At 52.2% G+C, this 187,231-nt stretch carries 191 protein-coding genes, 9 tRNA genes and 2 pseudogenes; 89 read left to right on the forward strand and 113 right to left on the reverse strand.

What is annotated here, in order from left to right; translation table 11 throughout:
• Nucleotides 1–1,151: pseudogene (locus CAG64_RS11035) on the reverse strand (transketolase family protein); the annotation flags it as partial.
• Nucleotides 1,152–1,475: 324 nt separating this feature from the next.
• Here CAG64_RS11035 and metK point away from each other — a divergent pair.
• From metK to ruvX, 8 genes are all read left to right on the forward strand, one after another.
• Complete coding sequence (metK, locus tag CAG64_RS11040) at nt 1,476–2,630, forward strand: methionine adenosyltransferase (protein WP_021704387.1); 1,155 nt, start codon at nt 1,476–1,478, stop codon at nt 2,628–2,630.
• Nucleotides 2,631–2,859: 229 nt separating this feature from the next.
• Nucleotides 2,860–3,660 (forward strand): DUF2189 domain-containing protein, encoded by an 801-nt coding sequence (locus tag CAG64_RS11045; RefSeq protein WP_161488519.1) that lies wholly within the window; start codon nt 2,860–2,862, stop codon nt 3,658–3,660.
• Nucleotides 3,661–3,739: 79 nt separating this feature from the next.
• Nucleotides 3,740–4,237: a SprT family zinc-dependent metalloprotease gene (locus tag CAG64_RS11050; RefSeq protein WP_161488520.1), complete on the forward strand. Its 498-nt coding sequence runs from the start codon at nt 3,740–3,742 to the stop codon at nt 4,235–4,237.
• 137 nt (nt 4,238–4,374) lie between these two features.
• Nucleotides 4,375–5,079 (forward strand): endonuclease, encoded by a 705-nt coding sequence (locus CAG64_RS11055; RefSeq protein WP_272924782.1) that lies wholly within the window; start codon nt 4,375–4,377, stop codon nt 5,077–5,079.
• A gap of 118 nt (nt 5,080–5,197) precedes the next feature.
• A complete protein-coding gene (gene rsmE, locus CAG64_RS11060) occupies nt 5,198–5,929 on the forward strand; it encodes a 16S rRNA (uracil(1498)-N(3))-methyltransferase (RefSeq protein WP_161488521.1) in 732 nt (243 codons plus the stop codon).
• Between the two features lie 13 nt (nt 5,930–5,942).
• A complete protein-coding gene (gene gshB / locus CAG64_RS11065) occupies nt 5,943–6,893 on the forward strand; it encodes a glutathione synthase (protein ID WP_161488522.1) in 951 nt (316 codons plus the stop codon).
• Nucleotides 6,894–6,951: 58 nt separating this feature from the next.
• Complete coding sequence (locus CAG64_RS11070) at nt 6,952–7,515, forward strand: YqgE/AlgH family protein (protein ID WP_021704393.1); 564 nt, start codon at nt 6,952–6,954, stop codon at nt 7,513–7,515.
• A gap of 41 nt (nt 7,516–7,556) precedes the next feature.
• A complete protein-coding gene (ruvX, locus tag CAG64_RS11075) occupies nt 7,557–7,979 on the forward strand; it encodes a Holliday junction resolvase RuvX (protein ID WP_021704394.1) in 423 nt (140 codons plus the stop codon).
• Between the two features lie 50 nt (nt 7,980–8,029).
• Here ruvX and CAG64_RS11080 read toward each other — a convergent pair whose 3' ends face one another.
• Complete coding sequence (locus CAG64_RS11080; protein WP_021704395.1) at nt 8,030–9,064, reverse strand: type IV pilus twitching motility protein PilT; 1,035 nt, start codon at nt 9,062–9,064, stop codon at nt 8,030–8,032.
• Between the two features lie 24 nt (nt 9,065–9,088).
• Here CAG64_RS11080 and CAG64_RS11085 point away from each other — a divergent pair, with 24 nt between their 5' ends.
• From CAG64_RS11085 to hemW, 7 genes are all read left to right on the forward strand, one after another.
• The gene (locus tag CAG64_RS11085; protein ID WP_021704396.1) at nt 9,089–9,799 is read left to right on the forward strand and encodes a YggS family pyridoxal phosphate-dependent enzyme; all 711 of its coding nucleotides are present in this window, start codon (nt 9,089–9,091) and stop codon (nt 9,797–9,799) included.
• 48 nt (nt 9,800–9,847) lie between these two features.
• The gene (gene proC, locus CAG64_RS11090) at nt 9,848–10,666 is read left to right on the forward strand and encodes a pyrroline-5-carboxylate reductase (protein WP_161488523.1); all 819 of its coding nucleotides are present in this window, start codon (nt 9,848–9,850) and stop codon (nt 10,664–10,666) included.
• Nucleotides 10,667–10,708: 42 nt separating this feature from the next.
• Nucleotides 10,709–11,266 carry a YggT family protein gene (locus CAG64_RS11095; RefSeq protein WP_021704398.1) on the forward strand — a complete coding sequence of 186 codons (558 nt, stop codon included), beginning with the start codon at nt 10,709–10,711 and terminating at the stop codon, nt 11,264–11,266.
• Complete coding sequence (yggU, locus tag CAG64_RS11100; RefSeq protein ID WP_021704399.1) at nt 11,266–11,562, forward strand: DUF167 family protein YggU; 297 nt, start codon at nt 11,266–11,268, stop codon at nt 11,560–11,562. The genes CAG64_RS11095 and yggU overlap by 1 nt, the downstream gene beginning before the upstream one ends.
• A 172-nt stretch (nt 11,563–11,734) precedes the next feature.
• On the forward strand, nt 11,735–12,169 hold the full coding sequence (locus CAG64_RS11105; protein ID WP_161488524.1) for a DUF4426 domain-containing protein: 435 nt from the start codon (nt 11,735–11,737) through the stop codon (nt 12,167–12,169).
• A gap of 76 nt (nt 12,170–12,245) precedes the next feature.
• Nucleotides 12,246–12,842, forward strand: a complete 597-nt coding sequence (locus tag CAG64_RS11110) for an XTP/dITP diphosphatase (RefSeq protein ID WP_021704401.1) — start codon at nt 12,246–12,248, stop codon at nt 12,840–12,842.
• A 7-nt stretch (nt 12,843–12,849) separates the two neighbouring features.
• On the forward strand, nt 12,850–14,022 hold the full coding sequence (hemW, locus tag CAG64_RS11115; protein ID WP_161488525.1) for a radical SAM family heme chaperone HemW: 1,173 nt from the start codon (nt 12,850–12,852) through the stop codon (nt 14,020–14,022).
• Nucleotides 14,023–14,074: 52 nt separating this feature from the next.
• Here the strand turns inward: hemW and CAG64_RS11120 are convergent, their stop codons facing one another.
• The 3 genes from CAG64_RS11120 to trmB form a co-directional block, all read right to left on the reverse strand.
• Complete coding sequence (locus tag CAG64_RS11120) at nt 14,075–14,692, reverse strand: DNA-3-methyladenine glycosylase family protein (RefSeq protein ID WP_161488526.1); 618 nt, start codon at nt 14,690–14,692, stop codon at nt 14,075–14,077.
• A 22-nt stretch (nt 14,693–14,714) separates the two neighbouring features.
• A complete protein-coding gene (gene glsB, locus CAG64_RS11125; RefSeq protein ID WP_021704404.1) occupies nt 14,715–15,635 on the reverse strand; it encodes a glutaminase B in 921 nt (306 codons plus the stop codon).
• 123 nt (nt 15,636–15,758) lie between these two features.
• On the reverse strand, nt 15,759–16,478 hold the full coding sequence (trmB, locus tag CAG64_RS11130; protein ID WP_021704405.1) for a tRNA (guanosine(46)-N7)-methyltransferase TrmB: 720 nt from the start codon (nt 16,476–16,478) through the stop codon (nt 15,759–15,761).
• Between the two features lie 182 nt (nt 16,479–16,660).
• On the opposite strand from trmB, the gene mutY reads away from it, so the two are divergent.
• From mutY to CAG64_RS11190, 12 genes are all read left to right on the forward strand, one after another.
• Entirely contained in the window at nt 16,661–17,710 is a 1,050-nt protein-coding gene (gene mutY, locus CAG64_RS11135; protein ID WP_161454887.1) for an A/G-specific adenine glycosylase, read from the forward strand.
• A 15-nt stretch (nt 17,711–17,725) separates the two neighbouring features.
• On the forward strand, nt 17,726–17,998 hold the full coding sequence (locus tag CAG64_RS11140; protein ID WP_161488527.1) for an oxidative damage protection protein: 273 nt from the start codon (nt 17,726–17,728) through the stop codon (nt 17,996–17,998).
• A gap of 60 nt (nt 17,999–18,058) precedes the next feature.
• Nucleotides 18,059–19,195, forward strand: coding sequence for a membrane-bound lytic murein transglycosylase MltC (gene mltC, locus CAG64_RS11145; protein ID WP_161488528.1), 1,137 nt, complete (start codon nt 18,059–18,061; stop codon nt 19,193–19,195).
• Nucleotides 19,196–19,298: 103 nt separating this feature from the next.
• A tRNA-Phe gene (locus CAG64_RS11150) sits at nt 19,299–19,374 on the forward strand.
• 54 nt (nt 19,375–19,428) lie between these two features.
• Nucleotides 19,429–19,504: transfer RNA gene (locus CAG64_RS11155), tRNA-Thr, on the forward strand.
• Between the two features lie 7 nt (nt 19,505–19,511).
• Nucleotides 19,512–19,587 (forward strand) — tRNA-Phe (locus CAG64_RS11160).
• Between the two features lie 40 nt (nt 19,588–19,627).
• Nucleotides 19,628–19,703 (forward strand) — tRNA-Asn (locus tag CAG64_RS11165).
• 427 nt (nt 19,704–20,130) lie between these two features.
• Nucleotides 20,131–20,206 (forward strand) — tRNA-Phe (locus CAG64_RS11170).
• A 51-nt stretch (nt 20,207–20,257) separates the two neighbouring features.
• Nucleotides 20,258–20,333 (forward strand) — tRNA-Thr (locus tag CAG64_RS11175).
• 25 nt (nt 20,334–20,358) lie between these two features.
• Nucleotides 20,359–20,434: transfer RNA gene (locus CAG64_RS11180), tRNA-Asn, on the forward strand.
• A gap of 37 nt (nt 20,435–20,471) precedes the next feature.
• Nucleotides 20,472–20,547, forward strand: a tRNA-Thr gene (locus CAG64_RS11185).
• A 5-nt stretch (nt 20,548–20,552) separates the two neighbouring features.
• A tRNA-Asn gene (locus tag CAG64_RS11190) sits at nt 20,553–20,628 on the forward strand.
• A gap of 269 nt (nt 20,629–20,897) precedes the next feature.
• On the opposite strand, the gene CAG64_RS11195 is transcribed toward CAG64_RS11190, so the two are convergent.
• The 8 genes from CAG64_RS11195 to mlaF all read right to left on the reverse strand — a co-directional run bounded on the left by CAG64_RS11195 (nt 20,898) and on the right by mlaF (nt 26,310).
• Complete coding sequence (locus CAG64_RS11195) at nt 20,898–21,638, reverse strand: 1-acylglycerol-3-phosphate O-acyltransferase (RefSeq protein WP_161448209.1); 741 nt, start codon at nt 21,636–21,638, stop codon at nt 20,898–20,900.
• A gap of 99 nt (nt 21,639–21,737) precedes the next feature.
• Nucleotides 21,738–23,003 carry a UDP-N-acetylglucosamine 1-carboxyvinyltransferase gene (gene murA / locus CAG64_RS11200; RefSeq protein ID WP_161448211.1) on the reverse strand — a complete coding sequence of 422 codons (1,266 nt, stop codon included), beginning with the start codon at nt 23,001–23,003 and terminating at the stop codon, nt 21,738–21,740.
• Between the two features lie 9 nt (nt 23,004–23,012).
• A complete protein-coding gene (gene ibaG, locus CAG64_RS11205) occupies nt 23,013–23,267 on the reverse strand; it encodes a BolA family iron metabolism protein IbaG (protein ID WP_021704411.1) in 255 nt (84 codons plus the stop codon).
• 3 nt (nt 23,268–23,270) lie between these two features.
• Nucleotides 23,271–23,588 carry an STAS domain-containing protein gene (locus CAG64_RS11210; protein WP_021704412.1) on the reverse strand — a complete coding sequence of 106 codons (318 nt, stop codon included), beginning with the start codon at nt 23,586–23,588 and terminating at the stop codon, nt 23,271–23,273.
• Nucleotides 23,585–24,226, reverse strand: coding sequence for a phospholipid-binding protein MlaC (gene mlaC, locus CAG64_RS11215; RefSeq protein WP_161448213.1), 642 nt, complete (start codon nt 24,224–24,226; stop codon nt 23,585–23,587). The genes CAG64_RS11210 and mlaC overlap by 4 nt, the downstream gene beginning before the upstream one ends.
• A gap of 1 nt (nt 24,227) precedes the next feature.
• Complete coding sequence (gene mlaD, locus CAG64_RS11220; protein WP_021704414.1) at nt 24,228–24,722, reverse strand: outer membrane lipid asymmetry maintenance protein MlaD; 495 nt, start codon at nt 24,720–24,722, stop codon at nt 24,228–24,230.
• Between the two features lie 2 nt (nt 24,723–24,724).
• Complete coding sequence (gene mlaE / locus CAG64_RS11225; RefSeq protein WP_161448215.1) at nt 24,725–25,516, reverse strand: lipid asymmetry maintenance ABC transporter permease subunit MlaE; 792 nt, start codon at nt 25,514–25,516, stop codon at nt 24,725–24,727.
• Nucleotides 25,516–26,310 carry a phospholipid ABC transporter ATP-binding protein MlaF gene (mlaF, locus tag CAG64_RS11230; RefSeq protein WP_021704416.1) on the reverse strand — a complete coding sequence of 265 codons (795 nt, stop codon included), beginning with the start codon at nt 26,308–26,310 and terminating at the stop codon, nt 25,516–25,518. The genes mlaE and mlaF overlap by 1 nt, the downstream gene beginning before the upstream one ends.
• A 236-nt stretch (nt 26,311–26,546) precedes the next feature.
• Here mlaF and CAG64_RS11235 point away from each other — a divergent pair, with 236 nt between their 5' ends.
• The 12 genes from CAG64_RS11235 to mgtE all read left to right on the forward strand — a co-directional run bounded on the left by CAG64_RS11235 (nt 26,547) and on the right by mgtE (nt 35,735).
• Nucleotides 26,547–27,518 carry a calcium/sodium antiporter gene (locus tag CAG64_RS11235; RefSeq protein ID WP_021704417.1) on the forward strand — a complete coding sequence of 324 codons (972 nt, stop codon included), beginning with the start codon at nt 26,547–26,549 and terminating at the stop codon, nt 27,516–27,518.
• Nucleotides 27,519–27,540: 22 nt separating this feature from the next.
• On the forward strand, nt 27,541–28,503 hold the full coding sequence (locus CAG64_RS11240; RefSeq protein ID WP_161448217.1) for a KpsF/GutQ family sugar-phosphate isomerase: 963 nt from the start codon (nt 27,541–27,543) through the stop codon (nt 28,501–28,503).
• A complete protein-coding gene (gene kdsC, locus CAG64_RS11245; protein WP_161448219.1) occupies nt 28,503–29,060 on the forward strand; it encodes a 3-deoxy-manno-octulosonate-8-phosphatase KdsC in 558 nt (185 codons plus the stop codon). Before CAG64_RS11240 ends, kdsC begins: the two co-directional genes overlap by 1 nt.
• The gene (gene lptC / locus CAG64_RS11250) at nt 29,057–29,620 is read left to right on the forward strand and encodes an LPS export ABC transporter periplasmic protein LptC (RefSeq protein ID WP_021704420.1); all 564 of its coding nucleotides are present in this window, start codon (nt 29,057–29,059) and stop codon (nt 29,618–29,620) included. The genes kdsC and lptC overlap by 4 nt, the downstream gene beginning before the upstream one ends.
• Entirely contained in the window at nt 29,601–30,101 is a 501-nt protein-coding gene (lptA, locus tag CAG64_RS11255; protein ID WP_161448221.1) for a lipopolysaccharide transport periplasmic protein LptA, read from the forward strand. The genes lptC and lptA overlap by 20 nt, the downstream gene beginning before the upstream one ends.
• 2 nt (nt 30,102–30,103) lie before the next feature.
• The gene (gene lptB / locus CAG64_RS11260) at nt 30,104–30,829 is read left to right on the forward strand and encodes an LPS export ABC transporter ATP-binding protein (protein ID WP_161448223.1); all 726 of its coding nucleotides are present in this window, start codon (nt 30,104–30,106) and stop codon (nt 30,827–30,829) included.
• 49 nt (nt 30,830–30,878) lie between these two features.
• Entirely contained in the window at nt 30,879–32,342 is a 1,464-nt protein-coding gene (locus CAG64_RS11265; protein ID WP_161448225.1) for an RNA polymerase factor sigma-54, read from the forward strand.
• A gap of 24 nt (nt 32,343–32,366) precedes the next feature.
• Nucleotides 32,367–32,654 carry a ribosome hibernation promoting factor gene (gene hpf / locus CAG64_RS11270; RefSeq protein ID WP_021704424.1) on the forward strand — a complete coding sequence of 96 codons (288 nt, stop codon included), beginning with the start codon at nt 32,367–32,369 and terminating at the stop codon, nt 32,652–32,654.
• A gap of 2 nt (nt 32,655–32,656) precedes the next feature.
• Nucleotides 32,657–33,103 (forward strand): PTS IIA-like nitrogen regulatory protein PtsN, encoded by a 447-nt coding sequence (gene ptsN / locus CAG64_RS11275; RefSeq protein ID WP_161448227.1) that lies wholly within the window; start codon nt 32,657–32,659, stop codon nt 33,101–33,103.
• 12 nt (nt 33,104–33,115) lie between these two features.
• Nucleotides 33,116–33,973, forward strand: a complete 858-nt coding sequence (gene rapZ, locus CAG64_RS11280) for an RNase adapter RapZ (RefSeq protein WP_161448229.1) — start codon at nt 33,116–33,118, stop codon at nt 33,971–33,973.
• Between the two features lie 8 nt (nt 33,974–33,981).
• A complete protein-coding gene (locus CAG64_RS11285; protein WP_021704427.1) occupies nt 33,982–34,260 on the forward strand; it encodes an HPr family phosphocarrier protein in 279 nt (92 codons plus the stop codon).
• 116 nt (nt 34,261–34,376) lie between these two features.
• On the forward strand, nt 34,377–35,735 hold the full coding sequence (gene mgtE, locus CAG64_RS11290; protein WP_021704428.1) for a magnesium transporter: 1,359 nt from the start codon (nt 34,377–34,379) through the stop codon (nt 35,733–35,735).
• Between the two features lie 50 nt (nt 35,736–35,785).
• Here the strand turns inward: mgtE and pmbA are convergent, their stop codons facing one another.
• Nucleotides 35,786–37,129 carry a metalloprotease PmbA gene (gene pmbA, locus CAG64_RS11295; RefSeq protein WP_161448708.1) on the reverse strand — a complete coding sequence of 448 codons (1,344 nt, stop codon included), beginning with the start codon at nt 37,127–37,129 and terminating at the stop codon, nt 35,786–35,788.
• A 110-nt stretch (nt 37,130–37,239) separates the two neighbouring features.
• Between pmbA and yjgA the strand changes: the two genes are divergently transcribed.
• Complete coding sequence (yjgA, locus tag CAG64_RS11300; RefSeq protein ID WP_021704430.1) at nt 37,240–37,767, forward strand: ribosome biogenesis factor YjgA; 528 nt, start codon at nt 37,240–37,242, stop codon at nt 37,765–37,767.
• Between the two features lie 36 nt (nt 37,768–37,803).
• On the opposite strand, the gene thiQ is transcribed toward yjgA, so the two are convergent.
• The 5 genes from thiQ to mpl all read right to left on the reverse strand — a co-directional run bounded on the left by thiQ (nt 37,804) and on the right by mpl (nt 43,364).
• A complete protein-coding gene (thiQ, locus tag CAG64_RS11305) occupies nt 37,804–38,508 on the reverse strand; it encodes a thiamine ABC transporter ATP-binding protein (protein WP_021704431.1) in 705 nt (234 codons plus the stop codon).
• 7 nt (nt 38,509–38,515) lie between these two features.
• Nucleotides 38,516–40,096, reverse strand: a complete 1,581-nt coding sequence (thiP, locus tag CAG64_RS11310; protein ID WP_161448710.1) for a thiamine/thiamine pyrophosphate ABC transporter permease ThiP — start codon at nt 40,094–40,096, stop codon at nt 38,516–38,518.
• A 9-nt stretch (nt 40,097–40,105) separates the two neighbouring features.
• Nucleotides 40,106–41,098, reverse strand: coding sequence for a thiamine ABC transporter substrate binding subunit (thiB, locus tag CAG64_RS11315; protein WP_443084059.1), 993 nt, complete (start codon nt 41,096–41,098; stop codon nt 40,106–40,108).
• 269 nt (nt 41,099–41,367) lie between these two features.
• Nucleotides 41,368–42,000 carry a flavin prenyltransferase UbiX gene (locus CAG64_RS11320; protein WP_161448714.1) on the reverse strand — a complete coding sequence of 211 codons (633 nt, stop codon included), beginning with the start codon at nt 41,998–42,000 and terminating at the stop codon, nt 41,368–41,370.
• A complete protein-coding gene (gene mpl, locus CAG64_RS11325) occupies nt 41,997–43,364 on the reverse strand; it encodes a UDP-N-acetylmuramate:L-alanyl-gamma-D-glutamyl-meso-diaminopimelate ligase (RefSeq protein WP_161448716.1) in 1,368 nt (455 codons plus the stop codon). The genes CAG64_RS11320 and mpl overlap by 4 nt, the downstream gene beginning before the upstream one ends.
• 259 nt (nt 43,365–43,623) lie before the next feature.
• On the opposite strand from mpl, the gene fbp reads away from it, so the two are divergent.
• Both fbp and ppa read left to right on the forward strand, forming a co-directional pair.
• Nucleotides 43,624–44,640, forward strand: coding sequence for a class 1 fructose-bisphosphatase (gene fbp / locus CAG64_RS11330; RefSeq protein WP_021704436.1), 1,017 nt, complete (start codon nt 43,624–43,626; stop codon nt 44,638–44,640).
• Between the two features lie 149 nt (nt 44,641–44,789).
• Entirely contained in the window at nt 44,790–45,317 is a 528-nt protein-coding gene (ppa, locus tag CAG64_RS11335; RefSeq protein ID WP_021704437.1) for an inorganic diphosphatase, read from the forward strand.
• 46 nt (nt 45,318–45,363) lie between these two features.
• On the opposite strand, the gene CAG64_RS11340 is transcribed toward ppa, so the two are convergent.
• Genes CAG64_RS11340 through tamA form a run of 3 tightly spaced genes read right to left on the reverse strand, consistent with a single transcriptional unit; the run spans nt 45,364 to nt 51,203 of the window.
• Nucleotides 45,364–45,711 (reverse strand): gamma-glutamylcyclotransferase family protein, encoded by a 348-nt coding sequence (locus CAG64_RS11340; RefSeq protein ID WP_021704438.1) that lies wholly within the window; start codon nt 45,709–45,711, stop codon nt 45,364–45,366.
• Nucleotides 45,712–45,720: 9 nt separating this feature from the next.
• Nucleotides 45,721–49,488 carry an autotransporter assembly complex protein TamB gene (gene tamB / locus CAG64_RS11345; RefSeq protein ID WP_161448718.1) on the reverse strand — a complete coding sequence of 1,256 codons (3,768 nt, stop codon included), beginning with the start codon at nt 49,486–49,488 and terminating at the stop codon, nt 45,721–45,723.
• Nucleotides 49,485–51,203 (reverse strand): autotransporter assembly complex protein TamA, encoded by a 1,719-nt coding sequence (gene tamA / locus CAG64_RS11350; RefSeq protein WP_040902308.1) that lies wholly within the window; start codon nt 51,201–51,203, stop codon nt 49,485–49,487. The genes tamB and tamA overlap by 4 nt, the downstream gene beginning before the upstream one ends.
• Nucleotides 51,204–51,337: 134 nt before the next feature.
• Between tamA and msrA the strand changes: the two genes are divergently transcribed.
• From msrA to CAG64_RS11390, 8 genes are all read left to right on the forward strand, one after another.
• Nucleotides 51,338–51,979, forward strand: a complete 642-nt coding sequence (msrA, locus tag CAG64_RS11355; RefSeq protein ID WP_021704441.1) for a peptide-methionine (S)-S-oxide reductase MsrA — start codon at nt 51,338–51,340, stop codon at nt 51,977–51,979.
• An 84-nt stretch (nt 51,980–52,063) separates the two neighbouring features.
• A complete protein-coding gene (locus CAG64_RS11360; RefSeq protein ID WP_161448719.1) occupies nt 52,064–52,615 on the forward strand; it encodes a YtfJ family protein in 552 nt (183 codons plus the stop codon).
• A 105-nt stretch (nt 52,616–52,720) separates the two neighbouring features.
• Nucleotides 52,721–53,011, forward strand: a complete 291-nt coding sequence (locus CAG64_RS11365; protein WP_337247449.1) for a DUF2607 family protein — start codon at nt 52,721–52,723, stop codon at nt 53,009–53,011.
• 48 nt (nt 53,012–53,059) lie between these two features.
• Nucleotides 53,060–53,677 (forward strand): zinc uptake protein ZrgA, encoded by a 618-nt coding sequence (zrgA, locus tag CAG64_RS11370; protein WP_161448721.1) that lies wholly within the window; start codon nt 53,060–53,062, stop codon nt 53,675–53,677.
• Between the two features lie 53 nt (nt 53,678–53,730).
• Entirely contained in the window at nt 53,731–54,444 is a 714-nt protein-coding gene (locus CAG64_RS11375) for an ABC transporter ATP-binding protein (RefSeq protein ID WP_161448722.1), read from the forward strand.
• Nucleotides 54,444–55,703 carry an ABC transporter permease gene (locus CAG64_RS11380; RefSeq protein WP_161448724.1) on the forward strand — a complete coding sequence of 420 codons (1,260 nt, stop codon included), beginning with the start codon at nt 54,444–54,446 and terminating at the stop codon, nt 55,701–55,703. The genes CAG64_RS11375 and CAG64_RS11380 overlap by 1 nt, the downstream gene beginning before the upstream one ends.
• A 38-nt stretch (nt 55,704–55,741) precedes the next feature.
• Nucleotides 55,742–56,209, forward strand: coding sequence for a DUF3299 domain-containing protein (locus CAG64_RS11385; protein ID WP_443084060.1), 468 nt, complete (start codon nt 55,742–55,744; stop codon nt 56,207–56,209).
• A gap of 287 nt (nt 56,210–56,496) precedes the next feature.
• Nucleotides 56,497–57,390: a TIGR03899 family protein gene (locus CAG64_RS11390; protein ID WP_161457271.1), complete on the forward strand. Its 894-nt coding sequence runs from the start codon at nt 56,497–56,499 to the stop codon at nt 57,388–57,390.
• Here the strand turns inward: CAG64_RS11390 and cysC are convergent, their stop codons facing one another.
• The 5 genes and pseudogenes from cysC to cobA form a co-directional block, all read right to left on the reverse strand.
• Complete coding sequence (cysC, locus tag CAG64_RS11395; RefSeq protein WP_202600968.1) at nt 57,391–58,005, reverse strand: adenylyl-sulfate kinase; 615 nt, start codon at nt 58,003–58,005, stop codon at nt 57,391–57,393.
• A gap of 27 nt (nt 58,006–58,032) precedes the next feature.
• Nucleotides 58,033–59,757 (reverse strand): SLC13 family permease, encoded by a 1,725-nt coding sequence (locus CAG64_RS11400; protein ID WP_021704449.1) that lies wholly within the window; start codon nt 59,755–59,757, stop codon nt 58,033–58,035.
• Between the two features lie 41 nt (nt 59,758–59,798).
• Entirely contained in the window at nt 59,799–61,226 is a 1,428-nt protein-coding gene (gene cysN, locus CAG64_RS11405; protein WP_161457273.1) for a sulfate adenylyltransferase subunit CysN, read from the reverse strand.
• A 19-nt stretch (nt 61,227–61,245) separates the two neighbouring features.
• A pseudogene (gene cysD / locus CAG64_RS11410) lies at nt 61,246–62,169 on the reverse strand (sulfate adenylyltransferase subunit CysD); the annotation flags it as partial.
• 23 nt (nt 62,170–62,192) lie between these two features.
• Entirely contained in the window at nt 62,193–63,056 is an 864-nt protein-coding gene (cobA, locus tag CAG64_RS11415; protein WP_161457274.1) for a uroporphyrinogen-III C-methyltransferase, read from the reverse strand.
• Nucleotides 63,057–63,330: 274 nt separating this feature from the next.
• On the opposite strand from cobA, the gene cpdB reads away from it, so the two are divergent.
• From cpdB to CAG64_RS11435, 4 genes are all read left to right on the forward strand, one after another.
• Nucleotides 63,331–65,292, forward strand: coding sequence for a 2',3'-cyclic-nucleotide 2'-phosphodiesterase (cpdB, locus tag CAG64_RS11420; RefSeq protein WP_161488623.1), 1,962 nt, complete (start codon nt 63,331–63,333; stop codon nt 65,290–65,292).
• 69 nt (nt 65,293–65,361) lie between these two features.
• Complete coding sequence (locus tag CAG64_RS11425; RefSeq protein ID WP_161451378.1) at nt 65,362–65,925, forward strand: Crp/Fnr family transcriptional regulator; 564 nt, start codon at nt 65,362–65,364, stop codon at nt 65,923–65,925.
• Between the two features lie 68 nt (nt 65,926–65,993).
• Nucleotides 65,994–66,446: a GNAT family N-acetyltransferase gene (locus tag CAG64_RS11430; RefSeq protein WP_161488624.1), complete on the forward strand. Its 453-nt coding sequence runs from the start codon at nt 65,994–65,996 to the stop codon at nt 66,444–66,446.
• A 1-nt stretch (nt 66,447) separates the two neighbouring features.
• Complete coding sequence (locus tag CAG64_RS11435; RefSeq protein WP_337247451.1) at nt 66,448–67,368, forward strand: DMT family transporter; 921 nt, start codon at nt 66,448–66,450, stop codon at nt 67,366–67,368.
• Here the strand turns inward: CAG64_RS11435 and CAG64_RS11440 are convergent.
• Nucleotides 67,309–67,938: a LysM-like peptidoglycan-binding domain-containing protein gene (locus CAG64_RS11440; protein WP_161488625.1), complete on the reverse strand. Its 630-nt coding sequence runs from the start codon at nt 67,936–67,938 to the stop codon at nt 67,309–67,311. The genes CAG64_RS11435 and CAG64_RS11440 overlap by 60 nt on opposite strands.
• Nucleotides 67,939–68,174: 236 nt before the next feature.
• On the opposite strand from CAG64_RS11440, the gene CAG64_RS11445 reads away from it, so the two are divergent.
• On the forward strand, nt 68,175–68,795 hold the full coding sequence (locus CAG64_RS11445; protein ID WP_021704458.1) for an FKBP-type peptidyl-prolyl cis-trans isomerase: 621 nt from the start codon (nt 68,175–68,177) through the stop codon (nt 68,793–68,795).
• A gap of 68 nt (nt 68,796–68,863) precedes the next feature.
• Entirely contained in the window at nt 68,864–69,307 is a 444-nt protein-coding gene (locus CAG64_RS11450) for a DUF2780 domain-containing protein (protein ID WP_161488626.1), read from the forward strand.
• Nucleotides 69,308–69,375: 68 nt separating this feature from the next.
• Here CAG64_RS11450 and rplQ read toward each other — a convergent pair whose 3' ends face one another.
• The 37 genes from rplQ to kefG all read right to left on the reverse strand — a co-directional run bounded on the left by rplQ (nt 69,376) and on the right by kefG (nt 93,439).
• Nucleotides 69,376–69,759: a 50S ribosomal protein L17 gene (gene rplQ / locus CAG64_RS11455; protein ID WP_021704460.1), complete on the reverse strand. Its 384-nt coding sequence runs from the start codon at nt 69,757–69,759 to the stop codon at nt 69,376–69,378.
• A 26-nt stretch (nt 69,760–69,785) separates the two neighbouring features.
• Nucleotides 69,786–70,778: a DNA-directed RNA polymerase subunit alpha gene (locus CAG64_RS11460; RefSeq protein WP_021704461.1), complete on the reverse strand. Its 993-nt coding sequence runs from the start codon at nt 70,776–70,778 to the stop codon at nt 69,786–69,788.
• Between the two features lie 24 nt (nt 70,779–70,802).
• Complete coding sequence (rpsD, locus tag CAG64_RS11465) at nt 70,803–71,423, reverse strand: 30S ribosomal protein S4 (protein ID WP_021704462.1); 621 nt, start codon at nt 71,421–71,423, stop codon at nt 70,803–70,805.
• A gap of 27 nt (nt 71,424–71,450) precedes the next feature.
• Nucleotides 71,451–71,840 (reverse strand): 30S ribosomal protein S11, encoded by a 390-nt coding sequence (gene rpsK, locus CAG64_RS11470; protein ID WP_001118870.1) that lies wholly within the window; start codon nt 71,838–71,840, stop codon nt 71,451–71,453.
• An 18-nt stretch (nt 71,841–71,858) separates the two neighbouring features.
• Nucleotides 71,859–72,215 (reverse strand): 30S ribosomal protein S13, encoded by a 357-nt coding sequence (rpsM, locus tag CAG64_RS11475; RefSeq protein WP_005383154.1) that lies wholly within the window; start codon nt 72,213–72,215, stop codon nt 71,859–71,861.
• Nucleotides 72,216–72,365: 150 nt separating this feature from the next.
• Nucleotides 72,366–72,479, reverse strand: coding sequence for a 50S ribosomal protein L36 (gene rpmJ, locus CAG64_RS11480; protein WP_000868186.1), 114 nt, complete (start codon nt 72,477–72,479; stop codon nt 72,366–72,368).
• A 27-nt stretch (nt 72,480–72,506) separates the two neighbouring features.
• Nucleotides 72,507–73,841 carry a preprotein translocase subunit SecY gene (gene secY / locus CAG64_RS11485; RefSeq protein ID WP_021704463.1) on the reverse strand — a complete coding sequence of 445 codons (1,335 nt, stop codon included), beginning with the start codon at nt 73,839–73,841 and terminating at the stop codon, nt 72,507–72,509.
• Between the two features lie 20 nt (nt 73,842–73,861).
• Nucleotides 73,862–74,296, reverse strand: coding sequence for a 50S ribosomal protein L15 (gene rplO, locus CAG64_RS11490; RefSeq protein WP_021704464.1), 435 nt, complete (start codon nt 74,294–74,296; stop codon nt 73,862–73,864).
• A 5-nt stretch (nt 74,297–74,301) separates the two neighbouring features.
• Nucleotides 74,302–74,478, reverse strand: coding sequence for a 50S ribosomal protein L30 (gene rpmD / locus CAG64_RS11495; protein WP_000201159.1), 177 nt, complete (start codon nt 74,476–74,478; stop codon nt 74,302–74,304).
• A 5-nt stretch (nt 74,479–74,483) separates the two neighbouring features.
• Nucleotides 74,484–74,987: a 30S ribosomal protein S5 gene (gene rpsE, locus CAG64_RS11500; RefSeq protein ID WP_005435090.1), complete on the reverse strand. Its 504-nt coding sequence runs from the start codon at nt 74,985–74,987 to the stop codon at nt 74,484–74,486.
• 14 nt (nt 74,988–75,001) lie between these two features.
• A complete protein-coding gene (gene rplR, locus CAG64_RS11505; RefSeq protein WP_021704465.1) occupies nt 75,002–75,355 on the reverse strand; it encodes a 50S ribosomal protein L18 in 354 nt (117 codons plus the stop codon).
• Nucleotides 75,356–75,364: 9 nt separating this feature from the next.
• Nucleotides 75,365–75,898 carry a 50S ribosomal protein L6 gene (gene rplF, locus CAG64_RS11510; protein ID WP_161451386.1) on the reverse strand — a complete coding sequence of 178 codons (534 nt, stop codon included), beginning with the start codon at nt 75,896–75,898 and terminating at the stop codon, nt 75,365–75,367.
• Between the two features lie 12 nt (nt 75,899–75,910).
• Nucleotides 75,911–76,303: a 30S ribosomal protein S8 gene (rpsH, locus tag CAG64_RS11515; RefSeq protein WP_021704467.1), complete on the reverse strand. Its 393-nt coding sequence runs from the start codon at nt 76,301–76,303 to the stop codon at nt 75,911–75,913.
• A gap of 29 nt (nt 76,304–76,332) precedes the next feature.
• Nucleotides 76,333–76,638: a 30S ribosomal protein S14 gene (rpsN, locus tag CAG64_RS11520; protein ID WP_005455658.1), complete on the reverse strand. Its 306-nt coding sequence runs from the start codon at nt 76,636–76,638 to the stop codon at nt 76,333–76,335.
• Nucleotides 76,639–76,655: 17 nt separating this feature from the next.
• The gene (rplE, locus tag CAG64_RS11525; protein WP_021704468.1) at nt 76,656–77,195 is read right to left on the reverse strand and encodes a 50S ribosomal protein L5; all 540 of its coding nucleotides are present in this window, start codon (nt 77,193–77,195) and stop codon (nt 76,656–76,658) included.
• Nucleotides 77,196–77,219: 24 nt separating this feature from the next.
• A complete protein-coding gene (gene rplX, locus CAG64_RS11530) occupies nt 77,220–77,537 on the reverse strand; it encodes a 50S ribosomal protein L24 (protein ID WP_021704469.1) in 318 nt (105 codons plus the stop codon).
• A 13-nt stretch (nt 77,538–77,550) separates the two neighbouring features.
• Nucleotides 77,551–77,922: a 50S ribosomal protein L14 gene (gene rplN / locus CAG64_RS11535; protein ID WP_021704470.1), complete on the reverse strand. Its 372-nt coding sequence runs from the start codon at nt 77,920–77,922 to the stop codon at nt 77,551–77,553.
• A gap of 160 nt (nt 77,923–78,082) precedes the next feature.
• Nucleotides 78,083–78,337: a 30S ribosomal protein S17 gene (gene rpsQ, locus CAG64_RS11540; RefSeq protein ID WP_021704471.1), complete on the reverse strand. Its 255-nt coding sequence runs from the start codon at nt 78,335–78,337 to the stop codon at nt 78,083–78,085.
• Nucleotides 78,337–78,528, reverse strand: a complete 192-nt coding sequence (gene rpmC / locus CAG64_RS11545; protein WP_004736737.1) for a 50S ribosomal protein L29 — start codon at nt 78,526–78,528, stop codon at nt 78,337–78,339. The genes rpsQ and rpmC overlap by 1 nt, the downstream gene beginning before the upstream one ends.
• Entirely contained in the window at nt 78,528–78,938 is a 411-nt protein-coding gene (gene rplP / locus CAG64_RS11550; protein WP_021704472.1) for a 50S ribosomal protein L16, read from the reverse strand. Before rplP ends, rpmC begins: the two co-directional genes overlap by 1 nt.
• Before the next feature lie 11 nt (nt 78,939–78,949).
• Nucleotides 78,950–79,648 (reverse strand): 30S ribosomal protein S3, encoded by a 699-nt coding sequence (gene rpsC / locus CAG64_RS11555; protein WP_021704473.1) that lies wholly within the window; start codon nt 79,646–79,648, stop codon nt 78,950–78,952.
• Nucleotides 79,649–79,667: 19 nt separating this feature from the next.
• On the reverse strand, nt 79,668–80,000 hold the full coding sequence (rplV, locus tag CAG64_RS11560) for a 50S ribosomal protein L22 (RefSeq protein ID WP_021704474.1): 333 nt from the start codon (nt 79,998–80,000) through the stop codon (nt 79,668–79,670).
• A 10-nt stretch (nt 80,001–80,010) separates the two neighbouring features.
• Nucleotides 80,011–80,289: a 30S ribosomal protein S19 gene (gene rpsS, locus CAG64_RS11565; protein ID WP_005435078.1), complete on the reverse strand. Its 279-nt coding sequence runs from the start codon at nt 80,287–80,289 to the stop codon at nt 80,011–80,013.
• Nucleotides 80,290–80,309: 20 nt separating this feature from the next.
• Nucleotides 80,310–81,134: a 50S ribosomal protein L2 gene (rplB, locus tag CAG64_RS11570; protein ID WP_021704475.1), complete on the reverse strand. Its 825-nt coding sequence runs from the start codon at nt 81,132–81,134 to the stop codon at nt 80,310–80,312.
• A 16-nt stretch (nt 81,135–81,150) separates the two neighbouring features.
• Nucleotides 81,151–81,453, reverse strand: coding sequence for a 50S ribosomal protein L23 (rplW, locus tag CAG64_RS11575; RefSeq protein ID WP_021704476.1), 303 nt, complete (start codon nt 81,451–81,453; stop codon nt 81,151–81,153).
• Nucleotides 81,450–82,052, reverse strand: coding sequence for a 50S ribosomal protein L4 (gene rplD / locus CAG64_RS11580; protein ID WP_021704477.1), 603 nt, complete (start codon nt 82,050–82,052; stop codon nt 81,450–81,452). The genes rplW and rplD overlap by 4 nt, the downstream gene beginning before the upstream one ends.
• Nucleotides 82,053–82,068: 16 nt before the next feature.
• On the reverse strand, nt 82,069–82,698 hold the full coding sequence (gene rplC / locus CAG64_RS11585) for a 50S ribosomal protein L3 (protein WP_021704478.1): 630 nt from the start codon (nt 82,696–82,698) through the stop codon (nt 82,069–82,071).
• 14 nt (nt 82,699–82,712) lie between these two features.
• Complete coding sequence (gene rpsJ, locus CAG64_RS11590) at nt 82,713–83,024, reverse strand: 30S ribosomal protein S10 (protein WP_001181007.1); 312 nt, start codon at nt 83,022–83,024, stop codon at nt 82,713–82,715.
• A 416-nt stretch (nt 83,025–83,440) separates the two neighbouring features.
• On the reverse strand, nt 83,441–84,181 hold the full coding sequence (gene rlmB / locus CAG64_RS11595) for a 23S rRNA (guanosine(2251)-2'-O)-methyltransferase RlmB (protein ID WP_021704479.1): 741 nt from the start codon (nt 84,179–84,181) through the stop codon (nt 83,441–83,443).
• 15 nt (nt 84,182–84,196) lie between these two features.
• Nucleotides 84,197–86,653: a ribonuclease R gene (gene rnr, locus CAG64_RS11600; protein WP_161488627.1), complete on the reverse strand. Its 2,457-nt coding sequence runs from the start codon at nt 86,651–86,653 to the stop codon at nt 84,197–84,199.
• A 139-nt stretch (nt 86,654–86,792) separates the two neighbouring features.
• Complete coding sequence (gene motX / locus CAG64_RS11605; protein ID WP_021704481.1) at nt 86,793–87,434, reverse strand: flagellar protein MotX; 642 nt, start codon at nt 87,432–87,434, stop codon at nt 86,793–86,795.
• A gap of 232 nt (nt 87,435–87,666) precedes the next feature.
• Nucleotides 87,667–88,983 (reverse strand): adenylosuccinate synthase, encoded by a 1,317-nt coding sequence (locus CAG64_RS11610; RefSeq protein WP_161451390.1) that lies wholly within the window; start codon nt 88,981–88,983, stop codon nt 87,667–87,669.
• A 137-nt stretch (nt 88,984–89,120) separates the two neighbouring features.
• Nucleotides 89,121–90,062, reverse strand: coding sequence for an isoaspartyl peptidase/L-asparaginase family protein (locus tag CAG64_RS11615; RefSeq protein ID WP_161451392.1), 942 nt, complete (start codon nt 90,060–90,062; stop codon nt 89,121–89,123).
• A gap of 152 nt (nt 90,063–90,214) precedes the next feature.
• Complete coding sequence (slyD, locus tag CAG64_RS11620; RefSeq protein WP_161451394.1) at nt 90,215–90,775, reverse strand: peptidylprolyl isomerase; 561 nt, start codon at nt 90,773–90,775, stop codon at nt 90,215–90,217.
• An 86-nt stretch (nt 90,776–90,861) separates the two neighbouring features.
• Nucleotides 90,862–91,062, reverse strand: a complete 201-nt coding sequence (locus CAG64_RS11625) for a YheV family putative zinc ribbon protein (RefSeq protein ID WP_161451396.1) — start codon at nt 91,060–91,062, stop codon at nt 90,862–90,864.
• Nucleotides 91,063–91,068: 6 nt separating this feature from the next.
• Nucleotides 91,069–92,871: a glutathione-regulated potassium-efflux system protein KefB gene (gene kefB / locus CAG64_RS11630; protein WP_161451398.1), complete on the reverse strand. Its 1,803-nt coding sequence runs from the start codon at nt 92,869–92,871 to the stop codon at nt 91,069–91,071.
• Nucleotides 92,855–93,439: a glutathione-regulated potassium-efflux system ancillary protein KefG gene (gene kefG, locus CAG64_RS11635; RefSeq protein ID WP_443084068.1), complete on the reverse strand. Its 585-nt coding sequence runs from the start codon at nt 93,437–93,439 to the stop codon at nt 92,855–92,857. The genes kefB and kefG overlap by 17 nt, the downstream gene beginning before the upstream one ends.
• 170 nt (nt 93,440–93,609) lie before the next feature.
• Between kefG and CAG64_RS11640 the strand changes: the two genes are divergently transcribed.
• The 6 genes from CAG64_RS11640 (at nt 93,610) to crp (ending at nt 99,051) form a co-directional block, all read left to right on the forward strand.
• Nucleotides 93,610–95,532 carry an ABC transporter ATP-binding protein gene (locus CAG64_RS11640; protein ID WP_021704488.1) on the forward strand — a complete coding sequence of 641 codons (1,923 nt, stop codon included), beginning with the start codon at nt 93,610–93,612 and terminating at the stop codon, nt 95,530–95,532.
• Nucleotides 95,529–96,011, forward strand: a complete 483-nt coding sequence (locus CAG64_RS11645; RefSeq protein ID WP_021704489.1) for a TIGR02444 family protein — start codon at nt 95,529–95,531, stop codon at nt 96,009–96,011. The genes CAG64_RS11640 and CAG64_RS11645 overlap by 4 nt, the downstream gene beginning before the upstream one ends.
• Nucleotides 96,012–96,018: 7 nt before the next feature.
• Complete coding sequence (locus tag CAG64_RS11650) at nt 96,019–96,996, forward strand: hydrolase (protein WP_161451400.1); 978 nt, start codon at nt 96,019–96,021, stop codon at nt 96,994–96,996.
• A gap of 31 nt (nt 96,997–97,027) precedes the next feature.
• On the forward strand, nt 97,028–97,240 hold the full coding sequence (locus CAG64_RS11655; RefSeq protein ID WP_021704491.1) for a YheU family protein: 213 nt from the start codon (nt 97,028–97,030) through the stop codon (nt 97,238–97,240).
• 68 nt (nt 97,241–97,308) lie between these two features.
• The gene (locus CAG64_RS11660) at nt 97,309–98,178 is read left to right on the forward strand and encodes a phosphoribulokinase (protein ID WP_021704492.1); all 870 of its coding nucleotides are present in this window, start codon (nt 97,309–97,311) and stop codon (nt 98,176–98,178) included.
• 240 nt (nt 98,179–98,418) lie between these two features.
• Nucleotides 98,419–99,051: a cAMP-activated global transcriptional regulator CRP gene (gene crp, locus CAG64_RS11665; protein WP_005381432.1), complete on the forward strand. Its 633-nt coding sequence runs from the start codon at nt 98,419–98,421 to the stop codon at nt 99,049–99,051.
• 73 nt (nt 99,052–99,124) lie between these two features.
• On the opposite strand, the gene CAG64_RS11670 is transcribed toward crp, so the two are convergent.
• The 5 genes from CAG64_RS11670 to CAG64_RS11690 form a co-directional block, all read right to left on the reverse strand.
• A complete protein-coding gene (locus tag CAG64_RS11670) occupies nt 99,125–99,922 on the reverse strand; it encodes a DUF1338 domain-containing protein (RefSeq protein ID WP_161451402.1) in 798 nt (265 codons plus the stop codon).
• 163 nt (nt 99,923–100,085) lie between these two features.
• Nucleotides 100,086–101,543, reverse strand: a complete 1,458-nt coding sequence (gene astD / locus CAG64_RS11675) for a succinylglutamate-semialdehyde dehydrogenase (RefSeq protein WP_161488628.1) — start codon at nt 101,541–101,543, stop codon at nt 100,086–100,088.
• A gap of 18 nt (nt 101,544–101,561) precedes the next feature.
• Nucleotides 101,562–102,581: an arginine N-succinyltransferase gene (gene astA / locus CAG64_RS11680; RefSeq protein WP_021704495.1), complete on the reverse strand. Its 1,020-nt coding sequence runs from the start codon at nt 102,579–102,581 to the stop codon at nt 101,562–101,564.
• Nucleotides 102,582–102,678: 97 nt separating this feature from the next.
• Nucleotides 102,679–103,890: an aspartate aminotransferase family protein gene (locus tag CAG64_RS11685; RefSeq protein ID WP_021704496.1), complete on the reverse strand. Its 1,212-nt coding sequence runs from the start codon at nt 103,888–103,890 to the stop codon at nt 102,679–102,681.
• Between the two features lie 380 nt (nt 103,891–104,270).
• Nucleotides 104,271–104,849 carry an aminodeoxychorismate/anthranilate synthase component II gene (locus tag CAG64_RS11690; RefSeq protein WP_161488634.1) on the reverse strand — a complete coding sequence of 193 codons (579 nt, stop codon included), beginning with the start codon at nt 104,847–104,849 and terminating at the stop codon, nt 104,271–104,273.
• Nucleotides 104,850–105,094: 245 nt separating this feature from the next.
• On the opposite strand from CAG64_RS11690, the gene CAG64_RS11695 reads away from it, so the two are divergent.
• Nucleotides 105,095–105,451 (forward strand): hypothetical protein, encoded by a 357-nt coding sequence (locus tag CAG64_RS11695; protein WP_161488629.1) that lies wholly within the window; start codon nt 105,095–105,097, stop codon nt 105,449–105,451.
• A gap of 60 nt (nt 105,452–105,511) precedes the next feature.
• Here CAG64_RS11695 and CAG64_RS11700 read toward each other — a convergent pair whose 3' ends face one another.
• From CAG64_RS11700 to CAG64_RS11710, 3 genes are read right to left on the reverse strand one after another with little or no spacing between them, the layout of a single operon-like run.
• On the reverse strand, nt 105,512–107,260 hold the full coding sequence (locus CAG64_RS11700) for an L-tyrosine/L-tryptophan isonitrile synthase family protein (protein WP_161488630.1): 1,749 nt from the start codon (nt 107,258–107,260) through the stop codon (nt 105,512–105,514).
• A gap of 53 nt (nt 107,261–107,313) precedes the next feature.
• Nucleotides 107,314–108,759: an FAD-binding protein gene (locus CAG64_RS11705; protein WP_161488631.1), complete on the reverse strand. Its 1,446-nt coding sequence runs from the start codon at nt 108,757–108,759 to the stop codon at nt 107,314–107,316.
• Nucleotides 108,756–109,592 carry a TauD/TfdA dioxygenase family protein gene (locus CAG64_RS11710; RefSeq protein WP_161488632.1) on the reverse strand — a complete coding sequence of 279 codons (837 nt, stop codon included), beginning with the start codon at nt 109,590–109,592 and terminating at the stop codon, nt 108,756–108,758. Before CAG64_RS11710 ends, CAG64_RS11705 begins: the two co-directional genes overlap by 4 nt.
• Nucleotides 109,593–109,921: 329 nt before the next feature.
• On the opposite strand from CAG64_RS11710, the gene CAG64_RS11715 reads away from it, so the two are divergent.
• Nucleotides 109,922–110,812 carry a LysR family transcriptional regulator gene (locus CAG64_RS11715; RefSeq protein WP_161447642.1) on the forward strand — a complete coding sequence of 297 codons (891 nt, stop codon included), beginning with the start codon at nt 109,922–109,924 and terminating at the stop codon, nt 110,810–110,812.
• Nucleotides 110,813–110,860: 48 nt separating this feature from the next.
• Here CAG64_RS11715 and CAG64_RS11720 read toward each other — a convergent pair whose 3' ends face one another.
• The 13 genes from CAG64_RS11720 to pilM all read right to left on the reverse strand — a co-directional run bounded on the left by CAG64_RS11720 (nt 110,861) and on the right by pilM (nt 124,969).
• Nucleotides 110,861–113,464, reverse strand: coding sequence for an ExeM/NucH family extracellular endonuclease (locus CAG64_RS11720; RefSeq protein ID WP_161447644.1), 2,604 nt, complete (start codon nt 113,462–113,464; stop codon nt 110,861–110,863).
• A 328-nt stretch (nt 113,465–113,792) separates the two neighbouring features.
• Nucleotides 113,793–114,809, reverse strand: coding sequence for a tryptophan--tRNA ligase (gene trpS, locus CAG64_RS11725; protein WP_161447792.1), 1,017 nt, complete (start codon nt 114,807–114,809; stop codon nt 113,793–113,795).
• A 103-nt stretch (nt 114,810–114,912) separates the two neighbouring features.
• A complete protein-coding gene (locus tag CAG64_RS11730) occupies nt 114,913–115,617 on the reverse strand; it encodes a phosphoglycolate phosphatase (protein ID WP_202600872.1) in 705 nt (234 codons plus the stop codon).
• Nucleotides 115,618–115,656: 39 nt separating this feature from the next.
• A complete protein-coding gene (rpe, locus tag CAG64_RS11735) occupies nt 115,657–116,328 on the reverse strand; it encodes a ribulose-phosphate 3-epimerase (protein ID WP_021704506.1) in 672 nt (223 codons plus the stop codon).
• An 86-nt stretch (nt 116,329–116,414) separates the two neighbouring features.
• Complete coding sequence (locus CAG64_RS11740; RefSeq protein WP_021704507.1) at nt 116,415–117,248, reverse strand: Dam family site-specific DNA-(adenine-N6)-methyltransferase; 834 nt, start codon at nt 117,246–117,248, stop codon at nt 116,415–116,417.
• Nucleotides 117,249–117,317: 69 nt separating this feature from the next.
• Entirely contained in the window at nt 117,318–118,814 is a 1,497-nt protein-coding gene (locus CAG64_RS11745) for an SPOR domain-containing protein (RefSeq protein WP_161447790.1), read from the reverse strand.
• A 64-nt stretch (nt 118,815–118,878) separates the two neighbouring features.
• Nucleotides 118,879–119,970 carry a 3-dehydroquinate synthase gene (gene aroB / locus CAG64_RS11750; protein WP_161447789.1) on the reverse strand — a complete coding sequence of 364 codons (1,092 nt, stop codon included), beginning with the start codon at nt 119,968–119,970 and terminating at the stop codon, nt 118,879–118,881.
• Between the two features lie 30 nt (nt 119,971–120,000).
• The gene (gene aroK / locus CAG64_RS11755) at nt 120,001–120,519 is read right to left on the reverse strand and encodes a shikimate kinase AroK (RefSeq protein WP_021704510.1); all 519 of its coding nucleotides are present in this window, start codon (nt 120,517–120,519) and stop codon (nt 120,001–120,003) included.
• A gap of 141 nt (nt 120,520–120,660) precedes the next feature.
• The gene (locus CAG64_RS11760) at nt 120,661–122,385 is read right to left on the reverse strand and encodes a type IV pilus secretin PilQ (RefSeq protein ID WP_161447787.1); all 1,725 of its coding nucleotides are present in this window, start codon (nt 122,383–122,385) and stop codon (nt 120,661–120,663) included.
• A gap of 19 nt (nt 122,386–122,404) precedes the next feature.
• The gene (locus CAG64_RS11765; RefSeq protein ID WP_161447785.1) at nt 122,405–122,914 is read right to left on the reverse strand and encodes a pilus assembly protein PilP; all 510 of its coding nucleotides are present in this window, start codon (nt 122,912–122,914) and stop codon (nt 122,405–122,407) included.
• The gene (locus tag CAG64_RS11770) at nt 122,907–123,497 is read right to left on the reverse strand and encodes a type 4a pilus biogenesis protein PilO (RefSeq protein ID WP_161447783.1); all 591 of its coding nucleotides are present in this window, start codon (nt 123,495–123,497) and stop codon (nt 122,907–122,909) included. The genes CAG64_RS11765 and CAG64_RS11770 overlap by 8 nt, the downstream gene beginning before the upstream one ends.
• On the reverse strand, nt 123,490–124,062 hold the full coding sequence (locus tag CAG64_RS11775; protein ID WP_161447780.1) for a PilN domain-containing protein: 573 nt from the start codon (nt 124,060–124,062) through the stop codon (nt 123,490–123,492). The genes CAG64_RS11770 and CAG64_RS11775 overlap by 8 nt, the downstream gene beginning before the upstream one ends.
• The gene (pilM, locus tag CAG64_RS11780; protein ID WP_161447779.1) at nt 124,052–124,969 is read right to left on the reverse strand and encodes a type IV pilus biogenesis protein PilM; all 918 of its coding nucleotides are present in this window, start codon (nt 124,967–124,969) and stop codon (nt 124,052–124,054) included. Before pilM ends, CAG64_RS11775 begins: the two co-directional genes overlap by 11 nt.
• 142 nt (nt 124,970–125,111) lie before the next feature.
• On the opposite strand from pilM, the gene CAG64_RS11785 reads away from it, so the two are divergent.
• Nucleotides 125,112–127,649 carry a PBP1A family penicillin-binding protein gene (locus CAG64_RS11785; RefSeq protein ID WP_161447777.1) on the forward strand — a complete coding sequence of 846 codons (2,538 nt, stop codon included), beginning with the start codon at nt 125,112–125,114 and terminating at the stop codon, nt 127,647–127,649.
• A 67-nt stretch (nt 127,650–127,716) separates the two neighbouring features.
• Here CAG64_RS11785 and oxyR read toward each other — a convergent pair whose 3' ends face one another.
• The gene (gene oxyR, locus CAG64_RS11790; RefSeq protein WP_161447775.1) at nt 127,717–128,625 is read right to left on the reverse strand and encodes a DNA-binding transcriptional regulator OxyR; all 909 of its coding nucleotides are present in this window, start codon (nt 128,623–128,625) and stop codon (nt 127,717–127,719) included.
• Nucleotides 128,626–128,785: 160 nt separating this feature from the next.
• Between oxyR and CAG64_RS11795 the strand changes: the two genes are divergently transcribed.
• Nucleotides 128,786–129,514 carry a glutathione peroxidase gene (locus tag CAG64_RS11795; RefSeq protein ID WP_021704518.1) on the forward strand — a complete coding sequence of 243 codons (729 nt, stop codon included), beginning with the start codon at nt 128,786–128,788 and terminating at the stop codon, nt 129,512–129,514.
• Nucleotides 129,515–129,685: 171 nt separating this feature from the next.
• Nucleotides 129,686–129,934, forward strand: a complete 249-nt coding sequence (locus CAG64_RS11800; protein ID WP_021704519.1) for a DUF3624 domain-containing protein — start codon at nt 129,686–129,688, stop codon at nt 129,932–129,934.
• 215 nt (nt 129,935–130,149) lie between these two features.
• Here the strand turns inward: CAG64_RS11800 and argH are convergent, their stop codons facing one another.
• The 4 genes from argH to argC form a co-directional block, all read right to left on the reverse strand.
• Entirely contained in the window at nt 130,150–132,024 is a 1,875-nt protein-coding gene (gene argH, locus CAG64_RS11805; RefSeq protein ID WP_021704520.1) for an argininosuccinate lyase, read from the reverse strand.
• Nucleotides 132,025–132,294: 270 nt separating this feature from the next.
• Nucleotides 132,295–133,515, reverse strand: coding sequence for an argininosuccinate synthase (locus tag CAG64_RS11810; RefSeq protein WP_021704521.1), 1,221 nt, complete (start codon nt 133,513–133,515; stop codon nt 132,295–132,297).
• A gap of 97 nt (nt 133,516–133,612) precedes the next feature.
• Nucleotides 133,613–134,404, reverse strand: coding sequence for an acetylglutamate kinase (gene argB / locus CAG64_RS11815; RefSeq protein WP_021704522.1), 792 nt, complete (start codon nt 134,402–134,404; stop codon nt 133,613–133,615).
• Between the two features lie 19 nt (nt 134,405–134,423).
• On the reverse strand, nt 134,424–135,425 hold the full coding sequence (argC, locus tag CAG64_RS11820; RefSeq protein WP_161448625.1) for an N-acetyl-gamma-glutamyl-phosphate reductase: 1,002 nt from the start codon (nt 135,423–135,425) through the stop codon (nt 134,424–134,426).
• 154 nt (nt 135,426–135,579) lie between these two features.
• On the opposite strand from argC, the gene argE reads away from it, so the two are divergent.
• The 3 genes from argE to CAG64_RS11835 all read left to right on the forward strand — a co-directional run bounded on the left by argE (nt 135,580) and on the right by CAG64_RS11835 (nt 140,561).
• Nucleotides 135,580–136,716: an acetylornithine deacetylase gene (gene argE / locus CAG64_RS11825; RefSeq protein WP_021704524.1), complete on the forward strand. Its 1,137-nt coding sequence runs from the start codon at nt 135,580–135,582 to the stop codon at nt 136,714–136,716.
• Between the two features lie 232 nt (nt 136,717–136,948).
• A complete protein-coding gene (gene ppc / locus CAG64_RS11830) occupies nt 136,949–139,582 on the forward strand; it encodes a phosphoenolpyruvate carboxylase (protein ID WP_161457270.1) in 2,634 nt (877 codons plus the stop codon).
• 439 nt (nt 139,583–140,021) lie between these two features.
• Nucleotides 140,022–140,561, forward strand: a complete 540-nt coding sequence (locus CAG64_RS11835) for a PadR family transcriptional regulator (protein WP_161453623.1) — start codon at nt 140,022–140,024, stop codon at nt 140,559–140,561.
• A 110-nt stretch (nt 140,562–140,671) separates the two neighbouring features.
• On the opposite strand, the gene cysE is transcribed toward CAG64_RS11835, so the two are convergent.
• The 7 genes from cysE to CAG64_RS11870 form a co-directional block, all read right to left on the reverse strand.
• Nucleotides 140,672–141,493, reverse strand: a complete 822-nt coding sequence (gene cysE, locus CAG64_RS11840; protein ID WP_021704527.1) for a serine O-acetyltransferase — start codon at nt 141,491–141,493, stop codon at nt 140,672–140,674.
• A 72-nt stretch (nt 141,494–141,565) separates the two neighbouring features.
• Nucleotides 141,566–142,603: an NAD(P)H-dependent glycerol-3-phosphate dehydrogenase gene (gene gpsA, locus CAG64_RS11845; protein ID WP_161457269.1), complete on the reverse strand. Its 1,038-nt coding sequence runs from the start codon at nt 142,601–142,603 to the stop codon at nt 141,566–141,568.
• A gap of 135 nt (nt 142,604–142,738) precedes the next feature.
• On the reverse strand, nt 142,739–143,206 hold the full coding sequence (gene secB, locus CAG64_RS11850) for a protein-export chaperone SecB (protein ID WP_021704529.1): 468 nt from the start codon (nt 143,204–143,206) through the stop codon (nt 142,739–142,741).
• A 179-nt stretch (nt 143,207–143,385) separates the two neighbouring features.
• Entirely contained in the window at nt 143,386–143,820 is a 435-nt protein-coding gene (locus CAG64_RS11855; RefSeq protein ID WP_021704530.1) for a rhodanese-like domain-containing protein, read from the reverse strand.
• Nucleotides 143,821–144,529: 709 nt separating this feature from the next.
• Entirely contained in the window at nt 144,530–146,689 is a 2,160-nt protein-coding gene (locus CAG64_RS11860; protein WP_161489315.1) for a polysaccharide biosynthesis tyrosine autokinase, read from the reverse strand.
• Nucleotides 146,690–146,738: 49 nt separating this feature from the next.
• Nucleotides 146,739–147,179, reverse strand: a complete 441-nt coding sequence (locus CAG64_RS11865) for an arsenate reductase/protein-tyrosine-phosphatase family protein (RefSeq protein WP_161448525.1) — start codon at nt 147,177–147,179, stop codon at nt 146,739–146,741.
• A gap of 50 nt (nt 147,180–147,229) precedes the next feature.
• Nucleotides 147,230–148,363 (reverse strand): polysaccharide export protein, encoded by a 1,134-nt coding sequence (locus CAG64_RS11870; protein ID WP_337247450.1) that lies wholly within the window; start codon nt 148,361–148,363, stop codon nt 147,230–147,232.
• 869 nt (nt 148,364–149,232) lie between these two features.
• Between CAG64_RS11870 and CAG64_RS11875 the strand changes: the two genes are divergently transcribed.
• The 3 genes from CAG64_RS11875 to CAG64_RS11885 all read left to right on the forward strand — a co-directional run bounded on the left by CAG64_RS11875 (nt 149,233) and on the right by CAG64_RS11885 (nt 152,879).
• Nucleotides 149,233–149,769, forward strand: a complete 537-nt coding sequence (locus tag CAG64_RS11875; RefSeq protein WP_161488730.1) for an outer membrane beta-barrel protein — start codon at nt 149,233–149,235, stop codon at nt 149,767–149,769.
• A gap of 17 nt (nt 149,770–149,786) precedes the next feature.
• On the forward strand, nt 149,787–150,677 hold the full coding sequence (locus tag CAG64_RS11880) for a serine/threonine protein kinase (RefSeq protein WP_161453424.1): 891 nt from the start codon (nt 149,787–149,789) through the stop codon (nt 150,675–150,677).
• Nucleotides 150,678–150,836: 159 nt separating this feature from the next.
• On the forward strand, nt 150,837–152,879 hold the full coding sequence (locus CAG64_RS11885; protein ID WP_237668251.1) for a YjbH domain-containing protein: 2,043 nt from the start codon (nt 150,837–150,839) through the stop codon (nt 152,877–152,879).
• A 44-nt stretch (nt 152,880–152,923) separates the two neighbouring features.
• On the opposite strand, the gene epmA is transcribed toward CAG64_RS11885, so the two are convergent.
• A complete protein-coding gene (gene epmA, locus CAG64_RS11890) occupies nt 152,924–153,895 on the reverse strand; it encodes an elongation factor P--(R)-beta-lysine ligase (RefSeq protein WP_161488731.1) in 972 nt (323 codons plus the stop codon).
• A 392-nt stretch (nt 153,896–154,287) separates the two neighbouring features.
• On the opposite strand from epmA, the gene frdA reads away from it, so the two are divergent.
• From frdA to frdD, 4 genes are read left to right on the forward strand one after another with little or no spacing between them, the layout of a single operon-like run.
• On the forward strand, nt 154,288–156,108 hold the full coding sequence (gene frdA / locus CAG64_RS11895) for a fumarate reductase (quinol) flavoprotein subunit (RefSeq protein ID WP_161488732.1): 1,821 nt from the start codon (nt 154,288–154,290) through the stop codon (nt 156,106–156,108).
• On the forward strand, nt 156,108–156,866 hold the full coding sequence (locus tag CAG64_RS11900; protein WP_021704533.1) for a succinate dehydrogenase/fumarate reductase iron-sulfur subunit: 759 nt from the start codon (nt 156,108–156,110) through the stop codon (nt 156,864–156,866). The genes frdA and CAG64_RS11900 overlap by 1 nt, the downstream gene beginning before the upstream one ends.
• Before the next feature lie 2 nt (nt 156,867–156,868).
• Entirely contained in the window at nt 156,869–157,252 is a 384-nt protein-coding gene (gene frdC, locus CAG64_RS11905; RefSeq protein ID WP_161488733.1) for a fumarate reductase subunit FrdC, read from the forward strand.
• A 12-nt stretch (nt 157,253–157,264) separates the two neighbouring features.
• Nucleotides 157,265–157,642 carry a fumarate reductase subunit FrdD gene (frdD, locus tag CAG64_RS11910; protein WP_021704535.1) on the forward strand — a complete coding sequence of 126 codons (378 nt, stop codon included), beginning with the start codon at nt 157,265–157,267 and terminating at the stop codon, nt 157,640–157,642.
• Nucleotides 157,643–157,703: 61 nt separating this feature from the next.
• Here the strand turns inward: frdD and hslU are convergent, their stop codons facing one another.
• The 5 genes from hslU to priA all read right to left on the reverse strand — a co-directional run bounded on the left by hslU (nt 157,704) and on the right by priA (nt 163,989).
• Nucleotides 157,704–159,035, reverse strand: a complete 1,332-nt coding sequence (gene hslU / locus CAG64_RS11915) for an HslU--HslV peptidase ATPase subunit (protein ID WP_021704536.1) — start codon at nt 159,033–159,035, stop codon at nt 157,704–157,706.
• Nucleotides 159,036–159,074: 39 nt separating this feature from the next.
• Nucleotides 159,075–159,620 carry an ATP-dependent protease subunit HslV gene (gene hslV, locus CAG64_RS11920; RefSeq protein WP_021704537.1) on the reverse strand — a complete coding sequence of 182 codons (546 nt, stop codon included), beginning with the start codon at nt 159,618–159,620 and terminating at the stop codon, nt 159,075–159,077.
• Nucleotides 159,621–159,755: 135 nt separating this feature from the next.
• Nucleotides 159,756–160,316, reverse strand: coding sequence for an SPOR domain-containing protein (locus tag CAG64_RS11925; protein ID WP_161488734.1), 561 nt, complete (start codon nt 160,314–160,316; stop codon nt 159,756–159,758).
• A gap of 121 nt (nt 160,317–160,437) precedes the next feature.
• A complete protein-coding gene (gene cytR, locus CAG64_RS11930; protein WP_021704539.1) occupies nt 160,438–161,445 on the reverse strand; it encodes a DNA-binding transcriptional regulator CytR in 1,008 nt (335 codons plus the stop codon).
• 342 nt (nt 161,446–161,787) lie between these two features.
• Nucleotides 161,788–163,989 carry a primosomal protein N' gene (gene priA / locus CAG64_RS11935; protein WP_161453419.1) on the reverse strand — a complete coding sequence of 734 codons (2,202 nt, stop codon included), beginning with the start codon at nt 163,987–163,989 and terminating at the stop codon, nt 161,788–161,790.
• A gap of 290 nt (nt 163,990–164,279) precedes the next feature.
• On the opposite strand from priA, the gene rpmE reads away from it, so the two are divergent.
• Both rpmE and CAG64_RS11945 read left to right on the forward strand, forming a co-directional pair.
• Nucleotides 164,280–164,498: a 50S ribosomal protein L31 gene (gene rpmE, locus CAG64_RS11940; protein WP_021704541.1), complete on the forward strand. Its 219-nt coding sequence runs from the start codon at nt 164,280–164,282 to the stop codon at nt 164,496–164,498.
• 380 nt (nt 164,499–164,878) lie between these two features.
• Entirely contained in the window at nt 164,879–166,156 is a 1,278-nt protein-coding gene (locus CAG64_RS11945; protein ID WP_161488735.1) for a malic enzyme-like NAD(P)-binding protein, read from the forward strand.
• Nucleotides 166,157–166,231: 75 nt separating this feature from the next.
• Here CAG64_RS11945 and metJ read toward each other — a convergent pair whose 3' ends face one another.
• Complete coding sequence (gene metJ / locus CAG64_RS11950) at nt 166,232–166,552, reverse strand: met regulon transcriptional regulator MetJ (RefSeq protein WP_021704543.1); 321 nt, start codon at nt 166,550–166,552, stop codon at nt 166,232–166,234.
• A 225-nt stretch (nt 166,553–166,777) separates the two neighbouring features.
• Between metJ and CAG64_RS11955 the strand changes: the two genes are divergently transcribed.
• The 3 genes from CAG64_RS11955 (at nt 166,778) to metF (ending at nt 171,574) form a co-directional block, all read left to right on the forward strand.
• Nucleotides 166,778–167,944 (forward strand): O-succinylhomoserine (thiol)-lyase, encoded by a 1,167-nt coding sequence (locus CAG64_RS11955; RefSeq protein WP_021704544.1) that lies wholly within the window; start codon nt 166,778–166,780, stop codon nt 167,942–167,944.
• Nucleotides 167,945–170,356 (forward strand): bifunctional aspartate kinase/homoserine dehydrogenase II, encoded by a 2,412-nt coding sequence (locus tag CAG64_RS11960; protein WP_161488736.1) that lies wholly within the window; start codon nt 167,945–167,947, stop codon nt 170,354–170,356. It abuts the gene before it with no gap.
• A gap of 330 nt (nt 170,357–170,686) precedes the next feature.
• Nucleotides 170,687–171,574, forward strand: coding sequence for a methylenetetrahydrofolate reductase (metF, locus tag CAG64_RS11965; protein ID WP_021704546.1), 888 nt, complete (start codon nt 170,687–170,689; stop codon nt 171,572–171,574).
• Between the two features lie 71 nt (nt 171,575–171,645).
• Here the strand turns inward: metF and zapB are convergent, their stop codons facing one another.
• The gene (zapB, locus tag CAG64_RS11970) at nt 171,646–171,888 is read right to left on the reverse strand and encodes a cell division protein ZapB (protein WP_021704547.1); all 243 of its coding nucleotides are present in this window, start codon (nt 171,886–171,888) and stop codon (nt 171,646–171,648) included.
• Nucleotides 171,889–172,203: 315 nt separating this feature from the next.
• Between zapB and glpX the strand changes: the two genes are divergently transcribed.
• A complete protein-coding gene (gene glpX, locus CAG64_RS11975; protein ID WP_021704548.1) occupies nt 172,204–173,211 on the forward strand; it encodes a class II fructose-bisphosphatase in 1,008 nt (335 codons plus the stop codon).
• A 37-nt stretch (nt 173,212–173,248) separates the two neighbouring features.
• Here glpX and modF read toward each other — a convergent pair whose 3' ends face one another.
• The 4 genes from modF to CAG64_RS11995 all read right to left on the reverse strand — a co-directional run bounded on the left by modF (nt 173,249) and on the right by CAG64_RS11995 (nt 178,162).
• Nucleotides 173,249–174,691, reverse strand: a complete 1,443-nt coding sequence (gene modF, locus CAG64_RS11980; protein ID WP_161488737.1) for a molybdate ABC transporter ATP-binding protein ModF — start codon at nt 174,689–174,691, stop codon at nt 173,249–173,251.
• 128 nt (nt 174,692–174,819) lie between these two features.
• A complete protein-coding gene (gene groL, locus CAG64_RS11985; RefSeq protein ID WP_021704550.1) occupies nt 174,820–176,466 on the reverse strand; it encodes a chaperonin GroEL in 1,647 nt (548 codons plus the stop codon).
• Nucleotides 176,467–176,520: 54 nt separating this feature from the next.
• Complete coding sequence (locus tag CAG64_RS11990; RefSeq protein WP_021704551.1) at nt 176,521–176,811, reverse strand: co-chaperone GroES; 291 nt, start codon at nt 176,809–176,811, stop codon at nt 176,521–176,523.
• A gap of 196 nt (nt 176,812–177,007) precedes the next feature.
• Complete coding sequence (locus CAG64_RS11995; RefSeq protein WP_161453414.1) at nt 177,008–178,162, reverse strand: Wzz/FepE/Etk N-terminal domain-containing protein; 1,155 nt, start codon at nt 178,160–178,162, stop codon at nt 177,008–177,010.
• Between the two features lie 197 nt (nt 178,163–178,359).
• Here CAG64_RS11995 and CAG64_RS12000 point away from each other — a divergent pair, with 197 nt between their 5' ends.
• Both CAG64_RS12000 and CAG64_RS12005 read left to right on the forward strand, forming a co-directional pair.
• Nucleotides 178,360–178,971 (forward strand): helix-turn-helix transcriptional regulator, encoded by a 612-nt coding sequence (locus CAG64_RS12000; RefSeq protein WP_021704552.1) that lies wholly within the window; start codon nt 178,360–178,362, stop codon nt 178,969–178,971.
• Between the two features lie 114 nt (nt 178,972–179,085).
• Nucleotides 179,086–179,427 (forward strand): DUF3135 domain-containing protein, encoded by a 342-nt coding sequence (locus tag CAG64_RS12005; RefSeq protein WP_021704553.1) that lies wholly within the window; start codon nt 179,086–179,088, stop codon nt 179,425–179,427.
• A gap of 18 nt (nt 179,428–179,445) precedes the next feature.
• Here CAG64_RS12005 and birA read toward each other — a convergent pair whose 3' ends face one another.
• On the reverse strand, nt 179,446–180,414 hold the full coding sequence (gene birA, locus CAG64_RS12010) for a bifunctional biotin--[acetyl-CoA-carboxylase] ligase/biotin operon repressor BirA (protein ID WP_161488738.1): 969 nt from the start codon (nt 180,412–180,414) through the stop codon (nt 179,446–179,448).
• On the reverse strand, nt 180,411–181,454 hold the full coding sequence (murB, locus tag CAG64_RS12015) for a UDP-N-acetylmuramate dehydrogenase (RefSeq protein ID WP_161488739.1): 1,044 nt from the start codon (nt 181,452–181,454) through the stop codon (nt 180,411–180,413). Before murB ends, birA begins: the two co-directional genes overlap by 4 nt.
• Before the next feature lie 74 nt (nt 181,455–181,528).
• Between murB and CAG64_RS12020 the strand changes: the two genes are divergently transcribed.
• Nucleotides 181,529–181,981, forward strand: coding sequence for a GNAT family N-acetyltransferase (locus tag CAG64_RS12020; protein ID WP_021704556.1), 453 nt, complete (start codon nt 181,529–181,531; stop codon nt 181,979–181,981).
• Nucleotides 181,982–182,124: 143 nt separating this feature from the next.
• Nucleotides 182,125–183,465 (forward strand): CDP-diacylglycerol--serine O-phosphatidyltransferase, encoded by a 1,341-nt coding sequence (gene pssA / locus CAG64_RS12025; RefSeq protein WP_161488740.1) that lies wholly within the window; start codon nt 182,125–182,127, stop codon nt 183,463–183,465.
• 67 nt (nt 183,466–183,532) lie between these two features.
• Here the strand turns inward: pssA and CAG64_RS12030 are convergent, their stop codons facing one another.
• The gene (locus tag CAG64_RS12030) at nt 183,533–184,888 is read right to left on the reverse strand and encodes an MBL fold metallo-hydrolase RNA specificity domain-containing protein (protein WP_161488741.1); all 1,356 of its coding nucleotides are present in this window, start codon (nt 184,886–184,888) and stop codon (nt 183,533–183,535) included.
• A gap of 165 nt (nt 184,889–185,053) precedes the next feature.
• Between CAG64_RS12030 and rfbB the strand changes: the two genes are divergently transcribed.
• Both rfbB and wecA read left to right on the forward strand, forming a co-directional pair.
• Nucleotides 185,054–186,052, forward strand: a complete 999-nt coding sequence (rfbB, locus tag CAG64_RS12035; protein WP_161488742.1) for a dTDP-glucose 4,6-dehydratase — start codon at nt 185,054–185,056, stop codon at nt 186,050–186,052.
• Nucleotides 186,053–186,172: 120 nt separating this feature from the next.
• On the forward strand, nt 186,173–187,231 hold the full coding sequence (gene wecA / locus CAG64_RS12040; protein ID WP_161488743.1) for a UDP-N-acetylglucosamine--undecaprenyl-phosphate N-acetylglucosaminephosphotransferase: 1,059 nt from the start codon (nt 186,173–186,175) through the stop codon (nt 187,229–187,231).

Here is a 187,231-nt window from a genome sequence, read left to right on the forward strand (position 1 = left end):
GATGGGGCCAGGTCAGCTGAGCCGCCCATGAACTCAGGCAGTAGAGCGCCGAAGGCTTCCAGTGCGTTTTGTGACGCTTTACGGGAAGCGATATTGGCAGGGTTAGCCTGAAGATCAGCAATAATTTGCGCTGCTTTTTCTTCCCATTCCGCTGGCAGGTCACCGTTCACACGGCGTTTATATTCTGCGGCTTCGGCTGGGTAAGCGGCGGCGTAAGCGGCGAACTTGTCATCCCATGCTGCTTCTTTCGCTTTGCCCGCTTCTTTCGCGTCCCACTCTGCGTACACATCCGATGGGATTTCGAATGGGCCGTGATTCCAGCCTAAGAACTCACGTGCGGCTTTGATTTCGTCTGCGCCCAAAGGAGCACCGTGACAATCGTGCGAGCCGGCTTTGTTTGGTGAGCCGAAACCGATGATGGTCTTAGTACAGATCAGAGTCGGACGAGGATCCGCTTTTGCAGCGATGATCGCTGCGTTGATCGCGTCTGAATCGTGACCGTCTACTGCCGGGATAACGTGCCAGCCGTAGGCTTCAAAACGTTTTGGTGTATCGTCTGAGAACCAGCCTTCCACGTGACCGTCGATCGAGATGCCGTTGTCATCCCAGAAGGCGATCAGTTTGCCCAGACCCAGAGTGCCGGCCAGTGAGCATGCTTCGTGCGAGATGCCTTCCATCAGACAGCCATCGCCCATGAACACATAAGTGAAGTGGTCAACGATGTCGTAGCCAGGTTTGTTAAACTGCGCCGCCAGTGCTTTTTCCGCAATCGCCATGCCCACCGCATTAGTAATGCCCTGGCCCAGAGGACCGGTTGTGGTCTCAATGCCAGGTGCATAGCCGTACTCAGGGTGGCCCGGCGTTTTAGAGTGCAACTGACGGAAGTTTTTCAGGTCGTCAATCGACAGCTCGTAACCGCTCAGGTGCAGCAGAGAGTAAATCAGCATAGAGCCGTGGCCATTCGACAGCACGAAGCGGTCGCGGTCGGCCCAATTCGGGTTGTGTGGGTTGTGATTTAAGTGACTGCGCCAAAGCACTTCAGCGATATCCGCCATACCCATAGGTGCGCCCGGGTGGCCTGAGTTCGCTTTTTGGACACCATCCATGCTCAGAGCACGGATAGCATTGGCTAGGTGTTTACGAGAAGACATGTCTGCTCCTGAGTACGATAAGCAAGAAAAAAGGGAAAGTAGCGCTGCAAGCAGCCGGAGTATTGTCGCAAAGCCCCATCAGTGCTGCAAACGTTTTACTGGATAATTTTGCCTGCAATAACGCTCATTTACAGCAAAGTTGTGCAAAATCACTCATTTCAGAGCAAACGTTTGGCTAAGAGTAAAACAAAAAAAGAACTTGTAATTCGTCGGGCGAAAACTAGAATAGACGTCTAGATGTAGATACACCTACAAAATATACCGAATTTAACTGGTGGTGAGCGCTTGTCGCTGGCCACCTTCATTTATCTAAGTGGAGCTCTCATGGCTAAGCACCTGTTCACTTCTGAATCGGTTTCAGAAGGTCATCCTGATAAAATTGCAGACCAAATATCTGATGCAGTTCTTGATGCGATTCTGGAGCAAGACCCGAAAGCGCGTGTTGCTTGTGAAACTTACGTCAAAACCGGCATGGTCATGGTTGGCGGCGAAGTTACGACTTCAGCTTGGGTTGACATTGAAGAACTGACTCGTCAAACCGTACGCGAAATCGGCTACGTTCACTCAGACATGGGCTTTGATGCAGACTCTTGTGCCGTGTTGAACACGATTGGTAAACAGTCACCAGACATCAACCAGGGTGTCGACAAAGCCGATCCTAAAGAGCAGGGCGCTGGCGACCAGGGCATCATGTTTGGTTACGCGTGTAACGAAACCGACGTGCTGATGCCAGCTCCGATCACTTACTCTCATTTACTGGTTCAAAAACAGGCGGAAGTTCGTAAAAATGGCACGCTGCCATGGTTGCGTCCGGACGCGAAATCTCAGGTCACCTTCCAGTACGATCAAGGCAAAATTGTAGGTATCGACGCGGTTGTACTGTCAACTCAGCACTGTGATTCGATCTCTACGCCAGATCTGCGCGAAGCGGTAATGGAAGAAATCATCAAGCCGGTACTGCCGTCTGAGTGGTTGAACCAGGAGACCAAATTCTTCATCAACCCAACCGGTCGTTTCGTTATCGGTGGTCCAATGGGTGACTGTGGCCTGACAGGTCGTAAGATCATCGTTGACACCTACGGCGGCGCAGCACGTCACGGTGGTGGAGCCTTCTCTGGTAAAGATCCATCTAAAGTGGACCGCAGTGCTGCTTACGCGGCTCGTTATGTAGCCAAGAATATCGTGGCCGCTGGCCTGGCGGATCGTTGTGAAATCCAACTGTCTTACGCTATCGGTGTGGCAGATCCAACCTCAATCATGATTGAAACGTTCGGTACAGAGAAAGTCTCTCACGACATCATCATCCAGGCGGTACGTGAGTTCTTCGATCTTCGTCCATACGGCTTGCAAGAGATGCTGAACCTGCTGCGTCCTATCTATAAGAAGACCGCAGCTTACGGCCACTTCGGCCGCGAAGAGTTCCCTTGGGAAGCAACGGACAAAGCAGCTCTGATCCGCGAATTCGCTGGCATCAAGTAATACAAAGACTTAGCAATTAAAGCCCCGGCCCATGTGCCGGGGCTTTTTCTTTTCTTGCACAATTTTGCCCTCAGAAGTTGTATTTTTCTGCTTCCCTGCCAATAGTTAAAATAATGTTAAATGCCCTCAACCTTGATTGCGGCGCATCCAACATCCAAGACGGTGCAGACCGCACCGAATCGTCGTACGGCAACGACGACACTTAACCAGAATTGAGCAAGGAGGAGCTATGCCTCGTACGGTTAACCCTTCGGACTTTAAAGATAAGCGTAAAGACGTCAGTGACCATGAGTACGCACGCACCATTCCGTGCAACCAAGTCAACCTGGCGGCGCCGTTCCATTGGCTGGCACTTGGCTTACACGATTTTGTCCGTATGCCGCTGATCAGCGCGTTTTACGGGCTGTGCTTTATGGCAGCGGCCATCGGCATCGTGTTACTGATCCAATGGCAAGGCACTCACCTGGTGGTTCTGCCGGCGCTGGTGGTGTATATGCTGATCGGCCCGTTTCTGGCGCTTGGGCTGTATGACGCCAGTTGGGAACGCGAAAAAGGCCATCGGGCCAGTCTGTTGCATTCCATGAAAGCCATCGGTCGCAACTCCACCTCGCAATGGGCGTTTGCGGTGCTACTGGCCGTGTGCATGATTTTTTGGATGCGCATCGCGGCTCTGTTGCATGCCCTTTACCCGTCCGTACAAGGTGCCCCGCTGACTGAATTCATGCCCTTCCTGGTGATCGGTTCTCTGGTCGGCTTGGTAATGGCCACGGTCGTATTCAGTATTTCCGCGTTTTCTATCCCACTGATGATGGAGCGCCGGGTTGACATGATGACCGCCGTCTTCTCCAGCTTCAATGCGGTCCGTTCCAATATTCCGGCCATGATAGTCTGGGCAGCCATTATTTGTGGCGGCATCCTGATTGGCTTCGCCACCTTTGGCATAGGTATGCTGTTTACCATGCCAATTCTGGGTTACGCCACCTGGCATGGTTACCACGCCACAATTAAGAAAAAACATCATCCTGAATAAGAAAACCGCCCCGTCCACCGCAATGGTGTTAAAATTCGCCCCGGCCAGTTGGCCGGGGCGTTAATTTATTGGGGGCAACGTGGACACAGAATGGGATTACCGGGCACAGAAAGTGATAGCACACTGTTTGCATCTGGCAGAGCAAACCTTTCAACGTCGCTTCCCCCACCCCGAGGTCAGCTATAAACTGCGGGGGAAAGCGGCCGGAAAAGCCTATCTGAAGCTGAACCAAATCCGCCTTAACCCGATCCTGTTTGCCGAAAACCGTCAGGCGTTTCTGGATGAAGTGATCCCGCACGAAGTGGCTCATCTGATAACTCACCAAATCTACGGCCGGGTTCGCCCGCATGGCAAAGAATGGCAGGCGGTAATGGAGCAGGTATTGGGCGTCAGTGCCCGTACCACTCACAGCTTTGCCACCACATCAGTGCAAGGGCAAACCTTTGAATACCGTTGTGCCTGCAGTCACTACCCGCTCACCATCCGCCGTCATAACAAGGTGCTGCGTCATCAGGCCAGCTACCGCTGTCAGCGCTGCCAGGAAACGCTGCGCTTTACCGGAACCCAACTCAGTTAACTCACGCCGTCCATTCGACATGTCTTAATTCCGCGACACTGTGCCCATCACTAAAGTCTGATGTACGCTTTTGTAACCTCATCCAGAAAAATGCGTGGTAGACTGAAAAAAGTCATACTTTTCTAAGACTTTTTATCATGACATTACGATCTTTACTTTGCGGCATGGTATGTGCCCTGACTTGCTTCGCCGTCAATGCGGCTCCACCCTCTTCCTTCTCCAGCGCCAAAAGAGCCGCGGTGAAAATCTATCGGGACAATCCCACCAGTTTTTATTGCGGATGTGCCATTAACTGGCAGGGCAAAAAAGGGGTCCCGGATCTCAACTCTTGTGGTTATCAGGTACGTAAACAAGAAAAACGCGCCTCACGTATCGAATGGGAACATGTGGTCCCAGCGTGGCAGTTCGGTCATCAGTTGCAATGCTGGCAAAGCGGTGGTCGTAAAAACTGTTCACGCCACGACCAACAGTTCCGTTTGATGGAAGCGGATCTGCACAATCTGACCCCTGCCATCGGCGAAGTCAATGGGGACCGCTCTAACTACAACTTCAGCCAGTGGAACGGGATTGATGGTGAAACCTACGGCCGCTGTGAGATGCAGGTCAACTTCAAACAGCGTAAAGTGATGCCGCCGGATCGCGCCAAAGGCTCGATCGCACGCACCTACCTGTACATGAGCAAAGAGTACGGTTTCAAGCTCTCCAAACAGCAGAAAAACCTGATGACCGCATGGAACAAACAGTTCCCGGCCGATCGTTGGGAGTGTGAACGAGACAAACGCATCGCCACCGTGCAGGGGAACCACAACCCGTTTGTCCTCGAAGCGTGTAAGTCCCTGTGATATCAGGGCAAGTGGCGTCGTAAGCTTTCGGGCGCGAAACGCCGCTTGCCCCTTGTTTTTTCGCTGCAAAGCATCCATGTTAGTGTCTAACTAACTTTTGCCGGAAAACTACACTATCATGCGTATCCCTCGTATTTATCATCCTGACCCAATTGACCAACTGGGCGCCGTGGCGCTGAGTGACGATGCCGCCGGCCACATCGGCCGGGTTCTGCGTATGAAAGAGGGTCAGGAAGTGTTGCTGTTTGACGGCAGCGGCGCTGAATTTCCGGCGCACATCAGCGAAGTCACCAAAAAGCAGGTTGTGGTGGAAGTCAGTGCGCGTGTCGAGCAAAACTGCGAGTCCCCACTCGATCTGCACCTTGGCCAGGTTATCTCACGCGGGGATAAAATGGAGTTCACGATTCAGAAATCGGTCGAGCTCGGTGTGAATACCATCACCCCGCTGATTTCAGAACGCTGTGGCGTCAAACTGGACCAGAAACGGTTTGAGAAGAAGCTGGCGCAGTGGCAGAAAATCGCCATCAGTGCGTGTGAACAATGTGGACGCAACGTGGTGCCCACCATTCGCCCGGTGATGGCATTAGAAGACTGGTGTCAGGAAGACGACGGCAGCCTGAAACTCAATTTGCATCCGCGCGCAGACTATTCGATCAACACCTTGCCGGGTCCGGTAGACAAAGTTCGCCTGCTGATCGGCCCTGAGGGCGGATTGTCCGGCGATGAAATCGACATGACTCGCACCTATCATTTTGCAGAGACCCTGCTCGGCCCACGCGTACTGCGTACCGAAACGGCGGCTCTGACCGCAATTACAGCCCTTCAAGTTCGTTTCGGCGACCTTGGCTAACCGGAGAAGATCAATGATTAAACTGGGTATCGTGATGGACCCGATTTCGTCCATCAACATCAAAAAAGACTCAAGCTTTGCCATGCTGCTGGAAGCTCAGCGCCGTGGATACGAAATCCACTACATGGAAATGAACGATCTGCATCTGGACCAGGGCGTCGCGGTCGCGGACAGTAAAATTGTCGAACTGAAACAAGATCCGAACGACTGGTATCACTTCACTTCCGAGCAGACGATCGAACTGTCTGAGCTGGATGCGGTACTGATGCGCAAAGACCCGCCTTTCGATACCGAATACATCTACGCCACTTACATCCTGGAACGGGCGGAAGAACAAGGGACGCTGATCGTCAATAAACCACAAAGCCTGCGCGACTGTAACGAAAAACTGTTCACGGCCTGGTTCCCCGAGCTGACGCCAACCACCATAGTGACACGCAAAGCAGACAAGATTAAAGCGTTTCGTGACACCCACGGAGACGTGATTCTCAAGCCACTGGATGGTATGGGTGGTGCGTCTATTTTCCGCGTCAAAGAGAACGATCCCAACGTCTCTGTGATCATTGAGACTCTCACCAACCACGGTCAGAACTACGCCATGGCACAAACATTTGTACCTGACATCAGTAACGGAGACAAACGCATTCTGGTGGTCGATGGCGAAGCCATGCCGTACTGCCTGGCACGCATTCCGGCCAAGGGGGAAACCCGCGGTAACCTGGCTGCCGGCGGAACTGGCGAAGCCCGTCCGCTGAGCGAAACAGATAAACAGATCGCCGCGGCCGTAGCGCCTACACTTAAAGAAAAAGGTCTGATCTTTGTTGGCCTGGACGTTATTGGCGATAAGCTGACTGAGATAAACGTTACCAGCCCGACTTGCATCCGTGAGATCGAGGCAGCGTTTGATATCTCAATCACAGGGAAACTGATGGACGCGATAGAGCGTCGTATCAATAAAGCGTAAACTGAGACAAGGGGCAGCGAACGGTTGCCCATTTATCTCACTCTGGGTTGGAGCTGTTATGAACCTTACCAATCATTTTCTGGTTGCCATGCCGGGCATGAAAGATCCCTACTTCAAACACAGTGTGGTCTACATCTGTGAGCACAATGAAGACGGAGCAATGGGATTGATCATCAATGCCCCGATTGACGTTACGGTCGGCGGCATGCTCAAGCAGGTCGACGTTCAGCCCGTGCATCCGCAGCTCAATACCGACAGTTTGAAAAAGCCCGTGCTAAATGGCGGTCCGGTGTCGGAAGATCGTGGCTTTATTCTGCACAAACCGAAAGATCATTACGAATCCAGCGTTCAGATGACCGACAATATTTCGGTGACCACCTCTCGTGACATTCTGACCGTACTTGGTACCGAAGCTGAGCCGGAGGACTACCTGGTGGCGCTGGGTTACGCTGGCTGGGAAGCCGGTCAACTGGAAAGTGAGCTGGCCGAAAACTCGTGGCTGACCATCGAAGCGGATCCGGATGTGATTTTCAATACTCCCATCAGCCAGCGCTGGAGCAAAGCCGTCGAGAAACTCGGCATTGACGCCGCCCAACTTTCGAATCAAGCCGGACACGCCTGAACGTCCGGCCAAACACTTGTAATTACGGAATCCCCTTATCCATGTCACGAACTATCATGGCCTTCGACTTTGGCACCAAGAGCATCGGCAGTGCTATCGGTCAGGAAATTACCGGTACGGCCTCACCGTTAAAAGCCTTTAAGGCCAACGACGGTATTCCAAACTGGGACGAGATTGAAAAGCAGATCAAAGAGTGGCAACCCAACCTGCTGGTCGTCGGGCTGCCGACCGATCTGCGTGGTCAGGCTCTCGAGACCATCACGCCACGGGCACGTAAGTTTGCCAACCGCCTGCATGGCCGTTTCGGTTTGCCGGTCGAGCTGCACGATGAGCGACTTTCCACTACCGCAGCGCGCGCGGAGCTGTTTGAAATGGGCGGCTATAAAGCCCTGAGCAAAGGCAATGTAGACTGCCAGTCTGCCGTTGTCATTCTTGAAAGCTGGTTCGAAGCCCAGTGGGGCTAACACTGGTTGCGTCAGGCAACTGACGCAACCTGCCCCGGTTAGCGTTAACCTTAGCGCCATGGGCCGGCGTCAATGGTTCTGACCAATTCATCTTCATCAACGATCCCCTCAGCCAGGAGCTGACGCCCGTGTTGTGCCATGGTTTGCATCCCCTGCGCGGCTCCGGTCTGAATCACCGAATACATTTGCGCGACTTTATCTTCCCGGATCAGATTACGAATCGCCGGCGTTGCCAGCATAATTTCATGGCAGGCCACTCTGCCGCCCACGCGGCGCTTGATCAGAGTCTGGGCAATCACGGCACGCAGCGACTCAGACAGCATCGATCGCACCATATTTTTCTCGTTGCCGGGAAACACATCGATGATCCGGTTGATGGTTTTTGCCGCCGAACTGGTATGCAGGGTGGCCAATACCAGATGACCGGTTTCCGCCGCGGTTAATGCCAGGCTGATGGTCTCACGATCACGCAGTTCCCCCACCAGAATGACATCCGGATCCTCGCGCAGCGCACTGCGCAAGGCGCGGTGAAAACTGCGGGTATCACGCTGTACTTCACGCTGATTAATTAAGCACTGCTGGCTGGTGTGGACAAACTCAATCGGATCTTCAATGGTCAAGATATGTTTGTGATGATGGTGGTTAATGTAGTCAACCATCGCCGCCAGCGTGGTCGACTTACCGGAACCGGTCGGCCCGGTCACCAGCACCAGGCCTTGTTCATAATTGGCGATCTGGGTAAAGATGGCGGGCGCCTGCAGCGCATTTAACGTCGGCATCTGGCTTGCGATGGTACGAAAAACGGCCGCGCAACCGCGCGACTGATGAAACACATTGACCCGGAAACGGCCGCTGCCCGCTCGTTGTATCGAAAAGTCGGCGTCGAGCTGCTGCTCGAATTCGCTGCGCTGCTCTTCGTCCATGACCGCATTTACCATTTGTTGCACTTCTGGCTCGCTCAGTGCCGGCCGATCCAGGCGGCGAATCTCTCCATCGATACGTAGCACCGGAGGAACACCTGCAGAAAGATGTAGATCTGACGCATTATGTTTTACACTAAACTCCAGTAACTCATCGATATCCATTGAAATTCCTTAAGTCATTCAGCTATGAGTAGTATTCAACAAAATATTGAGCACATCACTGCGCAGATCGCCTCCGCACAACAAAAATGCGGACGAGCTCCAAACTCGGTGCAACTGCTGGCAGTAAGCAAGACTAAACCGGTTGAAGCCATCCTTGAAGCGGCCCAATTCGGACAGCGCGCCTTCGGTGAAAACTATGTCCAGGAGGGGGTCGATAAGGTGGCATTTTTCCGCCAACACCACCCACAACTCGATCTGGAATGGCATTTCATCGGCCCTATTCAGTCGAATAAAACCCGATTTGTTGCCGAACATTTCGACTGGGTCCACACCATTGACCGAGCCAAAACGGCGCAGCGACTCAATGATCAGCGGCCTGCAGAAATGGCGCCGCTGCAGGTTCTGATCCAGGTTAATACCAGCGGTGAAGCCTCCAAGTCCGGCGCCTCAACTGAGGAAATATTTGAACTGGCAGAGTTGATTTCGTCGCTGCCCAACCTCACGTTAAGAGGATTGATGTCAATTCCGGCCAACACGCCAGACTACGCTTCACAGTTAACGGCTTTTCGCCAGTTGGCGCAGTTGAAAGATGAACTCTCCGCTGAGTATCCGCAGTTGGATACCCTGTCGATGGGCATGAGCGGCGATATGGACGCCGCGATTGAAGCTGGTACAACCATGGTTCGTATCGGCACCGCGATCTTTGGCGCACGCGACTACGGCCGTCAGGCATAACCTGTCGCCACGATTAAGAACACCACACATTTAGGAAGTCACGTCATTATGGAACACAAGAAAATCACCTTTATCGGCGCTGGTAACATGGCGCGCTCTATCATCGCTGGCCTGATTGACAGCGGATACCCGGCGGATTTCATCACGGCCACCGCCCCAAGTCAGAGCACTCGTGATTCTCTTGCTCACCAGTACCGAATTAACACCAATGCCGACAACCTTGACGCGGCCACACAGGCCGAAGTCATCGTACTGGCGGTTAAACCTCAGTTGATGGAACGGGTTGGCGCTGGCCTGCATGACGTCGATTTTTCCAACAAACTGGTGATCTCGATCGCCGCAGGTATCAACGCGGCCCGCCTGAATGAAATGCTCGGTGCAACACTGAATCTGGTGCGCGTAATGCCCAATACCCCGTCGCTGGTCGGCAAAGGCATGAGCGGCCTGTACGCCCCGCAGCATGTCAGCGCAGAAGATCGCGCATTTGCCGCAGCGCTGATGTCAGCCGTGGGTGAAGTTTGCTGGGTCCAACAGGAATCGGGCATCAACAACGTCATCGCCGCGGCCGGTAGTGCTCCCGCGTATTTCTTCCTGTTCATGGAAGCGATGCAAAATGAAGCCATGGCGCAAGGTTTTGATAAGGCAACCGCCCGCCAGCTGGTTCAGCAGGCCGCGCTTGGCGCCGCCGAGATGGTGGTGGCCAACCCGGAAACCGAACTGTCTACTCTGCGTGAGCAGGTGACGTCTAAGGGCGGCACCACCGCCGAAGCACTGCGCACGTTTAACGAACATCAACTATCTGATATCGTAGCGAAAGCCATGCAGGCAGCGGTCACCCGCGCAGAAGAAATGGAACAATTATTTTAATCACTGATGGCGCCCGGCGCCGCTCCGTAGTAAGGGCTACTTATGAATTCAATGAGTTTTCTGGTCTCGACGCTGTTTGATCTCTACATCATGGTCGTGATCCTGCGAATCTGGCTTCAGGCCGCCAGAGCCGATTTTTACAACCCGTTCTCACAGTTTGTGGTCAAAGTGACCCAGCCTGTGGTGGGCCCTTTACGCCGCGTGATTCCTTCGCTAGGCGGTATCGACATGGCGACCGTGCTGTTTGCCTATCTGTTGTGCGTACTCAAATTCGTGGCCTTGATCATGCTCGCTTCTGGCGGCTCAGTGTCATTCAGCACCGACTTTCTGTTCCTGGGCCTGCTATCACTGGTGAAAGCAGCCGGTGGTTTGCTGTTCTGGGTTCTGCTGATCCGCGCCATTTTGAGCTGGGTCAGCCAGGGCCGCAGCCCTATCGAATATGTGTTCCATCAACTGACTGAGCCAATGCTGGCGCCAATCCGCCGCATTATTCCGGCGATGGGTGGCTTCGATCTGAGTGTATTAGTGCTGTTTATCGGCCTGCAGTTTGCGAACTTTCTGATCGGTGACATCATTGGCCCCATCTGGTTTCAGTTGTAATGTCGACGGCCGCCTGGACAGAAGGTCAGGATGTGATTCTCCGGCTTTACATTCAACCTAAAGCCAGCCGAGATCAGATCGTCGGCTTACACGGCGAGGAGCTGAAAATTGCCATCACAGCGCCGCCGGTTGATGGCAAAGCCAATGCGCACTTGAGTAAATTTTTAGCCAAGCAGTTCAAGGTGGCCAAAGGACTGGTCATGATAGAAAAGGGAGAACTGGGGCGGCATAAGCAAGTGCGCATCCAGTCGCCACAACAAATTCCGTCACAAATAACCCTTCTACTCGACGATTGAGTGTGGCCAGTTCTTGGTCTCTGTTTGCAAACTAACCCGGCGCCATATCGCCGGGTTATCTTATTGCGCTTATCCTCAGTTCATGGAAGAGGAATTCGCCGCGAAATGGAGTTAAAATTAGTGGTAGAATCAGCCCGGGATGTCGGTACATCTTTCACGAGAGGTAAGGGAAATGAGTCATCAATGGACAATCGCACTGATCGCAGCTTTGGCCGTCACTCCGGCCTCGGCGGGTCAGTTCAAAACACTCAAAGACGTTGAAGTACACTACTCGGCTTTTAATTCCACTTTCTTGACGTCGGAAATTGCGAGCAGTTACAAACTCAAGCGCAATGGCTACTCCGCCGTTCTGAATATCAGTGTGCTGGACACATCACAAGTCGGCAAGCCGGCGGTCACGGCCAAAGTGAACGGCACCAGTAAAAACTTGATCGGGAATTCCCGCACGCTGGATTTTCGTGAAGTGCAAGAAGGCGACGCCATCTACTACCTGGCGGAGTTTCCGATCAGCAATGAAGAAAACCTGACGTTTAACATCGACGTCAACGCCGGGATGAAAGGCGCAGGTAACCTGATCTTTTCCCAGAAATTTTATGTCGAAGAGTAAGCCTGCCGCTTGACGACATGTTTGATAGCCACACGCCAGCTCGCCAGAACTGGCGTGGTTTTTTATAGAGAACACCATGAAAAAGATTGTTTTAGCGACCGGTAACCAGGGCAAGGTCCGGGAAATGGCCGATCTGCTGGCCGAGTTTGGTTTTGACGTGGTCGCCCAAAGCGAATACGACGTCCCTGACGTGGCCGAAACCGGTACCACCTTCATCGAGAACGCGATCATCAAAGCGCGTCATGCTGCCAAGCTGACCGGCCTGCCCGCTATCGCCGATGACTCAGGTTTGGAAGTCGATTACCTCAACGGCGCGCCCGGTATCTACTCTGCCCGTTACGCGGGTGAACAGGCGACAGACCAACAAAATCTGCAAAAACTGCTGAGCGCGATGGAAGGGGTTCCAGCGGAGCAACGCAGCGCCCGCTTCCACTGTGTGCTGGTGTTGATGCGACACGAAAATGACCCGACGCCTCTGGTCTGTCACGGACAGTGGGAAGGGCGCATTCTGGATCAGGCACAGGGGGACAACGGCTTTGGTTACGATCCGGTCTTTTTTGTTCCGGGGGAAAACTGCGCATCCGCCGAACTGGCGCCGGCGCGCAAGAAACAGTTGTCTCACCGTGCTAAGGCACTACAAAAGCTGTTCGCGGCTCTGACTCCGCAAGCGTAAGATCGTCATGTTAAAGCCACCCGCTCTGAGCCTGTATGTCCACATCCCCTGGTGTGTGCAGAAATGTCCGTATTGCGATTTCAACTCGCACGCGCTCAAAGACAATATTCCGGAAGACGCATACATCGACGCCTTGCTGGAAGATCTGGACACCGACATTGCCAAATACCGACTGAACGATGCGCCACGTCCTCTGCACTCGATCTTTATCGGTGGCGGTACGCCAAGCCTGATTTCAGCCGATGGCATTGGCCGTCTGTTGCAGGGCATTGAAGCTCGTATCCCGTTCAAAACCGGCATTGAGATCACCATGGAGGCCAACCCGGGCACCGTGGAGGCACAGCGCTTTGTTGGCTATCGTAAAGCCGGTGTGACACGTATTTCCATCGGCGTGCAGAGCTTTGAAGCTGACAAGCTTGAACGTCTCGGGCGCATTCACGGTCAGCAAGAAGCCGTTGACGCCGCCAAACTGGCACATCAGATTGGTTTAAACAGCTTCAATTTGGATCTGATGCACGGTTTGCCGGATCAAAGCATCGATCAGGCGCTGGCAGATCTGGACAAGGCGATTGAGCTCAATCCGCCTCACCTGTCCTGGTATCAGTTGACTATCGAACCAAACACCATGTTCTACTACAAGCCACCAACGCTCCCCGACGATGATGACCTGTGGGATATCTTTGAACGCGGCCACCACAAACTGACGCAGGCAGGCTACGTCCAGTACGAAATTTCCGGCTACAGCAAACCAGGCTCTCAGTGCCAGCATAATCTCAACTATTGGCGTTTTGGGGATTATCTCGGCATTGGCTGCGGATCGCACGGGAAGCTGAGTTTTGCTGACGGGCGTATTCTGCGTACCACTAAAGTCAAGCATCCGCGTGGCTACCTGGCGGCCTACCAGAATATGGTTAAACCGTATCTGCACACCGAGCAGTGGGTGGCAGACCGGGATCGGCCCTTTGAGTTCTTTATGAACCGCTTTCGGCTGATGGAAGCCTGCCCTAAACAGGATTTTATTGACACTACCGGGCTGGCACTGGCGCAAATCGCCCCCACTATCGATTGGGCACTGGACAAAGGCTACCTGACTGAAAACGCCACACACTGGCAAATCAGTGAGAAAGGCAAGTTGTTTCTCAACGATCTACTTGAAGCCTTTATGGCTGAAGAAGAATAAAAGCACCGCTTCGGCGGTGTTTTTTGATAAGTAAGGTTGTTGGCGCGGACGGTCAGGCCTCTTTGAGCAACTCCGCATCCAGCATGGCCCAGATATGCAGGGCCAGATAAGAACGATAAGGGGCCGCCGCCTTTACTATCGTCTCGGGCGCAACGTCCTCTTTCTCGGCCAGTTGCGCCAGACCACGCACCAGCGACGCATCGCCCTCCGACCAGATGTCCGGCATAGCGAAAAAGAAAATCAGCGCCATCTCTGCAGTCCAGCGTCCGATCCCCCACAACTGAACCAACTGACTGACGATATAGTCGGCGTCCTGGCTGTGATGAATATCCGCAGCAACCACACCAGTTTGCAACGCCTGATTCACACCGAGAAGGGTTTTGACTTTGGCGTTGGACAAGCCGCAACTGCGCAGCCGCTGATGATGCTCTTCGACCAGTAGCAGCTCCAGCGGGCCGTGTATCTCACACAGCTGATCTACCCGCGCCCAGATTGTGCGGGCTGCCGTGGTCGACAATTGCTGACCTGCAACCGCGCGCGACAAATAACGCAGCAGATGCGCTGGCGGCTGGCGCTCAATCGTCTGCGCGCCATTGTGCGTCACCACGTGGCTAAGATAACGAAGCCCGCTTAACTGAGTAAGTAACCGTTGGTGAATAAGATCTGACATAACGCTTCCCTGCTCATGTCGCTCAGAATATCGAGCGCCCGATCCGCTCCGACAACAGTTCCAGCGCTTTGGTCCCCGCCAGCGAGTTACCGGAAGGATCCAGCTCTGGCGACCAGACCGCGATGGTCATATCCCCCGGTACCACGGCGATGATCCCGCCGCCGACACCGGATTTACCCGGCATGCCGACCCGGTAAGCAAACTCACCTGCGCCGTCATACAGACCACAGGTCGCCAACAAAGCATTGAGTTGCTTGGATTGGGTTGGCGTGATGATCTGGCGCCCGCTCTGCACCGAACTGCCTTTATTGGCAAGGTAGCTGAAGGTTTTCGCCAGATCAACGCAGCTCATCTTCAGTGCGCACGCATGGAAATAGTTGTTCAGAACCGGGATCACTTCATTGTCAAAGTTGCCAAATGCGCGCATCAGGTAGGCAATCGCCGCATTACGGTCACTGTGCATCATTTCTGATGCGGCCACCACTTTGTCGTAGATAATATGACTGTCACCGGAAAGCTGGCGGACAAATTCCAGCAGACGCTGTCTGGGTGCAGACAGGCGTGAGTGCAGCATATCGGCCACTACGATCGCCCCGGCATTGATAAAAGGGTTACGGGGAATCCCCTGCTCCATCTCAAGCTGGATCATGGAGTTAAAGGCCTGACCAGACGGCTCTTTACCTACCCGCGACCAGATTTCATCGGCGCGATACAAGCCCAGCGCCAGCGTCAGACTCAGCACTTTGGAGATCGACTGAATCGAAAACGCTTCTTGTGCATCGCCGGCTTTAAAGATTTCACCTTCGTTGGTGTACACAGCAATACCCAGCTTGTAGCTCGGCACCTTAGCCAGCGCTGGAATATAGTCGGCGACTTTTCCTTGTCCGATTAATGGGCGAACTTCATCCAGGATGTTCGCCAGTATTTCTGTGGTTGGTTTCATGTTGGTTCGGTTTACTTGCTATTGTAATTATTGTTGTGTCTGTAGGGACAAAAAAGCCAACATTAAAGCAATGTTGGCTTTTATAAAACTTTATTTTTCAAATGGTGATAACACCGGAAAAAATCAGCGGATGCGCTTGAACTTAATGTCCCAAACGCCGTGACCCAAACGGTGGCCACGCGCTTCAAACTTGGTCAACGGACGCTCCTCTGGACGAGGCACGTAATCGCCTCCCTGAGCGGTGTTTTCATAACCCGGCGCCTGATTCATCACCTCAATCATGTGCTCAGCGTAGTTTTCCCAGTCGGTGGCCATGTGGAAAATGCCTTCACCGATGATCAGCTTTTGACGTACCATTTCGGCAAACTCAAGCTGAACAATACGACGCTTGTGGTGGCGCTTCTTGTGCCACGGATCGGGGAAAAACAGTTGCAGCGTGTGCAGACTGTTGTCAGGAATCATATTCGCGAACACTTCCACGGCATCGTGACACATCACACGCAGGTTGGTCACGCCCGCTTCGCGCGCCGAAGACAAACATGCGCCTACGCCCGGGCTGTGGACTTCAATGCCGATAAAGTTCTTTTCCGGAGCATTTTTGGCCATTTCAACCAGTGATGCGCCCATACCAAAACCGATCTCCAGTACCACTGGGTTGTCGTTACCAAACACGCGATTCCAATCCAGCAGTGTATCCTGATAATCGATACCCATGCTTGGCCAGCACTCTTTCATTGCCGCTTCCTGACCTTTGGTCAGACGTCCTTCACGACGAACAAAGCTGCGTACTTTGCGGATCAGTTTACCGTCTTCGGTGTATTCGTTAGTGGTCACTTCACTCATTGATATTGCCTGCTTAAAATTTGCTCTCACCTCAAAGGGCTTGTGATTATCCAAAGAATCGTGCTCGGTGCAAGTGTTATCACCGAATTCGATTATCCTTACAGTTTGTCTGTTTTACATTCACCACTTTCTGTGGTGCAATTTTACCCACGATTATACCTATATTTTACACAGAGCAAGCCGTGACACCTTTTGCCGATGCCATATTAGAATGGTATGACGCTTATGGGCGAAAAGATCTCCCATGGCAGAAAAATAAAACCGCCTACAGCGTCTGGTTGTCGGAAATCATGCTTCAGCAGACTCAGGTCGCGACCGTGATTCCTTACTACCAGAGATTCTTACAACGGTTTCCAACCGTGACCGATCTGGCCAATGCCGAACAAGACGAAGTCCTGCACCTGTGGACCGGACTGGGTTATTACGCTCGCGCCCGCAACCTGCATAAAGCCGCGCAAATTGTCGCTCAAGAATACAACGGGGAATTTCCGCTAGACCTTGAGCAGATGAACGCTCTGCCGGGGATTGGCCGCTCGACCGCAGCGGCGGTGTTGTCGTCGGTGTATAACCAGCCGCATGCGATTCTGGACGGCAACGTCAAGCGCACTCTGTCGCGCGCGTTTGCCATTGACGGCTGGCCGGGACAGAAAAAAGTAGAGAATCAGTTGTGGGACATCGCTGAAACGCACACGCCCGATACCAACGTCGACAAGTACAATCAGGCGATGATGGACATGGGGGCCATGGTGTGTACACGCAGCAAGCCTAAATGTTCGCTGTGTCCGGTCGCCTCAATGTGTCAGGCCAATAAGCAAGGTAACCCGCTTGATTACCCTGGGAAGAAACCAAAGAAAGACAAACCGGTGAAAGAAACCTGGTTCGTGATGCTACATCACGATAACCAGGTTTGGCTTGAACAACGCCCTCAAAGTGGCATTTGGGGAGGCCTGTTCTGCTTTCCGGAACATCCGGATGCCAGCATTGAGCACCAGCTTGATCTGCGCAGCATACGCCAGACACAGGTGCGTGAAACGCGGCCTTTAATTGCGTTTCGCCACACTTTTAGCCATTACCATCTCGACATCACCCCGATTCTGGTGGATTTATCTCAGCAACCGGATGTGATAATGGAAGGAACCAAAGGTCTTTGGTATAACTTATCCCAACCTGAAGAGATCGGCCTGGCCGCTCCGGTAAAGCAGCTACTGGAGGGCTTGCCGTTTGAACTTTAACATCAAGGAGTCATTATGAGCCGCACTGTATTCTGTGCTCGACTAAACAAAGAAGCGGAAGGCCTGGACTTTCAGCTCTACCCGGGCGAACTGGGTAAACGCATCTTCGACACCATCTCGAAAGAAGCCTGGGCACAGTGGCAACACAAGCAAACCATGCTGATCAACGAGAAAAAGCTCAACATGATGGATTCTGAGCATCGCAAACTGATCGAAACCGAGATGGTCAACTTCCTGTTTGAAGGCAAAGACGTTCACATCGAAGGTTACACGCCACCGAGCGAATAATAATTACAATCTCAATGACATCACGGCTCCGCTCTGATGTCATTTTTATATTCAGAAGCTATGAAAAAACTGATCTATTGTCTGACCGCACTGACACTGGTGGGATGCAGTCGCGAATTCGTGGAACGCATCTATGATGTCAATTATGAACCGACCAACCGCTTTGCCAAAAATCTGGCTCAGTTGCCCGGGCAGTTTGAAAAGGACACCGATGCGCTCGATGCCCTGATCAGCAGTTTTTCCGGCAACATCAAAAAGCGCTGGGGCAGCAAAGAGCTGAAGTACGCCGGTAAAAGTAATTACGTTAAATACATCGACAACTATCTGAGCCGCTCTGAAGTCAACTTTTCCAAAGGTACAATCGTCGTCGAAACCGTCTCGCCGACCGATCCCAAAGGCCACCTGAGAAACGCCATCATCACCACATTGCTGACACCCGATGATCCGGCCAGTGTCGATCTATTCTCGTCGAAAGACATTAAACTGGAGGGCCAGCCATTCCTGTACAAGCAGGTGTTAGATCAAGATGGCAAGGCTATCCAGTGGTCATGGCGCGCCAACCGTTATGCCGACTACCTGATCGCCCACCACCTTAAAGTCAAAGATGTCGATTTCAAAAAGGCTTACTACGTTGAAATTCCCATGGTCGAAAACCAGGTTGAAATCCGCAGCTATCAATACGCGGATATCGTGCGCCGTGCTTCAAATCGTTATGGCATCCCGGAAGATCTCATCTACGCCATCATCAAAACCGAAAGCAGCTTCAACCCCTACGCGGTAAGCTGGGCCAACGCGTACGGATTGATGCAAGTGGTGCCCAAAACCGCGGGGCGTGACGTGTTTAAGCTGGTCAAAAAACGCAGCGGCGAGCCATCACCGGAATACCTGTTTAATCCGGAAAACAACATCGATACCGGCACCGCCTATTTCTATCTGCTGAAAAATCGCTATCTGAAAGACGTGCGCCACCCCACCTCACTGGAATACAGCATGATTTCGGCCTATAACGGCGGCACCGGCGGCGTCCTGAACACCTTTAACCGTTCCGATCGCAGCCGAGCCATGCGCGACCTAAATTCGCTTCAGCCGAATCAGGTTTACTGGGCGCTGACCAAGAAACACCCCAACAGCGAATCGCGTCGGTATCTGGAAAAAGTAACCAAATACAAACAGGACTTTAACGCGGGTAAAGGATAAACCTCGAATCTGCCTAAATTCGCAGCAGTTAACCATTTTTTTGCATTTTTTTCGAAAAACAAGTTGACGCAGAGACGGAAAATCCGTTTAATAGCGCTCCGTTGCCCGGATAGCTCAGTCGGTAGAGCAGAGGATTGAAAATCCTCGTGTCGGTGGTTCGATTCCGCCTCCGGGCACCACAATTTGTTGATTGTTGGTGCTTAGCACGAACAGTGTAAAAAGAATATTCGTGTGCCGACTTAGCTCAGTAGGTAGAGCAACTGACTTGTAATCAGTAGGTCACCAGTTCGATTCCGGTAGTCGGCACCATTCTTTTGCCTCGATAGCTCAGTCGGTAGAGCAGAGGATTGAAAATCCTCGTGTCGGTGGTTCGATTCCGCCTCGAGGCACCATTATTTGGTGCTTTACTCTGAAAAGAGTGACACAAATAATTCCCCCTTAGTTCAGTTGGTAGAACGGCGGACTGTTAATCCGTATGTCGCAGGTTCGAGTCCCGCAGGGGGAGCCATATTTAAGAAGCCAAGTCGCAAGACTTGGCTTTTTTCGTTTTTCGACTTAATGCTGTTGTAGCATCACTCGACGCTCACACCATTCCAGTTCTACCGGACACTGAGCACCCCGCTCGCTTCATCCCCCACTCTTTGGTAAAACAATCAGCCAATGCCAGCCGAAGCCCAGTTGTATGTAATAAGTAAGTTGCCACTTACCTACTAAATTGCAGCTTAAATCCGAAAAAGCAGCGTAAAAATCACGATTTTTTATGACGAACGCTGAACTAAGCTCTCATGGGAACGTACTTTGCTACAGGGATTCTATAAAGATTTATTCTCAAATGAGCAAAAACAGCCCATTAAGTATAGAAAAGCAACAAACGATATTTTTTTTGCAATTTGGTGTTGACGTTAAAAGCGAAAAACCGTTTAATACACCTCGTCGCCCGGATAGCTCAGTCGGTAGAGCAGAGGATTGAAAATCCTCGTGTCGGTGGTTCGATTCCGCCTCCGGGCACCACAATTTGTAATTGTTGGTGTCTAACACGAACAATAAAACAGAATATAGTGTGCCGACTTAGCTCAGTAGGTAGAGCAACTGACTTGTAATCAGTAGGTCACCAGTTCGATTCCGGTAGTCGGCACCATTTATATTCTGCTTAAAAAGATAATTCCCCCTTAGTTCAGTTGGTAGAACGGCGGACTGTTAATCCGTATGTCGCAGGTTCGAGTCCCGCAGGGGGAGCCACTTTCGGTTAATAAGCTTTGGCTTGTTAATGAAAAAGGCCGACTTAGCTCAGTAGGTAGAGCAACTGACTTGTAATCAGTAGGTCACCAGTTCGATTCCGGTAGTCGGCACCATCTTTTCCCCCTTAGTTCAGTTGGTAGAACGGCGGACTGTTAATCCGTATGTCGCAGGTTCGAGTCCCGCAGGGGGAGCCACTTTCAAAAAGCCAAGTCGAAAGACTTGGCTTTTTTCATTCTGAACTACCGGGTTGAATCGCAGCAGTGCGTCGCAATAGCCCGATCCTGACCCCGCTTATACCCTCAGTCACATCAACAATGCGCCCAAAAGCCATCTGTCAGCCTCTTGAGCGCGTCTTAAGTCTTACGTATGCCCTAGCCCCTTAACAACGACTGTAGTTCGTCTGAGTATGGCTTAGGCACAAAAAAGCCGGCGATGTACGCCGGCTCGGTCTGTCATAACAGGCTCAGGCTTTAATGCCCTGAGTTTCGTTACGCATCGCGACTTCGTTGTCCAGTTCTTCCAGCTTGGTCGCCATTTGCTCGCGGCACAGATTAGCCAGCTCACGAACATTTTCTTTGCTGCAACCTTCAGTACTGATCGGCGGCAGCATCTCCACGATGATGTGGCCGTTGTTCCAGCGATTGATCTTCAGGTGCTCGGTTGAACTGCACACGATCGGAATGATCGGCACACCGGCACCGATTGCCGCGTGAAATGCGCCAGTTTTGAACGGCAGCAAGCCACGTCCCCGTGAGCGGGTACCTTCCGGGAACATCCAAACAGACACATCACTGTTCTTCATGCTGTTCACCACCTGCTCAATGGTGCCCATGGCTTTTGAACGGTTAGCGCGATCAATCAAGATATTCCCTGTCAGCCAGTACAATTGACCAAACAGTGGGAACCACGCCAGACTCTTTTTACCCACTGTCACCACTTTCGGCGTCACCGCGGCAGACACGGTAAACATGTCCCAGTTGTTCTGGTGGTTAGCGATGTAAATATGCTGACCACGCTCATAAGCGTCGTCAGGAACACGCAGCTCCAGTTTAATGCCGAACACTTTCGACATTGCCGCAAAGTAACGGCCAAAAGTAAATACGTGTTTTGGATTACGCGGGCTCAGCAGGCAGTAACCACAGCCAAAAATAAACATCGCCACAGCCCACACTGCGGTGATCAGTACACGTATAAGTGCAATCATTCATTTCTCTCCAGGCGGAACACAACGCACGCGCTCGACCACCTTACCACTTAAAAAAAAGCCGAAACCTCAGTTTCGGCTTACAGTCGTTCGCTAATATTAACCGTTCTCGTGAAAACGCTCAATATTTGCACCTAGTGCAGAGAGCTTATCTTCGATTTTTTCATAACCGCGGTCAATATGATAAATACGATCGACGACGGTTTCACCTTTGGCGATACAACCCGCAATCACCAGACTGGCCGACGCCCTTAGGTCAGTCGCCATCACCTGAGCGCCGCTCAGGCGATCAACATCACCGCAAATCACTGTGTTGCCTTCAATCTCGGCTTTTGCGCCCATGCGCATCAGTTCCGGAACGTGCATAAAGCGATTTTCGAAGATGGTCTCGGTGATCACACCACCGCCTTTGGCCATCATGTTCAACAGAGTAAACTGCGCCTGCATATCGGTCGGAAAGCCCGGGTGTGGCGCGGTACGCACTGTCACTGCTTTCAGTTCACGCTCGGTCATGTCGAGACTGATCCAGTCATCGCCGGTTTCAATCTTGGCGCCCGCCTCTTCCAGTTTGGCCAGTACCGCTTCCAGCAGTTGGGCCTTGGAGTTGCGACAGACAATTTTGCCGCCCGAAACCGCAGCGGCCACCAGGAAGGTGCCGGTTTCAATACGATCCGCCACCACAGCATGCTCACAGCCCCCCAAACGCTCAACACCTTCAATAGTGATGGTGTCGGTGCCGGCACCGGAGATTTTCGCTCCAAGCTTGTTCAGAAACTCGGCCGTATCAACGATCTCAGGCTCTCGCGCGGCGTTATCCAGTACCGTGGTGCCTTCCGCCAGTGTTGCCGCACACATGATGGTAATGGTGGCACCCACACTGACTTTATCCATCACGATATGCGCACCCTGCAAGCGACCGTCGACGTGTGCTTTAACGTAACCGTCTTCCAGCGTAATCGTTGCGCCCAGTTGCTCCAGACCATGAATGTGCAAGTCCACCGGACGGGCACCGATCGCGCAGCCACCAGGCAGAGAGACTTGTCCCTGACCAAAGCGAGCCACCAGCGGACCTAAAGCCCAGATCGAAGCTCGCATGGTTTTCACCAGATCGTACGGCGCACAGTATTCGTCAATCGGACCCGCGTCGACATGCACTGAGCCGTTGCGCTCCACTTTAGCCCCAAGGCGCTTGAGCAGCTCCATGGTGGTGTCGATATCACGCAAATGAGGAACGTTACTGACCGTAACCGGCTCTTCAGCCAGAATAGAGGCGAACAGAATTGGCAGCGCAGCATTTTTTGCGCCTGAAATGGTCACTTCGCCTTGCAGCGGCTTGTCAGAACCAATAACTCGAAACTTTTCCATCAATAAACCTTACAGCGACATCAGCTTCTTATCACGAGCCCACTCATCCGGAGTATATGCTTTGATAGATACAGCGTGGATGTCATTTCTTTGAATGTATTCCATTAGCGGAGCGTAGATCATTTGTTGCTTCTTAACGCGACTCATTCCTTCGAAACAAGCATCAACCGCAACCACTTCATAGTGGCTGCCTTCACCTTTCACATGCACTTCTTCCAGTTTCAGTGCTTCTTCCAGTAACTGTTGTACTTTTGCGCTATCCACAATTTACCCCTGAGTATTCTTTATATGGTCTGCCAGCATAACATCGACATTGCTCAGCTTTAATAATGTGGCAAGCTGTGCTGGCACGAAACTGAGCATTATATGACAGTTTCGTTTTTTTGCATGTTCTATTAAATGTATCAGCATCACCATTCCGGCAGAATCGATACGTTTAATGCTCTGCAGGCTAACGTCAACCTGCTCTGCCGAGGGTTGCCAGCGTTGGGCGAATTGCCATAGGGCAGGAACGGATTCCCGATCCAACGCGCCGTTTAGCTCAACCTGCTGAGCTTGAGTTTGGGTCCATTGTGGATGGCTCATTGTTGCTTGCTCTCAAAACGAATCGGTTGTGCCGCCAGTTTTTCCAGCTCTTTGGCGACCGCCACAATGCCTTCCTGACGAATCTTACCGCCCCACTCCGATTGTTTGCTCGACAACAGGCTGACCCCTTCGGCCACCATATCAAACGCTTCCCATTCACCAGACTTGTTGTCTTTGCGCAATTTGAATTCCAGTTTGATGTTCGGACGTGGGGTATCCACGATGTCCACTTTCACACTGGTAATACGACGGGAGTCGTCCAGATTCGGTTCCGGGCCAAATTCAATGGTCTGATCCGAATATTGTGTCAGAACTTGCGCATATGAGGTCACCAGGTAAGCACGAAACGCAGTAATGAACTCACCAACATCGTCACGCTTGGCGCCTTTGAGGTTTGGCCCCAGTAACTTCAGTGCCGCGTATTTCTCATTCACATACGGCATCAGCTCTTGATCAACGATCACTTTCAGGTAATCCGGATCCTGATGGATTTTGTCCTGCTCTTTTTTGAGACGCTCAAACGCCTGCTCAGAGACCTGACGCATCATTTTGTACGGATCGGTTTTATCGACGCTAGCGGCCGCACTACCGAATGAGATAACGGTTGCCACAAAGGCCAGTACGATCTTCTTAAACATATTATTCCCCACTGTTCGCTGCGTTGTCTGAATTGCCGACGCTGTAAAGGAACTGACCAATCAGATCTTCCAGAACCAACGCCGACTTGGTGTCTTCAATCAGGTCACCGTCTGCCAGCATCTGTTCATCTTCAAACACAAAGCCCGGAACCAGTCCGATGTACTGTTCACCGATCAGGCCGGAAGTCAGGATCTGAACACTGGAGGTGTCCGGGAACTGATCGTACTGGCTGTTGATCGCCATGCTGACGATAGGTAACAAAGTGTCTTTATCCAGACTGATCTGGGTTACACGACCAATCACGACGCCACCCACTTTGACCGGAGAACGAACTTTGAGTGAGCCAATGTTGTCGAACTCAGCTTTCAGTGTATAAGTATCGTTGGAACCCAGTCCTTTCACGTCAGCGACTTGAAAAATCATCACCAGAATTGCGCAAATTCCCGCAAGTACAAAACTGCCAACCCATAATTCTGTTTTACGTGTTTGTTGCATGATTAATTCCCAAACATCAATGCGGTTAGTACAAAGTCTAGCCCTAATACGGCCAGCGAAGAGTGCACCACGGTGCGAGTTGTGGCGCGGCTGATGCCTTCTGACGTTGGTATCGCGTCATAGCCGTTGAACAGGGCGATCCAGGTGACAGTAAACGCAAACACCATACACTTGATCAGACTGTTACCTATGTCCTGGCCGAGATCGACCGCCGATTGCATCGCGGACCAGAAACTGCCGTGGTCGATACCTTTCCAGTCAACCCCAACCAACTGGCCACCCCAGATGCCCACCGCCATAAAAATCATCGCCAGCAAAGGCATAGAAATCAGGCCGGCCAACAAACGAGGTGCGATCACGCGCTTGAGCGGATCCACGGCCATCATTTCCAGACTGGTCAATTGTTCTGTGGCTTTCATCAAGCCGATTTCCGCGGTGAGTGCCGAACCAGCACGGCCGGCAAACAGCAATGCCGTCACCACCGGGCCAAGTTCACGCAATAAAGACAGCGCCACCATCTGACCGAGACTGCCTTCGGCACCGTAGTCGACCAGAATCACGTAGCCTTGCAGGCTCAAGACCATGCCGATAAACAGACCAGAAACAATGATGATCGCCAGCGACTGGACGCCCACGCTGTAGAGTTGTTGCAATAATAAAGGGAGATTCTTCACCGGTTGGGGACGGCTGGCCACCGCGCCGAACAGCATCAGGCTGGCACGACCAATCGACGTGCTCACGGCAATGCCGCGTCGTCCTAGCGATGCGACAAAATCGGTAAAATTCGACGCCATTAAAATAAGTCCTTCTCGATAGGCTGCGCGGGGAAACGGAACGGAACAGGCCCGTCGGCTTCACCGAACAAAAACTGCTGAACCCGCGGATCCGGATCGTCTCTTAGCTCCTGCGGCGTACCGCTGGCGATGATCTTGCCATCGGCCAGAAGATAGACCAGATCAGCGATACTCATCACTTCCGGTACATCATGCGACACCACCACCGAGGTGAGGCCGAGCGCCTGGTTGAGATTGCGGATCAGTTCGACCAACACCCCCATAGTGATTGGATCCTGACCGACAAAAGGTTCATCGTACATGATCAGTTCCGGATCGAGCGCGATCGAACGCGCCAGAGCCGCTCGTCGTGCCATCCCGCCGGACAATTCGCTCGGCATCAACTGCGCCGCACCGCGTAGGCCAACCGCTTCCAGTTTGAGCAGCACCAGCGTTTTGATCAGCGATTCATCCAGTGCTGTGTGTTCACGCAATGGAAACGCGACGTTGTCAAAAACGTTCAGATCAGTAAACAGTGCGCCGGACTGGAACAGCATGCTCATTTTTTTGCGTGCCCGGTAGAGCTTCTTACGGCTCAGTGTCGGGATGTTATCACCATCAAACCAAATTTCACCGCTGTCGGGCGGCAACTGGCCACCAATCAGGCGCAGCAAGGTGGTCTTACCGATCCCGGACGGCCCCATGATGGCGGTGATTTTCCCTTTCGGTACGCTCAGATTCACGTCGTCGAAGATCGTTCGTTCCGCCCTCGAAAAGTGCAAATGTTTTATTGTAACCAGAGCTTCAGAAGACATAGGTTTGAATTATCCGTTATCTGCGGTACGCATCAGCGAGAATGGGCAATCATAAGCACAATAAGCTTGAATTTAAAGCACTGTTCGATTAAATCTCCACTCATCAGCGCAACTTATCTCATTATGTTGACAGATCGTGTCACAATTAATTTCATCATTGGCTTCCCTTTTACATATCAAAGCGTCAAAATTGACGGTTAAATCATTCAGTTGTTAACTCAATTTTAGGAAGTGTCATGTTTGAAGCGGTCGCGTTTCTGGTCATTGGTCTCGTTTTTCTCGTCTGGAGTGCAGACAAACTGGTGTTCGGTGCGGCAGCACTGGCACGCAACGTCGGTATTTCCCCTCTGGTAATCGGTATGACCATTCTGGCCATGGGCTCTTCCGCTCCGGAAATGATGGTCTCCGCGACTGCGGCTCTGGACGGCAAAACCGATACTGCCGTCGGCAACGTGCTGGGCTCCAACATCGCTAACATTGCGCTGATCCTCGGCATCACCGCGATGATCAAACCGCTTTCGATCAGCAGCGAAGTACTGCGTCGTGAACTTCCGTTGATGATTGGGGTCACCGTATTAGCGGGGATTTTATTGTGGGACAACAAACTCGGCTTTTATGAAGGTGTGTTGCTGTTTGTCCTGTTTGCAATGTTCATTCTGGCGATGCTGCGCATCAGCCGCCGTGAAAAAGACAAAGACAGCGGCGACGCACTGTTGCAGGAACAAGAATCTGAAGTTCCGGAAGGCGTCAGCAACCTGAAAGCCGGGATCTGGGTCGTGATAGGCCTGATCGTGCTGCCACTGGCCGCCGATATGCTGGTCGACAATGCCGTCGTCATTGCCAAATATTTCGGCATGAGCGATCTGGTGATCGGCCTGACTATCATTGCTGTCGGCACCAGCCTGCCGGAACTGGCCGCTTCACTGGCCGGCGTCCTGAAAGGCGAAGACGACATGGCCGTGGGCAACATCATCGGCTCCAACGTATTTAATATTCTGGCGGTCATGGGCATTCCGGGGATTTTGAACCCATCCATGCTGAGTGAGCTGGCCATGGGACGCGATTTCTGGGTCATGCTGGCAGTTTCACTGCTGCTGGTGGTGATGTGTCTGGGTAAATCCCGCAGTATTAACCGTATAGAAGGCGCCATTCTGTTCGTCTGTTTCGGGGCCTATCAGGTTTACCTGTTGATGAACGTGGCCGCTTAACCGTAAGACTTCGGGGAAGAATATGTTTGATTACCGCGCTGCGGCGCTCAATGTGCTTGAGACAGAAATCGCTGCTCTCAAACAACTGGATCAGTATATCGACACGGAATTCTGTCAGGCCTGTGACATGATCCTCGCCAACCCGGGTAAAGTGGTGGTGATGGGCATGGGTAAATCCGGTCACATCGGCAATAAGATCGCGGCCACGTTAGCCAGCACCGGCACCTCGGCGTTCTTCGTTCACCCAGGGGAAGCGGCGCATGGCGATCTGGGAATGATCGAGCGCGGCGATATCGTGCTGGCGATTTCCAACTCGGGTGAATCCCATGAGATACTGTCGCTGTTCCCGGTCCTCAAACGTCTGGGCATCCGCATCATCAGTATGACGGGCAAGCCTGAGTCCAATATGGCGAGACTGGCGGATCTGCACCTGCAGATCACCGTCCCCAGTGAAGCCTGTCCGCTCGGCCTGGCACCCACCTCAAGCACTACCGCCACGTTAGTCATGGGTGATGCACTGGCGGTCGCGCTGCTGCAGGCGCGCGGCTTTACTGCGGAAGACTTTGCCCTCTCCCATCCGGGCGGCGCGCTGGGGCGTAAACTGCTGCTCAAGCTGTCTGACATCATGCACTCCGGCGACGCACTACCGATGGTGACGCCAGATACCGTGATCCGTGATGCCCTGATGGAAATCAGCCAGAAAGGTCTTGGCATGACCACCGTGGTTAATAACGACGGTCAACTGGTCGGTTTGTTTACAGATGGAGACCTGCGACGCGTGCTCGACAAACGCATTGACGTTCATAGCGCGTTGATCGGTGACGTGATGACCCGCAACCCAACCACGGCCGAGCCGGAGATGTTGGCCGTTGAAGGGTTGAATCTAATGCAAGACAAAAGCATAAATGGATTAGTATTATGTAAAGAAGGCCAACCCGTCGGTGCACTGAATATGCATGACCTTCTCAAAGCAGGAGTAATGTAATGACACAACTGGTTGAAACGCTTTACGGTCCGGTCGAGCAAACTATCGTCACCATAGCACGAGACATCAAACTGCTGATCTGTGATGTGGATGGTGTGTTTTCGGACGGCCTGATTTACATGGGCAATCAGGGTGAGGAGCTCAAAACATTCCACACCCGTGACGGCTACGGCGTCAAATCCCTGATGAATGCTGGGATTGAGATCGCCATCATCACAGGCCGTCAGTCGCAAATTGTTGAAAACCGTATGCGAGCGCTGGGTATCTCCCTGATCTATCAGGGCCAGGATGACAAAGTAAAAGCGTATCAAGACATTTGTGCGCGCCTGGCGATTGAACCGCACCAAACAGGCTATATCGGCGATGACCTGATTGACTGGCCGGTGATGGAACAAGTTGCGCTGAAAGTGTGTGTCGCAGACGGCCACCCACTGCTGGCCAAACGCGCCAACTACGTCACTCGCATTAAGGGTGGCCATGGCGCGGTGCGCGAAGTGTGCGATCTGATTCTACAAGCTCGTGATGAGCTGGATGTACATAAAGGCTTAAGTATATGAGTTTATCTCGTATCATTTATGTTTTGCTGTTTATCGTGGCCGGGGTAAGTATTTACTACCTGCTCGACAAAGAGAACACATTTGATATTCAGGTAGAACCGAATGTGGAACTGCCAATGTTCAGTGGCGAGTCGGTCACCAGTACCTCTTACGATGAAAGTGGTACGCGCAGCTACGTGATCACATCCACACACCTGGATCACTACGCGCAAAGCGGTGATACTCTGTTTGAGAAGCCAGTGTTGAAAGTCTTCAACCAAGGCACCATACAGGAATGGGAAGTGACCGCAGATTCTGCGGTACTGGACAAAGACCATGTGCTGACCCTGCACGACAATGTGCTGGCAAAAAACCTGCTGCCGGACTCAGGTTTTGATACTCTGTCGACAGCGAAAATGAGTATTCAGCTAGACAATCGGGATTTTTGGGCTGACAACCAGGTTGTGTTAATCGGCCCTCAGTTTGAAACGGTAGGACAGGCGATGAAAGGCAATTTTGCTGACAATACCGCGGTTCTCTACAACCATGTTCAAGGTAGATATGAAACTCTCACACCTTAGTCTTATAGCGTGTCTGCTGGCGTCTGCGAACGCCATAGCCTTGTCGACCGACCGGGATCAACCGATCTATATCGACTCTGACAGCCAGCAGTTGGACATGCAAAGCAACAAAGTCACGTTTATCGGCGACGTTAAGCTGAAGCAAGGCAGTATCAATATCAATGCAGATAAAGTCATTGTGTACCGCAATCCGAATGACGGCGCGATCAAAGAGATCGAAGGCTACGGCAATCTGGCGACCTTCTCTCAGCTGACTGACGACGGGAAAACCCTGTACGGTGAAGCCAAAGAGTTGTACTACAAGATGGCCGACGACCAGCTGACGATGATCAATCAGGCGCTGCTGCGTCAGGACGACAGTGAAATTCGCGGTAAGAAAATCCGCTACAAGATTTCCTCGCAGAAACTGATTGCCGACGGCAACCAGAGCGGAGAGCGGGTTTCGACCATTCTTCAACCACAGGCAGCGCAGCAGAAATAACTATGGCAACACTCAAAGCAGAGCACCTGGCCAAGAGCTACAAAAACCGTAAAGTGGTCTCAGACGTCAGTTTGCAGGTCGAGTCCGGTCAGATTGTTGGCCTGCTCGGCCCGAATGGTGCGGGCAAAACCACGTCGTTCTATATGATCGTAGGCTTAGTGGCGCGTGATGAAGGCACCATCACCATCGATGACACCGACATCAGTATCCTGCCGATGCACAGCCGTTCACGCATGGGGATCGGTTACCTGCCACAGGAAGCGTCAATCTTCCGTAAGCTCTCGGTGGAAGACAACATCATGGCCGTCCTGCAGACCCGCGAAGAAATGACTCGCGAACAGCGTCAGGACAAACTGGAAGATTTGTTGGAAGAATTCCACATTCAGCACATTCGCCACAGTGCGGGTATGGCACTATCAGGGGGTGAACGCCGCCGGGTCGAAATTGCCCGGGCGCTGGCCGCGAACCCGAAGTTTATCCTGCTGGATGAGCCGTTTGCCGGTGTTGACCCGATCTCAGTCATCGACATCAAAAAAATCATCGAACACCTGCGTGATCGAGGCCTGGGTGTCCTGATCACTGACCACAACGTTCGTGAAACTCTGGACGTGTGTGAAAAGGCCTACATCGTCAGTCAGGGCCAGCTGATTGCCGAAGGTACACCGGCAGATGTACTGGCCAATGAGCAAGTTAAACAAGTTTATCTCGGCGAACAATTCCGACTATGATTAACTAAGAGCGGCAGATTTATAACTATAACAGGCAAGAAAAGACCGAATGAAACCCTCACTACAGCTTAAGTTAGGACAGCAGTTAGCGATGACACCGCAGCTGCAGCAAGCGATCCGTTTGCTGCAGCTGTCCACGCTCGACCTGCAACAGGAAATCCAGGAAGCGCTGGACTCCAACCCTTTGCTGGACGTCGAAGAGGGCGGTGAAGAAGTGGTTTCTGAGGAACACAAAGCCGCTAATGGTGACGATCAGGAGCCGACGGTTGATGTCGCAGAACCAGAGCCCAAAGACAGCTCCGAACTGATCGAAAAATCTGAAATCAGCTCTGAGCTGGAAATCGACACCACCTGGGACGATGTCTACAGTGCAAACACTGGCAGTACCGGTCTGGCGGTTGATGACGATACCCCGGTGTATCAAGGTGAAACCACCGAATCACTGCACGATTACCTGACCTGGCAGCTCGACCTGACGCCGTTTTCCGAAACCGATCGCATGATTGCGATGGCCATCATTGATGCAATTGACGATTACGGTTACCTGACCCTGTCCGTGGACGAGCTCCACGAAAGCTTCGACAGTGAAGAGATTGAAGCGGACGAAGTGGAAGCGGTACGTAAGCGCATCCAGCAATTCGACCCGCTTGGTGTGGCGTCACTTAACCTGCAAGACTGCCTGCTCTTACAATTAACGACCTTCCCGGAAGATACCCCGTGGCTCAAAGATGCCAAGTTAGTACTCACTGACCACATCGACCAGCTTGGCAATCGTGACTACAAGCTGATCATTAAAGAAGCCAAACTCAAAGAAGCGGAACTGAAAGAAGCGCTGAAACTGATTCAGCAGTTGGATCCGCGCCCGGGTAGCCGGGTGACACCGGATCATGCGGAATACGTCATTCCGGATGTATCTGTGTATAAAGAGCACGGCAAGTGGGTGGTCACTATCAACCCGGACAGCGTGCCGCGCCTTAAAGTCAATCAGCAGTACGCAGAGCTTGGCAAAGGCAACAACGCAGACAGTCAGTACATCCGCGCCAATTTGCAAGAGGCAAAATGGCTAATCAAGAGTCTTGAAAGTAGAAACGAGACGTTGCTCAAAGTTGCAAAGTGCATTGTTGAACATCAGCGTGATTTCTTCGAGTATGGGGAAGAAGCCATGAAACCAATGGTGTTGAACGATGTGGCTCTGGCGGTGGATATGCATGAATCAACCATTTCGCGTGTCACCACGCAGAAGTTTATGCATACGCCAAGAGGCATCTTCGAATTGAAATACTTCTTCTCCAGTCACGTTAGTACCGACAATGGTGGAGAGTGTTCATCGACTGCAATTCGCGCACTGATCAAAAAACTGGTGGCCGCAGAGAACTCGGCCAAACCACTCAGTGACAGCAAGATTGCAGCCTTACTAGCTGACCAAGGGATTCAGGTAGCTAGACGTACTATCGCTAAGTACCGTGAATCTTTGGGTATTGCCCCTTCAAGTCAGCGTAAACGCCTGCTTTAGGGCTAAAACAGAGAAGGAAAGTCTATGCAAATCAATATTCAAGGCCACCACGTTGATCTCACCGATTCAATGCAAGACTACGTTCATGAAAAGTTTCAAAAGCTTGAGCGATTTTTCGACCACATCAATAGCGCAAGTGTGGTTTTAAAAGTTGAAAAACTCAATCAGATCGCTGAAGCTACGCTTCACGTAAATCAAGGCGAAATCCATGCCCAGGCAGAAGATGAAAGCATGTACGCTTCCATTGATGCGCTGGTGGACAAACTGGTTCGCCAACTCAACAAGCACAAAGAAAAGCTGAATAGCCATTAATCATGCAACTAAGTGAAGTACTCTCTCTGGACTGCACCAAAAGTGCAGTCCATTGCACAAGCAAAAAGCGCGCTCTGGAAATGATCAGCGAAATCGTCGCTGAACACACCGGACTGAATTCCACCGAGCTGTTTGAATGCATGCTGTCGCGCGAAAAGATGGGCAGTACCGGCATAGGAAATGGGATCGCCATTCCTCATGCTCGTATGAGCGAAAGTGACAAAGCGGTCGCCGTATTGCTGCAGTGCGACGAGCCAATCGAATTTGACGCGATCGACAATCGACCAGTCGACCTGCTGTTCGCTCTTCTGGTCCCGGATGCACAATGCAAAGAGCATCTGCAAACCCTGTCGAAAATGGCGGAACGCCTCAACGACAAACAAATCCTCAAACAATTGCGTAGCGCTCAAAGCGATCAGGAGCTCTACGACATCATGATCAACCGATAAGGCAAAGCAAACATGCGTCTGATTGTGGTCAGTGGCCAGTCCGGAGCCGGAAAAAGCGTCGCACTGCGTGTACTGGAGGATCTGGGTTATTACTGTGTAGATAACCTGCCTGTTGACCTGTTAGAAGCCTTTATCCTGTCGGTGAAAGACAGCTCACAGAATGTCGCTGTCAGTGTCGACATTCGTAACCTGCCTAAAGAGCCGGACCTGATCGCCGATGTGTTCGACAAGATCCGACACGATGTCGATATGACGGTGCTATTTCTAGACGCCAACAAAGAGACCTTACTCAAACGCTACAGCGAAACCCGCCGTATTCACCCGCTTTCCCGCAGTGACGATAAACGCTCACTCGATCAGGCGATCGAGCTGGAGCGTAATATTCTCTATCCACTCAAAGAGCATGCCGATCTGGTGCTAGACAGCAGCAATCTGTCGCTGCATGAACTGAGTGAAACCGTGCGCATGCGGGTAGAAGGCCGCGAGCGTCAGGCTCTGGTGATGGTGTTTGAGTCCTTCGGCTTCAAATACGGTTTGCCAACCGATGCCGATTACGTGTTTGATGTGCGCTTTCTGCCCAACCCGCATTGGGAGCCAAACCTGCGTCCACTGACCGGGCTCGATGCACCGATCAAGTCCTTCCTCGAAAGCCACCCGGAAGTGATGGAGCTGAAACAGCAGATCCAGAAATTCATCGAATACTGGTTACCGCTGCTGGAGAAAAACAATCGCAGTTACCTGACCGTGGCAATTGGCTGCACAGGTGGCAAACACCGCTCGGTTTACCTCACCCAGCAAATTGGCGAGTACTTTTCCGAACTGGGTCATCAGGTGCAAATCCGCCATACCTCGCTCGAAAAAAACCAATAGGAACCGCCATGCCGCAGCACAGCAAAACCGTCCTGATCCAAAACCGTCTTGGCCTCCATGCCCGTGCCGCGATCAAACTGGTCGAGCTGGCCCAGTCTTTTGATGCGGTACTGACGATTGAAAATCAGGAAGGCAAGCAAGCGACCGCGGATGGCGTCATGGGCCTGTTGATGCTCGAATCTGCCCAGGGGCAGAATGTCACCATTCTGGCTGATGGTGCGGAAGCCGAACAAGCGCTGAGCGCCGTGTGCGACCTGATTGAGCATAAATTCGACGAAGGCGAGTAAAGAATCACCCTACGCTTACAAATAAGACCTGTTGTGTAATGAGATTTTATTAAATAACGAATAGAATTAAGTTACTATTCAACGCATTGTCGCAATCACTAGCCAGGGGGAAATGAATGGCAGAGCAAATAGAATTCGATCAAGCTCACCAGGCCCTCCAAGAAATCGCCGAAGCGCTCGAAAACGGCCGTTTTGTCCATGTCCGCCGCCAATTGCAGGATATGGAACCCGAAGACATTGCGTACCTCCTTGAAGCTGCCCCACGAAAAAGCCGTGACGTTCTCTGGCAACTGACTGACCCGGAAGATTACGGGGAAATCCTTGACGAACTCAGTGAAGACGTTAAAGACGCCTTAGTCTCCAAAATGGCCCCAGAGTTGCTTGCCGAAGCGACCGAAGGCATGGACACCGATGACGTTGCTTACGTACTGCGAAGCCTGCCGGACGACGTCTCACGTGAAGTCCTTGGCCAGATGGATGCAGCGGACCGATTACGGGTTGAAACCGCCCTGTCCTACCCGGAAGATACCGCCGGCGGACTGATGAACACCGACGTGATCACCATTCGTGGTGATGTGGACGTCGACGTGGTGTTGCGTTACCTGCGTATGCGAGGCGAGCTGCCAGAAACCACAGATGCCATCTATGTGATTGATGAAAACAGTAAGCTGATCGGCGAACTGCCGCTGACTACGCTGCTGACTACTCAACCGGACATTAAGGTCAACGAGGTGATGGAAGACGCCGACGATGCGATTCTCGTCGACACCAAAGACTCCGATGTCGCCAGCCTGTTTGAACGTCGGAACTGGGTCTCTGCGCCGGTCATTGATGAAAACCAGTACCTGGTTGGTCGTATCACCATCGATGACGTGGTCGACGTGATCCGTGAGGACGCGGAGCACTCCATGATGAGCATGGCGGGTATGGACGACGACGAAGACACCTTTGCGCCAGTGTTTAAATCGGCGCGCAAACGCAGTATCTGGCTGGGCGCAAACGTGCTGGCCGCTCTGGCTGCCGCGTCGGTATCTAACCTGTTTGAAGCCACGTTGGCACAGATGGCGGCGATAGCCGTTCTGATGACCATCGTACCTTCGATGGGCGGCGTAGCCGGTAACCAGACCGTGGCGCTGGTGATTCGCGGTATCGCTCTGGGTCACATCGGTGACAGTAACAAACGCGAACTACTGATGAAAGAAGCGGCGATCGGCTTTCTCAACGGCATCACCTGGGCGCTGATCATCGGCGGAATCGTCGTGGCGTGGAAAGGCAACTGGATGCTGGGCGGCATTATCTCTGCGGCGATGATGACCAACTTATTTGTCGCCGGGGTCGCCGGGGTGACCATCCCGATCATCTTAAAGAAGATGAACATCGATCCGGCATTGGCCGGCGGGATGGCCTTAACCACCGTCACCGATGTGGTAGGCCTGTCTGCCTTCCTCGGCATGGCCACGCTGCTCCTCAACTAAAAACAAAAAAGGTTGGCAATGCCAACCTTTTTTATTGCGCATGTCCCGGATTATTCCCCGGCGACTTTCATCGATTCCAGTAAGATTGAACCGGTCTGAATTTGCGAGCGTTCCTCGACATCATCGCCCACCGCCACAATCTGCTGGAACATCTGTTTGAGGTTACCGGCTATGGTGATTTCCGACACCGGATACTGGATTTCGCCATTCTCGACCCAGAAGCCCGCCGCGCCACGTGAGTAATCGCCGGTCACAATATTAACCCCCTGTCCCATCACTTCCGTCACCAGCAAGCCTGTACCCAGCGCTTTGAGCATCTGCTCAAAGCTCTGACCAGTCGACTTCACATACCAGTTGTGAATGCCACCTGCATGCCCGGTCGGGGTCATGTTCATCTTGCGCGCCGCATAACTGGTCAGCAGATACGTCGCCAGCACACCATCGGTAATGATGTCACGATCCTGAGTCACTACCCCTTCGCTGTCAAACGGGCTGGACGCCAGACCACGCAACACATGCGGACGCTCCTGAATATTAAACCACTCAGGCAATACCGTCTGGCCAAGCTGCTCAAGCAAGAACGACGATTTACGGTACAGATTGCCACCGCTGATCGCCATCACCAGATGCCCCATCAGGCCCGTTGCCACGTCAGCGGCAAACATCACCGGAAATTTCCCGGTCGCCAGACGCCGGGCATCCAGTCGGCGCACAGTCTCTTCCGCGGCTTTCTGGCCGACAACCTGGGGGGACCACAGATCGTCACGATGGCGGGCCACTGTATAGCTGTAATCGCGCTCCATCTCACCATTGACGCCCTGACCAATCACACAACAACTGGTGCTGTGGCGGCTGGATGCGTAGCTGGCCAACAGGCCATGACTGTTGCCATACACTTTGACACCGTAATGGCTGTCATAGCTAGCACCGTCACTTTGTTTGATCTTGTCGCTGTACGCCAGTGCTTGCTGCTCGGCCGCAATCGCGATCTGCGCCGCGTGATCCGGGTCCGGAGTATCTGGGTGAAACAGATCCAAGTCCGGGATCTCGCTGACCATCAACTCTTTCGGTGCCGGGCCGGCAAAGGGATCTTCAGAGGTGAACTGAGCAATGTCGAGCGCCGCCAGCACGGTTTGCTGAATGGCTTTTTCGCTCAGATCGGAGGTGGACGCACTGCCTTTGCGCTGACCGCGGTACACAGTGATACCGAGTGCTCCGTCGCTGTTAAACTCAACATTTTCCACTTCACACATCCGGGTCGACACACTCAACCCTGTGGTTTTAGTGATCGCGACTTCCGCCGCATCGGCTTGCTTCGCAGCCATCTCCAATGCGCGGGCGACGGCGGCTTCCAGCTCAACACGTTGTTGAGCAACTTGCTGTTTTACGTCCATATCTCATCAAATCTGATTGGTGTTACCGTTAGGATAACAAGAATTTCGCTTTCTCCCCACGATGTTTGTTAAAATAACAGCATTGACCACCTAAATTTAAGGCAAGCACAATGGCCCGTAAGAATCAGAAAGCGCCATGGGAACCAGAAGAAGAGATCATCTGGGTCAGTAAATCAGAACTCAAGCGTGATATGGAAGAGCTGCAGAAGCTGGGTGAAGAGCTGGTAAACCTCAAACCGGCAGTACTCGAAAAAATGCCGCTGAGTGACGACCTGTTTGATGCGATCAAAGATGCACAACGTTTCAAAAACGAAGCACGCCGCCGTCAGTTGCAGTTTATCGGAAAGCTGATGCGTACCGAAGATCCGGAACCGATTCAAGCGGCACTGGATAAAATCCGTAACAAACATTCACAGGCGACTGCGGTGCTGCATAAACTGGAAACGCTGCGCGATCGCGTTGTAGAAGAAGGCGATCATGCCATCGAAGAGGTCATGGAACTGTATCCGTCAGCCGATCGTCAGCGTCTGCGTCAGCTCGCCCGTCAGGCCGCCAAAGAAAAGCAGGCCCAGAAGCCGGCCAAAGCGTACCGGGAGATTTTCCAGATCCTCAAAGCACTTAACGACGAAGACGCCTAGTCATCCCAATAAAAAAGCTGGCCTGAGCCAGCTTTTTTATTGTCCGGCGCGGACAAACTCGCGCAGCCCGGCGTGCGTGTGCTGTTCACTGAGCGCGCTGATCGCCGCACTCACCTCAACCCGTCCGTTTGCCATAAAAGCGAAGTCACTGGCGATGGTACGTGCGTCACTCAAGTGGTGGGTCACCATCAATACCGTGATATGCCGCTCTGCGGTCAGGCGCTTCACCAGCGCCAGCATCTCTTCGCGCAGAACTGGGTCCAACGCCGAGAATGGCTCGTCGAGTAGCCAGATGGGGTGAGGCTGAACAAAACAGCGCGCCAACGCCACCCGTTGTCGCTGACCGCCAGAGAGCTGCTCCGGCAACCGGTCGAGATACGCGCCCACCCCCACCTGCATCGCCGCCTGCTCCACCTGCTCCCGTTGCGCGGCGCTCAGTTTCAGTCCGGGATGCAATCCCAGTCCAATGTTCTCACGCACCGTAAGGTGAGCAAACAGATTGTGTTCCTGAAACAGCATGGCAAAAGGCCGTTCAGACGGCGCTTTCCCCACCACCGACACACCGTCTGCCAGAATATCGCCCCGTAATGGGGCAATGAATCCGGCCAGCAGCGCCAATAAGGTGGATTTCCCAGCCCCACTGGGGCCCATCAACGCCACGATCGATCCGGCCTCAACCGTCAGGTCAAAGGTAAAAAGTTCCTGGTGGTACTCATACTCCACCTGATTCAGATTTAACACACACACCTCACTGACGGGCTTTAAACAGAGCTTCAATCACAGTAAAACAACCAACGCTGAGCAACAGCAGCGTCAACGAGACCACCGCTGCCGCTTCCATTTGGTAGCTGCCGAGCAACTGGAATAAATACAGCGGCAGCGTGCGGAACTCCTGGCTGCCAAACAACGCAATCGCGCTTAAGTCACCCATTGACAACATAAAGCTGATCGCAAAAGCGTGCGCGATCGGACGACGCAAAGCGCGCCACTCAACGATGCGCAGTCGCTGCCAACCACGCATTCCTAAGCTGGCACACAATAACTGGTACTGCTGCGCCAGATGCAACATAGGCTGTGACAGCGTTTTAATCACATACGGCAGGGCCATCAGGCCGTTCACCGAAACCACCACCAGCATCGCCATGCTGAACACATCGGTCAGCGCCCGGAGCAACAAAAACAGCCCAGTGCTGATCACCAGCCCCGGCGTCACCAGAATGATGGTGCCAACCAGTTCCAGCTGATCGGCACGGCGATGGCGGGAATGGAGTCGCCAGGCCCGACTGGTCAGCAGGATCAATACTCCCGCGCTGAGTGCGAACACACTGGCGAGCAACGCCACACGCAGGGACGCCCACAAGGCAGACCAGAACTTATGATCCGCCAGCACCAACCCCGCCTGCGCGTTAAACCCGCTCAGCACCACCATAACCAGTGGCGGCAACACCAGCACCAGAACAGCCATGATCCAAAAGCTATCCCAGGCTTTTGACCACCGGCTGTCCTTAAACTGAAAGCGCTGCGGACTGAGGCTACCAGGCGTGACAGGCAGTGGCTTAGTCAAGCGTTGAATCGCCAACGCCAGCGCCCCGCAAAGCAGCATCTGCCACAGTGCCAACAAGGCTCCGGCCTGCAAATCAAAGTCGAATTTGATGGCCTGATAAATGGCGAGTTCAATGGTGGTCGATTTTGGTCCACCTCCCAGCGCCATCACCGTGGCGAAGCTGGTAAAGCACAGCATGAACACCAATCCGCACACGTGCGGCAGTTGTTGCCTCAGCCGCGGCCACTCAACCCATTTGAATTTGTGCCAGGATCCCATCCCCAGATGCGCACACAGTTTGTGCTGCTCTTCCGGAATTCCATCCAGCGCCTGCAACAATAACCGGCTGGCGTAAGGCAGATTAAAAAACACATGAGCCAGCAAAATGCCGTTCAGACCATAAATGGAAAACGGCAACTGAGCATCAAGTACACTCAACCCCTTTGCCAACAGACCACTGTTACCATAAATCGCCAGCAGGCCAAACACGCCCACCAATACGGGCAACACCAGCGTGGTGGCAAACAGCTTCAACAACAACGCTTTGGCGAAAAACTGGCGACGCGACAACGCATGCGCCACCGGAATCGCCAGACCGACACTCAACAATGTCGACAACAAGGCCTGATAAAAACTAAAACGGGTGACATAGCGATAGTAAGGGTCACCCCATACCGCAGTGATATCCAGAGAAGGCGCCGCGGCCAGCAGCGCAGCAAATGCGGAAATAACAAAGGCCGCGATGATCACCGCGACCCCGAGACCGATTTTAGGAACTGAATTCAAACGCCGCCCTTAAAATGTCAGTGCGCTTTGCCACTCACGAATCCATGTTTTGCGCATCTTCGCCACTTCCTCTGGCGAAAAACTCAGTGACTCGGTCGGCACCACCAATGAATCAAACGCTTTTGGCAACGCCACATCCGTCACCGGATACATCCAATTTCCGGTCGGGATCACCGTCTGAAAATCCTTGCTGAGGATAAATTGCATAAACGCATCCGCCAGTTCAGGCTGCGGGCTGTTTTTGACTTTCGCCGCCACTTCCACCTGAGTGTAATGCCCTTCACTAAAGGCCGCCGCGACGTATTTGTCATTCTGTTCAGCAATTTGGTGATACGCTGGCGATGTGGTGTACGACAGTACTAAATCTGATTCCCCTTCGAGGAACATGGAATACGCCTCCGACCAGCCTTTGGTCACGGTCACGGTTTTGCCGGCCAGCTGCTGCCAGGCCTTGCTGGTGTTATCCCCGTACACCGACTTCATCCACAGTAACAACCCCTGGCCGGGCGTCGAGGTACGCGGATCCTGATAAATCACTTTCAAATCATCACGCTGCTCGACCAGCTCTTTGAGGCTTTTGGGCGGGTTGGATAACGTCTGCTTGTTGTAAACAAACGCAAAGTAGCCGTAGTCGTACGGCACAAATGTGTCGTCGTGCCAGCCACCTGGTAGCAGGACCGCCGACGTATCCACCTGATGTGTGGTCAGTAGTCCAGTCTGACGCGCTTCGGCCATCAGATTGTTGTCCAGGCCCAGTACCACATCCGCCTTACTGTTTTTTCCCTCCAGACGCAGACGGTTGAGAATCGACACGCCGTCATCCAGAGCAACAAAATTGACGTCACAACCACACTGCGCTTCAAACGCTTTCTCGATTTTCGGCCCCGGGCCCCAGTCAGCCGCGAACGAATCATAGGTGTATACGGTAAGCGTTTTATCGGCCGCCCAAGCCGGGCTGGCGGTCAAAGTGCCAACGATGGTCGACAATGTGGTTAGCGCCACGGCGCTGAAAGAGGTGTTCACTGCTCGCTCTCCTTGTTCGAGCGGCACAGGGTTGAGGAAGGAGAATAAGATAAAAATACGGTGCTCCTGACTCAATTCCTACGCCAGCATTATCTGGATCAGGTAATCATAAGGCCGGCCTCGCTTGGCTGACCTTATCGTGCGGGTCCCGAAAACGTTCGATCTCAGCTGGCATTCACACTGTGAATACTTCGCTCCCCGTTGAGTGACTGGAATTGTAAAGGCTATTGGAACGAAACGCTACTGACTCAGTTCTCATTCCGCTGATCGTACCCCCAGCGCGGCACTAGTCCCTGTTCAACGCCGAGGTGATCGAGAATGCGGGCGACCATAAAGTCGACCAGATCCTCAATTGTCTCCGGCTGATGATAGAAACCAGGCGCGGCCGGCATGATCGTCACGCCCATCTGCGACAGTTTGTGCATATTTTCCAGATGCAGCGTCGAAAAAGGCGTCTCACGTACCACCAACAGCAATTGGCCTCGCTCTTTCATCACCACATCAGCCGCCCGTTCAATCAGATTGTCCGACATACCATGAGCGATCGCAGCGACACTGCCCGCCGAGCACGGGCAAACCACCATCTGTTTCGGTGCGGCTGAGCCGGACGCCACCGGAGAGAACCAATCTTCCTTACCGCACACACTCAGCTTGTCCGGATCGCAATTGAGGTGTGCCACCAATGCCTGCTTCGCAGCCTCCGGCCCGCTGGGCAGTTTCAGGCCGTGTTCAGTGGCCAGCACCACACGCGCGGCCGACGAGATCAGCAGATAGACCTGATAGTCCGCGGCCAACAGGCACTCCAGCAAACGTAGACCGTATGGCGCACCGGAAGCGCCGGTCCACGCCAGCGTAATTGCTTTAGGATGACCTTGATTCATGCTTGCTCACTCTTTGCTGTCAGGGCTGAGAGCAACTTGGTATGGATCCCCTCAAATCCGCCGTTGCTCATCACCAGGATCTGATCCCCTGGTCGGGCCTGAGCGACGATCTGTGCGACAAAGGCATCAATGTTCTCTCCCACATACGTCGGTTGCTGACACTCGTCCGCCACCTCTTGTACCGACCAGGCAATGTTGTCCGGCTGAAACAGGAACACGCTGTCTGCCTGATGCAATGAGGCCGCAAGCGTTGCTTTGTGCACCCCTTTTTTCATCGTCGCAGAACGCGGCTCAAGAACCGCCAGAATGCGCTGCCCGCCCACCTTGTTACGCAGACCACCGAGCGTCAGCTCAATGGCGGTCGGATGGTGGGCAAAATCGTCGTACACCGTGATGCCGCCAACTTCGCCTTTTAACTCCAGACGACGCTTAGTGTTAATGAACCGACCCAAAGCTTCACACGCCAGCGGCGGAGTCACCCCGACGTGACGCGCAGCGGCGATCGCCATCAGCGCGTTATCAACGTTGTGATCGCCAACCAGTGACCAGCGCACCGTGCCAGCCAGCTCACCCTGAAAATAGACATCGAATTCGGATCCATCCGCCACCCGCTTGTGCGCGCGCCAGTCGCTCTGCGCACCGCTGAACTCGCTTTCGCTCCAGCAGCCACGCGCCAGCACGTCCGCCAGCGCCTGATCGCCCGCTGGTGCCAGGATCCGGCCGTTGCCCGGAACCGTCCGCACTAAGTGATGGAATTGTCGCTTGATCGCCTCTAGATCATCGAAAATATCCGCATGATCGAACTCAAGATTGTTCATGACCAAAGTGCGTGGGTGGTAATGCACGAACTTTGAACGCTTATCGAAAAAAGCGCTGTCGTATTCGTCCGCTTCGACGACAAAAAACATGCTGTTGCCCAGCCGCGCGGAAACACCGAAGTTACCGAGCACGCCGCCGACCAGAAATCCGGGCTCATAACCGCAGGCTTCGAGGATCCACGCCAGCATACTGGACGTGGTGGTTTTGCCATGTGTACCCGACACCGCCAGTACCCAGCGATCGTGCAACAGAAACTCCTGCAGCCATTGTGGCCCGGAGGTGTAACGTAAATTGGTGTTAAGTACATGTTCCACGCACGGATTGCCGCGACTCATGGCATTGCCAATCACCACCAGATCAGGTTTAGGCTCCAGCTGTGACGGATCAAAACCTTCAATAATTTCAATCCCCTGAGATTCCAGCAGCGTGCTCATCGGCGGATAAACGTTCGCATCCGAGCCGGTGACTTTGTGCCCCAGTTGTCGGGCCAGGATTGCAGCCCCGCCCATAAACGTGCCGCAGATCCCTAAGATATGAATGTGCATAAACCTAACCTGTCCATCGGGTTGTCAAAGAACCCCCATTATACTCAAGTGGCCTGAATATGCTCGCCTCTGCGCACGAGTTTGCAAAAACATGAAAGTCGACAAATGAATTGAGATCTCAGTCAGTTACTTCATTACCATTAATAAGATCTAGCACATAAAATTAGCCTTGCATGCAGTCCCTTGAACACAGTGCCCACCAAGAGGCAGGAAACTGCATCGTTTTCCCCCGATTCCCTGAGAAAGTTAAGGATACAACATGTCTGAAATGCGCACCCTTGGCGAATTCATCGTTGAGAAACAACATGATTTCCCCCACGCTAGCGGTGAACTTTCCTCTCTTTTGTCCTCTATTCGTATTGCTGCGAAGATCGTAAACAGAGAGATCAATAAAGCCGGTCTGGTTGATATCGTTGGTGCCGTTGGCACGGACAATATCCAGGGCGAAGAGCAGCAGAAACTGGACGTTTTTGCCAACGAGAAATTCAAAGCCGCTCTGGAAGCCCGCGACCAAGTGTGTGGCGTTGCCAGTGAAGAAGAAGACGAAGCGGTCGCGTTCAGCAAAGAGCTGAACAAAAACGCCAAGTACGTGGTTCTGATGGATCCACTCGACGGCTCCTCAAACATCGACGTCAACGTATCTGTCGGTACCATTTTCTCTATCTACCGCCGAGTATCCCCTGTCGGCACGCCGCCAACCGAAGAAGATTTTCTTCAGCCTGGCCACAAACAGGTTGCCGCTGGCTACGTGATTTACGGCTCGTCTACCATGCTGGTGTACACCACCGGAAATGGCGTCAATGGGTTTACTTACGATCCGTCGCTGGGCACTTTCCTGTTGTCCCATGAAAACATGATGATTCCGCAGGACGGGAAGATCTACTCGATCAACGAAGGCAACTACATTCGTTTCCCGATGGGCGTGAAGAAGTACATTAAATACTGCCAGGAGAACGTCCCGGAAGATGGTCGTCCCTACACGTCACGCTACATTGGCTCACTGGTGGCAGATTTCCACCGCAACCTGCTCAAAGGCGGCATCTACCTCTACCCAAGCACCCAAAGTCACCCGAACGGCAAACTGCGTCTGCTGTATGAGTGCAATCCGATGGCGTACCTGATTGAACAGGCGGGCGGCACAGCCTCCGACGGTAAGATGCGCATTCTCGACATCAAACCGACCGAGTTGCACCAACGTGTACCGTTCTTTGTCGGTTCAAAAAACATGGTCTCTAAGGTCGAAGAGTTCCTCGCCACCTACCCGGAAGAACATTAATTCCGCGAATCGACAACGCCAGCGTCTGCTGGCGTTTTCATTTGGGCGTTAATTCGCGTCTGATTATTTACGCGCTGGCGGTTTCTCGCTAAAGTTAGCCTGTCTAAAATACAGGGCCTGTCAGCCCGATACTTGAAAAGGAAACTACAATGAGCCTCAACAACGTTCCTGCAGGTAAATCTCTGCCAGATGATCTGTACGTGGTAATCGAAATCCCTGCAAACGCTGATCCGATCAAATACGAAGTCGATAAAGACTCCGGTGCGGTATTCGTAGACCGTTTCATGTCTGCGCCTATGTTCTACCCATGTAACTACGGTTACGTGAACCACACTCTGTCGCTGGACGGCGATCCGGTAGACGTACTGGTTCCGACTCCGCACCCACTGATGCCAGGCTCAGTTATCCGTTGTCGTCCGGTTGGCGTACTGAAAATGACGGATGAGTCAGGTGAAGACGCGAAAGTCGTCGCAGTGCCGCACAGCAAGCTGTCAAAAGAGTATGACCACATTCAAGACGTGAATGACCTGCCAGAGCTGCTGAAAGCACAAATTACTCACTTCTTTGAGCGTTACAAAGAGCTGGAATCCGGGAAATGGGTCAAAGTTGACGGTTGGGAAGACGTAGAATCGGCACGCAAAGAGATCCTAGAATCTTACGAGCGCGCGCAGAAATAATTGCCCGATACGCATAAAAAAGAGCCAGCTGTTGCTGGCTCTTTTTTTATACCCGCTGACACCAGTCACCGGAGTCCACCAGCTCATCGAGCTGGCCGCTGCCCTGGTAGAGATAAATCCACGCTTCGCCAAAAGGCGTGGTGAGAGTTTCACGCCGGTACTCCACTGGCACATCTTCGAGAATATCAAGCCGTTGCAAAGTAGCGTCGTCGATCAGATACACTTCTCCCTGAATCGACTGATGTCCGTTGATCAGCGCCGGATAGCTGCCGAGATCATACAAGGCAAATTCCGGCAAGGTTTCGTGACTGCCTAGCAGCTGGCTGTCGGCCAGAAAATCATGATGACGCTGCCCCTGACGCAGGGTGCCATAGACAAAAACCAGATGCTGCATAACCACTCCTTAATCAAACTCAAACTGGTACAACAAATCCACCGCGCTGTCGATGCCGCTGACCGCTTCGAGGTAGAGATCTTTCATCAAGCGATAACGGACGGTAAATTCCCCCACCGAATCAAAGATACCGACACCGTACTTCACCTGTAAACCAGGCAGAATATAGCCGCTGACAGTGACCTGTGAATCGTCACCGGAGCCTTGGGTATCCAATTGCAGATCCTGCACCCCAAACGCCTCACCAATCTCACCCACGACTTTACCACTTTTCGCCAGACTCAGTCCGATCAACGCCGTGTACATGGCGTTTCCGTCCGATTCCGCGCCAATGTCCTGACCGCGTAGCAGGTAAGACAGAGCGTTGGCTTGCGGCATCGCCGGATCAGAGAAAATCGTGATGGTTGGCTGATCGGCCGGGCCAGTCACTTTCACCCCGGCGGTCACGTCGTCCTGCGTATTGTCCGGGTCACGCACCGCCGTGATCGCCACATACGGCTGGTCCACCGGACCATTCATCAGAATTTTACCTTCCTGAATGATCAGTTCCTGCCCAAACGAGCGATACTTACCGTCTCGAATGTTCACCTCACCCACAATATAGGTGCCTTTTTCCTGTTGTGTCACCTTAAGGTCACCCACCAGGTTCCCTTGCAGACCAAATGCCGACAGACGGAAATCATCGCCGATATTAATGGTCACGTTGGTTTCCAGCTTAAACGGCACGCCTTCATCGCCGTTGAGCGGCTGCAGCTCTTTATTGAGCAGCACCTGATCTTTCGACACACTGACCGCACTCGGCGGCAGGTCTTTGACTTCGATACGTCCCCAAGGCAGGCCGATATTCCCGCTCACTTTGACCAACTCCGGTGTCACCGATATGGTCATATCCGGCACCACTTTGACTTTCACCATCGGCGGCAAATCCACTTTCAGTTCATCGGCGAACACACGCAGATTGACGTCCCAGGCGCTGAGATCGCGCCAGTTGGCATCACCGGTCGCTTTCAGTTCCCCATCCGGAGTATTGATCGAAGCGTTAAGCGTGGCGGTATCACCGTTGAATTGCGTGACCACCTGACCAGACTGCACTTCCACAGGCGAAATATCGCCCGCCACCATGATGTCTCTGACCAGCATTTCACCATAGACTTTAGGTTCCAGCATTGGCCCACTGAAGGTCAGATCGGTTTCAATATTCGACTGAACTTGGCTGTACTCACCCACAACAGGGGCCAGGAAGTCGAGATTGAAGGTACTCAGCTTGAGATTCCCGTTCATCTCCCGCTGCTCACTGCTCAGTTTTGGAATGCTGATCTGGCCCGACACATCACCGTTGTCGGTCACATCGAAACGCCACTGGGCATCGAGTTGATCGTTGGCGACATTGGCGGTCAGCAGCACACTGTCCCAGCCAAACACCAGTGGCGCATCGAGCTTTTGCGCCACCTGGCCTTTGGGCATTTCGACCGTCACTTTGGCTTGTGGCGGCTTATTCGGCGCCCATTTCGCCCACACATTCGCGTTGACTTCCCCTTGCAGCTGCGTGTCATCTGGAATGAAGGCTGTCAACTGACTAAAGCGGAACTGTTTCAGGCTCAGCTGCGCCTCACCTTGTTCCCCTACCTGAATGTCTTTGTCGAGACACAATGACGCATCGCCTTGCAGCCAACAATGGGCACTGACCGCTGCCAATTGCTTGTCGAGGTTGTATCCCAGTCCGGTCGGTTTCGCCAGATTCCAGGTCCCCTGCTGGGATGTGATCTCAGCTCGCTCCAGTTGGCCACGCCAATCCATCACTGGCTTCTCCTTAAGACTGCCATTCAGCGCCAGACTGACGGAGGCCAGATTAGAAGCCAGATCCAACGTCAGGTTGTGACTGGCCTGACCGCCGGTAACCGCCAGCGCCAGACTGTCAAGGCGGTTGTCCTGATACGTGGCATCTTGCGCAGTCAGCGTGACGTTGGCTTTGACCTGAGGCAACGGCGTTACGTCACCTTGCAAACGCAGGGTTTTCAGTGTGGCCTCGTCTTTCCACTTCACGTCGTTGACGTTGAGCAACAGGTTAACGTCCGGCTCGGCCAGCTTACCGCGCAGTGCAACATTACCCTGCACACGGCCCGCCAGATCCGGCACCGATTTCGCCAGTTGTGGGAAATCAATCGCCAGATTCATCTGCCACTGCTTGTTCAACTCGCCTTCCGCCGTCACCCGGTTCGGGCCATGCGATAGCACTATGCCCGGTGTCGACAGGCGGATATCGCCATTGGCGGCTTTATCCGATGCGGTCAGACTGCCCTCAAAATTGAGCGGGTAGTCACGCAGTACACCGTCAATATCAAACATCGGCAAATCGACCTGCCAACCTCCTTGGTCGCTCAGCGAGCCACTGGTTTTCAGTTCACCACTGATGTTACCTTCCGCCTCTGGCCACTGCAGGCCCGGCTGAATGTTGGCCAGCTTGATCGCCGCGCGCCAGTTGATCGGCGCGTCCCAGTTAGCGAAAGCATTACCACTGATATCGCCACCGAGGGTATTGATGTTCAGCGACGTCAGTTCAATCTGTTTGATGTCTCCTTTCCCCTCCAGGCTAACCTCGGTATCCGGGACGTCTTTCCCCTGCGCGCTGGCCGCCAGTGCAACCTGATACCCTTCTAACGAGCCGGATGCACTCAGCTTTTTAAGATCAACAAAGTAATCCCCCTTGCCCGTCAGCGGCCACTGCGCTTTGGTCTGATCAATCAGGACATCAAACGGCAACGTTGGCTCCAGTGGTTGCAGTTTGGCTTCAACCTGGCTCTCGACCACACCCCCGAGCTCGGCGTGCACGGTCAGATTTTTTACGCTGCCGCCCACCGATAAGGCCAATTCCTGACCATTGGCCGGCTCCTCTCTGACCAGAGCTGTAGCGTCCAGTGTCAACGGGTAGCCTTGACGTAATTCAACCTGAGTCTTGAGATCGGCTTTGATCTGCGGCATATCCAGCGCCAGTTTATCCACCCGCACCTGATACCCTTTAGCAAACGCTTTGAGGCCAAGGTGATTGACCACCAACGGCGTTTCCTGCTGGAGCGTAAAACGGCGCACATCAATACCAGCCACATCGACCGTCAGCGGGATCCAGACTTCAGGTAACACGATAGGTGCCGGCTCCGTTGCCGCAGTTGGCGATGGCGCCGGCTCAGCATCCGGTTCGGCCGGTGGCGCTAAAGCCACCACGATGTCTTCCAGCGTGGTCGGACTGAGTTTCAGCACGTCGCCTTTAAATGATGCCGCCGTAGTGAATCGTTGCCAGCGAACCTTGTTGCCGAGAATATCCAGTTTGATATCACTGAGTGACAAATTGCCAAGCAGGATCGGGATCGGAGAAGAAATGGACGTGACCGGCTCAGAGTCGGGAGCAGGCGGGGCATTCGGATCTTCCGCTGGCAACTGCGGCATGGAAAAATCCAGTCCGTCGATGGCCAGCTTGGTGATGCACACTGAAGGCTCAAGGAAACAGTTGGGATGCAGTCCGAGACTGATGCTGCGCGCCTGCATATCAATGAAAAGGCTCTCATCCTGATAGCGGACACCACTGAGGGTAAATCCGGGCAGCAAGGCACCTTCGGCGTCTTCGACCTGTAGCTGTGGCAGCGCTTTCTGCGCCCCCCATACCATCATATTCAGGCCGGGCTGGGTATAAAGCAGGGTAGCCAGTAAAACCACCAAGGTAAAACACAGCAGCAGGAATGCCAGCGTAATCCACTTGGTCCAGCGAATCGCGTGATGAATCATAGCTCTGGCCCCAGCGAGAAGTGAATACGGAACTCATCACCCGGATTGGCATCCAGCCCCCAGGCAAAATCGAGTCGGATCGGCCCCACCGGAGACCCCCAGCGAATACCGACTCCGGTGCCGCGGTGCCAGTCCGGTGTGTCGTTAAAGGCATCACCGATGTCGTAAAACAGCGCCCCCCACCATTTGCCGGTCAGGCGATACTGATACTCAAGTGAACTGGTGGCAATGTATTTGGCACCGGTCAACGAGCCGCTGCTGTCACGCGGCGAAATCGATTCATAGCCGTAACCCCGGATGCTGTTGTCACCACCGGCGAAGAAACGCAGAGAAGGCGACAACTTGTCCAGTTCGTCGGTAATGTTGGCACCGCCGTCGAGGCGGAAAATGGCACGATGGTTTCGGCCCATGCTGTGGATCCAACCTGCGCCGCCCATTACACGCAGCACATCGGTTTCCGACAACATGTCGTTGCTGCCGACTTCCAGCGTCAGGTTGACCCGTTGTCCGGTGTAAGGCATCGGACCACCGCGGGTACGGGTGCGTGAATAGGAAATGCCCGGCAGCACAAATTGCGCCGCGTCATCCTGGAGCCCCTGTTCGTAGTTCTCAATCAAATAACGTACGTAAGCGGTGCGATGCCAGCCGCTCTCTAACAACCAGTGCCGTTCCACCGCCAGATTGGACTCGATACTTTTAGTGTCACGCTTATCAACATGCTTCATCCCATAAGCAATCCGGTAGTAGTCGTTGAGTACATCATCGAGCGGTATCTGATAGCTGGCGGTAATGGTCTGTTCCGGCTGCGAAAGCGAAAAGCTGCTGTCAAAACTGTGTCCCTTAGCGTTCACCCAAGGCTTTTTCCATTTCAGCGTACCGCGCACGCCAACGTCGGTGGAATAGCCGATACCGGTTTCAATCTTATTGCGCGCCTGCGGTGCCAGAGACACTTTGACCGGCAATTCCCGGGACTTGCCCAGATAGCTCAGATCAGGCTCCACAAACACCGATGAAAACCAGTCGGTATTGGACAAATTCTGATTGTATTCCCCCACCTGACTGACCAGATACGGGTCACCTTGTGTATACGGTTGGATCGAACGGACTCGATCATCGTCGATCTGGCTGCCCGATACAGAGGTTTCACCAAAATGGTAACGAATGCCACTGTCATAATGGAGACGGATCATGGCTTCATTCAGTTCCGGTACCACTTCGAGACGGCTGAGCGTGAACTCACCATCAAAATAGCCCCGCTGCAACGCAAGGTTGGTCATACCGGATTTGAGACTGTCGTATTGATTATGCTTGAGCCGCTTACCTTCTTTGATGCCACTTTGTCGGATCAGACGACGAAACGCGCGATCTTTTTCTGCTTCACCGCTGACGAGAATGTCCACTTCCTTGATCTTGACCGACGGCCCCTTTGCCACGTTGACGACCAGTTTGGTGTCACTGCCATCCTCGATCACCTCAAACTTAAACGTCGGATGGTAATAGCCGAGCGCATTGAGAGCCTGGGTGATGCTTTCTTCTAGACGCGACTGAAATCTCAGGCTGACGGAATACTCGGAAGCGGGAATGGATGACAGATAAGCCTCCACATTATCTTCCAGTTCTCCTTTCAGTCCGGTGACCGATAACTCGACATCATTAGCCTGCGCCAGACAAGGCATGAGCAGGGCTAATAAAACTGGCAATGGTTTTCTTATCATGTTTAATTAGGAGACGTTGAAAATCGAGAATGATTATTAACTGAAATAATACCGTTAATCAGGTACTAAGTCTGTATGGAATCCGTCAATAACACCGCCTGTTAGGAATAATCTCATTATTAAGGAAGTCACTTATGCTCAACAAACACACCCTGATTTCTGCGCAAGACGCTCTGCCAGGGCGGCCACAAGCGATACAAATCGACGATATCCATTATGTTAATCAGTCTAGTTTGACAGCAGAACCCGAATCAGGCCATCAGAAAATTCTGATTGGCATGGGCTGTTTTTGGGGCGCAGAACGCCTGTTCTGGCAATTGGATGGCGTGATCGCTACCGCGGTGGGTTATGCCGGGGGTTACACGCCAAACCCGAGCTACGAAGAAGTCTGCACCGGACAAACCGGCCACACAGAAGTCGTGCGCGTGGTGTTTGACCCACAGGTCATCAGTCTCAATACGCTGTTGCGTCACTTCTGGGAAAATCACGATCCCACCCAAGGGATGCGTCAGGGGAACGATCTCGGCACTCAGTACCGCTCCGCTCTCTACACCTACAATGCCGCACAACAGGCCAGCGCCGAATCGTCGCGTGAGATTTATCAGCAAAGCCTCAGCGCTCACCAGCGTGAAACCGTGACCACCGAGATTCAGCCCGCGGGCCCGTTCTACTACGCGGAAAACTACCACCAGCAGTACTTGGCCAAAAATCCGGATGGCTATTGCGGACTCGGTGGCACGGGCGTGTGCTTTCCTCCCTCATTGAGTGAAGCGTGACCAAAGTCGCCTATTTGGCGACTTTTTTGTTGGCTCCGGGTTATGCGTATATACTTTCGTGGCACATTCACAAGGAAGAAAGCCATGAAAAACAAACTAATAACAGCATTACTTCTGACCTGCTCTCCACTGTTTGCCTCAGCACACAACATCGCCACCGGCCGGCCGGTACCCGAAGTCAGTGTCGACAAATACGGTGAAATTCTGCTCAGCGGTGATGACGTCAGCTACCAGACCTGGAACAGCCAGGGACTGGCCGGTAAAGTCCGCGTCATTCAGGCCATCGCCGGACGCAGCAGCGCCAAAGAGATGAACGCCCCTTTGATGACCGCAATCACGGCCGCCAAGTTCCCGGAACAAAGCTACCAGACCACCACAGTGATCAACCAGGACGACGCGATTTGGGGCACTGGCTCTTTCGTCAAATCCTCCGCGCAGGACAGTAAAAAAGAGTTTCCGTGGTCATCCATCGTATTGGATGAATCCGGCAAAGTCGCGTCCGCCTGGCAACTGAAAGAAGAGTCGTCAGCCATTATCGTGCAGGACAAAAGCGGTAACGTACTGTTTGTTAAAGAAGGTGCGTTGAATCAGACTGACATCAATCAGGTGATCGAACTGGTGAAAAGTCACCTGTAACCCGCTCCACCGGTGGGGAACACTCACCGGTGAATCTTGCCTGACACAGACGTAATTATTTGTTATAACATAACACTTCATTTACGTTATTTCGGTGTTGTTCTAGTGCTGCGCGACTCAAAACGCTCTCGATCCATGGCTGTACTGTGTGCCCTGGCCCTGACTTTGTGGCTCGGCTTCGCGTCGGTAAGCCACCAGTTGGACATCACCGCAGAACACCACCAACACCATGATTGCCAGCTGTTTTCATCGGTTGGCCAAGCTCTCCATGCTGCCGCATTTCACTGGCATGACTCGTCTTTGCCAGACCATTTTAGCCCCGTCCTTCATCGGGTTCGTTATTCTGTTACTCAGCCGGTGTATCAGGCGCGTTCTCCACCAACGCACGCTGCCTAACCACCCTTTTACAACAGATAGCCAACTCAACTAAGGATGACACTTATCATGAAAATCAAAACTTCACTGGCGCTGGCCATTGGCTTCGCCCTTAGCGCCGCGCAAGCAACCGCGGAAGACGGGTTCCGTCAACACGACGCCCACGTTCACGGCCAGGTTGAATTCAACATTGCTCAGGACGGCTCTGAACTGTTGGTCGAGATCACAGCACCAGGCGCGGACGTGGTCGGGTTTGAACACGCCCCGCAAAGCGATAGCGAACAAACTGCACTGGCCAAAGCCAATGCCATTCTGGCAGAAGCCGATAAACTGCTGACGCTCTCCTCCGCCGCTCAGTGTCAGATCAAACACACCTCGGTGACCAATACGCTGCTCGCAGACGACGATAAGCATGAGCATGAGCATGAGCATGAGCATGAGCATGAGCACCATGATGATCATCAACACGACGATGAACATCACGATCATCACGAAGAGCATGATGGCCACGGCAGTTTCAGTGTGGAATACCGCTATGACTGTCAACAGATCGGTCAGCTCAGCCAGATCGACGTCCATTGGTTTAATCATTTTTCGTCGACACAAAGTATTCAGGCGAACCTGCTGACGGACAAAGGACAGAACGCACATCAACTGAAGCCGGGTCAAAGCACCCTTTCCCTGTAAAAACTCAACCGGAGGCCAGCCACACTGGCCTCCTCTGCTTGTCGGAAACGGATATGAACACACACACGACAATCGTGGAGCCGAATGTGGTCGAGTTGACGGACGTTCGCTTTCAGTGGCCCGGCGCAACGCAGCCGATATTGGCGATCCCCTCTCTGACGGTCCGGCAGGGCGAGCATGTTTTTATCAAAGGCCCGAGTGGCTGTGGTAAATCCACCCTGCTCGGCCTGTTGACCGGCATTCACGCCCCGACCTCAGGCCAGATCAACATCCTCGGACAGGGCTTGTCTGACATGACCTCCCGGAGCAAAGACCGCTTTCGCGCCGACCATATCGGCTACATATTTCAACAATTTAACCTGTTGCCTTACCTCTCAGTGCTGGACAACGTCTTACTGCCCTGCCAGTTTTCACGCCGGCGCAAACAACTGTGCCGTCATCCAGTCGAAACGGCGACAATGCTGCTGCAACGCCTGCACCTGAGCGCTGAACTGCTGGAACGACCCGTCAGTGAGCTGAGTATCGGTCAGCAGCAACGCGTGGCCGCCGCGCGTGCACTAATAGGTGATCCGGCGCTGATCATCGCGGATGAACCGACCTCAGCGCTCGATCATGATAACCGCAGCGCTTTTATCTCACTGCTGCTGGAACAGGCTTCCCAGGCCGGTGCCACGCTGATTTTTGTCAGCCATGACCCAACACTGGAAGGGCTGTTCAACCGCAGTATCGATCTGTTGCAACTTAATCAGGCCCAGGGAGCAATCTGATGACCGCGACCTTGAATTTGGCTTGGAAAAGCCTGAAAAACCGCCGGATGACAGCCATACTGACCATCATGACCGTGGCGATTTCGGTGATTCTGCTGATGGGGGTGGAGCGGATCCGAACTCAGGCCAAAACCAGTTTTGCCAATACCATCTCCGGCACCGATCTGATCGTCGGCGGGCGTTCCGGACAGGTGAACCTGCTGCTGTATTCGGTGTTTCGTATCGGTAACGCCACCAATAACATCGACTGGAAAAGCTATCAGGAATTCAGTCAGCATCGGGCCGTGAAATGGGCAATCCCCATTTCACTCGGGGATTCACATAAAGGTTTCCGGGTGATGGGCACCAACCACAGCTACTTTGAGCACTATCGCTATGGCCAGAAACAACCACTGCGATTTGCCAGTGGCCGTGAATTCAATGGCTTATTCGAGGCCGTGATTGGCGCCGACGTGGCGAAACAGCTCGGCTATCAGGTAGGCAGCGAAATCATTATTGCGCATGGCATCGCCGACGTGGGTTTCAGCCGTCACGATAAACTGCCGTTTCATGTTGTCGGTATCCTAGCCCCCACGGGTACGCCGGTCGACAAAACCGTGCACGTTTCGCTGCAAGCGATTGAAGCCATTCATGTTGGTTGGGAGTCGGGCGCCCAGTTAGGCCCAACACCAGATGCCGCTACGCTGGCCAATATGGACTTTGAGCCCAAACAGATCACCGCGATGCTGATCGGTTTACAGTCCCGGATCCAAGTGTTTGCCCTGCAGCGTCAGATCAACACCTATCCCAAAGAGCCCTTGAGTGCGATTCTGCCCGGTGTCGCGTTGCAAGAGCTATGGGGCATGATGTCGGTTGCCGAACAGGCACTGATGATCATTTCCGTATTTGTGGTGGTGGCCGGTTTGTTTGGTATGCTGAGCAGCCTGCTGGCCAGCCTCAATGAGCGGCGGCGGGAAATGGCGATTCTCCGTGCGATGGGCGCCAGACCCCGACACGTATTTACCCTGTTGATCAGCGAAGCTGCCGGCCTGACACTGGCTGGTATTCTGGTCGGGGTTGCCGGGGTATACACGGTATTAGCCGCCGCCTCGCCGCTGATCCAGCAACAGTACGGGATCCAGATCCAACTGACGGGGATCAGCGGGTACGAATGGGGGCTGCTGGCCTGCGTACAGGCGGCGGGCTTGTTGATTGGTTTTATTCCGGCGTTTCGCGCTTATCGTCAGTCGCTCAGCGACGGCATGACTATCCGTATATAGAGGACCTTATGACACGTAGATTACGACAGCTTGCGCTGATGGTGCTGCTTGCGGCTTCCCCGCTGGTCGGCGCCACCGAAGAAGCACTGAAACTGGACTGGATTGATTTGGTGCCGCAGAGTGAGCGCAAACATTTCGATTCGGTGGGCATGCCCAATGTTAACCATGATGGCGCCGCCGCGCAGCAATCAAAAGTCGGCGCCGTGCGCAACGAGCTCAACGGCAGCCAGGTGAAAATTCCCGGCTTTGTTATTCCGCTCGAAGGTGATGAAAACACCGTGACTGAATTTCTGTTGGTGCCGTACTTCGGTGCCTGTATTCATGTCCCGCCACCACCGCCAAACCAGATCATTTACGTTAAGTTCCCCAAAGGCGCCCCGGTGCAACAGCTCTGGGACGTCATTTATGTCGTAGGTACACTGAAAACCGTGCCGATGAGCACGGAGCTGGCGGATACAGGGTATATGATCGAAGGCAGCGCGATCGAAGAATACGACGACATGTAATATCGACAAGCCACCTGTTTATTGCGGCTAGCCGATGTAGCGGGACAGGTAAGCCAGCACGCCCAGATACACCAGCAGAAGTAAAGCAATGGACAGGTGCTTTTTGAATTTATTCTCTTTTGAATATTTCATAAGCCCCTCACAAATATCGATAACAATTTTAACAAGTTATTATCATTTGTGATAGCTCAATTTTATCAAACCGCTCGGAACAATTTTTATGGCGGCTCTGCCCGGTTCGGGGTACATTTTACTTTTGGAATATTCAGGCGACGAATGGACACCTCATGGCAGAAGCAAGCAAACCTGTAGTGATTGAACATGATCACGCTGCGAACGCACGCGATCGTAAATCCAGTTACATAAAGGACAGCGCCAATCGGATTCTGAGCATCGCTCAGGCTCATGGCCTGGATGCCCTGTTGCAAAAAGAATCGCCGGAAAAAAATGCCCTTGAACGAGCGCTGGTACGCGAGCGAAAACGTCGTGAACAACGACAAAAAAATCTCGAACAGATCGTTAAGCTGGCGCATGTGTCCTGCAAAGACGAAACCGCTGGCGAGCCGGATCAGGACTGGTTGTATCGCTTTTTTGACCTGGCACATGAGATCCACAACAGCTCAATGCAGCGCTTATGGGCCCAAGTGCTGAAGCGGGAAGTCACCAATCCCGGCTCCACCTCCATGAAAGCCTTGAAAATCCTGCATGACATGACCCCGAAAGAGGCGCAGATCCTGCAACGCGCCGCATCGCTGGGGTGCAGTTTTGGCGGCGATCACAGCCGAAAACTGCTGCTGGGCTACAAAGCGCAAGGCGGATTATTCAGTTTCGGTCGGCGCAACACTACCCAGAACCTCAACATGGGGACGTTTCAGTTGCCCTATTCCAGCCTGCTGGTCCTGATTGAACTTGGGTTGCTGCACGCCAGCGAACTGGAGTCGGGTGAAATCGAAGCAGAACCGCCACTGACGCTCAGCTACCAAGGCAAGCACCTGTCGCTGCAGACCAACACCAAAGGTGTGCGTCTGCTCTACTACCGCTTTACCCCGACCGGCAACGAGTTGTGTCAGCTACTGGGCAATAAACCCAATATGGCCTATTACGATCAATTGGTGGCTCTGCTCAATCACAAATTCCTGGTGCACACCGATGTGAAGAGCCAGGTGCATCACACGGTGTGATCAGGCGATGATCTGACGCGTGCGCAACGCAGCGAGACACTGATCCACCAACTGCTCCAGCGGCAACTCACCCGCCGGTAAGTCGATCTCAGGCTCCAGCGGTGGCTGATACTCGGAATCGATCCCGGTAAAATTGCGGATCTCTCCCGCTCGGGCTTTCTTATACAACCCTTTGGGATCGCGCTGCTCGCACACTTCTAATGAGGTGTTCACAAACACTTCAAGGAATTCGCCTGGTGGCAACATGTCACGTACCAGTTGGCGCTCCGCCCGATGCGGTGAGATAAACGCCGACAGCACAATCAGCCCCGCGTCGGCCATCAGCTTGGACAGCTCACCAATGCGACGAATGTTTTCGCGGCGATCCTGCTCTGAAAAGCCCAAATCGCTGCACAAACCGTGGCGCACATTATCCCCATCAAGCAGATAAGTATGGTAACCCAGCTCTGCCAGACGCTGCTCCAGTGCACCGGCAACCGTCGACTTGCCGGCACCGGACAAACCGGTAAACCACAAGACCGCAGGCTGCTGTTGTTTCAGCCCGGCGCGAAAGGTTTTGTCCACCGCATGTGAATGCCACACAATGTTTTCATCTTGTCGGGACGTTGCTGTCATAGTCATATTCCTTGTTAAACCGTGCTGTCAGAACGGGAAAAAATGGGGGATCAATGCCAGCACCAGCACCGAATACACGATCGAAATCGGGATCCCGATCCGCACATAATCCGTTAATTTGTAGTTGCCAACGCTGTACACCAGCAGATTGGTTTGATAACCGTAAGGCGAGATAAAGCTGGCACTGGCACCAAACAACACCGCCATAATGAACGGCATCGGATCGACACCATAACCGACGGCCATACTGTAGCCTATCGGGAATGCCAGAGCCGCGGCCGCATTGTTGGTCACCAGCTCGGTGAGCAGCAGGGTGATCAGATAAGTCGCCACCAGTGCACCAAATACACCCCAACCATTGAATGCGTGGATGAACATTTCTCCCATCCGCATCGACAAACCAGATGAAATCATCAGTTGGGCTATGGTCAGTGCCGAGCCCACAATCACCACAATATCGACCGGGAAACGGCGTCTCAGCTCGCTGATTTGGATGATGCCGAGTGCCAGCAGGGCAATCAGGTATACCGCCAAACCTTTGATAATTGGTACTATATTGGTCAAACCCAGCGCGATCACCGCCGCAAAGCCGAGCAACACCAGCGTTGATTTGTTGGCGTCCAGGCGTGCGCTGGAGTCCAGATCATTGACCTGAACAAATTCGCGTCGGTGAGCACTGCGCTCCGCATCAAAGCGTTTTCCGGGAACTAGGACCAGGGTGTCGCCCGCCGTCAGGCGAATGTTACCCAACCCGCCTTCCAGACGTTCATGGCCGCGGCGAATGGCCACCACCACCGCATCAAAGCGGTCACGGAAATGACTCGATTTGAGGGTTTTATCGCAGATACTGGACGAGGAGCTGACCACCACTTCCACCAAGTTCTGGCCATTGAGGTGATGCTGGCCAAATAAAGTCAGGCCATGAATTTCCTGCAAAGTCGCGACACTTTCCACGTCGCCACAGAACAGCAACCGGTCACGCGCCTGCAACACAAAGTCAGGGTCGACCGATGGCAAGCTATGGCCATCTCGGATCACTTCCGCCAGAAACAGTTTGCGCAGCGCGCGCAGGTTGTTCTCCGCAATGCTGCGTCCCACTAGGGGCGAGCCGGCTTCCACCCGCGCTTCAAGGAAATACGGCAGGTCATCCTGACCGTGATCATCGTAGCTAGGCAGCAGGTAACTGAGCGGCACCAGAATTAGCACTCCGCCCACCAGCACCGCCAGTCCGATCAGCGTTGGCGCGAAAAAGCTCAAGCTGGGTAAACCGGCGTCTTCCACGAAGCTGTTAATGATCAGGTTAGTGGAGGTGCCAATCAGCGTCAGCGTGCCGCCAAAAATCGCCGCGTAAGAGAGGGGAATAAGCAGCTTGGAAGGCGCGTGCTGTTGATTGCGCTTGATCGCGCCAATCAACGACACCACCACTGCCGTATTGTTGGTAAACGAAGACAGCAGTGCGGTCGAAACACCGAGTTTGGCCACGACCGTACCCAGCCGGCCGCGTGAAATGTTGCTGCTGACCCAGCTGATCAGCCGGGTTTTCTCCAGCGCACAGGACGCCAGGATCAGCAGCACCAAAGTCAGCAGTGACGAGTTAGTGAAATTCGACGCTAAGGTATTGAGCTCAACCATGCCGGCGATAAAGGCGATAAACGCCGCGCCGGCAAAAATAAAGCTCGGTTTAATACGAGTTACAATCAGGCAGGTCATAATGCCCAGCAAGATCGCCAACACAAACCCTTGTTCCCACATAACTCGTCCTTAAAGCGAAGTAATGACTTACTTTTTTGTTGTTATTTCAGTAATTGGCTCAGATCTTTGGCATCCCAGTGTGGGAAATGCTTGCGGATCAGTGCGTTCAGTTCGAGTTCAAACGCGGAGACATCACCTGCCGGACGCGACACCTGAGTCAGGCTCTCACGTACTAAACCAGCGCCCACCGTCACGTTGCTCAGACGGTCGATAATGATGAAGCCACCGGTGTCTGCGCAATCGAGGTATTTGTCCAGCGCAACCGACTCTGTCAGTGACCACTCACATAAGCCGATGCCGTTCAATGGCAGCTCAGCTACCGAGTGGGTCGCCAGATTATTGATGTCATACTGATGGCGGATCGCCTCCACCCTGCCAACGGTTTTTTTCCCTGCCAGCTTGATGTCGTATTCACGCCCCGGTTGCAGAGGCTGTTCGGTCATCCACACCACATCGGCAAGCAGATGGTTGCTGGACTCCACCTCGACATTGTGCAACACAATCAAATCACCGCGACTGATGTCGATTTCATCTTCCAGTGTCAGAGTTACTGCCAGACCGGCTTGTGCAACGTCAAGATCGCCGTCGAATGTCACAATACGTGCCACTTTCGAACGCTTGCCAGACGGCAGTGCTTCAATCTCATCGCCAACCTGAACCTGACCAGAGGCCACCGTACCGGCAAAACCGCGGAAATCGAGGTTCGGACGGCTGACGTACTGCACTGGGAAACGGAACTCACCGCTGCCTTTTTCGCGGTCCACGTCCACCGACTCCAACAACTCCAGCAGTGACGGTCCCTGATACCAGGCCATATTGCGGCTCTTATCCACCACGTTGTCGCCTTCCAGTGCTGAGAGCGGGATCACCTGAATGTCCGTTTCGCCCTGCAGGTGCTCAGAAAACGCCAAATATTCAGCCCGGATTTGCTCAAAACGCTCTTCGGAGTAATCGACCAGATCCATTTTGTTGACCGCCACGACAAAATGCTTCAGCCCCAGCAGGTTAGAGATGAATGAATGACGACGGGTCTGATCCAGTACGCCTTTGCGCGCATCAATCAGGATCACCGCCAGGTCACAGGTTGACGCACCAGTTGCCATGTTACGGGTGTATTGCTCATGTCCCGGAGTATCGGCAATGATGAACTTACGTTTTTGCGTCGAGAAGTAACGGTACGCCACGTCAATGGTGATGCCCTGTTCACGCTCGGCTTGCAAACCATCCACCAGCAACGCCAGATCCGGACGTTCACCTGTGGTACCCACGCGCTGGCTATCAGAGTGAACCGCCGCCAGTTGATCTTCATAAATCTGCTTAGAGTCATGAAGCAGACGACCGATCAGAGTACTTTTGCCGTCGTCCACCGACCCGCAGGTGAGGAAACGAAGCAGGGATTTATGTTGATGCTGGTTTAGGTAGCCTTCGATACCAAGCTCGGCCAGCTGAGCTGCAACTGCACTGTTCATATGCTTTCCTTAAGATCCTTTAGAAGTAGCCCTGGCGCTTTTTCAGCTCCATCGATCCTGACTGATCGTGGTCGATCGCCCGTCCCTGACGCTCACTCGATGTGGCCACCAGCATCTCTTCGATGATGCCAGTCAAAGTGTTCGCTTCAGACTCGATAGCTCCAGTCAGTGGATAACAACCAAGAGTACGGAAACGCACACTCTTCTCTTCAATCACTTCACCAGGCTGCAGCTTCATGCGCTCATCATCCACCATGATCAACATGCCGTCCCTCTCTACCACGGGGCGCTTGGCCGACAGGTACAATGGCACAATCTCAATGTTTTCCAGGTAGATGTATTGCCAGATATCCAGCTCGGTCCAGTTCGACAGCGGGAACACTCGGATGCTCTCACCTTTGTTGACCTGTCCGTTGTAGGTGCGCCACAACTCTGGACGCTGATTCTTCGGATCCCAAGTGTGGTTTTTGTCTCGGAAGGAGTACACCCGTTCTTTCGCGCGTGATTTTTCTTCGTCCCGACGCGCCCCACCAAAAGCGGCATCAAAGCCGTATTTGTTCAGCGCCTGCTTAAGGCCCTGCGTCTTCATGATGTCTGTATGCTTTGAAGAGCCGTGTTCAAAAGGGTTGATGCCCATCGCTAACCCTTCAGGGTTTTTGTGCACCAGCAGATCAAACCCGTACTTTTTCGCCGTGCGATCACGAAACTCGATCATTTCACGGAATTTCCAATCAGTATCGACGTGCAACAGTGGAAATGGGATCTTCCCCGGATAAAAGGCTTTGCGAGCCAGATGCAGCATCACCGACGAATCTTTACCGATCGAGTACATCATGACTGGGTTATCAAACTCAGCGGCCACTTCGCGGATGATGTGAATACTCTCCGCCTCAAGCTGCTTTAAGTGAGTTAAGCGTTGTTGATCCATGTGCTTGCTTCCTTTACTGCCTGTTCAGGCGGTGTTAATTAGGCGAAATTCAGTTGCGCCTGAGGTTGAGTGGCGGTGCCGAACCAGCTGAGCTTATCGGCCAACCCCACGACTTCCCCCACCACAATCAGTGATGGGGACTCGGCGCCCTGCGCCAGTTGCGCCAGTTGCGACAACTGACCTCTGAATACTTGCTGACACGCTTGCGTGCCGCGTTCAATGATGGCAATCGGCGTGTCCGCTCCCCGTCCGTGCGCGAGTAATTGTTGCTGGATATAGCTGGATTTCATCAAACCCATATAGATCACCAGTGTCTGCTGCCCCCGGGCCAGCGTTGACCAGTCCATGTCATCACTCTCCGCCTTAAGGTGTCCGGTGATGAACATCGCCGATTGGGCGTAATCACGGTGTGTCAGTGGAATGCCGGCGTACGCCGTTGCGCCTGCTGCCGCGGTGATTCCCGGAACCACCTGAAAGGCAATCCCAGCTTCAAACAGCACTTCCAGCTCTTCACCGCCACGGCCGAACACAAACGGATCGCCGCCTTTGATACGCACAACCCGGTGGCCCTGACGGGCAAAGTCGACCAACAGCTGATTGGTTTTTTCCTGCGGCACACTGTGATGACCCGCGCGTTTACCGACACACACCAAAATGGTGTCATCCGGTACCAACGCCATGATCTCGTCCGAAACCAGGTAGTCATACAACACCACATCGGCTTGTTGCAGGCAGTTGAGTGCTTTGACCGTCAACAGCTCAGCGTCTCCGGGCCCGGCACCGACCAGGGCAACTTCGCCTGGCTGTAGCTGACGTTTCACCAGTGAAGAGGGCGACACGCTGTTGCGTACTAAACGCGGTCCCTTAACGGGAAGTGGTGAAACGATGTCCTTATCCGCCATATCTGCATTCCGTTTCCGATTGATGCAAGCATTATGGCGCTGCGGTGTTATTACCTGAAATTCTAAAATTTCATTTTTTATTCGAATAACTGATAAGCAAATTAACTTTTGTCGATAAGTTCGCCAATTTCCGACCAATTTCTGAGAGATGCAGAACAAATACCGCCATCGTCATACCACCCGGTCACATTTTTCAGTAAGCCGTCATCCAGGTTTCACAGCAATTTGTTACATTAAACGGGTTTCTTTCTTCATTCAGTGGAGCTCACGCAACATGCACCTGGCAATCAACCCGATCACCGCCGCTGTTTTAGGCGGCATGCTGACCTTAGCCGGCCCGGCAATGGCAGACACCATCAAACTGCGCATCATCGAAACCACGGATATCCATACCAATGTGATGGATTACGACTACTACAAAGATCAGCCGTCACCCAAAATCGGCCTTTCCCGCGCCGCAACCTTGGTCAAACAGGCACGGGCCGAAGTGACTAATAGCGTATTGGTTGACAACGGTGACCTGATCCAGGGCAGTCCGATGGGCGATTACATGGCGGCCAAAGGGCTCCAGCCAGGTGAAGTGCACCCAGTGTACAAAGCCATGAACCTATTGGGGTACGATGTGGGTAACATCGGTAATCATGAATTTAACTATGGCTTAGACTTTCTCAAAGAGTCGCTCAATGATGCTAACTTCCCGTACGTCAATGCCAATGTGTATGACGCCAAATCCGGTGAGCATGCCTTCACGCCGTATCTGATCAAAACTCACACCTTTAAAGACACCGATGGCCAAGCGCATCAGGTGAAAGTGGGTTACATCGGTTTTGTGCCACCGCAGATCCTGGTGTGGGATAAGAAAAACCTCGATGGCAAAGTGGTCGCACAAGATATTAAAGCCACCGCAGAAAAGCTGGTGCCGGAAATGCGAGCTCAGGGCGCAGACGTGATCGTGGCCATCCCACACTCGGGTGTCTCTTCGGATCCGTACAAAGTGGGCGCGGAAAACTCGGTTTACTACCTGACTCAGGTCGCCGGTATTGACGCCATTGCGTTTGGTCACTCGCACGCGGTGTTCCCGAGCAAGGATTTTGCGTCCCTGCCGGGTGCCGATCTTCAGCAAGGCACCATCAACGGCGTAACCGCGGTGATGCCGGGGCGCTGGGGCAGCCATGTCGGTGTGATGGATTTGACGCTGAAACAGAAAGGCAATCAGTGGCAGGTGGTCGCCGGTCAGTCTCAGGCCCGGCCGATTTTCGACAAAACCAGCAACACCTCGCTGGCAAGCGCCGATCCGGGCATCGTCAAAGCATTGCAAGCGGATCACGACGGTACACGTACCTTCGTCAACCAGCCGATCGGTCAGGCCAGTGATGTGATGTACAGTTACCTGGCGCTGGTACAAGATGATCCGACGGTGCAAATCGTCAACCTGGCGCAGAAAGATTATGTCGAACGCTTTATTCAAGGCGACCCAGACTTAGATGGTCTGCCGGTACTGTCTGCTGCCGCTCCGTTTAAAGTCGGTGGACGTAAAAATGATCCGGCTAACTTTACCGAAGTGGAAGCCGGTCAGCTTACTTTCCGCAACGCCGCCGATCTCTACCTCTATCCCAACACCCTGGTCACGATGAAAGTCACCGGTCAGCAAGTCAAAGAGTGGCTGGAGTGCAGTGCGGGCCAGTTCAACCAGATTGACGTCAACAGCAGCCAGCCTCAGAGCCTGATCAACTGGGACGGTTTCCGTACCTACAATTTTGACGTTATGGACGGCGTCTCGTATCAGATAGACGTCACCCAGCCCGCTCGTTACGACGGAGACTGCCAGCTGATCCACCCCGACTCGCAGCGTATTGTCGGTCTGAGCTACCAGGGCAAAGCATTGGATCCTCAGCAGACCTTCCTGATCGCGACCAATAACTACCGCGCGTACAGCAATAAGTTTCCGGGCACCGGCAGCCAGTACGTGGCGTTCGATGCGCCGGATGAGAACCGCAGTGTCGTGGCAGACTACATCTCCCGGGTCAGCAAAGAACAGGGCGAAGTGACACCCAATGCCGATAACAACTGGTCATTTGCTCCGATCCACAGTACGCAGAAACTCGATATTCGCTTTGAAACTTCACCCAGCAACAAAGCGGCACAGTTTATCCAGGCAAAAGGCCAGTCTCCGATGAAGAATATTGGCAAGGACGACAACGGCTTTGCGGTTTATCAGTTGGATCTACAAAAATAGCGCCAAGTTGGGTAGATTAAACAGCCACAGAGCACACTCTGTGGCTGTTTTGTTATCGGAGAATCCATCATGACTCAGGCATTTCGCCACCAGTTGCAACAGCATCACTTCACCGCAGAGGAAATTGACCAGTTGCAACTCAGCGCTTCATTGCTTGAACTGCCCACCCGCCATATTCTGGTCAATCAGGGCGAACGCGCCAACGAGATTTACTTTCTGCTGAGTGGCGTGTGTCATGCCAGTTACCTGACAGAAAATGGCCGTCAGTACAGCAAAGAATTCTATTGGGAGAACGACTGGCTGATCGGCTTTGAAAGCCTGATCCAGGATGCTCCGTCACCTTACTTGTTGGAAACGCTGACGCCCAGCGAGCTGATGTGCCTGCCGTTGGCCACGCTGCTTCGCTGGCGCGCAGAGAAACACTCCATCTATCTCAAGCTGTTGGAAACTCAGCTGATGTACAAAGAAAATAAAGAACGCTTTATGCTGTTGTACACTCCGGAAGAGCGGTATCGCCTGTTTTGCGCCCATTACCCGAACCTGCTCGCCCGCTTGAACGACTACCAAATCGCCGCGTATCTGGGCATTACTCCTATCAGCCTGAGCCGGATAAAAAAACGCGCCGGTAATTAACAATTGTTAATGCCGAAGCAGGCACCACTTGCTACAGTCGACGCATGATGAATAATTGAGTACCCGCCATGATCACCTGGCACTGTCTGACGTTTTCCCAGCTCACGACTGAGCAGCTGTATCAGCTGCTGCAACTGCGCGTCGACGTATTTGTCGTCGAGCAAACCTGCCCCTATCCCGAATTGGATGGTAAAGACCGCCAGCCAGGGGTTCACCACCTGCTCGGCTACGTTGACGATCAACTCGTTGCCTGCGCACGGCTACTGCCCGCTGGCATCAGTTATCCGAGCATCAGTATTGGCCGGGTTGCCATTGCCGCCAATGCACGTGGCCACGGACTGGGCCATCAACTGCTGCAACAAGCCCTCACACACTGCGCACAATTGTGGCCGGGCGAAGCGATTGAAATAGGTGCTCAAGAGCATTTGCAAAGCTTCTATCAGCAATACGGGTTTGCCCGCACCTCCGAGACCTATCTGGAAGACGGCATTCCCCATATTGACATGAAGCGAGCAGGTTAAGATCTTGGGGCGTACACCGACCGCCCTGGCTCTGGGGCTGCTTATCCTCGGTAATCTGGCCGCATCGTTGTCCGATGTGATGGTCAAACTGCTCGAAGGCAGTATCTCACCATTGCAGTATATGTTCGTCCGCCAGTTGTTCGCCGTGCTGCTCATCGCCCCATTGTGGTGGCGTCAGCCACGTGCACAGCGACGGTTACAGCAAGTGGGCGTCACGCTGACCCGCGCCCATTTGATCTTGATTGGCAGCGGTTGCATGATGGTGGCGATTACCCACATGACCCTGGCGACCGCCAACGCGGTCTTTTACGCAGCGCCGCTGCTGATGCTGCCATTATCAATCTGGCTCCTCAACGAACGTCCCGGGCTGGGTAAAGTACTGGCAACCGTGATCGGCTTTATCGGCGTACTGGTGGTCCTGCGTCCATCGCAATTTCACTGGGCGGCGCTGTTTGCGCTTGGCACCGCCACGACCTTGGCGCTGTTCAACGTACTGGTACAAAAGCTCCCCGCCGATCAACCCGTCATCACCACCTTGTTCTGGACCAGCCTGCTGTCGTTGCCCAGTGCCGCGCTGCTGGCCTGGGTGCAGTGGCAACCACTTTCAGTTGACGCCTTGATCTTGGTGGCCGCCAGTGCCGCTTTTGTACTGACGTACAATGGCCTGGCCGTGATGGCGTATCAGCGTGCACCAGCGAATCACATTGCGCTGGCCGAATATTCTGGATTGATTTTTGTCGCCGTCATCGGCTGGGTGTGGTTTGCGGAACGGCTGGATGGGGTCACACTACTGGGAATTGCTTTGATTGTGTTGCCATTGATGCCACTGCGCCTGCTGCGCAATGGCATTCGCCGGCCAAGGTTATTTGCTGCGGCCAAACCCACCGCTAGACAGACGGAAAAACATCACCGCACCGGATGATTTTTCCAGTTGCAGAATGTCCAACTGGCCATCGGCTTCGAGTTTAAAGCGGATCAACTGACCCACTTTGATCTGACTGAGCGGCTTATCGCTGCCTTCAACCTGCACCAGTGCATTCAAGTCAGCCATCGGCAAACCAATATTGCGAAAGACCTGTGCCAGAGTGTCGCCCTTTTTGACCGTGTACTCTTTCCAGATTTCACCGCTGGTACGCTTGGAGGCGTCCTGACGCGCCGCATCAGATGCCGTCTGTCCGCTCTGCTCACTCAAACCGGTGGTATTGATATTCAGTTCGATACGCTGACTTTCCGGTTCAGTTTGCGGCTTAGGCTCGGGAACCGGAACCAGCATTAAGATCAGCACCACAGGCACCAATACCATCAGCGCCCGTTGATGTAACTTAGGTAAACGCTGCCAGCAGGCGCTCAGCCGCTGTCGATTCCATTGTTGCCAATCGATCTGTTTCAGATTGATTTTTTGCAGATAAGCGTGCCAGTCAATCTGAGACCATTTTTCTTTCGCCAGCGCGACATAGTCCGTTTTCGGTTGCTTTCTCTTGCGACGATTCATTGCTTATCCGTCTCCTAAATCCTATGTGCACAGTGTAAAAAAAGTCAGCCGACTAGTATAGGCATATTGAGATTCCTACGTCATACCTTCGCAAAATCTTACCAGTTTTCTACCGGAGTAAGAGAATCATCACACTGTTTCCGATTGCTGCCCCTTTGACCACTGCGGGATTTGATCCTCGATCTAATGCTGGTATCCTGTCAGGTTCATTCTCAAGCGAAAAAAGAGCGACATTCATGTCTGAAGTTAAATTTGAAACTGTCGAGCAAAAAGCAAGCTACGGCATCGGTCTACAAATGGGTCAGCAACTGGCTGGCAGCGGTCTGGAAGGCCTGAACGTTGATGCAATCGCCGCCGGTATTGCGACGGCTCTGGTTGGCGAGATGCCAGCGATTGAAATCGATGATATCAACCAGGCACTGCAAGAAATGCACACACGCGCCGAAGCAGCTCGTCAGGAAGCGGCGAAAGCAGCGGCGGCAGACGGTGAAGCGTTCCTGAAGGACAACGCTCTGCGTTCAGAAGTGACGGTACTGGAATCAGGTCTGCAATATGAAGTACTGACTGAAGGTAACGGTGAAATCCCAACAGCAGACAAGCAAGTTCGCGTGCACTACCACGGTGAACTGACCGACGGTACTGTTTTCGACAGCTCGGTATCACGTGGCCAACCAGCTGAATTCCCAGTAACTGGCGTGATCAAAGGTTGGGTAGAAGCACTGCAACTGATGCCTGTTGGCTCGAAGTGGAAACTGTACATTCCTCAGGATCTGGCTTACGGTGAACGTGGTGCTGGTGCAGCAATCCCACCGTTTGCAGCACTTGTCTTTGAAGTTGAGCTACTGGACATCCTGTAATCTCATTACTTCAATTATGATGAAACGGCGCCACGGCGCCGTTTTTTATTGTGTGAAGGGAAGTGTCTGTGAAAAAAGCCTACCTCATCATCCTGTCTGCCCTCAGTCTGCTCGGCCCGATGAGTACGCCCGCTGCGGATGAACTGGATGGACTCATCGCCCGCAATCTGCAAAACCGCGAAGAGCATGGGTTATTGACCGAACTGCGCTCACATCTCCCCCTGACCAATCGTCAGGCCGCAATGGGCAGTATTGCACTGCTATTACAGGCCAGCCAGCAACTGGATCTGAAGCAGCTTGATGAATTGAATCACTTGTTACCCAGCCTGGATTTAGAAGAAGCGTATTACGCTCGCGACACCTATCGGTTAAACGTCGCAGAGGTCTTTGTCAATGAGGGGTTGGACAGTGTCATGGCGGAGGTCTTCGCGCCTTTGATGCTGGAGTACTTACAGCACAAAGGGGCATCGGCAACGCTGCTGACTCAGCTTGAGCAAATCTGGCAATTCTGAGCGGAGCCAAAGGCCAAATAAACAAAAAGCCGGGCGATTGCCCGGCTTTGTGTTCTTACGAACTCTGATTACTCAGCAGCTGCTTCTGCAACTTCTGGGCGATCTACAAGCTCAATGTAAGCCATTGGAGCTTTGTCGCCAGCACGGAAGCCAGCTTTTAGGATACGAGTGTAACCGCCCTGACGAGCAGCAAAACGTGGACCTAGTTCGTTAAATAGTTTCGCAACTACTTCGTTGTCACGAGTACGTGCAAATGCCAGACGACGGTTAGCAACGCTGTCAGTCTTAGCTAGTGTAATCAAAGGCTCAACTACGCGACGTAGCTCTTTTGCTTTTGGCAAAGTAGTCTTGATAACTTCATGACGTACTAGAGAGCTAGCCATGTTGCTAAACATCGCTTTACGATGTGAGCTGTTGCGGTTGAGTTGACGACCACTCTTACGATGGCGCATGACCTAATCCTTCTAACTAGTATCGATTAATCTTCAGCGATAGATGCTGGTGGCCAGTTTTCTAGGCGCATGCCTAGTGACAGACCACGTGATGCAAGTACGTCTTTAATCTCAGTAAGAGATTTTTTACCCAGGTTAGGCGTTTTAAGTAACTCAACCTCAGTACGCTGTACAAGATCACCGATGTAGTGAATCGCTTCTGCTTTCAGACAGTTAGCAGAGCGAACTGTTAGTTCAAGATCGTCTACAGGACGCAGTAGGATCGGATCGAACTCTGGCTTCTCTTCTTTCTCCTCAGGAACTCGTACATCACGCAGATCTACGAATGCATCCAGTTGTTCAGCAAGGATTGTTGCTGCACGACGGATTGCTTCCTCAGGTTCAAGAGTACCGTTCGTTTCCATATCGATAACAAGCTTGTCCAGGTCAGTGCGCTGCTCAACACGTGCTGCTTCAACAGAGTAGGCAATTTTGTCTACTGGGCTGTAAGTAGCATCAACAAGCAAACGACCGATAGGACGCTCATCTTCTTCAGTATGGATACGAGCAGAAGCCGGAACATAACCACGACCACGTTCCACTTTAATGCGCATAGCGATTTCAGCGTTGTCATCCGTTAGGTGACAAATAACGTGTTCAGGGTTTGCGATCTCTACATCACCATCATGGGTGATGTCACCTGCAACCACAGGGCCCGAGCCTGATTTGTTTAGTGTAATGAACACTTCATCTTTGCCTTCGGCAACGCGAACAGCCAGACCTTTCAGGTTAAGAAGTATCTCTAAGATATCTTCCTGAACGCCTTCTTTAGTGCTGTACTCGTGTAGTACGCCTTCAATCTCTACTTCTGTTACCGCACAACCCGGCATAGAAGACAGAAGAATACGGCGAAGTGCATTACCCAGAGTATGGCCAAAACCACGCTCTAACGGCTCAAGAGTTACTTTTGCGTGAGTCGTGCTGATCTGTTCGATGTCAACAAGACGTGGCTTAAGAAATTCTGTTACAGAACCCTGCATTGTGTCCTCTCTTTAGTTTAAACCTTACTTAGAGTAAAGCTCGACGATCAATTGTTCGTTGATGTCAGCAGACAGGTCAGAACGTTCAGGCATACGCTTGAAAGTACCTTCCATATTACCAGCATCTACTTCAATCCAAGTTGGTTTTTCGCGTTGTTCTGCAACTTCCAGAGCCGCTTTAACACGAGCTTGCTTTTTCGCTTTCTCGCGGATAGAAACAACGTCGTTTGCCGCAACTTTGAAAGAAGGAACGTTTACAACTTTACCGTTAACCAGGATAGCTTTGTGGCTAACCAGCTGACGTGCTTCTGCGCGAGTTGCGCCAAAGCCCATGCGGTAAACTACGTTATCAAGACGACCTTCAAGAAGCTGAAGCAGGTTTTCACCTGTGTTGCCCTTCAGACGAGCAGCTTCTTTGTAGTAGTTACGGAATTGTTTTTCTAGAACGCCGTACATGCGACGTACTTTTTGCTTCTCACGAAGCTGAACGCCATACTCAGATAGACGACCGCGACGAGCGCCGTGTACACCTGGTGCGTTATCAATTTTACACTTGGTATCGATCGCGCGTACACCTGACTTAAGGAACAAGTCAGTGCCTTCGCGACGGCTAAGCTTCAGCTTAGGACCCAAATATCTTGCCATGATCTTTCTCCAATCTTCCCAGAAACGTTATACGCGACGTTTCTTAGGTGGACGACAACCGTTATGAGGGATTGGTGTAGCATCAACGATGTTTGTGATGCGGAAACCAGCAGCGTTCAGTGCGCGAACAGTAGATTCACGACCTGGACCTGGACCCTTAACCATAACTTCCAAGTTCTTTAGACCGTACTCTTTAGCCATTTCAGCACAACGCTCAGCAGCAACCTGTGCAGCGAATGGAGTAGATTTACGAGAACCACGGAAACCTGAACCACCTGCAGTCGCCCATGCAAGAGCGTTACCTTGACGGTCAGTGATAGTTACGATTGTGTTGTTGAAAGAAGCATGGATGTGCGCAACGCCATCTGCAACTTGCTTGCGTACGCGCTTACGAGCGCGAGTTGGTTGTTTAGCCATTGTACTCTACCTTCCCGATTATTTCTTGATCGGCTTACGCGGACCCTTACGGGTGCGAGCGTTGGTTTTAGTACGCTGTCCACGTAGTGGTAGACTGCGACGATGACGAAGACCACGGTAACAGCCAAGGTCCATAAGACGCTTGATGTTCATAGATACTTCACGACGTAGATCACCTTCTACAGTGTACTTAGCTACACCATCACGCAGTTGATCGATCTGCTCTTCAGTTAGTTCACTGATCTTAACATTTTCAGCAATACCCACCTCAGCTAGGATAGCTTGAGAGCGAGTTTTACCGATGCCGTAGATCGCAGTTAATGCGATAACAGCATGTTTCTGATCAGGAATGTTAATGCCTGCAATACGGGCCATTATTCACTCCTAAGTGTTTCTATAAAAGAATTAGCCGCAGCAAAGCCCGTAGAGGATACGCTGCGGGATACTACTTCTTTTGCACGCAAAAGGTAGGCCGAGGAATATACTCGACACTACCTTATATTTCAAGTAAAAATTTCTGCTCAATTAGCCTTGGCGCTGCTTGTGCTTTGGCTCACTGCAAATTACGCGAACAACACCGTTACGCTTGATTACTTTACAGTTACGGCAGATTTTTTTAACGGAAGCACGAACTTTCATTGCTAAACTCCGTAAATGAAATCTGAATTAACGGCCGTAGCCTTTCAGATTTGCCTTCTTCAACACAGAATCATACTGTTGTGACATCAGATGAGTCTGTACCTGTGCCATAAAGTCCATGATTACCACCACTACGATAAGTAGTGAAGTACCGCCGAAGTAGAAACGTACGTTCCACGCGACCATCATAAACTCTGGAATCAGACAGATAAAGGTAATGTACAGTGCACCAACTAGGGTAAGACGTGTCATTACTTTATCAATGTATTTCGCTGTCTGTTCACCTGGGCGGATACCGGGTACGAATGCACCGGACTTCTTCAGGTTATCTGCTGTTTCACGCGGGTTGAAAACCAACGCCGTGTAGAAGAAACAGAAGAAAATAATCGCTGTTGCATAAAGCATGACATACAGAGGTTGACCCGGGCTTAGAGCCAAAGACACATCAGTTAACCAACCGAATGTGCTGCTCTCACCGTTCTGACCGAACCACTGAGCCAGTGTTCCTGGGAACAGGATAATGCTTGATGCAAAAATCGCTGGAATGACACCTGCCATGTTAATTTTCAGTGGCAAGTGAGTGCTTTGTGCAGCAAATACTTTGCGACCTTGTTGACGCTTCGCGTAGTTCACGACGATACGACGCTGACCACGTTCCATGAAAACAACAAAGTAAATAACCGCAAAAGCCAGTACAGCAATCAACAGCAGAAGAAGTACATGCAATTCACCTTGACGCGCTTGCTCAATTGTTTGACCGATTGCTTTTGGCAATCCAGCAACAATACCTGCAAAGATCAGTAACGAAATACCGTTACCAATTCCACGCTCTGTAATTTGTTCACCTAACCACATCAGGAACATGGTGCCGGTTACTAAACTTACGGTTGCAATTAGCGTAAACATGGTTTGGTTGATAACAACCAGATTGTCGACCATGTTTGGTAGGCCAGTTGCAATACCTATTGCCTGGAATGTTGCAAGTACAAGCGTGCCGTAGCGTGTATATTGGCTGATCTTACGACGGCCTGCTTCACCCTCTTTCTTGAGTTCCGCTAACGCTGGATGAACTACAGTCAGCAACTGGACAACAATCGACGCCGAAATATACGGCATGATGCCCAGTGCCAAGATAGATGCACGCTCAAGAGCACCACCGGAGAACATGTTAAACATTTCAACGATGGTGCCTTTTTGCTGTTCGAACAAATCGGCAAGTACAGCTGCGTCAATACCAGGAATCGGCACGAAAGAGCCCGCTCGGAATACTAAAAGTGCACCTATTACGAATAGTAAGCGCGACTTCAGCTCACTCAAGCCGCTCTTAGCACTACGAAAATCTTGTCCTGGTTTCTTAGCCATCTGTACCTCGTTCCTCGAGATTATTCCTCGATTTTACCGCCTGCAGCTTCGATTGCAGCTTTAGCGCCTTTAGTCACGCGTAGACCTTTAACAGTCACTGCTTTGTTGATTTCGCCAGAAAGAACAACTTTAACGAATTCGATGTTCTTAGTAACGATGTTAGCAGCTTTCAGGCTGTTCAGATCAACCACGTCACCTGTAACTTTCGCCAGCTCAGCTAGACGAACTTCAGCAGACACTAGGCTCTTACGAGAAGTGAAGCCGAACTTAGGCAGACGTTGTTTCAGAGGCATTTGACCGCCTTCAAAACCTGGACGAACTTTACCGCCAGAACGTGACTTTTGACCTTTGTGGCCGCGGCCACCAGTTTTACCAAGGCCAGAACCAATACCGCGACCTAGACGCTTCTTAGAAGGTTTAGATCCAGCAGCAGGTGATAGAGTATTCAAACGCATTCTGATTACTCCTCAACTTTAACCATGTAGTAAACCTTGTTGATCATGCCGCGCACGCACGGAGTATCTTCAAGTTCTACTGTGTGGTTGATTTTACGAAGGCCTAGACCGCGCAAAGTAGCTTTGTGCTTAGGCAGGCGACCAATTGAGCTTTTAGTTTGAGTTACTTTAATAGTTGCCATGGTTCTTACTCCGAAATAGCTTCAACAGTTAGACCACGTTTAGCAGCAACCATTTCTGGTGACTTCATGCTACCCAGAGCATCGATCGTTGCACGAACGATGTTGATTGGGTTAGTAGAACCGTACGCTTTAGACAGTACGTTATGTACACCAGCAACTTCTAGTACTGCACGCATCGCACCACCTGCGATAACACCAGTACCTTCTGCAGCAGGCTGCATGTAAACTTTAGAGCCCGAGTGGCGACCTTTCACTGGGTGGTGAAGAGTGCCTTCGTTCAGAGCGATCGTAGTCATGTTACGACGCGCTTTTTCCATTGCTTTTTGGATCGCTGCAGGTACTTCACGAGCTTTGCCGTAACCGAAACCTACACGACCGTTACCGTCACCAACTACAGTCAGTGCAGTAAAGCTCATGATTCGACCACCTTTAACCGTCTTAGATACACGGTTAACAGCGATTAGCTTTTCTTGCAAATCATTCGCTTGAACTTGTTGTTCTTTAGCCATCTTCCAACCCTACCTTAGAATTTCAGACCAGCTTCGCGAGCAGATTCTGCCAGCGCCGCTACTCGACCGTGGTATTGGAAACCAGAACGATCAAATGCAACTGTTTCCACGCCTTTTTCAAGAGCGCGCTCAGCAATAGCTTTACCTACCGCTTTAGCTGCATCAACGTTACCAGTGTTCTTAACTTGCTCACGGATCGCTTTTTCTACAGTAGAAGCTGCTGCGATAACCTCAGAGCCGTTTGATGCGATAACCTGAGCGTACACGTGACGAGGAGTACGGTGTACTACTAGGCGAGTTGCACCCAGTTCTGCAATCTTACGACGTGCGCGTGTAGCACGACGGATGCGAGATGCTTTCTTATCCATAGTGTTACCTTACTTCTTCTTAGCTTCTTTAGTACGCACATTTTCATCTGCGTAACGAACACCTTTACCTTTGTAAGGCTCAGGCTCACGGTAAGAACGAATGTCAGCCGCAACCTGACCAACTAGCTGCTTGTCAGCACCAGTCAGTACGATTTCAGTTTGGCTTGGACATTCAGCTTTAACACCCGCTGGCAACTCGTGCTCAACAGGGTGAGAGAAGCCCAGTGTCAGACCTACAGCGTTGCCTTTGATAGCAGCACGGTAACCAACACCTTTCAGTACTAGCTTCTTAGTAAAGCCTTCAGTAACACCAATAACCATGTTGTTCACTAGTGCACGAGCAGTACCTGCCTGTGCCCAAGCGTTAGCAACACCTTCGCGTGGACCGAAAGTAAGGTTGTTTTCTTCCTGAGCGACCACAACTGCATCGTTAACAACGCGAGTCAGTTCGCCTTTGGCACCTTTAACAGTGATTTCTTGGCCGTTTAGTTTCACCTCTACGCCAGCTGGAATAGCGACAGGTGCTTTAGCAACACGAGACATATTCTACTCCTATTACGCTACGTAGCAGATGATTTCACCACCAAGACCTGCTTTACGTGCAGCACGGTCTGACATCAGACCCTTGGAAGTTGAAACGATAGCAACACCTAGACCACCCATTACAGATGGCAGCTCGTCTTTTTTCTTATAGACGCGCAGACCTGGGCGTGAAACACGCTTTAGTTGCTCGATTACTGGTTTCGCTTGGAAGTACTTAAGAGTAACTTCTAGCTCAGGTTTTACGTCGCCTTCAACAGCGAAATCAGTGATGTAACCTTCAGCTTTTAGCAGTGCAGCAATTGCAACTTTAAGCTTTGAAGAAGGCATTTTTACAGCAACTTTGTTTGCTGCCTGACCGTTACGAACACGGGTCAGCATATCCGAAATCGGATCTTGCATGCTCATATGATTTACTCCAAATGATTAAGTGGCAATTACCAGCTAGCCTTACGAAGTCCAGGAATCTCGCCTTTCATGCAAGCTTCGCGAACTTTGATACGGCTCAGACCGAATTTACGTAGGTAACCGTGTGGACGACCAGTTTGGTTACAACGGTTGCGCTGACGTGACGCACTTGAATCACGTGGAAGAGATTGCAGTGTCAGAACCGCATTCCAACGATCTTCTTCAGATGCATTTACATCGCTGATGATAGCTTTAAGAGCAGCACGCTTTTCAGCGAACTTAGCTACAAGCTTCGCACGTTTAGCTTCACGTGCTTTCATTGATTGTTTAGCCATAACAGTAACCCTTCACCTTACTTACGGAATGGGAAGTTAAAGGCAGCCAGCAGAGCACGGCCTTCCTCATCGGAACCAGCAGACGTCGTGATAGTAATATCAAGACCGCGGACACGATCAACTTTATCAAAGTCGATTTCCGGGAAGATGATTTGCTCGCGAACGCCCATGCTGTAGTTACCGCGACCGTCAAAAGACTTAGCGCTAACACCACGGAAGTCACGTACACGTGGAAGAGCGATTGAGATCAGACGCTCCAAAAAATCCCACATGCGTTCGCCACGCAAGGTTACTTTACAACCGATTGGGTAGCCTTCACGGATTTTGAAACCTGCAACAGATTTACGCGCTTTAGTGATAAGTGGCTTTTGACCAGAGATCGTTGCCATATCAGCAGCTGCGTTTTCCAGCAGTTTCTTATCGTTGATTGCTTCACCCACACCCATGTTCAGGGTGATCTTTTCGATTCTAGGGACTTGCATGACGCTTGAGTAACCGAACTGTTTGGTCAGTTCAGCGACTACAGACGACTTGTAGTAATCATGCAGTTTCGCCATAGTAGAACTCCAAATTACTTCTAATTAGTTAGAAACGGTTTCACCGTTAGACTTGAAGAAACGAACTTTTTTGCCGTCTTCAAAACGGAAACCGATACGGTCCGCTTTACCGGTTGCTGCGTTGAAAATCGCAATGTTAGAAACATCGATTGCTGCTTCTTGCTCAACGATACCGCCTTGGATACCTAGAGCAGGAACAGGTTTCTGGTGTTTCTTAACAAGGTTGATACCTTCAACGATAACTTTACCAGTTGCTAGAACCTTAGTTACTTTACCTTTCTTGCCTTTATCTTTACCGGCAAGAACGATCACTTCGTCGTTACGACGGATTTTAGCTGCCATCTTTGCGTGCTCCTTACAGAACTTCTGGAGCCAGTGAGACAATCTTCATGAATTTCGCATTACGAAGTTCACGAGTCACTGGACCAAAGATACGTGTACCGACTGGTTGCTCAGTAGTGTTGTTCAACAATACACAAGCATTACGGTCGAAGCGAATGACAGAACCGTCTGGACGACGTACGCCTTTACGGGTGCGAACTACCACCGCCTTCAGTACATCACCTTTTTTAACTTTACCGCGTGGAATTGCTTCCTTAACAGTAACTTTGATGATGTCACCGATGTGTGCATAACGACGGTGAGAGCCACCCAGAACCTTAATACACATTACGCTGCGAGCGCCTGAGTTATCAGCAGCATCCAGCATACTTTGCATTTGGATCATGTTAGTGCTCCGCTAAATATTAAAACTAGACCCATCTCGGGTCGGGCTGCCTCTTTAAAAGGGACGCGAATTGTACCACCCTTTTTTATGATTGGGTAGTCAAAAAATAAACGGCCCCAAAAATTCTTTGGAGCCGCTTAAGTTCATAGAAGAAAAGAGATTAAATCTTCGCCTTTTCTACTACGCGTACCAGAGTCCAAGACTTAGTCTTAGACAGTGGACGACACTCACGAATTTCAACAGTGTCGCCTAGGCCACACTCGTTGCTTTCATCGTGTGCGTGAACTTTAGTCGTGCGCTTTACGTATTTACCGTAGATTGGGTGCTTTACGAAACGCTCGATAGCAACAACGATAGACTTGTCCATCTTGTCGCTAACTACACGACCTTGTTGAGTACGAATTTTGTCGCTCATTATGCGCCTGCCTTCTCAGTCAAAACAGTTTTCACACGTGCGATATCACGGCGTACAGCTTTCAGAGTATGAGTCTGCTGCAGTTGACCAGTCGCAGCCTGCATACGCAGGTTGAACTGTTCACGTAGCAAATTCAATAGCTCAGCGTTAAGCTCTTCAACGTTCTTTTCGCGTAGATCTTGTGCTTTCATCACATCACCTGCTTAGTTACAAATGTAGTCTTGAAAGGCAGTTTACGTGCCGCTAGGCGGAACGCTTCACGTGCCAATTCTTCAGGTACACCGTCCATTTCGTACATAACCTTACCAGGTTGGATTTGGGCTACCCAGTACTCAACGTTACCTTTACCCTTACCTTGACGAACTTCTAGTGGTTTTTCTGTGATTGGTTTGTCTGGGAATACACGAATCCAGATTTTACCTTGACGCTTAACGTGACGCGTCATTGCACGACGTGCTGCTTCGATTTGACGAGCAGTTAGACGACCACGGCCTACCGCTTTCAAGCCGAATGTACCAAAGCTTACGTCAGTACCTTTAGCCAGACCACGGTTACGACCAGTATGAACCTTACGGAACTTAGTGCGTTTAGGTTGTAGCATCTGTCGACTCCTTACTTACGGCCTTTGCGCTGCTTCTTAGGCTTATCGCCTTTAGGCTCTACAGCGTTAGCTGCTGGCATACCGCCTAGGATCTCACCTTTGAAGATCCAAACTTTAATGCCGATCACACCGTATTGAGTGTGAGCCGAAGAAGTTGCGTAATCAATGTCAGCACGTAGAGTGTGTAGAGGCACACGGCCTTCACGGTACCACTCAGAACGTGCGATTTCAGCGCCGCCTAGACGACCGCTTACTTCCACTTTGATGCCTTTAGCACCTAGACGCATAGCGTTTTGTACCGCGCGCTTCATCGCACGACGGAACATAACACGACGCTCTAGCTGAGACGCGATGCTGTCGCCAACAAGCTGTGCATCTAGCTCAGGTTTACGTACTTCAGCGATGTTAATTTGCGCTGGTACACCTGCGATTTTTGCTACAGCTGCGCGTAGTTTCTCAACGTCTTCGCCTTTCTTACCGATAACAACGCCTGGACGAGCAGTGTGAATAGTCACACGGATGCTCTTAGCAGGACGTTCGATAACGATGCGTGACAGAGACGCTTTTTGTAGTTCCTTAGTTAGGAACTGACGTACCTTGAAGTCGCCGTCTAGGTTGTCAGCGAAATCTTTGGTGTTAGCAAACCATGTAGCATTCCAAGGCTTAACGATGCCTAGACGAATACCATTTGGATGTACTTTTTGACCCATTGCTTACTCTCCTAGTCTCTTAGCGATCTGCAACAACTACAGTGATGTGGCTTGAACGCTTCAAGATACGATCCGCACGACCTTTTGCACGAGGCATAATACGCTTCATGGTTGGGCCTTCATCTACGAAGATTTTAGCGACTGATAGATCGTCGATATCTGCACCTTCGTTGTGCTCCGCGTTCGCGATAGCTGACTCAAGAACTTTCTTGATCAGTTCAGCAGCTTTTTTGTTGCTGAACGTCAGAATTTCCAGAGCTTGGTCAACTGATTTACCACGAATTTGATCTGCAACTAAGCGAGCTTTCTGAGGCGAAATGCGAGCAAAGTTATGTTTAGCTACTGCTTCCATCATCTACTCCTTAACGCTTCTTAGCTTTCTTATCCGCAGCGTGACCGCGGTAAGTACGAGTTGGTGCGAATTCGCCCAGTTTGTGACCGATCATTTCTTCAGTTACGAATACTGGAACGTGCTGACGACCATTATGGACAGCGATGGTCAAACCGATCATTGTTGGAATGATCATTGAGCGACGGGACCAAGTCTTAATAGGCTTTTTGTCTCCGCTTTCCACCGCTTTCTCTACCTTCTTCAGCAAGTGTAGGTCAATAAATGGACCTTTCTTGAGAGAACGTGGCATGGCTTATCCTCTTATATAGATTACTTGTTACGACGACGTACGATGTACTTGTCAGTGCGTTTGTTCTTACGGGTCTTGAAGCCTTTAGTTGGCATACCCCAAGGAGATACTGGGTGACGACCACCAGAAGTACGGCCTTCACCACCACCGTGTGGGTGGTCAACCGGGTTCATTACCACACCGCGAACGGTTGGACGAACACCGCGCCAGCGGTTTGCACCCGCTTTACCCAGTTCACGTAGCATGTGCTCAGAGTTACCTACTTCACCGATTGTTGCACGGCCTTCAGCAAGAACTTTGCGCATTTCGCCAGAACGTAGACGGATAGTTACGTACGCACCGTCGCGAGCAACGATTTGAGCGTAAGCACCAGCCGAACGAGCTAGCTGTGCACCTTTACCAGGCTTCAGTTCAACACAGTGTACAGTTGAACCTACTGGGATGTTGCGCATTGGCAGAGTGTTACCTGCTTTGATAGGCGCATCAACACCAGACTGGATCATATCACCAGCTTGGATGCCTTTAGGTGCAATGATGTAACGACGCTCACCGTCTTTGTAAAGAACCAGAGCAATGTTTGCGCTACGGTTTGGATCGTATTCTAGACGCTCAACTTTCGCTGGGATACCGTCTTTAGTACGTTTAAAGTCAATTACACGGTAGTGGTGTTTGTGACCACCGCCGATGTGACGTACTGTGATACGACCGTTGTTGTTACGACCGCCGTTCTTAGAGTTTTTCTCTAGAAGAGGTGCGTAAGGCTTACCTTTGTGCAGGTCAGCGTTAACAACTTTAACAACGTGACGACGACCAGCCGAAGTCGGCTTACATTTAACAATAGCCATTTCTCAACTACTCCTGTTATTCCGCGCCGCCAACGAAGTCAAGATCTTGACCTTCTTTCAAAGTAACGTACGCTTTTTTCACGTCTGAACGACGACCTTGGCGTAGACCTTGACGTTTGGTCTTACCCTTAGTGATAAGAGTATTTACAGACTTAACTTCAACTTCAAATAGCTTTTCTACAGCTGCTTTGATCTCTTTTTTAGTTGCATCTTTTGCTACTTTGAAAACGATAGTGTTCGCTTTCTCAGCAGCCATAGTTGCTTTTTCAGAGATGTGCGGTGCACGTAGAACTTTTAGGATACGCTCTTCAGAAATCATGCTAGCATCTCCTCAACTTGCTTAACTGCTTCAGCAGTCATTACAACTTTGTCGAACGCGATCAGTGAAACTGGGTCGATACCAGCAACGTCACGTGCGTCAACTTTGTATAGGTTACGAGCAGCTAGGAATAGATTCTCATCTACTTCGCTAGTCACGATTAGAGCGTCCGTTAGCTCAAGCTCTTTCAGCTTAGCTACCAGCTCTTTAGTTTTTGGCGCTTCAACTGAGAAGTTATCAACAACGATCAGACGCTCTTGACGAACCAGCTCAGAAAGAATGCTCTTCATAGCACCACGGTACATTTTCTTGTTTACTTTAACGCTGTGATCTTGTGGTTTCGCAGCAAAAGTAACACCACCTGTACGCCAGATTGGGCTACGGATTGTACCAGCACGTGCACGGCCAGTACCTTTTTGACGCCATGGCTTAGCGCCACCGCCAGAAACTTCTGAACGTGTTTTTTGAGCACGAGTACCTTGACGAGCACCTGATGCGTACGCAACAACTACTTGGTGTACAAGAGCTTCGTTGAACTCACGTCCGAAAGTAGTTTCGGAAACAGTTAGTGCATCAGCACCTTTAACCATCAATTCCATTACTTACTCCTAGACGTTATGCTTTAACAGCTGGTTTGACGATCACGTTACCGCCAGTTGAGCCAGGGACTGCACCTTTGATAAGAAGCAGGTTGCGCTCAGCGTCAACACGTACGATCTCCAGGTTTTGAGTCGTTACACGCTCAGCACCCATGTGACCTGCCATTTTCTTGCCTTTAAATACGCGACCTGGAGTCTGACATTGACCGATAGAACCAGGAGCACGGTGAGACAATGAGTTACCGTGAGTCATATCTTGAGTGCGGAAGTTCCAACGCTTAACAGCGCCTTGGAAACCTTTACCCTTAGATGTACCAGTAACGTCTACTTTCTTAGTTTCGTTGAACAGTTCAACAGTCAGTTCAGCACCAACTTCAAACTCTTCACCGTTTTCCAAACGGAATTCCCAAAGACCGCGACCAGCTTCAACACCTGCTTTTGCAAAGTGACCAGCTTCTGGTTTAGTAACACGGTTAGCTTTCTTAGCGCCAGCAGTAACCTGAATTGCTGCGTAGCCGTCAGACTCAAGAGATTTAACTTGAGTAACGCGGTTCGCTTCAACTTCAACAACTGTTACTGGGATAGAAACGCCTTCTTCAGTAAATACGCGGGTCATGCCCACTTTACGACCGATTAGACCAATCATTCTTCTAATCTCCCTTAACCTAGGCTAATTTGTACGTCAACGCCCGCAGCAAGGTCTAGACGCATCAGAGCATCAACAGTTTTGTCTGTTGGCTCAACGATGTCGATTAGACGTTTGTGAGTACGGATTTCGTACTGATCACGAGCATCTTTGTTAACGTGTGGAGAGATAAGAACTGTGAAACGCTCTTTACGAGTAGGCAGTGGGATTGGACCACGAACCTGTGCGCCGGTGCGCTTAGCTGTTTCAACGATTTCCGCAGTAGAAGCGTCGATCAGTTTGTAATCGAAAGCTTTCAGGCGGATACGAATACGTTGGTTCTGCATGAGACAGAGCTCCAATAGTTATAAATTACACAAACAATATCGCCACTCAAACTCGTCAAGACGAGAGAATGCCGATTGATTTATGTGAAACCGTAGCCTCCAAAATTAGGAAGCATTGTCAGTTAATTTTCGATTAACTGTGTCTACCGAAGTAGAGGAGCTAATTGTATTAACCGCGAACATAAGCTGAGTATACATTACCTGACAAATCATAGTGATCAGTCAGCTCCTCGCTGCTCATTGGTTCACAACTGGCTTAACCAGTGCGCTGCATTATACAGATCACAGTTTGACATGCAAGCGCTGCTGGAAAAATAAACGCATAAATTGCCCCCCGAATGCGGTCTACAGCAAAGCCGCAGAAACAAAAACGCAGCGGTGTTTACCGCTGCGCTTTGGGGGCTATCACTCGCTCATCATATGCTGAGGCGTTGACGCACCGCTTCAAACAAACAGATGCCGGATGCCACTGACACGTTAAGGCTTGAGACACTGCCTGCCATCGGGATTTTGATCAGGTCATCACAGGTTTCGCGGGTCAAACGACGCATGCCATCCCCTTCCGCGCCCATCACAATCGCCAGAGGACCCGTCAACTTAGCCTGGTAAATGTCGTGAGTGGCTTCGCCCGCCGTGCCGACAAACCACACGCCCTGCTCCTGCAATGCACGCATGGTGCGCGCCAGGTTGGTGACCCGCACGAGAGGCACGGTTTCGGCTGCGCCGCACGCCACTTTGCTGACCGTGGCATTCATCGCCGCCGATTTGTCTTTCGGCACGATCACTGCGGCCACTCCGGCTGCATCTGCGTTACGCAGACAAGCGCCGAGGTTGTGCGGATCAGTCACGCCATCAAGAACCAACAACAAAGGCGCGTCGTGTTGCGCCACGATGGTTTCCAGATCGTGTTCGTTCAGCTGCTTGGCCGGTTTCACCCGGGCGATCACGCCCTGATGATTGGCACCATGCGCTTTATCATCCAGCGCTTTGCGTCCCATGATCTGAATCGACACACCGATGTGTTGCAGTTGATTCAGAATGGGCAGCAGACGGTCGTCCTGACGCCCTTTCAGTACGAACGCTTCAATGAAACGTTCCGGCTCACGTTCCAGTACGGCTTTGACCGCATGGATACCGTAAATAAATTCATTACTCATCAGTTAACCTAATTGTTACTTTTTCGCCTGGGCTTTTTTGCCCTTGCTCCGCGACTTTTTATGGCGCGCTTTGTCCTTTTTGGCCTTTTTCGGCTTATCACTCTCGATACGCTCACCGTCCGGACGAACGGTCGGCTCTACCAGGGGCTTGGCTTTCTGCCCTGGCGCATTAGCTTTGACCGATGCGCGCTTTTTGCTCTTGGCTTTTTTCTGCGCTTCCGCCACTCGTTTTTTGGCGGTTTTGCCTTTGCCGCGTAGCTTACGACTTGTTTCGACTAATTCAAAGTCAATTTGGCGATCATTCAGATTGACCGACAATACTTTCACTTTGACCGCATCACCAAGGCGATAGATGGCACCAAAACTTTCACCAATCAGACGCTGGCCAATCGGATCAAACTGGTAGTAATCGTTGGCCAGAGTGGATATGTGCACCAGTCCATCAATGTGCAGCTCGGTCAGACGGACAAAGAAGCCAAAACCGGTCACATTGGCAATCACCCCATCCAGCTCTTCACCGACATGGTCTTGCATGTATTCACATTTCAGCCAGTCTGAGACTTCGCGGGTCGCGTCATCGGCACGGCGCTCGGTCATCGAACACTGCTCACCGTAGAAATCCATATCGTCAAACGAGTAATGGAAACCGCCAGTTGGCGTCCAGCGATCCTGATTGCGGCCTTCGTGTTTGGCAATCAAATATTTGATCGCGCGATGCAGTAACAAGTCCGGATAGCGACGGATCGGTGAAGTGAAGTGGGCATAGCGCTTCAGCGCCAAACCAAAGTGACCAGCATTGTCGGCGTTGTAGACCGCTTGCTTCATCGATCGCAGCAGCATGGTCTGGATCAGCTCTTTGTCCTGACGTTCACCGATCTGTTTGACCAGGTTGGCGTAATCGGTCGGTGACGGTTCAAGCCCGCCCGCCAGATTCAGCCCCAACTCGCCGAGAAAATCCCGGAAGCCCTGTAAACGCTCTTCCCCTGGCGTTTCGTGAATCCGGTACAGCGCCGGCTCTTTGGCTTTTTCCACCAGCGACGCCGATGCGATGTTAGCCATGATCATGCACTCTTCAATGATCTTGTGCGCATCATTGCGAATCACAGGTTCAATCCGGTCAATCTTGCGCTCCGCATTGAAGATAAATTTGGTTTCGACGGTCTCAAACTCAATCGCCCCGCGCTGATCGCGGGCGTGTTTAAGCACCTTATACATTTTGTGCAACTCTTCTAAGTGCGGCACCAGAGGCTGATAACGCTCCCGCAGCTCTTCATCGCCATCCAAAATCGCACCGACTTTGGTGTAGGTCAGGCGTGCGTGCGAATTCATCACGGCTTCGTAATGACGATAACCCGACAGCTTACCACTGTCTGAAATGGTCATTTCACACACCATACATAGGCGATCAACTTGTGGGTTAAGCGAGCACAGTCCGTTAGACAGCACTTCCGGCAGCATTGGCACCACCTGTGACGGGAAATACACCGAATTGCCGCGATTGATGGCTTCTTTATCCAGAGCCGAATCCGGACGGACGTAGTAACTCACATCCGCAATCGCCACCCACAAACGCCAGCCTCCGCTTTTTTTTGCTTCACAATAGACCGCGTCATCGAAATCTCGTGCGTCTTCGCCGTCGATGGTGACCAGTGGCAATTCTCGCAGATCAACCCGACCGGCTTTCGCCTCTTCCGGCACCTCTTCGCCCAGGCCGGCGATCTGCTTTTCGACCTCTTGTGGCCACTCGTGCGGGATCTGGTGGGTGCGAATGGCAATTTGCGTTTCCATTCCCGGCGCCATGTTCTCGCCCAGCACTTCCACCACTTTGCCTGTCATACCACGACTGCGCGCCCCGCGATCGGTGATTTCAACCACGACGACATTCCCCATGCGTGCGCCGGCTTTGTGTTCATTCGGGATCAGAATGTCCTGGCTGATGCGCGAATCATCCGGCACCACGTACGAGTAGCCATATTCGAGGAAAAAGCGTCCGACAATTTGCGTGGTGCGTTCTTCCAAGACACGCACCAGACGCCCTTCCCTGCGGCCTCGCTTACTGCTGTCTGTCGGCTGCACCAGCACGTAATCACCGTGGATCAGCGTACGCATCTGATGATGCGGCAACAGGATGTCATCGTCTTTATTCAGGCTGCCTTCCGGACGCACCCAGCCGTGACCGTCTTTATGACCGATCACATACCCTTTGATCATTTCGAGTTTTTCCGGCAAGGCGTAACACTGGCGGCGGGTAAACACCAACTGCCCATCACGTTCCATTGCACGCAAACGGCGACGCAACCCTTCATACTGCTCTTCACCGCTCAAATGCAGCGCCTCGAACAGATCGTTGCGGTTCATCGGCACACCGGCGCTTTTGAGGAAGTCGAGAATGAACTCCCGGCTGGGGATCGGGTTATCGTAGTTTTGCGATTCACGCTCAGCAAAAGGATCGTTATGGGTATTGTCTGACATCGGCACGCCTAATTAAGCAAGGAAGGATATGAGCTAGTATATCTGACTCGCTCGTTAACCTACAGTTAAGCATATAAAAAGAATAAAAAAACGCCCGTATCAAAACACGGACGTTTTATCAGTGGCAGGCCAGAGTGCGTTACCAGAAGGTTTCGCGGCGTTTCGCCCGGGCAATGATGTTGTCCGGCATACGCAGTTCCAGCCCCTGACGCAGCATAGCGATGCGACGGTGGGTACGCTTGTCCGCTGACACTGAGTTGTACAGCCAGCGATAAGCGTCTTCATAATCGAGTGGGCTGCCGTAATCCCGCAGCAGCAGTTCGGCCAGCAGAATGCGGGCGTTGAGATTACCCATCGCGGCCGCTTCACGCAAATATGGAATCGCGCGCTCTTTATCCTGCTGCACCAGTGTACCGCGCGAGTAGTAACGGCCCAGTTGCTCCAGTGCCGCTGGCAACCCTTGATGCGCGGCACTTTCCATGTAATAGAGGCCAAGTTCAACATCCTGATCGACGCACACGCCCCACGCCAGCATGTCACCATACAGGAATTCGTAGGACGGCAGATTAATCCGGGTAGCACGCGCGACAATGTCTTCCACCAGCTGGCAGTTGTCGGCTTTGATCCGCTCCAGATGTTGATTCTGCTCAACCAATTTTATCAGCTCTGCTTCACTGTAAATCGGCACCGGTTCGCCCACATCCGCTACACTCGGGGCCGCTTTGGCCAGCGAAGTGGTCAATACCAGCACCAGTGATGCAGCCACTTGTCGCAGCTTCATACTCGCACTCTATCCACACGTTGATGCACCGCTCACGGCCACACCAGCAAACTCAGTTTTCTCACCCATTCGGCGAGGACTTGTTAATCCTATCGGCAAGCCGCCGGCAGACTTTAGACAAAATTTGCCACGACAGGCAAAAGCTTGCCATATCAGTATAAAAGATGAGCAGTCGACGGGCAGAAAAAAACCGGCCGAAGGGCCGGTTTTGTGAAGCTGTGGCGCAAGCCGATTAAGATTCGAATGGGTGAACCTTAATGATGGTTTCGTTGCGATCCGGGCCGGTTGAAATAATGTCAACAGGCACACCCGTCAGCTCTTCGATACGTTTGATGTAGTTCAGCGCAGCTTGTGGTAGCGCGTCCAGAGACTTAGCACCAAAGGTGTTTTCAGACCAACCCGGCATGGTTTCGTAGATTGGCGTCGCCTTCTCGAAAGCTTCCGCCGCCATTGGCGACACTTCCATCACCGAACCGTCTTTCATCTTGTAACCGGTACAGATCTTCAGCTCTTCCAGACCATCCAGAACGTCCAGTTTGGTCAGACAGAAACCCGTCACTGAGTTGATTTGGATTGCACGGCGCATCGCTACAGCATCGAACCAACCCGTACGACGCAGACGCCCCGTGGTGGCCCCGAATTCGTGACCCACAGTACCCAGGTGTTTACCGATAGGATCTTGCTTATCCTGGCCATCGTACAGTTCAGTCGGGAATGGCCCCGCACCTACGCGAGTACAGTACGCTTTCGCGATACCCAGGATATAACCGATGTGACGAGGACCAAAACCTGAGCCAGCCGCAACCCCACCCGCAGTGGTGTTCGACGAGGTCACATATGGGTAAGTACCGTGGTCGATATCCAGCAGCGTACCCTGAGCCCCTTCAAACATGATCTTGTCGCCGCGTTTACGTGCTGCATCCAGCTCGTCAGTCACGTCAATCACCATAGAGGTCAACAACTCAGCAAAGCCTTTCGCCTGCTCCAGCACATCTTCGTAGCTCACCGCTTCGGCTTTGTAGAAGTTCACCAGCTGGAAGTTATGGAATTCCATCACTTCTTTGAGTTTTTCTGCGAACGCGTCCATATCGAACAAGTCACCAACGCGCAGACCGCGACGGGCAACTTTATCTTCGTAGGCCGGACCGATACCACGACCAGTCGTGCCGATCGCTTTCTTACCACGAGCGATTTCGCGAGCTTGGTCTAGCGCGATGTGGTAAGGCAGAATAAGAGGACAAGCTTCAGAAATGAAAAGACGCTCACGGACCGGGATGCCGCGCTCTTCAAGAGGCTTCATTTCTTTAAGAAGGGCTTCAGGTGACAGAACGACACCGTTACCGATAATACATTTGACGTTATCGCGAAGGATACCTGACGGAATTAAGTGAAGAACGGTTTTTTCACCGTCAATGACCAAAGTGTGACCTGCGTTGTGACCGCCTTGGTAGCGAACCACGTATTTTGCATCTTCAGTTAAAAGGTCTACGATTTTACCTTTACCTTCGTCACCCCATTGGGTGCCTAGAACGACTACGTTATTTCCCATCTTTCCAAGTCTGATTGCTAGTTAAAAATGGATTCTAGCACTGAATCCGTACGTATGCAGTCATTTTTTGGTCACGCCGGGGAGAGCGCCAGATAACTCATTGATGGATAGCACTAAGTTAGACAGTGGCCACCTGGCTACTCGTGCGCATAGATTTTGACGCTGAGCTGGCCATCGCGATCGATCCCAGCCCGGTACATGCCGGAACTGTTCATCGCAAAATGGAGTTCTCCTTGTGCGTCAATAGCGATCAACCCGCCTTCGCCACCGATCTGCTTCAGCTCGCCCTGAATAACGTGTTCGCAAGCGGTATGGAGATCTTCCTTCAGGTAACGCATGCGCGCTGCCACATCCCCCGCTACGGTCTGGCGAATAAAGTACTCACCCATCCCCGTGGTGGATACCGCGACATTGCCGTTTTCAGCAAAGGTCCCCGCGCCAATCAGCGCCGAATCGCCAACCCGGCCATATTGCTTATTGGTAATGCCACCGGTACTGGTGGCTGCGGCAAGGTTCCCGTGCTGATCCAAGGCCACCGCGCCCACGGTACCGTGCTTGCGATCGTCGGGATAGCGTGATTCCGACAGTGCAAACAGACCTTTCTCTTTCATCGATTGCAACTGTTCGTAGCGCCGGTCGGTGTAAAAATAATCCTGCTCGGTAAACGCGTGGCCGACCTCAAACGCAAACTCTTCCGCCCCCTCACCGATCAGCAACACGTGTTCGCTCCGCTGCATCACATCTTTCGCTAACTCAATCGGATTACGGATATGCCGCACGCCAGCTACAGCGCCGGCGTCTCGCTGGCGACCGTGCATCACCGATGCGTCCATCTCTACCATCTCTTTGTGGGTCAGAACTGAGCCTTTTCCCGCATTAAAGTGGGGCGAATCTTCCAACACCCGGACCGCCGCCACCACCGCATCAAGCGCATCACTCCCCTGAGCCAATAGCGTATGACCAGCCCGCACAGCTCGCTCCAAATCCGTCAGGATCTGCGCTTTCAACGTTTCACTCATCTGCTGAGACAGTATGGTTCCGGCACCGCCATGAATGGCGATCGCAAAAGGTTGACTCATGTTCATTCCTTATCATCGCGGGCGAAACATGCCCAGCGTGTACTTATAGGGTGGCTCCCAAGTTACTCCCGGCCAACAAAAAGCGCAAACCGATCTGCATCGCTTTGCGCTCATGTAACTGGTCTGGCGGCATGCCGCCGACTGGCTAAGACTTAGTGTGAACCGCAGCTACCGCCACCGCAACAACCGCCGTCACCGTGGTCGTGATCATGATCGTGGTCATGGTCGTGACCACCACAACAACCGCCTTCCTGGTGGATATGACCGTGCTCGATTTCATCTTCTGTTGCTGCGCGCGTCGCCACGACTTCTACGTCGAAAGTCAGAGTTTGACCAGCCAGCATGTGGTTGCCATCAACCACCACTTCGTCGCCATCCACTTCAGTGACTTCAACCGGGATTGGTCCCTGATCGGTGTCTGCCAGGAAACGCATGCCAACTTCGATTTGATCCACACCCTGGAAGACTTCGGCCGGTACGCGCTGTACCAGTGCATCGTTGTGATCGCCGTACGCGTCGTCTGGAGACACAGTGACTGAGAACTTATCGCCTGCCGCTTTGCCTTCCAGTTCACGTTCCAGACCAGTGATCAGGTTGTTGTGACCGTGCAGGTAATCCAGTGGAGCCTCGGTTGTTGACTGATCAACAACTACGCCATCTTCCAGTTTGACCTGGTAAGCCAGGCTAACCACTACGTTCTTTTCAATCTTCATAAGTGCTCCAGAGCGTTGGATTGGGCTGTGCCCAAAAGGTAAATCTGATTACCCCCGTATTATGGGGATGATTTATAGAAACACAATCAATCCGGCTTAAAAATCCCGATCATCTCTTGAGCAGCGTGCTGGCTTTTTTCCACGGTCTGCGGTTTGCGCTGGTCGTGATAATCACACTCAACACACTCAACCAGCTCGATATTGTTCTCAATCCACCAGCGTAATGTGTCCTGGCTCTGGCATTGCGGGCAACTTGCTCCGGCAATGAATCTTTTTTTGGGCTTCACGTTATTTTACTCCTGTTCCCAGAAATGACGGGACTGGCGATCGTTGTCCATCTCGCGGCCAAAAATCTCTTCCAGTTCCTTGCGGGCTTCTTTGGCTCTCTGGGCCAATTGCTTGTCTTCATTGTGCTGCGGCAACAGCTCTTTAAGCATGGCATTATCCAGCTTGCGAAAGTGCGCTTCCGCACGCTTGGCCTGATACGGATGCATGCCGAGTTCAACCAGCGCCTGCCGGCCGAGATCCAGGGCACCCAGAAACGTCTCTCGCGAGTAGCGGTCAACACCATGACTGAGCAACTGATACGCCTCAACCCGGCTGCGCGCGCGAGCGAGCAGTTTCAAGTGCGGAAAATGTTGCTGACACAAAGCGATAATGCTCATGATTTCATCCGGTGAGTCGGTACAGATGATCATCGCTTCGGCACTCTCGGCGCCAGCCGCGCGCAGTAAGTCTACCTGAGTCGCGTCACCATAAAAAACTTTATAACCGTATTTACGCAGTAAGTGGATTTGGCTGGCGTCACTCTCCAGAATCGTTACCTTGATTTTGTTGGCGTACATCAGCCGCCCAACAATCTGACCAAAACGCCCAAAACCAGCAATGATCACCCGCGGCTGCTTGTCAACCACGTCCGAACGAACCCGGCTATCTTCGGCCGGATTAAGGGTACGGGCAAACCAGTGTTGCTGAGCAATCAGCAGCAGCGGCGTCGTCACCATCGACAAGCTCACCACCACCAACAGGAACCCGGTGTGTTCCCGGCTGAGCAACCCTTGTGTCGCAGCGGCGGTAAAAATCACGAAGGCGAACTCGCCGCCCTGACTGAGGATCGCTGCCATCCGGCTGCGCGCTTTAGCGCGGATCCCGGCCGCGCGGGCAAGGAAGTACAGCAACAGACCTTTGATCACCACCAGCGCCACCACCGCCAACAGGATGCTCAGCGGCTCCGCAATCAACAAACCAAGGTTGACCGCCATACCCACCGCAATAAAGAATAGGCCTAACAGCAGCCCTTTGAACGGCTCAATGGCAATTTCCAGCTCGTGGCGATACTCACTTTCTGCCAGCAGCACGCCAGCCAGAAACGTCCCGAGGGCCATCGACAGGCCAAGCTGTTTCATCGCCAGAGCGATCCCAATCACCAGCAGCAGTGCCGCGATGGTAAACAGCTCGCGCACCCCACTCAGCACCACATAGCGAAACAGCGGGCGCAGCAAAAAATGGCCGCCGACCAGCAGCGCCAGCACTCCGCCCAGCATCCATAACGCGTCGAGCCAGTCACCGGCCGTGTTACCTGCCAGTACCGGCAGGATCGCCAGCATCGGAATGACTGCAATGTCCTGAAACAGCAATACGGCGAAACCCGACTGACCGGTTTCTGTACCGTCCAGTCCTTGCTCTTCGATCACCCGCAACGCGATCGCCGTTGACGACAGTGCCAAGCCCATGCCAATCACCAGGCTGGTTTGCCAGCTAAGCCCCAGCAAATGCACGATCGCACTCAGCACCGCCGTGGTCACTACCACCTGCGCACCGCCCATGCCGAGGATCGGCCCGCGCATCTGCCACAGCTTGCGCGGATTCAGCTCAAGACCAATCAGAAACAGCAGCAACACCACGCCAAGTTCCGCAAAATGCAAAATGGCTTCGACATCGCTGATCAGCCCAAGCCCCCAAGGCCCGATGGCCACCCCTGCGAGCAGGTAGCCGAGTACCGAACCCAGCCCCATGCGCTGGGCAATCGGCACCGCCACCACCGCAGCCGCCAAAAACACCACGCTGCTTTGCAGAAAATCACTCTCCAGCGCCATCGCCACCTCCCTGGGCACCAAGCGGATTATTCAGCCACTGACGGTATTGCTCAGCATGCTGATAACGTTCAAGATCACCGACATTGCGCGACCAATACAGCACCAAGGGTGTGATCCAGTTCATGCGGCATAAGGCCGCCGTCAATTCGAACGGTTGCAGGATCTGGTCAAGCGGATAGCGGTTGTACCCCTGTTCGCTGAACGCCTCCTCGCTGCCTCCGGTGGTGATCACACTGCGCCAGTATTTCCCCGCCAGTGCACTGCCGTCGCCGAAGGCAAAGCCTTTGCCCAGTACCCGGTCAATCCACTCTTTGAGTAACGCCGGGCAGGAATACATGTACAGCGGGTGCTGGAAAACAATCACATCGTATTCCAGCAACAATTGATGCTCGGCGTGCACATCGATAAAAAAATCGGGGTAAGCGGCGTAGAGATCGTGCACACGTACGTGCGCCAGCGACGTGATCTTTTTGATCATCACCTGATTGGCAATGGAGTTGTCTGGCTCCGGGTGGGCGTAGATCACCAACACGCGGGGCGGCGGCTTGTTGTGCGTAATATCCATCATTCCCTGAACTGCACTGGATAGTTTAGTTATCAGTTTGTTATACGTTCTTGCCCGCCATAACGCAAATGGCAAAACACTCTGATTTCATCGCCTTTGGCCGCGCTGCCATCGACATTTACTGTCGTTGCCCCTACTATTCCGGGGTTCAACCATCGGTGTAAAAAGTTTCTATGATTACCTTCTCTGACATGCAGTTACTCCGCGGCGGTAAACCGCTGCTTGAGCAGGCTTCGGCCACGATTCATCCGGGCGATAAAGTCGGCCTGGTCGGCAAAAACGGTTGTGGCAAGTCCACCCTGTTCGCTCTGTTAAAAGACGAACTGTCGATCGACGCTGGCTCGTTCAGCATGCCGAGCCATTGGGAGCTGGCCTGGGTGGCGCAGGAAACCCCAGCGCTGGAACGCAGTGCCCTGGAGTACGTCATTGATGGTGACCGTGAATACCGGGACCTGGAACAGCAATTGGCGGCGGCTGAGCAAGCAGACAACGGCACATTGGTGGCCGAACTGCACGGCAAAATCGAAACCATCGGCGGCTACAGCATCCGTGCCCGGGCATCGGAGCTGCTGGACGGTCTGGGCTTTAGCCAAGATCAAATGAGCTGGAACCTGACCCAGTTTTCCGGGGGATGGCGGATGCGCCTCAACCTGGCGCAGGCGCTGTTGTGCCGCTCTGACCTGCTGTTGCTTGATGAGCCCACCAACCACTTAGATCTGGATGCGGTCATGTGGCTGGAACGCTGGCTACAAAACTACCCGGGCACCCTGATCCTGATCTCGCACGACCGCGATTTTCTCGACCCGATTGTAGGTCGTATCGTTCACATCGAAAATCAGCAGCTCAACGAATACACCGGCAACTATTCATCGTTCGAAAATCAGCGTGCGCAAAAACTGATGCAACAGCAGGCGATGTTTGAGAAACAGCAGAAGCAGATGGCGCACATGCAGAGCTACATTGACCGCTTCCGCTACAAAGCCTCGAAAGCACGCCAGGCTCAGAGCCGGATTAAAGCGCTGGAGAAGCTGGAAAAAGTGCTGCCTGCGCAATTTGATAACCCGTTCAGTTTTGAATTTCGCCAACCTGCCGCGTTGCCCAACCCGATCCTGATGATGGACGAGGTTTCGGCCGGTTACGGTGATCACCTGATCCTGGATAAAATCCGCCTCAATCTGGTACCGGGCAGCCGCATTGGTCTGCTTGGCCGTAACGGTGCCGGTAAATCCACCCTGATCAAATTGTTGTCGGGGGAACTGGCTGCCCAAGGTGGCGATCTGACCTATTCACAGGGCGTGAAGATCGGGTACTTTGCCCAGCACCAACTCGAAACCCTGCATCCGGAAGAAACCCCGTTGCAGCACATGATGCAGATTGCACCGGATAAAAACGAGCTGGAGCTGCGCAACTACCTTGGCAGTTTTGGCTTCCACGGCGATAAGGCGCTGGAACCCGTCGCGCCGTTCTCCGGAGGTGAAAAAGCCCGCCTGGTGTTGGCGCTGATCGTGTGGCAAAAGCCCAACCTGCTGCTGCTCGATGAACCCACCAACCACTTGGATCTTGACATGCGCCAGGCCCTGACCCTGGCACTGCAGACCTACGAAGGCGCTATGGTGATTGTCTCGCACGATCGGTATCTGCTGCGTGCGACCACCGATGATCTGTACCTAGTCAACGATCGTCAGGTTGCTCCATTTGATGGTGACCTCAACGACTACTACAAGTGGCTGACAGAACAACAAAAAGCGCAGCGTAAGGAAGCGCAGGCCGCTCAGCCTGAAAAGGCGGGCACCAACAGCGCCGCTGCGAAAAAGGAGCAGAAGCGACGTGAAGCTGAGTTTCGCAAACAGACCGCACCTATTCGCAAAACGCTGACAAATCTGGAGCAAAAAATGGATAAGTTAAGCGCTGCATTGGAACAGGCGGAAGAGCAATTATCAGACTCCTCACTGTATGATGCGGAAAATAAAGCTAAACTTACCGAAGTACTGGCACTCCAGGCAAACAGCAAATCCGAGCTGGAAGACGTTGAAATGGAGTGGATGGCGCAGCAGGAATCCCTTGAACAGATGGAGCAGGAGTTCAATAGCCAATGACCCAAGAGCACGTACGCATTTCACTGACGCTAGAACGATTGTGGCAATTCAGTCTGCAATATTACGGTACCCGTGAGGTGAAAGAAGCGTGCCTGGCTCTGCAAAACAACTTTGGCGGTAACGTCAACCTGCTCCTGCTACTCAAATGGCTTGATGAGCAACGCGTCACCTTTCAGGAAGAAGACTGGCACAAGGTCGAGGAGTGTCTCGGTCGATCCGAGACACTGCTGCACAGCTTCCGCGACCTGCGCCGTCGGATGAAACTGAATCTCCCGGACACCTTGTATCGCGAATCACTCCAGTTTGAACTGCAACTCGAAAAACAACAGCAGTCCGATCTGGTCGATTGCATTAACGCGTTGCAACTGGAAAACAATCTCGGAGAGCCGCTTACTTTACGTTACTGTCGTCAGTTGGGTGGAGAACATTTGTTTCAGGCGTTTTCAGCGCCTGCACCGTCGCTCTACAATCTGGACTGATGACGCTATGACCCAATTTATCGCTGCTACCGGACTGACAAACCCACACCTGCAAACACTGGCACCGCGCTTTATCCGCAAAAAAGCCCTGTTTGACCCCTTCTGGCAGACGCTGGACACACCAGACGGAGACTTTCTCGATTTGGCCTGGAGCGAGGCGTGGCAGAGCGACGCCGCGCAGACAAAGCCCTTGTTCATTCTGTTTCATGGCCTGGAAGGGTGCTTTTACAGCCCTTACGCCAATGGCCTGATGCACGCCTTTACTCAGGACGGCTGGCTGGCGGTGATGATGCACTTTCGCGGCTGCAGTGGCAAACCCAATAACCTCGCCCGCGCCTACCACTCCGGTGAAGTGGAAGACGCGCGTTTGTTTCTCGAGCACTTGCAGTGTCTCTTCCCGCATCAGCCGAAAGTGGCCGTCGGCATCTCTCTTGGCGGCAATATGCTGGCCAATTACCTGGCGCGCTACAACGACGACCCGATCCTCTCAGCAGCGACCATTGTTTCAGCACCACTCGACTTGGCCGCTTGTTCAGAGCGGATCGAGCAAGGGTTTTCCCAAGTCTACAAAAAGTACCTGTTGTCGTCGCTCAAGCGCAATGCGCTGCGTAAACACCACCTGTTGAAAGGCGAACTGGATGTCTCGTATGAGCACATCAAACGGGTCACTCGACTGTACGAGTTCGATGATCTGATCACAGCGCCGTTGCATGGCTTTAAAGACGCCCGCGACTACTACCAGCAGTGCTCAGGTATCCATTGTCTCAAACAGATCCGGATTCCCACTCAAATCATCCACGCCAAAGACGACCCTTTCATGACCGAGGCGGTGATCCCGAAATTCGTCCTGCCGGATAACATTGACTACCGGCTGTTTGACCATGGCGGCCATGTCGGCTTTCTCAGCGGTAGCGCACTGAAACCTCATTTCTGGTTGGAAGAAGCCTTACCGGCCTACTATGAAAGTGTCCGCGATACGGCATAATAGGCCGGCATCATAAAAGAGAGAGGTATTTATGATAGTTCCATGGCAACAGATTGACGCGCACACACTCGACAACCTGATCCGCGAATTCGTACTGCGCGAAGGCACCGATTACGGTGAAGTGGAAACGTCCCTGCAACACAAAGTCGACCAGGTCAAAGCGCAGCTTGAGTCCGGAGAAGCAGTGATCGTCTTCTCTGAACTGCACGAAACGGTGGACATCCAGCTGCGCCGCCATCTTTAACTGCCACACCACAATTGTCACGTTTCCATGATATAGTGGTTTCATAATCAAAACAGACAGGGAATGTCATGTCAGCAAAACACCCGATCATTGCGGTGACCGGTTCCTCCGGTGCCGGAACGACCACCACTTCGGAAGCTTTCCGCAAGATGTTCAACATGATGAACATCCGCCCGGCCTGGGTGGAGGGCGACAGTTTCCACCGCTTTACCCGTCCGGAAATGGATGTGGAAATCCGTAAAGCGCGTGAACAAGGACGTCACATCAGCTATTTCGGCCCTCAGGCCAACGATTTCCCGGCACTGGAAGAGTTTTTCCATAAATACGGCGATGAGGGCGTCGGTAAAGTGCGCCGCTACTTGCACACATTTGATGAAGCCGTGCCCTACAACCAGATGCCCGGCACCTTTACCCCGTGGCAGGAACTGCCGGAAAACTCCGATGTGCTGTTTTATGAGGGGCTGCACGGCGGCGTGGTCGACGGCGACACCAACGTCGCGCAACATGTGGATCTGCTGATCGGCATGGTGCCAATCGTCAACCTCGAATGGATTCAGAAATTCGTGCGCGACACCCGCGACCGTGGTCACTCGCGCGAGGCGGTGATGGATTCCATCGTGCGCTCAATGGACGACTACCTCAATTACATTACGCCGCAATTTTCACGAACGCACATCAACTTCCAGCGCGTCCCCACCGTCGACACCTCCAACCCGCTCAATGCCAAAGGCATCCCGAGCCTGGATGAGAGTTTTGTGGTGATCCGCCTGCGCGGCATCAAGAATGTCGACTTTCCCTACCTGCTGGCCATGATTGACGGCTCGTTCATGTCGCGCCACAACACCATTGTGGTTCCGGGAGGAAAAATGAGTTTTGCTATGGAACTGATTGTCCGGCCTATCCTGCAACAGCTGATTGAAACCGGAAAAATTGGTTAGAAATGCACGGCGCGCAAGATTACTTTTCATACCGTGATCATGTGCACATTTTTGCGTAAATAATCACAACCCGGACACGATTAAAATCAAGAAATCGTTTTCGAAAAAGGATACTATTCTTAACCGAAACACAAGATAGCTTGCAGCATTGGTAAAGTGCTCTTATTCTAGTAAGTCAAATTCAGGCTTGGCTAAAATATGGATAGCGGCAAGCGTACCCTGCAGAGGAAGTGAGATATTATGGTTCTAGGTAAACCTCAAACCGACCCAACACTAGAGTGGTTTCTTTCACATTGTCATATTCATAAGTACCCTTCAAAAAGCACGCTGATCCACGCGGGCGAGAAAGCAGAGACTTTGTACTACATCGTCAAAGGGTCTGTTGCTGTACTTATTAAAGACGAAGAAGGTAAGGAGATGATCCTGTCTTACCTGAACCAAGGTGACTTTATCGGTGAACTTGGTTTGTTCGAAGAAGACCAGGAGCGCACAGCTTGGGTTCGCGCGAAATCTCCTTGTGAAGTCGCGGAAATTTCATTCAAGAAATTCCGTCAGCTGATTCAGGTCAATCCGGATATCCTGATGCGCCTGTCAGCCCAGATGGCTCGTCGTCTGCAAGTCACCAGCCAGAAAGTGGGCGACCTGGCGTTCCTAGACGTTACCGGTCGTATTGCTCAGACTCTGCTGAACCTAGCCAAACAACCAGATGCGATGACCCACCCAGACGGCATGCAAATCAAGATCACTCGCCAGGAGATCGGTCAGATTGTCGGCTGTTCACGTGAAACAGTTGGTCGTATCCTGAAAATGCTGGAAGAGCAGAATCTGATTTCTGCCCACGGTAAAACCATCGTGGTATACGGCACGCGTTAATTTCCCGCCAGAAAACAACGTTCAAATTGAAAAAGCCACCGTCAGGTGGCTTTTTGTTATCATGCCGAACGTGTTACGACTGACTGTCGGTGCTCTCGAAAATCTTATCCGCCGAAGCCGCCACAAAACCCGGATACAACTGACCATCCGCCATCGGGTAACGCTTAGCAAATTCATAAAAGCCACCCGGGATGATCTCACTGCCTTCACTAAACTGAACCACGACTTTATCTGCCATGGTCGAAGATTGTTCCAGCAGTACATCCGGTGAGCCTTTCACTTCGCCACCTGAGGTATTGATGGTAAAGCCTGCCTGTCGCAGGTGATCATTGACCTGCTGCACTTCATCGAACGCCTTGAGCTGATTCACACTGACGGTAAAGTGGTTCGCACCGTAGCCATGCGCAGCCAGCCAGGAGGCATACTCGCTCTCTTTCGCCAGCGTTTGGTAATCCGCATAACTCAGTTGCCACAAGCGACCACCGTACAAAAACGCTTCCCCTTCCAGCGCCGCAGCATCGACCTGCGCAACCAGATTGGCGACGATGGCCTGTAGCGCCGGCGAGCACTCTTCCACTTTCAGCTCGCTGATGAACACTTTTGGCTGCAGCGGATCCGGGTGTTCATAGTGCTTGGCCACCAGCTTCTTGCTCTCAAACACATAGTCGCCACACGGGGTGTAACCCAGCGCCAGAAACGGTTTGGCCAGGGTGTCGATACCAAGTGGTGCGACATTAAAGGTGCGCAGAGCTATGTGATCATTGATCAACGGCTCGTCTTCCTGCAGCAGTTGATGAACTTTGTCCGCGGACGGACACAGGCGGTGAATGTAGTCATTCCACAGCGATTGAAATAAAACAGCTGGCGTCATAACGCCTCCTTGTCGGGGTTGTTAACGTGTTATCGAATTGTGCTCTCTCTTCACCGGCCCATTTAATCGCCCGGCAAGATAGAAAGGAGGCTACCTGACGGCATGTCCAGAATGCCGCGCAGATAGCCTTCAACCTGTGACGAAACTGAGTGTAATACTGTCGTTATAGTTCTAAACCCGGGCTCAGAGTGGCCGGCAGGATCGTTTCCCCACCTTCCATTGATGCCATTGGGTATGCGCAGTAATCGGCGGCGTAGTAAGCGCTTGGACGTAAGTTGCCTGAAGCGCCCGGACCACCAAACGGCGCGTCACCGCTAGCGCCCGTCAGTTGACGGTTGCGGTTCACGATACCGGCGCGGATGTGCTCCACAAAGTAGTCCCATTCGCCGTCATCGGTCGACACCAGGCCAGCCGATAAACCGAAACGGGTATCGTTAGCCATCTCAACCGCGCTTTCCAGCGTGGCGTAGCGCACCACCTGCAGCAATGGGCCAAAGTACTCTTCATCCGGCAGCTCAGCGATGTGAGTGACGTCAATGATGCCTGGCGAGACGAACGCTGCTTCACCCGGCGTGGCTTCCAGCAGGCTTTCTCCGCCCAGCGATTGTAAGTTCGCCTGCGCGTCCAGGATCACTTTTGCCGCAGCCTGAGAAATCTGCGGCCCCATGAACGGTGCCGGCTCGGCAAACGGCTGATCGATACGAATGTTCTTGGTTGCGTCAACCAAACGGGCAATCAGCGCATCGCCTTTCTCTCCCACCGGGACGTAGAGGCGACGAGCACAGGTACAACGCTGACCGGCACTGATGAACGCCGATTGAATGATGGTGTACACCGTCGCGTCCAGATCGCCGTAGTGCTCGGAAATCACCATTGGGTTGTTGCCACCCATCTCCAGCGCTAACATCTTACCAGGCTGGCCTGCAAACTGACGATGCAGCAAGTGACCAGTATTGGCACTGCCGGTAAACAGCAGGCCATCGATGCCTTTGGCATCCGCCAGCGCAATGCCGGTTTCTTTCGCGCCCTGCACCAGGTTAATGACGCCCGCAGGCAAGCCGGCTTTTTCCCACAGCTTGACGGCAAATTCACCGGTCAGCGGCGTTTGCTCTGACGGTTTAAATACCACCGTATTCCCCGCCAGCAATGCCGGCACGATGTGACCGTTTGGCAGGTGACCCGGGAAGTTGTACGGCCCAAAGACCGCCATCACACCCAATGGACGGTGACGCAGCACAATCTGGTTACCGTTCGCTTCGCGAGCCGCTTCACCGGTGCGATCATGATAAGCGCGGATCGAGATCGCGATTTTGCCGGCCATGGCCGCCGCTTCAGTGCGCGTTTCCCACAACGGCTTGCCGGTTTCTTTGGCAATGATCTCGGCAATCTCTTCGCTGTGTTGCTTCACTTGCTCGGCAAACGCCAGCACAATCGCTTCACGCTGCTCAACGCTGAGTTTTTTCCAGCTCAGGAAAGCCTGACGCGCCGCTTTGATCGCGGCGTCTACCTGCGCAGGCGTCGCACTGTCGCCCTGCCAGATCACTTCATTATTGTATGGGCTTTGAGAATGCATCGGCTCGCCTTGTCCGGCGACCCACTCTCCAGCAATCCATTGAGTCATCTTGTTTATCCTTCTCTTTTATTGCACCAGCATGCGCACATAATCGCCCGGTGCCAAGTGCAGCGCTTCGGCCACATCCGGGGCCAGAATCACGCTTTCGCTTTCTTTGTCATACGCCGCTTTTGCCGCCGTGGCACGGAAGTTTTCAAATGACGTATTGGCAATCAGAAAGTCCTGTGAACTGGCATGCTCCGCAATCGTTACTTTGGCGCGAATCGAGTGACGCACCGATTCGATATTGCGCAGGTCACACTCAACCGTTGGACCGGCATCAAAAATGTCGACATAGTTGCGACAGGTGAAGCCTTCTTTTTCCAGCAAACGCAGGGCCGGGCGGGTGTTTTCGTGAACCTGACCAATGACTTGCTGCGCTTCTTTGCTCAGCAGATTGACGTAAATCGGCAGCTTCGGCATCAGGTCGGCAATAAAGCCTTTTTTACCAATGCCCGTCAGATAATCCGCCATCGTGAAATCGATGGAGAAGAAGTGTTCCTGCAACCATTGCCAGAATGGCGAGTTGCCTTCGGCGTCGGACACGCCACGCATTTCAGCGAAAATGGTCTTCGAGAAACGATGCGGATGTTCCGCCATCATCAGAAAACGACACTTAGACATCAGACGGCCATTCAAGCCCTGACGGAATTGCGGACGCAGAAACAGGGTGCAGATTTCCGAACAACCTGTGTAGTTATTACCAAACGTCAGCAGTTTCACTACGTTATTGACCCCGAGTTTCGGGGACGAATGCACAATGGTACTGATGTGGTAAGAGTAGAAAGGTACATCCCAGCCGATCGACGCTTCGATCCCGGTCGTCCCGGCCACTTCGCCGCTGTCGGTGTCAAAGCCAACCATCAGGTAGCCTTCATCCCCCGGTCCGGACACGTCCGGTTTGGCGAAACTGTATTCTGAGTGCTGAATGCGGTTGGTTAACAGCTCTTCGTTAACCGGCAGTGATGTGAATCCATGACCCGACTCTACCGCGCAGGTGTGCAGCGCATCGTAGTCTGACATTGCAATAGGGCGAACAACTAGCATCAATATTCCCTCCAGATGCAAACAGGGCCTAATCATTAGGCCCCAGGCATTCGCCACACCCCCTCATCCTATGAGAGCGATGTGGCGATCAGCCGGCTTAAACCAGTGAAGCGATCGCTTTCTCCAGTCGTGCCAAGCCTTCTTCAATTTCTTGTTTTGTAATCACGAGTGATGGTGTAAAGCGCACGACATTCGCGCCAGCCACCAACACCATCAATCCTTGCTTGCCCGCCGCGACCAAGACGTCACGCGCACGGCCTTGCCATTCATCGTTGAGTGCCGCGCCCAGAAGCAAGCCCTGACCACGAACCTCTTTAAACAGCGAGTATTTATCATTAATTTTAGCTAAACCGTCGCGGAAAAGCGCTTCACGCTCTTTGACGCCCGCCAGGGTGTCAGGCTGACTGACGATATCAACCACCGCTTCCGCAACCGCACACGCCAGTGGGTTGCCGCCGTAAGTTGAACCGTGAGTGCCCACTTTGAGGTGCTCTGCCAGTTTGCTGGTCGTCAGCATTGCACCGATAGGGAAACCGCCACCAAGTGATTTTGCGGTGCTGAGAATATCCGGAGTCACCCCCAGCCCTTGGTAAGCATAGAACTGGCCAGTACGACCATTACCGGTTTGCACTTCATCAAAGATCAACAGCGCGTTGTGCTTGTCACACAGTTCACGCACTGCCTGAACAAACTCCGGCGTCGGAGGCACGATACCGCCTTCACCTTGTAATGGCTCCATCATTACGGCACAAGTACGATCCGAGATGTGGGCCTGAAGCGCCGCCACGTCATTGTATGGTAGGTGCGTTACGTCGCCTGGCTTCGGACCGAAACCGTCTGAGTACGCTTCCTGACCGCCGACGGTAACCGTGAAAAAGGTACGACCGTGGAAACCTTGTTTGAAGGCGATGATTTCTGATTTTTCCGGGCCAAACACATCCGCCGCGTATCGGCGGGCCAGTTTCAGCGCCGCTTCGTTGGCTTCAGCCCCGGAGTTGGCAAAGAAGACCTTTTCCGCAAAGCTGACTTCAGTCAGCTTTTTCGCCAGACGCAGCGCCGGCTCGTTGGTCATGACATTGCTCAGGTGCCACAGTTTATTGCCCTGTTCCGTCAATGCCTTCACCATCGCCGGGTGACAATGCCCCAGACAGCTCACAGCAATACCGCCAGCGAAATCGATGTATTCGTTACCATCCTGATCCCAGATGCGTGAACCTTCACCTTTAACCGGAATCATCTCCATTGGGTTATAACAAGGTACCATTACCTCATTAAACAAACCGCGTTCTACTTTATTTTCCAAAGTCATTACACATTCCCTCTTGATACCGCATGCCAAGCAGATCAGCGTGTTATCCATCAATTTCTTGAAAGCATATTTTGTGTTGCATTTAAGCTGCGGAAGCATTGTATTTACATTTAATTAACCATTTCAATAGTGATTTGTTCTTTTTCACGCCGCTTTCGCCCGTTATCAGTCACTATTCATGATTATTTATGCATCAACTCACCGCTTTTATGAAGCTTTTTTTCCGTCGCCCTGGCTCAGCAGACCAGCCAACTCAGTGATAGCGGGCGTTCAGGTGGGGACGCACTATGTGCGGCGAATAGATTTGCAGTGTTTATTCAGATGCAATTTTGATGAAAGAAATGTTAAGAAAAGTGATCGCGGTCAGAAAGACACCTGCCTCAGCGTGCCAGAAAATTGGCCAGAAGCTGATGGCCTTGCTCGGTTTTGATCGATTCAGGATGAAACTGGACCGCGTCAATTGGCAACGACACATGCTGGTAGCCCATGATTTCATCGACACGGCCATCGTCATGTTCCGTCCAGGCGGTCAGTTCAAAACAGTCCGGAAAACTGTGCCGTTCAACCACCAGCGAGTGATAACGGGTCACGGTCAGTGGATTATTGAGCCCGCGAAATACGCTGCGACCGGTATGACAAATCGGCGAGGTTTTTCCATGCATGACCTGACGTGCCCGCACTACCTTACCTCCAAACACCTGAGCAATGGCCTGATGACCCAGACAAACCCCCAGTATGGGCAGACGGCCAGCGAAGTGTTCAATCGCCGCCAGCGAGATGCCAGCTTCATTCGGCGTGCAGGGGCCGGGTGAAATCACCAGATGGGTTGGGTTTAAGGCGGCGATCCCGGCAATATCAATCTCATCGTTACGTACGACGCTCACCTCTGCCCCCAACTCACAGAAATACTGGTAGAGGTTGTACGTGAACGAGTCGTAGTTGTCGATAATCAGCAGCATAGTGAAAGTGATATCCATTATCTGATCCAGCCAGGTGCGGTATTGTGCTACAGCGAGACGGAAAGGCAAGCCCAAACTGGCGTGTGCCAGTGCAATTCTGCTGGCCGCGATACACGGCAACCGCCGTCATTTCACAAAAACATCAGTAACCACCTGAATATTCATGCCAAAAATGATACCTTGCTTCCTAATTATAACTAGATGATTTGCTAACTAATTGTCTGCCACCAACGTCGGGTAATCTAATGAAAAAAGCCATTCTATGCGCCACAGCCGGTCTGATCCTGGCTGGCTGTCAATCCACCATGGGCCACGTCCCAGCCATCACAGCGGATCAGGCTGTGGTCACCCAGGCCCAACAAGCACTGGAAAAATACGACGTTTTTATCAACGTGGACGACTCTGGCTTGATCACGTTTACGCGCACGCTGCCAATGGATTACGTCTGGGCACCGGTGGAAATCAAAAAAATCAGCCGCCAGGTTGCGTGCGATGACCTGCGTTTCTTTGTCGACCGTGGCATGGTGGTGAAAATGGTATTTGAAGGCCAGCGCGGACGCGTCGATTACTTTGATCAGCAGCGCTGTATCGACGAGTTTTGATCACTCACGCCGAGAAAAAACGAGCACCCAGTGCTCGTTTTTTGATTGCTTTCAATCCAGTCAGGCAGGGCTGGTTTGCCGCGGCCGGCTTTCCGTGGGCTGATTGTGCGCTTGCCAGGGGGAATTGACCGATATCGGCTGACGGACCACCACGCCTTCGCAGGTCCCGACAGCACTTGCGATCAAAGTGGTGTGATTGTTCACCAGTAGTACGTCCCCGCTTTGCAACGTCATCACATGATGCGCCGCCGAGCGATCGAGTGCCGGAGCCAGACTCGCCGTGACCGATTCCCTATCCAGATTCTGACCGGAGAACGATACCGCTGTGACCAGCGCCGGGCTCCAGCGCAGGCTCCAGCCATAGCGAGGAACGCGCATCACCAGCGGGTATGTCCGCGCCTCGGCGTAGGTGACCAGCGTCGTTTGCAAACTCGCACGCTGCGCACCATTGAGGCGCAGCGCCGCCAGCGAGGCATCCCACAACGCCACTTCCGCCCTCGTCTCGGTGCAGCAAAATGCCCATTCATCCGGCGTCGTGTCGCTGTACGAATAGTCACGCGCTGCATGGTCCGACGGCAGGCTGAGACCAAACCAGGCAGACTGCGCCTGCAGCGCCGAGGCAACATCCTTCTCAGGTAAGCACTCTACGTTAGGCGTCAACCACTGTTCGAGCTGGTCAGGCGTGGACAACGGGCGAGCCCCGCGCAGACGAACCACGGAAAACGCACGGGCCAACTGGCGAAGCTGAGCCTGTGGCAAGCGCGCCAGTGCGATCTCATCAGGCCATTCCAGTGTCAGGCCGAATTGCTCTGCCTGCAAGGTCGCACGAAGCGATCCAAGTAGCTGCGCGTCAGCAGCATCACTGACGTACAAACGTAGCAGGCACCAAAGTGTCCCCTGATACGTGACAGGCACAATGACCCCTTCCTGCTGACGATGTTGCTGCTGGGTATCGATCACAAACTCTCCACGCCGGGCGTCAAACAGTACGCTCGTGTGCCAAGGAGTTTTAAACGCCCGCTCTTCGAACAGAAACAACGAATATTTGTGCCCCTGCATCGGATGTTCATGAATGCTGAGCCGGATGGCGTGGCTGAAATACGCATTAAGGAAGTTATCCAGCGCCCGCCCTTGCACCATCATCCCCTTGGCCATCTCAGACAGACGCTCACGGCGCGCTTTGTGGCTCAGCGTCGCCAATACGTGTTTCTGATCCTGATGCATGAACTTTTTCAGCCCCAGATAGGTGCAGTGCATGGCATGGTCGTGTTGCTTGAGGCGGGCAAAATCCTGTTCGTAAGCCGGATCACCGAAACGCTGTTTTAAGCCACTGAAATACTGATATTCATTCAGGTCATCGAACGCGGGGAAGTGTTCAAAATTAATAATTTTCACACAGTCACTCGCGTTCATATTTTCCACCATATTACGTAAACCATCGGAATAACGATAATGATGCTCCAGATCGACATGAATATAATCGGAAAACGTATGATAGTCGGAAAAAATATAAAGCATGACGCCAGGAGAATATACCGACTGAATATCGCGAATAGCTTGAATAAATTTGCGTAACACCCGGTATTCACCCAGATCAGGCAGATGGCCCAATACTTTATCCAGATTATTCGTCTTACACGGAAAAGCAGGTAACAATAACGTAATGGGCTTACGCTGCGTGACACAATCACTAATTTGCATTTTCAGTGTTTGATAGCCGTGAAATGTCGCGTCGGTTTGTGCCAATAACTGATCCAATAAAATAAACGCAATGTTATCCACACATTGTTGCTGTTGATGATCAAGCATAGTGTTTCCTTGTAGAAAGCGAAGGCAGTTTGCACCGTGCCCTTCGCCATCGATTAAAGAGCAGGTAAACCAGACAGAAGTTTGGCGGCCTGGGCCAGAGGTGCCGATGCAGCAATGTAACCATCGGGCCGAATCAAAACAGCCAACCCTGCATAATAGGGACTGTCGCTCCAGTAATGATCAGCGATCGCCTGCGGGTAAACACGCAAACAGCGAACCTGTGGCGGCAACTCAGAAGGCAGTTCGGCGTCACCGCTCAGCAATAAGGTGAATGAGCGGTAATCCAGCCACTGATAAAGCCGGCAGGAGTGCTGCGGGCAATGCAACTCAAAGTCATACACCCGTGTGCCTTTCAGACCTTCGTCACCATAGCGGATGCCCATCCCGGTGATGTTGCCGGCACGCTGCTCCACGATGCGCACATAATCTTCAGCGTGAGTACCGCCAGCCGAATATTTGGTCGCACGCACCAACGCACCGGAACTGTCAATCACACTGCGCGCCACCGGCTGACGTTCGGCCTGATAACTGTCGAGTAACTCCGGAGCCGCCTGACCACGCAATACCATATTCAGCTTCCAGATCAGGTTAAACGCGTCCGCCAGACCGGTATTGAGCCCTTGTCCCCCGTTGACCGAATGGATGTGGCAGGCATCGCCCGCCAGAAAAACGTGTCGCTGATGATCGTAGCGGTCTGCCACCGACTCCTTGACGGAGAACTGCGAAAACCATTCGACCTGTGTAAAACGTAGCGAATGAGGGTGCATGGCGCGATTGATGCGGGCGATCACCTCTTGTTGAGTGAAGACTTCGGTATCCATGCGAATGTAGAAACGATCCAGTTTCCCTTCGCGCGGAATCCACGCCACATCCGAGGTTTCAGCCTGAAACACGATAATTTCCGGCACCTTAGAAAAGTCAGTTTCAATCTCACCATCGATCACGGCCCAGACAATTTGCGGCCGTTCAATTTGAAACGGAATCGCAAAGTGCTGTCGTACAAACGAACGTCCCCCATCCGCGCCAATCACGTAACGAGAGCGCAGACGTTCGCCGTTACTCAGTTGAGTCTCACAGCCCTGTTCGTCAAGCTCAATATCCAGCACACAGACACCACGCTGCACCGCCGCATGCTGTTCCAACGCCAGGCCATCGAGCAACTGCTCCAGATGTGCTTGTCCCAACATCAGAAAATGGGGATAAAAACAGCCCTGCAGCGCCGTCCACCAGTGTGATTGGCGCGAAACAAACTGCCCGTCGGCCCACACTGAACTGGTGTTGCACGGTTTGCCTTTCGGATAGAGCGGCGCAAACAAATCCACCATATCAAGCAGTTGCAATGTACGGGCATTGAGGGCGTCCGCACGCCCGACCTGCAGCGGACCATCGGATTTATCGATGATGGTTGACCGCAAGCCACAGCGCTGGGCCAGATAATGACACATCTGTCCGACCGGGCCGGCTCCAATGATCAGAATGTCGCTGTGATAGTCGCTCATCGGTAAGACTCCAGATTCGGGTTATCAAACGGCGGATCGCTCAGCACCTGAACGCGGCGGATATGACGCGGCGAGTGGGACAAAAAGCGCTCGCGGCCATGCAGTAAGGTAAAATTGTCGGTGATCACCACGTCGTCACCACACCACTCATGGGCATAGAAATGACGCGGATCGTACAGAGCCTGACGCAGGCTATGATGAAACTCAGCCAGTTGCTGCTCTTCAATGCCGCTAAAACGCACATCCGGCGGGTTGATCAGTTCGCCACGCTCAGCAAAATGCGGCTCTGCGTATCGGATCACCTCATACGCCCGGTAAGGATGCCGGGCTATCACCGCAGACACTGTATGACTGGAGTAAAATTCCATTTCACGTTGATAATGCCCGGTTACCCGTTGCCACAACGCACGTTCCTGCTCGGTCGCGTGCTGCAGCACTTTGGCGGTATGGGTGAAAGTCGTCCGTCCGCCCTGACCAGCGTGTGGAGCCTGCACACATTGAAAAATCTGGTACTCCGGTACCTGAGGCCGGAACATTCCGTCCCAGTGCAGCGGCATGTAACTGCTGTCAAAAATGTGATCAGCCGGCTGCGCTTGCTGGACGAGATCCAGCACCTTGCCAAACGGCCAGAGGCTGATCTCGCCCCACAGCTCACAATAATCGGCAAACTGCTCAGCTTGATCGAATGCTTTAAAACCGCGCAGCAATACCAGCTGATGCTCAATAAACAGTTCACGCAACAGCGAAATTGGCACCACGCTGACGGGTAGGCCTGCCTGGGCCGCCTCAATTTTGACGCCAAACGGACTGAGTTGGGTCACCTGATAATTCATCACCCGTTCCTTTTACACATCGTTATTAAAATAAAAGAACACCGTACTCATTATTTCCGAGCGATAAGGTCAAAAAACAACGAGAATATTTGCACAATATTGATATTCAGAAGATTGACATTGCTAAGTTGATAATTAATTCCAGTAGGTTTTAGGAATAAATATCCCAATACCACCATATTGAGGTGGCGATTTATTATTTGATGACTATTCATGGAAACCAAAATGGTTTATTTCCCTCTAAATAGCGCTGTCATTATTTGGTGAATATCAGGTGTTGGCTAGATAACAAAATAAGAACCGAAGGTTACCAAGAAGGGAACAATCACATGTTGAATGAGTTAAAGCGTATCGCCATCTTCAATAAAGTGGTCGAATGCGGCTCGTTTACTTCCGCCGGCGCGTCACTGGGCATGGCCAAATCTAAAGTCAGCGAGCAGGTCCGCTCTCTGGAAAGCCGCCTCAATGTGCGCCTGCTGCACCGCTCGACACGTAAAATCAGCCTGACCACCGAAGGGCACGCCTTTTATCAGCACAGTAATGGCCTGTTGCCTCTGGCCGAGCAGGCCGTGACCGCCATCCAGCATTTGTCCAGCGATGTCGCTGGCGTGATCCGGATCGGCACCACCATCGATGTAGGCAGTTATGTGCTGAGCCCGTTAATTTCCAGCTTTTCAACGCAGTACCCGAATGTGGTGTTCGACATTCAGCTCGATGACGGGTTGCAGGATCCGGTTGCCGCCCAGTTGGATGTGGTCATTCGTATGGGCGAACTGACGTCCAGCTCCATGGTCGGGCGCGAGCTGGCACCGTTTGAAATGGGCGTGTACGCCAGTCAGACATACCTGGCTGACGCCCCGCCGTTGACACAGTTAAAAGATCTGGAGCAGCACCCCTGGGTCACGCTAACCCGGCTGAATCTGCCGCAGGATCGACTGACACTGACCAACCCGCAAGGCCAGCGCTGTGAAATCCAAACTCGGCCGAAACACATCTGCAATGCCCCATTGGGCGCGATGTCAATGGTCCAGCAAGGCATGGGCGTAGGCTTGATTGCCAACTTCCTCGCTGATGAGATCAAGGATCCCAGTCTGGTGCGACTGTTTGAGGACTATCACCTCCCGGATGCCACCATGAACATTCTGTATCCCAGCCGTCGTCACCTGACGCCGCGAGTACGCCTGTTTATCGACTATTTGATCGATGCCATTCGCGCCTGAAGCAAAAACGCCCCGTCGTTTGACGGGGCGTGAATCAGAGCGAGAGTCCTAGCGGCGACGGCGCCACGCGGCCAATCCGAACAACGACATCAGCATGCCAAGGCCAAATGAGCCCCCCATGTTCAGCTCCAGGACTGCCGGATCATGATCCGAGGCACGGAAGTGATCCTGATACTTCGGCAGATCGCCTTTGTACTCGTTGTTGTAATCAAACAGCGTCGATTCCCCGCCGTTGATGTGCCAGTCTGTGGCATCGACAAACTTGCCCTGCAGACTCGGGCTGATTAACAGGTGATCCAACGCCCCGACTTCGTCGTTAAACGAGTAGCTCCAACTGTCGGGATGCTGCATTGCCACGGCATTGATGTAGCCGTAGCTCTTGGTGATCAACGCCCCCTGGTCACCAAACTGAGGTTGACCATTGATGAAGGTGTTGCGCGCAGCTTTGATCGATTTTCCGTATTTCTCCGGGCTGTAATCCGTCAGTACCAGCATCGGATCTTCCATGCAGTATGAGTTCATGTCACCCAGAATGACTTTGTGACCGTCGATCTGCTCGAGTGCTTCTCCCAGCGCCACTGCCGCGGCAACACGAAAATTCTCACAAGATCCCTGTTTGTCGGCATCCAGTCCGCCCTGGCCCCCCTGCTCAATCGGTGCGGCGTCTTCCCAACATTTCGAGCCTTTGGATTTCAGGTGGTTGATCGCTACCGTGATGGTCTCGTTGGTGCCTTTGACTTTAAACGTCGGCGCCAGGGTATCACGCTGATAGTTCTTACCGTCTTCGATCACCTTACCGTCTTCATCCAGCACTTCCGGTGCCTGCTGGCTTGGCATTGGGATCACGCGGGTTTGTTTCAGCTTGACCACTTTTGGTCGGTAGATCACACCCGTGGTGATGACGTCAGTTCCGATGGTATCGTTCTGATCGGCTTTGCCGTCACCGTTAGTATCCAGCGCTGCGACGGCATAGCGGCGGTGTTTGTCGTCGATGCGCTGATTGAGCTGATCCACCAACTGACGAATGGCTCCGCCTTCACCAAAACCGTTGTTTTCGATTTCCATCAGGCCAATAATGTCAGCATCCAGACGCAAAATGGCGTTGACGATTTTCGCCTGTTGCAGTTCAAACTCTTCGTAGTTGTTCGCACCACGGTTACCACCGTGCGGGTTGGCGTCACCACCAAACGGCGAATTGAAGTAGTTGAGTACATTGAACGTCGCGATGCGCAGATCGCCTTCGTACATGTCTGGCTTCTCTGTGCGTGGATCGTTGCGTACAAAATTGTCCTGACTTAATGGCTGAGTCGCGATCAGGCGGTACTCACCATAGCTGTAGCTCAGTACGCCTTCCAGACCAACTAAGGTATCGTCGATGCGGATGTAATCCTCGGTTGACCCATTCTGATCCACATCGGTACGACCAAAGTCCGGGTAGTAAGGCACTTCGCCGTCTTTGGCTTTCTGATCAGATTCCACAAACAGACGGCGCTGTGCGTTTTCCAGACTCTGTTGCTGCGCCTGCTCGGAGCCGGCGGCAAACATTTGGTTTGGCTGCATATTGATGCGACCCTGTGCCAGCACCATATTGTTGCGACGTGCGTCATAGTCGTAACCAAACGTACGGGTCACGCGCATGTCGAGATCCGCCGATGTCTTCACCAACATGCCTTCGTAACGTTCCAGGGTCTGGTCAAAATTGGCATCCGACGGCAGAATCACAATCTCATGCGCCGTTGGCGCCGGCTGCTCATCCTGCTTCACCCACTGGTTATTTTCCGCTTTGAGCTGCGTCAGGTTGTAGTATTCCTGGACTTTCCCTTTCACGCACACCACATCGCCCGCCTTCAGGCTGGAGCTGGTTTGATTCGTGTGGACAAACAGGCCTTCGGAGGTCTGCGGATTGTAATCGTCTTCCAGAGACTGCAGATAGAAGCCTTTCGTCAGCCCGGTGGTCACGGCACTGACCACACCTTTGACATAGAAATCTTCGTCGGTGATGTACGGGTAGCCACTGATGAACGGAGAGGTATCGCCTTCACCCTGAATGGTTTGAATCGCGGTAAACTGGGGCTCAGAGCCATCGTCCATCACACAGGCAAATGCCGCTGGTGGCTCGCTGCCATCCAGACTGCCAAGTCCTTCCAGGCTGTCTTTGGCCAGACTGGACCATTGAGCTGGCTGGAAAGTCGCAGACGGGGTCATGCTGTCAGTGTTACGCACCAGCGTCACATCTTTGCCCCAGTCAACGTCGCCCATGTCACCCAGCACATCATGCACACTGCCATCTTGATTCAGCAGGGCCACCGGATCGTCACCGTTGAAACTGACAACCGAATCATTGGTGTCATCGCTCAGTGCCAGAATGTCACTGCTGGCCTGAGAATTGGCGATCACCAGTACACTGTGGGCCTGTAGCACTTTGCCTTGCAGCGACATGATGTCATCCCAGCTCCCACCGCCGTTACGCGATTTTGCCAGACGGTACCCATCCAAACTGACGGCCTCATCGCCGGTGTTGGCAATTTCAATCGCCTTGTTGTAACTGCCACCTTCAACGTATTGTGAGAGAAGGATATCCGCTGCTGCCGGCATGGCCAGCGTGCTGCTTACCGCCGTGGCGACCAGCGATAACGCGATGTTTCGTTTCATTAATCTGCACCTCAAATGGTTTCCATGTTCCTGAAGAATGAGAAACTGTGTGTTAAGTCACTATGAAATTGAGTAATTACGTAAAAACCATGAGCAGTGTTGATGATTTTTATGAAACTAAAAGTAACATTCAGTTACAGCGAGAGGTTTATCTCATAAATAGTGTGAATATTTGGATCACAGTCATATTTTCAACATCAGACGTTGCTGTTTTTCTAACAGATTGGATTTACTAACAAAACAATCAACATTTCATTGAAAAAATATCGCGGCCAAAAAAAAAGCCCCGCCGAATGGCGAGGCTTGTCCAAACCGGAATCACAGACGGTTAAGGGCGAGGAACAAAACCCACCACTTCGTACGCCTGTTTCAGGGTTTGCGCTGCGCGAGCTGAGGCTTTTTCTGCCCCGTCACGCATCACGCTGTTGAGGAAGTCACGGTCTTCACGAATACGGTGATACTCGGACTGCACGGGTTCCAGCATGGCCACCAACGCTTCACCGACGTCTTTCTTAAACGGCCCATACATTTCCACACCCTGGTACTGAGCTTCAATTTCAGCAAACGTTTTGCCAGTCGCCGCAGAATACAGACCCATCAGGTTAGAAATGCCCGCCTTGTTGTCCACGTCATGCGCAATACGCGGTGGGGTTTCCGTGTCGGTCTGAGCCTTGTTGATCTTCTTGAGGATCGACTTCGGCTCTTCCAGCAAGGTGATGACGTTCTTGCGGTTATCATCCGACTTGGACATCTTCTTCGTCGCATCCTGCAGGCTCATGACGCGCGCATTCACTTGCGGGATGTACGGCTCCGGAATGGTGAAGATAGGCTGCTCAGGGCTGTAGATATTATTGAATCGGGTCGCGATATCACGCGCCAGTTCCAGATGTTGCTTCTGGTCACTGCCGACCGGCACCTGGTTGGCACCGTACAACAGAATGTCTGCCGCCATCAGTACCGGGTAATCGTACAGGCCAACGTTGACATCGTTGGCGTAACGTTGAGACTTGTCTTTGAACTGCGTCATGCGGTTCAGTTCACCCATCTGGGTGTAACAGTTAAGAAGCCAACCCAGTTGAGCATGCTCAGGTACGTGTGACTGAACAAAAAGCGTGCTCTTCTTAGGGTCAACACCAACCGCCAGACAGATCGCCAGTGCGTCCAGCGTCGCTTCGTGCAGCGCTTTCGGATCCTGACGGACCGTAATCGCATGCAGATCCACCACGCAGTACTGACAGTCGTAATCGTCCTGCATCTGTTGCCATTGACGTAGAGCACCCAGGTAGTTACCGATACTTAGTTCACCTGACGGTTGAACACCACTCAATACAATGGGTTTGCTCATGGAATAGTTCCTTTGACTTCTTAATACCAGGGTTCAAAAAATGAAAAACCGTGCCCGCTGTCGCTGCACGGTTTAAGCAGTGTACTCATTGATGAGTATTTTGCTAGATCTTTTCCGCCAATTCGGCCGAAACGAGAACAACATCGAGTAACTGGGCAATGTTGTCGGCGACGTAGTCTGGACCGGCATTGGCGATAGGCTCACCATGGTTATACCCATAGGTCAGTCCAAACGAATGACAGCCGGCGTTTTTTGCCGCCAGAATGTCGTTTTTCGAATCCCCCACCATCAGCATCTGCTCGACGCGGATCTGATGTTTGTCGATCAGCCATTGCAGGGCAATCGGGTTGGGTTTTTTCTCAGCAAACGCATCTCCGCCGAGCACGTCCACAAAGAAGGAATCGATACCGTGTTGCGTCAGGATCTCCGGTACAAACTGGGACGGTTTGTTGGTCACCAGCGCCAGCACAAACCCGGCATCACGCAACTCTTGCAGTGTCGCTTTGACATTCGGGTACAGGTGACTCAGCTTGTGATGCGTCTGGGCATAAAACGCATCAAACAGTGTCCGAGCCTCTGCCAGCAAAGACGGCGACAACGCCGGATCCACCGTCATACTCTGACTCAGCGCACGGCCAATCAATACGTCCGCACCGTTGCCAACGTAGTCACGCACCTGCGTTTCGCTGACGGCGGGATAACCAAGTTGACGTACCGCCTGATCAGCGGCCACGGCCAGATCCGGCACGCTATCGAGCAAGGTGCCATCCAAATCAAACGCAATCAGCTTAATGTCATTCAAATTCAAAACCGTATCCTGTTTCAGGGTTATTGTACTTTTTCAGGGTTATTGTACTTCGGCCAGTTCAGCGCGCATTTGATCAATCACTTGCTGATAATCCGGCTGGCCAAAAATCGCCGAGCCGGCAACAAACATGTCTGCACCAGCCTGAGCAATTTCGCGAATGTTGTCGACTTTCACTCCCCCGTCGATTTCCAGGCGGATATCGCGTCCGGACTGATCGATCAGTTGTCGTACCGCGCGCAGTTTATCCAGCGTATGGGGAATGAACGACTGACCACCAAAGCCAGGGTTGACCGACATCAACAGGATCATGTCGACTTTGTCCATGATGAACTCCAGTTGCGACAAGGGTGTCGCTGGGTTGAGTACCACGCCAGCCTGACAACCGTGCTCTTTGATCAACTGCAGCGTGCGGTCGACGTGTTCCGAAGCTTCAACGTGAAAGGTAATCATCGACGCGCCGGCTTTGGCAAAATCCGGGATGATGCGATCAACCGGTTTCACCATCAGATGCACATCGATCGGTGCCGTAATGCCATAGTCGCGCAGCGCTTTACACACTGGTGCACCAAAAGTCAGGTTCGGTACGTAATGGTTATCCATAACATCAAAGTGCACCACGTCGGCGCCAGCCGCCAACACCTTCTCTACGTCTTCACCAAGACGGGCAAAATCCGCTGACAGAATCGATGGAGCAATAAGAAAATCTTTCATACCTGACCTCTGGGCAATTGGGAAGAATGCAATCGATGGCTGCAATTCTACCCAACCGGGCACAGAGATCCTAGAAGCGGAGTGAATTATTCCTGGTTATCGTCGGCGGGTTTGAACAAGGCGAGTAACTCATCGACCTTATTGCGCCCGGCGCCATTACGGCTGATGGTGCGTTTGACTTTGACCACGTTCAGTTGCGCGCCATGGTATAAACGGCGCGTCAGCGTAGTATCGTGATTGGAGATCAATACTGGAATGCCACGCTCTGTGGCGGCCTTTTCTGCCACATCCGCCAAAGCGGCCTGATCATCCAGCGTAAAGCCGTTGCCAGCGTAAGAGGTGAAATTGGCGGTCGTCGACAGCGGCGCATACGGCGGATCGCAGTACACGACACTGCCTTTGCGTGCGCGCTTAAAGGTATCGGTATAGCTTTCACAGACAAACGTCGCCTTGCGGGCTTTGTCGGCAAAAAACTCCAGCTCTTGTTGAGGGAAGTAAGGTTTTTTATACGAGCCGAACGGGACATTGAAGCCGCCTTTTTTGTTGTAACGGCACAAGCCGTTAAAACCAAAGCGGTTCATATACAAGAACGCCAGTGAACGGAACATCACGTCATCGGATTGATTGAACTCAGCCCGGATCGACAGGTACGCCTCTTTGCGGTTGTTGTCAGGCGTAAACCAGCGCTGCGCTTCCGAGATGTATTCCTGAGGACGCTCTTTGAGCAAATTATAGAGATTGATCAGATCCGGATTGATGTCCGCCAGTAAATAATGATCGTAGTTGGTATTAAGAAACACCGAGCCCGCTCCCACAAACGGTTCAACCAGTTTACGAGCATCCGGGAGGTGGCGCTGAATATCTTCGACTAGACCATATTTTCCACCTGCCCATTTCAGGAAGGCTCGCTGCTTCTTCATCTACTGCTCTATCTATCAACCGCAAAAATAAGGCTGCGGAATGTAACATATTTTCAGGTGAATCTCAGGCTATTTTGCACGTTCGATCTCGCGCTGTACCTGACGAATGGATTTTGCCCAGGGCTCAAGCTGTTGCAATGCGTCCGGTAATGTCGCCACCGCATCACGGGCCAGTTGGATAGTCGGATAGTTCTGGTAGGTAACAATATACCAGTCCTGACCGCTACGTACCGTCGGGTAGACCCGCACTTTTCCGGCCAGCTGATACTGATCGATAAACTGCTGTACCTCTTGCAGACTGGTGACCGCCGCCAGTTGCAAAGTGTAACTGCGCGGTGAAAACGCCATCAGTTCTTCACGGGCAAATGAGAATTGCACTGCGGCTGGAGATGCAGCCGGCGCAGGCGGAGATGCTGTGGTGTCTGGATCCGGAGTCTGGCGGACTGGCGTGTCAGCTGAGAGTTTATCTTGCACTTTGCCGTCTTCGGCCGTGTCTTGGGCCACCGCTGGTGTCTTATTCGTGGCCTTTGAGCTGGTTTTACCTTCCAGTAGCGCGTCCACCACATCCGATGTGATCACCACCCGTTGCTGCTTGCTGTCGGCTTCACCGACCGAAGCTGTGGTATCAATCACATCCGGCGGCAGCGCCGCTGAATCGTCGTCCGCACCGGAGGCGGGCAGTTCACTCACATCGCCAGAAGTGGCTGTACCATCCTGCGGCAGTGTCGGTATCACAGTCTGTTCGCCGCCGGCGGTCAACTGCTCAATGCGCTCACCCGGCCCCGGCTGACTCATCATCCACCAGTAGCCGCCGCCAAGCAGAAGCAACAAGATCAGCACCAGCAGCGCAATTCGTACTGGAGAGCCGACGATGGAACGAATAATGATGCGTTTTTCAGCCTTCTGTTCACTGAGTGCCATAATCTCCCCCGGCGTGAGCGTCACTTTACGATACGCATGGCGCACCTGGCGTTCCATGTCATCTTCAACATAGCGCATCACCAGCTGTTCAAAAAACCGATCAGCCTCATTTTGCGAGAATGACTCAATTTCAATGTCGATCGGCCGGATATCCTGCCCGTCACTGAGTCGTTCCAGCAACCTATCGAGACTGCCGCTCTGACTGAACAGCACCACGCTGATGTTCCAGGCTGGTTGTTGCTGAGCGCGTTGCACTAATCGCCACAGCTCAGAAATCAGACCTTCACTCAACAGATGGGCGTCATCGACCACGATGACCAGATCGCAACTTTCGCCATCCAGCATGCGCGTGAGGCTGTCAATCAGGCTGTCCTGAGGATTGAACGTACCACCGGACACGACTTGAGACAGCAAGGTAGAACGACGCTGATGGTCATCCTGACTCGGGTGACACAGCAACAATGACTGATCTTTGTCGCTGACCCAAGCTTCCAGATAACGTTGCGCCAGCCAGGATTTACCTGCCCCGGCGACGCCGGAGACATTCACCAGATTGGAACCAAACTCGGTCAGCAACCGCAGTCGCTCAAGCACTTGCGTTTGTGAGTCCAATTCCAGTACACGTAATTCATGAGACAAACTCATTGCGGCCGTCCTACCCGTTCAGCTATCTGCTATACCGTTGATTTTAGAAAGATAAGTATTCAGGCTATACCAAATCGCGACAGGAGTCGATCGCTTGTTCGATCACGGCTTCCGGTACCCCTTTGACCACGTCGGCGGTGCCGATACTGGTCGGCAAAACCAGACGCAACTCACCAGAGAGTACTTTCTTGTCGCGCATCATGTGTTGGAGGAAATCCGTGAATGTCATGCTTGGTGGTGTGTGCACCGGCAGGTTGGCACGACGCAGCAACGCCACGATTCGCTCCAAATCGACATCATCAATCATTCCCTGCAGTTGCGCAGTTTTGGCAGCCATGGCCATGCCTGAGGACACCGCTTCACCGTGCAGCCAGTTGCCGTAGCCCAGCTCCGCTTCGATGGCGTGGCCAAACGTGTGACCGAGATTCAGCAGCGCGCGAATGCCCGATTCTTTTTCATCTTGTGCCACCACTTCGGCTTTAATTTGGCAGCAACGGGCAATAGCGTAGGTCAGGGCTTGCTCGTCCAGTGCATACAGCTTATCCAGGTTGGTTTCCAGCCAGGTAAAGAAATCCGCATCGTAGATGATGCCGTATTTGATCACTTCGGCCATACCGGCAGCAAACTCTCTCGCTGGCAAGGTTTTGAGGCAGTCGGTGTCAATGATGACGGCTTTCGGCTGATAAAACGCGCCGATCATGTTCTTACCGAGCGGATGATTCACGGCCGTTTTGCCGCCCACGGACGAATCCACCTGGGACAGTAAGGTGGTCGGGATCTGAATAAAATCCACACCGCGTTGATAGCAGGCAGCAGCGAATCCGACCAGATCGCCGATCACACCGCCCCCCAGGGCCACGATGACGACATCACGACTGACATTGCCTTCGAGCAAAAAGCTCATCACCTGGTTAAAAGTATCCAGAGTTTTGTATTGCTCACCATCGGGCAGCGTCAGCAGCGTGGCGTCACAACCGCGTTGTTCGAGCAAACTCAGAATAGTGTCAGCGTACAAAGGGGCGACCGTTTCATTGCTGATGACGACGACTTTTTGCTGCGCTGATAAGAGAGAAAGGTGGGCCGGATCATTGAATAATCCGGCACCAATTGAGATTGGGTAGCTACGCTCATCTAAACTGACCGTAATCCGTTCCATGGTAATCACTCCAAGGCTAAATAAAACGACTTAACGTTCTTCTAGCATTTTTACGATCTGGTTGGCTACCACTTTTGCACTTTGATCGTCCGTACGGACCGTGTAATCTGCGATTTCTTCGTACAGAGGGTTACGCTCTTCAGCCAGAGACTCCAGTACTTCACGCGGGTTGTCAGTTTGCAGTAGAGGTCGCTTCTTGTCGCGGTTGGTGCGTGCAAGCTGCTTCTCGATTGTTGTTTCCAAATAAACAACGATGCCACGGGCAGACAGACGGTTACGGTTCTCTTTGCTCTTGATTGAGCCACCACCGGTAGCCAGAACAATACCTTGTTCTTCGGTCAGATCATTGATCACCGCTTCCTCACGTTTACGGAAGCCTTCTTCACCTTCAACGTCAAATACCCATGCGATATCGGCACCTGTACGTTCTTCAATCACAGTATCTGAATCAACAAACTCCATATGCAGTTGTTGAGCTAGGTGTCTACCTATTGTGCTTTTGCCGGCGCCCATTGGGCCAACAAGGAAAATATTGCGTTTCTCAGCCATGTTTAGCAGTAATTTACAACGTTAATTCAATGACATCGCCACAAGAGACATCAGGCAGTCGCCTGCGATAGGAATGCTTGTGGCACCTATTCCTCACCGATAATTCGTGATAAGACCCGAAATTATCTAGATAAGGTGCCCCTAATGCAAATTTATTTTTCTCTCATCGCTGTTGGGCCGATCCGGCACCACACGCGGAGTGACAAAAATCAGCAGCTCACTTTTACCTAACTGCTCATAACTGCGGCGGAACAGCGCCCCGAGCAGTGGCAGATCACCCAGCAGTGGCACCTTGTCAGTAGTGTTGATGATGTTGTGCTGGAAAATACCGCCCAGCACCACGGTTTCGCCGTTGTTGACCAATACCTGAGTGCCAATCCGCTGGGTGTTGATCGCCACGGCTTCCCCTGTCCCGGTTTTGACCACTTCCCCGGGGCGGTCCTGCGTGACATTCAAATCCAGTATTAAACGGTTATCCGGTGTGATTTGCGGCGTCACTTTAAGACTCAGTACCGCTTTTTTAAACGCCACCGACGTCGCCCCGCTGGAGGTGGATTCCAGATAGGGGATCTCGGTGCCCTGTTCGATGTACGCCGCCTGTTTGTTGGTGGTGATCAGCCTCGGACTGGAAATGATTTCCGCTTTGGACTCGCGCTGCAGCGCCGACAGTTCCAGATCGAGCAGCAGATCCGAACCGAGCTTGGCAACCTGAAATGCGATCGACGACGCTCCCGGAGAACTGGCGGCGAGATTGACGTTAAGAAAATCATCCACCGGTAACTGCTCGACATCTGCCAGACCCGCCTGGAACCAATTGCTCTCGATACTGGCACCGACACTGGTGTCACCATGTGTGGTATTGAAGCCCCAGCGAACCCCCAGTTCATCGAGATTACCTTCACTGATACTGACAATACGCGCTTCAATTTGTACCTGTTTGACCGGCACATCCAGTGCCGCCACCATCTGCCGGATCTCCCTCAACAACAGGGGGGATTCACGGATCAGCAACGCATTAGTCCGTTGGTCCACCGAGATCGCGCCTTGCTCCGACAACATACTGAAGGCACCATCACCCCCCAACATCTTTGCCACATCGACGGCGTTGGCAAAACGAACCGGTATGATGGCCGACTGCAGCTCCCCGGCCCTTTGCGCCTGACGCTGATGCTGAGCCCGCGACTCCAGTTCCGCCAGTGGCGCTACCAACACCACATTGCCCTCAACCTGCTTCCCCAAGCCTTTGACCTGTAAGATGGTGTCTAAAATCTGCTGCCAGGGAACCCCGTCCAGACGCAGAGTCAAATTACCGCTGACCGAATCAGCGACCACCAGATTGAATTGGTTGTAGTCGGCAATCAGCTGCAACACACTGCGTACCGGGATGTCCTGGAAGTTGATCGACATAGGCTGGCCACGTGCAGCAAAACGCGCTTCCTGAGGCGACGTGTGACGCGCAGCAACCGTCATCACCAAACGCGCGCCATCGAGTCGATAGTCGTATTCAAACGCCCCATCAATCGCCAGTTGCAACATCGCCCCATCGGCAGTTCGGCTTATCTTTATGCGTGAGACAGGTGTCGCGAAATCGGTCACATCCAGGATCGCCAGTTGCGCATCATCAACCTGAGTGTGCAATAGCTCCACCAGCAGCCCGCTTTCAACTCGCCGGACATCCAGCACCACTGTTTCAGACGACAGCACCGCCACAATGTTGGCTTGTTGCGACTCTCCAAGGCCAAAATCGACGCTCAGCAATTGATTCATAGGGGCGGCCATTACTGACAAACTGAGCAGCGCGTGCAGCAGAGCACACCATAAATAGAAGGTCGGTGAGCCGTGGGGACGTAACAATCCGTGTTTCATAATTCCTTTCCGTCGTCGTTTATTGCATCGTCAGCGTGACTGGGTGGCGGGTCCAGCATCCGTCTCCGTCGGGGAGAATCTCTTCTACCACCAGTTGGTGATCAGACACCTCCAGTACCTGACCGGCCGCAGTGCCCAGCCACTCTCCCGGCGATACAGATTCAACCCGGCCTTGTGGCGTTGCAACCAACGCCCGGATGGCTCTCCCTTTGCCCATGGTGCCGGTTAAGCGCAGTGATGCGAGTGCCACACCAGCCAGTCGCACAGGCACACTGCTCGCGGGCGGCACCACACCACAACGGGCTGCAGGCTTGTCGGTTGTTGGCACCACCACATCCTGCGGCAGAGCGAACGGCGAGCGCGCCGCTGATTGGCGATAGACCGCCGTTGGAACGCCACTATCCAACACGTCAGGGGCGATGGAGGCAGCAGGGTCTGCGGGCACTGTCCAGTTCGGCAACGCCTGCTGATTCGCACGGCACCCACACAGCAATGTGACCCACAGCAGCACACGCATGACGTTAGTCATTCGGCTTTCCCTCAGGTTGATACTGATAAGTAACGGCGCGCGCCCGCACCTGCAGTTGCTCACTGTCCGGCGTGACCCTTTGCCAGCGCAATTCATCGAAATGGATCAATCTTGGCAACGCCGCAATGGCGGCCACAAAGCGGCCGATATCGTGATACTCACCCTTCCATTCCAGATTCAGCGGCAGGCGATACAGATCGCCCTGTCGCTGACGCGCACCCCAATCGATGCGGCTGATCGTCAGTTGGTGCTGCACACCCGCCTGATTTACCGCCGCCAGCAAACTGGCCAGCTCCTGCTCGGCAGGTAACGCGCGCAACTGCGCGTCAAACGCTTGCTGGGCTTGACGCAATTGCCGTTGCTGAGCCGGAAGCTGCGCCACCTGCAACGCCGTCCGTTCAAGGTACTCACTGAGCTCGCTCTCCTGCTGACGCAGTTGATGCAGTGTCGTTAGCTTGGGAGATAAGTAAAATTGATAACCAAGCAGTTGCATCAACAAGAGCCCGGCGACCAACGCCCCGCCCTGCGCGATACGCGGCCACTCCGCCATATCCGTCAGTTCCAGAGCTCGCCACTCAGTCATTCTCATTCACCAAAGGCGCCTCTTCGAGCAAAGAAAAAGACAACTCAAATTGCGCAAAAGGCCGTTCAAAGCGTGCGACTCCCTGGATCACTGAGTGCATATTGATGCCACTCACTTGCCTGGCTTGCTCAAGATTGGCCAGCAGACGAGTCAACGTCGCGGTGTTATCACCGACCCCGCTCAGACGCACCCGCTGGCCATTGAGCGTCAACGTATCCAGATACACGCCGTCCGGGATCCACCCGGGTAACGCATTGAGCAGATTTGTGGTCCGGTTACGCTTCGTCTGTATGGCGGTCAGGATCGCCTGACGCTGCGCCAGCGCGTTGAATTTCTCACGGGTATCAAGCCATTGATGGTGGTGACGGGCCAGCACTTCCTGTTGCTGATGCAACAGGGTCATCCGACGTTGCTGATGCTGCTGTTGGGTTTCGAGGTAAGCGCCCCCCAAACGTAAGGCAATGCCGCTTAACAGCGCCATCACTAGCGCCATGAGATAAAAGCGGCGCCGGTAGCGGGCCTGCTCGAACTCTCGCCAGGGGAACAGATTGATGTCATGCACCATAGCGAGACTCCTGCCAGTGTAATGCGCGCAGCGCAATACCAAGCGCGCCCGCAAAAGAAGCGCCACCTTGTGGAATTTGTTCCAGTAACGGCCAGGGCGACTCAAGCTGACAAGGCAGTGCCAACGCGGCAGACAAACGCGGCGCCATACTCTGCGCGCCCCCGCCAGTCAGCACAAGGCACTGAACACTCTCCTCACCGTGAACCGAGCGGCACATCTGAATATCACGCCGAAGCTGACAGATCAGTTGCTCCGGGTCCAACCGCGGAGTGTCTCCGGCCGGGCGATGCTCCAGCGTCTTGTAAAATGCCGGCTGAGTGACAAAATTACGCCCTATCAATGTACGCGTTAAACCAACATCCACCAGCAACGCGTTGCGCTCGCCCAGCGCAGGAGTCTGCTGCCAGAGTTGCAACAGAGCCTGTGCATCCGTCGTCATGTACAACGGACGCAAACCGGCCCGTTTGAGCACCCGTGTCCACTGTTCGACCAGCTCACGTTTGGTGGCATACACCTGATAACGCAGCTCAACAGACGAAACGGGCACAAAATCCAGACTCAGCTCTTGCGCCGGAAACGCCGATTGGCGGACAAATGCCTCACTGACCGCCAAGGCTTCCTCGTCCGCAGCAGGGGCGCTATCTAGTTGTAAAGTTTTGGTTATTACCACATTGTCGGGGACAGATATCGCGACTTTGCCATTAAACCAAGGCAATCCCTTCCTTAGTTCTTTGAGTTTCTTTACAATTTCCTGATAATTTAACTTGTGGTTATCAGAGAATATGGCGTTCGTTACTGCCACCTCATGATAACCAACCAATACGTGTGCTCCGCACACAGGTTTGATCACCACAGCTTTAAGACTGTGATGACCGATATCAATGCCAGTAACTAGTGATTTACCCATACAGCTTAGCTCCAGTGACTATGCTTAGCTCAGAACGCTTTAGTTGGTGGTTTAACAACACGACGAAATTTTTGAGCTAAGTTTTTAGCTTAGAGTACAAGGGTTTGCATATACGCAGCCTAAACTAATCAGGGATTATCCGGTGAAGTTCATAAAGCGATTGTTCATTTTTATATTGATTTGCACGATTCTTGGAGTCGGTACAATTTTTGGTTTTTACCTGTACGTAAAACCAGAATTGCCAGACATCGCGACGCTCAAAGACGTCAAACTCGAGACTCCGATGCAAGTCTTCAGCGAAGACGGGAAGCTGATTTCACAGTTTGGTGAAAAACGTCGAATTCCGGTCACCTACGACGAAATTCCGCAGCATCTGATCGAAGCGCTGATTGCGACCGAAGACAGCCGTTTCTATGAGCACCCGGGTGTGGATCCGATTGGTATTGCTCGTGCCGCGTTCGTGGTCGCCCTGTCCGGCCATGCTAAACAAGGGGCGAGTACCATCACCCAACAATTGGCTCGTAACTTCTTCCTCACCAACGAAAAAAGCATCATGCGTAAAGTCAAAGAGATCTTTATCGCCGTGCACATTGAACAGTTGCTGAGCAAGCAGGAAATCATAGAGCTGTACGTCAATAAGATTTTCCTCGGTTACCGCTCTTACGGATTCGGTGCCGCAGCGCGGGTCTACTTTGGGAAAGACCTCAAAGATCTGAGCCTGAACGAAATTGCCGTTCTGGCCGGTATGCCGAAAGCGCCGTCGACCATGAACCCGCTGTATTCGATCGAGCGGGCGACCTCGCGCCGCAATGTCGTACTGATGCGTATGCTGGATGAAAAATACATCACGCAACAGGAATACGATCAGGCGCATTCTGAGCCCGTTGTGGCCAGCTACCATGGCGCGCAGATTCAATTGCATGCGCCGTATGCCGCAGAGATGGCCCGGGCCTGGGCGATTGCACAGTACGGCGAAGACGCCTACACCTCGGGCATGAAGATCTTTACGACCATCGATTCTAAGCTGCAGGAAGCGGCCAACCGTGCCGCGATCGACAACCTGCTGGGGTACGATGAACGTCATGGTTACCGCGGCGCTGAAAAAGTGCTTTGGAAAGACGGCGAAACAGCCTGGACAGTCAAACAGATCGACGCCGAGCTGGACAACGTACCGACGTATGGCCAACTGATCCCGGCAGTGGTGACTAACGTTGACGGTAAGAGTGCCACCGTCGAAGTCAAAAACCGCGGAGCGCAGACTCTGCAATGGGATGAGATCGACTGGGCAAGAAAGTTCATCAATGACAATCGTCAGGGCTCAGCCCCGAATAATGCCAGCGATATACTGAACGTCGGCGAACAGATCTGGGTACGCCAGGTCAGTCAGGCAGCAGAAAAAGAGGGGGAGCCCGCTCGTCAGGTATGGCGTTTAAGCCAGGTACCAAGTGCTCAAACTGCATTTGTCGCCGTTAATCCGGACAACGGCGCTGTGCTGGCAATGGTGGGCGGATTTAACTACGTACACAATAAGTTTAACCGTGTGACCATGTCAGTGCGTCAGGTGGGATCCGGTATCAAGCCGTTCATTTACTCCGCCGCGCTCGACCATGGCATGACCCTCGCGACGCTGATCAATGATGCGCCAATCAACAAATGGGACAAGAGTCAGGGCACCGCGTGGCGTCCGAAGAACTCACCACCAACCTACGTCGGCCCTACCCGCCTTCGCGTTGGTCTGGCTCAGTCGAAAAACGTCATGGCTGTGCGTGTACTGCGCGCCGTCGGACTGGATGAAACCCGGAATTACCTGCCCCGCTTTGGCTTTGACATCAACCAGGTGCCACACTCTGAGACCATCGCTCTGGGGGCTGGCAGCCTAACACCAATGAAACTGGCGCAGGGTTACTCAGTCTTCGCCAATGGCGGTTACTATATCGAACCTTTTGTCATCAAGCGTGCCGAAGGGCCGTTTGGTGATGAGCTGTTCAAGGCTACGCCGAAAACCATCTGTCGTCAGGACTGTCCTCAAGAGCCACAACCGACCGCAGCCAATGAGTTTGCTGAGCACGACGTCACTGAGACCACCGAAAGCAGCGAGACTCCATCATATGCACCTCAGGTGATCTCCTCTCAGACGGCCTTCCTGGTACGAGAAATGATGTACAGCAACATTTGGGGTGGTGGCAGCTGGCGCGACGGCACGGGTTGGAATGGCACCGGCTGGCGGGCTCAGAAACTGGAACGTCGCGATATCGGCGGTAAAACCGGTACCACCAACGATTCCAAAGACGCCTGGTACAACGGTTACGCGCCGGGGATCGTTGCCATTGCCTGGGTCGGCTTTGACGATCACAACCGCAACCTGGGACGCACCACACCGAACCGCAACTTAGGCAAAGGACAAATTTCCGGCGCCGAAGCCGGGGCGAAAACCGCCCAGCCAGCCTGGATTGAGTTCATGCGCACCGCGCTTAACGGCGTACCACAGCAAGACAAAGCGATCCCGGCCAATATCGTTCGGGTACGCATTGATCGCGACAGCGGTATGCTGACCAATAAGACTGATGGCAGTTCAATGTTTGAGTATTTCGAAAACGGCACCGAGCCGAAAGAGTACATCAGCGACAGCTTCAGCGACAGCATCTACAGCAACAGTGAAGACGACGAAGGCCTGTTCTGATCCGGGCTAAAACGCAAAAGGCTGAAGGGAAACCTTCAGCCTTTTTTATACCGATGACCGATTCAGTTCAGGCCGCTTGCGAAGCGTGATGCTCGGTGAGACGCGCTTTGATGGCTGCAGCCAGCTGTTCAAAACGCTGTCTTAACGGCGAGCCTGGGCGATAAACCAGTACAATACTGCGAGACGGTTCCGGGTTGACCGCTTTGAGGTAACACACCCCATCTTTTTGCTGTTCGCTTGGCAGTGACAGCTCTGGCAAGAGAGTAATACCCGCGCCAGCCGCGACCATATTGCGCAGCGTTTCCAGGCTGGTGGCCTTAAAACGCTCATCGTCTTTGGCGCCGGCCGCAAAACAGAAACCGAGTGCCTGATCGCGCAGACAGTGGCCGTCCCCCAGAGCCAGTACGGTTTTACCACTCAGCTCATGCATGTCCACTTCATCCAGCTTGGCCCATTCATGATCGCACGGCACCGCAACACTCAGAGGTTCGTTATACACTTCAATCTCTTTAAACGCTGACGTCTCCGCGACTGACGCCAGCACCAGGCAATCGAGCTTGCCATCTTCCAGTTCGCGCACCAGTTGCTGGGTCTGGGCTTCATGTAGGTAAAGCTCCAGCTCAGGGAACTGGTCTTTAAGGAACGGGACAATACGCGGCAATATGTACGGCCCCACGGTGGGAATGAAGCCAATGTGCATCGGTCCGCTCATGGCGCCACTTTGACCGCTGGCCATGTCACGAAAGTTTTTGACTTCGTTCAGTACCCGCTTGGCCTGCTCCACCAGTTGCAAGCCCGACTCGGTGAACAGTACCCGGCGGCTACTGCGCTCGAGCAGCACCGTACCTAGCTCATCTTCCAGCTTGCGAATTTGCCCGCTCAGTGTCGGCTGACTGACGAAACAGGCCTCGGCCGCTTTGCGGAAATGCTTATGTTCTGCCAAGGCAACCAAATATTCAAAATCACGAATGTTCATCGCTGTTTTGATCTCCCCATTTAATAGAAAGGAACTATCAAAACCATAGCATCAAACGATTAGAGCTATCAAAAGGTTTTTTCGATAATAACGTTATTGCATGCAGCGCACCACTTACCGCGTCGCATTGACCGAACTCTAAGAATCAGAAGGAAACCGTATGTTTGCATCGAAAGAAGGCCAGGCTGTACCACAAGTGACTTTCCCTACCCGTCAGGGCGATAGCTGGGTCAATGTCACCAGCGACGAGCTGTTTAACAACCGAACCGTGATCGTTTTCAGTCTGCCGGGTGCCTTCACGCCGACCTGCTCATCCAGCCATTTGCCACGATACAACGAGCTGTTTCCGGTGTTTAAAGAACATGGGGTCGACGCCATCTTATGTGTATCGGTGAACGATGCTTTTGTGATGAACGCATGGAAAAACGATCAGGAAGCGGACAACATTACGTTCATTCCTGACGGTAACGGTGAGTTTACTCAGGGAATGGGCATGCTGGTGAACAAAAATGAGCTCGGATTTGGTCCGCGCTCTTGGCGCTACAGCATGCTGGTCAAAAACGGCATTGTGGCCAAAATGTTTATCGAACCGAATGAACCGGGCGACCCGTTCAAAGTGTCTGACGCAGATACTATGCTGGCTTATGTGGCGCCCGAGTACAAAGTGCAGGAGTCGATCACCGTATTCAGCAAACCAGGCTGTCCATTCTGCGTCAAGGCCAAACAAAACCTGATTGACCACGGTTTGCAATACGAAGAAGTGATCTTGGGCAAAGATGCCACAACCGTCAGCCTGCGTGCCATCTCCGGCCGCTCAACTGTACCCCAAGTCTTTATCGGCGGAAAACACATCGGTGGCAGCGAAGAGCTGGAAAGCTACCTGGGCTGAACCTTATTCGGCTGACGCATCGCGCACTCCTGGACACCCCCCAACGCCTCTTCACTGCTGTGGCACGAAGAGGCGTTTCTCTGTTTTGCCCGACAATACAACCCTAAAAAAAGCCAGACGATCACCTCATGACTTCGCGATATACTGTCAAGGTAGAGTGCGGAGGAAGGCATGGGATGTCATGACTGCCAGGAAAACTGGTTCTGGAAGAAAATCGGCCGTTGTCAGCGCTGCATGGATCAGCTGACGGTCTTATCTGTGTTGTGCTGGATTATCTGGTGGCTGGGATTTCGTCACGATCCGGCCAGTATTGAGTCGATCAGTTTGATCATTGCCGGCTTTGCGTTTAACGGGTTGCTGTTTTTGCATCTGTGGATGCGCTTTGTGATCCTGCCCTGGCGCAAACGGCAAAGAAAATAGCGCACATTACTCGCCAGTCAGCCGAATAGTCAGAGCCATCTGCCAGATACAAAAAAGCCCCAAAACCAAACTGTAGTCTCGGGGCCCTCTTAGATTCTTCTAAGAAAAAGCAGTGGTACTTTAATAGACTCTGCCTTTTCTTATTGGTTCCCAAAAATTCGATCTTTTTTGATCTTTTTTCTGAGAAAACTTAAACATCGATAACAATCAATCAGTTAAGCAACATTCACGCGAGTAATAACTTGTTCAACGAGATTGATCTCCAACGCCACTTCATCACAGGCATGCTGACGCGGGCACTGGTCACAGTCTTTGAGGACTTTTTCCGGCAGCAAGGATTTCGAGGTCGGTAAAAAGGCCTGCTTCATAAAAAACTCCGGCGTACGGGTCAGGACAAACACTTTTTTGATCGCCATCTGACGCGCTTTCTCCACCAAGTGCTGCACAATCGCCGTGCCCTGTCCCTGGCCTTGCCAACCAGCTTCAATCCCGAGTGAACGGATTTCGGCCAGTCCTGAATCATAAACGTACAGCGAAGCACACCCGGTGACTTCCCCGTGATGTTCGGCGACAGCAAATGAGCCGATGTCGCGCACCAACTCACTGCGCGAGCGCGGCAGGTTCTCGCCAAGGTTCGCCCAGTAAGCCACCATACCTTCGAGCGCTTCAATATCCGTCAGCCTCGCCGAGCGCACTTTGACCGCAGACGCATCGCGTTTATCCAGACGCTTCTCCGCCTCATTCACCGCATAAGCGACCTGCTTGGGTGACACACCACCGAGCGCGCAACGCTTCTCCAGGCAGGATTCGATGGTCAGAATCGCATACACATCCGCTTCAATCACCTCCGAGAACGCTTTCAGCTCTGGCAGTGACAACTCTTCCAGTGCGCAGCCTTTCTCTATTGCTCCGACCACCGCCACACCAACGATGTGGTGCGCTTCCCGGAACGGAATCCCCTTGGCCACTAAATAATCGGCCAGTTCAGTGGCATTGGCGTACCCCTGTTTCGCCGCCTCCAGCGTCCGCTCAGCATTCACTTTAATGCCATCAAAGCACAACGCCGCCATTTCCATGCAATCGTTCCAGGTGTCAAGCGCATCAAACAGGCCTTCTTTGTCTTCCTGCATGTCTTTGTTGTACGCCAACGGCAAGGCTTTAACGGTCATCATCATGGCCGCCAGAGCGCCGTAAACCCGACCGGTTTTCCCCCGAATCAACTCCAGAGCATCCGGGTTCTTTTTCTGAGGCATCAACGACGAGCCTGATGTCACGGTATCCGCCAGTTCAATAAAACCGGACTCCCCCGAATTATAGAAGATCATATCTTCCGCCAGACGCGACAGGTGGAGCATCGACACCGACGCCACCGACATCAGTTCCATGACGTGATCGCGATCCGATACCGAATCGAGTGAGTTACGGGTAGCACGCTGAAAACCCAGATTGTGCGCCAGTTTTTCCCGATCAATCGCATAAGCGGTTCCGGCCAGCGCACCCGAACCGAGCGGGCACGTGTCGAGCCGCTTGAGCGCGTCAGCAAGACGTGAATAGTCCCGCTCAAACATCTCCACGTAGGCCAGACACCAGTGAGCAAAGGTCACCGGCTGTGCCCGTTGTAAATGAGTATAACCCGGTAACACGGTGTTCTGATGCTGACTGGCAACCTCAACCATTTTGACCTGGAGCCGATCGAGCGCCATCAGCAGTTGGTGCCCTTGTTGACGACACCAGAGTTTCAGATCGGTCGCCACCTGATCGTTCCGTGACCGGCCGGTATGCAGCTTTTTGCCCAGATCTCCGACTTTGCCAATCAACTGTTGCTCCACCCATGAGTGAATGTCTTCGGCATCGGAGCGCAGGATCTGGTGTGGGTCTTCCATCACCTCGAGCTTAAGCTCATTGAGCGCCAACTCTAGCTTCTGCTGCTCTTCATCCGTCAGTACCTCGACTGACAGCAGTGCTTTTGACCAGGCAATCGAGCCGACAATGTCCTGCTCAGCCAATCGGTAGTCAAAGCGAAGTGAATCGTTGAATTCTTTGAACCGTGTGTCTGCCGCTTGGGTAAATCTTCCGCCCCATAATGCCATTGCGTCTCTCCTAATGCTCACTATTCACTGCTGTGCTACGATGGTACCTGACTCGCAATCAGGTTATTTTTTGTGTTCGTCAACGTTACGGTATGTTGAACAAAAAATAAAGTAAAAATTCACTTTTAAAACATACTTATTCACGACGTAAACTTATCACTACAACGAGCCTATCTCTGTAAAAATAAAGCCCGCTTGCATAAACAAGCGGGCTTTGTTGTTCCACCATCAGATGAGTATTTATTTTATCGCCTGACGATACGACAACCGTTACTGACGCTTTTTGGCTTCATTGAGCGCCCGGATGCGGCTCGACAGCGAGTACAGGCGGATGAAGCCGCCAGCATGGCTGTGATCGTACACGTCGTCATCACCAAAGGTGGCGAACTCTTCGGAATACAAACTGTTGTCGGAACGCTTCTGCGTAACCGTTGCCTGACCTTTGTACAGTTTCACGACAACTTCACCGTTGACGTCCTGTGCCAGTTCTTCAGACGCGGCCAGAATAGATTTGCACAGTGGTGTGAACCAGCGACCATCATACACCAGATGCGACGCTTTCAGGCCCAGCTCTTCACGAAACTCAAACGCACTTTTATCCAGCACCAGTTGCTCTACAGCGCGCAGCGCTTCCATCATGATGGCGCCTCCCGGAGTTTCGTAGCAGCCACGGGATTTCATACCGACCAAACGGTTCTCAACGATGTCGATACGGCCGACGCCATGTTTGGCACCTTTTTCATTCAGGTATACCAGTGCGTTGTACGGCGTCATCTGTTCACCATCGACACAGACCACTTCGCCCTTAGCGACTTTCAGCGTGACATACTCTGCTTCGTTTGGCGCCTGCTCCGGATCCACGGTCCAGACCCAACAGTCTTCGTTCGGTGCATTCCAGGTATCTTCCAGTACACCGCCTTCGGTTGAGATGTGCCAAGCGTTTGCGTCACGTGAGTAAATCTTGGTTAGTGATGCGCTGCACGGAATGTTACGCTCAGCCAGGTAATCCAGACACTCTTCACGGCTGACCAGATCCCATTCACGCCATGGAGCGATCACATGCAGATCCGGCGCCAGTGCCGCAAATGCACCTTCAAAACGTACCTGGTCATTACCTTTACCGGTACAGCCGTGACACAGTGCATCGGCCCCTACCTGACGTGCAATCTCTACCTGTGCTTTGGCGATGATCGGCCGTGCCATTGACGTGCCAAGCAGATATTTCCCTTCATAATAAGCACCGGTTTTCAGCGTCGGATAGATGTACTCGGCCACCATTTCTTCTTTCAGGTCAACCACGTAGCATTCGGACGCACCCGATGCCTTGGCTTTCTCTTCAATCCCGACCAGCTCATCTTCACCCTGACCAACATCAGCCACAAACGCGACCACTTCACAATCGTAATTCTCTTTCAGCCACGGGATGATCACTGAGGTATCCAGACCGCCAGAATATGCGACAACAACTTTATTCACTTCAACTTTGCTCATTTTCTCTCTCCTAATTTCCCCAGCCTGCGCCTGGCGGTCAGTGCTCAGGAATACTTCCATTCTTTGCTCTTTCAATTGTCTGGGTGTTTTTGCGCGGTTACTGCGGCAAAAACTGAGTCCCAATACTTGTGCCGCCAAACAGCTGCGTCAGTTTTTCAGGGTAACGCCAGGTGGCCACTTCTATCGGCCGACCCAGGTCCGCTGCCGCCTGTAACGCCGCTTGGACTTTGACGATCATGCCGTCGGTGATGACCTGCCCCTCGATCAGCTTATTGGCCTGAACTTCATCCAGTCGCTTAATCAAATGGCCTTTGCCATCCAGCACACCGCTGACGTCCGACAGCAACACCAGCTCCGCATCCATCGCCCCCGCAACAGCGACGGCCGCCTGATCAGCATTGACGTTCATCATCTGACCGTCCGTCGTCAGGCCAATGGAACTGATGATCGGCAGTGCACCGGTCGCAAGGATCGCTTGCAACACCGCTGAGTTGCCGGGCAACGCTTTGCCAACCGCGCCAAGCTCCGCGTCCAGCTCTTCCACCACGCACAAACCGCCATCCGCCAGACTCAGACCCACCGCATTCAAGCCATCTTTGATCGCCTGACCTTGTAGCATCTTGTTCGCCGTGCCCGCCAAAGCGCCGGCAATCAATGGAATCTGATCGTACGGGGTCACCCGCAAACCGTGTTTTTTCTCGGTTTTGAGCTGAAGCTTGCTCATCAGATCGTCCACCAGATAACCCCCACCGTGGACGATCACAATTCGTCGCTGAGCCTGATTCTGGTAGTCAGCAATCGCGCCAAAAACCTGGCTGAGCGTTTCAGTGCAAGACAATGCCGCACCGCCTAATTTGATCACCAATGGTGTCATGTTGTTATCCGTCATAACGTTTCCTTCAGCCTGCTTACAGCAGCGCAGTTAACTCAGAAAAACCGTAGTGAATGTTTAAACACTGCATCGCTTGACTCGATGCGCCTTTGAGCAAGTTATCGATCGCCGCGATGACAATGATGTGCTCGCCCTGAACCTTCCAGCTGATATCGCAGAAAGGGGTAAATTCAACGTCCTGAATCCGGGGGATGGTGGTTTTGATTCGAACCGCCGGCTTATCCTGATAGGCCTGATGAAAAGCCTGTTCGATTGCGTCTGCGGTCACACCCGGTTGCAACTTCATGGTAATCGTCGCCAGAATGCCGCGCTTAAAGTTGCCCAGATGAGGCGTGAATATCACGTCGCACCCCAGATGATGGGCAATTTCCGGCTGATGACGGTGCGTAAACACGCCGTATGGCTGCAAGCTCACTTCACAGAAGCTGTTGGTCATCGAGGCTTTACGCCCGGCACCGGAGACACCACTGGTGGCGTTGATCACAGGCCATTGGCCGACATCCAGCAAACCGGCGCAAACCAAAGGCTTGATCGCCAGTTGAGAAGCGGTCGGGTAGCATCCTGCCACGGCAATCAACTGAGCCTGTTTAATAGCCTCGCCATTCCATTCCGCCAGACCATATGCCGCGTTATCCAGCCACTCGGCGTGCTGATGTGTAAAGCCATAAAAATCGGTGTAAAACGCATCATTTTTCACCCGGAAGGCACCGGATAAATCAAACACTTGGCAACCGTGATCCAGCAGTATTGGGGCGATGTCATGGCTGACCTCATGCGCCGTTGCCAAAAACACCACATCCGCCTCTTTGGCGACCTGTGCCACGTCCACCAGAGGCTGCACCACCTGCTGCACCACACCGGAGAGTTTGCCGTGCAACTGAGAAATACACTTTCCGGCATCCAGGCTATTTGCAGACACGTATAAACCTGCTAGCGTGAGTTGAGGGTGTTTTTCCACCATGAGGGCCAACTCGGCCCCGGTGTAACCGCTGGCGCCAATGATTGTGGTTTTAAGCATCTCAGACATCCCGATTCAAGGTAAAAAGCACACTTTAAAAGTGATTATTAATCTAACAAAAAGAGCTTATAATGATTTTTTATTCACTCGATATGATTTAATATGTGTTTTACCGATTTAATGTATTTCTGTCAACCGTAGAAGCGAAGATAATATGCAATTACCGAGTTTTATTGAGGTCTACCGTGGCCTGATTTCGACCTCTTCCATCAGTTCTACCGACCCGAGTTGGGACGAAGGCAACAGCAAAGTGATTGAAAAGCTTGCCACCTGGTTAAAAGATCTCGGCTTTGAGGTGCAGGTGACCGAAGTGGAACCGGGTAAAATGAACCTGTTGGCGAAAAAGGGTCAGGGGGAAGGCGGATTGCTGCTGGCTGGTCACTCTGACACCGTCCCCTTCGATCAGGGGCGCTGGAACTACGATCCACACGCACTGACCGAAGACAACAACCGGTTTTACGGGCTCGGGACAGCCGACATGAAAGGCTTTTTTGCATTTATTGTAGAGGCCGTCAAAAAGGTCGACTGGAGTAAGCAAAGCAAGCCCCTCTATATCCTCGCCACCTGCGATGAAGAGACCACGATGCTGGGCGCACGCCACTTTACCGCCGATGCGCCAGTCAAGCCGGACTATTGCATCATCGGTGAACCCACCAGTCTGGTGCCGATCCGGGGCCACAAAGGTCACGTTGCCAATGCGATCCGAGTCACCGGGAAATCCGGCCACTCCTCCGATCCGGCGCTGGGCGTCAACGCGATTGAGATCATGCATGAAGTGCTGTTTGCCATGATGCAACTGCGCGATCGTCTGATCAAAGAGTACCACCATCCGGGATTTGCGATTCCAAGCCCGACCCTCAATCTCGGTCATATTCACGGCGGTGACAGCGCTAACCGTATCTGTGGTTGCTGTGAACTGCACTACGACGTGCGCCCCTTACCGGGCATTAGCCTGGACGGCCTGAACAATATGTTGCGTGACGCGCTGAAAGAGATTGAAACTAAATGGCCGGGCCGGATTGCTATTACACCACTGCACGAGCCTATTCCCGGCTACGAATGCGAGCACGACCATCCGTTTATCAGCAGCATGGAAGGCATTTGCAATACCGCTTCACAAACGGTCAACTACTGTACCGAAGCCCCCTTCCTGCAGCAGTTGTGTCCGACACTGGTCCTCGGTCCGGGCTCAATTGATCAGGCCCATCAGCCGGATGAGTTTCTCGCGTTCGAATTTATCGATCCGACGATCAATATTCTGTCGAAGGCGATGTACCAATACTGCTTCTGATCGGCCAGACAACGCGTACCTCAGATCAGTATGTGCGGTTGTCGTCTGGCAGACTTTTTTGTAATTAACTTTCAACATATTCCGACAAAATGACGAATTGAATACATCGCGACGGATACGCGTAATAATTGCAAACTTAAGCGGCTTTATTTGACTCCGAGCAATATTTTTAGCTAGATTGGGTGTCTAATAAGGAACATTGGATGTAATTTTTTTTCAAGGCAGGAAGACAATGAACGAAAAATACGCTGCGCTCAAAAGTAACGTAAGTATGCTGGGCCATCTGCTTGGTAACACCATTCGCGACGCTGAAGGCGACGTTATTTTAGAGAAAGTAGAAACGATTCGTAAACTTTCCAAGTCTGCCCGCTCAGGCAGTCAGGAAGACCGAGAGCGCCTGATCGAAGAGATAAAAAGTCTGCCGAATGAGCAGCTAACACCGGTTGCACGCGCCTTTAACCAATTTCTGAATCTGACCAACATCGCCGAGCAATACCACACCATTTCACGTCATTGTGAAGAACACGTGTGTGAACCGGACGCCATCAATGCCCTGTTCAGCAAACTGACCCAAAATGACATCAGTAAGCTGGACACTGCGCAGGCCATTCGGGATCTGAACATCGAGCTGGTCCTGACCGCGCACCCAACCGAAATTACCCGTCGGACCATGATCAATAAGCTGGTCAAGATTAACGAATGCCTCTCCAAGCTTGAGCTGAGCGACCTGGCTCCGAAAGAGCGGCATAAAACAGAGCGTCGCCTTGATCAATTGATTGCCCAAAGCTGGCACTCGGATGAGATCCGTAAACAGCGCCCAACCCCACTGGACGAAGCCAAATGGGGCTTTGCGGTGGTCGAAAACTCGCTGTGGGACGCCGTGCCGGACTTTTTGCGCGAGCTGGATGAACGCCTGAGCCACTACATCGGTGAAGGACTGCCGATTGATGCACGTCCGGTGCATTTCTCATCCTGGATGGGCGGCGACCGTGACGGTAACCCGTTTGTCACCCACACCATTACCCGCGAAGTGCTGCTGCTGTCGCGCTGGAAAGCCGCCGATCTCTACCTGGCTGACATCAATGAGCTGATCAGCGAACTGTCGATGACCAAGAGCAACGACGCCGTACGCGCGCTGGCGGGTGACGACGAGCACGAGCCTTACCGTGCCATTTTGAAACAGCTGCGTAGCCTGCTGAACGAAACCAAAGAGATCCTCGACGCCAAAATCCATGGCCAAAAACTGGCGGTTAAAGCCCCGCTGCAAAAAGTGGATCAGCTGTGGGAACCACTTTACGCCTGTTACCAGTCTCTGCACGAATGCGGGATGGGCGTGATTGCCGATGGCTCACTACTGGACACGCTGCGCCGGGTGAAAGCGTTTGGCGTCCATCTGGTTCGCCTTGATATCCGCCAGGAAAGCACCCGTCATTCTGATGTACTGTCAGAGCTGACCCGTTACCTTGGTATCGGCGACTACGATCAATGGAGCGAGCAAGATAAAATTGCCTTCCTGACCAATGAACTGGCCTCGAAGCGCCCGTTGCTTCCACTCGACTGGCAGCCATCTGAACCGGTAAAGGAAGTGCTCGATACCTGTAAAATCATCGCCGTTCAGCCCCGAGAAGCCTTTGGCGCCTATGTAATTTCCATGGCGCGCACGGCGTCTGATGTTCTGGCCGTACACCTGCTGCTGCAAGAAGCTGGCTGCCCATACCGCATGGATGTCTGCCCACTGTTTGAGACGCTGGACGATCTGAACAACGCTGAAGCGGTGATTCAACAGTTGATGGGCATCGATCTGTATCGCGGCTTTATTCAAAACCACCAAATGGTGATGATCGGTTACTCCGATTCAGCCAAAGACGCCGGTGTGATGGCGGCAGGCTGGGCTCAGTACCACGCGATGGAATCCCTGGTCAAAGTGGCCGAGGCCGAAGGCGTGGAACTGACGCTGTTCCACGGCCGGGGAGGAACAGTCGGCCGTGGCGGCGCACCAGCGCATGCGGCCCTGCTGTCTCAGCCTCCGAAAAGCCTCAAAGGCGGCCTGCGCGTTACCGAGCAGGGCGAGATGATTCGCTTTAAACTGGGTCTGCCGGATGTCGCGGTCAACAGTTTTAATCTGTACGCGAGCGCCATACTGGAAGCCAACCTGCTGCCACCGCCAGAGCCAAAGCAAGAGTGGCGCGATCTGATGGAAGTGTTGTCGCAAGTCAGCTGTGAAGCCTATCGCGGTGTGGTACGTGGCGAAGCGGACTTTGTCCCCTACTTCCGCCAGGCGACTCCAGAACTGGAGTTGGGCAAACTGCCGCTGGGTTCACGCCCTGCGAAGCGCAACCCGAAGGGTGGAGTGGAAAGCCTGCGTGCGATTCCCTGGATTTTCTCCTGGAGCCAGAACCGTCTGGTTCTGCCTGCGTGGCTCGGTGCCGGCGAAGCGATTCAGTATTCAATCGACCAGGGCCACCAGGCACTGCTGGAAGAAATGTGTCGTGAGTGGCCGTTCTTCTCAACCCGTTTAGGTATGCTGGAAATGGTCTACTCGAAGTGTAACGCCGAGATCTCCCGTTACTACGACCAACGACTGGCCGATCCGGCGCTGCTGCCACTCGGAGACCGATTGCGCGCGCAATTGCAAAAAGACATCAAAGCCGTGCTCAATGTTGAGAACAACGAAAACCTGATGCAAAGCGATCCTTGGGGTCTGGAATCCATTCGTCTGAGAAATATCTACGTTGAGCCACTCAACATGCTCCAGGCAGAGCTGCTGTACCGGACAAGACAGACAGAAACCGCGTCACCAGAGCTGGAAGATGCGCTGATGGTCACCATTGCCGGGATTGCCGCTGGTATGCGTAACACCGGTTAAACTGGCGAATTCATCCGCCACAAGTATAAATTCGAGGCCAACGTATCACGTTGGCCTTTTGTTTATTCTGCTTACACACTCATTTATGAGAGCATAAAAATTCACAAAAAGGTCAATTAAGACCAACATTTAAGAATTTAAAACTACTTACAAATTAATATTGAGTGTTTTGTCAGTTTTTTGGGCAATTTTGTCCATCTATTCTACTTTATGCTTATTATTTAGATATACTAGTTTCCCTCTGCGGGAACACAATCATACCCATATATCCGCAGTCTTCGATTTACATATCGATCTAGGTGATAAACGGCTTATAAGGTGACATGACCAACATTGATGTTGGCGTTGTTTGAGTGAACTGATGATGAAGTGCCTTTAGAAGCACAACGGTAACTCGAACAGTTGTTTTTTGAGTTTATTGACCATTTGGATTGAAGACATGTCATTACCACACGTTATCCTTACTGTTCTGAGCACACGAGATGCCACCGGATACGATATCACTAAAGAGTTTTCCGCCAGCATCGGCTATTTCTGGAAAGCCAGCCACCAACAAGTATACCGCGAGCTGAACAAAATGGCTCAAAATGGTCTGGTGACCTGTGTATTAGAGCCCCAGGAAGGCAAGCCAGATCGTAAGGTTTATTCTATTACAGATGCCGGCCGAAGTGCGCTGGGTGAATGGTTCGATCAACCGACCGCTCATCCGACCGTACGCGATGAATTTTCTGCCAAACTGATGGCCTGTTCTGTGCAAGCGGCTGACCCATTCCGAGCTCAACTGGCGGAATTGGTCGAAGAATCACGTAAACTGGTTGCCCATTATCAGGAAATCGAAGCGGCTTACTACTCCACACCGTCTACCCTGGACAAGCATCAGCGTCTGGAACGCTTAACACTGCGTCGCAACCTGCTGGTGCGCAAAGCGTGGATCAGCTGGGCTGATGAAGTGCTGGCGGAGCTGGATGCGTTAAGCTGACATCCGGCTAACGGTTTAAGGGAAGGCTCGGCCTTCCCTTTTTATTGCATGTGGCTCAGCCACAACAAAAAGGCGCACTCAGTGGTGCGCCTGGTTATCTTTTCTACGGCTTAAATCCCGTCGCCGCCAATAAAACTTTGCGATCGACCATTGAACTGCTGGTCCATATCCAATGACGGTTTATCCGTTTTGGGCCGTCCAACAATCTTAGCGGGTACACCAGCGACTGTCGTATGTGGCGGCACTGGCTGGAGCACCACCGAACAAGAGCCAATTTTCGCCCCTTCTCCGACCTCAATATTGCCAAGAATTTTAGCCCCAGCCCCAATCATCACCCCTTCACGGATCTTAGGATGTCGATCGCCACACTCTTTCCCCGTACCACCGAGCGTTACGTCCTGCAAAATGGACACATCATCTTCCACCACGGCCGTTTCACCGATGACGATTCCTGTCGCGTGATCGAGCATGATCCCACGGCCGATGCGAGCTGCCGGATGGATGTCCACCTGACACGCCACCGAGATCTGATTCTGAAAATACGTCGCCAGTGCAATCCGGCCTTGCTTCCATAACCAGTTGGCCACCCGATAGCCCTGCAGAGCATGGTATCCCTTGAGATACAGCAATGGCATGGAATACATCGACACTGCCGGGTCACGGTTCACCGTTGCGCAGATATCACAAGCGGCCGCTTCGGTGATACACGAGTCGCTGTTAAACGCTTCTTCGACAACCTCGCGTACCGCCATGGCAGGCATGGAGGCGGTATTCAGTTTGTTCGCCAGGATGTAACTCAATGCGGCGGCCAAACTCTCGTGCTTAATGATGGTGGCATGGTAAAAGCTGGCCAGCATGGGCTCCTGCTCAGACTGCTCGCGCGCTTCCTGCACGATTGCTTTCCACACCCTCTGTTTTTCGCAATGTTTCATACTCGTTCCCGACCACCCAGCCTGCGTGACGATATGCCTTCATCGTCCCCACAGCGGGCGTTTTACGTGTGTCTATTTCCCTTCCGCTTTTTTATCGCGCGCCAGCAAATCCTGTGCGGCTAAGCGGGCATCTTTACCTTGATACAATACTTGATAAATCTGGTCAACTATCGGCATCTCAACACCCATCCGGCTGGCCAACAACCAGACTTCTTTGGTATTGCGGTAACCTTCGACTACCTGGCCAATCTCTTGTTGCGCCGTATCGACGTCTTTTCCCTGCCCTAGCGCGAGGCCAAAGCGGCGGTTCCGCGATTGGTTGTCTGTACAAGTCAGCACCAGATCACCCAATCCTGCCATGCCCATGAAGGTTTCAGGTTTGGCCCCCAGTGCCGCGCCCAGGCGTGACATTTCCGCCAAACCTCGGGTGATCAGTGCCGTACGGGCATTCGCCCCAAAACCAATCCCATCGGACATGCCTGCGCCAATCGCAATGACGTTTTTCACTGCTCCGCCCAGCTGCATGCCGATAAAATCATCGTTGGCATACACACGGAAGGTCTTACTGCAGTGGATTTTTTCTTGCAGGTCACGCACAAACTCGGTATCCGGTGATGCTACCGAAATGGCCGTGGGTAATCCCATCGCCAGCTCTTTAGCAAACGTCGGACCGGACAATGCTGCTAGCGAATAACCTTCACCCAGTACATCGTGCACCACTTCTTTCAGCAGACGCCCCGTTTCCGGCTCCAGCCCTTTGGTTGCCCAGCACAAGCGTGTGTCTGAGCGCAAATGCGGCTTGATGTTACCCAGTACAATCCCAAACACATGACTGGGCACCACGATCAGCAGATCACGACTGGCCTGCACCGCGTTACGCAGATCCGCTTCGATTATCAGTGACGGTGGGAAGGCCACATCAGGCAGAAAGGCATGGTTAGCGCGCTCAGCTTCCAGACGCGCCATATGCTCGGGATCATGCCCCCACAACACCACATTGGCACCATTTCTGGCCAGAGAAATGGCCAGGGAGGTACCATAGGAGCCCGCTCCCAGCACGGTCATGGCGATCTTTTTTCCGTACACATTATTCGCTTGTGACTCTGTCATCGATTTATCCACTCAAGTCTTTATTGAATAATAAACAAAAAATGCACAACGCATCGCTTTAAACCGATACTTTGTGCATTTTAATCTGCTTACTGCGGCGCCAAGCTAGCTTAACTCAGCGTCTGTACCGCGTGATTAGGCTTCCGCCTGACCTTCTTGCTGCGCTTGCTGCTGCAGGTAGTTCATGAACAGCGCATCGAAGTTGACTGGCGCCAGGTTCAGTTGCGGGAATGTGCCTTTTACGACCAGACTGGAGATAGTCTCACGTGCGTATGGGAACAGGATGTTTGGACAAAACGCGCCTAAGCAGTGCGCCAGTTGACCGGCTTCCATTTTTTCCGCTGTGAAGATACCACCTTGCTGAACTTCACACAGAAACGCCGTTTCTTCTTCGTTTTTCACTGTTACCGTCAAGCGAAGCACAACTTCGTACACACCTTCGCCCAACTCACGGCTTTGTGTGTCGAGATCCAGTTTCACATCCGGGTTCCACTCTTTCTGGAACATGATTGGTGAATTCGGCGCTTCAAACGACACATCTTTCAGGAAAATACGTTGAATTGCGAAGTTCTGTGCGTCTTGTTGTGGTGCTGCTTCAGCCATGGTTTTAATCCTTAAAAATTCTGTAATATCGAGTCTGGAATCAGACTAACGGAGAGACGTTACCATGACCAGATGAAGCAACCATTACGTGGAAAGCATCACATCTCTGGCAGGCAAACGCTGCCTTTTTAGACAGCGTCTCTCATATCAATGCATGCAAGGCGGGAGCCGAGCCGGAATTACTTTTTGCCACGAACCAACGGCAGGTTCGCTTCATTCCATGCAATCAGACCGTTCTTAAGCAGATTGACGTGTTCAAAGCCCGCTTTGGCCAGCAAGTTTGCACTTTCTTGCGCAGTTTGGCCGGTTTTGCATACCACAATGATTGGGTCAGATTTATGATTTTCAAGGCTACCTAAGTTACCCGCTTTGATGTCCGACGGCAAAATGTGAAGCGCATCGGTAATATGACCTTTTTTGAACTCGTCCTTAGTACGGATATCCACCACCACACCATTGTGGCGATTCATCAGTTCCGTAACCTGTGAGGCCGAGACCTCTTTATAAGCGGCACTCACTGACTTCATAATATTCATGATAAGGGCAATCACTAAGCCCGCCCATGCCAGCGAAAGAATCATATTTTGTTGAAAAAACTCGAAGTACTCTTGCATATTCTGTGCTCTTGCATGTAAAGGGCTGACATGTTCAGCCCACGTTGAATTCAGTCACGAAGTATAACGAGGATAGCCCGCCGAGGCGAGAGTTAAGGTACCGGAATCCTAGACCGGTTAACGTTACTCTCTGGCGCTCAAGTCACAACGTCCAATGACAGCTTCTCATCCATTTTGCTTGTGGAGACCATATTCACGCCAAACCAACAAATAACAATTCAATCACTAAACAAATACCCACAAATATAATGTGAAATAACCGCACCATTGAAAAATTAAATTTAATTGCGTGATATATATTCCACATTATGGATCAAAACTCTTCTTAATATTATAATCACTGCCACCATCATGACGTTAACGCATAACATCACTTAATCACCCGCATGGCTGGTCGTCATTGCTGACAACAACGAATTTGGCAATGACACAACAACTCAAAACAAAAAATAAAAAAGCTATAAAAATTAAAAGCTTAAAACAAAACCCTGAGTTGTGCATGTCCAATGAATTAGGCTAGGAACCCAAGATATGAATCAAACAAGTTGTAACTGTAAAAACCTGATCAGACTGCGCCGAAATTTCTGGCATAAGGTTATTGGCATCAAAGCTCTATATCAATGCCGTGACTGTCGGAAAGTAAAAAGAATTAAGTAAACATAGGCTCTTCAACAATCATTTATAAAAAAAGAGGCGAAAGCCTCTTTTTTTAATTATCGGATGCGTAACTATAATTATAGTATTCATACGCATTGGACGATTTCCGTTCAATCGCATTAAATATAATGCCCTTGACCTCAATCCCGGATTGCTCAAACCGTTGTCGGGCAATCTCAATCTCTTTGGTGGTATTTTGACCAAACCGCGCCACCATCAATGTGGTTCCGGCCAACGCTCCGACAATACTCGGATCCGTGACGGCCAAAACAGGTGGTGTATCCACTATCACCAATTCATAATTCTCCGACGCCCATTCCAGCAGTTCCGTGAAACGTTTGTGCATCAGTAGCTCTGATGGATTCGGCGGAATACGCCCGCGTGAAATGAGGTCCACATTATCAACCCCGGTCGACTTGATGGCTGTTCCTAGCTCCATCTGACCACTCAGATAATCCGACAAACCGTTGTCTGACTGTAAACCAAATGTCTGTTGTAGATAGCCTTTGCGCATATCGGCATCGATCAGTAACACTTTTTGTCCCGACTTGGCCGCAACCGCAGAAAAGTTAGTGGAGATAAAAGACTTACCAATACCAGGTGCAGGGCCTGAGATCATCAGGACGTTATTTTTGGCTTCCATCATGGCGAAATGCAAACTGGTTCTCAGCCCACGTAATGCTTCGATGGAGAGATCGGCCGGGTTTTCTTCCGCTAATAACGCCATTTGTGCCTGAGGTTTATTTTTGCGCCGGGCTCTGACCGCCAGACTGGCCTGCTGTTCTGATTTCGGAATACTGGCGTACACCGACAACCCCAACGCCTCAATTTCTTCCGGGCTTTCCACGCCCCGGTTCATCGCGGCTTTGATCAGCACAAACGCAACGCTGAGCATGCCTCCGAGTAACGTTGCCAGAACCGCAATCAATGATTTTCTGGGTTTGATCGCTTGGGCGTAGGTCTGTGCGTCGTCCAGTATACGTACATTGCCAACGGTCCCCGCTTTGATAACACTCAACTCCTGCACTTTATTCAGCAGCTGAATATAAATTTGCTGGTTAACTTCGACATCCCGGCGCATACGTAAAATTTCACGCTGAGTACGCGGCAACTTTTGCACCTGGGCGTCGAGACGACGTTTCTCTTTGAGCAGCGTCTGACGTTTGTCCAACAGCGATTTGTACGCAGGGTGATCCTGAGTAAAGCGTTGGCTGATCTCGCTCTCTTTAAACGTCAACTCGTTCAGCTGAGCTTCCAGCTTCACCATCACATCCAACGTGGCTTTGGCTTCCAGGCTCAGATCGATCGACTCGTTTTCCTGGCGGAAGTTGTTCAGCTTGTCTTCTGAACTGTCCAATTCGCCTTTGATTTGCGGTAGGTGCTGTTTCAAAAAGGCAAGGCTCTTTTCCGCTTCGGCGGAGTTACGCTTGACGTTCTGCAAAAAGTAGCTCTGGCTGATGTGATCCAGGATATGTTGAATCAGAACCGGATTTTCTCCTGTAAACGACAGTTCAACAATTCCGGTCTGGTTGCCCTTTTCCGCCACCGACAAATTGTCTTTCAGCCACTTAATGGCGTCCAGTTTGCTTTGCTTCGCAATGTTGAACTCAAAGCCATTTTCCTCAATATGAAGACCGCTCACCAGCAGTTGGTACCCTTGTTGTTCCGCTAACTGGCCAACCGTACCGGACAAAATGACATCGTCGTTTTGATCCAGCAATTGATAGTGCTGCGAGTCGAGTACCCGAATGGTGTGCGATTGCAACATCGCCTCAGTTGGCAGTTCAAAGCGCGTTACATCCAACGTATTCGATTCACCGGATAAACGGGCGATACCTTTGCCCACTAGCGGCCAGTATTGAGGAGTCACTACCGTTGTCAGATGAAACTTCTCAACGGTGTCCCCCAGAATCATACGTGAGCGAATAATTTCGATTTCGGCCGCCGCCGTCGATTCCTGATTAAACAGTTCCCCTACCTCCCCAACCAGAGAAGAAAGACCGCCTGAGCTTTTTTGCTCAATCTGAATCAGTGCATCCGCTTTGTAGATCGGCGTCGATAGCAGCGCCACCGCAACGCCACAAACCGCAAACAAAAAAGTGACGCCGACGATAAGCCATTTAGCATCAAAAAGAATGCCGACTAACTTACTCAGATCGATTTCATCCGAGTTAAATTGTCCGGCACCGTGTTTGGAAGTGTGAGATGTCATAGTTTTTTCACAAGAGGTCACCAGCCACTCGGGCTGATGAACGTTAAAATTACAGTTTTTTCGCCCAGAGGTTCGCTGCCTGCTCGATAACATCGAATACGTACAGGAACGCGTCTTTGCTTTGTCGGTGTGGATCCGGGATTTCACGAAGACCATCCCATTGCCCTAATAACATGGTCTTTCCCCGCGCAGCCGGGGCAATCTCGCTCAGCAAGTTAATGTGGCGTTTCTCCATCACCAGAATCAGATCAGATTGATGGCAAAGCTCAGCCGTCAGTTGTTGAGCATGATGGCCGTCCAGTGTCATCCCGTGCTCCTGCGCAACCTGACAAGCGGTCGCATCCGCAGGCGATCCATTCAGCCGGCTTCGCTCAACCGCCAGGCCGGCAGATGTGATATGCCGCTCCGGGAGCAAATGCTGCAGAATGCGTTCGGCGGTGGGGGAGCGACATATGTTGCCCATACAAACCACAAGAATGTTATTAAACATCGAAGCGCCCTCTGCCACATTTCATCACTGCTCTGCGTGTGCGCACCAACTTACCAGGAACGTACATTGTTTACCCCATCGGCCAGATTGTTAAAGCCAGAGATAGTCGGCAACAGCTGTTTGACCAGTCGATTCCAGCGACCGATCGGCGTCGTGGTCACATACACGACATCGTAAGGTTTAAGCTCAAATTCTGTCCCCAACACCAGCGCGGAAGCGTCTTTGATGTTGAGCTGATAAATATCCGCAATGCGGGACTGTGCACTGCGCACAGAGGTCAGACTGCGAATCACAAATATTCCGGTCGCGTCCGCCTCCAGCTCATTGATACCACCGACGGAGCTGAGTGCTTCTGTCAGACTCATCCCCGTGCGATCAATTTTTAACATTTGCGGCTGCTTCACTTCCCCCATCACAAACACTTTCAGTGCATCATTGCGTGGAACATGCACAATATCGCCGTTCTTCAACAAACGATTCTGCGTCAGATCGCCTTTTTGGATAAGTGCATATAATGAAATTTGTTCCTCGATGCCGTTGCGGGTCAGAGTCACGTTACGCCAGTCCGCATCTTTACTGATGCCTCCAGCCTGATTCACAGCGTCAAGTAATGTCAGGGGAATATTGGAAATAGGCCGCTGGCCGGGAGAATTAACTTCACCTGTAATATACGCTTTTTGAGAACGGAACGCGGCCACATTGACATCAACTTGTGGAGATTCAATATAGCGAGTGAGCTTCTTGGCAAGCGTATTGCGAACTTCGGTGACCGTTTGGCCAGCAACATTCACTTTGCCAATGTAAGGATAGAATATCGTACCGTCAGAGTGAACCCAGTTACCAGCCTCTGCCGAACTACGGTAAGAGCCGGCAGGGATGGTTAATTCTGGGTGATCCCAAATGGTCACATTTAATACATCGCCAGGACCAATATGATATTCATACTCAGCGACCTCTTTATCCAGGTTCGCATTTCCTTGGGTTGTCACATTGAACTGTTCATTTTTTAATCTAGAAATCAGAGAAGGGTTAAGCGGGTATACGGTAACCTGGGAAGAAATGTCTTCATCTGGCTCAGAAGTCACCACATCTTTATTGATAGTGGAGATATGAGAACCTGGAACAACGGTGCAGCCACCCAACATAAGTAGAGCAACAATTAAGGTCAGATTTCTATTTCTCACCGCAAACACCCCTGAACATACATTTTTCTTTCTCATAGCTCATAACTTGAAACTCTTTTTCTTTAGCCAACAATGACACCGTCATAAATCCGCCTGATAATCATCAGGCGCCCACAACATCTTTATCAATTCCTTTGAGCAGGAAATGTTTTATTCTCAAAAACACCTTGCCACCTAACTAGCTAAATAAAAATGAGTTATTTGGTAAAAGCAAAGCGATTTTTATGTATTTTTAAGCCAAACCCATTGAATAAGTTTATTCGCACTCAAACCAAAGGTGCTTTCGTCATTTTTTTGACGAGACAACTTCAGGTCTGACCAATTTTGATCAATGCGTTTAAAATTGAGCGCCGCAATTATCACAACAAATTACTTCAAGCTCAACAAACCAAGAATGACAAACGTCACATTTGGTCGTGATATTAATGACAGATGTGTTAACTTTCAAGCTTTCACAACTTGAAAAACTCTAAAGATATTATTACCTCTTGTATACCTCTAAACATTTTTATTTTCTCAATACAGTTCAAGCCAACACTGATGGCAAAAGGGATACTCAAAGAAGTAAGCAAACACTAATATAAAAACTCATGCTATTGATTTAATATCCATTCCGTTTTTAGTCAGATTTAATTTTTAAATTATCAGTTAATCATCTGTAAAATAAATACATTGTGTTGATGAACAGATTTTATACATATAGAATCCTATTAATCTTGAGGTTAAATGGTAAAAAATCCACCTTAACTATTGGATTAAAAATTAAGCAGGTAACGATGTTATTTTGACTGAGCCCAACCAGTCACTGCGTGCTCTGACTTAATATTGAGCCCTGCATTTATTCTTGTTCGCCCAACAGAGGAAAAACAATGAAGTTAATAACAAGCGCAACGTTAAGTACGTTGCTGCTCTCTGCGTCCGCTTTGGCAGATAATCAGTTTTATGCAGGTCTCAAGGCTGGGGTTTCACATTTAGATGGTGTGGATCGAGCGGTCACTAACTGGACCGGTATTGACGATACCGACACAGCTTACGGTATTTACGCCGGTTATCGTTTATTGCCGACGTTAGCCGTAGAAGCTGGATACAACTATTTAGGTGAATTTGATCTAAAAGACGTAAATGGCAGCTACGAAGCCAGCAGTTTTGACCTCTTGCTGAAAGTATCGGGTAACGTCACGGATGCTTTTTCTTTGTACGCGAAAGGCGGCATCAGCATTTACGACTGGCAGGCAAATGGTTCGGGCGTCGAATCCGATGACAGCGATGTGTCCCCTACTCTGGCGTTTGGTGCGCAATACGCACTGACTCAACAGTTCGATTTAGGTCTTGAGTATCAGGTGTATGCCGATATTGGTGGCACGAATATCGGGGTTGGCAACCTACTTCTATCTTATTCTTGGTAATGGAAAGAGACGAAAACATGAAAATGAAAATTTTAGCAGCTGCGGTTGCATGCTCCATGCTGGCAGCCTGTGGCGGCAGTGACAACGACAACAGCGTAACCCCGGAAGATGCGTCTCACAGCGTGATGGCTTATGACCCAGCGGTACGTGGCATGAATGCCAGCTATTCATGTGACAACGGGACGAGCGGCTCTGCGGGTACCACAGACAATGACGGTATCGTTAAAATTACCAATACAACCGTTGTGAATACACCAGATACCTGTTCGTTCACTTTTACTGGTGCCACTGGTGCGGTGGATATGTCTAATGGTAAAGACATGAGTAAAGTCAGCTATAAAATTCCTCGCGGACTGGCTAAAGCAGGCAGCATTGTCACCGCATCGCCACTGACTACACTGATTGCCAACAAATTGGGCGATGCCGAATACACTGAATCTGCAGCGATTGAAGTACTCAGCGATCTGGGTCTGGATGTCACCAACAGCACGGGTATCAGCGTAGAACAACTGCTGCTGAACACCGAAAATGTTCTGGAGACACAACTGAGCAACGCATCTCTGGTTGCGCAGGTTAGAGCGACCACTGCCGTTCTGTCTGACGTGCTGGTCGTAAGCCCGAACGCTTCAGCAGACAACGTCGCACAAGCGGCGAAAAAAATCGCGAATGAAGTGATTAAAACCTATCCGAACTACCCGAAATCGGGCTCAGGTGACGACGAAATCTACCTCGATTTTACCGCAGACACGACCGTGATCAACGACGTTGTCAGCAATCCGGGCAAAGACATTGTTATCACACTGCCGGAAGCCAAACCATCCAAGCCAGTCGATACCACAGAACCACCAGCAACCGGTGGAACCGGTGGAACCGGCGGTGAAGATAACGGCGGCGGTACCGGCGATTAATCGCATCACAGCCATTCGCATAAAGAACTCCTGCTTGCAGGAGTTCTTTATTTCTCATTTATCGGATCAGGCTTAACCCAACTAGCCTGAGCTTTGCTCTCTTTAAAGTCGTATTATATGGAATTTCCTAATTTCCGAGCCTGCTCTCTGGCTTCACTTATGTCCGCAGTATGCGGCACAGTTTCTGCGGGCATGGATAACCTGCCTTCTTCTCAGTCTTATACCGGTGCTTTGTTGGTGCCCAATGCTCAGGTGATGGACCGCGGTGACATTCTATTCAAATACGGTCAGGGGGTTCCTTATCGGCAAGCCCGTGATGATGTCGACGAACTGCTGATTGGAGCAGGCCTGTTTCCCGGCATTGAAGCCAGTGGTCGCATTGTTACCAAAACCTATGATTGTAAAGGGTTTACGGAATATGGGTGTGGTATACGAGATTTATCTGCATCAGCCAAATACCAACTGCCGTTTGTTTACGACTGGACCGGGCTGAATGTTGCCATTGGCGTTCAGGATCTGGGCGGTGCCGCCAACAACTTTAATGTGTACTACGCTGTCGCCGATTATGAACTCAAAGACTATCCGGTGCGTTTTAGCGGAGGTATTGGCCAGTCGGATCTGGTGGACGGCATCCTCGATGGCCCGTTTGCCAGCATCGAAGTTCAACCGCTGTCCTTTGCCCAGATCATCGCCGAATACGATTCAGCCAATTACAACGCCGGGATCAAGCTGTTTACCCCAGAAAAGTGGCTGCCGCTGGATGCGCAATTATCGTTGCAATACGAAGCATACTCCAATCAGGACAGCGATAATCAGATGTGGTCTCTGGCCGCCGCTATCCCACTGGTGGGCACAGACAGCAATACGCTGACCCGTCTCAATCATGATCTGACACTGGAAGACAAAGTAGAAGTCGCACTGCATCAACACCAGAGTGCCAGCTTAACCCAATTGCGCCAGGCATTAATCAACGAAGGCTTCCTCAATGTCCGTTTCAGTCAGGACGACGACACTTTGAACGTATCTGTGGAAAACCGACGCTATAACCGCAACCAAGCGGATGGACTGGGCGTAGCAATGGGTATTATCGCCGCTCATGCCGGTGAACACCTGTTCCGCGATCTCAAACTCAAGAACCCAGAACAGGGACAATTCAACCTGTTTATGCTGGTCAACGACGTGCCGGTGACGCAAGCCCGCGCGTCAGCCGCGTGTTATCGCCAGTTCCTGCAAAGTGGTATCCCGTGTGACGATCTGGCGATCACCGATCACGCCGTGCAACGCCAGTACGCGTTGGCACAGTTTCATTCGCAGGCTGATCGCAGCAGCTTTGGCCGCAGTCAGGTGATCCTCTCTCCGGCTCTTTATCATCGCGATGCCACAGAGTACGGTGTGTTGGATTACTCATTAGCGCTGTCCACCAACCTGTATACCTCACTCTGGCAAGGCGCAGCCATCGATGTGCGTCACTACGCCCCGATTGCCAACAGCGATGATTTTGACGACGACGCTATCTGGGGAGACGAAGCGTTTGAAAATGAAATCGACCGGGCTCTGTTTCATCAAACCTTCAACCTGCCATATAACCTGATGAACCAAACGTCAGTCGGCATGATCCGTAGAGACTATCTCGGCATCGCCAATGAAACCCAGCTCGCCTCACCAGATAGCCGACATACGTTCGCCCTGCATTTGAGCCATTTTGAAAATGATAAGGGGGCCACCACCATTAAGCGCGACACCGTGCTTGGCTCATATACCTTGTCAGTACCAGAGTGGAACTGGCAGTTGACGGGGCAAGCCGGAGAGTTCTGGCAGGGCGATCAAGGGGTGAAAATCACCACCCGTCACTGGCTAGGCGACGTCAGTATCGATGCCAGTTATCTGTATTCTGAAGCAGAACACAGCAATGAAGGGGAACAGTTCGTAACGGTCTCGATCGGCATCCCACTGACGTTCTGGCGCGGGATGGCACCAGATTATGTCCAGCTGCGCGGCATCGATCAGTTCACCTATGCGGTGCAAAGCCGAGTAGGCGATTCGCACAACAATCTCAATACTGGTTTGGGTAATGCCGTCACCTTCCAGCACGACATCAGCCGTGAGTATCATAACCGTGGTCGTAGCGGAAAACTGTATTACGCGGAAAACACTCAGCGACTGCGCAACGCCTACCTGAAATATCTGGATACCACCTTATAATCGGCGTATTTCGTATCGAAAAAAGCCCCATTATTGGGGCTTTTTTATGCGCGCGGGAAAGGAAACGCGGTAACCTGATCAATATGGTCACAGTTAAGAGCCAGCATAATCAAGCGATCGATCCCCAATGCCACACCAGCACATGGCGGTAAGCCGGCTTCCAGTGCCGCGATCAGATGGTGGTCAATCGGCTGAGGCAACAGTCCCAACTGTATACGCTTGGCGTTATCCTGTTCAAAGCGGCGCAATTGCTCCTGAGGGTTATCCAGCTCATGGAAGCCATTCGCCAGCTCAATCCCTTTGAAATAGACTTCAAATCGCTCCGCGACGCGGCGATCTGCCGGGCTGACTCTGGCCAGCGCGGCCTGCGAGGCAGGAAAGTCGTACACAAACACCGGTGCCTGCTGGCCTATTTTTGGCTCAATCCCGATACTGAACAGCAGTTGCAACAGAGTATCCCGATCCTGCTCTGGCTCAGCGATATCATTTAACCCCAGCGTGGCCGCTACGGCTTTGAGCTCCGCCATGCTGCCTTCCAGCGGACACACCTTGAGCACCTGCAAAAACGCCTGCTGATAGGTTATACGCTGGGCAGCGTGGCATTTTATCGTCAATTGCAGCAGTTGCTCCATCTCGTCCATCAACTGATGATGATCGAAGCCCACCCGGTACCACTCCAGCATGGTAAATTCCGGATTGTGGTAACGACCACTTTCCTCGTTACGAAACGCTTTCGCAATCTGGTAAATACAACCACTGCCAGCCGCCAGCAAACGCTTCATGTGAAATTCAGGGCTGGTCATAAAATACAGCTTGCGGCCATTCGCATACCCCGGGCCAACAAACTCAGTCTGAAATGTATGCAGATGAATGTCTGTCACCGTGGCGTGACTCATGGCCGGGGTGTCCACTTCCAGCACGTCGCGCTGCTGAAAAAATTGGCGGATGTCTCTAAGCAAATGCGCACGTTGTTTTAACTGCTCAACAGTGGCGGTCGGTTGCCAATTGGGTTGCATTTTACTGTGTCCTCAATAATGCATCGCTGGCGGGCAAATTAGCAGTTTTGTCCGCCAATGCAAGTGGCTTTTTCTCTACCATGAGGCAACCATTTTACGTACTACAAACAAATATCAATACGATTTCCCTGCCACTTATTGACATCGATTTTCACTGGCAACAAATGATTAACACTAGGAATAACGGTAACTTACGAACAGATACCTCCCTGCCGTGATAGCTATCACATAACCTGTAAATTTTATGTCCTTGTATGCATTTCCGGAGGAAAAACCTAAATACATCAATTTTTCTGACACCATCCTCTCCTACACTAACCCTACCACTTTTGGGGAAATCCCCACTCACAATAACAAGCGGATTTTCCGCATTCATACACTGGAGGATAACTGTGCAAACTATCACCACAGATATCGCAGTCATCGGCGCAGGCGGCGCCGGTCTTCGTACTGCTATTGCAGCGGCTGAAGCAAACCCGGACTTAGAGATCGCATTGATTTCTAAAGTTTACCCTATGCGTTCCCATACGGTCGCTGCCGAGGGTGGCTCCGCAGCAGTTATCAAGGATGAAGACAGCCTGGACAACCACTTCAACGATACCGTTGGCGGTGGCGACTGGCTGTGTGAACAGGATGTTGTTGAATACTTTGTCGAAAACGCGACCCGCGAAATGATCCAAATGGAACAGTGGGGTTGCCCGTGGAGCCGCAAAGAAAACGGTGAAGTCAACGTGCGCCGTTTTGGCGGCATGAAAGTTGAACGCACCTGGTTCGCGGCCGACAAAACCGGTTTCCACATGCTGCACACCCTATTCCAGACATCCATGAAGTACAGCAACATCAAACGTTTTGACGAATACTTTGTGGTGGATCTGCTTGTTGATGAGGGCGAAGTTCAGGGTCTGATCGCCATCCATATGGCGGAAGGCGAACTGGTGACCATCAAAGCCAAATCCGTGGTCCTGGCGACCGGCGGCGCGGGCCGCGTTTACCACTGTAACACCAACGGTGGCATCGTGACTGGGGACGGCATGGCGATGGCGTACCGTCATGGCGTACCACTGCGTGACATGGAATTTGTCCAGTACCACCCCACCGGTCTGCCAGGTACCGGGATCCTGATGACCGAAGGTTGCCGGGGTGAAGGTGGTATCATCGTCAATAAGAACGGCTACCGCTATCTCCAAGATTACGGCATGGGCCCGGAGACCCCGGTTGGTCAGCCGAAAAACAAATACATGGAGCTGGGGCCACGCGACAAAGTCTCTCAGGCGTTCTGGCATGAACAGCAAAAAGGCAACACCATCAAACACCCGCTGGGGGATGTCGTCCACCTCGACTTACGCCACCTCGGTGAAGAGTACTTACAAGAGCGTCTGCCGTTCATCTGTGAGCTGGCCAAAGCGTACGTCAACGTCGACCCCGCCAAAGAACCAATCCCGATTCGCCCGACCGTGCACTACACCATGGGGGGCATTGAAACCGACAAAGAGTGTGAAACACGTATCAAAGGTCTGTTTGCCGTGGGTGAATGTGCCTCTGTCGGCCTGCATGGTGCCAACCGTCTGGGTTCGAACTCTCTGGCCGAGTTTGTCGTCTTTGGTCGCGTGGCGGGTGAAAATGCCGTCAAACGCGCCGCGCAGTTTAACGGCTGGAATGACGACGCCATCCGCGCTCAGGTCAAAGCGGTGGAAGAACGCATTCAGGCACTGATGAATCAGGAAGGTGACGAAAACTGGGCGGATATCCGCACTGAAATGGGTCACACCATGGAAGCGGGTTGCGGCATCTATCGTCAGGAAGATCTGATGCAGGCCACGATTGAGAAACTGGCCGAGCTGAAAGAGCGTTACAAGCGCATCAGCATCAAAGACAAAGGAAAAGTGTTTAACACCGACCTGCTGTACGCGATAGAAGTCGGTTATGGCCTCGAAGTCGCCGAAGCCATGGTCCACTCAGCGATTTTGCGTACCGAGTCACGCGGCGCTCACCAGCGCCTCGATGAAGGCTGCACTGAACGTGACGATGACCAATTCCTCAAACACTCGCTGGCATTTTTCAATGATGGCACAGCGCCAAGCATTGATTACAGCAAGGTAACCATCACGAAATCTCAGCCTAAAGCCCGTTTGTACGGCGAAGCGGCAGAGAAAGCTGCGGCCGAGGAAGCCGCTAAGCAGGCTCAAGCAACGAACTCAGAGGAGCAGGCCTAATGTCCGCAAACAGAATTCAGAAAGTCGACATTCTGCGCTACGACCCGGAAAAAGACGCAGAGCCGCATCTGCAAAGCTTTGAAGTACCGTTTGATGAAACCATGTCGGTCCTCGATGCGATTGGCTATATCAAAGATCATCTCGACAAAGATCTCTCCTATCGCTGGTCTTGCCGGATGGCCATCTGTGGCTCTTGCGGCATCATGGTCAACGGCGTGCCTAAACTGGCGTGTAAGAGTTTTCTGCGTGACTACCCGAACGGGGTCAAAATTGAGCCTCTGGCCAACTTCCCGATTGAAAAAGATCTGATCGTCGACATGACCCCGTTCATCGAACGCCTGGAAGCGATCAAACCTTACATCATCGGTAACGATCGTAAACCGGAAGACGGGACCAACCTGCAGACTCCAGAGCAGATGGCTAAATACAAACAGTTCGCGGGTTGTATCAACTGTGGTCTGTGCTATGCAGCATGTCCTCAGTTCGGTCTCAATCCGGAATTTATCGGCCCGGCGGCCTTGACTCTGGCTCATCGTTACAACCTCGACAGCCGTGATAATGGCCAGGCGGAGCGAATGAAGCTGATCAATGGAGAAAACGGGGCCTGGGGCTGTACGTTTGTCGGTTACTGCTCTGAGGTGTGCCCTAAACATGTCGACCCGGCCGCGGCGGTTAACCAAGGCAAAGTGGCCTCGTCCATGGACTTTGTGATCGCGATGCTCAAACCAGACGGCACACCCGCCAAAGAGGAGGCATAAGGATGAGTAACCGTAAACCGTACGTACGTGAAATGAAACGCACTTGGTGGAAAGACCATCCGTTTTACCGCTTCTATATGCTGCGTGAAGCCACCGTACTGCCGCTGATCCTGTTTACGCTGTTCCTGACCGTCGGTCTTGGAACCTTGGTGAAAGGACCGGAAGCCTGGCAAAGCTGGCTGGTATTTATGGCCAATCCAGTGGTGGTCGCGATCAACATCGTCGCGCTGGCCAGTAGCCTGTTCCATGCCCAGACGTTTTTCAGCATGATGCCACAGGTGATGCCCATCCGTCTTGGTGGCAAACCGGTGGATAAGAAACTCATCGTTCTGGCTCAGTGGGCGGCAGTGGCCTTCATTTCCCTGATCGTACTCATCATCGTGTAAGGAGCGTTACATATGAACACAAGTTATCACGTCAACCGTTCACCCAAACGTTCTGACGAACCGGTCTGGTGGAGCCTGTTTGGTGCGGGCGGCACCTGGTTTGCCATGATCACGCCGGTGACCATTCTGGTATTGGGGATTCTGGCCCCACTTGGGGTCATTGAGGCCGATGCGCTGAGCTACGAGCGGGTCAGCAGTTTTGCCACCAGCATTATCGGTGCGCTGTTTATCATCGCCACCTTAGCGCTGCCGATGTGGCATGCCATGCACCGAGTTCACCACGGTATGCATGACCTGCAATTTCACACCGGCGTAGTCGGTAAGATCGCTTGCTACGCCTTTGCCGGCATTATTTCGGCGCTGGCGGTGGTGTTTATCTTTATGATTTAACGCCTGACCGACATAAAAAAGCCGACCTTCTGGTCGGCTTTTTTGCATCGTTCGCACTCGCTTACAAAATGAAACGGCTCAAATCTTCGTCTTCCACAAACTCACCCAGACGCGCCTGAACATAGCTGGCATCAATGGTCACCTTACTGCCCGGTTTATCAGTCGCATCAAACGAGATTTCATCCATCAGACGCTCCATCACCGTGTGCAGACGACGAGCACCGATGTTTTCGGTGGTTTCGTTCACTTGCCAGGCCGCCTCAGCAATTTGCTTGATGCCATCATCGGTAAACTCAACGTTCACATCTTCAGTTTTCATCAGCGCGATGTACTGTTCCGTCAACGAGGCTTTCGGCTCTGTCAGGATACGCTTAAAGTCATCGCTCGACAGCGCTTCCAATTCAACTCGGATAGGCAGACGCCCCTGCAGTTCCGGGATCAGATCCGACGGACGAGCGACCTGGAATGCCCCTGATGCAATAAACAGAATGTGGTCGGTTTTAACCATACCATGCTTGGTTGACACAGTACTGCCTTCGATCAGCGGCAGCAGGTCACGCTGTACCCCTTCACGAGACACATCCGGCCCAGAGCTTTCCCCACGCTTACAAATCTTATCGATCTCATCGATAAACACGATACCGTGGTTTTCTACGTTGTAGATCGCCTGCTCTTTCAGCTCTTCCTGATTGACCATCTTGGCCGCTTCTTCTTCAGTCAGGGCTTTCAGCGCGTCTTTGATTTTCATCTTACGCTTTTTGGTGGTGTCACCGGCGAGGTTGGCAAACATGCCTTGCAGCTGGTTGGTCATCTCTTCCATACCCGGAGGAGCCATGATCTCCACCCCCATCTGCGGCGCCGCGACATCAATTTCGATCTCTTTATCGTCGAGCTTGTTCTCACGCAATTTCTTGCGGAACACCTGACGCGTGTGAGACTGATCTTCACTTTGCTCATTTTGTCCCCAGGCATCCCGCGCCGGAGGCAACAAAGCATCCAGAATTCGCTCTTCCGCATGCTCTTCCGCGCGGAATTTCACTTTTTCCATCGCTTGTTGGTGGGTCATTTTCACCGCCACATCCGTCAGATCCCGGATAATGGTTTCCACCTCTTTACCCACGTAACCGACTTCGGTGAATTTGGTCGCTTCGACCTTGATGAACGGCGCATTCGCCAGCTTCGCCAGACGACGGGCAATCTCCGTTTTACCCACCCCGGTCGGGCCAATCATCAGGATATTTTTCGGCGTCACTTCAACACGCAGGCTTTCTTCCAGTTGCATCCGGCGCCAGCGGTTTCGTAGCGCAATCGCTACTGAGCGCTTGGCATTTTCCTGACCGATAATGTGACGGTTCAGTTCATGGACAATTTCGCGTGGAGTCATTTCAGACATAGGGAATTCCTTCAATTCTTTATCGCAACACTATCTAGGTTATTCCGCCGCGTGATCCGCCGGGATATCGAGCTCTTCGATAGTCTGATTATGGTTAGTGAACACACAGATATCGCCAGCAATCTTAAGGGCTTTTTCGGCGATCTCGCGCGCACCCAGATCGGTGTTTTCCAGCAAGGCGACAGCCGCAGCCTGGGCAAAATTGCCACCAGAGCCAATGGCGATCAAATCGTGCTCCGGCTCGACCACATCCCCGTTACCGGTGATGATCAGCGACGCAGTTTCATCCGCCACCGCCAGGATCGCTTCCAGACGACGCAGCGCCCGGTCACTGCGCCAGTCTTTGGCCAGTTCCACCGCCGCTTTGGTCAGATGGCCCTGGTGCATCTGCAGCTTACTTTCAAAGCGCTCGAACAGCGTAAACGCGTCGGCGGTACCGCCGGCAAAGCCCGCCAACACTTTGTTGTTGTACAGACGACGCACCTTGCGTGCATTACCCTTCATTACGGTATTACCAAGAGAGACTTGTCCGTCACCCGCGATAACCACTTTATTATTACGACGTACAGAAACGATAGTAGTCACGTGTAGGGCCTCATATTTATTTCACTGGGAGTTACGTTTTATATGAGGTTAAGCATAGAGGAAATCAAGGGGCGAGGTTGGCCTGGTGCCGAAAACGTCTGTCCCCGGACAAGGCCGGGGACAGAGGGAAGAGATTCAGTATTCGCTTTCGCGGAATATCATGCACGGCTCAATTTTCGCACGCTGCAACTTGTGCTGATCGCGCACCGCTTCGCGTTTGGTGGTGTAAGGTCCGAGCACCACACGGTACCAGCTACTGTTCGGTCGTTTGACCACTTTACTGTTGAGCCCCTGAAAAGCAATGTTGACCTTACGCTCTTCCGCCTGACCTTGCTGCTTGTACGCGCCGCATTGCATCACATAAGGAATTTTGGACACCTGCAGCTCTTTGGCTTCAACTTCAATTTCACGTTTCGGCAGAGAATCGACATAGTCCCAGCGCTCTTCCGGTGGTGGAGGCAGGACTTTTTCCGACGACTTCGGTTTGCTCACCGTTGTGGCGGTTTGCGTAACCGTTGGTTCCGGCGGCTCCGGATCGTTGCTCAAAGTGTACAGCCCATAGACAAAACCGCTCACCAGCACGATAGCCAGTAAGCCGCTGCGCCATGGTTTACCACGGGAAGGTTGTTTTTTGCGGGCCGGAGCTTTTTTGTTGTTGGTGCCACGGCCTCGTTTTACATAATCTCTATTTGCCACTGTTATACATCAAGGTTAACAAATCTGCCCACATGGTAATTCAGATTGTCGGCAGATAACAGAGTGGAATAACATCCGGTAAAACCACAGCGAATATCACAATATTTTACCGGAGAATCATTCAGCGCAACATGGGCGGTGCGACGCTGTCGCGGATCACAAGGCTGGTCTCCAGTAAGCGAGAGCCGGCGTGCACATCATGACCACGTAACAGCTCCAGCATCATCAGCATCGCCTGGCGGCCGATCTCATACCTTGGCTGAGAAATGGTCGTCAGCGGCGGATCGCAATACTGGGCAAAGGTGATGTCATCAAAACCCACCACCGACAGATCCTGAGGCACTCGGGTCCCCAGTTTCTTTGCTTCCTGAATAGCACCGATCGCCATGGTGTCGTTGTGACAGAAAATCGCGGTCGGTGGCTCCGGCAAAGCCAGCAAAGTGCGCACCGCTTTGGCGCCAGCTTCAAACGAGAAATCCCCACTGATGGTGTAACTCGGATTCATCGCAATACCAGCACGACGCAATGCTTGTTGGTAGCCCTGATGACGGAACTGGCACAAAAACGCATGTTCCGGCCCGGAGATTTGTGCAATACGCTTGTGTCCCATCTGAGTCAGATAGTTCACGGCTTCAAACGCCGAAGTCAGGTTATCGATGTGCACTGTGGGCAGTTCCAGCTCAGGCGCAAACTCACACGCCATCACCATCGGCGGCAGGTTCTTCTGCTCGGGCTTACTGACGTCAAACGGCAGATCGGTCCCCAGCAGCAGCATGCCGTCCGCTTGTTTGGTGAACACCAGATTCACAAACGAGGACTCACGTTTTTTCTGTTGCCCGCTGTCTCCGAGCAGGACCAGGTATCCGTGCTCCATTGCAGCATCTTCGATACCACGGATAATTTCGGTGTAATACGGATCGCAAATATCAGGCACAATCGCGACGATGGTTTTGGATTCGTTTCGACGAAGATTTCGCGCCAAAGAGTTAGGTGAATAGCCAGCTTCCAGTACCGCTTCTTCAACCCGCTTCCTTGTGGATGAAGACACTTTTTCCGGATTCATCAGCGCCCTTGAAACGGTTGCTGTCGACACTCCTGCGAGCTGGGCAACATCCTTCATTGTCGCCATAAAAATTAACCCTCTTCAATTCCTTTGCGTGCGGACTGACCACACCTACGTTGTTAATGTAACTGAGCGGCAGGTTTGTACCTGCTCGGTGACTGTGTGCTGCAATCGGTTTTTCGCATACGGAAGTCACGCGTTATAATTTTTGACCTGCGTAACGTTTCCACATGAACACACCCTAGTTTATTCATTTCTGCTCATAAAGTTACGGGCAGATTAACAATTATTTCATCACGTTCGTGACCTCAATCACAAACCGATAACAAGAAACGCACGCCGTGCCGCTTCAAAGCAAACGTTTACCTCATTTCGGTCGCTTTGACGATTTCCAGCGCCGCAGTGACATCAGCTTAAATCTTGTGGATCAATATCCAGTGACCAGCGCACTTTCTTCGCGGCCGGGAGCAGCTCAATCGCTGGCCGGGCGCTGGCGAGCAATTTCTGCATCTGGGAGCGGGTTTGAGTTTGCAATAACAGTTGCCAACGTGACTTACCCGCACGGCGGGCCAGCGGCGCTGGCGTAGGCCCCAGCACCAGACACAAGTCATCAAACAGAGGATGGGCCTCCAGGGTATGACGTACCTGTCGTAAAAAGTCCTCAACCAGTTCAGCCTGGTTGGCTTCAGCACGCAGCAGCGTCAGGAAAGTATAAGGCGGCAGTTGCGCGGTTTTGCGCTCTTGTAACGCTGTCTGAGCAAAATCCGCGTAGCTTTTATGCACCAGCGCCTGCAACAGGCTGTGCTCCGGATGGTGAGTCTGCAGCACCACCTCACCGGGTTTACTCGCCCGCCCCGCCCGCCCGGCGACCTGAATAAACAGCTGCGCCAGACGTTCGGAAGCACGGAAGTCACTGCTGTACAGCGAACCGTCCACATCCAGCAAACCGACTAAGGTCACATCCGGAAAATGATGTCCCTTGGCCAGCATCTGCGTCCCGATCAAGATCTGATACTCCCCTTTGCGGATCGCCTCCAGCGCACTCTCCAGGCTGCCTTTTCGCCGGGTACTGTCACGGTCAATCCGGATCGCCCGGTACTCCGGAAACAGTTCCGCCAGTTTGGCCTCCAATTGCTCGGTGCCAACTCCGACGGTCACCAGATGTGTGGAACCGCAACCCTGGCACTGATGGATCACTGGTCGTTGTGAACCACAATGGTGGCAACGGATTTCACTGCTGTACTGGTGGAAAGTGTAATAGGCGTCACAGCGTTGGCATTCCGCAATCCAGCCACATTCATGACACATCAGCGCAGGCGAGAAGCCGCGCCGGTTAAGAAACAGCATCACCTGATTCCCTGCGCTTAAATGACGGCGCATCTCTGCCATCAGCGGTGCCGAGAGGCCACTGTCCAGATACAACCCCTTGACGTCCAATACCTTGTTCGTGGTCGCGGTTGCCACGCCGGCACGCTGGGTCAGTGTCAGGTGGTGGTATTTGCCGCTCAGCGCATTGTGCAGCGTTTCCAGTGCCGGAGTCGCAGAGCCTAAAATGATCGGGATCTGCTCTTTGGCCGCTCGCATCACCGCCACATCGCGGGCGTGGTAGCGCAAGCTGTCCTGTTGTTTGTAGGAGGCGTCGTGCTCTTCATCAACAATGATAATCCCGAGGTTGGCGAACGGCGTCAGCAGCGCCGAGCGGGTACCAATCACAATCCCGGCCATCTTGTCACGCGCGGCCAGCCAGGCATTGAGGCGCTCAGTGTCATTCAGGCCAGAGTGCATCACCGCAACCGGCACATTAAAGCGCTTGCGAAAACGGTTAATGGTTTGCGGTGTCAAACCAATTTCCGGTACCAGTACCAACGCCTGACGCCCCTGCGCCAGTACCGGCTTGATCAGATTGAGATAAACCTCAGTCTTGCCGGACCCGGTTACCCCCTCCAGCAGATAACACCCAAAGCCGGGGGTGCTGTTGACGGTTGCAATCGCCACCGCCTGCTCGGCGTTCAGCTTCGGCTTATCGACATCGGCTTCCACTTCTGCCGGCCAGGGCTGAGCCTGGGGCTTGTGTTCATGCGACTCAATCCAGCCCTTCTCTTCCAGTGTACGTAATACACTGGTAGCGATCTCCTCATCTATAAAATACTGATGAGAGACCGCCCCTTGTTCCAGCATCTGCATCACCCGGGCCTGTTTCACCGCCCGGCCAAAACCGGTGAGTAACTGATTTTTGCCGGCTTCCGTCATGCGCCACTCCACCAGTGATGCAAAATCCGCCGCTTTGCCTTTTCGCAATGCCCCCGGCAGGGCATTACTCAGCGTTTCGCCAAGTGGGTACTGATAGAACTGGCTACACCAGTTAAGCAGCGCATAAAGGTTAGACGGCCACACTGGCTGCAAATCCAGCACGGCTTTGAGCGGTTTGAGTTGTTCGCGTGGGAAACTGGATTCATTGACCATCGCCGTCACAATCCCCACCAGCGTCTGACGGCCAAACGGCACCGAGACACGCCCGCCGACCACAGGAAACAGATGGCTGGGGATCAAATAGTCGAACTGCTTATCCAACGGAACAGGAAGCGCAACTCGAGCAATGGATGGACGCATAAATTTCAGCTTTAACGACAAATGAGGGAAGAGGGACAGTCTAAAAGAATCAACCGGGGAAGGCTAGCCGTGATCCCTCCGGCTCCCTGCCCGCCAGGACCACAGAATCGTATAAAAAAGTGGCAGATTTCGCACAAAATCAGTTGATCCGTCCCGAGTGATTCATTACTATATCGCGCCTTAGGATATGGCTTGTCATACGACAGCGGTATCCGAACTGTGTTTTTTAACTACGTGTGGTGTCCGGCTCCGATTCGGATAGCGACACGGCCCAATATTGAGGTTCTCCCATGAAAGCTGGTATCCACCCAGAATACAAAGCAATTAAAGCGACTTGTTCTTGCGGTAACTCTTTTGAGTTCAACTCAACTCTGGCTAAAGAGTCAATCCACTTGGACGTATGTGACAAATGTCACCCATTCTACACTGGTAAGCAACGTATCGTTGATACTGGCGGCCGTGTTGATCGCTTTAACAAGCGTTTCGGTGCTCTATCAAGCAAGAAGTAATCACTTCTTCATGCCGAATATGAAAAAGGACGCTACGGCGTCCTTTTTTGATCAGCCGCTTCTTTCTTTGTTTTTCTCCTCCAGCAACGATATTCCGAAATACCCGTCCATTACCGGAGATTAATCCATCGCCACCGCAACAGCGCGAGTGATTACTCTTTGAGCTGGTCTTATCAGCGGCAATTTGCAGGGTTTTAATGACATGACTCGCAATCCTGCCTAGGAAGTTCTAATCACATCCATTAGAATGAAGACCCAAACCACCTGTTGCTTCCCAGCGCAATATGCTGTTTTTTGTCGCCGACGAAACGCTTTCGAGGTGGAATGGACTATTTCCCCGATTGAATTTCTAACAATTATTAAAGTGAGTACCTACACCTATGTCCGACGACAATCGCCAAGAATTGACCCCCGAAGAACAGCTGCGTCAACAAGCGCTTGATTATCATGCGTTTCCTGCGCCGGGAAAAATTTCCGTTGCTCTCACCACTCCAGCCGAAACGGCAAAAGATCTGGCGCTGGCATACAGCCCGGGCGTTGCGGAACCGGTGCGTGAAATCGCCCAGAATGCCGATAACGTGTACAAGTACACCGCCAAAGGCAACATGGTCGCTGTGATCTCCAACGGAACAGCAATTCTTGGCCTGGGTAATCTGGGACCACTTGCATCGAAACCTGTTATGGAAGGTAAAGCCCTGCTGTTTAAACGCTTTGCTGGCCTTGATTCGATTGATATTGAAGTAAAACACCGCACGATCGACGAATTTGTCGACACCGTAGCTAATATTGCCGACACGTTTGGCGGCATCAACCTGGAAGACATCAAAGCGCCGGACTGTTTTGAGATTGAAAAACGTCTGATCGAACGCTGTGATGTTCCGGTTTTTCACGACGACCAACACGGCACCGCCATCGTCACCGCGGCGGGTATGCTCAACGCGATCGAACTGCAGGGCAAAAAACTGGAAGACGCGGTGATTGTGTGTCTCGGTGCTGGCGCGGCGGCCGTGGCGTGTATGGAGCTGCTGATCAAATGTGGCGCCATGCGTGAGAAGATCTACATGCTGGACCGTAAAGGTGTGATTCATACCCGTCGTGATGATCTCAACGAATACAAACAACTGTTCGCCAACAACACCGACAAACGCACCCTGGAAGACGTGATCGAAGGTGCCGATCTGTTCCTCGGCGTGTCAGGTCCGAACCTGCTGTCACCGGAAGCGCTCGAACTGATGGCTGACAAGCCAGTGGTGTTCGCCTGTTCCAACCCGGATCCGGAAATCAAACCAGAGCTGGCGCGCGCGGTGCGTCAGGATCTGATCATGGGTACCGGTCGCAGTGACTACCCGAACCAGGTCAACAACGTGCTGTGTTTCCCATTCATTTTCCGTGGTGCGCTGGATGTTCGTGCCAGCGAAATCAATGACGAGATGAAGCTGGCTGCGGTTGACGCTATCCGTGAACTGGCCAAAGAGCCGGTGCCAGCAGAAGTTCTGACCGCGGCCGGAGTGGACAAACTCGAGTTTGGTCCAGATTACATCATTCCAAAACCGATGGACTCTCGCCTGCTGCCACGCGTAGCCAAAGCGGTTGCTCAGGCCGCGGTGGATTCAGGTGTGGCGCGCATCGCGATGCCAGACAACTACATGGCAGGGTAAGTCGCCCCATAGCGATACACAAAAAAGGTTGGCGATGGCCAACCTTTTTTCTTTCCGGTGATGATGAGGTGACGCTTACTCGTCGTCAAATGCCTCAAATTCGATGCCCATCGCGGTCATGATCGCTTTGGCTTCAGTCGGGATTTCGTCCGGACGGTCTTTGCGCAAATCTTCATCAGTAGGTAACGGCTGACCGGTGTACGCGTGCAGAAACGCTTCACACAGCAATTCACTGTTCGTCGCATGGCGCAGGTTATTGATCTGGCGGCGAGTACGTTCGTCTGTTAACACCTTCAATACTTTCAGCGGAATAGATACGGTGATCTTCTTGACTTGCTCACTTTTCTTGCCGTGTTCCGCGTATGGGCTAATGTATTCACCATTCCAGTCTGCCATTGCGCACCTTCGTTATTGTCATCTGTATAAAGAAAAATTAGGAAAGCTGAATTTTAGCGGGATTTAAGGCTATAAGCAAAGACATATAGACGTCTAGAAGTGTTGACGTCTTAATTTTTGAAAAGTAAAGTGGTGGCAATGGAGATGGAAAACGCCCTGATGTCACGATTTAGGTATAGCGTAATCCAACAGACAAGTCATCACCTGTTTCGAAAGGAAAGCCTCATGAGCACCCGCAAGCCAGCCACAATCGCGGTACGTACTGGTATCGAATCCGACACCCAGCATCACGCAGTCGTTCCCCCGATCTATTTGTCGACCAATTATGGCTTCCCGGCCTTTGGTGAAGTCCCCCAATACGACTATACCCGTTCAGGCAACCCCAATCGTGGCCTGCTGGAAAAAGCGCTGTATGAGCTTGAGTCGGGTCAGGGTGCAGTCGTGACCAACTGCGGGACCTCAGCCCTCAATTTGTGGGTATCCGCTTTCCTTGGTCCGGACGATCTGATCGTGGCCCCGCACGATTGCTACGGCGGCACATACCGTTTATTCAATACCCGGGCACAAAAAGGTGATTTCCAGGTTGCGTTTGTCGATCAATCCGACGACGCGGCACTGGAGGCCGCACTGGCCAAACGTCCCAAACTCATTCTGCTGGAAACCCCATCCAACCCGCTAGTGCGCGTAGTGGATATCGCCAAAGTATGCGAGAAAGCCAAACAATCCGGCACCCTAGTCGGGGTCGACAACACCTTTTTGACTCCGGTGTTCCAAAAGCCACTTGAGCTCGGCGCTGACTTTGTGATCCACTCCACCACTAAGTTCATCAACGGTCACTCTGATGTGATTGGCGGCGTGGTGATCACCAAATCAGTGCAACACGCCGAAGATCTGGCCTGGTGGGGCAACTGCATCGGCGCGACGGGCACTCCGTTTGACAGCTACATGACCTTACGCGGGATCCGCACACTTGGCGCCCGGATGCGCGTGCATGAGGAAAGCTCACGCGAAATTCTGCGTTATCTGCAAGCTCAGCCTCTGGTCCGCAAAATCTACCACCCGAGTCTGCCAGAACATCCCGGCCATGAGATCGCCAAAAAGCAGCAAAGCGGATTCGGCTCAATGCTCAGCTTCGAATTTGCAGGCTCGTTTGAACAACTGAAATATTTCGTCGGCCAGTTAAGTCTGTTTTCGCTGGCGGAGTCGCTCGGCGGTGTCGAAAGCCTGATCTGCCACCCAGCCTCGATGACACACCGAGCCATGGGAGAAGCGGCACTGGCGGAAGCCGGCGTATCACAGCAACTGCTGCGACTATCGGTCGGGCTGGAAGACGTCAGCGACCTGATTGCCGATCTGGATCACGCCTTTACGCAAGCAAAGGAGGCACTGTAAATGACGCCCTTCCGTCAACTGCACAAATTCGGCGGCAGCAGCCTGGCCGATCCGGAGTGCTATCGCCGCGTAGTGACCATTCTCAGAGAATATTCAGGCAACGACGATCTGGTGGTCGTGTCTGCCGCCGGCAAAACCACCAACCGTTTAATTGAGTTCACCGATGCGCTCAACAAAGACGGTCGTCTGGCACACGAGGTCCTGCAGTCCCTGCGTCAATATCAGTCGGAACTGATTGAGGACTTGCTGGACGGCGACAGCCGCGAGCAGTGTCTGGCCCAACTGCATGATGAATTCAGCTCACTCGGTGAGCTGACTGCGCCGCTAACAGAGTCCAGCCGCGCCGCTGTGCTGGGTCACGGAGAAGTATGGTCATCCCGCCTTCTGGCGGCCCTGTTGAACGCCAGTGATATGCAGGCTGTGGCTCAGGACGCGCGCGCGTTTCTGCGTGCGGAGGCCGGTACTCAGCCGGAAATCGATCGCGGCAGCTCCTATCCTCTGGTCAAAGATGTGCTGGCTCAGCATGCCCATCACCGTGTGGTGATCACCGGCTTTATGGCGCAAGACACTCAAGGCCATACGGTTTTGCTTGGTCGCAATGGCTCCGATTACTCGGCGACCATCGTCGGGGCGCTGGCCGAGGTTGAACAGGTGACCATCTGGAGTGATGTGGCCGGCGTTTACAGCGCTGACCCCCGTCTGGTCGGTGATGCCTGCCTGTTGCCACTGCTGCGCCTGGATGAAGCCAGTGAACTGGCACGTCTGGCCGCGCCCGTCCTGCACAGCCGTACCCTACAGCCAGTAGCGCAAAGCGCAATGGATCTGCATCTACGTTGTAGCCACGCACCGGAATCCGGCTCCACCCGTATCGAGCGGGTGCTAGCTTCCGGTCGCGGCGCCAAAATCATCACGTCGCTCAACGAAGTGCTGCTGATCGAACTGAGTTTCGGTCATGGCCACGACTTCCAGCGTTTACAGAATCAGGTGCTGGCCCACTTAAAGCGAGTCCAGCTTGAGCCTCTGGCATTTGAATCTCAACCGGATCAATTGTGTCTGCGGCTGGCCTATACCGCAGAGATCGTCGGCGGGGCACTGCACTACCTGCAAGACGCCGCCATCGATGCAGAAATCAAACTGCGTGAGGGCTACTCATTGGTGGCTGCCGTCGGCGCAGGCGTGATCACCAATCCCAACCACTGCTTTGGTTTCTACCAGCAACTGAAACACGCACCGGTTGAATTTATTTCCGAATCTTTGTCCGGCTTAAGCCTGGTAGCCGTCGTGCGTAAAGTCGACACCGAACCGTTAGTCAAAGGCATTCACACTCAGCTGTTTCAGGCGCAAAAAAGGGTGGCGATCGCTCTGTGTGGGAAAGGCAACATCGGCGCCAGCTGGGTTGCCCTGTTCACCGAACAAAAAGCAGAGCTGGAAAAACGCCACGGCATGAGCTTTGAGCTGGTCGCGGTGATTGACAGTCAGACCTATTGGTTCGATGAACATGGACTGGATCCGACTCAGATAGACGCCCGTTTTGACGATGAGGCGATTCCTTATCAGGACTGCGCTTGGATCAAACAAATCGGCGCGCTACGCAGTTACGATGATGCCATCGTGCTGGATGTCACTGCCAGTGCGGAGCTGGCCGAACGTTATCTGGAGATAGCCGAACAAGGCATGCACCTGATTTCGGCCAACAAAGTGGCCGGCTCAGCATCCAGTGAACAGTATCATCAGGTGCAGGATGCGTTTGCCAAAATTAACCGTCACTGGCTGTATAACGCCACGGTCGGGGCTGGCCTGCCGATCAATCATACCGTGCGTGATTTGCGCGAAAGTGGCGATGATATCGTCGCGCTGTCGGGCATTTTTTCCGGTACGCTTTCCTGGTTGTTTCAACAATACGACGGCAGTGTCCCCTTTGCTGAACTGGTCGATCTCGCCTGGCAGCAAGGGCTGACTGAACCCGATCCGCGCAACGATTTGGATGGTTCTGACGTGATGCGCAAACTGGTGATCCTGGCGCGCGAGTCCGGCCTGCATATTGAGCCAGAGCAGGTAAAAATCGAGTCGTTGGTGCCGGATGAACTGAGCGCAATATCACTGGATGATTTCCTCGACCGAGGTCAGCTTCTCAGTGAGCAACTGGCCGAGCGACTGGCGAAAGCTCAGCGCGAAGACAAGGTGCTGCGCTACGTCGCACGACTGGAGAAAAACGGCAAAGCCACTGTTGGCGTTGAGGCACTGAGCCGCGAGCATGCGCTGGCCAACCTGCTGCCGTGTGACAACATTTTTGCCATCGAAAGTCGCTGGTACAAAGACAACCCGTTGGTCATCCGCGGGCCCGGTGCCGGACGTGAAGTCACCGCCGGAGCGATTCAGTCTGATCTCAACCGACTGGCTGGCTTACTGTGATCTTTTTGCCCGTCTTGAACACAAGGCGGGCTCCGTTTGCTCCTCTGCACACCATAGGGTGAACTCCGCTTCTGATAGTAGAAAATACTGTTTATCACCCTCTGTTCCACACGTATCCAACATGCGTTATCTTTCGCTCAGAACATCCCACCAACTGGTCATTTATCGTCTACATTGATGTTGAAAAGTGCTCATTATTATCATGAGAAAAATTCATACTGACACTGTTGACATAAAAACGAATTCATTTCATTCTGTGGACATATAGACGTCTAAACGTCGATTTGAACAGTTGAGATTTGTGGTTAACGCCACCACAGGGAGAGTAAGATGGGATACACGCACGCAGGTCATATCGACGCACTGAATCAGAATATCGCTGAGCTTTCTGACAACATCAATGTGTCATTCGAATTTTTTCCACCCAGCAGCGAGAAAATGGAAGAAACCCTGTGGAACTCTGTTCACCGTCTCAAGACCCTGCAACCTAAGTTCGTTTCCGTTACCTACGGCGCGAACTCTGGTGAACGTGATCGCACCCACTCGATTATCAAAGAGATCAAAGCAGAAACGGGGCTGGTGGCCGCACCCCACCTGACGTGTATTGATGCCAGCCGCGAAGAGCTGATCCAAATCGCGGACGACTACTGGGCCAATGGTATTGAAAACATTGTGGCACTGCGTGGCGATATCCCAGCGGGAGGCGGCCGCCCGGAGATGTATGCATCTGATTTGGTGCAATTGCTGAAATCACGCCACGACTTTGACATTTCCGTGGCGGCGTTTCCGGAAGTACACCCAGAAGCCAAAAGCGCACAGGCGGATCTGCTCAACCTGAAACGTAAAGTCGATGCCGGTGCAAACCGCGCCATCACGCAGTTCTTTTTCGATGTGGAATGCTACCTGCGTTTTCGCGACCGCTGCGTGGCAGCAGGCATTGACGTCGAGATCGTGCCGGGGATTTTGCCGGTATCGAACTTTAAACAGGCATCGCGCTTTGCAGCGCAGAACCATGTCAAAGTCCCGGGCTGGATGGCGCGTCAGTTTGACGGCCTCGACGACGACCCAACCACACGCCAGTTGGTCGGCGCCAGCCAGGCGATCGACATGGTACGCGTGTTAAGCCGTGAAGGAGTAAAAGACTTCCACTTCTATACCCTGAACCGGGCAGAGATGACCTACGCCTTGTGCCACACACTGGGCGTACGACCGCGTTAATCTGCACAGCCACTCCCAAAAGAAAAACCCCTGCTCAATGGCAGGGGTTTTAGCATCGGGTCATGGCGAACTTATTCAACTTCGTCCATTTTACCCAGCAGGCTGCGAATGCGCTCTTGCCACTGGGCGTGATCTTGTTGCATCTGCTGTGCTTTCTGCTCCAGCTCAACACGGCTGTCACGCAGTTCATTGGCTTCACTCACCAGTTTCTGCTTCTCTTCTTTCAATTCTTCCACTTCCATTTGCAGAAGTGCGATCGTGTCTACTGCGGTTTGAATTTTTGCTTCTAGTTGCTCTAATACTTCAAAAGACATCTTAGCCTACCCTTTTGTTTATTCGGTTGACGTGAAGTGACTCTCCACCTAATGCCTTCATTCTACTCAGCACAGCGGCGAGAAACACTCTCTATATTCGATATTTTGCGCTATTCGGTTAAAAAAACGGCGCATATTGACAAACAGTTAACTTAAGCCCACGCCAGCCCTGATGCTGACTCGCTCTTTGGTCATTTTTGCATTCATTCTTGATCCAGTACAAGTGATACGGACGCAAAAAAGCAAACGTTTACTTTTTGATATGCTAAAATCGCCGCCGTAAATTTCCTCATCCTGTTTGACATTGGAGTCCTCATGAAACGCGATTTAGCAATGGCCTTTTCCCGGGTTACGGAAGGTGCCGCACTGGCAGGTTACAAATGGCTTGGCCGTGGTGACAAAAATGCAGCCGACGGTGCCGCAGTGGAAGTGATGCGCACCCTGCTCAATCAAACGGACATCAGTGGCGAAATCGTCATTGGTGAGGGCGAAATCGACGACGCACCGATGCTCTACATCGGTGAAAGCGTCGGATTGGGTGGCGATGCCGTCGACATTGCTGTCGATCCGATTGAAGGCACACGCATGACTGCCATGGGGCAGTCCAACGCACTGGCGGTACTGGCGGCCGGCGAAAAAGGCAGCTTTCTCAAAGCGCCGGATATGTATATGGAAAAGCTGGTTGTCGGGCCTGGCGCTAAAGGCTGTATCGATCTCAACAAGTCACTCGAAGACAACCTGCACAACGTGGCGAAAGCGCTCAACAAATCGCTCGACACCTTAGTGGTGATCACGCTTGCCAAGCCACGCCACGACCCTATCATTGCTCAAATGCAGGCACTGGGCGTACGGGTATTCGCTGTACCAGATGGCGACGTGGCGGCATCAATTCTGACCTGTATGCCTGACAGTGAAGTGGACATGATGTATTGCATCGGCGGCGCTCCAGAAGGTGTGGTGTCTGCGGCGGTGATCCGCGCGCTCGATGGCGACATGAACGGGCGTTTGCTGCCGCGCCATGAAGTTAAAGGCGAAAACGAAGACAACCGCATCCACGGTGCGGCCGAGCTGAAGCGCTGTCAGGAAATGGGGGTGGAAGCGCGAAAAGTGCTGCGCATGGATGACATGGCGCGCAGCGACAACGTGATTTTCTCCGCAACCGGCATCACCAAAGGCGACCTGCTCGAAGGCATTACCCGTCAGGGTAACATCGCGACCACCGAAACCTTACTGATACGTGGCCGCTGTCGCACCATCCGCCGCATCAAATCCACCCACTACCTGGAACGTAAAGATCCAGAAGTCAGAGCCATAATTCTCTAAACAAAACCGCCCGTTCTCTGCAACGGGCGGTTTTGCGTCAGCGGCGATGAATGTGTACCCGGTAGCCCGTGTCTGCTGGCAGAAAATCGACGTAATGGTCAACCGCTTCTAACGCATCATCTTCATGGTGCGTGACGTACAGCAGCTGGCTCAGCCCGGCAGAGGCGATCCGATTCAGCGCAAACCACACCAGTTTGCGGTTGAGATAGTCCAGCCCCTGATACGGTTCGTCTAGGATCAGCAGCGCCGGTTGCTTAATCAGCGCGCGGCCTATCAGGAGTAATCGTTGCTGACCATAACCCAGCGCTTTAAAGCTGACTTTGGCCAGCTCGCTCATCGCCAGTACCTCCAGCCACTGCTGCGCCAGCAGAATCTGATTTTTAGACGGCTGTTCGTACAGGCCAATCGAGTCAAAAAAGCCGGACAGTAGCACCTCCAGCGCGCTGCATCCGACCCGGTATTGCAGATGCAGCGCGGATGAGACGATCCCGATGTGACGTTTCACATCCCAGATACTCTCGCCACTGCCCCGCTTCATACCCAGCACGGTGACATCATTGCTGTAACACTGCGGGTGATCGCCCATAATGAGCCCGAGCAACGTACTCTTACCACAACCATTGGGCCCTCGAACCTGCCAGTGCTCCCCTCGGCGGATTTGCCAGTTTAACTGCGAAAAGATCAGCCCGTCCACGTACTCCACTTTGACGTCTTTCATCGCAACCAGAGGTTCCGGGTAGTCGTGCGGCGCGGATTGCAGCTCCATCAAGGCAAACATCGCCGAGCTTTTCTGCTCAGACAGCGCCTGCAACTGACGCATCAAAGGGTGGTCATGCCATTGCTCACGGGTCATCGTCTCAGTCAATGTCTCTTGGTCAAACAGAGCCACGTGGCTGATGCACTCGGGCAACTCGTCCTCACGTGAGGTAATGATCACCAGTTGCATCTCCTCAGCACACGAATTGAGTAATCCGGTTAACGCTTGACGGTGCGCGCTGTCGAGGCCCGAATACGGCTCATCGAGCACCAACATCTCCGGCCGCGCAGCCAGTGCCCGCGCTAACATGACCCGGCGAGTTTCGCCGGTCGACAACTGGCGAAAATGGCGTTGACGTAAGTGGAGCAAATCGGTTTGTTGCAGCAACGCGTCGCGTTCTGTCTCACAGAGATCGAAACCAGCCAACAGCTGCTCTACGGTCGAACCGTAGTCTATATGATCCTGAAAGTCTGTTTCGTCCTGCGCGATTTCCTGTTCGAGCAGTTGCTGTTGCAACGCCAGTGACACGCAAGCAATGCGCGCCGGTCGCGCCTCAATCGTGCCGCTGTCTCGCTCGGCGTCACCGCTTAATAGCTGCACCAGCGCTGACACACAGTGGCTGTGTGCCGCAAATACGGCCCAATGCTGACCTTTGGCCAAGTGCCAGTTCGAAATGGAAAGAGACGTTGCCGGATTGCGGTAACGAAGGTGGTCAAATTGCATGTACTGTCCTTGTTGTGCTTGTTGTTTTTTTCACCATAGTGCAGGAAGTACCCACGGAATACCAGCCGCCTAAAAAACAAAAACGGAGGCCGAAGCCTCCGTTTTTCGCAGTTAGGTGAGCGCGATGATTACATCATACCGCCCATGCCACCCATACCGCCCATGCCGCCCATATCAGGCATTGCAGGTGCATCTTTTTGTGGCATATCTGTCACCATGGCTTCTGTCGTGATCATCAGACCAGCAACTGAAGCGGCAAACTGCAGCGCACTACGGGTCACTTTGGTTGGATCCAGAATACCCATTTCCAGCATGTCGCCATACTCACCTGTCGCAGCGTTGTAGCCGTAGCTGCCTTCACCCGCTCTCACGTTGTTGGCAACCACAGACTCTTCATCACCCGCGTTAGTGGTGATTTGACGGATTGGCGCTTCCATTGCACGCAGCGCAACGCGAATACCCACATTTTGCTCTTCGTTGTCACCTTGCAGGTCAACAATCTTAGACGCGACACGGATCAGCGCCACACCACCACCGGCAACTACGCCTTCTTCAACCGCTGCGCGAGTCGCATGCAGAGCGTCTTCCACACGGTCTTTCTTCTCTTTCATTTCCACTTCAGTCGCCGCACCGACTTTGATCACAGCAACACCGCCAGCCAGTTTGGCTACACGCTCTTGCAGTTTCTCTTTGTCGTAATCTGACGTTGCGTCTTCGATTTGCTGACGGATCTGAGCCACACGACCATGGATCGCAGCTTCTTCGCCAACGCCATCAATGATGGTGGTGTTTTCTTTGGTGATCGTCACACGTTTCGCTTGACCCAGATCTTCCAGAGCGGCTTTTTCCAGCTCCAGACCCACTTCTTCAGAAATCACTGTACCGCCAGTCAGCACGGCGATGTCTTGCAGCATCGCTTTACGACGGTCACCAAAACCAGGGGCTTTGACTGCCGCTACTTTCACGATACCGCGCATGTTGTTGACTACCAGCGTAGCCAGTGCCTCACCTTCTACGTCTTCTGCAATGATCAGCAGCGGACGAGAGGCTTTCGCCACCGCTTCCAGTGTCGGCAGCAGTTCACGAATGTTAGAAATCTTCTTGTCGACCAGCAGAATGAATGGGCTTTCCAGATCCACACTGCCCGCTTCCTGGTTGTTGATGAAGTAAGGCGACAGGTAACCGCGGTCAAACTGCATACCTTCAACCACGTCCAGTTCGTCGTGCAGGGCCTGACCTTCTTCCACCGTGATCACACCATCACGGCCCACTTTTTCCATCGCTTCGGCAATGATTTTACCCACGCTGGAATCTGAGTTCGCAGAGATGGTACCCACCTGTTCAATTTCGGTTGATGTTGAACAGTCTTTCGACAGCACTTTCAGCTCTTCAACCGCGGCCGCAACCGCTTTGTCGATACCGCGCTTCAGATCCATCGGGTTCATGCCCGCAGCAACGGCTTTCAGGCCTTCATTAACAATCGACTGAGCCAGTACGGTCGCAGTAGTCGTACCGTCACCTGCTACGTCATTCGCTTGCGACGCAACTTGTTTAACCATCTGTGCGCCCATGTTCTGGAATTTGTCTTCCAGTTCGATTTCACGTGCAACAGACACACCATCTTTAGTGATAGTGGGCGCACCGAACGATTTGTCCAGTACCACGTTACGGCCTTTCGGGCCTAGTGTCACTTTCACTGCATCGGCCAGAATGTTGACACCTTCCAGCATTTTTACGCGTGCGTCATTACCAAATTTTACGTCTTTAGCAGCCATCTTTTATATCCTTTTCCAAATACGTTTTACGTTTTCGTTGTGATTCAGAGTTTATTACTCAACGATTGCCATGATGTCGTTTTCAGACATGATCAGTACTTCTTTACCGTCGATTTTCTCTGTCTTCGTGCCGTAGCCTTCTGCGAAAATCACAGTATCGCCAACTTTAACGTCCAGTGGCTGAACAGAGCCGTTCTCCAGGATGCGGCCTTTGCCAACAGCCAGAACCACACCACGAGTTGATTTTTCTGCAGCTGAACCCGTCAGAACGATGCCACCAGCAGATTTAGACTCAACTTCTTGGCGCTCTACGATAACTCGGTCATGTAATGGACGAATATTCATTGGTCGTCTCTCCTGAAAGTTTCCATGTTTGATTTGATAATTGCCTTAAACAAGCGGCAAAGCCTTGTCGTAACTATATGTGGGGCAATTGCGGCAATCCCAAGGGGGGGGACGGATTTTTTTGTGAGGCGGCTAACGAAATCACCACAAAGCAAAAGGGACGCCAAGTGGCGTCCCTTTTTACTATCGCTTTCAATCACATCGATTCGTCGTCTTCGCGGCGAAACGCAAAGCGTACCAGAACAATCGCGACACCCAGCATACCACCTAAAAGCGTACCCAGTACCGCTATCAGTGCGCGCTTCGGCTTGTCGCGGGAAATCGGTTGTTCGACATTTTCCAGGAAGCGGAAAGTCTGAAACTGAATGTCGCGATCGATTTTCAGGGTCTTGAGCATATCCAGTTTGGCATCAATTTGCTGCAGGCGAGGCTCAATCACACTGAGGTTCTTCACCGACTCCAGCGCCGTCACTTTCGCTGCCAGCGCCTTGGTCCCCAGATCGATTGAGAAGATTTCCTTGTCGTTGTAGCTTTGAATTGGCTTGTCTACCTCCGCAGCTTTAGCAATATTCAATGCGTACTGAGCACGCTCCGCTTCAACTTCAAGGCGGTTTCTCGCCTGAGATTCAAGAATACGTTTTTGTTGCACTAACTCATTGTGCTTAGTATCAATGATGGTTTGCAGGTTATTCAGCGCATCCTCACGTGCTTTGGCACGAATGATCTGCAAATATTCATTCAATAACGAATAACTGCTGGTTTGAGTGGTGGACTGAAAACTTAAATCATATGGGGCTGACGGCGTTTTATCTTCCGCTTTTGCGGTTATTTTCTGAAACCATTCAGCGTACAGTTTACGATTCCCATCTTGAGAACCATCGCTATTCTCATCAGCCGCCAAATCAAGTTGAGCCTTATACGCCTGGAACTCTTCGCTAGAATCAAGGAAAACACGCTTGTTATCGCTTGAGTTAAACGAGTCCACAAAACGTTTAAACAGAACTTTCGTATCAATAAGGCTGTCTAGCTCACGACTGACCAGTACCGTGCCATCTTCCTGATAAATATCAAAAATCGGTTGAAACTGCTTGACTTGCAGCTGATAGGCCGCCATATCCTGCAATTGTGGTTCAGTGACTTTTGCCGTAGAAGACCACCACTGCTGAGCCAACAGCGCATACGCGACTGCCAATCCCGCACAAGCAATTGTGGTAAAAATAACCGTTAGTTTACCCTTCCATAATACTTTAAATAGCTCTCGTAGATCGATCTCATCGTTTTGATGGTAAGCGGCAGGTACCTGAGGATGATGTTGGTCTGTCACAATTGGTTGTTGGCTTTGCCCTGTCACATTGAATCCTTTAAAGCTTAAAAATAATTGGGTAACAGTAAAAAATTAGTTGGAGGCGAAGTCTAACACAAGTCAATAAAGGCAAGAAAGCCAGGCGGCGTCTCATATTCGCGCTCCAAATGGTTATTTATAATACATTGTCAATCCTTTGCTTTATTAACTCGATCCGACATAATAGCTGGAAGAAAGGAGTGTACATGAAAACAATCGACAGGATCTTACAAACCATTAAGCGCGATGGTGCGGTCACCGCCAAACAACTGGCTGAAGAGCTGGGCATGACCACCATGGGCGCCCGCCAGCACCTGCAAGGCCTGGAAGACGATGGCATCCTGGCGTTTCACGATGTGCGAGTCAAAGTCGGCCGCCCGACCCGCCATTGGTCATTGACCAAAAAAGGCCATGCCCAGTTTGCCGATCGTCACGGCGAACTGACTATTCAGGTGATCGATGCGGTGGAAAGTGTCTTCGGTAGCGCAGGGCTGGAAAAAGTCACCCTGCAGCGAGAACAACAAACGCTTGAGCATTATCAGACCGCGCTGCAACCTTGCCATTCTCTTGAAGAGAAACTGTCGATGTTGGTTGAGCTGCGTGAGCAGGAAGGGTACATGGCCGAGCTGGAGTCATGCGACGATGGATACCTGCTGATTGAAAACCACTGCCCTATCTGCAAAGCTGCTAAGCGCTGCCCCAGCTTGTGCAAATCCGAACTCAACATTTTTCAGAAGTTGCTTGGCGAACAATATCAGGTCAAGCGGACGGAACACATCATCAACGGTGAGCGCCGCTGTACCTACCACATTCGCTAGACCAATCGTCTCATATTTAAGACCAGCCACAGGCCGATAAACCGTTCGCTGAATTGTTGCGTAAACTGTAAAGGTGTTGATAGTTTAATCAGCACTGCAGTTGAGGGAACAATCATGAGCAGTATGCCTACCCAACAACGGTTGCCGCCATTTGATGAACTGGTCAAACTGGCAGAACGCGATCCTGAAGCGTTTGACCGCTTCAAACATCAATTGTGTGATGAGATGATCGCGTCAGCCTCCGATTTTATGCAAGATCGCCTGCGCGCTCAGCAATCACACATCGACTTGTTAATCAGTCACTGCAGCAACCCGACGCACGTCAATGTGACATTGCAAAGCGAGTTATTTAAACAGTTTGCCAAGTTCCGCGACGCTCTGAATGGTGAACTGGATATCGCCCCGACCAGCGCCGACGTAGTCCCTTTCAGGCCCAAAGAGCAAGACTGGCGCTGAGGTGCGGTCATCTTCGTATCACAAACCATTACCGCGCAGGGAAATTTCGCCTCCGATGTAGGCTTCAAGGCCTGCCTCAGTTTCAAGTAACACACCACCCTGCTCATTGATACCACGTTCAATACCAGTGATTTCTCTTGGTCCCATGAGCAGCCTGACTGGGCGGTTGATGAAATTGTCCAGTCGATTCCAACGTTCGACGAACCCAGCCATTCCCTGAAACTCATAGTCTTCCAGCGCTTTGTGCAGAGTCTTCACCAGGGTGATCGCCAGTTGATTACGGTCTATCTCACGCCCTTGCAACGCCTGAGACAAACTGGCCCAGGGCTGAGTAATTCCCGGAGTATCGTCATCCATACTCAAGTTCATCCCCATGCCGATCACGAGATTTGCAGCAGCCCCTGCCTGTCCCGACATCTCAACCAGAATCCCGGCTAACTTGCGATCGCGAAAGTAGAGATCGTTGGGCCACTTGAGTTTAACGTCATCAATCCCCAAAGACTCCAGCGCTTCCACCACCGCCACACCGACAACCAGGCTCAGCCCCATCGCTGCCGCCATGCCGGCATCAAGGCGCCAGTACATCGACAAATACAAATTGGCACCGAAGGGCGAAATCCATTCCCGTCCACGGCGGCCGCGCCCTCGTGACTGATATTCCGCGATACACACCGAACCCGATTCCAACTGAGCGGCTTTATCGAGTAAATGTTGATTGGTTGAACCAATGATCGGAACCAGCTCTAGCGGCTTATCAGTCGCGGCCTGCAAAACCTGTTCATCCAGCAGTTGCATTGGCTTTGCCAGTTGATAACCTTTACCCTGGACACGGAAAATGTCCACGCCCCACTCCTGAATCCCTTTGATGTGCTTACTGATCGCTGCACGGGAAATACCCAGGGTATCACCCAGTTCTTCCCCGGAATGAAAGCCGCCTTGAGAAAGTTGCTTCAGCAATGTCAGTTTTACACTGTGATCTTTTTTCATTGCTGAGCCTCCAAAATCTCATTGAGACGAGTTTCGGCGCGGGCGCCCATAAAACGCACCTCATGCTCCAGTGCAATCGCATATTTTTCCTGCACACTGCGGCACACATGCGCCGCTAGACGAATCACATCTTGTGCGCTTGCATTGCCCTGATTGACGATCACTAACGCCTGTTTGGGGTGCACTTGTGCCCCGCCAATACTGTAGCCTTTCAGCCCACACTGATCGATCAGCCAACCTGCCGCGATTTTTACACCATCGTCGACCGGATACGCCACCACATCGGGATATTGCGCCAGCAGAGACTGATACTGCTCTGCGCTGATCACCGGATTTTTGAAAAAGCTCCCCGCGTTACCGATTTGGGCCGGATCGGGTAACTTATCAGTGCGGATCTTACACACCTGCGCAAAAACCTCTGCCGCGCTGGCCTCTGCCCCCAACGCTTTCAGCGGCCCATAGGCGATATTGGCCTGCCAGGCCTTCGACAATTTCAGGCCGACTGCCACCACAATGGCCTTTTGATACAGCGCGTGCTTGAACACTGAGTCCCTGTAGCCAAACTGGCACTCTGCGTTGCTCAGGCGGCGAACAGTAAAACTTTCAAGGCACAGGATATCGACGTATTCACAGACATCTTTGAGTTCCACCCCATAAGCGCCAATATTCTGAATTGGCGCAGAACCGGCACAACCGGGAATCATGGCAAGGTTTTCAATCCCGGCATAACCCTGTTCGACAGCCCAAGCAACCAACTCTGGCCAGTCTTCACCGGCTTCAATATGCAGCAACCTGTGTTCCTCGGTCTGAGAGACCCGCTTCCCCAACAGACCATTGACCATCACCACACCGTTAAACGGTTCAGTGAACAGCACATTACTGCCTTTCCCCAGCATCAGTTTTGGCAGCGACTGCCACTCAGCATGGTGGTAGACATCAATAATGTCGGTCACAGAATGAACGTGAACCAGATGAGCACAAGTCTCGGAGATGCCAAAAGTATGGTAGGGGCGCAGATCTGCGTGAGTTTGAGATTGCATAAGCTTGGTTTGCACAAATAATATCAGGTCAATTACACTGCCCTCATTCTACCCTCTTTTCAAGCAAAGTGAGAATGCCTCCACTCCGTATCGAACTGCTGGACCCGATTAAGCTGCCGCTGGTCACCCGACTGTACAAGGCTCACTACCCTTCGGCCAAAGCCAAAAAAAATGAAACCACCATCGTCTGTTACCAATATGATGCGTTGTGCGGGGTAGTACGTTTTCGCCCGCTAGATACCTTTCGCCTACTGACTGGCATGCTGGTGCTCCCGGAATATCGCGGCCAGGGCGTCGCCCATCAACTCATGCACTATTGCCAACAACACATCCTGGGTCATCAGGACTACTGCTTTGCCTACACGCACCTGGCGCCTTTTTACGCTCAACACGGTTTTGTTTCCGTGTCCACAGAGCAGTTACCTCCGCCACTAAAAGGGTTGTTTGAGCGCTACTGCCGCAGTGGGAAGCAACTGGTGGCCATGCACTTTAAACATCCGACAAGGCTTAAACCAGGCGGCAGTTAAGACCGCGCAGCCAACCTGATTGTTCAGCTTCGACGACTGAGCGGCAATGCCCAATAATTGATGTCATTCCTAGTCAAATGACTGAGATGTTTGATACTATCCATGGCTTGCAATTTTGCACACGGATAAGGTAACGCATCTAGATGATGACCAATAAGAACCCATTCGACACCCTTCCGACGCTGGCGCTGAATCCTGAGCAGTTTGAAACACTGTACTCAGCACAGGCGTTCAGAGATCGTCTGATCCAGGCGATACGGGAAGCGAGCAAGCGAATTTATCTTGTTGCTCTTTATTTGGAAGATGATGAGGCAGGCAGAGAGATCCTGACTGAACTTTATCAGGCCAAGCAGCGTAATCCAGGACTGGATATCAACGTCTGCGTAGACTGGCACCGCGCTCAGCGTGGTTTGATTGGCGCGGCGCCAGGCGAAACCAATGCGGCGATGTACAAAGCGTTTGCTGACCAATACGAGCATGACATTCCAGTGTATGGTGTGCCGGTCCGTGGGCGAGAAGTATTTGGTGTCTTGCATCTGAAAGGGTTTGTGATCGATGATCAGGTTATTTACAGTGGCGCCAGCCTGAACAATGTCTATCTGGGATACAACGACCGCTACCGCTTTGACCGCTATCATGTACTGAGTAGTCATACACTGGCCAATACGATGGTCCAGTTTATCCGCGAACAAATGATTGAGCACCCGGCGGTGAACAATCTTGCCTGCCCGGCGAAACCCAATACCAAAGAGATCAAAAACGACATCCGTCAACTACGCGCATCACTGGCCAAATCTGCCTATCAGTTTGACAGTGAGACCGTATCCACCGATCAGGTGGCAGTGACCCCCATCGTGGGTGTCGGGAAAAAACGCAATCGCCTCAATCAAGGCATCAACCAGTTAATTCGTCTGGCCAAAGATGAGTTGTTTATCTGCACCCCCTACTTTAACTTCCCGCGCAGCGTGGCTAAAGAAGTCAAAAAAGCCCTCAGACGTGGCGTGAAAGTCACGATTGTGGTAGGCGACAAGACCGCCAATGACTTCTACATTTCACCAGAGCAGGAATTCAAAACCATTGGTGGCCTGCCATATCTGTACGAGCGTAATCTGCGCCTGTTTGCCAAAGCCAACGAAGCCAACATTGCCAGTCGCAAACTGTCACTGCGTTTATGGAAACACGACAACAACAGTTTCCACCTTAAGGGCATCTGGGTCGATAAACGCTATATGCTGATCACCGGAAACAATCTCAACCCACGCGCCTGGAAACTGGATCTGGAAAACGCACTGTTCATTCAGGATCACTACCATTTGTTGACGGCGCAGTTTAACAAAGAAGTCGAGAATATCCTTGAACACACCCAGTTAATTTGTACCTACAAGCAGCTGGATAAAGTCGAGAATTATCCGGAAGAAGTACAGAAGCTGATCCGAAAAATCACCCGCGTACGTGCCGATCGGGTACTAAAACAAATTCTCTAGCCCCTGATGACTCAGTGAAGAATGTGACTTAGTGGACAACGGACGTCCGCTGATGATACTCATGTACTCACTCAATCACATGATATCCCAATTTTTGTAAGCAGTCCTTAAACGCTGTTTTTGCCTCCGCTTCGCCATGAATCAGGTGAATTTCTTTCGGTGGCACGTCGATTCCCTGAATAAAACGCAACAAGTCGGTTTGGTCTGCATGCGCGCTGTAACCCGACATGGTATGGATCTGTGCCCGCACATTAATCCACTCATCCGCAATTTCAACGCGTTTGGCACCGGACTGCAATACACACCCCAGCGTCCCCTGAGCCTGATAGCCCGCAAACAACACATCCGTGCGAACATCAGCGAGCAGCGCTTTAAGGTATCCCATCACTCGCCCGCCTTCACACATTCCGGACGCCGCGACGACAATAGCAGGCTCACCCGTTTTCGCCAGACGATTAACCAGTGCCAAATGCTCCCGGTAATGCTCGACCACCACACACTGGTCAAACGCCAGAGGATGCCGATGATGTTCCAAACGTTGTTTGGCTTCTTTGCCCCATAACTCCCGGTAACGACGATACGAACGCGTCACTTCACTGGCCATCGGTGAATCGAGTATGATCGGGATCTGACCGGTAATTCCCCGCTGGTAAATCAACTGCTCAATATCAAACAGTAGTTCCTGTGTTCTGCCCACGCTGAAGGCAGGAATGATAATCACGCCACCGTCTTGCAGCGAACGATTGATGATGGCTTCTAACCGCTCTGCCCTGTGTGCCACACTGTCATGCTGTTTGTTGCCATAGGTCGATTCGATGTACAGCACATCGGCTCGAGAAGGCGCCACGGGATCCGGTAGCAATGGCGTATCAGAAGGCCCAAGATCGCCGGAAAACACAATCACCTCACCGTTTTCTTGCCGAATTTCAACGTACGCAGAGCCCAGGATATGACCGGCCGGATTAAAACGTATCTCGACCGTTTCGCAGCAGTATGAGAGAGCATCGCCTCCTTGTGAGTCAGGAGGAGACAGCACAACGCCCTGCCACACGCCATACTCTATTGGCACAAAACGTTTGTTCAATGCCTCGAGTACACGCTGTCGCTGCGGCTTATCCATACCCAATTGCAGTTTCAGACCATCGCCCAGCATCAGAGGGACTAGCTCTGCGGTCGCGGGCGTACAATAGATCGGCCCGCTAAAACCCGCGGCGAGCAACCAGGGTAAGCGGCCGACATGATCAATGTGAGCATGCGTCAACACCACAGCACGAACCTGTTCAATCGAGAACTCGACGTACATAGGTCGGGCATCTTTCCCCTGAAACTGACCACAGTCGATCAACAGGCTACCATGTTCAAACTGTACCTCATGACAAGAGCCCGTTACTGTGTGTTTACCGCCATGATGGAATGTGCGCATAAGAAATCTCTGAGTCGTTTTTGGTAAGAATAAATAGTAATTCAGTGTACTTACTACTCTAAAAACCACGCAATGCGGCCTAACTCGCGTTCTCAAAGCCAACACATAAGTAGATAAGCGTCTGAGTGTCCGTTAAACTCAAATGCACAGCAAAGGGCATAACATTTGAAAATTCTAATTACAGGAGGAAGTGGCTTCATTGGTTCGGCACTGGTAAGACACTTCCTGGATAACACACCTCACCAAATCGTTAACTTAGACAAACTGACTTACGCGGCAGATCCAAAAGCACTGGAGGCGTATCAGCAGCACCCAAACTATACCTTTATTCAAGGGGATATTGGTGACGGTTGTTTGCTAGAGCAAATATTTGAAGCGCATCAACCAAGCTGGGTCTTTCACCTGGCCGCAGAAAGTCACGTCGACAAATCCATCTATGCATCAGCGGATTTTATAGAAACCAACGTGATTGGCACCTATCGGTTACTGGAAACCGCCCTTGGGTATTGGCACACGCTGACTCCAAAAAAGAAGTACACTTTTCGCTTTTTGCATATCTCAACCGATGAAGTCTACGGCGATCTAGAACTCGGAACTCACCAGAGCTTTAATGAAGACTCGCCCTATAAACCCAGTAGCCCGTACTCTGCGTCGAAAGCATCAAGCGACCACTTAGTCAGAGCCTGGCACCGAACCTATGGTTTACCCATTTTGATCACAAATTGCTCTAACAACTATGGTCCGTTTCAGCACAGGGAAAAACTCATTCCTAAGATGATCACCAATGCGTTAGCGGGCAATGCGCTGCCTATTTACGGTACAGGTAAACAAGTCAGGGACTGGCTACACGTAGATGATCATGTCCGAGCGCTTCACTTGGTGATGCAAAAAGGAAAAGTTGGCGAAACTTACTGTATCGGTGGTAATTGCGAGAAAACCAATCTGGAAGTGGTTACCTTAATCTGCGAGAACCTGGATAGAATCGTGCCCCACAATGCGCCACATGCTGCGCTTATCCGTTTCGTCGCAGACCGCGAAGGCCACGACCAGCGCTACGCGATTGACTCATCTAAAATTAGCAATCTTGGATGGAGTCCGTCTCACTTTTTTGATTATGAAGTCAATCGGTTATCAAATGTTTTATGGAATTACGTCAAAGATTGAATCCAATTTAACGACAAAGAAATCAATAAAGTAACCTATACCGTCGATAAAATCTGGTCTTTATCCAGCTGTTATTTTCATCTAAAATCCCGATACCACTATTACTACAGGCAAATACCCGTGCTCATTCCATTCGTCGATTTGGCTTTTTTATTCTTTTTTTCACTGGCTTCATTATTCCTCTTACGCAAAGCCGCTAAAGCGATTGGTTTGGTCGACAAACCCAATGCACGTAAGCTCCACAACGGTGCTGTTCCGCTCGTTGGTGGGATCTCGATCTGTTTATCGCTTCTTTATTTTCTTTTTAACAATCAAAACATCATTCCAAATACACCATTATATGCCGGATGCATATTAATTTTGGTTATAGTGGGCGCACTAGATGACAAGTTTGATATCAGCTTCAAACTTCGTTTTGCAATTCAAGCAGGGCTCTCGGTAGCTATGATGGTACTTGGTGGGATTGAGCTACATACTATCGGAAATGTTTTCGGAGCGGGAAATGTAACGCTGGGGTGGTTTGGCTACGTTGTTACCATTATCGCTGTTGTAGGCGCCATCAATGCGTTTAACATGGTCGACGGGATAGATGGCTTATTAGGTGGACTTTCGATTGTAACTTTCGGTGGGCTAGGAATTATGTTAGCGCACGACGGGCAGCTCAATATTGCCTATCTATGCTTAGTCATGGTGGTTATTATCATTCCATATATCCTACTAAACCTTGGAGCGTTCGGTCGAAAACGAAAAGTGTTTATGGGCGACGCCGGCAGTATGTTAATCGGCTTTACGGTCATTTGGTTTCTATTACTTTCCAGTCAAAATGGTAAAAACCCTCCCCTTCAACCAGTGACAGCACTATGGTTGATTGCTGTGCCACTAATGGATATGGCAGCCATTATGATCCGAAGAATTCGTCGCGGAGACTCTCCATTTAAACCGGATCGAGAGCACTTACACCACATATTCCAGCGCTTGGGCCTTAGTTCTCACCAAACATTAGTCGTTATCTTCTTAATTTCTGCAGTTTATGCTGGCGTTGGTATATACGCAGAAATGATTGGCGTCCCAGAATATGTAATGTTTTACGTCTTTATTTTATGTTTTTCCATATATTTAATTCTATTAAGTAACGTTTGGAAGATTACGAGCTACATTAGAAAAAACAAAGGACTATAA

Source organism: Vibrio sp. V38_P2S17PM301, assembly GCF_009904845.1.
In the GTDB taxonomy this organism is placed as follows: Bacteria; Pseudomonadota; Gammaproteobacteria; order Enterobacterales; family Vibrionaceae; genus Vibrio; species Vibrio proteolyticus.

Excerpts from the sequence above, each read along its gene's own strand:
- metK (WP_021704387.1), top strand. The coding sequence starts at position 1,476 with ATGGCTAAGCACCTGTTCACTTCTGAATCGGTTTCAGAAGGTCATCCT.
- CAG64_RS11045 (WP_161488519.1), top strand. The coding sequence starts at position 2,860 with ATGCCTCGTACGGTTAACCCTTCGGACTTTAAAGATAAGCGTAAAGAC.
- CAG64_RS11055 (WP_272924782.1), top strand. The coding sequence starts at position 4,375 with ATGACATTACGATCTTTACTTTGCGGCATGGTATGTGCCCTGACTTGC.
- rsmE (WP_161488521.1), top strand. The coding sequence starts at position 5,198 with ATGCGTATCCCTCGTATTTATCATCCTGACCCAATTGACCAACTGGGC.
- gshB (WP_161488522.1), top strand. The coding sequence starts at position 5,943 with ATGATTAAACTGGGTATCGTGATGGACCCGATTTCGTCCATCAACATC.
- CAG64_RS11070 (WP_021704393.1), top strand. The coding sequence starts at position 6,952 with ATGAACCTTACCAATCATTTTCTGGTTGCCATGCCGGGCATGAAAGAT.
- ruvX (WP_021704394.1), top strand. The coding sequence starts at position 7,557 with ATGTCACGAACTATCATGGCCTTCGACTTTGGCACCAAGAGCATCGGC.
- CAG64_RS11080 (WP_021704395.1), bottom strand. The coding sequence starts at position 9,064 with ATGGATATCGATGAGTTACTGGAGTTTAGTGTAAAACATAATGCGTCA.
- CAG64_RS11085 (WP_021704396.1), top strand. The coding sequence starts at position 9,089 with ATGAGTAGTATTCAACAAAATATTGAGCACATCACTGCGCAGATCGCC.
- proC (WP_161488523.1), top strand. The coding sequence starts at position 9,848 with ATGGAACACAAGAAAATCACCTTTATCGGCGCTGGTAACATGGCGCGC.
- CAG64_RS11095 (WP_021704398.1), top strand. The coding sequence starts at position 10,709 with ATGAATTCAATGAGTTTTCTGGTCTCGACGCTGTTTGATCTCTACATC.
- yggU (WP_021704399.1), top strand. The coding sequence starts at position 11,266 with ATGTCGACGGCCGCCTGGACAGAAGGTCAGGATGTGATTCTCCGGCTT.
- CAG64_RS11105 (WP_161488524.1), top strand. The coding sequence starts at position 11,735 with ATGAGTCATCAATGGACAATCGCACTGATCGCAGCTTTGGCCGTCACT.
- CAG64_RS11110 (WP_021704401.1), top strand. The coding sequence starts at position 12,246 with ATGAAAAAGATTGTTTTAGCGACCGGTAACCAGGGCAAGGTCCGGGAA.
- hemW (WP_161488525.1), top strand. The coding sequence starts at position 12,850 with ATGTTAAAGCCACCCGCTCTGAGCCTGTATGTCCACATCCCCTGGTGT.
- CAG64_RS11120 (WP_161488526.1), bottom strand. The coding sequence starts at position 14,692 with ATGTCAGATCTTATTCACCAACGGTTACTTACTCAGTTAAGCGGGCTT.
- glsB (WP_021704404.1), bottom strand. The coding sequence starts at position 15,635 with ATGAAACCAACCACAGAAATACTGGCGAACATCCTGGATGAAGTTCGC.
- trmB (WP_021704405.1), bottom strand. The coding sequence starts at position 16,478 with ATGAGTGAAGTGACCACTAACGAATACACCGAAGACGGTAAACTGATC.
- CAG64_RS11140 (WP_161488527.1), top strand. The coding sequence starts at position 17,726 with ATGAGCCGCACTGTATTCTGTGCTCGACTAAACAAAGAAGCGGAAGGC.
- mltC (WP_161488528.1), top strand. The coding sequence starts at position 18,059 with ATGAAAAAACTGATCTATTGTCTGACCGCACTGACACTGGTGGGATGC.
- CAG64_RS11195 (WP_161448209.1), bottom strand. The coding sequence starts at position 21,638 with ATGATTGCACTTATACGTGTACTGATCACCGCAGTGTGGGCTGTGGCG.
- murA (WP_161448211.1), bottom strand. The coding sequence starts at position 23,003 with ATGGAAAAGTTTCGAGTTATTGGTTCTGACAAGCCGCTGCAAGGCGAA.
- CAG64_RS11210 (WP_021704412.1), bottom strand. The coding sequence starts at position 23,588 with ATGAGCCATCCACAATGGACCCAAACTCAAGCTCAGCAGGTTGAGCTA.
- mlaC (WP_161448213.1), bottom strand. The coding sequence starts at position 24,226 with ATGTTTAAGAAGATCGTACTGGCCTTTGTGGCAACCGTTATCTCATTC.
- mlaD (WP_021704414.1), bottom strand. The coding sequence starts at position 24,722 with ATGCAACAAACACGTAAAACAGAATTATGGGTTGGCAGTTTTGTACTT.
- mlaE (WP_161448215.1), bottom strand. The coding sequence starts at position 25,516 with ATGGCGTCGAATTTTACCGATTTTGTCGCATCGCTAGGACGACGCGGC.
- mlaF (WP_021704416.1), bottom strand. The coding sequence starts at position 26,310 with ATGTCTTCTGAAGCTCTGGTTACAATAAAACATTTGCACTTTTCGAGG.
- CAG64_RS11235 (WP_021704417.1), top strand. The coding sequence starts at position 26,547 with ATGTTTGAAGCGGTCGCGTTTCTGGTCATTGGTCTCGTTTTTCTCGTC.
- CAG64_RS11240 (WP_161448217.1), top strand. The coding sequence starts at position 27,541 with ATGTTTGATTACCGCGCTGCGGCGCTCAATGTGCTTGAGACAGAAATC.
- kdsC (WP_161448219.1), top strand. The coding sequence starts at position 28,503 with ATGACACAACTGGTTGAAACGCTTTACGGTCCGGTCGAGCAAACTATC.
- lptC (WP_021704420.1), top strand. The coding sequence starts at position 29,057 with ATGAGTTTATCTCGTATCATTTATGTTTTGCTGTTTATCGTGGCCGGG.
- lptA (WP_161448221.1), top strand. The coding sequence starts at position 29,601 with ATGAAACTCTCACACCTTAGTCTTATAGCGTGTCTGCTGGCGTCTGCG.
- lptB (WP_161448223.1), top strand. The coding sequence starts at position 30,104 with ATGGCAACACTCAAAGCAGAGCACCTGGCCAAGAGCTACAAAAACCGT.
- CAG64_RS11265 (WP_161448225.1), top strand. The coding sequence starts at position 30,879 with ATGAAACCCTCACTACAGCTTAAGTTAGGACAGCAGTTAGCGATGACA.
- hpf (WP_021704424.1), top strand. The coding sequence starts at position 32,367 with ATGCAAATCAATATTCAAGGCCACCACGTTGATCTCACCGATTCAATG.
- ptsN (WP_161448227.1), top strand. The coding sequence starts at position 32,657 with ATGCAACTAAGTGAAGTACTCTCTCTGGACTGCACCAAAAGTGCAGTC.
- rapZ (WP_161448229.1), top strand. The coding sequence starts at position 33,116 with ATGCGTCTGATTGTGGTCAGTGGCCAGTCCGGAGCCGGAAAAAGCGTC.
- CAG64_RS11285 (WP_021704427.1), top strand. The coding sequence starts at position 33,982 with ATGCCGCAGCACAGCAAAACCGTCCTGATCCAAAACCGTCTTGGCCTC.
- mgtE (WP_021704428.1), top strand. The coding sequence starts at position 34,377 with ATGGCAGAGCAAATAGAATTCGATCAAGCTCACCAGGCCCTCCAAGAA.
- pmbA (WP_161448708.1), bottom strand. The coding sequence starts at position 37,129 with ATGGACGTAAAACAGCAAGTTGCTCAACAACGTGTTGAGCTGGAAGCC.
- yjgA (WP_021704430.1), top strand. The coding sequence starts at position 37,240 with ATGGCCCGTAAGAATCAGAAAGCGCCATGGGAACCAGAAGAAGAGATC.
- CAG64_RS11320 (WP_161448714.1), bottom strand. The coding sequence starts at position 42,000 with ATGAATCAAGGTCATCCTAAAGCAATTACGCTGGCGTGGACCGGCGCT.
- mpl (WP_161448716.1), bottom strand. The coding sequence starts at position 43,364 with ATGCACATTCATATCTTAGGGATCTGCGGCACGTTTATGGGCGGGGCT.
- fbp (WP_021704436.1), top strand. The coding sequence starts at position 43,624 with ATGTCTGAAATGCGCACCCTTGGCGAATTCATCGTTGAGAAACAACAT.
- ppa (WP_021704437.1), top strand. The coding sequence starts at position 44,790 with ATGAGCCTCAACAACGTTCCTGCAGGTAAATCTCTGCCAGATGATCTG.
- CAG64_RS11340 (WP_021704438.1), bottom strand. The coding sequence starts at position 45,711 with ATGCAGCATCTGGTTTTTGTCTATGGCACCCTGCGTCAGGGGCAGCGT.
- tamB (WP_161448718.1), bottom strand. The coding sequence starts at position 49,488 with ATGATTCATCACGCGATTCGCTGGACCAAGTGGATTACGCTGGCATTC.
- tamA (WP_040902308.1), bottom strand. The coding sequence starts at position 51,203 with ATGATAAGAAAACCATTGCCAGTTTTATTAGCCCTGCTCATGCCTTGT.
- msrA (WP_021704441.1), top strand. The coding sequence starts at position 51,338 with ATGCTCAACAAACACACCCTGATTTCTGCGCAAGACGCTCTGCCAGGG.
- CAG64_RS11360 (WP_161448719.1), top strand. The coding sequence starts at position 52,064 with ATGAAAAACAAACTAATAACAGCATTACTTCTGACCTGCTCTCCACTG.
- zrgA (WP_161448721.1), top strand. The coding sequence starts at position 53,060 with ATGAAAATCAAAACTTCACTGGCGCTGGCCATTGGCTTCGCCCTTAGC.
- CAG64_RS11375 (WP_161448722.1), top strand. The coding sequence starts at position 53,731 with ATGAACACACACACGACAATCGTGGAGCCGAATGTGGTCGAGTTGACG.
- CAG64_RS11380 (WP_161448724.1), top strand. The coding sequence starts at position 54,444 with ATGACCGCGACCTTGAATTTGGCTTGGAAAAGCCTGAAAAACCGCCGG.
- CAG64_RS11385 (WP_443084060.1), top strand. The coding sequence starts at position 55,742 with ATGGTGCTGCTTGCGGCTTCCCCGCTGGTCGGCGCCACCGAAGAAGCA.
- CAG64_RS11390 (WP_161457271.1), top strand. The coding sequence starts at position 56,497 with ATGGCAGAAGCAAGCAAACCTGTAGTGATTGAACATGATCACGCTGCG.
- cysC (WP_202600968.1), bottom strand. The coding sequence starts at position 58,005 with ATGACAGCAACGTCCCGACAAGATGAAAACATTGTGTGGCATTCACAT.
- CAG64_RS11400 (WP_021704449.1), bottom strand. The coding sequence starts at position 59,757 with ATGTGGGAACAAGGGTTTGTGTTGGCGATCTTGCTGGGCATTATGACC.
- cysN (WP_161457273.1), bottom strand. The coding sequence starts at position 61,226 with ATGAACAGTGCAGTTGCAGCTCAGCTGGCCGAGCTTGGTATCGAAGGC.
- cobA (WP_161457274.1), bottom strand. The coding sequence starts at position 63,056 with ATGGCGGATAAGGACATCGTTTCACCACTTCCCGTTAAGGGACCGCGT.
- cpdB (WP_161488623.1), top strand. The coding sequence starts at position 63,331 with ATGCACCTGGCAATCAACCCGATCACCGCCGCTGTTTTAGGCGGCATG.
- CAG64_RS11425 (WP_161451378.1), top strand. The coding sequence starts at position 65,362 with ATGACTCAGGCATTTCGCCACCAGTTGCAACAGCATCACTTCACCGCA.
- CAG64_RS11430 (WP_161488624.1), top strand. The coding sequence starts at position 65,994 with ATGATCACCTGGCACTGTCTGACGTTTTCCCAGCTCACGACTGAGCAG.
- CAG64_RS11440 (WP_161488625.1), bottom strand. The coding sequence starts at position 67,938 with ATGAATCGTCGCAAGAGAAAGCAACCGAAAACGGACTATGTCGCGCTG.
- CAG64_RS11445 (WP_021704458.1), top strand. The coding sequence starts at position 68,175 with ATGTCTGAAGTTAAATTTGAAACTGTCGAGCAAAAAGCAAGCTACGGC.
- rplQ (WP_021704460.1), bottom strand. The coding sequence starts at position 69,759 with ATGCGCCATCGTAAGAGTGGTCGTCAACTCAACCGCAACAGCTCACAT.
- CAG64_RS11460 (WP_021704461.1), bottom strand. The coding sequence starts at position 70,778 with ATGCAGGGTTCTGTAACAGAATTTCTTAAGCCACGTCTTGTTGACATC.
- rpsD (WP_021704462.1), bottom strand. The coding sequence starts at position 71,423 with ATGGCAAGATATTTGGGTCCTAAGCTGAAGCTTAGCCGTCGCGAAGGC.
- rpsK (WP_001118870.1), bottom strand. The coding sequence starts at position 71,840 with ATGGCTAAACAACCAACTCGCGCTCGTAAGCGCGTACGCAAGCAAGTT.
- rpsM (WP_005383154.1), bottom strand. The coding sequence starts at position 72,215 with ATGGCCCGTATTGCAGGCATTAACATTCCTGATCAGAAACATGCTGTT.
- rpmJ (WP_000868186.1), bottom strand. The coding sequence starts at position 72,479 with ATGAAAGTTCGTGCTTCCGTTAAAAAAATCTGCCGTAACTGTAAAGTA.
- secY (WP_021704463.1), bottom strand. The coding sequence starts at position 73,841 with ATGGCTAAGAAACCAGGACAAGATTTTCGTAGTGCTAAGAGCGGCTTG.
- rplO (WP_021704464.1), bottom strand. The coding sequence starts at position 74,296 with ATGCGTTTGAATACTCTATCACCTGCTGCTGGATCTAAACCTTCTAAG.
- rpmD (WP_000201159.1), bottom strand. The coding sequence starts at position 74,478 with ATGGCAACTATTAAAGTAACTCAAACTAAAAGCTCAATTGGTCGCCTG.
- rpsE (WP_005435090.1), bottom strand. The coding sequence starts at position 74,987 with ATGGCTAAAGAACAACAAGTTCAAGCGAATGATTTGCAAGAAAAGCTA.
- rplR (WP_021704465.1), bottom strand. The coding sequence starts at position 75,355 with ATGGATAAGAAAGCATCTCGCATCCGTCGTGCTACACGCGCACGTCGT.
- rplF (WP_161451386.1), bottom strand. The coding sequence starts at position 75,898 with ATGTCTCGTGTTGCTAAAGCACCTGTCGCTATTCCAGCTGGCGTAGAG.
- rpsH (WP_021704467.1), bottom strand. The coding sequence starts at position 76,303 with ATGAGCATGCAAGATCCGATTTCGGATATGCTGACCCGTGTTCGTAAC.
- rpsN (WP_005455658.1), bottom strand. The coding sequence starts at position 76,638 with ATGGCTAAACAATCAATGAAAGCACGTGAAGCTAAACGTGCGAAGCTT.
- rplE (WP_021704468.1), bottom strand. The coding sequence starts at position 77,195 with ATGGCGAAACTGCATGATTACTACAAGTCGTCTGTAGTCGCTGAACTG.
- rplX (WP_021704469.1), bottom strand. The coding sequence starts at position 77,537 with ATGGCAGCTAAAATCCGTCGTAACGACGAAGTGATCGTTCTTGCCGGT.
- rplN (WP_021704470.1), bottom strand. The coding sequence starts at position 77,922 with ATGATCCAAATGCAAAGTATGCTGGATGCTGCTGATAACTCAGGCGCT.
- rpsQ (WP_021704471.1), bottom strand. The coding sequence starts at position 78,337 with ATGAGCGACAAAATTCGTACTCAACAAGGTCGTGTAGTTAGCGACAAG.
- rpmC (WP_004736737.1), bottom strand. The coding sequence starts at position 78,528 with ATGAAAGCACAAGATCTACGCGAAAAGAACGTTGAAGAGCTTAACGCT.
- rplP (WP_021704472.1), bottom strand. The coding sequence starts at position 78,938 with ATGCTACAACCTAAACGCACTAAGTTCCGTAAGGTTCATACTGGTCGT.
- rpsC (WP_021704473.1), bottom strand. The coding sequence starts at position 79,648 with ATGGGTCAAAAAGTACATCCAAATGGTATTCGTCTAGGCATCGTTAAG.
- rplV (WP_021704474.1), bottom strand. The coding sequence starts at position 80,000 with ATGGAAGCAGTAGCTAAACATAACTTTGCTCGCATTTCGCCTCAGAAA.
- rpsS (WP_005435078.1), bottom strand. The coding sequence starts at position 80,289 with ATGCCACGTTCTCTCAAGAAAGGTCCATTTATTGACCTACACTTGCTG.
- rplB (WP_021704475.1), bottom strand. The coding sequence starts at position 81,134 with ATGGCTATTGTTAAATGTAAGCCGACTTCGGCTGGTCGTCGTCACGTT.
- rplW (WP_021704476.1), bottom strand. The coding sequence starts at position 81,453 with ATGATTTCTGAAGAGCGTATCCTAAAAGTTCTACGTGCACCGCACATC.
- rplD (WP_021704477.1), bottom strand. The coding sequence starts at position 82,052 with ATGGAATTGATGGTTAAAGGTGCTGATGCACTAACTGTTTCCGAAACT.
- rplC (WP_021704478.1), bottom strand. The coding sequence starts at position 82,698 with ATGATTGGTCTAATCGGTCGTAAAGTGGGCATGACCCGCGTATTTACT.
- rpsJ (WP_001181007.1), bottom strand. The coding sequence starts at position 83,024 with ATGCAGAACCAACGTATTCGTATCCGCCTGAAAGCTTTCGATTACAAA.
- rlmB (WP_021704479.1), bottom strand. The coding sequence starts at position 84,181 with ATGAGTAATGAATTTATTTACGGTATCCATGCGGTCAAAGCCGTACTG.
- rnr (WP_161488627.1), bottom strand. The coding sequence starts at position 86,653 with ATGTCAGACAATACCCATAACGATCCTTTTGCTGAGCGTGAATCGCAA.
- motX (WP_021704481.1), bottom strand. The coding sequence starts at position 87,434 with ATGAAGCTGCGACAAGTGGCTGCATCACTGGTGCTGGTATTGACCACT.
- CAG64_RS11610 (WP_161451390.1), bottom strand. The coding sequence starts at position 88,983 with ATGGGAAATAACGTAGTCGTTCTAGGCACCCAATGGGGTGACGAAGGT.
- CAG64_RS11615 (WP_161451392.1), bottom strand. The coding sequence starts at position 90,062 with ATGAGTCAACCTTTTGCGATCGCCATTCATGGCGGTGCCGGAACCATA.
- slyD (WP_161451394.1), bottom strand. The coding sequence starts at position 90,775 with ATGAAGATTGAAAAGAACGTAGTGGTTAGCCTGGCTTACCAGGTCAAA.
- kefB (WP_161451398.1), bottom strand. The coding sequence starts at position 92,871 with ATGGCGCTGGAGAGTGATTTTCTGCAAAGCAGCGTGGTGTTTTTGGCG.
- kefG (WP_443084068.1), bottom strand. The coding sequence starts at position 93,439 with ATGATGGATATTACGCACAACAAGCCGCCGCCCCGCGTGTTGGTGATC.
- CAG64_RS11640 (WP_021704488.1), top strand. The coding sequence starts at position 93,610 with ATGATTACCTTCTCTGACATGCAGTTACTCCGCGGCGGTAAACCGCTG.
- CAG64_RS11645 (WP_021704489.1), top strand. The coding sequence starts at position 95,529 with ATGACCCAAGAGCACGTACGCATTTCACTGACGCTAGAACGATTGTGG.
- CAG64_RS11650 (WP_161451400.1), top strand. The coding sequence starts at position 96,019 with ATGACCCAATTTATCGCTGCTACCGGACTGACAAACCCACACCTGCAA.
- CAG64_RS11655 (WP_021704491.1), top strand. The coding sequence starts at position 97,028 with ATGATAGTTCCATGGCAACAGATTGACGCGCACACACTCGACAACCTG.
- CAG64_RS11660 (WP_021704492.1), top strand. The coding sequence starts at position 97,309 with ATGTCAGCAAAACACCCGATCATTGCGGTGACCGGTTCCTCCGGTGCC.
- crp (WP_005381432.1), top strand. The coding sequence starts at position 98,419 with ATGGTTCTAGGTAAACCTCAAACCGACCCAACACTAGAGTGGTTTCTT.
- CAG64_RS11670 (WP_161451402.1), bottom strand. The coding sequence starts at position 99,922 with ATGACGCCAGCTGTTTTATTTCAATCGCTGTGGAATGACTACATTCAC.
- astD (WP_161488628.1), bottom strand. The coding sequence starts at position 101,543 with ATGACTCAATGGATTGCTGGAGAGTGGGTCGCCGGACAAGGCGAGCCG.
- astA (WP_021704495.1), bottom strand. The coding sequence starts at position 102,581 with ATGCTAGTTGTTCGCCCTATTGCAATGTCAGACTACGATGCGCTGCAC.
- CAG64_RS11685 (WP_021704496.1), bottom strand. The coding sequence starts at position 103,890 with ATGACTTTGGAAAATAAAGTAGAACGCGGTTTGTTTAATGAGGTAATG.
- CAG64_RS11690 (WP_161488634.1), bottom strand. The coding sequence starts at position 104,849 with ATGCTGCTGATTATCGACAACTACGACTCGTTCACGTACAACCTCTAC.
- CAG64_RS11695 (WP_161488629.1), top strand. The coding sequence starts at position 105,095 with ATGAAAAAAGCCATTCTATGCGCCACAGCCGGTCTGATCCTGGCTGGC.
- CAG64_RS11700 (WP_161488630.1), bottom strand. The coding sequence starts at position 107,260 with ATGCTTGATCATCAACAGCAACAATGTGTGGATAACATTGCGTTTATT.
- CAG64_RS11705 (WP_161488631.1), bottom strand. The coding sequence starts at position 108,759 with ATGAGCGACTATCACAGCGACATTCTGATCATTGGAGCCGGCCCGGTC.
- CAG64_RS11710 (WP_161488632.1), bottom strand. The coding sequence starts at position 109,592 with ATGAATTATCAGGTGACCCAACTCAGTCCGTTTGGCGTCAAAATTGAG.
- CAG64_RS11715 (WP_161447642.1), top strand. The coding sequence starts at position 109,922 with ATGTTGAATGAGTTAAAGCGTATCGCCATCTTCAATAAAGTGGTCGAA.
- CAG64_RS11720 (WP_161447644.1), bottom strand. The coding sequence starts at position 113,464 with ATGAAACGAAACATCGCGTTATCGCTGGTCGCCACGGCGGTAAGCAGC.
- trpS (WP_161447792.1), bottom strand. The coding sequence starts at position 114,809 with ATGAGCAAACCCATTGTATTGAGTGGTGTTCAACCGTCAGGTGAACTA.
- rpe (WP_021704506.1), bottom strand. The coding sequence starts at position 116,328 with ATGAAAGATTTTCTTATTGCTCCATCGATTCTGTCAGCGGATTTTGCC.
- CAG64_RS11740 (WP_021704507.1), bottom strand. The coding sequence starts at position 117,248 with ATGAAGAAGCAGCGAGCCTTCCTGAAATGGGCAGGTGGAAAATATGGT.
- CAG64_RS11745 (WP_161447790.1), bottom strand. The coding sequence starts at position 118,814 with ATGAGTTTGTCTCATGAATTACGTGTACTGGAATTGGACTCACAAACG.
- aroB (WP_161447789.1), bottom strand. The coding sequence starts at position 119,970 with ATGGAACGGATTACGGTCAGTTTAGATGAGCGTAGCTACCCAATCTCA.
- aroK (WP_021704510.1), bottom strand. The coding sequence starts at position 120,519 with ATGGCTGAGAAACGCAATATTTTCCTTGTTGGCCCAATGGGCGCCGGC.
- CAG64_RS11760 (WP_161447787.1), bottom strand. The coding sequence starts at position 122,385 with ATGAAACACGGATTGTTACGTCCCCACGGCTCACCGACCTTCTATTTA.
- CAG64_RS11765 (WP_161447785.1), bottom strand. The coding sequence starts at position 122,914 with ATGACTAACGTCATGCGTGTGCTGCTGTGGGTCACATTGCTGTGTGGG.
- CAG64_RS11770 (WP_161447783.1), bottom strand. The coding sequence starts at position 123,497 with ATGACTGAGTGGCGAGCTCTGGAACTGACGGATATGGCGGAGTGGCCG.
- CAG64_RS11775 (WP_161447780.1), bottom strand. The coding sequence starts at position 124,062 with ATGGTGCATGACATCAATCTGTTCCCCTGGCGAGAGTTCGAGCAGGCC.
- pilM (WP_161447779.1), bottom strand. The coding sequence starts at position 124,969 with ATGGGTAAATCACTAGTTACTGGCATTGATATCGGTCATCACAGTCTT.
- oxyR (WP_161447775.1), bottom strand. The coding sequence starts at position 128,625 with ATGAACATTCGTGATTTTGAATATTTGGTTGCCTTGGCAGAACATAAG.
- CAG64_RS11795 (WP_021704518.1), top strand. The coding sequence starts at position 128,786 with ATGTTTGCATCGAAAGAAGGCCAGGCTGTACCACAAGTGACTTTCCCT.
- CAG64_RS11800 (WP_021704519.1), top strand. The coding sequence starts at position 129,686 with ATGGGATGTCATGACTGCCAGGAAAACTGGTTCTGGAAGAAAATCGGC.
- argH (WP_021704520.1), bottom strand. The coding sequence starts at position 132,024 with ATGGCATTATGGGGCGGAAGATTTACCCAAGCGGCAGACACACGGTTC.
- CAG64_RS11810 (WP_021704521.1), bottom strand. The coding sequence starts at position 133,515 with ATGAGCAAAGTTGAAGTGAATAAAGTTGTTGTCGCATATTCTGGCGGT.
- argB (WP_021704522.1), bottom strand. The coding sequence starts at position 134,404 with ATGACGGATAACAACATGACACCATTGGTGATCAAATTAGGCGGTGCG.
- argC (WP_161448625.1), bottom strand. The coding sequence starts at position 135,425 with ATGCTTAAAACCACAATCATTGGCGCCAGCGGTTACACCGGGGCCGAG.
- argE (WP_021704524.1), top strand. The coding sequence starts at position 135,580 with ATGCAATTACCGAGTTTTATTGAGGTCTACCGTGGCCTGATTTCGACC.
- ppc (WP_161457270.1), top strand. The coding sequence starts at position 136,949 with ATGAACGAAAAATACGCTGCGCTCAAAAGTAACGTAAGTATGCTGGGC.
- CAG64_RS11835 (WP_161453623.1), top strand. The coding sequence starts at position 140,022 with ATGTCATTACCACACGTTATCCTTACTGTTCTGAGCACACGAGATGCC.
- cysE (WP_021704527.1), bottom strand. The coding sequence starts at position 141,493 with ATGAAACATTGCGAAAAACAGAGGGTGTGGAAAGCAATCGTGCAGGAA.
- gpsA (WP_161457269.1), bottom strand. The coding sequence starts at position 142,603 with ATGACAGAGTCACAAGCGAATAATGTGTACGGAAAAAAGATCGCCATG.
- secB (WP_021704529.1), bottom strand. The coding sequence starts at position 143,206 with ATGGCTGAAGCAGCACCACAACAAGACGCACAGAACTTCGCAATTCAA.
- CAG64_RS11855 (WP_021704530.1), bottom strand. The coding sequence starts at position 143,820 with ATGCAAGAGTACTTCGAGTTTTTTCAACAAAATATGATTCTTTCGCTG.
- CAG64_RS11860 (WP_161489315.1), bottom strand. The coding sequence starts at position 146,689 with ATGACATCTCACACTTCCAAACACGGTGCCGGACAATTTAACTCGGAT.
- CAG64_RS11865 (WP_161448525.1), bottom strand. The coding sequence starts at position 147,179 with ATGTTTAATAACATTCTTGTGGTTTGTATGGGCAACATATGTCGCTCC.
- CAG64_RS11875 (WP_161488730.1), top strand. The coding sequence starts at position 149,233 with ATGAAGTTAATAACAAGCGCAACGTTAAGTACGTTGCTGCTCTCTGCG.
- CAG64_RS11880 (WP_161453424.1), top strand. The coding sequence starts at position 149,787 with ATGAAAATGAAAATTTTAGCAGCTGCGGTTGCATGCTCCATGCTGGCA.
- CAG64_RS11885 (WP_237668251.1), top strand. The coding sequence starts at position 150,837 with ATGTCCGCAGTATGCGGCACAGTTTCTGCGGGCATGGATAACCTGCCT.
- epmA (WP_161488731.1), bottom strand. The coding sequence starts at position 153,895 with ATGCAACCCAATTGGCAACCGACCGCCACTGTTGAGCAGTTAAAACAA.
- CAG64_RS11900 (WP_021704533.1), top strand. The coding sequence starts at position 156,108 with ATGTCCGCAAACAGAATTCAGAAAGTCGACATTCTGCGCTACGACCCG.
- frdC (WP_161488733.1), top strand. The coding sequence starts at position 156,869 with ATGAGTAACCGTAAACCGTACGTACGTGAAATGAAACGCACTTGGTGG.
- frdD (WP_021704535.1), top strand. The coding sequence starts at position 157,265 with ATGAACACAAGTTATCACGTCAACCGTTCACCCAAACGTTCTGACGAA.
- hslU (WP_021704536.1), bottom strand. The coding sequence starts at position 159,035 with ATGTCTGAAATGACTCCACGCGAAATTGTCCATGAACTGAACCGTCAC.
- cytR (WP_021704539.1), bottom strand. The coding sequence starts at position 161,445 with ATGGCGACAATGAAGGATGTTGCCCAGCTCGCAGGAGTGTCGACAGCA.
- priA (WP_161453419.1), bottom strand. The coding sequence starts at position 163,989 with ATGCGTCCATCCATTGCTCGAGTTGCGCTTCCTGTTCCGTTGGATAAG.
- rpmE (WP_021704541.1), top strand. The coding sequence starts at position 164,280 with ATGAAAGCTGGTATCCACCCAGAATACAAAGCAATTAAAGCGACTTGT.
- CAG64_RS11945 (WP_161488735.1), top strand. The coding sequence starts at position 164,879 with ATGTCCGACGACAATCGCCAAGAATTGACCCCCGAAGAACAGCTGCGT.
- metJ (WP_021704543.1), bottom strand. The coding sequence starts at position 166,552 with ATGGCAGACTGGAATGGTGAATACATTAGCCCATACGCGGAACACGGC.
- CAG64_RS11955 (WP_021704544.1), top strand. The coding sequence starts at position 166,778 with ATGAGCACCCGCAAGCCAGCCACAATCGCGGTACGTACTGGTATCGAA.
- CAG64_RS11960 (WP_161488736.1), top strand. The coding sequence starts at position 167,945 with ATGACGCCCTTCCGTCAACTGCACAAATTCGGCGGCAGCAGCCTGGCC.
- metF (WP_021704546.1), top strand. The coding sequence starts at position 170,687 with ATGGGATACACGCACGCAGGTCATATCGACGCACTGAATCAGAATATC.
- zapB (WP_021704547.1), bottom strand. The coding sequence starts at position 171,888 with ATGTCTTTTGAAGTATTAGAGCAACTAGAAGCAAAAATTCAAACCGCA.
- glpX (WP_021704548.1), top strand. The coding sequence starts at position 172,204 with ATGAAACGCGATTTAGCAATGGCCTTTTCCCGGGTTACGGAAGGTGCC.
- modF (WP_161488737.1), bottom strand. The coding sequence starts at position 174,691 with ATGCAATTTGACCACCTTCGTTACCGCAATCCGGCAACGTCTCTTTCC.
- groL (WP_021704550.1), bottom strand. The coding sequence starts at position 176,466 with ATGGCTGCTAAAGACGTAAAATTTGGTAATGACGCACGCGTAAAAATG.
- CAG64_RS11990 (WP_021704551.1), bottom strand. The coding sequence starts at position 176,811 with ATGAATATTCGTCCATTACATGACCGAGTTATCGTAGAGCGCCAAGAA.
- CAG64_RS12000 (WP_021704552.1), top strand. The coding sequence starts at position 178,360 with ATGAAAACAATCGACAGGATCTTACAAACCATTAAGCGCGATGGTGCG.
- CAG64_RS12005 (WP_021704553.1), top strand. The coding sequence starts at position 179,086 with ATGAGCAGTATGCCTACCCAACAACGGTTGCCGCCATTTGATGAACTG.
- birA (WP_161488738.1), bottom strand. The coding sequence starts at position 180,414 with ATGAAAAAAGATCACAGTGTAAAACTGACATTGCTGAAGCAACTTTCT.
- murB (WP_161488739.1), bottom strand. The coding sequence starts at position 181,454 with ATGCAATCTCAAACTCACGCAGATCTGCGCCCCTACCATACTTTTGGC.
- CAG64_RS12020 (WP_021704556.1), top strand. The coding sequence starts at position 181,529 with ATGCCTCCACTCCGTATCGAACTGCTGGACCCGATTAAGCTGCCGCTG.
- pssA (WP_161488740.1), top strand. The coding sequence starts at position 182,125 with ATGATGACCAATAAGAACCCATTCGACACCCTTCCGACGCTGGCGCTG.
- CAG64_RS12030 (WP_161488741.1), bottom strand. The coding sequence starts at position 184,888 with ATGCGCACATTCCATCATGGCGGTAAACACACAGTAACGGGCTCTTGT.